Here is a 191944-nt window from a genome sequence, read left to right as displayed (position 1 = left end):
GCCATCGGCTGCGGGCCGTGCGGCTGGCCGCTGCGGGGGCGCGGCGGGAGCTGCGCATGGAGTTTCCGGCGGAGCCGGCCAAGGCCGCCACCTTCCTCTCCCACAAGTGGGGCCGACAGCGCGACCGGGCACCCTCGGCCCTCGTCCTGCGCGCCTCCGTGGGCCATGCCGACCGCGTCGCCGCGATCCACGACGCGATCGGCAGGCTGCCCGGTACGGAGGTGTCCGGCGCGCTCTACGAGGGAGTCGGCATCGCGGCCTGCATCTCCTCGGGCCGCACGGCTGCGGCGCGCCTGCTGGAAGGCTGATCCGCGCGGCCGTCCTGCTGCGCCGGGAGGGTGGCCCCCCGGGGTGCGGGGCCGGGGACCGAGTCCTGGTCAGGGTCCGGGGCCGGTCCGGGACCAGGTGCTGCGGCGGACCACCGGCCGTCCTCGCGCTGCGCTACCAGCCCGCACCGGGACAGTCCGTCCAGGTGCTTGGCGACGGTGCGCGCCGTGAAACCGACCGCCTCGCTGAGGGCCTCCGTCGTGGCGCCCTGAGCCCCGCTGCCCTGCAGACAGGCCAAGGTGCGCTGCGCGTGCCGGCTCAGCCCGTCGGGGGGCGTCCGGTCGGTACCGGCGGACGCCTGGGCGACAACGGCGGCGGGCGTCCGGGCGAGGCCGGTGGACGTCTGCGGGACGTCGGTGGACGCCCGTGCGGCGACAGGCTCGCGGGCGGGCCGGGGCGTGCGCCGGTCAACGGGGGTCACGGGCCGGGGAGTCCGGTTCACCCGACGGTGTTTACGGCCCTTCTGTTTGTCGTTCCTGCTCGTACGGCTCAACACGATCTCCTTCGGTGTACGAACTGTCACTCGATCCAACGAAGCAGTCCGTGAAGGGAGTCGACGGTTGACGCACTTTTCTGAAGACTCACCGGTCCGGTCCAACGGGAAGGGTGTGCCGGGCGACTCTGACGGCCTTTTCCCGCTGCGGGCCGTGACCCGCCGCACGTTCGTACGGGGCGTTCCGCCGCCCACGAAGGCGGAGATACGGGGCGTCCCGCCGCCCACGAAGGCGGAGAACGTACGGAAGCGGCGGCCGTCACTGACCCGGAACGGCGATACCGGCTGCGCGCAGGTTCGCCTCGACCAGCCTGTTCAACCGGGCGATGGACGGAGACAGGTCCTCCCGGTGGTGGTTGACCATTCCGTACCGGGAGGCGGCGTCGGGCCGGTCCTGAAACCCGGCCGGCATCGCCAGCAGCGCGCGGTGGGACAGCAGCTTGTCGGCCAGCGTGGAAGCCAGCTCCTCGATCCGCGGGTCGTCCGGATCCCAGGCCCTCGCATCCCAGCCGCGCTTGGTCAGCTCGACGGACTCGGGATCGTCCAGCGAATGTTCAAGCCGGATCAGGAAGCTGTCGAAGATCTCCGGAACCAGTGCCCGAGCCAGCACCAGAGCTTCCCGCTGACCAGCCACGTAGTCGGGAGCGAAGCCGAGTTCGGCGAGCCGGTCCAGGGCCGCGCAGGCCCGGTCGGGCAGCAGTGCCCGGTCGCCGTGGTCGAGACGGTGCAGCCTGTCGCGGCGTGCGGTCAGGTCTTCGATCCGTTCGGTGAGCCGGTGATGGACGTCGTCCAGGGTGGCGGCGAACGTCTTGGGATCGGCGTCGAGCAGGTCACCGATCTCGGCCAGCGGCACGCCGGCCGCAGCGAGGGTCCGGATCTGGACCAGCCGGAACAGCTCGCCCGACCGGTAGCGGCGGTAGCCGGAACCGTCGCGATGCGGCTCAGCGACCAGGCCGAGCCGGTGATAGTGCCGCACGGTCTTGATCGTGACACCGACGAACGCCGCCGCCTGACCGATCGTGAGCCCGTCTGCCATCGGTCGGCGCACCTCCGGATCGTAGGGCGGCCGCGGTCTCGCGAACCGCGTCGGCCGGGAAGTCCGGACGATCGCAGGAGCGAGGATAGCGCGCACCTGTTCCAGCCCATCGCCCTTGACTGCGAAAGGGGGTTGACCTTGACCTTGGGTCAAGGGTGCAGGCTCCTCACATGGCCGCACAAAGGGCCAGGCAGCCACCGGGGCCGCCGTGTGAACCCACACTGTGAACAGGAGATTCATCATGGAAACAAGCATCAACGGCTTCTCCGACGCAGGGCTGCGACGGCTGCGCGAAGTGCTGGCACGGCATGTCGAGTCCAAGAAGATTCCCGGCCTTGTCGCCCTGGTCAGCCGCGGCGGCCGGACACACGTCGAAGCGATCGGGACGATGCGTCATGACGGTGGCCCGCCGATGCGCCGGGACACGATCTTCCGGATGGCGTCCGCCTCCAAACCGGTCACGATGGCGGCGGCGATGACCCTGCTCGACGAGTGCCAGCTGCGGCTGGACGACCCGGTGGATCAGTGGCTGCCCGAACTCGCCGACCGGCAGGTGCTGAAGCGGCCCGACGGACCGCTGGACGACACCGTGCCGGCGCAGCGGCCGATCACCGTACGGGACCTGCTGACCTCCACGTTCGGGCTCGGGGTGGACTTCGAGTCGATGGCTTCCCCGATCAGGGCCGCGACCTTCGAGCGTCTCGACTACAGCGTGGCGTCCGGGCCGGCTCCGGAGCCGGACGAGTGGATGCGCCGCCTCGGCGAGCTGCCGCTGCAGTACCAGCCCGGAGTGCGGTGGCAGTACGACCTCAGCAACGAGGTGGTCGGTGTGCTCGTCTCCAGGGTCACGGGACAGCCGTTGGAGACGTACCTGCGGACACGCGTCCTCGATCCGCTGGGGATGAAGGACACCGCCTTCCACGTACCCGCCGACAAGATCGACCGACTGCCGCCCCTGTACGGGCCCGACCCGCAGACCGGCGAGTTCGTCGTGTGGGACGAGGCGGCAGGGGGAAGGTCCAGCGTGCCTCCCGCGTTCCAGGGCGCCGGCGGCGGTCTTGTCTCCACCGCCGACGACTACCACGCCTACTTCCAGATGCTGCTGAACCACGGAATGCACGGCAGTGAACGGATCCTGTCCCGGGCCGCCGTCGAGCTGATGACCACCAACCGCCTCTCGCCCGGGCAACTGGCCGCCCGAGAGGCCATGTTCAGCAACGTCGCCCACCTGTCGTCCGGCCAGGGGTCGAGCGGTGGCTGGGGCTTCGGGATGTCGGTGCGCACCTGTCGCGGAGACTACGCGCCCGTCGGCCAGTTCGGCTGGTTCGGCGGTTCCGGCACCACCGCCTACGCAGACAGGACCCACCAGCTCACCGGAGTCCTGCTCACTCAGGTCGGACTCTCCACCCCTGATTCGCCGCGTGCCATGAGCGACTTCTGGACCACGCTCTACCAGGCCATCGACTGACAACGGGCTCGACCGGCGGCGTTGCCGAACTGCCGCCGGGCGCTCCGAACCCTGAGCTTCGTGTCATACCTCGGGCTGACCGGGCCGGGCGCGGGTCATCCGAGCGACTCACCCCGACGTCGTCCCAAGGAGCGAACGCCGCAGTGCCCGGAGCCGGGAGCATGGGAGGCACGTGCTGGGACGAGAACCGGGAAACGGGGTCGTCGCACGGGACAGGTGCTCGCCCTCCGCGCAGCGCCTCTCGATCGGAGGGCATTCACTTCATGCACCGCAGCATTTCCCTGGCGGCACTCGCACTGGCCGGCGTCGGCATCACCGCATGCGGGTCACCGGCCGGCACTTCCATGCAGACCGCGAGCAGTTCGACCTCGGGGCAGGCCTCAGGGCCGGCCTCAGGGCCGGCCTTGGGGAACGGACAGCGGGAGAACGCGGAGCGCTTCGACCGGCAGAAGATCCGCTGGGGCGCGTGCGAAGAGGAGGACATCAACGACGGTGTGGTCTGCGGCCGGCTGACCGTGCCGGTCGACTGGTCCAAGAAGGACTCCAGGACGGTCGGCCTCCAGGTGTACCGCTGGGACACCGCGGACCCGGCCAAGACGAAGGACGGGACCAAGACGAAGGACAAGACCAAAGCGAAGGCCAAGGCCAGGGGGACGATCGTCAACATACCGCCGGGGCCCGGGGATTCCGGCTTCATGGGCTTCGGTGAGCTCCGCAAGAACCTCCCGGACTACGACCTGATCGCTCTCGACCCGCGCGGAATCGGCCGCAGCGGACCGCTCCTCTGCCCCGCCGAGAACGCCCTGAAGGTGCCGCTCGTACCGCCGACCACGAAATCCGGGTTCACCGCACTGAAGGCGAACCAGCGGACCCTGTGGTCGAAGTGCCGCACGCAGCCCGCGGAACTGAAGGATCACCTCGACGCCTTCAGCAACGCCAAGGACCTGGAGACGCTGCGGAGGTCGCTGAACATCCAGAAGATCAACCTGTACGGATTCTCGTACGGAACCCTCACCGCCGAGCGGTATCTCGGTCTCTTCGGCGAGCACGTCAACGGCTCGCTCCTGGAAGGGGTGATGAACCCCGCGCTGCCCCGGCGGGACTTCGTCACCACGGCCGCCGCCGGAAGCCAGGCCGTCTACCAGCGGTTCGCCCAGTGGTGCGGCACCGAATCCGGGTGCGCCCTGCACAGGCAGGACGTGGCCTCGGTCTTCCGGAAGGCACAGCAGCAGGCACGGAGCGGCGCCCTCCCCGGAACGTTCCACGGCAGGCCCTGGTCGGAAGCCACCGTCACGCAGTACCTGGAGACGAGCCTCGGCAACGCCCAATTCGCCGAAGCGGCAAAGGGGTTGAAGGAACTCGCCGAAGGCAGGAACCCTGTGCCGGACGGAGAAGGGCCCGGCGGCGAGGAAGAGGTCCCGGAAGAGGTGCCGTACGCGGACCCGATCGTCTGCTCCAGTTTCGACCTGGCCGTGAAGGGCCCCAAGGACGCCGAAGGGGATCTGGCAGCCGCCAGGAAGGCCGCACCGGTGGTCGGCTACTCGACGAACGCCGGCGCCTACACCTCCCTCTGCGTCGGCAGCCCCGCCCCGGCCCCCGGTTCCGCCGACCCCGTCACCTCCCGCAGCGCGCATCCCACGATGCTGCTCAGCAACTCGCACGATCCGGCGACGCCCAAGGCGTGGGCGGACGCCGTGGCACGCCGACTGGGAACCAAGGCGATCCACACGGTCACCGACCGGGTCGGCCACGGTGGCGCATTCGGCTCCCCGGCCGCCCGCCAGAAAGCGATCGACTACATGGCCCGCGCCAACACCGGCCTGACCGCCGAAGGCCGGCAGGGCTAGCCGGCAGGCCCAGCACGACGATGCCGCACCACGCACAGCGGGGCCGCCGCCGACGTGACCTCTCGTCGGTGGCGACCCCGCTCAGCCATGGACCGGCTCAGGCCCAGCCCCTCCAGCTCAGCCCCTGCGGAACCGCAGCGTCCGCAGTTCGAACGCGCGCAGCCCCACGGCCACCCCGCCGTCCACCGGCTCCGCCTCCGCGCCGTCCAGCGGTCGCTCCAGCAGGTCGGTCGCGACCACGTCCACCGCCGCGAAGCCCGGCGTGAGGACCGTGCGGGCCCGGCCACCGTGCGCCTCGTGGAAGCGGACCACCACGTCGCCGCTGCCGTCGTCGGCCAGCTTGAGGGCAGTCACCACGACCGCGTCGTCGTCGACGGTGACGAGCGGGGCGACCTCGCCCGCACCGGTCAGCGCGCGTTCCGGCAGGTTCACCCGGTAGCCCTCCCGGACCGCGTCGCCGATCGTGGCGCCCGGCACCAGCGAGTGCCGGAAGCGGTGCACGCCCTGGTCGGTCTCCGGGTCGGGGAAGCGCGGGGCGCGCAGCAGCGAGGCGCGCAGCGTCGTCGTCGTACCGCCGTCGCCGTCCGCACCGTCGCGGACGGTGCGTGTCACGTCGTGCCCGTACGTCGAATCGGTGACCAGCGCGACGCCCCAGCCGGGCTCCTCCATGTGCACGAAGCGGTGGTTGCAGGCCTCGAACTTGGCGGCCTCCCACGACGTGTTGGTGTGGGTGGCTCGGTGGAAGTGCCCGAACTGCGTCTCCGACGCGTACCGCTCGGCGTGCACGTCCAGCGGGAACGCCAGCTTCAGGAACTTCTCCGTCTCGTGCCAGTCCACCTCGGTGTCGATGTCCAGGCGGCGCGACCCGGGCCGCAGGCTGAGCACCTGCGTGGCCTTCGAGTCGCCGAAGGTGCGCACGATCCGCACCGCCGCCACGCCCTCCCCCGAAGTCTCGGGGCCGACCTCGTCAGCCTCCGTCAGGTCGGTGACCGTGTTGCGGTAGAAGGCGTCCACGTCCCAGGCGTCCCACATGTTGGGGAAGTCCGGGTGCATCTGGAGCAGGTTCGCGGGCGTGCCCGGCGCGACGGTCTCCCGGCCGGCCTCGATGTCGTACGCGGAGACGACCAGCCCGCGGGGATCGACGACGACCCGCAGCAGCCCGTTGTCGAGTACGAACGAACCGTCCTCGCCGTCGGTGAGGCGCGCACCCTGTGCCCGTACGGCCGTCGCCGCGCCGCCCGCCGGCACCCCGTCGCGGTCGTGCGGCGCCGCGTTGAAGACCAGCGGCGTGCTGCCCTCGCCCGCCAGCGCCCGCTGCGCACCGTCGATGATCGCGGTGAGCTCGGCCGCCACCTTCCGGTAGGTGGCCTCCGCCTCGCGGTGCACCCAGGCGATGGACGAGCCGGGCAGGATGTCGTGGAACTGGTGCAGCAGCACCGTCTTCCAGATCCGGTCCAACTCCTCGTACGGGTAAGGGAATCCGGCTCGTACGGCGGCGGTGGCCGCCCACAGCTCGGCCTCCCGCAGCAGGTGTTCGCTGCGCCGGTTGCCCTGCTTGGTGCCCGCCTGGCTGGTCAGCGTCGCCCGGTGCAGCTCCAGGTACAGCTCACCCACCCACACCGGCGGCTTCGGGTACTCGGCCTGCGCCTTCTCGAAGAACTCGGCGGGCGTGCCCCACTCGACGCGCGCGGAACCCTCCAAGTCCTTCAGCCGCGCCGCCTTGGCGATCATCTCGCGGGTGGTGCCGCCACCGCCGTCGCCCCAGCCGGTCGGCGCGAGCGACACCGAGGCGACGCCCTTGTCCTTGAAGTTCTTCGCCGCGTGGGCGATCTCGCTGCCCTTCATCGAGCAGTTGTAGGTGTCGACGGGCGGGAAGTGCGTGAAGATGCGGGTGCCGTCGATGCCCTCCCACTGGAAGGTGTGGTGCGGGAACTTGTTCACCTGCGACCACGAAATCTTCTGCGTGAGCAGCCACTTGGCGCCCGACGCCTTGATGATCTGCGGCAGCCCGGCCGCGAAGCCGAAGGTGTCCGGCAGCCACGCCTCATCGTTCTCCACCCCGAACTCGTCGAGGAAGAACCGCTTTCCGTGCACGAACTGACGGGCCATCGCCTCCGAGCCCGGCATGTTCGTGTCGGCCTCCACCCACATGCCGCCGGTCGGCACGAACCGGCCGTCCTCGACCGCTGCGACGACCTTCGCCCACACCTCGGGGCGGTGCTCCTTGATCCACGCCCACTGCTGGGCCTGCGACATCGCGAACACGAAGTCCGGCTCGTCCTCCAGGAGCGCCGTCATGTTCGACGTCGTACGCGCCACCTTGCGCACCGTCTCGCGCAGCGGCCACAGCCACGCCGAGTCGATGTGCGCGTGCCCGATCGCGGTGATGCGGTGCGCGGACGGCTCGGCCGGCGTCGACAGCACGCCCTCAAGGCACGAACGGGCGGCGGCAGCACTGCCGTTGACGTCCTGCAGGTTGACGGCGTCCAGGGCCCGGTCCACCGCGCGCAGGATGTCGTAACGGCGGGCGGAGTCCACCGGCAACTCCGCCATCAGCTCGCCCAGCACCTCCAGGTCGATCACCAGCTGCCACACCGTCTCGTCGAAGACGGCGAGGTCCATCCGCTCGATCTTGTACAGCGGGTTGGAGTGGGAGGTCTCGATGTCGCCGAGCTGGGTGGGGAGGAAGGGGTGGTAGTCGAGGAGTACGGGGTTGGAAGCGCCCTCGATGCGCAGCTCGATCTCTTCGCCGCCCTCGACCGGGGCGCCGATGCGCACCCACTGGTTGCGCGGGTTGAGGCCCTTCGCCGGGGTGCCGTCGGGCCGGTAGACCAGGCCTTCGCACTGGAAGCCCGGCATGTTCTCGTCGAACCCGAGGTCCAGGATCGCCTCGACGGACCGCCCCGCCCACTCCTCGGGCACCGTACCGGTCACCGTGAACCAGCTCGTGCCCCACGGCTTGCCCCACATGTCGCCCACCGAGACCGGTTTCGGCGCGGCCGCCAGGCCCTCCTCGACGGGCACCGGCTCGCCGGGTGCGTCCCACACGGCGACCTCCAGGGGCACCGAAACGGGGTAAACGGCAGGACGGATGCGCTCGTCGAGGACGCGCTTGAGCCGGGCCTCGACAAGTCCGCGGTCGTCATGCATGGGGAGGTCTCCTTCGGTGCGGTGGCGATGCTGCTGGTGCTGGTGCTGGTGCTGGTGTTACGAGAATGAGGGGTGGGGCGTGAGGGGAACGTCAGGCGACCTGCTCGACGGTGACCACGTCCGTGATCCCCCGGGCCGCCAGGTGCTCCGCGTCCTGGGCGCGCGAGGCGAGGACCGCGGTGGGGCGCACCCCGTCCGCGGCGAGCCGGAAGAACGCCTCGTAGAAGGCGCCGCCCGGCGCGCACACCGACCGGGCCGGCGTGGTCAGGCTGTCGCCCGCGTCCACCACCAGGGCGGTCGTACGGGGCGCGGGCGCGAAGATGCGGGTCCCGTCGGCGTACTCGCGGGCGTACCGCTCCAGGACCCGCGCCGTGTCCTTCGGCTTCCGGTCGTTGGTGAGCACCCCGAGCCCGTACTCCAGCTCGGGGAAGTCCGCCAGCGCACGCGACACGTCGTGCGAGCACCACCAGGTGACGCCCCACAGCTGCGGGCAGTCGAGCGCGGCCCGCAGCGTCGCGTCGGTGAACTCGGCGGCGTGCTCCGGCGGTACGAGCGGGGCCGGCGCGCCGACCTCCTGGAGCCACACCGGGCGGTGCGGGTCGCGCGCCCAGGCCTGCGACAGCTCGACGAGGTAGGCGGCGTGATGCTCGCTGGGCACCGAGGCCCGGCCGTGCAGCTGGGCGGTGCCGTTGAACACCCAGGAGTGCACCGCCGTCATCGCCCCGTGCCGGGCGGCGTGGTCGGGCGTGAAGGGCATGTCGTCCTGGTACCAGGTGGCGTCGTACTCCGCGTGCAGGTGCGGGCGGCCGGGGGCGCCCTCCTCGCAGGCGGCGAGCATCCGGGTCAGCCAGGCGTCGATCTGGTCGGGGGTGGCCCGGTCCGGGTCGGGGTGCGGGTCGGCGGAGAACTGGTTGACCTCGTTGCCGACGGTCATGCCGATGAAGTTGGGCCGGTCGGACAGGGCCTGGGCGAGCGTCTTCAGGTACTCGGCCTGACCCGAGATGACGTCCGGGTCGGTGAAGAGGTTGCGGCGGTGCCAGGTGCGGGTCCAGGCGGGGAGGAAGTCGAAGCTGGACAGGTGCCCCTGGAGGCCGTCGACATTGACGTCGAGGCCGAACTCGGCCGCCGCGTCGGCCATGTCGAGCAGCTGCTCCACGGCGCGCGGCCTGATCAGGGACCGGTTGGGCTGGAAGTACGGCCACAGCGGGAAGACCCGCACGTGGTCCAGACCGAGCGCGGCGATCGACTCCAGGTCGGCGCGGACGGCGCCGGGATCGTAGTCCAGCCAGTGGTGGAACCAGCCCTGGCTGGGGGTGTAGTTCACGCCGAAGCGGGGTGCGACCATCGAAAGGCTCCAGAAGAGGTACGGGGGCGGGGGCGGGGCATGTGTACGGGCGTTCAGCCGTTGCGGGGACCGGGCTCGGCCTTGAAGAAGGCCAGGCTCGTGCCTCACGGAGGGCCGGGGACCCAGCCCTTGCGGAGGGGCGGGTCCTGCCCTTACGAGGGCCAGGTCCGTCCCTCGCGGAGGGCGGGATCGAGCCCTTGTGGAGGGGGCGGGTTCAGTTTTTGCGGCGGCTGGGGTCAGCCTCCGCGGAGGGCCGGTATCAGCCCTTGTGGAAGGGCCGGGTCCAGCCCGGCAGGGGACTGGGTTCGGTTCTTGCGGAGGGGCGGGTAGAGCCCTGGTGGAGGACGGGATCCAACCCGGCGGAGGGGTCCGGCCCTTGCGGAAGCTGGGGTCGGCCTCCGCCGAGGCACACGGCCGGGTCGTCGCCCAAGCGGGGGTCAGCCTCTGCGGAGGGCCGGGTTCAGCCGGTGCTGAGGCTGCTGAGGCTGGGGCCAGCCTCGGCGAAGGGCGGTACAAACCCCTCACGGAGTGGCCGGGTCCAGCCCGGCAGAAGCCGGTTTCAGCCGCCGGGGGCCGGGCCCGGCCCCTGCGGAGACTGTGTTCGGTCCTTGCCGAGGGCCGGGCTCGGCCCTGGCGGAGACTGGGGTCAGCATCCGCGGAGGGCTGGGTTCAGCCCTTGACCGCGCCTTCGCCGACTCCGCGGAAGAAGAAGCGCTGCAGGCCCGCGAACATCACGATCAGGGGGGCGACGGCGATGATCGTGCCCGCCGCGACCACGCGCTGGTTGTTGGCGAAGGTGCCGTGCAGGAAGTTGAGTCCCACGGTGAGCGTGAAGTTGTCGGAGTCCGACAGGACGATCAGTGGCCACAGGAAGTCGTCCCAGGCGCCCATGAACGCGAAGATCGCGACGACGGCGAGGGTGCCCTTGACCGAGGGCAGCGCGATCCGGGTGAAGCGCTGCCACACGTGGGCGCCGTCGACGATGGCCGCCTCCTCGATCTCGTACGGGATGGCGCGGAAGGCGTTCCGCATGAGCAGCACGTTCATCGCGCCGATGCAGCCGGGCAGGACGACCGACAGGAGGGTGTCGTTGATGTCGAGGGTGCGCATGGTCGCGAACTGGGCGATCATGATCGCTTCCATCGGGACGAGCAGCGCCGCCACGAAGACGAGGGAGGCGATGCCGCGCCCCTTGAAGCGCAGCCGGGCGAGTGCGTAACCGGCCATGGCCGCGCCGACGATGTTGGTCAGGACGTTGGTGACCGCCACCTTCAGCGAGTTCAGGATGTAGTCCCAGACCGGGATGATGTCCGCGACGCCCTGGTAGTTGTCGAACGTCGGGTGCTGGGGCAGCAGTTGCGGCGGCGAGGTGAAGATGTCCTCGGTGGCGCCCTTGAGTGACGTGGACAGCTGCCACAGGAACGGGCCGATCATGACCAGCAGCACCAGGGTCAGTGCCAGGTAGCGGACCACGAGCCGCCAAGTGGGCGTCCTGCGGCCGGAGTTGCGGGCCCGGGGCTGGTATCCGGGGCGGGGGTCGGACTTCCGTGCGGGTGCGGGGGCCGCCGGGGATTCGGTCGTGGTGGTCATCAGTCCTTGTCCTTCCGGTCGGCCCGCAGCACGAACAGCATCAGGATCAGCGTCAGTACGAACAGCGTGATCGAGATCGCGGAGGCGTACCCGGTGCGTCCCTGGAGCCCGGTGCCGACCCGCTGGATCAGCATCACGAGGGTGGTGTCCTGGCCGCCGGGACCGCCGGTGGGGCCGGCGATCATGAAGACCTCGGAGAAGACCTTGAAGGCGGAGACCGAGGACAGTGCGCCCACCAGGACCATGGTCGGCCGGACCGCGGGAACCGTGATGGCGAAGAACCGCCGGATCGCACCCGCCCCGTCCACCTCGGCGGCCTCGTGCAGCTCACGGGGCACGTTGGTCAGCGCCGCCAAGTAAATGATCATGTAGTAGCCGAGGCCCTTCCAGACCGTCAGCAGCATCGAACTCAGCAGCAGCAGCCACTGGTTGGAGAGGAAGGGCACGGGGTCGACGCCCAGCATCTGCAGCACGCCGTTGATGAACCCGCGGTCGTCCAGCATCCACACCCACATCAGGGCGACGACCACGACGGACGCCACCACGGGGGTGTAGAAGGCGGAGCGGAAGAACCCGATGCCCGGCACGTGCTTCTGCACGAGCAGCGCCAGCAGCAGCGGCAGGAAGACCAGCAGGGGCACGACCACGACGACGTACAGCGCGCTGTTGCGCAGCGCCACCCAGAACTGTTCGTCGCTGAACAGGGCCTGGAAGTTGGCCAGTCCGACGAACTTGCCCTCGGTGAGGGTGCGGGCGTCGGTGAAGGACTTCCACACCGTCGCGAGGAACGGATAGAGGTTGAACGCCAGGGTGATCAGCAGGCCGGGCGCCAGGAACAGCCAGGGGCTGAGTGCGCGGTGGGTGCGGTGAGGGCGGTGGGCTCGGGCGGTGCCGGCGGTGCCGGCGGTGCCAGCGGTGCCGAGAGTGCCGGCGGTGCCAGCGGTGCCAGCGGTGCCAGCGGTGCCGAGGGTGCCGGGGGTGCCGGGGGTGCGGCGCCCGCCCTGCCCGTCGCCGCTCCCGGAGGCGCTGCGGCGGGCAGGGCGGGACCCGCCACAGGACACGGAACCGGCCACCGGGGCCGTTTCGGAGGAGGTGCTCACGTGGGCCGCCGTCCCGTCAGTTCTGTGCGAGGAGCTTGTTCATCTGCTCCACCGCGCTGTCCAGTGCGGCCTTCGGGGCGGCCTTGCCCAGGAAGCACTTGGCTATCTCGTTGCGCAGGATGGTCTTCATCTCGTCGCTGAAGAGCACCGGCGTGTAGTTCACCGCGCCGGGCAGCATCTTGGCCGAGGCGACCCGGATCTTGCCGTCCTCGGTGCCGTCCTCCTTCGTCCAGTAGTCCTTCTCCAGCGAACCCTTGGTGGAGGGGAAGACGGCGACCTTCTTGCCGAAGGCCTCCTGGTTCTTCCGGTCGGTGACGAAGTGGGCGAAGGCCACGGCGGTGGCCGCGTTCTTGCTCTGCGAGTTCACCGAGAGGCCCTGCAAGTACATGTTCTGCTTGCCGGTGTTGGTGGGCACCTCGGTGATGCCGAGGTTCTCGTACAGCGACGGGGCGTTCTTCTTGAAGGTTTCCAGGTCGTGGGCGCTGCCCGGGTTCATGGCGATTTCCTGCTGGAGGAACTTCGTGCCCGTCGAGTCGTCCTTCAGGGTCAGCGTCTGCTTGTGCAGCCCGCCCTCGTCGTACAACTTCTTGTACTTGGTGAGGAGTTCGACGCCCTTGGCGCTGTTGAGCGTGAACTTCCTTCCGTCCTTGTCCATCGGCTCGACGCCGTAGCGCCCGAAGTCTTCGATGGTGGGCGGCTGGCCGAGGGTCGCCTTGCCCTTCTTCGCCAACTGTCCGGCCGTGGCGAACAGTTCGTCGAAGGTCTTCGGCGGCTTCTGTGGATCCAGGCCGCCGTCCTTGAACACCTTCTTGTTGTAGAAGAGCGGCCCGCTGTTGAGGTACCAGGGGAAGGAGTACGTGCCGTCCATGCCGGGCATCCCGAAGCCCTGCCAAGCACCCTCCAGGTACTCGGGCTTGAACTTCGACGCGACCTTGTCCTTGTCCAGGTTGAGCAGCATCCCCGCCTTCGCGAGCGGGTAGGCCAGGTCGGGGGAGAGGTTGACGACGTCCGGCAGCGAGCCGGCCGAGGCGTCGGCGCTCAGCTTGTCGGCGTAGTTGTCGGCCGGCTGGTCCACCCAGTCGACCTTGGTGCCGGGGTACTGCTTCTCGAAGTCCTTGATGACGCCTTCGAAGTAACCCTTGAAGTTCGCCCTGAGGTTCCAGGTCTGGAACTTGATGCTGCCCTCTACCTTGCCGTCGGTGGACGAGGCCGTGCCGCTGCCCCCGCCACCGCACGCGGTGACCACGGAGAGACAGAGGACCGTACCGAGACCGACGGCTGCCCGGATCGCGACACTGCGACGAATGGACATGGGTGACTTACTCCTTGCCTGGGTTCTTGCCTGGTGCGAAGAGCTCGGCGTCAGCCTGTAATGCGATTTCCTTTACGTCAACGCTCGATAAACCCGCCGAATTTAAGAAACCGCAGGTCAAGGGAGCTAAAAAGAACTAAATTCTCTAAACCTGGGGCGGTTGTACCGCATAGGGTGAGCATGAAGAGAGGCGTGACGACGACGCCCGGGAGTAACTCGAAGGGATTTCTGCGGACATGGGTGCGCCCAGGGCAATGGAGCCCTCACGCAATGCAAGGGCCGGCCCCCGGGACCCCGGGGCGCCCCCGCCGCCCCGCATACCGACGCTCAAGGAGGTCGCCCGCGAGGCCGGTGTGTCCACCAGCGCGGTGTCCTTCGCCCTCAACAACCGCCCCGGCGTCTCGGCGGCCACCCGCCGCAGGGTCATCGAGGTCGCCGAGCGGCTGGGCCGGGGCACGGGACCCGGCGGCCGCAGCACCACGGCCGAACGCTCCCGGGCGATCGGGATGGTGCTGGCCCGCCCCGCCGGAAGCCTCGGCGTCGAGGCGTTCTTCCTCCAGGTGGTCTCCGGAATCCAGGCCGGACTGGCACCCCACGGCCACGCCCTGGTCTTCCAGATGGTCGACGACATCGACGCCGAGTGCGACCTGTACCGGCGCTGGTGGGCCGAGGGCCGCGTCGACGGGGTGATTGTGGTCGACCCCAGGGTGAGCGACCCGCGCCCCGACGTCCTGTCGGTGCTCGGACTGCCCGCCGTCGTCGTCGGCGCCATGGACACACCGGGCGCCGCACGTCCCGGCTCCGCCAGGTCCGCTCCGATGCCCGTCCTCGGCTCGGGCCGCCGGGCCAGGCTGTCCAACATCTGGGCGGACGACGCCGGCGCGATGGACCTGATCATCCATCACCTCTACGAGCTCGGGCACCGCCGCATCGCGCACATGGCAGGCCCCCCGGGGCTCGCCCACACGGCCCGCCGCATCGCCGCCCTGCGTTCCACCGCCCGGCGCCTCGGGCTCGACCACACGGTCTCCGTGACCACCGACTTCACCGACCGCCAGGGCGCCAAGGCGGCCCGCCGGCTCCTCTCGGGCGCCATGCAGCCCACCGCGCTCATCTGCCACAACGAGGTGATGGCGGTCGCGGCGGCGGGCGTCGCCACCGAACGCGGACTGCGCATCCCGCAGGACGTGTCCGTCGTGTCCTGGGAGGACTCGGCGATCTGCCGCACCTTCCACCCCCGGATCACCTCCCTCTCCCGCGAACCGGGAGCGTTCGGCCTGCGGGCGGCCACCGAGGTGCTGAGCCTCCTCGGGGGCTCGGAACCGCGCTTCCTCCAGGATCCGCTGCCCCGCCTCGAAGCCCGCGAGAGCACGGCGGAGCCACCGGCCCGGAGCCCGCAGCCTCCGGCGGTGCCGCCGCCGCGCACGGCGCCGTGACCCCGTGGTCCGTACGCAGGTGTGTCCAGCAGCCGGAACTGGTGGTCGGTGGAGTCCGCCACGACTGCGCTCTTCAACGCGCCGAACGCGTCCGGCCGACTGCCGTGAGCAGGGCATGCAGCAGGACGGCCGCGAGCGTGCCCGCGACGACTCCGGACCCCAGCACGGTACGGACCCAGGACGGGAAGCCGGTGTAGAGCTGAGGGGCGACGACCGGAAGCAGCCCCACGGCCAGGGCGAGCGCCGCGACCATCGACTGACCCTGCTGGGCGAGGTCGGACCTGGCGAGCATCTGGACGCCCATGACGGCGATGAGCGCGTAGACCACGAGCGCGGAGCCGCCCACCACGGCCGGCGGCACACCCGCGACCAGGCGGGAGACGGGGGACAGCAGGCCCACCGCGACGAGCAGGACACCGGCCGCCGCGGTCACGTACCGGCTGCGCACCCCGGTGAGACGGCTGATGCCGATGTTCTCGGAGCTGGTCACCATCAGGGACGTGCCCCACACTCCGGCGAGCAGCGACATCAGCGCGTCGGCACGGGCGACCCTCGGCACGTCGCGGCCGGGAGCGGCCTCGCGGCCCGAGGTCTCGCTGTTGAGGACGGTCTGGCCGGTGATCTCGGCGAGCGTGGTGAGGCTGAAGATCAGCAGTGGGAGGGCGGCGACGACGTCGAACTGCGGTGTTCCGTAAGGGAAGAGGCGGGGGAGGGCGAAGCCGCTGCCGGCGGCCGGGCCGAAGGTGCCGAGCCCGGTCGTCACCGCGAGGACGGTACCGGCCGTCATCCCGATGAGGACCGCACTCTGCCGCCACACACCGCGCAGCAGCAGGTACGCGGCGAGGGTGACGGCGACCGTCAGCCCGGCGAGCACGACGGACCGAGGCAGCGCTTCCCCGGTCGGACCGGTGATGAGCTGGGCGGCCACGCGCACCATGGCGATGCCGATCAGCAGCACCGTGACGCCCATGACCAGCGGCGGGAAGAGGCGCACGATCCGCGCGTAGAGCGGAAGCACGGCGAGCAGCAGCGCCGCGGCCAGCAGAACCGAACCGGTGGCCACGGCCGGGCCGTGGTCGGCCGCGATCTGCAGGAACAGCGCGGCGGCAGCACCGCCCGGCAGCATCACGAACGGCAGCCGCGCCCCGACCCGCCAGACCCCGAGCGACTGCAGCAGCGACCCGGCACCGGACAGCACGAGAACGGCGCTGAGCAGCGACGCGGTGCGGGAGGGCGAAAGGTGCAGGGCGGCGGAGGTCAGGAAGACGGTGGATATGGGGGCAGCGGCCATTGCCAGTACGTGCTGAAGCGCCAGGGGTATCAGCCGCCGGAGGGGAACCCATTCGTCGGCGGGGGAGGCGGGGCGGGGTGCGGTCGTGGCGGCCGTGGTCACCACGTGTCCTCCAAGCGGGGCAGTTGGCCGGTCGTCGCGGTCACGGTGCGCCCTCCAGTCGGGCCGGGCGGTCGGTGGATGTCACGACTCACCCTCCAGCCACGGAAGTTCGTCAGCCCCGTACCGGTAGGCGCGGAAGACCGCGTTCGGTTCGGCCGGGAACAGGCCGCGGACTTCGGACTCCTCGTAGCCGCCGAAGTACGGCACGACGTATTCCCACACCACCTGTCCCATGGACGTGACCTCGAAGAGCCGTCCTGCGGGGGAGTCGGTGACCAGGGTGTTCCCGTTGGGCAGGCGCTGCGCGGATCCCATGAAGGGGGCGAAGAACGACTCCCTGGCGGGGTCGTGGTACTCCCACACCACCTCCTTGGTGGCCCGGTCGATCTCGATCACCCGTGAGTACGGGACGTCGTGCCCCGGCCGGAAGACGCCGTTGTCGAAGACGAGGAAGTTGCCGTCCGCCAGCTCGGTGGGGTGGTGCTGCTGGGAGACGGTGCCAGGATCGGTGCGCCACAGGACCTCCCCGGTGGCGCGGCTGATGACGACGACGGCCGAGACGCTGCGCAGGCTCGCCAGGATGTTGCCGTCCGCGAGCGGGACGACGGAGTTGATCAGGGGCCAGTGCTCCCGCGCGTAGTCGGGATGCAGGGCGTACTCCTCGCGGTCGAGATGCTCGGAGGCCCGCCAGGACCAGATTTCGGTGCCGTCGGCGTCCACCTGTACGACGGTGTCGGCCCAGACGGTCCCGCCCTTCGCCTCGGAGCCCGCCACGCCTCCCCGTACGCCGTCCGCCTGCGTCCCGGTGAGGGGTTCGACGGCGGTGTAGAGGATCCCGCCGTCGTCCAGGTGGTGGGCGTCGTGGTGCTGCAGGGGATCGCGGTGCTCGCGCAGCGGCGTCCCGTCGGGGGCGTACACGCCGAGGACGCCGCCCCGGTACTTGTGCCACATCGGGAACAGCGCATCCTCACCGGGCAGTACGCCGTTGTGGGCGAGGTTCCCGCCGGGCAGGATCCGCGCGTGCCGGCCGGCCCGGTACGGCAGCTGCCAGGTGTGGACGCTCTCGCCGTGCAGGTCGATCAGGTGCACCGCTCCGCCGCCGGTGAGCGGGGCGAAGAGGGTGAGGCCGTCGAAGGCGAGGTCGGGGTCCAGGGCGATGAGGCCCGTGCCGCGGCGGCGGCGCTGATTCTGGTCGACGGATGAGACGGATGAGACGGAGGGTGCGGAGGGCACAGCAACTCCTTGTCAGAATTTCTTTGACACGGTGGAATGACTTTGAAGGTAGGGGAGTTGTGTGTCAGCGGTGTGACAGGAGTACGAAGCCTCCGGCGACGCTGCGTAAGGTGATCGCCAGAGGTGATGTGACGACCATGGAAGAAACGCACGGGCGCGGACTCGGCGGCGCCGTGCGCCGCCGCCGGCGGGCACTGGACCTGACGCTGGCGGTGCTGGCCGAACGCAGCGGCCTGTCGGTGCCGTTCCTCAGCCAGATAGAGAACGAACGCGCCAGACCCAGCATCCGCTCCCTGCAGCGCATCGCCGACGGGCTGCAGACCACCGCGGTCCAGCTCATGGCGGCCGCCCACGACACGGGGAGCTCTCTGCACGTCGTCCGCGCCCACGACGACGCGGGCCTTGCCGCCGACACCGGGGTACGCCCGCTGGTGCGGGGCAACCGTCAGATGCACGCCCTCGAATTCACCGGGACCCAGCACGCGGACCGCGAATTCCTGCACCAGAACGACGAGTTGATGTACGTGGCGGACGGCACGGCCGAGGTCCACGCCGAGGGCCGCACCCTCGTGCTCGACCGTGGCGACACCCTCTACCTCACGGGCGGCGTGCGCCACCGCTGGCGCGCGACGAGCCCGGACACCCGGGTCCTGCTGGTGGCCGTCTCGGACGGCGGCGACCTCTGACCTCCGCGGCCGGGGGCAGGCGGCCGGGGGTCAGGCGGACACCATGAGTGTGGTGACCGTACTGATCGTCAGCGTCCGCGGGGGCGGGCCCGGCGGGGCGGCCAGGCGGAGGGTCGGGAAGCGGGTGAAGAGGGCGGAGAGGGCCGTACGGAGCTGGAGCCGGGCCAGCGGTGCGCCCAGGCAGAAGTGCGGGCCCCGGCCGAAGGCCAGGTGCGGGCCTTCGGGTCCGGGGAGCCGGAAGGGGCCGTCGTCCCCGCCGCCGCCCCTGTCCCCGCCGCCGCCGCCGTCCCCGTCCCCGCCGCCGCTCTCGCGAGCCGGGTCGCGGTTCGCCGCCGCGTAGCACAGCAGCAGTGCGTCGCCCGCGCGGATCCGCCGCCCGCCCAGCGTCACGTCCGCACGGGGGAAGGCGAACGGCAGCGAGAACACGCTCGCGTCGTGGTTCAGCGCTGCTTCGACGACCTCGTCCCAGGACACCGTCCCGCCGAGGGCACGCTCCAGCTCGCGCGGATGCTCAAGCAGGGCGCGTACCGTGTTGACGAGGGCGGACACCGTCGTGTCGAAGCCGGCCCCGAGGAAGAGCCAGAGGGTGTCCCTGGCTTCCTGCGGGCTGAGCCTGTCCCCGGCCTCCGCCGCCTCCTTGAGCACGGTGACCAGCCCGCCGTCCGCGCCCGGCGCGATCGGCCGTTCCAGCAGATGGTCGAGGTACGCGCGGATCTCGGCGCTCAGCAGCCGTGACTCCTCCGGGGTCAGGGCCGCCCGGGACAGGGCGCGGAAGACCAGAGAGGTGGCCCGGGGCTGTTCGTCGTCGGGGACGCCGAGCAGCGAACACAGCACGTTCAGGGCGAGCGGCAGGGCGAACTCCGCGCGCAGATCCACCGGTCGGTCCTTCGGGTCGAGGCCGTCGAGCAGCCGCTCCACGGTCCCGGTCACCGTGGGGGCGAGTGCCTTCACCCGGCGCGGCGCGAAGGCTCCGGCCGCCGCCCTGCGCAGCCGGGAGTGGTCCGCGCCGTCGGACGTCAGCATCCACTGCCGGTTGAGGTGGTCGATCATGGGCCAGTCCGCAGGAACCTCCCCGTCGTGCAACGCCCGCCAGTGGGCGGGGGAGCGGGCGAACAGCGGCCGGGTGAGGACCTCTTCCAGTTCCGCGAAACCGACGACGGCCCAGCAGTCCACACCGCCGGGCCACTGCGCCGGTACGACGCTGCCGTGCGCACGCAGGAGGCGCGCCTGCTCCCTGAGGTCCAGGTGGGGATCGAGGGTGACGCGGTCCGGCCCGATGGGGTGCCTCCCGGGAGCGAGGGGGATGTCGCCCTCCATGCTGCCCCTGACCGTGTGTCCGTACGCACGGTCGCCGGCGGGGGTCCGCACCCGGGTGAGCCGTGTCTCACCCGGGTGTCGCGGCTTGTTTGTGCAACAAGTTGCATAGGAAGATCGCGGTGTCCCCCGCCCGTCCCGAAAGGTAGACCCTCATGGCCGAGTCCCTCCTGTTCAACCCGCACACCTACGACCCCCAGGGCTTCGACGCGGAGACCCGCAGGCTGCTGCGCGCCACCGTCGACTGGTTCGAGGCGCGTGGCAAGCGCAGGCTCATCGAGGACTACCGCTCCCGCGCCTGGCTGGCGGACTTCCTCGCGTTCTCCGCCAAGGAAGGGCTGTTCGCCACCTTCCTCACGCCGGCGGATGCGGCCGACGGCAACCCGGACAAGCGGTGGGACACCGCCCGTATCGCCGCGCTCAACGAGATCTTCGGCTTCTACGGACTCGACTACTGGTACGCCTGGCAGGTCACCGTCCTCGGCCTCGGCCCCGTCTGGCAGAGCGACAACGCCGCCGCCCGCACCCGCGCGGCCGAACTCCTCGACCAGGGCGAGGTGTTCGCCTTCGGCCTGTCCGAGAAGGCGCACGGCGCAGACATCTACTCCACCGACATGCTGCTGACGCCCGACGCCGACGGCGGCTTCCGCGCCTCGGGCTCCAAGTACTACATCGGCAACGGCAACGCCGCGGGAATCGTCTCCGTCTTCGGCCGCCGCACCGACGTCGAGGGCCCGGACGGATACGTCTTCTTCGCCGCCGACAGCCGCCACGACGCGTACCACCTCGTCAAGAACGTCGTCGACTCCTCGAAGTACGTCAGCGAGTTCCGCCTGGAGGACTACCCGGTCACCGCCGCCGACGTCCTGCACACCGGCAAGGCCGCCTTCGACGCCGCCCTCAACACCGTCAACGTCGGCAAGTTCAACCTCTGCACCGCCTCCATCGGCATCTGCGAGCACGCGATGTACGAGGCCGTCACCCACGCGCACAACCGCATCCTCTACGGCCGCCCCGTCACCGCGTTCCCGCACGTGCGCCGCGAACTGACCGACGCGTACGTACGCCTCGTCGGCATGAAGCACTTCAGCGACCGCGCCGTCGACTACTTCCGCACCGCAGGCCCCGACGACCGCCGCTACCTCCTCTTCAACCCCATGACGAAGATGAAGGTGACCACCGAGGGCGAGAAGGTCATCGACCTGATGTGGGACGTCATCGCCGCCAAGGGCTTCGAGAAGGACAACTACTTCGCCCAGGCGGCCATCGAGATCCGCGGCCTGCCCAAGCTGGAGGGCACAGTCCACGTCAACCTCGCCCTGATCCTGAAGTTCATGAAGAACCACCTCCTGGACCCGGCGCCGTACGAGCCCGTGCCGACCCGACTCGACGCGGCCGACGACGACTTCCTCTTCCGGCAGGGCCCGGCCCGCGGCCTCGGCGACGTCCGCTTCCACGACTGGCGCCCCGCCTTCGACGCGTACGCGAGCCTGCCGAACGTGGCCCGGCTGCGCGAACAGGCCGACGCCCTCTGCGAGTTCGTCACCACGGCCGCCCCGGACAAGGAGCAGAGCCGCGACCTGGACCTGCTGCTCGCCGTCGGCCAGCTGTTCGCGCTGGTGGTGCACGGGCAGCTGATCCTGGAGCAGGCGAAGCTGACCGGCCTCGACGAGGACGTCCTGGACGAGCTGTTCGCCGTTCTCGTACGGGACTTCTCCGCGCACGCGGTGGAACTGCACGGCAAGGACTCCGCGACCGAGCAGCAGCAGAACTGGGCGCTCTCCGCGATCCGCCGCCCGGCCGTGGACGACGCCCGCTCGGCCAGGGTCTGGGAGCAGGTCGCCGCGCTGTCCGGAACCTACGAGATGGCGCCGTAGCGGTCACCGGCCGAGTGGCGGTCACCGCGTCTGACGTCATTCACGCCGCCACGTCCGCCGCACCGTAGGGCAGGCACCCCCCCGTACGAGGTCGTACGGGGGGTGCTGTGCCGTCGCAGGTCAGTGGCGCCCTGCGAGGGACGCCGCCGCGTTCACGGCGTCGGCGATCGCGCGGGTGTGCGGCGGGCGGACGATGCCGTAGTGCGTGGTGTCGAGCTCCCGGCAGTCTTCCAGCAGGGGCAACTCGGCCTTCCAGGCGACCAGTTGGGCATCGGGGGAGAGGGGCTCAGGGAGGCCGTCCACCGGGAGGCTCGCCAGCCAGAGGCGGGCGGGCGTGCGCGTCAGGCCGGGCAGTACGTGCTGGGCCATGGCCGCGAGATTGGCCCGGCAGCAGCGCGCGAGCCGCTCGGCGTACGCTTGCGCCCCCGCGCTGGGCCCGGATCCCCGGGCGCTTCCCTGGTTGAGCTCGTGCGCGAAGACCGCCTCGATCCCCGCCTCGTCGTACGTACGGAAGCGCGTCCCGGCGTCCGGCGCCGGCGGGTCCAGCAGGTGGAGCCCCGCGGCGGGGCGCCCCGCCGCCTCGGCCTCTGCCGCCATGGCGTGGGCCACCCAGGCGCCGAAGGACCAGCCCGCCAGCTGCCACCGCCACTCGCCGTGCGGGAAACGCGCCTGGAGCGCGTCGTGGTAGCGCCGGGCGCGCTCCGCGAGCGACCAGGCCGCATCCGGGCCCGCCGCGCCGCCGGGTTGCTGCGAAGCCGGGTCGCGAAGGGCGGGATCCGCGATCAGGCACACGGTGAGGCGCGGGTCGAGTGCCGACACCAGGTCGCGGTACGCCTGGATGTCGCCGCCCACGGGATGGACCAGGCACACCAGGTCGGCGCCGGTGCCCTCCTGCCACACCTCCAGCGAGACCTGTTCCTCCTGGGGGGACTCCACCCGCAGATGTGTCAGGAGCTCGTCGAGGCTGACGCGGTGACTGAGGCTGGAGAGTTCGAGGCTCACGCCGTAGTGGTCCTCCACCTTGACGATCAGGTCGATCAGGGTGAGGGAGTCGGCGCCGTAGTCGTACAGGGAGACCGCGGGGTCGAGTTCCTCATCGGTGAGCCCCAGCCACTGGCAGAGCCAGCCGGTGAGGCGGGCGGCCGCGTCGTCGGTGGTGTCGGCGTCGGCGTCGGCATCGTCCCGTACGACAGGCGCATCCTGCACCGGGGTGGCCGGTCCCGCGTAGAAGGCGGGGGCCTGTTCGATGTCCGTGGTGGACACCAGCAGCTGCGGCAGCTGGAGGCGCAGCGCCCGTGCGAACAGCCGCTTCCCCTCCTCGGCGGTCAGGCCGACCGCGAGGTGTGCCTGATGGCGGGCGTCCGCGTGCAGGGCGCGTTCGGCCATGCCGCCCTCGCGCCAGATGTCCCAGTCGAGCGCGATGCGCAACGTGCTCTCGGCCGTACCGGAACTGTGGCGGGCGAAACCGTCGAGCGAGCCGTTCGCAGCGGCGTAGTCGAACTGGCCGATGCCGCCGAACAGCGCCGACATCGACGAGCAGTACACCGCGAAGCCGGGCCTGTGGCGCTCGATCAGCCTCTCGACCAGCAGCGCACCGCGCAGCTTGGCCTCCGTGGTCCACCGCAGCACGGCGGGATCGCGCCGGGTGAGCAGCCCACCGCCCGCCATGCCCAGGGCGTGCACCACGCCGTCGATCCGCCCGGTGCGCCGGCCGAGCAGCTCCAGGACCTCTCCGGGGGCGGCCACGGCCAGATCGGCCTCGACCAGCTCCACGCGGTCGGCCCACGGCGCCAGCTCTTCCGGGAGGAGGGGCTGCCGGGAGACCAGAACGACACGGCAGGCGGACTCCGCGAGCAGCCAGGCGGCGATGGCCCGGCCGATGCCGCCCGTACCACCGAGCAGGACGTACGTCGCAGGATCGCCCGGAACCGAGGACGGTACGACGGACGGCGTGGAGGGGTCGGGCACGGGGACCGGCGACAGCGCCTGATGCCACCAGTACCCCTGCCGGAGCGCGAGGCGGCGGTGCGGTCCCGCCGCTCCGGTCTTGCCGCCGTCCGCGTCCGCCGCGGCGAGCAGGCCCGCCAGCGCCGGGGACCAGTCGGCCGTCTCGTCACTGGGCAGGTCCAGCCACCGCCCGTCGACGGCGCATTCCTGCGGCGCCACCTCTGCCGCACCCGCCAGCAGGCCCAACTCCGGTCGCTGTACGGGACCTTCGACGGGCTGGGCACCGTACGACAACCACCAGGGGCGCAGCCCCACCGGGTGCGACAGCTCGGCCGCGGCGCGCAGCAGCGCGGCCGGAGTGTCCAGGCAGGCCCACCGGGCAAGGTCGAGCGAGTCCTCGCCGACCGGCCCCCGGACCGCGAGCGGCAGGGCGTGCAGCCAGTCGACGCTGCTCCCGGCACCTGCGGTCACCGCTTCGAGCAGCTGACGCAGCGAGCCGGGGTCGGCAGGGTCCACTTCGTACACGTCGTCGGCGAGCCGGGCGAAAGTGTCGGCGGCGACCGCCGCCACCACCCGGTCGTACACCGCCTCGAAGGGCCGCAGCGCCTCGGGCGGCAACGGCTCGGCCGTCATCATCACCAACAGGCCACGTCTGTCCGTCACTTGGCGGGCGGCGGCCCGCCTCAGACGCACCCAGTGCGGCTGGTGCAGCCAGCCGGCCTCGTCGATCCGCTCCGGCCACCCGCTGCCCGGCGTCGGGGCACCCGGAGCCGTGTCTCCCGGCGCGGTGGCGCGCTCGAAGTCGTAGCGGGTGAGCGCGAAGGCGGGCGGCGGGAAGTCCCAGGGGGCCTGCGCCGGTCCTGCGGCCCAGTGGACGGTACGGGCGGCCAGCCAGGCCTCGACCAGAACGGCGGGTGAGTGCTCCTCCGCACGCAGACCCGCGGCTGTGCCTTCCCCGGAATCCGAAGCCGGGCCGGGCACGGTCGTCTCCGTCGGCTGTGTTTCGCCGTCCGCGACCGTCCGCAGCCAGGCCAGTGCCTCCGTCACGTCGGCGCACACGGCCCCCGTACGCCAGCGGCGCAGCGGGCGTCCGGCCTGGAGGTGACGCAGCACCTCGTCGTACGTCTCGGGCCGTGCCCGGAGGTGGGCGGCGATGCGCGCGGCATCGGCGCGCAGCGCCTGGGTACTGCTGCTGGAGAGCAGCAGGCAGAGCGGCGCCCCCGAGGCTGACGTTCGGACGGTCTCCGTACCGTCGCCGTCCGCTTCGAGCACCACGTGGGCATTGGTGCCACCGATGCCGAAGCTGCTCACCGCCGCCACCCTCGGCCGTCCGGCGGGCCAGGGCGCTGCCTCGGTCGGGATGTAGAACGGAGCCGTGTCCGACCCGATCTGCGGGTTGAGCCTGCGGAAGTCGACCTGCGGCGGGATCACCCCGTGGTGGACCGCCAGCGCGGCCCGCACCAGCCCGACGACGCCCGCCGCCGCACCCAGATGCCCGATCTGGCTCTTCACCGAGGCGAGCGCGCACCGGTTGCTCTCCGACAGCCCGAAGGCCTGCCGCAGTGCGCCGACCTCGACGGGGTCGCCCAGCGGTGTGCCGGTGCCGTGCGCCTCGACGTACCCCAGATCTGCGCTCGTACGGCCGCTGCGGCGCAGCGCGGCGCGGATCACCTCGCGCTGTCCTGGCAGCGAAGGCGCGCTGTAACTGAGCTTGCCGGCACCGTCGTTGTTGAGGGCCGAGCCGGTGAGGACCGCGTACACGGTGTCACCGTCGCGCCGGGCAAGGCGCAGAGGCTTGAGCACCACCACGCCCACACCGCTCCCGCCGACCGTGCCGCTCGCGTCGTCGCTGAAGCCGCGGCAGTGCCCGTCCGCGGAGAAGATGTGCTGCGGGCGGTACGCGTAACCGCCGGTCAGCAGCGTGTCGACGAGCACCCCGCCCGCCAGCATCACGTCGGCGTCGCCCTGCCGCAGCAGCCCCGCCGCCACGTGGACCGCCACCAGCGAACTGGCGCAGGCCGCCTGCACGGTGAACGCAGGCCCCGACAGGTCGAGGTGGTAGGCGACCTTGGTGGTGAGGAAGTCCTTGTCGTGGTGGAGCGCCAGCTGGAAACCGTCCGGCAGCCGCTCGGGGTCCGCCTCGCGCAGCATGGACTGGAAGTACGTGTTCTCGCCGCAGCCCGCGACGAGCCCGACCCGGGGGGCTCCCGCGCGCTGTTCACCGGCCTGCGCGAGCCCGGCGTGGGCCATCGCCTGTACGCAGCTCATCAGGAGGTGGCGCTGCTGGGGGTCCATCAGCCGGGCTTCCTGCCGGCTGATGCCGAAGTGCTCCGGGTCGAAGGACAGCAGCTCCGACATCTGGCTGCGCGCTCCGACGAGGCCCTCGGCGGCCTCGAAGTGCTCGATGCCGCGGCTTCCGGTGCGTATCAACTCCCAGAAGGCGGCCAGGTCGTCGGCGCCGGGAACGCGTACGGCCATGCCGACGACGGCGATCGGCTCCGAAGATGAGAGTGGTGAGTCGTCAACTACCGTGGTGGGACTGGGTTGTTGACCGTCGAGAAAGGCCGCGAGGCGGCGGATCGTGACGTGTTCGAAGAGGTCCGGGATCGAGAAGTGCAGGTCCGGTTCGGCGGTGCAGCGCAGATGGAAGCGCATCAGGCCGAGGCTGGAGGCACCCGCGTCGAAGAAGCGCTCGTCCGGCCGGACGGGCAGGCCGAGCACCTCCTCGAACAGCTCCGTGAGCCGCATCTCGCGCGGCGACAGCGGCGGAATCGGCGAGAGTGGCGACATCGGCGACAGGTCGGGTCGATCGGGCACGGCCCCCGGACGCAGCTCCTCACCGGGTGCGGCGAGCGCCGCGCGCCGGTCCAGCTTGCCGCTCGGGGTGAGGGGCAGGCGTTCCAGGATCCGGAAGCGGTCGATGCGTACGTACGAGGGGAGCAGTGGCGTCAGATGCCGGACCAGCTCCTCGTGGCCGGGGGCCGTGGCGGTGTCGCGCACCTGCAGGCACGCGACCAGCCGTACGCCTCCTGTGTGGCCGTCGTCCCGTACGACCACCGCATTGACGACGTCCGGGTGCTGCAGGAGCGCCGCCTCGATCTGGCCCAGTTCGAGACGGTGGCCGCTCAGCTTGATCTGCTGGTCGTCCCGCCCCCGGTAGTGCAGCAGGCCTTCGTGGTCGAAGTGCGCGAGGTCGCCGCTGCGGTAGAAGGTGCCGAGTCCCGGCAGTTCGACGAAGCGTTCCTCGTTGAGGCGGTTGTCGCCCGTGTAGCAGGGGGCGGCCATGGGGCCGCCGATGAGCAGGCGGCCGCTGCGGCCGGGCGGCACCGGCTGGTCGGCGGCGTCGACCACCCGCAGCCAGGCGCCCGCCACCGGTGTGCCGATGGCCGGGCGCTGCGGCCAGCCGGCCGGGTCGCCCTCCAGGCACAGACCGCTGACCACATGGGTTTCGGTCGGCCCGTAGTGGTTGAACAGGCGGGCGCCGGGCAGCCCCGCGAACCACCGCCTGATCGCGTCCGTGCACAGCAACTGCTCGCCCGCGGTGACGACTTCGCGCAGCCGCGAGGGGTAGCGGCCGAGCCGGACACCGTGCTCCGCGAGGAGCTGGAGCGCCACGTACGGCAGATAAATGCGCTCGGCACCCGCCGCTTCGAGCTGGTCGAGCAGCGCCGGTGCGTCCTGCCGCCACTGCGGGCGCACCAGGTGCAGCCGGCCGCCGCCGCACAGGGTGCTGAAGATCTCCTGGAAGGAGACGTCGAAGGAGAGCATGGAGAACTGCTGGGTGACGGCGGGCCCGGCCGGGCCGCCCGCCTCCTGCTGCCACTGCAGCAGATTGCACAGGGTGCGGTCGGGCACCTGCACCCCCTTCGGGACGCCGGTGGAGCCCGAGGTGAACAGCGTGTACAGCGGCCGCTGCCCGTCGTGGGCCACGTACGGCACCCGGGAGGCGGCCGACGGCGGACGCGGTGCGAGCACGACCGGGTGGCGCGGCAGCGAGTCCGGCGCGATCCCGTCCAGTACGTCCGTACCCCCGCTGCCGTCCGGGTCCGGCGGCACCAGCACGCAGAGCGGTTCCAGCTGGGCGAGGATCTGCCGCAGCAGCGCCGGAGGATACGAGGGGTCGAGCGGGACGGCGGTCACATTGAGCCGGGCCAGCGCGAGCAGCGCCACCACGTGCGTGTCCGACGGTGAGAAGTAGAGCGCCACGCAGCGCGGGCTCGCATCCCCTTCCGGAAGTTCAGGAAGCGGGTACGCGCGACTCAGCTCGCCCGCCAACTCGCCTGCGTAGGCGTCGAGTTCGGAGTAGGTGAAGGTCCGCTCGGCAGTCACCAGCGCAGGTGCGTCGGGCGTACGGCGGACCTGCCGGTCGAAGCCCTCGGCGGCGGTGGTGAACACCGGCTGTACCGGCGCCGCGCGGCCGGGATCGGGCAGCTGCTGCCGGTACGGCGCGACCAGTTCGACAAGGGAGGGGGCGGGGTCGGCAGCGTCTGCCGTGAGACGGTCGAGTCCTTCCCGGTACAGCTCGGCCATCGCCGCCACCTCCGTGGCGTCGAAGTAGCGGGCGTCGTACTCCCACAGACAGTCGAGCGCGGCCTCGGACTCACTCTCCACAGGGGTGGCGCGCTCGACCACCGACAGTGTCAACGGGCACTTCGCGGCGGCCGGTTCGGGCCAGCGCGGACGCACCTGGCAGCCGGGGATCGCGAGTGCGCCGAAGTCGGTGTTCTCCAGTACGAAGAGGAAGTCGAAGGGGGCCTCCCCCGACCCGCCCCCGCCGTCGGCCGACGCATCGCTCAGCGCGTCGGCCAGTGTCACGTCCTGGCGGTCGAGGACCGCCCGTGACATGTCGCCGAGCCGCCGCAGCAGCGGACGAAGCCGCTCGTGCACCGCCAACTCGCAAGGCAGCAGCACCGTGTTGGCGAACATGCCGACCCCGGACTCGAACTCCTGCACCGGCCGGTTGGCCACCGGAGCCGCGACCCTGAGCCGGGTGCGTCCGGTGACCCCGTACAGACTCCAGGCGTACACGCCCAGAAGCACCTGGAACCGGGTCAGGCCGAGCTCGCCGCAGAGCCGGTCGAGTGCGGTGCGACGGCCCGCGTCGAGCGTGGTGTGCAGCAGTCGGCCGGTGTCGCCGTCCAGTGCCCGGACCGGCTCCAGCGGGTCGCCCTGGTCGTCCCGGCCCGCATCCTCAGACCTCGCATCCTCCAACCCCGCGTAAACAGCGCGCAGTTCGGTGCGCTGGGCGCGATAGGCGTCGCGGGTGAACCACTCGGTCTGCCAGAGGGCGTAGTCGAGCGGCGTCGGGGCGGCCGTGGTGGCCGGCCCCTGCGGCCGTTCGCCCCGTACGACGGCGTAAGCGTGCGACAGGTCGCCGAACAGGACGTTGAGCGACCAGCCGTCGACCGCGATGTGGTGCAGGGAGAGCAGCAGCTCACCGCCGCCGGGGCCGGGCAGCCAGCAGGCCCTGAGCAGTTCGCCCTGGTTCAAGTCGAAGGCGGCGTCGAAGAGTTGGGCGGTGAAGGCGGTCCGGCCCGCTTCGTCGCGGACGGCCGCCGGGTCGGGCTCGACCCACGGGTCGTACGGTTCGCCCACCACCTGGCTCAGCCCGCCGGGGCCTGCCTCGAAAGCGGTGCGCAGGGCCGGGTGCCGGACCACGAGGCCCCGCAGTGCTTCCCGCAGCGCGGACACGTCGACCTCGCCGTCCACCCGGAAGACGAGCGGCACGTGGTACGCCCGGGAGGCGGGATCCCGCTGCTGGAGGAGCCAGAGCCGCTGCTGTTCGGAGGTGGCGGGGGCGGACCGCGCCCCGGCCGGGGCGGCGGGATCGGGGTAGGGGGAAACGTTGTCTTCGCGGTCCTGGGTGCGGCCCGCGTCGATCGCGGCGGCCAGCTCGGCGAAGTCCACCCGCAGTACGAGGGCCTGGGGCAGTTCGACCCCCCAGCGCCGGCGCACTTCGAAGCGCAACCGCAGGGCCTTGAGCGAGTCGCCGCCGACGGCTATCCAGCGGTCGCTGCCACGGAGACCGCCAACTCCCGTGATGTCGCTGGCGAGTTGGAGCACCTCGCGCTGGAGACTCGTGGACTCCGCTCCGTCACCCGGCTCGGGGCGGTCCGCCCCGGCCCGCCGCCAGGGCGCGCCTGCGTCGCGCAGCAGCGCCTCCCTGTCGACCTTGCCGTTGGAGTTGAGCGGCAGCTCCTCCACCAGATACGTCCGGTGCGGACGCATGTACGCGGGCAGACCGGCGGCCAGGTGCTCCTCGAACGCGTCGTAGGACAGGTCGGCGCCCAGCACCAGATGGGCCAGCAGCTCGTTGACGCCGTGCGCGTCGCGTTGGGTGCACACATACGCCTGGCGCACCGCCGGATGGGCGGTCAGCGCCCGCTCCAGCTCGCCCGGCTCGATGCGGTAACCGCGCACCTTCACCTGCCGGTCGGCACGCTCGACGTACGTGTAGCGGCCCTCGGCGTCGCGGCGCACCAGGTCGCCGGTGCGGTAGTGCCGGTGCGCGCCGCCGTCGTACCAGGGCAGGGTGACGAAGCGGCGCTCGGTCTCCTCGGGGAGGTTGCGGTAGCCCGCCGCCAACGCGTCGCCGGACAGAAGGAGTTCGGCCACTTCACCGGGCTCGGCCACCCGGCTGCCGTCGACCACCGGCAGTGCTCCGGTGCCCGGCAGGGCGCGGCCGATCGGCACCACGTCGCCGTCGAAGTCCCGGGGGATCGGGTGGAGAAGGGCGAAGGTGGTGGCCTCGGTGGGGCCGTAGACGTTGTGCAGTCGGGTGCCGGAGGTGCTGTTGTGCCGGTACCAGCGGGTGATCAGGCGCGCGTTGAGCTGCTCGCCGCCCACGAGTACCTGGCCGATGCCGGAGAAGCAGTGCGGCACCTTGTCGACCACCGCGTTGAACAGCGCCACCGTCATGAACAGGACGTCGATGCGCAGCCGTTCGAGCTCTGCGGCCAGCAACTCGGGCGTCTGTACGGTCTCGTCGTCGAGAATCACGCAGCAGCCGCCGGTCAGCAGCGGGGCCCAGACCTCGAAACTGAGCGCGTCGAAGGCGGGGTTGGACATGCAGGAGAAGCGGGCGCCCTCGGCCAGGTCGAGATACCCGGGCCCGGCGAGGCGCAGGATCCCGGCGTCGAGCACCTCGACGCCCTTGGGGCGGCCGGTGGATCCCGAGGTGTAGAAGAGGAAGGAGGGAGTCGCGGCGTCCGGGGCCGGGTGGTCCTGGCGGTCGGGATCTACTGCGGAGTCGCACTCGGGATCCGCTGGGGAGTCGAACTCGGGTTCCGCTGCGGAGTCGAGCAGTGACTCCACGCTCAACCGGCTGACACCGGGCGGCAGTTCATCGGCGTCGCCCGCGCCTTGCGCCCCGTACACCACCAGCACACTGGCCGAGTCGGTCAGGATGTGGCGGCGGCGCTCCGGCGGGCTCTGGGCGTCCAGCGGTACGACCACCGCGCCCAGGCGCAGCGCCCCGAGCATGACGCAGACCAGTTGCCACGAACGCGGCAGACAGAGCGCGACCGCCTGGCCCGGACGTACGCCGTGTGCGCGCAGTGCGTCGGCGGCCGACGCGCTGGCGGCCTCCAGCTCCGCGTAGTCGAGGCGGCGCGTGCCGTCCACGAGCGCGGGCGCCGAGGGGTGGCTGCGGGCGCGGGCGAGCACGGTCGCGGCGAGGCCGGGGCCGGGGCGGAGGTCGTGGGGAGTGGTGTCGTTCATGCCTGGTCCGCCTGCTTCGCGTCTGTCTGCGCTGTGTCTGTCGGTGCTGTGTCTGCCTGTGCCGCGTCTGTCGGTGCCGCGTCTGTCTGTGCTGTGTCTGTCTGCTCGCCGCAGTGGGCCAGCTCGGTCTCGATCGTCGCCGCCACCCGCAGAATCTCCGCGGACTCCAGCATGTCCCAGTGGCCACAACTCACCGGCTCCACAAGGAAGTTGCCTTCGGCTCCTCCGGTACGGCGCCGCCAGAAGTCGCGGACCTCCCGCAGTTCTTCCTGGGTCGCGCCCTCGACCGCCTGCATCAGGACGGTCCTGGCCGTCGTATCCGACGCCTCGTGGTCGACCGTGGTGAGCCGGTTGTGGTTGTAGAGGTGGAAGTACTGCTCGATCTGCTGGTCGTCGATGCCCGGATACATGCCGTTGAACTTGATGAGCTTGTCCCGGAACTCCGCGAGCTCCACCGGCACGACCGCCGCCCGCGCCTGCGGGTCGTCGGTGCCCGGGGTGTCGAGCAGCACCACGCTCAGCGACCCGTGGCCCGCCGCGGCGAGGCGGCGGCCCATCTCGTGGGCCACCAGACCGCCGTACGAGAGCCCGGTGAGTACCAGCGGCCCGCCCGAGGCGAGCAGCGGCTCGATCAGCGCCAGATAGGACTCGGCCATGGCGTCGACCGTGGGCAGGAAGGATTCGCCGGGGTTGACGCCCGGCGACTGGATGCCGTGGATGCCGAGGGCGTCGGGCAGTGCCTTGGCCAGCGACAGATAGCAGAAGGCGGTGCCGCCTGCCGGGTGGACGCAGACCACATGGGCGCGGCCGTCGCCCGGCCGGAAGGTGAGGAGGTTGCTCGGCGGCGCACCGTCCGCGCCCCGGCGCAGTCGCCCGCCCAGCTCCTCGATGGTCGGATGCAGCAGGAGGTCGCGCAGCGGCAGCGACTGGCCGAACTCCTCGCGGATCGCGTGGGCCAGCTTGATGGCGGAGATCGAGGTACCGCCGATGTCGAAGAAGCTGTCACGGATGCCGATGTCCGGGTGCAGCAGCAGCCGTTGCCATATCTGATAGAGCGTCAGCTCGATGTGGTCGCGCGGACTGGCCTGGTTGACCTGGGCCGGGCGGGCGGCCCGGGAGAGCTCCAGGACGGCGGTGCGGTCGAGCTTGCCGTTGGGCGTCTGCGGCAGGCGGGGCAGCTCGACGTAGAAGGCCGGGATCATGTGGCTCGGCAGGCGCCGGGCGAGTGCGGCCTTCCACTCGGCGGCCGTGCGCGGCTCGGCGGCCGTGCGCGGCTCTGTGGTCGTGCGCGGCTCTGCGTCCGTACTCGGCTCGGCGTTCGTACGCGGCTCGGCGGCGGAGTCCGCCGTACCGGCGACGGCGTCCGCCGCCCCCGTACCGTCCGCCGCCCCCGTGCCGATCGCCGCCACCAGGTACGGCTCGCCGCTCGCGTCCAGGTCGGTGAGGACCGCCGCCTCGACCACTCCGGGCTCGTCGAGCAGCGTGGCCTCGATCTCGCCGGGCTCCACCCGGAACCCGCGCAGCTTGATCTGGTGGTCCCGGCGTCCCACGTACAGCAGCTGGCCCTCGGGCAGCCAGCGGACCAGGTCCCCGCTGCGGTACATGCGCGCACCGGGCACGAAGGGGTCGGGCACGAACCGCTCGGCGGTGAGTTCCGGGCTGTTCAGATAGCCGCGCGCCAGCCCTGCGCCGCCGATGTACAGCTCGCCGATCACGCCGATCGGCACCGGCTCGCGCCGCTCGTCCAGTACGTACGTACGCATGTGGGCCACCGGCCTGCCGATCGGGGCCTGGCGGGCGAGCGGGCGAGGGCCCAGATAGGCGGTGCAGTACAGCGCGGTTTCGGTGGGCCCGTAGCCGTTGAGGACGCGCAGACCGGGCAGTGCCTGCTCCATCCGGTGCAGGCTGTCCTCGGGCAGCGGCTGCAACCCGGTGCGTACACAGCGCAGTGCGAGCCCGTCGAGCCGCTGCTCCGGCGCCTCGCAGATCCACTTGACGAAGGCGGGCGGCAGCAGCACGTCCACGACGCGGTGCTCGGCCAGCCAGTCCACCAGCGCTTCGGGGTCCTCGCGGACGCCCTGCGGCACCAGGTGCAGGACGCCGCCGGTGGTCAGGGGCAGCAGGAACTCCTGCACCGAGGCGTCGAAGGAGAAGGAGGGCCACATCGCCGACGGCAGTCCTGGCGTCGCACCGAACTCGTCCAGCCAGTAGTCGAGGAGGTTGAGGATGCCGCGGTGCGTGGCGGCCACCCCCTTCGGGCGGCCGGTCGAACCCGAGGTGTAGATCACGTAGGCCAGGTCGTCCGGGCGGACGGTGACGCCGGGCGCGCCGGGCCCACCTTCGCGAGAAGAAGCCTCAACCTCAACCTCAACCTCAGCTTTAGCTTTAGCTTCGGCCTCGGCTTCAGCTTCAGTTTCGGCCTCGGTCAACGACAGCCACCCGTCCGCCGCGGTGGCCGCATTGCTCAGCACCAGCACCGCACCGGAGTCCGCCACCATGTCCGCCAGCCGCTCGACGGGCAGCGCCGGGTCCATCGGCAGGTACGCGCCGCCGGCCTTGAGCACCCCGAGGATGCCCACCACCATGTCCACGGAGAGTTCCGTGTGCAGCCCGACCACCTGATCGGTGCCCACCCCCCGGGCGATCAGCGCGTGCGCCAGCCGGCCCGCGCGCCGGTCCAGGGCGGCGTAGTCGAGCCGTTCGCCCTGGAAGACCACGGCGGTCTGCCCGGGGCGTTCCCGTACCTGGGTCTCGAAGCGCTCGACCAGACCTGCCCCGGTCGTCGCCGGGACGCGGGTGTTGTTGAAGTCCACCAGCAGCTGCCTGCGCTCCTGCTCGTCGAGGAGCGTCAGCTCGGCGACGGGCAGGTCGGGGCGGGCGGTCATCTGCTCCAGGACGCGGCGCAGATGTCCTGCGTACCGTTGCGCGGTCGCCTCGTCGAACAGTGCGACGGCGAAGTCGAGGGTGCCGCTGATGCATCCCTCCGCCTCACCCAGAGCCAGGGCCAGGTCGAACTTCGCCGATGCGTAAGGTGATTGACGTGGTGTCACTTCGACGCCGGGCAGCTCCCAGGCCCCCTCCTGGCCCCCGCCGTCCTGCCAGGCGAACGTCACCTGGAACAGCGGCGTACGGCCCAGGCTCCGCGGCGGCCTGACCAGATCGACGACCTGCTCGAACGGCAGCTCCGCGTGCTGCAGCGCGGCCAGTGTCACCCCGCGCACGCGCCCCACCAGTTCGTCCGCCGTCGGGTCCCCCGAGAGGTCCGTCCGCAGTGCCAGCGTGTTGAAGAAGGAGCCGATCAGGCCCTCCAGCTCGGCACTCGGGCGGTTGGCGGTCGGCATGCCGATCACCACGTCCTGCTGGCCCGAGAGGCGCGACAGCACCAGGACCCAGCCCGCGAGGACGGCCGTGAAGACGGTGCATTCGTTGCGCCGGGCGAACTCCTTGAGCGCGGCGGTCAGCTCCTCGCCGAAGCGCACGGTGACCTGCCCGCCGTGGAAGTCCTGCTCGGCCGGCCGGGGCCGGTCGGTGGGCAGCTCCAGAAGTACGGGCGCGTCGGCGAGGGTCTGCTGCCAGTAGGCACCCTGCCGGACCGCCGCGTCGCCGGCCAGCCACTCCTGCTGCCGGGCGGCGTACTCGGCGTACTGGACGGGCAGCGGGTCCGCCATACCGGCGGACAGTGGGTCTTCCACACCGGCGGGCAGCGGGTCGCCCACGCCGCCTCCGGAACCTCCGAAGGCGGCGTACAGAGCGCCGATCTCACGCCGCAGAACACCCGCCGACCAGTCGTCCGCCGCAATCTGATGCAGCGTCAGAAGCAGTACGTGCCGGCCCGCGTCCAACGCCACCAGACAGCCCCGCAGCGGGTGCTCCGCCGCCAGGTCGAACGGCGCGGCGGCCAACTCCCGCTGTATGTCCGCGAGCTGATCCTCGGCGCGGGGCTGCCCGCACAGGTCCCGTACGGCGAGCGGGAAGCCCGCACCCGGCGGGTCGATCCGCTGGACGGGCGAGCCGGCCACGGCGACCAGCCGGGTGCGCAGCACCTCGTGCCGGGCGACGAGCGCGTCCAGCGCCCGGCCCAGGGCCGGGCGGTCGAGCGCGCCCCGCAGCTCCACGGCCAGGGGTGTGTGGTACGCCTCGCCGGCCCCCTGCATCTGCGCCAGGAACCACAGTCTCTGCTGAACGGAGGACGGCGGTGCGGTCGACCCGGCTGTGGACCCAGCCGTGGACACACGAGAGGAACGACGGGGCTTCTGGTTCGCGGTCAAGGCCAACTCTTCCACTCTGGGGGAGCTGCCGGGCCGTAGGAACGAGAAGCAAGAGCCGCACCGTCGACCGGTCCGGCCTTCCACCGGATGATTGATCAGCATGTCGGATTCTGTCAACAAAGGTCAGGACAGGGGTCAGAGTGTGACCGGAGCGACCATTTCCGTCAGCACCGTACGGAGGTCTTCGCCGGCCATCGGACGCAGCGCGGAAGCCAGCCGCTCCGCCCGGTAGTGCCAGTGGTGGTCGAGGTCCGGGTGCACCTGGGTGTCCGACCGTACGGTGCTGTCGCTGCCCAGCAGGGTGCGCAGCTCCTCCGTGAGCTCCGGCCAGCCGACGTGACCGCTCACGGCGTTGGCCACACCGTGCACCGGGGTGTCGAGGCACGCGGTCACCGCGCGGGCCAGTGCTGCCGCGTGCACCCACGGAGCGCCGTACCACTCGTGGCCGCCCGTGCCGGGCGACGGCAGGGTGATCGGGGCGTTGTTGCGGGCGGCCTGGTAGAGCAGCCCGGTGGCCCCCCAGCGCAGCTGGTCGCGCAGCCGGTCGTGCGGGCCCCAGACGAGGGGGGAGCGGACGGAGCTCGCGCCGCCGCGCCCGCCGGTGCCCGCGGCCCGCAGCAGGAGGGACTCGCAGTCGACCTTGGCCTGGCCGTACGGGCTCAACGGCTGCCGGGACGGGGCCTCCTCCGCCACCAGGGCGTCCGCCGGGTGACCGTACGCGTCGACGCTGCTGACGAAGACGAAGGGGCCGCTGTTCCACGCCTCGGCCATCGCCCGCATCGCGGCCACGTCGACCTCGGGCCGGGTGAAGGTGCAGGCCGCGTGGATCACCGCGTCCGCACCGGCGACCGCAGCGCGCAGACCGTCGAGGTCGCTCAGGTCGCCCTCCACCACCTCGACGCCGTCCCCGGCCACCAGGTGCGCCGACTCGGGGCGGGCGAGTGCGAGAACCGGCCTGCCGAGGGCGGCCAGTTCGCGCAGGACGAAGGCGCCGACACCACCCGTTCCGCCGGTCACCAGGACCGTTCCGGGCTTGGTGGTGCGCCGCTTCCCAGGCCGCAGGGCCGGTGCTGCCGTCACTGCGGCCTGCCGTGCGGCGGCACGGGTGTCGAGGAGCGCAGCCAGAGCACGCGGGGTGCGCGACTCCATGATGTCCAGCCCGGTCAGCGGCAGTTCGAGCCCGGTACGCAACTTCTCGGCGAGCTGTACGGCGGCCAGTGAGTGCCCGCCCAGCGCGAAGAAGTCGTCGTCGGGCGCCGGGCGGCGCCCCTGCAGCACCTGCGCGAAGGCCGCCGTCACGGCCTCGGCGCGCGGCCCGTGCAGTGCGCCGGGCACCGGCGCGCCGGGCAGCCGGCCGGCGTCCGGCGCACCGTTCGCGGTACGCGGCAACGCGTCGAGCAGCATGACCGTGGCCGGCACCAGGTCCCGGTCCAGTACGTCCCGTATCGCGGCGCGCAACAGGGCGGGCGAGGGCCCGCTCCACTCCCGCAGCACGGCGTACGCGAGGAGCGGTCCGCCGGGCAGGTCGAGAACTGCGGCGTCGGCGACCCGGGGGTGGGCGCGAAGTGCGGTCTCGGCCGGGTGCGGCGCGGATGTGGGGACCGCGCCGGCCGGTCCTTGCGCCGATGGTCCCGGCAACTCGGAGATACGGCAGGAGGGGTCGGCGGCGACCGCGGTCAGCAGTGCCGCGAAGGAGCGGCCCAGCGCCGCCCCCGTCCCGTCGTCGAGCGCGGCCCGCCCGTACTGCACCAGGCTCGCCGGGCCTTCCGTGTGCACCAGCCCGAAGGTGAGGTCGAACTTGGCCTCCGCGACGGTGACTTCGACCGCTTCGGCCCGCAGTCCCGGCAGCCGCAGCGCCGTCGGCTCGCCCAGCACGTCGGACGTCACCCGGACCAGCGCTGTGCCGTCGCCGCCGCGCGCCGCCGCGCCGAGCCGCTCCATGATGAGGTCGTACGGTACCTGCCGGTGCTCCTGCGCCTCCAGCAGCGCGTCGCGCACCCGCTCCACCAGCACCCCGAACTCGGGGTCGTCGGCCAGGTCCACCCGTACCGGCAGGGTGTTGACGCACAGCCCCACCAGACCGTCCATGTCCCGGCCCTCGCGGTGACCTGCCGCGCAGCCGATCACGAGGTCGCTCTCGCCGGTCAGGCGGTGCAGCGCGGCGAAGGCGGCGGCGAGCTGCACGGTGTACAGCGTGGCCCGGCGCCGGCGGCCCAGCTCGCGCAGGGCGTCCGGCACCTTGGCGCCCAGGGGTTCGAGACGTACGGCCGCGGGCCGGTCCGCCAGGTCGGCGGGTGGCGTCGCGGGACGGGGCAGTGCGGGCGGCACGGCTCCGGCCAGTTCTCGCGCCCAGTGGTCGAGGCCGTGACCGAGCCGGTCGGCCGCCGTCTGCTCGCGCCGGGCGAAGTCCGCGTACTGCGGCGGCGACACGGGCAGCGGCGGTGTGTCGGTGCCCGTACCGGCGCCGGCGGCGCGCGCGTACAGGCGGCCGAGCTCGTCGGCGACGGTCTCCAACGAGTGTCCGTCCACCGCGATGTGATGGAACGTCAGAAGCACGGTGTGGTCCTCGGGCCCGTGCCGCAGCACCAGGGCGCGTGGCAGCGTGCCCGCCGCGAGGTCGAACGGGAGGCCGGCCTCGGCGGTCAGCAGAGGGGCCCAGTCCTCGTCGTCGGAGCTGCCGGCGGTGTCGACCACGCGCACCGGGACGGCGGCAGGGGCGGGCAGCGTTTCCTGGTACGGCACGTCGTCGCGCTGTCCGTACCGGGTGCGCAGGATCGTATGGCGCTCGACCAGCGCGGTGAGTGCTTCGCCGAGCGCGTCCAGGTCCAGGGGACCGGTCAACCGCGTCGCGAAGGGCACGCTGTAGACGCCGACGCGGTGACCGAGCCGGTCCATCAGCCACATGCGGCGCTGGGCGTGCGAGAGCGGCGCGGGGCCGGACTCGGATCCGGTGACGGGGGTCGGTGCGGAGGGCCGGGACGTGGTACGGGAGCGGGCCCGGCGCAGCAGCTCCTGCTGGAGGGAGGCGGGGGTGTCAAGGGACATCGGGGTGCTCCGGCGCGTCGGGGTGCGGAAGGGAAGGGGACTGGGGGAGGGAAGGGGACTGGGGGTGGGAAGAGGGCTGGAGGAGGGACGAGGGCTGCGGCAGGGGGTGCAGATCGGTGTGGGCCGCCAGCAGCGCCCGTTCGACGAGGGCGGCGTGCCCGGCCACGGTGGGCGAGGCGAAGAAGTCGGCGAGGGAGAGTTCCACGCCGAGGTCCTCGCGGAGGTCGTCGGTGACGACGAGGGCGAGCAGCGAGTGACCGCCGAGAGCGAGGAAGTCGTCGTCGGGGGAGGCCACTTCACATCCGAGCGAACGCGCCCACACTTCGGCGACGGCCTCCTGGAGCGGGGTCAGCGGCGGCACCGACTGCCCGGCCCCGGCATGCTGGGGCGCGGTCTCCTCGGCTCCCGTCTGCGGGACTGTGTCGTGCTCGGCTCCGGTCCGCGGGACTGTGGTGTGCTCGGCTCCGGTCTGCGGGAGCGGGGTTTCGTCGGCTCCGGTCTGCTGGAGTGGGGCCACCGGCCGCGCGGTCCATGCGTCCCCGGTCCGCTGGAGCGGGATCTTCGGCACCGCGTTCGCCCCCGCCGCGGCCGGATCGCGCTCCGCGAGCGCCCGCCGGTCCACCTTTCCCGACGTGGTGAGCGGCAGCCGCTCGACCACGGTCAGCTCGTCCGGGACCAGATGGCCGGGCAGCAGCTCCGCGAGGCGGGACCGCAGCTTCTTCAGGTCGGGCGTGGTGCCCGCGACCGGCACCACGAAGGCGGCGAGCCGTGCGTCGTCCGGGGCCGGGCGGCGTACCGTCACCGCCGCGTCGTCCACCTCGGGCTGCTTCCTCAGTACGTGCTCGATCTCGCCCGGTTCGATCCGGTGGCCGCGCACCTTCACCTGGTCGTCGGTGCGGCCGTGGTAGTCGAGGACCCCGTCGGGGCGGGCCGACGCGAGGTCGCCCGTGCGGTAGAGGAGGCCGTGCGAGGGGTGGGTGACGAACCGTTCGGCGGTCAGCTCGGGCTGTCCCACGTACCCCCGGGCCAGCCGGGCGCCGCCGATCCACAGCTCGCCCCGCTCGCCGGGTGCGACCGTACGGCCGTCCTCGCCGAGCACGTGTGCGGTGGCCCCGGCGATCGGGCGGCCGATGGGCATCGGGCCCGCGCCGTCCGCGCCGGTGACCCGGTGAGCGGTCGCGAAGGTCGTCGTCTCGGTCGGCCCGTACCCGTTGACCAGTTCCAGCCAGGGGAACTCCCGCAGCACCGACCGGGCGTGCAGGGCGGAGAGTGCCTCGCCGCCCACCACCACGGAGCGCAGCAGGGCGAAGACCCGGGAGCGGCGGGCGGCGAGCTGGTGGAAGAGCGCCGTGGTGAAGAAGGCGACGGTGGCCCCGTGCCGCTCCACCTCCTGGACCAGGTTCTCGAAGGAGGGCCGGTCGGCGGGGCAGACCACGACGGCCGCGCCGTTCGCCAGGGCGACCCACACCTCGAACGTCGAGGCGTCGAACGTCGCGGGGGAGTGCAGCAGCACCCGGTCGCGCGGGGTCACCGTGACGTACGCGGGATCCGTGACCAGCGCCGCGACGGCAGCATGCCGGACGGCGACGCCCTTGGGCCGGCCGGTGGACCCCGAGGTGAACATGATGAACGCAGTGGCGTCCGGACCCGGCCCCACGAGCGCCGTAGAACCGTCGGCAGGGAGCGCGTCGGCAGGCACCGCGTCGGCAGCCATGGCATCGGCAGTGATGGCATCGGCGCTCAGCGCCAGGCGGGGGCCGCTCACCTCGGCGGACTTCAGCAGCTCGCCGTCACCGACCGTCAGCACGGCCCCGGAATCGGCGATCATCGCCTCGGTACGTGCCCGTGGGTGCGCCGGATCGAGCGGTACGCACACCGCGCCCGCCCACCACAGGGCGAGCTGGGCGACGACGGTGCGCACCGAGCGCCGCGTCAGCAGGGCCACGGAGTCACCGGGACGCACGCCCTGCTCCTGGAGGTGCACGGCCAGACCACGGGCGGCGGAGACGAGCTGCTGGTACGTCAGCGTCGTCCCGCCGTCGATCAGGGCCAGCGCGTCGGGGTTGAGTTCGGCGCGGTGGGCGAGGAGAGAGGGCAGGTCGAGGTGTGTCTCGGAGCGCGTATCAAAGATCTCGGACATCTCAGACCCCCGCCTTCTGTGCCGCGGCGGCACACCGCTTGTCGAGCACGGCGACGACTGCCCGCAGGTCGCTCTGGCGCAGCAGCTCCGGCGCGCGCAGCCGCACCCCGGTCTCCTGCTCGACGGCGGCAAGCAGCCTCGCCGCGGCCAGGGAAGTGCCCCCGATGTCGGTGAAGTTGTCCTCCAGCACGGTGCCGGGGCGGCCGAGGAGTTCTCGTACGGTTCCCAGCACGAGCCGCTCGTTCGCGGTCGCGCCCTGCGGGAACGAGGCAGTGCTCGCAGTCCCGGCACTCTCCGTCTGCTCCGCGGGCGGAAGCAGCTCCTGCTTCAGCAGCGCGGCCCTGTCGACCTTCCCGTTGGCGTCCAGCGCGAAGGCGTCCACCAGCCGCACCGCCGAGGGCACCGCCTGCTCGGGCAGCCAGGCGCGCACCGAGGCGAGCAGGGCGTCCGGGTCCGGCGGGGCGAGCAGGGAACCGGCGACGGGCAGTACGTACGCCACGAGACGGGCACGGCCGTCGCTGTCACGGGGTGCGACGACCACCGCGCTGTGGACCGCCGGGTCCTGTTCCAGCGCGGACTCGACCTCGGCCGGCTCGATGCGCACGCCGCTGATCTTCACCTGGTCGTCGAGACGGCCGAGGAACTCCAGGACCCCGTCGGCGCGCATCCGCACCCGGTCGCCGGTGCGGTAGACCCGGTCCACCTCCGGCGGTACGCCCTCGGAGGGCGGGGCGGTGAAACGGTTCGCCGTCAGCTCGGGATCGAGGTAGCCGAGCGCCAACTGGGCGCCTCCGATGAGCAGTTCACCGTCCTCGCCGCGCGGAACGACCCGGCCGTCCTGGCCGGCCACCAGAACGCACACCCCGGGCAGGGGCACGCCGATCGGCGGCGCCGCATCGTCGTGCACATCGCCATCGGTGGCCCGCATGGCGTGCGTGGTGGTGGCGACGGTGGCCTCGGCGGGCCCGTACGCGTTGTGCACCACGGCGGTCACGTCGGCGCCCGGCCTGCGGCGCATCCGGTCGCCGCCGACGACGAGGTGCCGCAGCACCAGGTCCTGCGGCCAGGGGCGGTCCAGGAGCGGTTCGGTCATCGGGGTGGCCGTGACGGCGACCGTCACGGCGGCTTCGCGCCACCAGTCGGTGAGCGCGCTCGGGTCCCAGCGGACCGCGTCCGGCGCGGGTATCAGGGCCGCGCCCGAGGTCAGACCGCCCCACAGCTCCATGACGTGCGGGTCGAAGGCGACGCCGATGAGGAGGGACTGCCGGTCGCCGGGGCCGAGCCCGGTCTCCTCCCGGTACCAGGCGAGGAGCGAGGTGAGGGCGGGCCCGGCCACGGCGACCGCCTTGGGGCGGCCGGTGGAGCCCGAGGTCAGTACGGAGTACAGCGCGCCCGCGGGCGCCGGACGGGATCCGGGTGCGGGCGGGAGGAAGGCGGCGACCGCCCCTGCCACCGCGTTGGCCCCCTCACCGGGCAGCGGCAGCACGAGGTGCTCGGCCTCCCGGTGGCGCTGCGGCAGCACCTCGGGGGCGCCGATCAGACAGGTGACGCCGACGTCCTCGCCGACCGCGGCGATACGGCGCTCGCCGGGGCGCGGCCCCAGCGGCAGGTAGACCGCGCCGACCCGGGCCAGCGCTACCGCGGTCACCACCAGCGCGGCGGAACGGTCCAGGCAGACCCCGACCAGGTCGCCGGGGCACACCCGCCCGTTCCAGGCCCGTACGACGGCGTCGGCCGCCTCGTCGATCTGCCGGTACGTCCAGGAGTGCGCCCCGTCGACCACCGCGGGAGCCTCGGGCGTACGGCGCACCCACTCCTCGTACTGGGCGAGAACCCCCGGGATGCCCGAAGTCTCCGCATCAACGGCTTTGCCGGACAGTACACTTGGAGCCATTTCCTGACTCTCCCTCAACTTGTCGGTCATCAGGACTCCTTCGATGCGGTCGTGGCGGCCAGCGCGCGGGCCTGGTCGGCGAAGACCGGGTTGCGGAACAGCACACGCAGCGGCGGCCGGTCGCCGAGACGCGGCTCCAGCCAGGCCGCGAGCTGTGCGGCGAGCAGCGAGTGCCCGCCGATCTGGAAGAAGTGCGAACCCTCCCCGAAGCGCCCGTGTCCGAGCACCTCCCGCCACCCCTCCGCGAGCAGCGCCAGCGCGGGGTCGTCGGAACGGGACAGGTCGGGCAGCGCGTCCTGCTCCCCGGCCTGCTCCCCGGCCGGCTCCCTGCCCTGCTCCCCGGCCGGCTCCCTGCCCTGCTCCCCGGCCGGCTCCGCGGCGGTCGCCGCCGGCTCCAGCTCGGCGGCCAGCTTCGCCAGCACCGTCCGGTTCGGCTTGCCGCCCGGCAGCGTCGGCATGGTGTCGAGCCGCACCCAGCTGCCCGGCACCAGCGCCCCGGGCAGCTTGCCGCTCAGCGCACTGTGCAACTCCTGCTCGTCCCACGCCTCTTCGGCAGCGGAGTGCTTCAGGAAGCCGATGAGACGCGGGCCCCCGGCGGACTCCCGGTCGAGCACGACGGCACAGGACCGGCCGCCGAGCACCGCGGAGGCCGCGGCCTCCACCTCCTCCAGCTCGATCCGGTAGCCGCGCAGTTTGACCTGGTTGTCGCGCCGTCCCAGGAAGCGCAGCAGCCCGTCGGGGCCACGGAAACCGAGGTCGCCGGTGAGGTAGACCCGCTCGCCGCCGAGCGCGGGCAGGTGCACGAAACGGGCGGCGGTGGTCTCCGGGTTGCCGACGTACCCCTCGGCCAACCCGGCTCCCGCCACGGCCAGTTCACCGACCGCGCCGTCCGGCAGCGGGCGCAGACCCGCGTCCAGTACGTGGATCCGCTCGCCGGGCAGCTCGGTGCCGAGCGGAATCTCGGCCCCGTCGTGCAGGGCGTCCGGGTCGATCTCGTACACGGTGGAACTGATCGACGCCTCCGTCACGCCGTACGCGTTCAGCACCCGCACATCGGTGCCGCTGCCGGAGCCGGTGTCCCGCAGGAAGGTCCGCAGGACGTCCGCCGGGATGCGCTCGCCGCCGAGGACGAGCAGCCTCGGCGCCCAGCGGCCCTCCCGCAGCGCGGGCTGGAGCTCGTCGCGGGTGGCGAGGAAGTAGCTGGTGGGCAGGTTGGCCACGGACACCCGCGCGCCGACCAGGAGTTCGGTCAGCTCGGCGCCGGTGAGCACCTCGTACTCGGGCGCCACCAGACAGGCACCCGCGTACAGCGAAGGCAGCACCTCTTCGAGCGCCACGTCGAAGGACGGCTGCGCGAACAGCAGCACCCGGTCCCCGGCGGCCAGCGAGAACCGGTCGGCGACGCCGGTCAGATGGTTGCGCAGCGCGGCCCGCCCGACCGCGACCGGCTTGGGGATCCCGGTCGAGCCCGACGTGTGGATGACGTACGCGGCACCGGGCACGGCCTGGGCCGGTGCGGCGGGCGGCAGCACGGCGTCCTCGACCCCGGCGGCAGGCAGCCCCGCCGGCACGCTCACGCCGCTCCCGGCGGAAGTGAGGACCATGGCCGGGCCCAGCCGGTTGAGCAGCAGTTCCAGGCGGGCGGCCGGGTCGGACGGCGACAGCGGACAGTACACGGCGCCGCTGCGCAGACAGGCGAGCAGCGTCACCACCGAGTCCACACCGCGCGGCAGCACCGCGGCGACCGGCTGACCTGCCGTGACACCGGCTTCGCGCAGCCGCCGTACGAGGGATTCGACCCGCTCGTTCAGCTCGCCGTACGTGAGCCGCCTGGCGCCGACCAGCACGGCGGGCAGCGAAGGGTCGTGGGCGGCGAGGGGGTCGAGCGGATCGAGGTCCGCCGCCACCGGCAGCTCCGGTTCGGCGGCGGGCGCCGCGGCCGGGGGAGCGAGTGCGGCCAGCGTCGTCCCCGGCGCGTCCAGATAGGCCCGCAGCAGGTCGAGGAAGCGCCCGGCGATCAGCCGCGCCACGTCCTCGCCGAACAGGTCGGCGTCGTAGTCCCACACCATCGTCATGCCCGCCACACCGTGCCGGGGGCCGACCCCGCGCCGGTCGTCCGGCAGCAGCACCACGTCGAGGTCGAAGCGGGTGGTGCCGGTGTTGAACCCCTCGAACAGGGAGATGTCGAGACCAGGCACCTCCAGGTCGGGCAGCACCGCGTCGTGCGCGCTGAACATCACGGAGAACAGCGGGTTGTCCGCACCCGACGTGTGCAGACCGAGCGCCCGCGTCAGCTCCTGGACCGGCACCTCCTGGTACGGCAGTGCCCGTACGAGGGTGTCCGTCACCTCGTCCATGGTGTCCTCGGCGGGGGCGTCCGGGTCGAGGCGCAGCCGCAGCGGGATGGTGTTGACGAACATCCCCACGGCGTCCTCGAAGCCGAGCGGACGGTTGCCGACGGCGGTGCCGACCACCATCTCGGAGCGCCCGCTGTGCCGCCGCAGCAGCTCGGCGAAGAGGCCGAGGAGCGTGGCGAACGGAGTCAGCCCGCGCTCCTTGGCGTGCGCCCGCAGCCGCTCGGCCAGGTCCGCGCCGATCGACTGGCGCAACTGCCCGCCGTGGTGGCGACGTTGGGCGCCCGGCCGGGTCAGCCCCGGCAGCGGCATGTCGTACGAAGCGCCCTCCAGCTCGCGGGTCCAGTATGCGAGACCGGTGCGCACCTCATCGGCCCGCGCGGGGCCCGCCTGGGCGAGGACGTGGTCGGCGTAGGACGAGGGGGCCGGCAGGGAGACGCTCTCGCCGAGCACCTCCGCGCGGTAGACGCCGAAGACGTCGGCGAGCAGGATCGCGAACGAGTGCCCGTCGTGGATCAGATGGTGCTCGACGTGGATCAGCCGGTGCCGGTCCTCGCCCATCCTGACCAGCGTCCAGCGCAGCAGCGGAGCCTCGAAGGTGTCGAGCGGGCTCTCGGCCTCGGACCGCAGCAGCGCCTGGAACGCGCCCTCGGGATCGGCCTCCTGGCTCAGGTCCACGGAGTGCAGCCGCAGCGGGCACACGTCGGCGACCCGCTGTCCTGGCATCGCGCCGGGCACCGGCACGAGCTCCAGGCGCAGGCCCGGGTGGCGTTCCAGGGCGGCGGTCAGCCCGCGCCGCAGGGCGTCGCGGTCGAGGGTGCCCCACAGATCGAGCGAGGCGGTGAAGTTGTAGGCGCGGCTGCCCGGCTGCACTTCTTCGTGCAGCCAGACGATCTCCTGCGAGGAGGAGAGGGGGAGCATGGCGATCCCTTGGGTTGTCGGGTCGGAGGTCGAGAAGGGGCGGGGACGCGGTCGCGGCCGCCGCCGGAGGGTCTGCCGGCCGGTCCGCGGATCGCGCGGGCCGCACCGGAGGTGGTACGCAACGGGACTCAGCCGACGGGCAGGCCGGTCCGCAGTTCCCCGCACAGCGCGGCGAAGGCGTCCTGTGCGGTGTCGTCGTCGAGGACGGTGCGGTCCCACACCATCCGCAGGCTGAGCTCGGGGCCCTGGACGACCGAGACGGCGAAGGGGGCCCGGATCTGACGGCCGTCCACGTGCACCTCCCGGCCGGTGGTCCCGCCGAGCCGCAGCGCCGGACGGCGCCGGGCGTCGTCCACGGTCAGCAGGCCGTCCAGCGCGCCCGACCACCGCGACCCCGCGGCCCTGGCGGCGTGCACGACCTCGTCGAAGGGGGTGTCGGCCCGGTCCAGGTCGTCCCACCACTGGGTCGCGGTCAGGTCTGGCGCGGGGCGCACCGGGTCGGTGGCGGCGGGGAAGACCACCGTGTTGAGGAAGCAGCCGAGCACCGGCGCGGCCCCGGCGGGACGCCCGCCCCACGGGTAGCCGATCGGCGGCACCTGCCCGGTCCCGTACAGCACCTCGGCGGCGGCCCGGCAGGCGGCGAGCAGCGAGGCGAACGGCACCCCCGACCGGTCGGCGGGTATGCGGAGTTCGGCCGCGCCGGTGGGTGTACGGCCGGAGTTGTCGGGCTTGGGGGCGCGTTCCTGCACCGTACGCAGCCGGTCGCCCCAGTACGCGAGCGCGTCGGGGGAGCCGGCCCGGCGCTCGGCCTCCAGCTGGAGCAGGACCGCCTCCCGGTAGTCGGCGAGCCCCGTGGCGACGTCGGCGGTGGACACGTCGGCGGGCCCGAGCCGGTCCCGGTAGGCGTCGCCCAGTTCCTCGACGATGCGGGCGAGCGACTGCCCGTCGCAGGCGGCGTGGTCCAGTACGACCGCGAGCACTTCCTCGGCAGCGCCGGCCGCGTCCTGGTCCCCCTGTGCCAGGAACAGGCGCAGCGGCGGCCCGTCGTGCGACCAGGCACCCACGGCGCGGCGCAGCGCGTCGTGCGCGTTCTCGCCGGGGGCACGACTCACCTGCTCCACCGGCACGTGGGGCTCCGCCGGGCGGAGTACCGGGGTGCCCCTGTACACGAAGGTCCGGGAGCGCAGCGCGGGATGGCGGGCGGCGAGAGACTGTGCGGCGGCGCGCAGCCGCGCGGTGTCCACGGTGCCGCGCGGGAATGCGAAGAACATCGGGACGGTGTCCGGGCGGCCGGACGGGTCCATGGCGCGTACCAGGACGAAGCGGCGCTGGGCGCCGGTGACGGGCAGCAGGCCCGCCCCCTCGTCGCTCAAGGCGAGACGCTGGTAGCGGTTCAGGTACTGGCCGGTGATGCTGGGGTGCACGTGATCCTCTCTCGTAATGGGGGTGACGTGAGTGATGCGAGTGACATGAATGACGGGGTGCTGTCAGTCCGTGGCGGCCTTCGCCGCGTCCTGGGGCACCGTGACCTTGGGCTCAGATTCCTCGGGCTCCGTGTCCTGGGGCTCCGGGTCAGGCAGGTCGCGCATCGTGCGCAGCGGTGAGAGCAGCAGGGGCAGCGGTACGACGAGGAAGCCCACCGCGCACACCCACAGGGCGGCGCGTGCGCCGAAGCCGTCCGCGATCGCTCCGCCGACGAGGGCGCCCAGCGGCAGGGTGCCCCACATCATGAACCGCAGGGTGGCGTTCATCCGGCCCAACAGCCTGGGCGGGCACAGCATTTGACGGAAGCTCACCTGGGCGACGTTGTAGACGACCGCGCCGAAGAAGACCACGCCGGAGGCGACCGCGAACAGTGCCGCCGCCGCACCCTTGCCCGACAGCGGCCACAGCAGGGCGAACAGCCCGGTGGTGAGCGGGGCCAGCCAGATGACCCGCGCCTGGCCGAACCTGCGGGCGATCGGCCCCGCGCAGAGTGCGCCGGCCAGCCCGCCCACGGCCGACGCCGACAGCATCAGCCCCAGGACCCCGGGCTGCAGGCCGAGCACCCGCACCAGGTACACCGTCTGCGTGGCCATCAGTACGGCGGCGAAGAAGTTCGCCAGGCCGGTCGCGGCGGCGATGACCCGCAGCAGCGGATGGCCGAGCACGAAGCGCAGCCCCTCGCCGACGTCCTTGCGCAGCGAAGCGCCGGGCACCGGTTCGGGTTTGCTCTCCGGCTGCCGTATCGCCATCAGGAACAGTGCCGATACGGCGTACCCGATCGCGTCGGCCACGATCGCGAGATGGGCCCCGACGAGCTGCACCAGCCCGCCGCCGAGTCCGGGTCCCGCCACCTGGGCGGACGACCGTACCGTTTCCAGGGCGCCGTTGCCCGCCACCAGCTGCTCCCTGGGGAGCAGTTGCGGCAGATAGCTCTGGTGCGCCACGTCGAAGAAGACCGTGGCCACGCCGGTGACCAGGGCCACCAGATAGAGCTGGCCCATCGTCAGCACGCCGGCGACCGCAGCCAGCGGCACGCTCGCCATGGCGGCGGCGCGCACCAGGTCGGCCCGGATCATCAGCGAGCGCTTGCGCATCCGGTCCACCCACGCCCCGGCGGGCAGCCCGATGAGCAGGAACGCAGCGGTCTCGGCCGCGGTGAGCAGCCCCACCTGGAAGGCGGGGGCGCGGAGTTCGAGTACGGCCACCAGCGGCAGTGCGACCAGAGTGACTTGGGCGCCTACCTGACTGGCCGCCGCTCCCGCGAGCAGCAGGCGAAAGTCGCGCAGACGAAGGAGGCCGCCGGGAGCGGCTTGTGACGAGGTGGGCATGCACAAGACCTTCACCACGGGAAGATCTGGAGTCAAAACAAACAGGAGACTTCCGGTCGTTTTTCCTGCCGTTAGGCCCAACTCACGCAAATATTTTGGCAGATGTGGGCAACTTACAGATGAACTACGCGTATGAACGGCTATGTGTGACCACGGTGCGGGGCGCTGTCTGCCGGAGTGTCGGGGCTGTGACGAGCGTTTCCTGGCCTCGCTGCGTACGTATGTCCGAAACTAGTCACTCGGTGACGAGTGCGGACGTTCCGAGCAACCCCAACGGGACGAACCACGTCGGGAGTTGAGCGGCCTGCCAGGTTCCACTTGCCCCCTGCCTGCGGGAAGGCCCCCGGTGTACCTGGCCCCACACCATGTCCGGGTGTTCACCGCATGGTTGTCCGCCGGCCGCCCCACCAGGGTGGAAGCCATGAGACGACACAGTGCGCGGTCACCGGTGCCCGACCTGGACAGGGGCGCGCTGCCGCTGCACACCACCGACCCCCGGGGCGGCCTCGACGACCTGCGCCCCACGACCGCACTCGCGGCACACATGAGCCAGTACGTGAAACGCCCGCTCGCCGAACGCCGGGAGACCGCCCACCGCACGGGCCGGGCGCTCGCCCTGCTCCAGGCCCACAAGCCCGCCCCGGACGCGAGCCGGCCGGAGTCCCTGGCGTACACCTGGGCGCTCCAGCACACCACCACGCTGGGGCCGGCGAGGCGCGGAACCAACGAACGAGGCCGCACGCCTGCTGGGCACCGCACGGGTCGGCGCAAAGTAGTCGCCCGCTGCTCTTTGTCACTCACGTATCTGTTCCTCGGCGCCCCGCTGGTCCACGGTGGTCACTCCTGTCCGTGCGGAGAGGAACTCTGTGGGAAAGGGGACACCGGTGGGGCGAAGAACGTCTCGTGGTACGAAGCGGCTCCGGTACGGTGCCGCGCCCGTCGTGCTCGTGCTGCTGTGGATCACGGGCTGCGCTCAGGCCCCGGACCTGAGGGACCAGCCCGTGGCGGTGCCGCAGGGCCCGGCGGCAGCGGCTGCCGCGAGGCCGGGCGGACCACCGGAGGCGTCGGAGTCCGCCCTGCCGATGGACGCACCCCGGCAGCCCCGGGATTCGCCACCACCCACACAGCCCCCACCACCCACACAGCCCCCACCGCCACCGCCGTCGCGCGAGAAGGCCGCGGTGCTCTACCTCGGGGACTCGCTCGCCATGGAGAGCCAGGTGGTGCTCGGTGACCGCATCGAGTCGGGCGGCCGGGCGACCGTACACAGCGCCCCCTACTCGGGCACGACGCTCTGCGACTACCTGACCGGCCGCGCCGCGGGGTCCCTCGTGCCGCCGCAGGACAAGGCGGCGGCCCTGGTCGCCGCGCACCGGCCGCGTGCCGTCGTCCTCCAATTCTGGGGAAACTCATGGGGGTTCACGCCCTGCATGGACAACATCCCCCAGGGGAGCGAGCAGTACTACACGAGGTACGCCAAGGACGCCGAGGCGCTCACGGAGCAAATCGCCCTGGCCGCACGGACCGCAGGAATTCCCCGGCCGCGGATCGTCTGGGTGCTGCAGGGTCCCGACGCCTTCTCGACGGACAGGACCCGCCGGGTCAACGACCTCTACCGTGCACGGGCATCGGCCTCTGGCGACACGGTCGCCGACGCGGGGAACGAGGTGAGCGCGCCCGGCGAACGGTACGTCTGGCGGCAGCGGGTCCCCTGCAACGACGAGGAACGCGCCCACCCGGGACAGTGCGACAACGGCCTGACCACCCTGCACAGGGACGACGACCCCCTGCACTTCTGCCTGGCCCCGACCACCACCAAACCGCGTCCGTGCCCGGCGGTTTCCCCGGGAATCGTGCGCTACAGCAAGGCCATCGCCGCAGTGGTCGACCGGCAGGTGCGCCGAGCCGGGTGAGCCGACGACTGCGGGTGATCCCACCGTGCGTACGGGGAGGACCTTCGGTCAGCCGTGCAGTGTGACGGGGAGGGCGGTCAGCCGGCTTCCCTGCAGGCCGCCGATGCTCGCCTGCCGGAGCTCGGTGAGCGGGAGGATCAGGCGGGCGTCGGGAAAGTCGGTTCGCAGCACCGTGGCCACCGCCCGCAGTTCGAGCTGGGCGAGCCGGGCGCCGATGCAGTAGTGCGGACCGGCGCCGAAGGCGAGGTCGGGACCGGGGGAGCGCGCCGGGTCGGTGTTGATTCCCCGGATGTCGACGAGCACCGGCGCCCGCGCGGGAAGCCGGGTCCCCGCGAGTTCGATCTCTGTGGTGGTGAACCGCCAGAGGCTGAACGGGGCGGGTGGATGCCGCCTGAGCGTCTCGCGGACCAGTTCGTCGACGCTCGCCCCGCCCACCGGGTCCGGGTGCGGCCCGTCCGCGAGTGCGTACGCGATCAGGGTGCCGAGGGCGGCGTCGGTGGTGAGCTGTCCCGCGAAGATCAGCGCGAACAGGTGGTACTGCAACTGCTCCTGGGTGGTGTGTGCGGGGACACGGTCGCGCAGCTCGGCGGCGAGCCCCCGGCAGTCCTCGCCGAGCCCGGCGGCGGCGAGTCGGGAGAGTGCCGAGATCGCGCTGCCCTGTGCGTCGGGCCGGCCGCTGAGCATCAGCCTGCAGGCGTCGGCGGCCTCATCGAGGTGATCGAGGGGGATGCCGAGCAGGTCGAGCAGGACGGTGAGCGGAAAGCGGGTGGTGAAGCCGGCCATCAAGTCGACCTCGGTGCGGTCGGCCGCGAGCTCGGTGAGCAGCTTCCTGGCGATCGCGTGGATCCGGTCGGACTGCTCCCCGATCCGCCGGGCACTGAGGAGCGGAGCGTGGGCGTGCCGCAGATCGGCGTGCTCGGATCCTTCGAGAGTGGTGAGGGACGGCTGCTCGGCAGCGGTCTGTTCGAGCCCGGCGGTACGGGGGTCCCAGCAGAGCGGTGCGAACGCGGGGTCCTTGGAGATCAGGGGATCGGCGAACACCTCGCGCGCCAGGTCGTTGTCGGTCACGATCCAGGCCGGCCCGCCGGCCGGGGCGTCGACCTGGACGAGGGGCCCGGCGGCGCGCAGAGCGGCGTGGACGGGATCGGGTTCGGTGATGCTGCGGACGGTTGCGGCGAAGGGGTCTGTGCCGTCGAGGCGGGGAGCGTTCAACATCCGGACTCCGGTCTGAAGTAGCTTTATGGTGAAGTAACTTCACCAGGAAGTTATTCTTCTCGGTGGCAGGTTGTCAACGCATGCCGACGACGGAACAGCTCATGGGCTACGGCGCGAGCCTCACAGAGCTGGGCCGGCGCTTCGCCGCCCCACTGGACGTGCACCTCACCGATGCGTTCGCCCTGCTGGAGATCGCCTCGGCCGAAGCCGGGGGCGTCCCGCTGTCCCCGGCCCGGCTCAGGAGCCGCATCTCACTGACCTCGGGGCCATGACCGTACTGCTCGCGCGTTCTTCGGCCCGGTCAACGCCCGCCAGGACGCCGTCCTCTCCCCGTACCCGCCCGAACTGCTCCAGCAGCCTCTCAGGCGGTGCAGTGCTTCTGTGAGTCCAGTCGCACCTTGCGGCCGGTGAACTGCTCCAGGACGGCGATGTTCTCCGGGGCGTAGTTCGCCGCGGTGATCCTGTCGGCGTCCTTGCTGCCCAGCTTGCCGGTGTAGGGCGCGGACTTCTCCAGCCAGTAGGCCGTCCGCAGGAACTGCGTCAGGACCAGGTCGCGCAGCTTGGGCTCGGCCTTGATCCTGGCCCAGTAGTCGGGGTGCTTGTCCTTGGCGACGCGCAGATAGAGCAGCAGGTACCGCAGGTTGGTGGCGGCGATGTCCCGGGAGTTACTGGCACCGACCCCCTTGATGTACTCCTGGAGCACCGTGACCGCCGGCAGTCCGGTCAGCCCGGCGTTCTGCTCGGCCAGCACCCCCTGGAGGCGGTACGACCCCTGCGTCCTGTCCCGCAGATAGATGTCGTCCATGGAGGAGCTGAGACTGTCCTTGATCAGCGGCAGGATCTCCTTGCGCGGGAAGCCGCCGTGCACGGGCACCGACAGCGCCTGCTGACCGCCGTTGATCCACGCCGCGGTACGGACGTCCCACTCGGTGCGGGACGGGTCGAGGTCCCACATGTGGGTCTCCTCGTGGATCGCCACCATCATCGACTCGGCGAACCCGTCGAAGCTCTGCTTGTCCACGAACTGGTCCCAGTACTGGTCGTTGGCCTGGGCGATCGCCAGCGCCTGCCCGCTGGGCCAGCGCCGCTTGTACATGGCCTGGAGGGTCCGCATCCAGTTCGAGGAGTTGAAGGCGGCCTTGAGGTCGCTCAGGTCGGCGTTCGGCTGCGACGGTTCGTCGTAGCAGTAGGGCTCAGGGACACGGACCTGCCTGGTGTCCGCGGAAGGGCCGGCCGACGTGGGGCCGGCCGACGTGGGACCGGACGCGACCGCGGTGCCCGATCCCAGGGACAGGACAAGACAGGCGGTCAGCAGGCGGAGGGAGACTCTACGGTTCACGAGGACCTCATCTCGAAGCGATCGTGTGGAGGCACGGCTGGGTGGGGGCGCCGCGCCGCCCGTCGCTGACCGAGCAAACTATTGCGCTGCCCGCCCCGTGCCTACTGTCATTCACCTCATAACATCCCGGCATGGGCCCCGACTTCGCCCTGCGCGACCGACCCCCGTTGCCGCGAGGAAGCGGATCCGCGTAACTCATGATCTTGTCCGGCGTTGGTCCTCGCATGCACATCATCAGCAAGAAGATCGCCGCAGGAGTCGGAACAGCCGCCACCGCACTCGGCTGCGTCCTCGCCGCCGGACCGCCGGCCGCCGCCGAGGGCAAGTGGTGCAACAACTCCGTCTGCATCCAGACCTACGACCACGGCACCTACCTGGGCAGGGTGGAGGTGTCGGTCATCAACACCAACCAGCCGAACCGCATCAGCGCCCGCGTGTGGACCACCAACGGCTGGAGCGCCCATACCAAGGTCGAGGACGTCGCGAAGTTCAGGACCTACCGCGACCAGGCCTACCCCCAACGGCACTTCCCCGCAGGCACCCGGCTCTGCGCGGAAGGCTTCCGGGGCGGGGACAGCGTGGGCCTGGCCTGCGTCACGATCACTGAATGACCTGACGCTTCCCAGCACTGACCCACGGGACCGGGCCCGGTCCCGTGGGTCAGCGCGGCCGGTGGTGGACGCGGGCCTCGGCGGCGGACTTCAGGTCGCGGAGCCATGCTTCGAGGCCCTCGGCCGGTCCAGCGGATGCACGAGCCGTGCTCGATCTGCCGGACGGTCGAGGTGATGTCCAGGCCAGTTGCGGGAGTTGAGAGGTTGGGGGGTATCGGGGCCGACCACCGGAATGCCGAACCCTTGTGGAAGGGGCCGTGGTCGAGGCGTTCCACGGTCTCGGCGGGGGCCTGCCAGGACGGCCGGCGCTCCACGTCCGTCTGCAGCTTCCAGACGGTGCGCAGCGGGGCGTTGATCACGATCGCGGACCGGTGGCGGACGAGGGTATCGGGATCGACGCCCTTCCCGCGGCAGGTGAGGGCCTTCCCGTGGTGGGGGCTGGAGGCGTACGAACCGTTGGCGCCCGCGGGTGCGGCGGCAGCGGTGCCTACGAGGCCGCGGACGAGCAGGACGGTGAAGAGGGCGGCGCGGATGGCGGTGCTGCGGATGCCGGACACGGGGTTCTCGCGCGGGGTGCTCGCGTCCGTCGTCGCCATGGTCTGCGACCCATCTCCGTTCCGCGCGGAGATCACTGAACGCGCCTGGGGGCAGATCGCGACGGCGGGGGCCTCGGCGCTCTCCCTCAACGCGATCGCCAAGCAGCTGGGCATGAGCGGACCGGCGCTCTACCGCTACTTCGCCAGTCGTGACGAACTGATCACCGAACTCGTCCGGGAGGCCTACCGGAGCCTCGCCGATACCCTCCGTACGGCCGCCGCCGACGGCGGCGACCTGGCCGGGCTCGCGTACGCCCTGCCCGGGTGGGCCCAGGCGGACCCCCAGCGGTACTTCCTCGTCTACGGCACCCCCGTCCCCGGCTACCGGGCACCCGAGGACACCACTGCCCTCTCCGACGAGATCAAGACGACCCTGCTCGACGCGTGCGCGGCGCTCGCACCGGACGGCGTCGTGACGCTCTTCGGCAGCCATCTGGAGGACCACCGGGACTGGGCCGCCGGCCACAGCGCCCCGCCCGGGGCCCTCCACCGGTTCCTGACCTGCTGGCCCCCGGTCCTGAGGCCGGGGACTCCGCAGGTCCGCGCTACCTTCCCCAGAGCACGAGGGCCGTGGAGAGGACGACGGCCCCGGCGGCGAGGGCCACTGTGGCGCTCCACAGCACCGTGGCACGCGGGGCGTTCGGCTCGGACGGGCGCGGGGTGCGGCGCCCGCAGGCGCACGTGCTGAGCGGGTCCGGCAGCGCGTGTTCGAGCCAGTAGGCGCCGAGCAGATCGTGCGGATCGCGAAGATCGAGGGACGGACGGGAGTGGGGCGCCGGCTCAACTGTGGGCTCCATGAAGGGGCAACGCGGGACGTGGGTGCCGGGAAACCGGTGCGGGCCGGGTGCCACCCCATCGCACTCTTCGCCCGATGGACGTATCAACGACCCGGCAGCCCTGAAGAAACGTTTCTTCAGGGTCGAGGCGTCGCCTGCGATGCCTTCTTCCGGGAAGGCGCCCGGTTTCCCAAACGTCCTTGGCAGGCCTCAGTCCGGAGTGGTGGTGTCTGCCCGCCAGTTCGAAGTACGGACGTAGGTGCTCGTCCGCGGGCGGAGGGGTTCCGGGAGCCCAGCCCCGGGCCGGAACTCCCGCGGTCTGGGCCGGGGCAGCTGGCGTCCCTGCTCCTGCCAGGCACGGGCCAGGGCGTCATAGATCGGGGTGCCGGCGTCCGGGGCGGGGTTCGGTGCCGAGACGTGGGTCCAGACGGGGGCCGGAGGGGGCAGAAACGTTGTTTCCTGTTGCATGACAGGTCCAACGACGCTGCCGGGCATCGCGTGTCGGGCTGAGGCCGTTTCGTCACCTGAAGCCAGAAGATGGCGTGATTTCACCCCATGTCCGTGCCGGCGGCCTCGAAGTGTGTGCCGACGGCCTCGAACACGGAGGCCCGCGCCTCCGCCTCAAAGGCCCGCGCCCCCGCCTCAAAGGCCCGCGCCCCGCCTCGAAGACACGCTCACCCGCCTCAAAGACACGCTCCCGCCCGAAAGTCCGGGCGGGAGCGCGAAGGTGCGAAAGGCCTGCCGGGGTGTCAGTCCTTGGTGAGCCGCACCGGGAGGGCGCGAAGGCCGCCGACGATGAAGCCGCCCGCCGGTTCCAGGGCCTCCTCGGGGACCGCAAGCCGCAGGTCGGGGAAGCGGGCGAAGAGGGCCGGGAGGGCGATCATGGCCTCCATGCGGGCCAGCGGGGAGCCGATGCAGCGGTGGATGCCGTGGCCGAAGGTGAGGTGCTCCGGGCTGGGGCGCCGTACGTCGAAGAGGGCCGCCGTGTCACCGTGCTGCTGCGGGTCGCGGCCGGCGGCCGCGAAGGACGCCAGGATCGCCTCGCCCTTGCGGATGGTGGGCCCGTCCGGGATCTCGATGTCCTCGACGGCGTACCGCAACGGCAGGTTGGCCACGCTGGGTGCCCAGCGCAGGGTCTCCTCGACGACGTCGCTCCAGGCCACCTCGCCCGCGAGCACCAGGGCCAGTTGCTCGGGGTGGGTGAGCAGGGCGTGCACCGCGTTGCCTATGAGGTTGACGGTGGTCTCGTGCCCGGCGACGAGGACCAGCAGGAGCGTGTCGATCAGCTCCTGTTCGGTCATCGTCTGCCCGTCCTCGTCCCGCGCGCTGACCAGGACACTGGTCAGGTCCTCCGCGGGCTCCTGGCGCTTGAGCGCGGCCAGGCCCTGCAGCAGCTCCTGGATGGCCACGTACGTGGCACCGGCCTCCTCCGGGTCGACGGAGGTCATGATGATCTCCGACATCCGGGCCAGCTCGCTGCGGGTGCCGCCCTCGGGGATGCCGAACAGTTCGCAGATGACCTGCATCGGCAGCGGGTGGGAGAAGGACTCGCGCAGGTCGACCACGGCATCGGCCGGGGCCTCGGCCATCCGGTCCAGGAGGTCGGCGGTGATGCGCTCGACGGAGGGCAGCATCGCGTCGGTGCGGCGGGCCGTGAAGGCCGGTGCGATCAGCTTGCGCAGCCGCCGGTGGTCGCTCCCGTACGCCGTGAACATGTTGTTCACGCCGACCCAGGTCGCCAGCCAGGAGTCCTGGTACTCGCCCCGCTGCCAGGCGGGCCAGTGCTGCCGGGCGTCCTTGGAGACCCTGGGGTCGGTCAGCAGTTCCTTGAGGAGGGAGTGCCGGGTGATGGCCCAGGCCTCGGGGCCGTCCGGGAGCCGGACGAGCGTGGCGGCGCCTAGCTCGCGGAGGCGGGCTGCTTCTGCGTGGACGTCGGTTCCGGCCGGGTCGATGGCGACGGGCTGCTGTCCCATGGGGTGGCTCCTGCCTGGTGGGGGGTGATGGGAGTGAAACGGGCCGGCAGGGCTGCGAGAGCCCGCTGGAAACCTCCGGGCCGCCATTGCAACTGCTGCTCGGGAACGGCGAGTTCGATGTCGGAGAGCCAGGCGGTGAGCCGCTCGATCGCGGTGGTGGCGATCACCAGCGCGTGCCGCTGCACGGGGCATGCGTGGGGCCCTGACGACCAGGAGAGATGGGCGCCGCTGCCCGAGCGGTGCTCCTCGTGGGAGACCGTCCCGGACTGCGTGTTGGCCGCCGCGTAGGACACCAGGACGAGCTGTCCCGCCCTGACCCAGGTGCCGTGGAAGAACACGTCGCGGCGCGGGTAGTGCGCGGAGTAGTTGGCCATCGGCGGGTCGTTCCACAGCACTTCCTCGATGGCGTCCCGCGCGGTGAGCGCGCCGCCGGAGAGGGTGCTGTAGTAACGGTCGTCGGAGAGCATCCGCGACAGCGCGTTGCCGATGAGGTTGCCGAGGGGCTCGTTGCCCGCCGCCATCGTCAGCACGATCTGCTGGATGACCTCCTCGTCGGACAGCCCGTTGGGGTGGTCCAGGAACCACGACGTCACGTCGGGGCCGCGCTGCGCCTTCTTGGTGGCGACCATTTCCATGATGTACGCCTGGAACGCGGCGTTCGCGTTGTTGGCCTCCTCCGGCGAGGCCCCGTCCATCAACCCGCCGACGGCGGCGATCAGTTGATGGCCGTACGAGTCGGGCATGCCGAAGAGGTTGTTGAACATCAGCATCGGCAGCAGTTGCGCGTACTGCGAGACGAGGTCGACCTGTCCCGTCGCGCCGAAGCCCTGGATGAGGGTGTCCGCCGCGTGGCGCACCCGGGCGCGCAGTTCGTGCGGTTCGACGAGCCGGAAGCTGTCGGTGATCACCTGGCGGTAACGGCGGTGCACGTCACCGTCGTTGAAGAGGGCGTTGGCGCGCCACCCCAGCATCGGGATGACCGCCGAGTCGGGCGGCACCGTCTCCATCCAGGCGCGCGAGTCCTTGGACCAGGTGGTGTCGTCGTTCAGCAGCTCCAGCGCGGCCCGGTAGTCGGTGACCAGCATGGCCGTCACGTCGGGCGCGATCTCCACCGGAGCGAGGGCCCCGTACCGGCGCAGATGTGCGTAGTAGCGGTGCGGGTCCGCGGCGAACTCCGGGTCGTAGAGCCGGACGAGCGTGTCGCGGTCGCCGTTGTCGAGGGGATGGCTGCCGGTCCGGGAGGAGACGGGGTCGCCGTGCGCGTGCGCGGGGCAGCCCGGCGGCGGTGCGGCACCTGGTGGGTGCGGGGAGGTCAAGGATTCTCCTGGGGCGTGTGGGCCAGTACGTGACCGACGAGGGCGATGAGCGCGTCGACGGACTGGTTCTGGTCGCGGGCGTCGCACATGACGAGCGGTGTCTCGGGGTGCAGATCGAGGGCTTCGCGGAGCTTCTCGGCGTCGTAGTGCGGGGCGTCGGGGAAGGTGTTGACGGCGACGGCGTAGCGCAGCCCGGCCTCCTCGATGATGTCCATCACCTCGAAGGAGTCCGCGAGGCGGCGGGTGTCGGCGAGGACCAGGGCGCCGAGGGCGCCGCGTGCGATGTCCTGCCACAGCGGCCGGAACCGCTTCTGGCCGGGCGTACCGAACAGGTAGAGCACCAGGTCGCCGGGGAGCGTGAGCCGGCCGAAGTCGATGGCGACGGTGGTGGTGGTCTTGTTCCGGACGCCGGCGAGGTCGTCGACGATCGCGCCGGACTGCGTCATGACCTCTTCGGTGTGCAGCGGCGGCGTCTCGGAGAGCGTCCGGATGAGCGTGGTCTTGCCGACTCCGAACGGGCCCGCGACGAGGAGCTTGACCAGGGTCTGGTCGGCATTCGACAGGTACATGTGGTCGGTGTCGGGACGTGCGGCGCTTGAGGTGTCAGGACTTGAGAGAGCGGAGTCCATCGAGAACCCTCTCCAGGATCTGCCGGTCGAATTGCTCGGCTTCGGGAATGGGGACACGGGCGTGCAGCCGCCCGGTGTCGACGAGGTCGGCCACCAGGACCTTCGCCACACTCACGGGCAGCTTGAGGTGGGCTGCCACCTCGGCCAGAGACAACGCCCCGGGCTGGAGAAGTTCCAGGATCCGGTGCTCTTCCGGGCGTACATCACTGGTGATCGGCATTCCCGCACTGCGCAGCAGCGAGAGCCTGTCCAATGTGTTGCGGCTGGGCCGGGCGCGTCCGCCGGTCGCCAGATAGGCCGGTACGAGGCGCCTGTTGCTCTGGCGCGGGGTCATGCGGGGCTGCCGAGATCCCGAGCCGGGCTGTTCATTGCCTTGGTGCCGAGGGTGTTGACCTGGACCTGCATGTGGTGCGCGACGATTCCCATGTTGACCTCCGGTGCCGCGAACACGGCGAGGCAGGTGTTGCGCCCCGCGGGGATCGCGAAGACCCAGCCTTCTTCGGACTCGATGACGGTCTGGCGCAGGGTGGCGTCCTCCTGTTCGGCGAAGGCGGCGGTCACCGCCCGCCCGGCGCCCTGGAGCGCGGACATCATCGCGGCGACACCCTCCGCGGCCTCGCGCCTGAGGCCGGGCGAGGCTCCTTCGATGAAGCCGTCGCCGGAGATCACCGCGGCGTGAGTGACGTGCGGCAGCTCCAGGAGCGGAGCCAGCACCCAGGACTTGTCCTCGGTGACACGGCGGCGTGTGGGGGTGTTCATGAGAGTGCGTTCCCTTCGGGGCGGCGAGGGGGTTCGGGGGTACGAGGGGGCTCGGGGCGGTGGGGAGCTTCGGGGCTGTACGGGGGCTGGGCGGCGGCCCGTCCGGACTCGGTGCCCTGCTGGAGGGCGGCCCAGCGGGAGGCGTTCTCCTCCGGGCTGCGCGCGGGGGACGGTTCGGCGCGCGGGACGCTCTGCTCGACGTCGGCGGCGGCCCTGCGGCGGTGCCTGCGGGGAAGCTCGCCGTCGGCGCTCTCGCCGGGGGCGCTCCCGTACTCCTCGGCAAGGGCCTGTACGGAGGTCTCGGCAGCGGCGGCGACCGGAGCGGTACGGGACGGCAGCGGCGCGTGCGCGGTGACGGGCGCGGTGCGGGACGGCAGAGGGGTGTGCCGGCTGTCCGGTGCGCCGGACTGGTGCGGCAGGGGTGCCATCACGGACATGGGCTGCCGGCTCTCGTCGAGGACGGTCAGGAGGGGGTCGCCCGGGATGTACACGACGGCGCGCACCCCGCCGTAGGGGGACGGCTCGACGTGCACGCCGAAGCCGTACTGCCGCACGAGCTGGCCTGCGGCGGCGAAACCGGACCGGGGCGGGTCGCCGAGCTGGGTGAACAGCAGCTGGTCGTCGCCCGACAGCAGCTCCTTGGCGCGCTGGAGCTCGTCCGCGTGCATGCCCACGCCGTAGTCGTCGATGATGACCGACGCGCCGCGGTTGCCCTGCTGGAGGGTGACCGCGACGGGCAGCCCGTGGTGCGAGTGGTGCAGCGCGTTGGCCAGCAGCTCGGTGACGGTGATGGCGATCGGCTCGACGGCTCGGGCGACCACGGCGACCGGGTCGCGCAGCTGGTTGCTGACCTGCACCCGCTCGTAGCCGCGCAGCCGGGACGAGGCTCCGACGACGAGTTCCGCGAGGTAGGAGTCCTCCCGGGTGAGTCCGGGCCAGGCCCCGCAGATCACGCCGGTGGCCTGGATGCGGCGCAGCGCCTGCTCGTTGAGGAAGTCGGCGGCCAGCAGGTCCTGGGCGATGCCCGGGTCGTCGTAACGGTGCTGCATGTCCTGGAGCGACGTCTGGAGCTGGTAGAGCAGCGCCTGGATGGTGGTGGTCGCACCGCGCAGGGTGGACTGGGCGGCCGCGTCGACGCGCTCCCGCTCCTTGGTGACCGCCGCGCCGGTCTGTTCCAGTACGGCGCTCAGCGCGAGGTCGGTGCCGGTGCCCGCGAACCGGGCGTCGAGCAGGCCGCGTACGGGCACGTGGGGGTGCGCGAGGGCCAGCGACAGGTCGGGGAGGCGGGCGCCGGCGAGATGCTGGATCTCTGCCTCGACGGCCCGCAGACGGGCGTTGAGTTCGTTGCTCGTTTGCAGGGAAGCGGTGTTCTGCCCCTCGGACGTGGTGAGTCGCTGTCGAAGGTCGGCGCTTTGCATCCGGGCGCGGACCACGGTCGCCGTCAGAACCACGGCGGCGGCCGTACCTGCGCTGAGGCACCACAACAGCGCCTCGGGTATGGATGTCATCGAGATCCTCGGGTGGGGGACGATTCCGGTCGGCCCGTATCAGGAGCGGAGCCGATCTTCGAGTGATGCTACCCGCGAGTTGACGGACCGTGAGCTGCTCCCCCGGGTAGCGGCTGAGAAGTGCGGAAGATGCGGTTCCGCCCGCGATGCCCCGGTCGGTGGCGAACTCGAACTCCGTTGTACCTGAGGCAAGTTGGTTGAACTTTGCAGGGGTGGGCCCGGTGTCCGGAAACCGACAAGCCTGACAACCCCGGTTACTTTCAGAGGAGTTGACTCCTGCCCCGACTGCCACACGGTATTCGGGGGTAGAGCGTGCGAAGACCGGAGACCTTGCGGAGCCGAGGTGTCATGACCGGAAACAGGCGCACCACCGGGGTGCGCGAGGAGAAGGGCAACCACGCCATGAACAGATCCGCCCCCAAGCACCTGCCCCGCGCAAGCCTCGCGCTGGCCACAGCCTTGGCATCCATCGCGCTCTGCGGCACGGCCGGCGCGACGAGTACGGCAGGCGCGGTGAGTCCAGGGGGTACGGCGAGTGCGGTCGTGGCCGGGAGTGGGGCGGGCGGCAGCGGGTCGGCCGTGGGTGTGCGGACGGGCAGTGAACGGGCTTGTCCTGTCGTGTACTTCGACCTGGGCGAGACCCTCGTGCACACCGCCGAGGACGGCAGCATCGGCTATCGGGCCGGTGCGGCCGACTATCTGCGTGCCCTGCGCGAGCGCCGCATCAGGATCGGTCTGATCACCAACGTTCCGCCCGCCTGGGGCGCGACCGACGCCGAGCGTGCCGCCAGGCTGAAGAAGGAGGTCGACGCCACGTGGCGTGGCTCCGCGCCCTTCGCCTGGAAGGACTTCGGCGACCGGATCCTCACGCCCCGCACCGAGGCGGAACGCAAGCCGGCCCCCGCCCTCTGGCAGCGCGCGAAGGCGAACTCCGGCCGCTGTCTGCTCGTCTACCAGGCGGAGACGGCCGAGGAGGTCGAGGTCGCCGCCTCGCTGGGCCACCTGCCGTACCAGATCGGACTGCCGCACCGGCCCGCGTACCTCCCGGCCTGGCTGATCGGACTCCTCGGCAACCGGTCCCGCTGACGTACGCGACCTGCTGACAGGCCGACAAGGTGCGTACGTCAGCGGGGGAGCGGCCGGGGCGCCGTTACGTGCCCGTCCGGCGGCGCCCGCGGGCGGTCAGCCGGTCCGCGCCGGCCGCATCGTCCGCGTCGCCCGCGTCATCCCCGTCCGCCGCCGGGGCCCCGGCGGCGTCCCGGTGCAGCACCCCGCTGCGCAGCAGCAGCTGGAAGGCCCCGAGCAGCACCGCCGTGGCGAGCGCGCTGTGCCACAGCAGGGCGTCCAGGTGTCCGGCGGAGAGATAGGCCCCCGCGGCGACCGCGGCCAGTGCGCACACCGCGCGGTCCACGATGCTCTCGATCGACAGCAGCGTGGCGCGCGGGGCGTGCGCGGGCACCGCGTCGTTCACCAGCTTGCGCTGGATGGGATACGCGAAGCCGGTCCCGGCGGCGAACAGGCAGAGCAGCCCGACCACCACCCACGGCCCGCCGAGGGTCATCGCCGCCAGGGTCCCCGCGAGCGCGAGGCTGAGGATCGACACCCAGGCCACCGGGGTCAGGCGACGGCTCAGCCACTGGGGGCGAGCCGAGGCCACCGCCTCCGCCACCGTCATCGCGGCCAGCACCCCGCCGTGCGAGGCCTCCGCGATGCCGTGGTCGAGCAGGATCGGCTGGAAGAGGTTGACCTGGCAGATCCGGGACAGCGTGAAGACCGCCACGCCCTGCACCATCACCAGGGCCAGCCAGCGAGAGGACGCGACGCAGCGCAGCGCGGAGCCCGCGTCCCGCAGGAACGCGCCGCCCCTGCGCCCTCCGCCCGCCGGTTTCTCCGTACCTCCGCCTGTACCGCCGCCCGCCCCCGCGAGCCGGGGCAGCGCGACGGCGCAGGCCAGGGAGCCCGCCGCGCTGACGGCGCTGAGTACGTACGGGGCCGCGTGGGCGACCGCCATCAGGGGCCCGACCAGCGGCCAGCACACGACCTTCGCCGCAAGACCCAGCGCCCGTGCGGTGCCCTCCGCCTTCAGATAGTGCTCGTCGCACTTCTCGGCCCGCAGCCCGTCGTACAGATAGGCGCTTGCCGCTCCCGAGGTGAGCGAACGGCCCGCGGCGATCGCGAGGAAGTGGACGAGGAAGCCGGTGTACGAGGCGCTGAACACCGGTGCCAGGTTCGCCGCGGTCATGACGACCGCACCGGCCCGCAGACAGTTGCGGGTGCCGATCCGGTCGGCGATCAGCCCGGTCGGGATCTCGAACAGGCAGAAGGCCACGTAGTAGATGCTCTGGATGCCGAAGATCTGCCCGTCGGAGAGCCCGGCCGCCTTCTGGTAGGCGTAGAATACCGGCATCCACCACAGCAGGTTGAACAGCAGCTGGAAGCCGTAGTTGAGCCGGATGATCCGGCGGGCGGTCACCGTCAGGCCGCTGCCGCTGGCCCTGCCGCCGCCGGCTGCCCGTCGGCGCGCCCTCACAGCGCGTACGGGCGGATCTGGACCAGCCGGAAGTCGCCCTGCTCGGTCATCAGCCACTCGATGTCCAGCGGCTTGTCCACGTCGGACCCGCCGATGTCCGATCCGCTGAAGTGGGACTGCAGGAGCCGCCCGGTCAGCGACAGATCGGCGAGGCGGGCGCGGGTGGTGGCGGACAGCGCCTCGCCCCAGGAGCCCAGGGCGACGGTGCGGCCGCCGCCCTCCACCGTGTTGTACAGGTACTGCTGCGGCAGGACCGACCCGTCGACCACCTGCTCGGGGGAGCCGGGCGAGCAGTTGAGGTAGACGTTGCGGAAGTCCTCGCGGCGGGTCGGGTTGCAGGTCACCAGGACGCCGCCGAGCGAGGCGGGCACGTACTCCTGGATGATCACGCCCATGTACGTGTCGTCCAGTGAGATGCCGACCTGGTGGCGCAGCCGCACGCTGCGCGGCGACACCAGGGAGGCCCACACCTGGCGCACCGCGTCCAGGAGTTCGTCGGCGGAGTGGACGGTGGTGACGGAGTCGTAGACGCCCGCTGCGGAGAAGCCCGGCAGGTCCTCGGCGTTGGAGGAGGAGCGCACCACCAGCCGCCCGGTGGGGAAGGCCCCGCAGATCTGCCGGGTGACGGACTCGGGCAGCGGTGTGTGCCGGATCCGGTGCTGGAGCTGCAGGCAGAGCGAGTCCAGGACGTCGGTGGCGTCGAGTTCGAGTGCCATCTTGAGCTTGCCGATGCCCTGCTGGATGGCGGGGGAGGAGGCGAGGAAGTGCTGCTGGAGCGCGAACGGGAGCGCGACACCCTGCGGAGCACCGACCGTCGTGGCGACGAACTCGGCCGCCCCGCCGCGGAGTTCGGCGGCGGAGGGCGCGTTCAGTCCGAGCCGGGCCGCGAGGTGCCCGTAGAGGTCCTCGCGCGGCGGGCGGGGCCGCCCGTAGAAGGCGGTCAGGTCGGCCGTACGGCTGTCGAGCACGTGGTGCAGCTCGCCGAGGTTGGCCGCCTTGGTGCCGTACCGGTCCCGGTCCGCGCCGCGCAGCCGGTGCAGGGCCAGTACGGGGGCGTCTTCGAGCAGGGGCCGTTCGAGGCGGATGCGCTGCTGGTGCCAGGCCGGAGCCCGCAGCTCCGGTTCGTTCTCCAGCCGCTCCAGGGATATCTCGTCCTCGCACACCCGGTAGCGGACCCACGCGCCGTCCAGGCCGTCCTTCTCGACGAGCTGTTCCAGGTCGCGCACGATCGCGTTGGGTATGCCCCAGCCGGAGGCGAGGACGTTGGTGTGCGAAAGGGGGGTGATCGGCGCGGTGTTGAGGAATCCGGCCACCCGGGGCACGTCGTCCGGCAGGCACGGCATGGCCACGATGTCCGACCAGCCGAGCCCGTCCGCCTCGGCGGCGTACTCCTCGTTCGTACGGAAGAACCGCAGCCGGCCGGTGGCCTCGCCGGGGTTGAGCGGCGTCCGCGTCCTGGAGCCGAAGAGCTCGTGGCTCAGGATGCGGGGCACGCGCAGTTCGCTGATCGCCGCCAGCTCCTCCTCCTGCCCGTGGTTGGCGGGCTTGAGCAGCACCGGGAACCTGCTGTCGACCCGTTCCCGTACGAACTCGTAGAAGAACGCGAGCAGTTCGCCGCGCATGGTGTCGGCCTCGGTCGTCTCCAGGACGAGGAAGGTGCGCTCGCGGCCCTCCGTGTCCTCGTCGGTGTGCAGGGACAGCACACCGAGCAGGAACCGGCGCTCGGGGTCCATGTAGACGGAGGCGTTGAAGGCGTCCAGGCCGGCGTCGAGTGCGGCGAGTTCCATGCCCAGGACGCGGGTGGCGATGTAGTTGACGTGGAAGGGGTGCGCGGCGGTGTCGAGCAGGTGCCAGGTGTTCTCGGCACGGTCGACGACGACCTTGAGGTACGGATGACCGGCCAGGACGCCGGAGAGCGTACGGAAGAGAGGCAGGGAGAGGTTCTCGCCGACGACCGTGCGGTCGGTGGCCGGTTCGGCGTTGCCGGTGAAGAGCGGGACGGTCATCGGGAGGCCTCCTCGGACTGCACGGCGGACAGAGCCTCGGGCGACGCGGCGGGCTGGACCTCGGGCCGCGCGGCGGGCTGGACCTCGGGCGACGCGGCGGACTGGACCTCGGGCCGCGCGGCGGACAGAGCCTCGGGCGACGCGGCCGGCAGGACCTTGGGCAGGGCGTCCACCAGGGTTTCGAAATCGCGGAGCACCGTCCGCGGGTCGGTGGCGGAGAGCAGGCACAGGGCCGCCATGGTGTTGGCGCCCGCGGCCGGGTCGTAGACCGGTACGAGGCTGCCGTCGGCGAGCGAGCTCTCCGCGACCACCGACAGCGCGCTGCCCCGGCTGAGACGCACGTCCGCCGAGACCACGGGGAAGTCCCAGACCCTGCGGTCCTGCCAGGCCTCGCCCCGCCCGTCGACCGCGAGGACGACGAGGGAACCCGCCGCGCCGCGTGCCTGCGCCGGAGTGAGGGCCTGTGCGGGCCACTCGACCGGGCGGCCGAGGAGATGGTCGACGAGCATGCCGACGAGGTCGAGCCCGAAGACCTCCTCGATCTGCGGCACCGTCATCGCGCCGCCGAACCTGGCGGCCGTCTCGATCAGCCACATCCTGCCGTCCGCACCGAGCTTGATCTCGGTGTGGATCCCGCAGTCCCGCAGGCCGAGGGCGTCGACGGACTCCCGTGCGAGGGCCACTATTCGGTCCTGGGCATCCTGGGGCAGCGGGGTGGGGGTGATGGCCGCGCGCTCGGTGAACGGCTCGACGGTGGGCATCCGGCCGCTGAGACAGACCGGGTGGAAGATGCCGTCCGCGACGACGCCCTCGACGCTGACGTAGTCGCCCCAGCCGGCGTCATCGAACCAGTCCGCAGCGGTGCCGGTCACGATCTCCTCGACCACGAAGTCCGCGTCCGCCTCGGCCACATGAAGCTCCGAGAACCCCAACAGGGCCGACTCGGCCATCACTTCGCGCGAGCGGCGCCAGGCGGCGGACAATTCGTGCGGCGAGCGGATGATCTGGTGCGCGGTGGAGCCCGCGCTCCAGGCCGCCTTGAGGAGCAGCGGGAAGGGCAGCGCATCGGCCGCCTCGTACAGGTCCGCCTCCGTGGCCACGGGCCGGAACTCGGGCTGCGACAGGCCGTGTTCCTGCCAGGTGCGCCGCATCAGCCGCTTGTCACGGGCGAGTGCGGCCGCGCTGCCCGCACCCGCGAGACCGAGCGCCCCACACGCCTCGGCCACGGCGACCACCGCGTACTCCGAGAACGTCAGTACCGCTTCCGCGCCCACGGCCTTCGCCCGCGAGACGATCAGCGACACCAGGTCGGAGCGCTCCGCGTCGGAAGGCGTCACGACGGAGGCGCACAGCCCCCGGGCGGAGCCTGCCACGGTGGGAGGAAGAGCGCTGAGCGCCAGCAGGTGCACTTCCGCCCGTGCGGCCGTCCTGGACAGGACGTGACCGAGCGGCGGACCACCCTTGGCATGCACTAACAGCACCGTGCTCACTGAAGTTCGTCTCCATTCGTCCGGTTGGGTACGTACCGTCTGATACGTGTCGTCGTACGGGACCGGTTGATGCGCGTAGAGCCTGGGGGGATCACCGGTGTACGTTGCGGGGAGTGTTCACCCGCACACTCAAGGGGACCAGGCGACAGGTGCCCGCACCGCCATCGGGCACGCCTGCCGTTCAGGCAAACGCCTGAGTCGCACGCCGAGTTGGCCGGGTTCCCCTGCTCACCAGGTTCCACGCCCGCCGGGTTCCCATGCTCACCGGGCCCCCATGCCCGCCGGACCTTCACGTTTCGTCATGGACGGAGAAACCGCTGTGGACGATTCCAGTCCCCGCACACCGATCGAGCACCTTGCCGCCCCCGCCGGGGCCCCGAGCCGGTACGCCGCCTTCGCGGGCCTCGTCGACCTCTCCCCGGCCGCCGCCTTCATCAGGGACAGCGAGGGCCGCTATCTGTGGGCCAACCACGCCTACGCGCACCTCTACCACACCGTTCCGGAGGAACTCGCGGGCAAGCGCATAGAGGACTTCGACGCCCCCGCCGAGGCCGACTGCTTCCGCGCCCTCGACCAGCAGGTCCTGGCCCTGGGCAGACCGGTGCGCCACACTCTCGGCTACCGGCGCCCGGACGGCAGCGCGGGCCAGGCGGTGGGCCACCGCTTCCCCGTACGGGAGAACGCGCGGACCTGCGTCGCCGGAATCTACGTCGACATCACCGACCACCTGCGCGCCATGGTCCAGCGTCAGGAGGCCGAGGAGCACCTGCAGGCGCTGCGCGACCACAGCGGGCTGCCCTGCGCCCTGCTGTCGGCGAACGGACGCGTGATCGAGGCGAGCGCGGCGGCCGCCGAACTGTTCCAGCTGAGCCCGCCCGACCTGGTCGGCCGCCGTGTGCACACCCTGCTCGCCCCCGAGCCCGGCCTCGACCGGCTGCACGGAAAGTGGAACTGTCTGATAGCCCGCCGCACCAGAAGGGTGGAGACGTCGGCGCTGCTCGTCGACACGCAGGGGCTCCAGCGCCGCGCCCAGCTCCACCTGACCACGGTCGGCCACTCCGCCGCCCGCGCCCGGCACGTGTGGGCCGTCGTCACCCACCAGAGCCTCGCCCACGAGGCCCATCCGCCGCTCACCGCCGCGCAGGTCCGCATCCTCTCGCTCCTGGCGGAGGGCAGCAGCAACGGCGACATCGCCACCTCACTGAAGCTGTCGAGGCAGACGGTGGACTACCACCTGAGCCGGCTGCGGGAACTCCTGGGCGCCGCGACCCGCCCCGCCCTGGTGGCCCGCGCATACGTCCTCGGCATCCTCGCCCCGCGCGCCTGGCCCCCGCGCTCGGCGACGGCGGCCCATCCGCTCAGCACCGCGTAACGCACCCGGCCGGGCGCGGAGCTGGAGGGCCGGGCCTGGTGTCGGGGGCCGGGCCAGGCGTCGGGGGCCGGGCCGGGCCGGAACTCCCTCAGAATTTGCCGTAGTTCACCTGCCAGGTGGGCAGCCCCATCCGGCGCCACAGCTCGACCACCCGGTCCCGGTCGTCCAGCGAGACCCGTACCGCGAACCGCTCGCGGACGTGCGTGTCGAAGAGTTCGGCCTTGACGATGTCGTCGCGCCGCTGGTCGCGGACGGGCCGCATCCACAGCTCGTCGTACGGCACGTCGTGCCGCTTCAGCCACTCCTCGGTCTGCTCCCGGAACTCCTCGCCGCGGCCCGACAGCAGCACGAGCGTGTCGCCGTGGGTCTGCCGGAACGCGAGCAGCGCGTCCCGTACGGACGGGTTCAGCACGTCCAGGCCGCACCGGGTGAAGTCGTACGCGCCCCGGTCACCGGTCAGCGCGAGCGTGCCGTCGATGTCGCACATGACCGCCGAGGGCAGCGCCGGGTCGGGCACGTAAGGGGCCACCGGGGGCTGGTCGTTGAACCAGCCGTCGGTGAGCCGCCAGCCGCCCTTGGTGGCCTTGAGGTGCTTGTCGGCCAGTATCCGGACGATGTCCTCACCGACCGGGTTCGCACGCGCGGCGTCCCTGCGTACGCACTCCTCCAGCGGTACGCCGGTGAAGTCGTGCACCACGAACACGGCCTGCCCCGCCACCGCCGCCTTGAGCCGCTTCGGGATGTGCGGGGTGAGGTGCGTGTTGTCGACGACCACGTCGAAACCGCCGTCGACGGCCGCCCGGACGGCCGCGTCCTGGACGGCCAGTACGGTCTGCTCACGGGCGAACGAGCGCGCGCGGCCCTCGGGGGACTCGTCGCGGTCCCGGTTGCGGGCGGCGGGCAGGTCGAGCATCGCCCGCAGGTCGTCCAGGTTGACCCGCCGCATCCGGCCTCCGGACTCGGCCTGGAGCGCGCGGGCCGCGGTGGTCTTGCCTGACGCAGGCAGGCCGGTCATGACGTGTACCACCGGCCTGGCCGCCTCTGGTACGGAAGCTTCGGGTGTGGTTGCTTCGGGAACGGAAGCTTCGGGTGTGGTTGCTTCGGGCATGGTTCAGCTGTCCTCATCGGTTTTGAACGGGTCGGCGGCCACCGGCTTCAGGGAGCGCCACACCAGGAGTTCGGTCGGCTTTCCCGCGAGCCGCTGGAACATCGCCGCCCGTACCGCGCGGTCTGCAAGCGCTTGTGCGGCGCGGGCGAACGCGGCCCGGTCACCGCCGAGATGAGCGATCGTCGCATACGCGTCGTCGATGGCACGTTCCCGGTCCGTGAGGGCCTCCTCCAGCCGGGCGATCACCCCGCGCACCCAGGCGTCGAACTCGTCGGGCACCTGCTCCAGCAGGTCGTCCAGCGGGGTTGCACCGGTCGCCTCCGCGACCGACGAACCGACCGCCTGCGCGACCGCCTTCACCGGGTGGTCCCGGAAGCGCTGGATTCCGTACCCCCGCCAGATGTCCCGCTCGGTGATCCCGGTGAGCACCTTGTGCAGCCGTACGTACTCGGCGATCTTCACCTTGGTGCGCAGGCCGGAGGCGAACCGTACGACGAAGCCCTCGGCGTCGGTGCCGGTGGCCACGCCGCCGCCGGGCAGCGTGTTCGAGGTGCTCAGTGCGACCAGTTCGGCGAGCGGCATCGCAGGCCACACCCGTACGACCGAGCCGATCGGCTGCCAGCCCACGGCCGCCTCGGCGAGCGGCACTTCGGCGCCGTCGGGGCCGAACGCGGCGAGCAGCACGAGGTCGCGCCGCTCGCCGTAGTTCACGACGATGCGGTTCTCCGGGTAGAGGATCTCCGCGAGGTAGGTCGTGCCCGGGAGCAGCCCGCCGGTGTCCTTGGTCGCGAGCAACCGGCCGGCCCAGGTGGCCTGTTCACTGGTGAAGGAGCCCTTGGACGCGACGTGCCAGCGCCCGGAGTGGTGGAAGACGATGCCGAGACTTCCGTCGACCTTGTCGTACACCTCGAAGGGCTCGTCGGGCAGCGCCGGTGCGTAAGGGCGCTCCCGCGCGTGCTCGGCCGCGTTGAAGAACTTCGGCAGCGGCAGCGCCACCACGTCCCCGGTCTCGTCGTCGACGACCAGCCCGCGGCAGCGCGTGGTCACCTCGGTCCAGTGCTGTTCGTACTGGCAGGTCCGGGTGTACGAGTAGATCGACAGCGGCAGCCGGGGGTGCGTCCGGCGCGAGACGTGACCGGTTTTGACGGCCTTGGTGAGGTCGCCGGGCTGCATGAGGTGATCGAGACGGATTCGGGCCGAAGACATGAGGTTTCTCCTGGTTCAAGTCCCCTCATTCTGTCGTGACGGATGATCCGGAAGGAAACGATTAACCAGCCCCTCGGCCCGTCTCCGGCCGCTCCGTCCGCGCTCTCTCCGGCCCCTCCGTCCGCTCTCCGGGGGTCAGCGCACCGGCCGGGGCAGGCGGACGCGGACCAGGGTTGTCTCGATGCCGCTGTCGACCAGGCGGCCCCGCGCGTCGAAAGCCTTCGGGCCGTCGGTCATGCCGAAGTCGTTGTCGTTGAGCAGGACGAGCGTCGAGGAACCCTCGACAGCGATGCCCTCGATCTTGCCGGGAACGCCCTTCACCGTGTTCAGGTCGACCACCAGGCGCTTGGACAGCACCGGGACGCCGGCCGCCGCAGGATCGCCGAGCTGCTCCAGGGAGGGCGAAGTGGCGGACTCCCAGCGGGAGTTGAGGATGTCGTTGGCGGGCCGCAGTCGGACTTCGTACAGCCGCGCGGACTTGTCCGTACGCTCCTGGACCAGCAGCCGGTCGCCGCCGAGCGCGACCAGCGCGGAGAGCTTGAGCTCGGACGTCTTGGTCTGGCCCGGCTCGACGACACCGACCGCGTCGAAGCGGTAGGCGTACTCGGCGGTGACCTTGTTCTTGCGCGGCGAGAAGCGCAGCAGCCGCGTGGTCCGGGAGCCCTCCCCGGCAGCCTTCCCCGGGTTGAGCAACGGGCTCTGCAGGCCGAGGACCAGATCGCCGCCCGGCAGCAGCGCCAGCCCCTCGAAACCGCGGTTGACCTTGCGCTTGAGGAGGACCGAAGGCAGCGACTCGATCACCGGGTAGCCGGCCCCGGTCAGCTTCAGCCCCTTGGGCACGTGCCGGGCGAGCACCCGCCCGTGCGCCGAGACGTGGACCAGCGAGGGCCCGTACTCGTCGACCAGCCAGAAACTGCCGTCCCGGTCGCGGACGAGACCCTCGGTGTCCAGACCGTTCGGGTTGTACGGGAGGGGCTTCGTGGCGTTGTAGTTGTAGGGGGCCTCGTCGCGGCCCGCCTGGTTCGGCAGACCGGTCACGGGCTTGCCGCCGGCGGTGGTCAGCGGGATCGACCGCAGCACCTGGACGCGGCCGCCGACGGTGCGGATCTTCACGATCGCCGGGTTGAACCCGGGCACCGGGAAGGTGCGCCGCTTCTCCTTGCCGACCTCTATCTGCCCGTTGGGGCCGCGGTCGGTGACGGTCCAGTACTCGCCGCGCCGCTCGGCCGGGTACAGGTCGCTGCCGATGCCGCCCAGGTCGACTCCGCGGTCCTCGCCGACGGTGCCGGGCAGCAGCCGGTTGCTGAAGGCACCCAGCCCCGTGTCAGGCAGCGTCGAGGTGGAGACGACGCGGGCGCGGTCCGGGTGGTGGTGCCGCGTCGGGGCGGCCGCGTCGGCCGTGCCCACGACGGTCGTGAGCGCGAGCACGGTGGACAGCGGCAGCACCACGGTGGCGGGGCGGCGCAGGAGACGCGGATTCATCGGAGGAACTCCCTTGTACTTCGGCATGTGCTTCGAGGCGGCCGGCGACGGCCGAGGCGACTAGTAACGGTCGAGAATGAGCTGCGTCTTGAGGATGTCGCCGCGGTACAGCCAGCCCTTGGCCTCGGCGACGGCGATGGAGTCCTTGTGCAGCTTGGCCGCCGCGGCGGGATCGCCGGTCTTGAACGACAGCTCGACGACGTACTCCGTACCCGATCCGCTCGCACCGACCACCGGCAGCACCTCGATGCCGGCGTCGTCGGAGCCGCCCCACGCACCGCCGTACACCTTGGCCGTCACCGGGCCGTGCGCACGGGAGGCGCCCAGCGTGCTCGTGCCCCAGCCGGCCGTCTTCGCGTCCGCCAGCTTGCCGGGGATGTCGTTGACCAGCCAGCCGCGGCCGGTGTCGCCCGACGGCATGGAGGTGCCGGAGTAGCCCGTGGCGCTGCGCTTCTTCTCGGTGCTGAAGCTCAGGGTCTGCTTGCCGTAGCCCCAGTCGACCTCGGCCTTGTAATTGGTGTCGCTGCTGTCGAAGCCCGCCGCGTTGGCCGCGTTCAGGGCCGCGTCGAGGTTCCCGTCCGTGACGGGGAAGCGCTTCTTGTACGTCTCCTCGAAGGACGAGCCGTCCTTGTGGCGCAGCCGGACGCTCCACCCTTCGGCGTCGAGGGCGCGGGCGTCGGTGTCGTAGTAGCTGTACGAACGGGCCTTCGCGGAGCCCGTGATGCCGAACGCCGACCGGACGGCCGCCGTCGGAGCGTGGGACGCGTCGAGCGCCGCAGCCGTGAGGTTGATCTTCACTTCGTACGTGGGGACGGCGTTGCCGGCGGCGTGGGCCGGGGCGGCGGGGGAGAGGAGCGCGGCGGAAACGGCGAGAGCGAGCACCGAACCGGCGGTGGCCGGGCGGAAGGCCCGAGAAGTGGAGGTCATGTGACAGATGATCACGGCCAGGTGTGAGGAATGGGTGACCCTTGGAGGTGGGTGAGGTGAACCGTGGGTGTCCAGCAGGACCGGCTGATCCGTCCAGCAGGATCGGCTGATCCGTCCAGCAGGATCGGCTGATCCGTCCAGCAGGATCGGCTGATCCGTCCAGCAGGATCGGCTGATCCGTCCACCAGGACCGGCTGATCCGTCCGGCAGGACCGGCGCTGATCACCGGGCCCTGGTCCCGGAGGAGGAGGCCCACCGGGCCCCTGGTCCCGGGCTCGGGAACGGGCGGGCCCGAGGTCCTCGTGCCCGTGGGCGATGTGCCGCACCGGGCCGGTTTCCTAGCCTCGGGGCATCCCACGACTTACGGAGAACCATGCCCCCTCTGCACCCCGCCGTGCGCCGCGCCTCCGCCACCGGGCTGGCCCTCGCCGCCTGCCTCACCACGGCCTCCTGTCTGACCACGGCCGCCGGGGCTCCCGCAGGACTCGGCTCAGCGGCTCCCGCCGGACAGGCTGCCGGGACTCCCGCCGCGCAGGGCTCCCAAGCCCCCGCCGGACCCGGATCCGGTTCGCCGCTCGACCGCTACTACCAGCAACGCCCCCATTGGGGCAGCTGCGCCAAGGGCCCCCAGGACACGGCGGGCCGCACCATGGACGGCACCGGCCTGCAATGCGCCGACCTGACCGTGCCGTTGGACTACGCCGACCCCCGGGGACGGACGATCACCGTGGCGGTCTCCCGGCTCAAGGCCACCGACACCCGCCACCGCATCGGCACGATCCTCCTCAACATCGGCGGGCCCGGCGGACCCGCCCTCCAGGTCCCGCCGGTCATCCGCAAGGCGATGAAGGACGTCGGTCCGCGCTACGACATCGTCGGCTTCGACCCGCGCTTCGTCGGCCGCAGCACTCCCCTGGACTGCGGCTGGCCCGTCGGAACGGCCTGGTTCTCGGCCGGCGCCGACCGGGCGGGCTTCGACAGCCAGGTCGCCCTGCAGAAGAACCTGGCCGCCAAGTGCCGCGCCGCAGGCACCTCCGTACTCCCGCGCACCCCCGTACGCCCGCACACCTCGGTGCTCCCGCACATCAGCACCCGCAACACCGCCCGCGACATGGACATCGTCCGAGGCGCGCTCGGCGAGCGGAAGATCTCCTACCTGGGGTACTCGTACGGCACCTATCTGGGCACGGTCTACACGCAGATGTTCCCCGGCAGGTACGACCGGGTGGTGCTCGACGGTGCGTTCGCCCCGGGCGACTACGGCCCCCGGATGCTCAAGGGCTCCGAGCGCGAGAACGAGAAGGCGCTCGCCGACTGGGCGGCCTGGGCGGCGAACCGGCACGACACCTACGGCCTCGGCCGTACCCGTGCGGCGGTGCTCGCCACCGTCGACCGCATCGTCGCGGCGTCCGCGCGCAAGCCGCTGCAGGTCGGCACCGGCGCCGACACCTTCCGGCTCGACGACACCCAGGTGCCCGCCCTCCTCTTCACTGCCACCGCGGACGACACCGACCCGGCACGGGCCTCCTTCGGCGAGCAGATGTCCGTACTGGCCAGGGCCGCCGACGGAGCGGCGCCGACCGCCCTGTCACCGGAGTTCGCCGCGTCGCTGCGCTACCTGCTGCAGGGCGGGACCGAACCCTCGGGCGTACAGCAGGCGATCATCTGCGGGGACGTGGCGGCCCCGCGCGATCCCCGGTCCTACTGGCGGGACATCGAACGCAGCCGCGCCGCACACCCGCTCTTCGGACCGATGACACGCAACATCGGCCCGTGCGCCTTCTGGGACCGGCCGCGTGAAGAGCCCACCCGGGTACAGCGGGACGCCCCGGCACTGATCGTGGCCGCCACCGGCGACCCGCGCACCACGTACCGGAGCAGCGTCGCACTGCACGACCTGCTGCCGAGCTCCGCACTGCTCACCCTGAAGGGCGCCAACCGGCACGGCCTCTACGGGCGTTACGGCAGCACGTGCGTGGACGACGAGGTCAACCGCTACCTGGCCACCGGCAAACTGCCGACGAAGGACCGGACGTGCGTCAAGGAGCCCCGCACGGACCGGAAGGGCTGACCACCCCGTCCAAGGCACACGCTCCAGGGCCTGTCCGGCGGATCTTGCCGCGGTCGCGTGCCCTGGCACGCACATCTGCGGCGTTCTCGTCAATCGACGACGCTCCGCGTCGCCTCAATCCTCCGCCTTGCAGCTGCACGCACCATGCCCCGCTCAGCGGTAGTGAAAGGGCAAGGTCACTCCCATGCGGCCTGATCCGCCGGACAGGCCCTAAATGTCCGCACAGATCCGACGGGCCTCGGCCAGGTCCTTCTTCACCTCGGCGTTGAATTCGTACACCACTTGGTGGCGCTGCTGCGCCCGGTGGAGGGCGGCTGCGAGCGGCTTGTACGCCGGGTCGCCCGCAGCCGCTGCGGCGGACAGTGCGTTGGCCCCGCTCCAGCGGTGGAGGGACACATCGCCCTCGTCGGCCTTCGTCATGTACTTCGACTCGTCGAAGCCGGCGAGAGCGGCGCAGGCACCGCGCGCATCGGTCGCCGGCCCCGTCGGGGACGTGGCCCCGCTGTCGTCCCCCGTGACCGCCCAGGCCGCCCCCACGCCGGCGGCGCCCAACAGCAGCCCGGCCGCCAGGGCTGCCACGAGCAGACCGGTGCGGCGTGGCGCGTCGGCAGAGCCGCGGGCAGGGGCGGGTACGGGCGCGGGAGATGGCTGTTGATGTGACATGTCCCCGACCGTACACGCCACCAGTATCACCCGGTGGCGTTTCTCCCCGTACGCTCCAAGAACCCCAAGGCCAGCGCATCACTGCAGGTCAGGCCTGGTGGCGTAACACCGCCGCAACATCGCTCACCTAGCCTCGGTGGCCACAACAAGGCAGTACGAGCGAGGGGAGTGGACACCATGAACGAGCCGACGTCCGCGAACGCCCCCGGTGGGTCGCCGTGCCGGGCTGACCGGGCCCGCACGGTGGCGAACGTGCTGCGCGGGCAGGTCCTGCGCGGCGCCTTCCCCACCGGCGTACTGCCCGACGAACGGGCGCTGATCGCGGAGTTCGGCACCTCCCGCAACTCCGTACGGGAGGCCCTGACCCTGCTGTCCGACGAAGGACTCGTCGAGCGCCGCCGGGGCGTGGGCACCGTCGTCGTCGGCCGTGCGTACGAGCACCCGCTCGGCGGACTGGCCGGCCTCGCCGAGGTCCTGTGCGCACAGGGGGCCGTCGTCAACGAGGTGCGCGAGGCCCGGACCGTACAGCCGCCGTACTCGGTCGCCCGCCGGCTGGAACTTCCCGAAGGGAGCCACGCCGTCTACCTGGAGCGGCTCCGCCGGGTCAACGGCATGGCGCTGTCCCTGGACTGCACCTATCTCCTCCCCGAAGTGGGCGACCCGCTCCTCGCGCTGCTGCGGGACGCACCGAACTCCTTGCGGGACCGCGATGTCTTCGCCCTCATCGAGGCCGTGACCGGCCGGCCGCTGGGCACCGCCAAGATATCCGTCCAGGCCATGGTGGCGGACCCGGCCACGTGCGCCGTGCTCGAAATGCCCCCCGGCGGCGCGGTCCTGGCCGTGGAGCGACTGACCCGGCTCGCCGACGGCCGCCCCGCCGACCTGGAGTTCCTCCATCTGCGCGGGGACAGCCTGACGCTGCACGCCACACTCGACCGCGCCACGGGCACCGGCACATCCGACCCCGACTCCGTATGAGCACAGTCCGTACGACCGCGGCCCGTACGACCGAGGCCCGTACGACCACAGTGGCGATGTGCTGGTGCGTCACGCTGGTGGTCGGCATGGTCTCGGCGGTCAACCTGGCCATCCCCGACGTGTCCGCCGGTGAACTGCGCCCCACCGCACAGGAAGTGGTGTGGTTCGTGGACGGTTACGTCGTCCTCTTCGCCTGCCTGCTGGTGCCCGCGGGCGCGCTCGCCGACCGGCGGGGCCGCAAGGGCATCCTGATGTGCGGAATGGGCGTCTTCACGCTGGGCGCCGTCGTCTGCGCCGCGGCCCCGCACATCTCCGTACTGATCGCCGGACGCATGATCAGCGGGATCGGCGCGGCCGCCGTCCTGCCCACCACGCTCGCCCTGCTCGTCGACGGCCTCGCCGACCGCGCGCGGCGCCGGGCCATCGCGGTCTGGGCCTCCATGACAGGTCTCGCCGCCGTGCTTGGAAACGTCGGAGGCGGCGCCGCCATCCAATTCGGCACCTGGCGCACCCTGTTCGTCTGCCTGGTCCCGGCGGCGCTGGCCGCACTGGTTCTGGTGGCAGCCGTGGCGCCCACGACCCGCCGCCATCCGCGGCCGATCGCACCACTCGGCAGCGTGCTGCTGACCGCCGGGTTCCTGGCGCTGCTGTACGGGATCGTCTCGGGGCCGCAGTGGGGCTGGTCGCACCCGGCCGTGCTCGGGCCGCTCGCCGCGTCGGTGCTGCTGCTGGCCGGGTGGGCCAGGGCCGAACTGCGGTGCCGGCAACCGCTGTTGGACCCCCGGCTCTTCGCCGGGCCCGCCGTGGCGGCGGGGGCGCTGGGCATGGCGGCGCTGTTCACCGGCATGTTCGGCCTGTTCTACCTCAACGGCCAGTACCTCCAGTACGCCAAGGGCCACGGGTCGTTCGGCGCCGGAGTGCGTCTGCTGCCGATGGCCGCCGCCCTGCTGGCAGGACCGCGCTGCGGGCTGCTGCTTGAGCGGGTGTGCGGGCGCCGGGGGACGGTGGTCGTCGGGATGCTCGTCCTCTCCTGCGGGCTGGGCGCGGTCTCCGCCGCCGACTCCCACACCCCGTATGCCCTCTACGCGCTCGGCGCCGTGCTCACCGCCCTCGGCTGCGGCATCGCCACACCGCTGCTCTCGCACGCCATGATGGCTGCCCTGCCGCCGGACCGGGCGGGCGCCGGGTCCGGACTGCAGAGCCTGGCAAGGGAGTTGGGCAGCGCCGTCGGGATCGCGGTGACGGGAACTCTCACCACGGCGGTCTTCACCGCCGGGCTGCCTCTCCCGCTGGCGGGTCCTGGCCACCCGACGACGGTGGCGGAGGCCTACGCCCGTACCCCGGACCCACACCTGCGCGCCGCGGTGGTCGACGCGTTCACCGCGGGCATGCACACGGCGACCCTCGCCCTGGCGTGCGCGGTCGCCGCCCTCGCGGCCGTCATCGCGAAATGGATGCCGAAGGAGGCGGAGAAGGCGGCGGGGAATTGAGCCCGGCCCCGCCACCGGTTCCCGACCCGTCCACCGGCTCTCCGCCCCGCCACCGGTTTCCGGCCTGGCTACCGGTTCGCCGTCCTGGCACCGGTTTCCGGCCCGTCCACCGGCTCTCCGCCCCGCCACCGGTTTCCGGCCCGTCCACCGGCTCTCCGCCCCGCCACCGGTTCCCGGCCTGGCCACCGGCTCTCCGCCCCGGCACCGGTTCCCGGCCTCGCTTCCGGTTCGCCGTCCTGGCACCGGCTCTCCGCCCCGCCACTGGTTCCCGGCCCCGGCACCGGTCCCCGACCCGGCACCGGTTCCCCGCCCCGCCACCGCCTCACCGCCCCGGCTCCACCCGCTGCAACCCCGCCCGCCGCACCACCTCCGGGCCGACCCTGGCCGCCTTCGCCACCAGTGCCGGGCCGTCCCAGTCCAGTGGCCAGCCCTTCCACAGCCGGAGTCGGCCGGCCACCACCACCGCGGTGATCTGATCGCGGTTCGCCAGCCGTACGAGTTCCCATTCCAGGTCCCAGGAGGGCGTCATCTCCGGCACGTCCGTCCGTACGACGAGGAAGTCGGCGGCCATTCCCGCGGCGATCGTGCCGGTGACCTTGCCGAGCCCCAACGCGTCCGCGCCGAGCGACGTCGCGTACTCCAGCCACATCCGGCCCGCCCCGCACGACGAGTCGCCCGCCGCCATTCCGTACGCCAGCCGCTGGGCGGTCTCCGCGGCGTCGACCAGCCGGAAGCCGTCGCCGCGGGTTCCGTCGGTTCCCGTGCCGAACCGCACCCCCATCGCCGCGAGCATGGTGGCGTGGGCGACGGCGTTGCCCTTCCAGGCGCTGGCCACCGGGTTGTAGCTGATCGCCGCGCCCGAATCGGCCAGCATCTTCATCTCGCCCGGCGTGAGCAGCGTGGCATGGGCGCCCAGGAGGTGCGGGCCGAGCACTCCGATGTGGTGCAGGTACTCCACCGGACGGCGCCCCACGCTCTTCAACGACCTTTCCACGGAGGCGAGATGCTCGTTGACGTGGATCTGCAGCACGGCACCGGCCTCGCGGCACAGGTCCGCCGTTGTCTTGAGCACCTCCCGGGTGGCGTCCTCGGGAACGGCGACGGCCAGGGAGGGATGGATCAACGGGTGCGCGCCCCACCGCCCGAGGTGCTCCTCCCCGCCCTTCCCTCCGGAGACGATCCTGGACAGTACGCAGCGCAGTCCCGCCTCCTCGGTCCCCCGGGCCACCACCGCCACGTCCACCGGAGCACGCGTACCGGCATCCGCGACCGTGGTGAAGCCGCCGCGCAGCGCCTCCAGCGCGGCAAGCTTCGCCGAAAGGTAGGCGCTCTCACCGTCGAGGGCGTGTTCCAGCGGCTCCCAGATCGTCTTGAATATCTCGGACGGCTGCCCGAACGACTGGGCCTTCCCGAAGGTCTGCGTGAGGTGGTGGTGCGCGTCGACGAACCCCGGCATGATCAAGTGGCCGTCCAGCCGTACCGGTTCGAGATCGCGATGCGCGGCGACGAGCCCGGCGGCGGGGCCGACTTCCCTGAACTTCCCGCCGTCGACGAGCACGGCCTGCCCGCGTGCCACGCCCGTCGGCAGCATCAACAGCTCCGGTACGAGCAGCTTCCGGCCGGCCCCGTCGAACTGCTCGGCCCGCACGCCGCTCCCCTGCTTGTCGGCACCGGCACCGGCACCGGCACCGGCATCGACACCGGCCGCGGTCGCCCGGGAAGTCGTCCCCAGCCACGCAGCCGTACCCACCGCCCCCGCCCCGGCCAGAAATCCCCGCCGCCCGACTCCACCGGACTCCGTTGTACTGCTGAGCTGCTGTTCGTCCGCCACGTCCTGGACCTCTTCCTGTGCCGCTTCCCTACGCCCCGGCGTGAGCGTGGCCCGACCCTAGATCCGCCCACCAGGCGGAACAAGATGTCCGGCATACGGAATTGAAGCGGTGATTGTGCAGGTGGCGGAGCTGACTGGGCCCGGACCGAAACCCCAGGTCGGAGCCTGTGCCGCCGCGCCGGAGGGTGGCGTAACCTCAGCGAAACTTATCCGCTCGGTCCCGAGGGTCAGTCCCGGGGCCACGGGCGGCCGTCGAGCCGCTCGATGTCACGGTTGAAACGTCCGAGGGAGCGGGCGAACCCGGCCGCTTCCTCCGGGGTCCAGTTCTCCAGGACGCGGGCCAGGCCTGCCAGGTTGGCGCTGCGGTCGCTCTCCAGACGCCGCTTCCCCTCGTCGGTGATGGTGAACTTGCGCGCGATGCCGCCCTTTGGGTCGGGGATGCGCTCGACGACCCCGGCCCGGAGCATGGCGGCGGTCTGCCGATTGAGAGTGGAGGCGTCCAGGCCGAAGGCGTGACTCAGCTCGTTGATCGACAGCGGGCCCTCGGTCAGGATCCGGCTGAGGAGGATGTAGGCACTGCGGTCGAGCCGGCCGTCGCCCCGATGGGTGAGCAGATTCATGTACCGGCCGAGCAGCATCGTCTCGAATTCGATCTGGCCAAGGGGCATGTCCACGCGAGGTTTCCTTCGACTGCATGAGGACGGAGTGTGCATCATGCATACCACTGCCCCGGGAGGGTTTCGCCGGACCAGCCCCCTCCCGGCTCCCTCCCGGCCTCCGGACCTCTCCCGGCTCCCTCTCCCGGCCTCCGGACCTCTCCCGGCTCCCTCTCCCGGCTCCCTCAGACGGCGGACCAGCCGTCGTCCACCGGAAGGACCGCGCCGTTGATGAACGCGGCCGCGTCCGACGCGAGGAAGACGATGGCGTCCGCCTGCTCCTCCGCACTGCCAAGTGCGGGGCCTTCCGCGTGGGTGTCGGTGAGGGCGGCGAGGTACCGCTCGGCGTCCAGGGCGGCCTGGCAGCCGGATCCGGCTGCGGTGATGGCCTGCCGGTAGTTGTGGTCGACGACGTCCCCGGCGGCGAAGACGCCGGGGACGTTCGTCCGTGTCGATGGTGCGGTGACCTGGATGTACCTGCTGTCGTCCAGATCGACTTGGCCGGTGAACAGCTCGGTGCGCGGGTCGTGGCCGATCGCGATGAACAACCCCGTCACGTCCAGGTCCCGGGTGGTGCCGGTAAAGACGTCGCGCAAGACGACGCCGGAGAGCATGCCGTTGTCCTCCTTGAGTTCGGCGATTTCGCTGTCGAACGCGAAGGAGATCTTGTCGTCGGCGAACGCCCGGTTCTGCATGGCCTTCGAGGCGCGCAGGCTGGAGCTGCGGTGCACGACGGTCACCGAGCGGGCGAAGCGGGTGAGGAAGGTGGCTTCCTCCATGGCGGTGTCGCCGCCGCCGACCACGACGATGTCGCGGTCGCGGAAGAAGAAGCCGTCGCAGGTGGCGCACCAGGACACGCCGCGTCCGGAGAGCGTGTCCTCCTTGGGCAGGCCGAGCTTGCGGTACCCGGAGCCGGTCGCGACGATCACGGTCTTCGCGCGGTGGACGGTGCCGGCCGAGTCGGTCAGCAGCTTGATGTCGCCGCTCAGGTCGACGGAGAGAATGTGGTCGTCGATCATCTCGGCACCGAACTTCTCGGCCTAGGCGCGCATGTTGTCCATCAGGACGGGGCCGTCGATGCCCTCGGGGAAGCCGGGAAAGTTCTCGACCTCGGTGGTGGTGATCAGCGAGCCGCCCACAAAAATGCTGCTGCCGAACAGCAGGGCTGCAGTTGGGCGCGGGCGGTGTAGAGGGCGGCGGTGCATCCGGCGGGTCCGGAGCCGATGATGACGACGTCGCGTATCTCGCTCATGCCGTCTCCTCCGGGGCGATCTCGGCGATCAGGCCCTCAACGAGGCTCTTGATCTCGTCGCGGATCGGGCGCACGGCCTCGACGCCCTGGCCGGCGGGGTCTTCGAGCTTCCAGTCGAGGTAGCGCTTGCCGGGGAAGACGGGGCAGGTGTCGCCGCAGCCCATGGTGATGCAGACGTCGGACTCGCGGACCGCGTCGACGGTGAGGATCTTCGGGGTCTCGGCGGAGATGTCCATGCCGACCTCGGCCATGGCTTCGACGGCGGCCGGGTTGACGACGGTGCCCGGGTTGGAGCCGGCGGAGCGGACTTCGACGCGGTCTCCGGCCAGGTGGGTCAGCCAGGCTGCGGCCATCTGGGAGCGGCCGGCGTTGTGGACGCAGACGAACAGGACGGACGGCTTGTCGGCCATGGTGATCGTTCTCTCTCGTCGCATGGCGGAACCCAGCCGCCGATGACTTCAGGGCCCGCTGGTATCAGCGAGCAATGATGTGAGAGTATCAGTGCATGCTGACTTCAGTCGATCCTGATGTGATCCGGGTGCTGGGCGATCCGCTCCGCCTGAAGATCGTGACCCTGCTGGCGCGCGAGACGCTCTGCACGACGCACCTGGTGGAGGAGACCGGAGCGAAGCAGACCAATCTCTCCAACCACATGAAGGTGCTGCGTGAGGCCGGGATCGTGGAGACCGAGCCGTGCGGCCGCTTCACGTACTACAAGCTCAAGCCCGAGGTCCTGACCGGGCTCTCCGAGCAGTTCGCCGAACTCGCTGCCTCCGCCCGCACCGCTGCCGAGAACAAGAGGGCCTGCCCGTGACCTCCACCGAGCCCACCACCGCCACCGCGCAGGGCGCCGGCCCGGCCGGGGACGACTCGATCGTCAAGAAGCTCTCCACCCTCGACCGCTACCTCGCGGTGTGGATCCTGCTCGCCATGACCATCGGCCTGGGCCTGGGCCGCCTCGTCCCGGGCATGAACGACGCGCTGGCGAAGATCGAGATCGGCGGGATCTCCCTGCCGATCGCGCTTGGCCTGCTGGTCATGATGTACCCGGTCCTCGCCAAGGTCCGCTATGACCGCCTTGATCGCGTCACCAGCGACCGCAAACTGCTGGTCTCCTCGCTGGTCATCAACTGGATCGTCGGCCCGGCGGTGATGTTCGCGCTGGCGTGGATCTTCCTGCCGGACCTGCCCGAGTACCGCACCGGCCTGATCATTGTCGGCCTCGCCCGATGCATCGCGATGGTCATCATCTGGAACGACCTCGCCTGCGGCGACCGCGAGGCCGCAGCCGTGCTCGTCGCACTCAACTCCGTCTTCCAGGTCTTCGCGTTCGGCCTGCTGGGGTGGTTCTACCTCGACCTGCTGCCGCACCGGCTGAACCTCGGCGACGGCCAGGGTCTGGACGTGTCCGTGTGGCACATCGCGCTGAACGTCGTCATCTTCCTCGGCATCCCGCTGCTGGCCGGCTTCCTCACCCGCCGCATCGGCGAACAGAAGATGGGCCGCACCGACTACGAGGCGAAGTTCCTGCCGAAGATCGGCCCGTGGGCGCTGTACGGGCTGCTGTTCACGATCGTCATCCTCTTCGCCCTCCAGGGCAAGACGATCACCTCACAGCCGTTGGACGTCGTACGGATCGCGCTGCCCCTGCTGGTCTACTTCGCGATCATGTTCTTCGGCACCTTCCTCCTCGGCAAGGGCCTGGGCCTGGCCTACGACCGCACCACGACGCTGGCGTTCACGGCTGCGGGCAACAACTTCGAGCTGGCCATCGCGGTTGCCATCGCCACCTTCGGCGTCACCTCCGGCCAGGCCCTGTCCGGCGTCGTCGGCCCCCTCATCGAGGTCCCGGTCCTCATCGGCCTCGTCTACGTCGCACTCGCCTGGCGACGGAAGTTCGCCCCCGACGCGGTGACGACGGCCCCGTGACACAGCACGCGGATGTGGTGGTGATCGGCGGCGGCCAGGCTGGGCTCGCCGCCGGCTACCACCTGCGCCGACGCGCCCTCGACTTTGTGATCCTGGACGCCGACTCGGCGCCGGGCGGGTCCTGGCAGCACATGTGGGACTCCCTGCACCTGTTCTCCCCGGCGGAGCACTCCTCGCTGCCCGGGCGCCTGATGCCCGCCCAGACAGGTGAGACCTACCCGGACGCAGGGCACGTGGTGGGCTATCTCGCCGACTACGAGAAGCGCTATGACCTGCCCGTGCAGCACGGCACCCGTGTGGACGCAGTACGCCGCGACGGCGACCGCCTTCTGGTCGAGGCCGACACCGGCACCTGGCGGGCCCGGGCGGTCATCAGCGCGACCGGCACGTGGTCGCGGCCCTTCCTCCCCGCCGTGCCCGGCCGCAGCGTCTTCACCGGCCGGCAGCTCCACACGGTGAACTACCGCTCGCCGGCCCACTTCGCCGGGCAGCGCGTCCTTGTGGTCGGCGGTGGGAACTCAGGCGCCCAGATCGCCGCCGGCCTCGCCCTGGACGGTCACGTCGAGGTGACCTGGGTGACCCAGCGCCCGCCGAGATTCCTGGCCGACGACATCGACGGCCGCGCCCTGTTCGACGCCGCCACCGCACGCCGCCGCGCCCTCGAAGAAGGCCGCGACGACACCGGCGGCGTCGCCTCGCTGGGCGACATCGTGGCCGTGCCACCTGTCCGGGCCGCCCGCGACGCCGGACTCCTGACCGCGAAGCCGATGTTCTCCCGGCTCACCGCCGACGGCGCCCGATGGGCCGACGGCAGCCACACCGGCGCAGACGCGATCGTCTGGTGCACCGGCTTCCGGCCCGCCCTGGCACACCTTGCCCCCCTGAACCTGCGCGGTGCGCGCGGGCACATCCCCACCGACGGAACGCGCGCCCTCGGCGAGCCGCGACTGCATCTGCTCGGCTACGGCGACTGGACCGGGCCGGCATCGGCCACCCTCATCGGCGTCGGCCGCCCGGCCCGTGATGCCGTCCGCGAGATCGCACAGCTGACGGCTAGGTGATGGCGGGGCTGCGGCGCTCAACGAGGACGACGTCGCGCCAGACACCGTGGTGGCGCCCGATTCGCTCCCGGATGCCGATGACCCGGAACCCGGCGTGCTGGTGAACGGCGAGGCTGGCGGTGTTCTCGGGGAAGATCCCGGACTGGATGGTCCAGATCCCGGCCTGCTCGGTGGAATCGACCAGGGCCTTGAGCAGGGTGGAGGCGATCCCCCGGCCGCGCGCGGAGGGGTGGACATAGACGGAGTGCTCGACCACGCCCGCGTACGCGCACCGGTCCGAGACCCTGCTCGCGGCCACCCAGCCGAGCATCGCCCCACCCTCGTCGAGAGCGGCGAAGCGGTGCTCCGGCAGTTTCGCGGCGTCGAACGCCTCCCAGGCCGGTGGACTGGTCTCGAAGGTGGCGTTGCCCTCGTCGATGCCCGCCTGGTAGATGTCCAGCACCTGCTCGGCGTGATCCGCCGTCAACGGCACGACCACCGCACTCAGCGCCCTGCTCACCGCTTCCCCTCCGTGTCCGGTCGATCGTCAGGCTGCTGCCGGCATGGCCAGCAGCTGGCCCATGGCGGCGAGCACCGAGGGCTCGACCCGGTAGTACACCCAGGTGCCGCGCCGCTCGGAGGTCAACAGCCCGGCCTCCCTCAGCTTCTTCAGGTGGTGGGACACCGTGGGCTGAGAGACGCCGACGTCGGAGATGTCGCACACGCACGCCTCCCCGCCCTCGTGTGAAGCCACGGCAGAGAACAGCCGCAGGCGGACCGGATCGCCCAGCGCCTTGAACATCCGCGCGGCCGTCTCGGCCTCCGCGGCACTCATCGGGCGCTCGGTCAGCGGCGGGCAGCACGGCGCCACACCCTGACCGTCGGCTTCAAGTAGCGGCAGCAGCTTCGCATTCGACATGCATCTATGTTGACACACGTCGAATCAGTGCGGGAGGGGTGGCGCCGGATGCGAGGCAAGGTGGGTCGGGGGCGGTCAGAGGCCGATCGCGGCCGGGGCTTTGTGGAGGTGGGCGGCCAGGGGCGGAATGACGAAGTCGGCGTCCCTGCTGACCCCGCGCAGCGTGTTGGAGGAGAAGGATCTCTGGAACTCAAGGCCGAGATGGACCAGCCCAGGCCGGGTCAGGGAAATGCCGCCGCTGTGCAGTGGCATGCCGTTGGTGTCGAGTGCGCCGAGTTTGCCGAGGTGGTGGAGGTTGGGCCGGTAGCCCGTGGCAAGCAGCACCACGTCCACACGCTCCCGGGTTCCGTCTGCCCATACGACGGCGTCGCCGTCGAGTGCGGTGAACATGGTCCGCCGCTTCAGGCGCCCCTCGTCCAGGGCGCTCCGGTAGATGCCCGGGTCGAGGACGAGGGTGCGCCCACGTGGTGGATGAGCCACTCGGGCGGCAGGGTGTCGAACCCCGTGCTGGTGAGCCAGTGATGCAGGTCCTTGCCCTTCCGCAGCTGCGGAAAGAAGCGCAGCGGGGTCCGCGTCGCCAAGGTCACTTCGGCCACTTCGCCCAGCTCGTAGCCGACCTGGACGGCGGAGTTGCCGCCGCCGACCACGACGATCCGTTTGCCCGCGTACGACGCGGGACTGCGGTAGTCGGCGACGTGCAGCACCTCCCCAATGAAGTCCCGCTGCCCCGGCGGTTCCGGCAGTCACGGGTTGGCGAACGCCCCGGTGGCCGCGACGATCCCGCCGGCCCGCAATGCGGCGCCCTCGGTGGTGTGGACGAGAAAGATGCCGTCGTCCGCCTCCATGCTCTCGACCCGGGTATTGAGCCGGACCTCAGCGTCGAGACGCTCCGCGACGCCGGCGAGGTAGGCGACCACCTCATTCCGGTGCGGGTAGCGGTCGGCGTCCCCGCCGAACGGGGTGTGCGGCAGGGCGCTGTACCGCGCCGGAGAGAACAGGGTGAGGCTGTCGTAGTAATGCGGCCACGATCCCGCAGTCTGCGCGGACGCCTCCAAAACCACTGGCCGCACCCCCCGTTCACGCAGCGCGCGCCGCCGCCGGCCCGGACTGGCCGCCCCCGATCACCGCGACATCGACGTACTCCATGACCCCTCCTAGGTTCGACAAACGTCTATGTTGACGCCTATCGAATCAGGTGGCATGCTGACGGCGCAAGCCATCGACGCATGTCGAATCAAGGGGGAATCGCCGTGAACGCCACTGCCACCGACCGCCTGCCCGTAGCCGTCATTGGGGCGGGCCCCATCGGTCTGGCCGCCGCCGCCCACCTCGTCCAGCGGGGCCTTGAGCCGCTGGTCCTGGAGGCCGGAGAGGCCGCAGCCGGCGCTGTGCGCGAGTGGTCGCACGTGCGGCTGTTCTCCACCTGGGCCGAGGTCGTCGACCCGGCCGCCGAGAAGCTGCTGGCCCCCACCGGGTGGAGCCGGCCGGACGGTGCCACCTACCCCAGCGGCGGCGACTGGGCCGAGCGCTACCTCCAGCCGCTGGCCGACGCCCTTGGCGACAAGGTCCGGCTCGGCGCGACGGTCACCGGTGTCTCTCGTCTGGGCCGCGACCGCGTCGTGGATGCCGACCGCGAGCAGCAGCCGTTCACCGTCCACGTCCAGTACGCGGACGGCACGGAGGAACGGATCGTCGCCCGCGCCGTCATCGACGCTTCCGGTACCTGGTCCACGCCGAGCCCGATCGGTGGCGATGGCCTCCCGGCCCTGGGCGAGCGGGCGGCGGCCGAGCGGATCTCCTACCGCGTCCCCGACCTCAAGGACCCGGCCGCCCGGGCCCGGTACGCGGGCAAGCGCACCGCCGTCATCGGCTCCGGCGCCTCCGCCTTCACCGCCCTCGCCTACCTCGCCGACCTGGCCAAGGCCGAGGACGGCTCCGGTACGAAGGCTGTGTGGGTCCTGCGGCGCGGCATCTCCGGATCCACCTTCGGCGGCGGCACCGCCGACCAGCTGCCCGCCCGCGGCGCACTCGGTCTGGCCGCCAAGGCCGCCGTCGATGAGGGCCACGCCGACGCCGTCACCGGCTTTCGCACCACGAGCGTCGAGCGCGGCGACAACGGGCTGATGCTGGTGGCCGAGGACGGCCGCCGCCTCGACCCGGTGGACGAGGTCATCGTCCTCACCGGCTTCCGCCCCGACCTGTCCTTCGTCTCCGAGCTGCGCCTCGGTCTCGACGAGCGTCTCCAGGCCCCCGTCGAGCTCGCCCCGCTCATCGACCCGAACGTGCACTCCTGCGGCACCGTCTACCCGCACGGCGTGAAGGAGTTGTCCCACCCCGAGCAGGACGTGTACCTGGTCGGCATGAAGTCCTACGGCCGCGCCCCCACCTTCCTCGCCATGACCGGCTACGAGCAGGTGCGCTCCATCGCCGCCGCTCTGGCCGGCGACCAAGAGGCCGCCGAGAAGGTCGAACTCACTCTTCCCGAGACGGGAGTCTGCGGCGGCGCGGGCCTGTTCGAAGAGCCCGAGGCCGCGCAGGACGGCGAGGGCGGCGGCTGCTGCGCGGCCCCGGCCACCGTGCAGATCGGCGTCGGCGCCCCGGCCTCCAGCGGCGGCTGCTGACCCGCAGTGACCACTCCCGACACCCGCGGGGCCGCGACCGGAACAGGGGACCGGTCGCGGCCCCGCGCCGTCCTGCCTGCCCTGTGCGCCACCCAGATCACCAGCTGGGGCATCGTCTACTACGCCTTCCCCGTTCTGAATCCGCAGATCAACGCCGACACCGGCTGGTCGCCGACGGCGACCACCGCGGCCTTCTCCGCCGCTCTGCTCGTCTCTGCGCTCGTCGGCATCCCCGTCGGCCGCATCCTCGACCGGCACGGCCCGCGCGCCGTGATGACCACCGGTTCCGTACTCGGGACCGCCGCCGTCCTCACCGTCGCCGCCGCGCCCAACCTGGCACTGTTCACCGCCGGTTGGCTGCTCGCCGGTCTCGCCATGGCCGCCACCTTCTACCAGCCCGCCTTCGCCGCCCTGACCCGCTGGTGGGGCACGGACCGCGTGCGCGCGCTCACCGTCGTCACCCTCGCCGGCGGCCTGGCCTCCACCGTCTTCGCCCCGCTGACCGCCGCCCTCGCCGAGCACCTGAGCTGGCGTGCCACCTACGCCGTCCTCGCCGTCATCCTCGCCGCCGTCACCATCCCCACCCACGCACTCGCCCTGCGCGCACCATGGCCGCCCGCACCACCGCCACCCGCCCAACGCTCCTTCGACAGCAGGTCTGTTGTGCGCAGCCGCCCCTTCCTGCTGCTGGCCGCCGCGCTCACCCTCAACGGCTTCGCGATGTACGCCGTCGTCATCGCCCTCGTCCCCCTGCTAAGCGAACGCGGCGCCAGCCCCACCACCGCCGCCTGGGCCCTCGGCCTCGGCGGAGCCGGACAAACCCTCGGCCGCACCCTCTACTCCGCCCTCGCGCGCCGCACCGGCGTCACCACCCGCACCGTCGCCCTGATCACCGCCGGCGGCGCAACCACTACCGCCCTGGCCCTGGTCCCCGGCCCGCTCCCGCTGCTCGTGCTGCTCGCGATCGTGGCCGGCATGGTGCGCGGCAACCTCACCCTCCTCCAGGCCACCGCCGTCACCGACCGCTGGGGCGCCACCCATTACGGTCGCCTTGCCGGGCTCCTCGCCGCGCCGGCGACCACTGCCTCGGCCCTGGCGCCGTTCGCCGGCGCGGCACTGGCCGGGCCCCTCGGCGGCTACCCCGGCCTGTTCATCGCGCTCGCGCTCACCTCAGCCGCAGCTGCCGTCCTTGCGCTGGGAGGAACACCGAGCGATCGAGGCGACCTGCCGGGCGCCGCACGCCCAGCACCAAGGATCTGTGATTCGCCTCGGCCCAGGGCAGGGGGCGGCTACTGAGGCTCGTCGTGAAGCCATTCGTCTTCCAACATGCCGAGGACTCGTGGCCCGAGGGCCAGACCCTGCTGCACGTGTACGCCCTGGTCGACCTGGAACACGACCACGACTTGGCGGCACTCGTCACGTTGTAGGTTCGCATTTCGAGTGTCCTCTTCTCATTGACGGTGGCCCTTGTCCGGCCCAAGGGACATCCGAGTGAGACGAACCCTGTTCTGTCGCATTGAATCTGTCGGATTCTCGCTCCTGGAGTCCGACCTGGGAGGCCCGCTGCTGATCCGCGCGGGGCGAGGCCATCAGCTCGAACTCACTGTCCTCGGCAGACACGTTGTCGAAGCCATCGAGAGCCGGGCCCGTACGCTGGCCGAACAACCCGAGAGATACGTGGGACAGCGTTGCGGGCCACGCCCGTCCATGGCCAGGGCGGACGAGGCGCAAGCATCGGTTCACGCCGATGCTCCGGGCGTGGACCGCTTTCCCCGCGCTCCTGTAGCCGACGGTGCGAACGTTCGCCGGGCGCCACCAGTTCGTGGCGTGCCTCACAGCGGCCGAGTGGCGGTGGCGAATCCCCGGCCAGTCAGTGCAATCCACACGAAGGACCCCCGCCTGGAGGCCGCCGCATCGACGCCCCTGCCCAGTACCAGATCCCCAGCGGCGTCGACGCTCTTCAGCGCCCGAAGCTTGCGAGTTTCGCGCGCAGCTGGAGCACGGATTTCATATGGATCTGACTCACCCGGCTCTCGGCCACCCCCAGCACGCCCCCGATCTCGGCGAGGCTGAGGCCCTCGTAGTAGTAGAGGGTGATCACGGTCTTCTCCCGCTCCGGCGACGTGTTGATCGCCCGCGCGAGAAGGCGCCGCAGCTCACGGTCCTCGGCGATCTCGACCGGGTTGTCAGCCGCGGTGTCCTCGAGCGTGTCCATCAGGCTCAGCCGGTTGCCGCCCTCGCCGCCCACGTGCAGCAGCTCCTCCAGAGCCACCACGTTCGCCAGCGACAACTGGCTGAAAACCGCGTGCAGTTCCTCCACCGCGATCCCCATTTCATGGGCGACCTCACTCTCCGACGGCGTACGCCGCAGCTGCGCCTCGAGCGTGGCATAGGCCCGCTCGACGTTGCGCGCCTTCTGCCGCACGGACCGGGGAATCCAGTCGAGCGCCCGCAGTTCGTCGATCATCGCGACACGGATCCGCGAGATCGCGTACGTCTCGAACTTGATGGGCCGCCCGATGTCGAACTTCTCGATCGCGTCGATCAGCCTGAACACCCCGGACGAGACGAAGTCCGCCTGCTCGACATTGGGCGGCAGCCCCACACTCACCCGACCCGCGACGGACTTCACCAGCGGCGAGTAGTGCAGGATCAACTGCTCCCGCAGCCGGTCGTCGCCCGTCACTTTGTAGGACCGCCACAGCTCGTCGAGCGTCGAGGGAGTGGGCGGCCGCACGCTGCCACTTACAGCCGGTGACGCCGGCGACCGCACGTCGAGCGCAGTGGTGCCTAGCGCAATGGTCCGAGCCGTCTGCTGTACGCAGGTCTGAGCAGACGAGGTGACCGTTGCCTGAGCGACCGTGCCATCCGCAAGAGCCACAGCAGTTGCCAGGTCAGGCCGGAGTCGTGCCTTCAGCGAAGCCAGGGATGCTTCCGTTTCCTCTGGTGACACGGCCTGCACCAGCGCAGCCTCGGTCGCGTGCAGCATGTCCGGGACCGAGGTATCCTCCGCCGGCGGGGGAGAATCAGGTCGCTCCTGCTGGTGGTTCGTCACTGCTCCCCAAGATCTGGGCCAGACTCGATTTCTGACTCCACTTGGGGCTGAACGTTGGTGACTCCCGCTCCTGCTGGCCCGCCACGGCAGATGGAGTCACTGCGGCTGACCCGTCCCCGCCGACGGGGACGGTCAGCCGCAGGTGAGTGCACGGCAGGAGGCCGTGCGGATGCGGGGGATTGGAAACCCGCGACGCGACGTCAATGCGGGGGCCGCGGGATGGTCACGAATTCGGCGGCTGGAGGCACTGCATCGGAGTGCGCTACAGGGAAGTGGCAGCGGTCCGTGCCGCCCGATCTCAGAGCTCTGCGAAAAAGAACTTGATCTCGCGTTCTGCGGCTGCTGCTGAGTCGGACCCGTGAACGGCATTCGCCGCCAAGGTGGACCCGTAGTCCGCCCGAAGCGTGCCGGGCGAGGCTTCCTTCGGGTTGGCGGCGCCCATCAGGCTTTGCGTTGCCCGCACGGCGTCCTTGCCTTCGAGGACGCAGACCATGATGGGCCCTGAGGTCATGAATTTTACAAGGTCGCCGAAGAATGGCTGTGCGCGGTACTCCGCAAAGAATCCCTCGGCTCTTTCGCGGTCCATGCGCATCATTGAGGCCGCGATGATTGCAAGACCCTGGCTTTCTGCCTGGGAAAGGATGGCGCCGATTTTGTTCTGGGATGTCGCGTCCGGCTTGATGATGAAGAGAGTTCGTTCCATAGACATGGCGCGGATTTTATCGTGTGCCGTCGTTTGTGGAGAGGGTTTCCCTTGCTGCGTACCCGGGTTGACGAAGCGTCGAACCCATGAACGGCCCATCGTGGCCGCAGGCGGCATCCTCCGGCCCACGGCCAGGAGTGCGGGCTGCAGGGTCAGAAGTGGGGGTCATAGGTGATGAGGGCATTAGGGCAGGACGCCGCGTGCTGCAGGAGGGCTTCTCTCGGCCTGGTCAACGGATAGGCCCCACCGGTGCTCGGCACCGGCCGGGGGCGGAAGGCGCTGACGGGCAGGGAGCGCCGTGCCGGTGGCAGCTGGTGGGGACGTGCCTGCCCGCGACCGGCTGGTGGGCGAACAGACCCTCCCAGTGACCGATCGTCACTGCTCCCCAAGATCTGGGCCAGACCCGAATTGTGACCGCAGTAATAGAGAGGGGCGGGCGGCTGTCGGCGCGGGCCGCAGGGGCAGCTCCGACAGCCGTGGGGTAATCAGATCTCTAGTTGCTGCCCCTGTAGCCGCCCCCCGCCACCTGTCGGCCTGGATGCGGCGGCGGACACGGTGATGAGGTTGCCGTCGAGTTCCTGCCCGTTCAACCCATTGATGGCCGCCTCCGCTTCGGGTGACGAGGAGAAGGTGACGAACCCGAAACCCCTCGACGTATTGGTCTCGCGGTCTCGCATGACGATGGATTCCAGGACCTGGCCGAAATCCGGGAACCCGAAGCGCGGACGGACATTCTCGACGTAGTCCTCGACCGACCCGACAGCCCAGCCCATCACAGACAGCACGTTCCTCAGGCGCGGCGGCTGCCCCTTCTTCGCCTTGCCGTAACGGACGTTGAGCGTGCCGAACCTGCCGAACTGCGGCGCCTTTGCATTGCGCCCGAAGTCCATTAGGTCCAGCCGTGAGGTCTCCGTACGCGGCAGACCCCACCCATAGATCACCTTGAACAAGGTGGCGTCCCGGTACGCGGCCAGCGCACCCTTTGCGGCCGGCCCGAACCGCGCGCTCGACCTGCTCGTCGGCGTAGTCGAAGAAGAGCTGCAGCTCTTCACGCGTGAACGGGCGGGCCTCCGGATCACCCTCGTAGTCCTGCAGATGCGGAAGCGTGTTCCACTCATGGCAGATCGCCACGGGGTAGGTCGACGGTCACCCCGTACGGGCCGTCGAGCCCCCGGGCACGATCTCGCGGGTCCGGCCGTCGGGATGGAGCTCCGTGGTGCCGCCGGTCGCGAAGCTGGAGACGAACATCCGGTTCTCGGCATCGAAGGCCGCGTTGTCCAACCCCGTGAGCCCACTGGTGATCAGTGACCGCGATCCCGTTCCGTGCAGGTCGATACGGGTGACGAGGCCGGCCGCGCCCCGGGTGAGCACCAGCATCATGCCGCCCCGGTCGAAGCGGACCGCCACCGGCTCGTGCACGTCCTCGGCGACCGGCTCCGGCTCCCCGCCGTCGGGCGACAGCCGCCAGACCTGACTGGTCACCATGTGCGGGTAGTGCAGACAGCCGTCCGGGCCCTGCTGCATCGCGTTGCCCAGGGCCAGACCGTCGGTGAGCACCCGGGGAGGCGCGCCGCTGTCCGGGAAGAGTTCGAGCAGCCGCCCGTTCATCCGCATCTCGTTGACGAAGAGTCGACTCCCGACGCAGGTGATGCCGTTGGGGACCTTCAACCTTCACCGGGTCGGACAGGAGGCTGTACGTGCCCTGCGGGCTGCGCCGCCACACCCTCCCCGGCACCAGGTCGGCCACGTTCATCGAGCCGTCCGCACCGAAGGCGAGGTCGTCCGGCGACTGCACGGGGCCGTCCATCGGCACCACCGTCTCGACGTCCCCGGTGGCTGTCATCCCGTACGTGAACCGGGCGCCGGTGCGGACGTGCCGTACCGGCTGCCGCAGGACCCCGTCACAGCGGGTCCTCGTCGGCGTCGACGAGGACCTCGTCCAGCCCGCCGTTCGCCCGCCAGTCCCGCAGCAGTGCGTGGAAGGCGACGGGGCCTTCACCGTACGACTCGCTGCGCTTCCTGGGCCTGCCCTCGTTGTTGTAGTAGCCGGGGGTGCACTCCGCCTGGAACGCGTACAGGTCGGCCGCCTTCTCGCGGATCGTGGCGACCCACGCCGACTCGGCCCCGGCGCTCGGATCCACGTACCGCGCCCGCCGCTCGCGGGCCGCCGCGACGACCTCGGCGACGTGGGTCGCCTGCTCGTCGAGGATGTGCACGTAATTGACGGAACTGGCGTTCTGGAGCGGCCCGAGCTGGAAGAGGTTGGGGAAGCCGTGGCTGTAGAAGCCGTGCAGTGTACGGGGCCCCTCCCGCCACGTCTCGGTGAGGGCGGCGCCCCCTCGGCCGTACACCGGCAGGCGTCCGGAGGTGATCCCCGAGAGGCCCACCCGGAAGCCGGTGCCGAAAATGATGCAGTCGACCTCGTACGTGGCGCTGCCGACCACCACGCCCCGCTCGGTGATGCGCTCCACGCCGTGGTGGTCGGCGGTGTCGACCAGGGTGACGTGCGGCAGGTTGAAGGTCTGCAGATAACTGTCGCTGAACGTGGGCCGCTTGCACATGTAGCGGTACCACGGCTTGAGCTTCTCGGCCGTCTGCGGGTCGGTGACGACGGCGTCTACCCGCGCCCGGATCTCGTTCATCTTCTGGAAGTCGGCGAGCTCGTACGCGCGCTCGTTCTCCTCGGCGGAGAGATCCCGGTACGCGTCGCTGGGGATGAGCTTCTGATGCAGCCGGGCGCTGCTGGTCCAGCCGTCGTCGACCAGGTCCCCCTCCGTCCGGTCGCCGGTGACCAGCGCGAGGAAGTTGTCGCGGCGCCGCCGCTGCCAGCCGGGCGTGAGGGAGGCGGCCCAGTCGGGGTCGGTGGGCCGGTTGTCCCGCACGTCGACCGAGGAGGGCGTGCGCTGGAACACGTACAACTCCCGTGCGTCCGCCCCGAGATGGGGTACGCACTGGATGGCCGTGGCGCCCGTGCCGATCAGGGCGACGCGCTTGTCGGCGAGCTTGTGGAGGTTCCCGTCCGCGCTGCCGCCGGTGTAGTCGTAGTCCCAGCGGCTGGTGTGGAAGGTGTGCCCCGCGAAGGTCTCGATGCCGGGGATGCCGGGGAGCTTGGCCTCGCTCAGTGTGCCGCTGGCCGTGACGACGTACCGCGCCCGGATCCGGTCACCCCGGTCGGTCGACACGACCCACTCCAACTCCCCCTCGTCCCAGCGGAGTTCGGTCACCTGCGTCTGGAAAACCGCGTCGCGGTACAGCCCGAAGGCCCGGCCGACGGCCGCGGCGTGCTGCCGGATCTCCTCGCCGGGCGCGTACTTCCACTTCGGTACGTATCCGACCTCCTCAAGGAGCGGGAGGTAGATGTAGGACTCGATGTCGCAGTGGATGCCGGGGTACCGGTTCCAGTACCAGGTGCCGCCGAAGTCGCCGCCCTTCTCGATCACCCGGATCGACTCCACGCCCGCCCGCCGCAGCCGAGCGCCCGCGAGCAGACCGCCGAACCCGCCGCCCACGACCACCACTTCGACCCGGTCGTGCAGGGGCTCGCGGGAGGACGGGGCTGCCGTGTACGGGTCTTCGTCGTAGTACCCGAACCGCCCGGCGACGCGCTCGTACTGGCGGTTGCCCTCCGGCCGGATCCTGCGATCGCGCTCGGCCCGGTAGCGGGCCCGCAGCTCGGCGGGGTCGAACCCGAGATCCCGCGCGTCCGGCGACGACCGGCTGTTCGGCAGTGACTCATCCATACCTGGGACTCCTCGACGGCGTTCCGCGCTGGCAATGTGCACCATACATGCCACATGTAAGATGCACATCGGCACGCGCGGCTGTCGGGGGTCGCCGCGATCGACGACGCACCGCTGAGACGACGCACCGCTGATCAGCCGTGCCCTGAGCCGCGCCTTCGTCGCGGCGAACCGAAGTGAAATGAGTGGACGGGGTGAGGCTCCCGCTTGTAGCTTGCGGTGACCGTGACGCCGCCCGAGGAGGTGAGACCCATGAACGCTGTATCGATATGGGTGCTCCCCCTTCCCGTCACGGCCGGCGATTGATGTAGGTGTCGCCGGGAGCGCCCTCCCCATAAGGGCACTCCCGAAAGGCAACACCCATGAACTCTCCGCAGTTCAGCGCCGAGCCGTCGTCGAACGACACGGCCGGGCGCGACCTCACCGTGAGCGACGTCCCCGGACTCCGGCCGCAGGCCTCCGGCGACGACCGAGCGCCCCTCGTGTTCGACGTGATCATCGCCGGGTGCGGGCCGACCGGCGCGACGCTGGCCGCCGAATTGCGGCTGCACGGTGTGCGGGTACTCGTTCTGGACAAGGAGACCGAGCCCGCCTCGTACGTCCGCATTGTCGGTCTGCACATCCGCAGTATCGAGCTGATGGCCATGCGCGGACTGCTGGACCGCCTTCTCGAAAACGGCAGAAAGCGTCCGGCCGCCGGATTCTTCGCCGCCATCCCCAAACCCGCGCCCAAGGGCCTGGATTCCCCACACGCCTATCTGCTGGGCATCCGCCAGCCGGTCGTCGTCGACCTGCTCGAAAGGCATGCGGCCGCACTGGGCGCGCAGATCCGGCGCGGCAGTGCGGTGGCCGGTTTCGCGCAGGACGACGAGGGCGTGACCGTCGAGCTGGCCGACGGCGAACAGCTGCGTTCGCGCTATCTCGTCGGCTGTGACGGCGCGCGCAGTACGGTGCGCAAACTGCTCGGCGTCGGCTTCCCCGGCGAGCCCTCGCGGACCGAGACACTGATGGGCGAGATGGAAGTGGGCGTGCCGCACGAGGAGATCGCCGCCAAGGTCACCGAAATCCGCGAAACCCGGCAGCGCTTCTGGCTCCGGCCCTTCGGCGAAGGGATCTACAGCGTCGTGGTCCCCGCCGCGGGAGTCGGCGACCGCGCGGAACCGCCCACCCTCGAAGACTTCAAACAACAGCTGCGCGCCCTCGCCGGAACCGATTTCGGCGTGCACTCCCCGCGCTGGCTGTCCCGCTTCGGGGACGCCACCAGGCTGGCCGAACGCTATCGGGTCGGCCGGGTGCTGCTGGCAGGCGATGCGGCACACATCCATCCGCCCACCGGCGGACAGGGCCTCAACCTGGGCGTTCAGGACGCGTTCAACCTCGGCTGGAAACTGGCCGCACAGATCCGCGGCTGGGCGCCGGAAACACTCCTCGACACCTACCAGACCGAACGTCGTCCGGTCGCCGAGGACGTGCTGGACAACACCCGCGCCCAGATGGAACTGCATTCCACCGAGCCGGGCCCGCAGGCCGTACGCAGGCTGCTCACCGAACTGATGGACTTCGACGAGGTGAACCGCCACCTGATCGAGAAGATCACCGCGATCTCCATCCGCTACGACTTCGGCGAAGGCCCCGACCTGCTCGGCCGCCGCCTGCCCGACATCGACGTGCACCACGGCCGCCTCTACGAGCTGCTGCACCGCGGCCGCGGACTGCTCCTCGACCGCACCGGGCGCCTGACCGCTCGCGGCTGGTCGGACCGGGTCGACCACCTCACGGATCCCACCGCGGCACTGGACGCTCCGTGCGTCCTGCTGCGCCCCGACGGCCACGTCGCCTGGATCGGCGACGATCAGCAGGACCTGGACGCCCACCTCGCCCGCTGGTTCGGCGAGCCCACCGAGGGTGAATACACAGAGCGTCGGAACGGGTACCGTGAGTGACTTCGGTGGGCCGCATCCTGGGCGGCCCGCTTCATGAAGGGAACTCACCATGATGCGACGACGCATGGCCCTGGCCCTGGGGGCCCTGGCGGCCGCCGCCACCATGACGGTCGCGGTGCCGGGCTCGGCGTACGCGGCGGAAGGCGTCCTGATCGTCAACGGCAATGAGTACGAAGACCCGAGCGGCTGCTACGCCGTCGACCGGTTCCCGTCCTCGGTGACCAACCACACCGACGCCATCGCCGAGGTCCACTCGGGACCGGGCTGCACCGGCCAGGTCGAGTGGCTGGTCTACCCGGGCGAGACGTACCACACGGAGACGGCCCAGAGCGTCTTCGTCCTCTGAAACGCCAGAGCGTCTTCGTCTGTCATCCTGGTGGCCCCCGAAGATCACCCGCCCGGCCCGCGGGCCGACACCCACGCCCGGCCCGCGGGCCGACACCCGCCCGGCTTCAGTCGCCGGGGATACCCGTCGAGCCGAACCCCTCGGCGATCAGCTGGTCGTCGTGGGCCTCGGGCGTCTGCAGGGCACGGGTGGGTTTACGGCCGTAGATGTACAGCCTGGCGCCCACCTTGAGGTACTTGTACAGCCGTTCGGCGTCCTTGAGGTACATGTTGATGCAGCCGCCGGACCCCGACGAGAACAGGTCGTGGTACGTGCCGTGCAGGGCTTGGCCCCCGTTGAAGAACTGCGAGTACGGCATCGGCGCGTTGTCGTAGATCGTCGAGAAGAAGGTCTTCCTCTTCTGGTAGATCCGCTGCCAGCCGGTACGGGTCTCCAGCCCCTTGCGGCCGCTGCGGATGGGGACGGGCGAGAACATGACCTTCTTGCCCATCTGCACCCACAGAATCTGCCGGGACAGGTCGACGCACGTCAGCCGGTAATGGGGCTCCGGGCACCGCTTGTTCGCGTTGGGGTTCTTCCGCACCTCGTGGACCAGCAGCAGCCGGTAGGTCTTGATGTCGGCGGCCCCGTTGGCCGGCGTGATCTTCAGCCGGGTCTGGAGTTTCTTGATCGCGAGGCAGTCGGCCGAGGACATCCGGCCGTCCTGGGGGAGGTTGAGCTTCTTCTCCAACTGCCATTGGTACGCACCGGTTTCCGCCTTGCAGGCGGGGGCGGACGCGGCCCGAGCGGAGGCAGGGGGCGCGAGGGTGAGCAGGGAACAGGCCAGGACCAGGGCTGTGCCCGAGGTCCAACGCAGCGGCGGCCAACCAGGCATGGAATATTCTCCCGAGGCTGGGGGCGGCCGGCGGCCGCCTGTGCAGGTGTTACAGAGCTACCCGGTCCGGACGGGGCCTGCCATCCGGGAGGGGCCACCAGCGTGAGGGACACCGGGCCCGCGGTCAGAACAGGGTGTCGCCGAGATTTCCCGTCGCCCCGGGTCCCGGCAGGACGTAGGCCAGTGCGGAGGCCCGGTGCTCGATGAAGCGGGACAGCGCGTCCTTCACCGCGAGCCGCTCCTGCACCCGTACGAAGAGATGCGGATCATTCATGCAGGCGAGGAAGAGCAGGCCCCTGTCCTGCGGCCCGTTGTCGTACGTGTAACCGCGGCGCAGCATCCGCGCACCCTGGTCGAGCCGCGAGTGGGCCTGGCGCACATGGGCGTCGACCGGCAGGATGTAGCGGCCCTCCGGAGTCTTCTCGAAGAGGTCGACCTCCCGGTGCTCCTCCCGGTGGCCCAGAGGGGCTCCCTCCGCCCGGGTACGGCCGATGACGGCCTCCTGACGGCGCGCCGGAAGCACGTCGAACGCGGCGGTGTTCATGTGGATGCGGCGCACCACGAGGTAGGTGCCGTGCGCGTCGGGACCGCCGCCCACCCACACCCACCGTTCGGCCTCCGCCGAGGTGGGGTTGATCGTGCCGTCCTTGAACCCGAAGAGGTTGCGCGGCGTCTCTCCCGGCTCGTGCGGCGGAAGGTGCCCGCGCTGCGCCCACCGGCCGCGCAGCGTGCCGTCGGCGAGGCGGGTGAGCGCCTGCGCGGTCCGGGCCACCGCCGCGGGCCCGTCTCCGCAGATCTGCACCAGGAGGTCGCCGCCGCCCCGCTCCGGCTGCAGCCGGTCCCCGGGGAAGGACGGGAGCTCCCGCAGGAGGGCGGGCGGCCGCAGACCGAGGAGGCCGGGCAACCGGGGGCCGATGCCGACGGTCACCGTCACCCGGCCGGGCCCCGCCGCGGCCGCGCTCTTCCGGCTCCGTGACGTCCAGGCGGCGAGGACCTGCCGCAGCCGGCGAGCGCCTGCCGGGCCCCGCAGGCCGGGGGCCATGTCGAAGGCCAGCACCTTGACGTGCGGCTGCTGGGGTTCGCTGATTCCGGGCTGCCGCCGCCGGTGGCCGGCGGGGCCGGCGAGTCTGCCTCCCACCTGGGCGTGCTGCTGTTTCTCGGTGGAACATCCGGTCGCGAGGGCGGCCGCGGATCCCATGAGCAGGACACGCCTGGCCGGGCCGTGTTCGGACGAAATCGATGACATGGAATTCCGCTGCTCGGGAGGGAAGAAGCAGGACGGAAGGACGGTACACCTGCACCTATGCACATTTCCGCAACACCCCATCGGCGCCGCCGAATTCATACCGCCGTCCGGCAGATCTCCGTAGTCCTCGCCCTGCTGGCAGCGGCCGTGGCATGCGGGGAAGCGCCTTCCGCCCGGCCCGCTCCGGGCCCCGACGGCCACTCCGTCATTCGCGTTCCGCAGAACGCTCCGTCAATTCAGGAGGCGGTCGATTTCGCTCGCCCGGGTGACCTCGTACTGGTCTCTTCGGGTGTATATCGCGAGAGCGTGGTGATGAAGACCGACCGGGTCGTCCTGCGGGGCACCGACCGGAACAAGGTGGTCGTCGATGGAGAATTCCGCCGCGGCAACGGCATCACGGTGACCGGCGCGCAGTCCGTGGTGGAGAACCTCACGGTCCGCAACCACCTGGTCAACGGAGTCCTGTTCACCGGCGTCACGGACACCCAGCTCCAGGCCCGCGGGGCGGGCGGCGCGGGCTACAGCCCGCTCGACACCGCCAAGTTCCCGCCACTGAAGGGATTCCGGGCCTCCTATGTGACTGCCCACAACAACGCCCTGTACGGAATCTACGCATTCGACGCCCAAGAGGGCGTCATCGAGCACTCCTACGCATCGGGCCACGCGGATTCCGGAATCTACGTCGGCCAGTGCCGGCCCTGCTCCACCGTCGTGCGCCACAACAACACCGAGCACAACGCGGTGGGCGTGGAAGTCACCAACGCGTCGGAGAACCTCTATTTCCTCGGAAACACCGTGCACCGCAACCGGGTGGGAATGACGGTCAATTCGAACGACCTTGAGGCGCTGGGCCCGCAGCACGCCGCGGTCGTCGTGGGCAACCGGATCACCGACAACAACGACGCCGCAGGCCCCGAACAGGCCGAAGGCGGCTTCGGCATCGGGGTCGGCGTGGGTGGCGGCCTGCGCAACACCTTCGACCGCAACCTGGTGACAGGCAACCGGGCCGCGGGCCTCATGCTCCAGGACCTCCAGGGCTATCCGGTACGCGACAACACGGTGCGCGGCAACCGGGTGCGCGGCAACGGAGTCGATCTCGTCCTCAACGCGACTGGTACGGGCGGGAATTGCTTCGTGGGCAACGCGGAGCAGACGGTCAGCCCCAACGGGCTGGTGGGAGCAGCCAGTTGTGGCAGTGGCAGTGGCAGCGGCGGCGGCGGGCGTGCGCTCGCCGGGAGGGGGCAGCCGGCCAGGGTGGACGTTCCGCCGGGGGTCTCCTTCCGGCGCGCACCGCAGCCCCCGGCCCAGCCCCAGCTGCCGGGGACGGCGGAAGGGCCGCCCGTTCCGGCCGCCGGGCTGCCCGGCCGGGTGCGTCTCCAGGACTTCCCGCTGCCGAGCTGACGCTCAACGCCCCTGCTTGCCCGCGCCGTCCTTGTCGGAACCGCCCTTGTCCGCGCCGTCCTTGACGGAGCCGTCCTTGCCCGAGCCGTCCTTGACGGAGGCGGGTGCCGCTCCCCAGGGGTTGCCGGGCACCTTGGTCTTGGACGTCGGGCCGAATTCGATCCGGGACGGAGCGGCGGCGTCGGCCGCGCGGATCTCCACCCGGCCCAGCCCGCTCCGGTCGTTGACCCAGTAGGTGAACGGCGAGCGCGCCCCTGGCGACCCGGCGGGGGCGGTCCGCCCGGCCTCCTGGGGCGCGGCGTTCGGGCCCTTGCGGGTGGCTGCCGGGCGAGGACCCGAGTAGAGGCTGTAATCGGCGTCGTTCCACTGGTCCCGGCCCAGGTACTGGGCGCCCTGCTGGGCGAGGAGCTGCGGATTGTCGGGGCGGTCGGTGCCCAGGCCCATGGCGACGCGCAGCACGACGTCCAGCGGGTCGCCGCTGTACGGACGGGGCGACCAGGCACGCGATTCGAGGCGGCCCGCGGCGGCGGCCGCGCCCGCCGCGGACGTGGCGGTGGCCTTGGCGGCGGCCAGCCCGGTGGCGTCCCAGGCGAGCAGTCCGCGCGAGCCGCCCGCCGTGTAGGTGCCGACGGCGCGGTGCGCGCGGTAGTCGATCACGGCGCGCACCTCGACGGTGCCGCTGCCCATCGGAGCCCACGCGACCACCTCCAGCGGGCTCTTCTCGTACAGGCTGAACCGGGAGACTGCCAGCTGCTCGGCCTCTTCGGTGCGGAGCGGCCGGGGGTCGTCCGCCGGGCCGGAGGTGAGGAAGAGGACCGAGGCGAGGGCGCTCACGCCGAGCCCCAGGGCCGCGAGGAGCACGCTGCGGGGCAGGAGCCGGGCGGGCAGGAACGAGGTGGGGGCACGCATACGGTGATTCCTTCGCTTCTGGTGCGCTGGCGGGCGGCCGGCAAGAACACCTGCGATCGTGACCTTTGCCCCCGCGCACCCGGAACGGCGCGCGCGCGAGGTCACTCGAACGGACCGTTCCGCCGGGAACCGGGCGTGGAATCGCCTCGAAGCGACCGAGGCGCCCAGGCGCCCTGCCTGCCTACGAGCCGACGTGCCTGCCTACGAGCCGACGTGCCTGCCTACGAGCCGACGTGCCTGTCTACGAACGGACGGCGGCGGAAGGCTGGACCGCCGGGAACCGGGCGGCCGTCTGGTGCACGGCGAGTTCGCGCACAGTGGCCATGTCGCTGAACGGAATCAGTTCCTCGCGGACGGTCTGGTGCGGTTCGCTGCCCTTGCCCGCGATGAGCACGGTGTCCTTGGGGCCCGCCGCCGACAGGGCGAAGGCGATCGCCTCGCGCCGGTCGGCCAGCCGCTCGAAGGGGGTGCCCGTCGCGGCGAGGCCCGGAATGATCTCGTCCAGGATGGCCTCCGGGTCCTCGTTGCGAGGGTTGTCGGAGGTCAGGACGCACAGGTCGGAGTGGGTACCGGCGATGCTCCCCATGTCCGCCCGCTTCGTGGTGTCCCGGTCGCCGCCGCAGCCGAAGACGGTGATCACCCGGCCGAGTGCGTAGCCGCGGATGGTGGTCAGGACCTTGTCCAGGGAGTCGGGGGAGTGGGCGTAGTCCACGATTACGGAGGTGCCGTCGGGCGTCTCGAAGCGTTCGAAGCGGCCGGGGATGGGCGGCATCTGGCCGAGTGCGGCGATGAGGGCGGTGAGATCGTGCCCCAGGGCGTGGCAGGAGGCCAGCGCGGCGAGAGCGTTGGCCACCGAGTACCGGCCCGGGAACGGAATCGACGCCGGGTACGCGCGCCCCTCGTGGTGGAGGGTGAACCGGGTGCCCGAGGCGCTCACCGAGAGGTCGGTCGCCCGGTAGTCCGCCGGTACGTCGAGGGCGTACGTGGTCACCGCACCCGGCATCATCGCCCCGATCCCGGCACCCACCGGGTCGTCGGCGTTGACCACCGCGTGCCGGCACAGGCCCTGGAAGAGCCGGAGCTTGGCGTCGCGGTAGTTGGCCATCGTGCCGTGGTCGTCCAGATGGTCCTGGGTCAGATTGGTGAACACCCCGACGTCGACGAACGTACGGTCCACCCGGTGCGTCAGCAGGGCCATCGAGGTGGCCTCCAGGACCACGCTGCCGGTCGCGCGGTCACGCATGTGCCCCAGCAGGTACTGCAGGTCGGGCGACTCCGGGGTGGTGAGCACCGAGGGCGGCATCGGGATCAGCTCGTCGCCGATCCGGCTGCCGGCCGTCCCGATGACTCCCACCTTCGCCGCCGCGGAGATCCGCAGGACGGATTCGACCATGTACGAGACCGAGGTCTTGCCGTTGGTGCCCGTGATCGCCACCATGTCCATCCCCCGCCCCGGTTCGCCGTAGTACCGGGAGGCCACCACCGCGGCCGCCCGCCGGGCGTCCGCCACCCGCACGGTGCACCTGCTCGCGGGCCACAGCGTTTCCGGAAGCGCCGGATCCGTCTCTTCGACGAAGACGGCGGCGGCCCCGCGGGCCAGTGCCGCGGCCACGGAAGCGGGCCCGCCCTCCCGGTGTCCTGGCACGGCGACGAAGAGCGAACCGGGCGTGACCCGGTCGACGTCGAAGGTGACGCCCGCGGTGATCAAAGTCGCGCTCGGGTCGCCCTGGAGTACGTGGTGTTCCTGTCCGGCCAGCAACTCGCTCAACTTCACAATGATCCCTTCGAAGCGGCGCGGCCCAGTCGTTGCGGTCGCAGCCGGGCGGCAGCGCCGGCGGAGGCCGGAATCTGCTGTGGTGACGTGGAGCAGGCACGGGCAATCGCCGGAACGCGGGAACGCCCTGCGGGGCCGGGCAAGGTGGCTCGCGACCCGGGCGGAGAGGCCCGGCGCACGGCATGGAGGCGCGGCAGGCCGGTGCGAGGAGAACCGGCCGTGACGCTGGTGGGCTGGCGAGCGGGTGTGCGGGTCGCTGCGTTGACAACCGCTGTTGCTGCCGCTGGCTGAGGAGCGGTCGAGAGGAGGCGTTCGAAACGGTTGGATCGTTCACGCCGCAACTTGAAGCTACAGCCAGATCGTTGCCGGGGCCAATCGCTTCTCGGGGTTGTCGGTTCAGCTCCGGTTGTGGCGGCGCCACAGAACCGAACCGCCGAGCAGTACGGCGACCGACAGGCCCGCTGCCCCCGCTATGAGGCCGGTGTGGGAGGAGGATGCGGCGGAGGCGGAGGTGGTGCCGGATGCGCCCGCCTCGACGGCGCCCTTCGGGATCTTGCGTGCGTCGGTGTTCACGGGGGCCACGTGGTGGTGGACATTGAGGTGGGGGTGCGGGTGCTGGCGCTTTTGCTGGTGGGAGGTGACGGTGTCGGCGACGCCGAACTTGGCGGAGTCGATCTTCTGGGTTCCGACGTAGCCGTCCACCCGGTAGTAGCCCGGCTTGGTGTTCGCCGAGATGGTGGCCGTGCCGTGCCAGCTCGAAGTTCCCGGCTCGGGGGTGAGGTTGACGCTGCCGCCGAACGCGCCGGACTCGATATGGGCGCTGCCCTTGAGGTCGCCCTTGTCGATGGTGACCTGAACCCGGTCCCCGGGCTTCCCGCCGTCCGTCGACAGGGTCATGGAGGCCTGCTGCGGGTCGGGCGTAGGGGTGGGCGTGGGGTCGGGGGTGGGAGCGGTGACCGTGTTGACCAGGATGCCGACGGTGGTCTGGGCGCCGGTGTCGCCGTAGTCCGCCACGATCTTCACCGGCAGGGTGCCGATTCCGGCGTTCTTGGAGATGGTCGCCGTGCCGGCCCAGGTGGTGCCGGAGCCGTCGGTCGCGGCGAGGTGGGTCGTGCCGAACGCGGAGGACGACACGGTGACTCCGCCGGTCGCCTTCCCCGAGGTCGTGGCCGTGATCGTCACGCTCTCCCCGGCCCGGAATCCGGCCGGGTCGCCCGACGACGACAGCTGGGCCGAGACCTGAGCCTTGTCGGTCTGCTGCTGGTTGTCGGTCTGCTGCCGGCCGTCGGCCTGCTGCGTCGACGAGGTGTCGGCCGGGGAAGGCGAGGGGGCATCGGCGAACGCGGTCGCGGGAACCGCGAGTACCGCAGCAGTGACAACGGTGACCGCCGAGGCGGTGAATGCCTTGCGCAACATGGAAGGACCTCCTTGCACGGCGAGGAACCAATTCCTCGCTCGGTGTTTCACAGGTCAATGCTGCATCGAATGGTGCATACCGATTTTTGCTCTAGAGCGAAGCGGGAGCCGAAGGTCCCAAGGGGTTTTCGTTGATATTGCTCGCCCCTTTGATGAATTCCGGACGGCTCGTTACTCGTCCTTTGCGTTGAATTCAGGAAGAAGGTCCTCCGAGGCCTCTCTGTCGTGCTTCGGCGTCTCCCGCCCCTTCCCTTCTTGCGCGCCATGGGCTCGGATGCCGCAATGACAGAAGCGACCGAGGCACCGGATCCCGGGTATGGCCCTCTGCAGGGGCTGCCCGCCCCTCCCTCGCCGGGTGCGAGCGCACTGCCCCCGGCGACGTACGCCGGCCGCACCGTACTCGTCACCGGCGGAGGTACGGGGCTCGGCAAGGCGATCGCGGCGGAATTCGCCCGGCTCGGCGCGGACCTGCTGCTGGTCAGCCGCGAGGAGGCACATCTCGTAGGCGCACAGGCGGAGTTGGTGCCGCTGGGCGGTGAGGTACGGACGGCGACGTGTGACATCCGGGACCCGGAGCGGATCGCCGAGGTCTTCGCGGAGCGCGGCACCCCGGACGTACTGGTGAACAACGCCGCGGCGAACTTCCCCGTACCGGCCGAGGACATGTCGCCGAACGCCTGGCGGGCGGTCGTCGACATCACCCTGACCGGGACGTGGTTCATGACCCGGGAGTTCGGGCGCCGGCACCTGGCGGCCGGTACGCCGGGGTCGATCGTCTGCGTCGGTGCGTCGTACGCGTGGACCGGCGGCCCGGGGTTCGCACACAGCTCGGCGGCCAAGGCGGGGGTGAAGAACCTGGTGGAGACGCTGGCCGTGGAGTGGGGGCCGTACGGGATCCAGATCAACGGGCTCGTGCCGGGTCTGATGCCTCACGAGGACATGACGGCGGACATTCGCGGGGGCCTGGGAGCCGCCGCTGCGCAGGTGGCGGCCGGCGGCTCGGACGCGCATCAGTACCCGGAGCCGGCTGCGCGGCAGCCCGCCCTGCGGGTGGGGCTGCCGCGTGAGCTGGGCTGGGCGGCGACCTTCCTCGCCTCCCCCTACGCCCGGTACATCACCGGGCACACCCTCGTCGTCGACGGGGCCAACTGGCAGCGGCGCGGGGTGGTGAGCCCGCCGGTGGTCGTGGTGCGCGAGCAACTGGGACGCGGCCCGTTCCGGCCCGACGGTCTCCCGTAAGGCATGCGGGGCGACCGGGGTCAGATTCCTTCGAATCGTGGGGTACGCCGGTAAGCCCCCGCCGCGTACCCCTCCTGCGCATCCTCGGAAGTGAGGGTGAGCGCCGCGGCGAGGGCGGTGCGGTCCAGTGCGGAGGCCATCGCCGCGTCCGCGTAGGCGTCGATGGAGCGTTTCACGGACTGCACCGCCAGAGGCGCGTTGGCCGCGATCTCGGCGGCGGTGGCGCGGGCCGCCTCCGCCAACTCGGCCGGGGCGACGACCTCTTGGAGGAGCCCCAGTCGCTCGGCGGTGGCCGCGTCGATGCGGCGGCCGGTCAGCGCGAGCAGTTTGGCCCAGCCGGCCCCCGCGTCGCGGGCGATGCGCAGGTCCCCGCCCGCGTCCACGGCGACGCCCAGCCGGGCCTCCGGCAGCGCGAGAACGGCGTCGTCCGCGGCGATCCGGATGTCGGCCATCAGCGCCAGCTCGAAGCCGAAGCCCAGGCAGTAGCCCTGTACGGCGGCGACCACGGGCTGCGGGAGGCGTGCGAAGGCGGCGAACCGCTCGTGCGCCCACCGGATGCCTTCGTGGTAGTTGCGGGTGCGTTGCGCCGCCGAGCGGCCGGTGATCGCACCGCCCGGTGCGGTGACGTCGATTCCCGCGCAGAAGGCCCGCCCCTCGGCCCGGAGCAGAACCGCCCGGATGCGGTCGTCGAATCTGATCCGGTCGGCCAGCAGGCCCAGTTGGCGGGTGGACTCCCAGCTCCAGGCGTTGAGCTTGTCGGGCCTGCAGAGGGTGAGGATGCCGAGACCGTCCTCCCCGACCTCCAGGCGCAGCCGCTCCTGGCCCTCGGGGATCTCCGTAGCGATGGTGTCGATCATCCGTCACCCCTCCCGCATTGCTGATGGGCCGTCAGATTACCGGGGATCCGGGGTGGTGCGCCGATTCCTGTCCGCTCGGCCGGATTCGGGGTGGTGCGCCGATTCCTGCCCGCTCGGCCGGCGGGTGCTGCCCGTTCGTACCTGGCACCCGTGGGTCCCACCGGGTAGGAAGTGAAAACGTTGACGATCTCGCGCCGGGAGAGGCACCTTGCACGCTCATGAGAAGGCCGAGAAGGCCGGCGACACCGGACCCGGTGACCGTACCGCCGTACGCAGGTCGGCGACCGCCGCACCCGGACACCCGGGTGGGCTGCGAGCCCTGCAGGTCGGAGCGGGCAACGCCGCCGTCGTACAGATGCTCCGTCAGGCCGGTCATTCCTGGGCCCAGGAGGAGCACCAACACGGCGCAGGATGTGGCCACTTGGAGAACGATCAGCCGCCGCGGCCCGCTGTGCAGCGGTCCGCCGTTCATGAGGTGCTGGGCACGACGGGACGACCCCTGGACGAGGCCCTCCGCAGCGACATGGAAGCGCGCCTGGGCGCCGACTTCTCCGACGTCCGCATCCACAACGACGCGGCGGCCAAGGCGTCCGCCGCCGAGGTCGGCGCCCGCGCGTACACCAGTGGCAGCCACGTCGTCATCGGGGACGGCGGCGCGGACCGGCACACCCTTGCCCACGAGCTCACCCATGTCATCCAGCAGCGCACAGGACCTGTTGCCGGCACCGACAACGGCGACGGGCTGAAGGTCTCCGACCCGTCCGACCGCTTCGAGCGCGAGGCCGAGGCGAACGCGACCCGGGCCCTGGCCTCCGGCCCCCGGTCGGTGCAGCCCTTCGCGCAGCCCACGGTTATCTCCGCGGAGCCCTCCGTTTCCTCCGCGGAGCCCTCCGTACAGCGTGCCTACGACCGGGCCAACCCGCAGAATCCGCAGAACCTGCTGTCCGTCGAGCACTGGGAACGCAAGGCGGGGCTGCGGAATCCCGACGGCAGCTCCACCCGGGAGCAGGCCCAGGAGACGGCCGACCTCCTCACGGGCAAGGACCGGCAGGCCAAGCCCAAGGGGGCGAAGGGCGGCAAGGGAGCCAAGGCCAGGCCCAAGGGCAAGAAGCGTTCGATGGACGAAATCATCAAGGCCGTCGGTCCGGCACTTCTGGAGCAGCTGGCCCAGGAGGGGGCGAAGGCGTCCGGCCGGCTGGAGCTGTACAGGGCCATGCAGGAGGAAGAGGCGGACACCATCCTGGAGTACTGGGGCACGGAGACGAAGCGTGCCGCCGTCGAGGACTACGTGAGCGCCGGGGGCGGGTCGTCCGAGGATTTCAAGAACACCCAAGAGGTGATGAACATCGGCTCGCACCTGGGCGACCGCGAGCAGGCCGAGTCGTACCACAGCCAGCAAGGCCCGGCGTACAGCGTCATGTTGAAGTTCACGCTGAAGCCCGGCGCCCACGAGCTCCTGTTCCATCCGGACCACATGGCTCTGGGGACGAGCTACGCGGGCAAGGTGATCGACAAGGCGACCGACGAGGACTACGAGCAGGCGGCAGGCGGCGAAGGAATGCTGCCCGGCTACATCGGAGTGAAGTCGGAGAAGCGGGGCCCGTTCAGCCTGTCGATCGCGCAGGACCCGAAGGTGAAGGACGCCGGCCCGAGCCAGCTGCTGTTCCAGCTGTTCGTCGAGAACGTCAGCGAGGTCAGCAGGAAGCCTGTGTAGCCGCGGTCGGCCGGGTCTTCGTCCGCCCTCACTCCCGCGTCGGTGCGTCCACCGCGTCCAGCGCCTTTGCCAGCTCCGTCCTGCGTCGTATCCCCAACTTGCGGTACGTGTGCGTCAGATGGGTCTCGACGGTGCGCAGTGCCACCTGGACCCGCTCGGCTATCTCCCTGTTCGTGCGGCCGTCGGCGGCCAGCCGGGCGACTCGGGCCTCGCCGGCGGTGAGGGCGCCGGAGCGTGTGGCGGGGTGGAATCCCGTGGAAGCGAGGGCCTGTTCCGCGCTGTGCCGCAGGCGTACGGCACCCAGCCGGCCGGCCCGCGCGGCGGCCTCCCGCAGGAGTTCACGGCCCTGTGTGGGCTCGCCGTCGGCGAGCAGTGCGCGTCCCCTTGCGAGCAGTGCCTCCACCAGTTCTGCTGCGGCAGGGGAGCCGCGCAGTACGTCCACCGCCTCGCCGAGCAGCTCCCGTCCCCGCACCCCGCCGACCGCCAGGCCCAGGACCCGCAGCGCCCGCCCCATCGTGCGCGGGGTGCGCCACACACCGGCCAGCCGCAGCTCCTCCTCGGCCAGGGCGACGGCGTGCCGGCGCTCCCCCAGGCGGAGCCGGCACTCCGCCGCCGCCGTCCGCCACGGAGTGACCACGGGACTGATCACTGCGCGCGTCGCCTGCCGCCGCCCGCACTCCAGGAAGTCGTGCAGCGCACCGGCGGGGTCGCCCCGCGAGGCCCGGAACAGCCCGCGCGCGTACAGGAATCGGTTCAGCTCCCAGGAGTCGGCGGCCCCGCGCAGGTCGAAGCTTTCGGCGAAGCGCTCCGCCTCCTGTGCCCGGCCGGTCTCGACGAGGGCGACGAGGGCGTGGGCGTCGATGTTGGCGGGTCCCCGCCGGCGCAGCGCGGCCGGACGTGTCCGGGAGACGGCGAGCACCCGGGCGTACGAGCCGCGGGCTGCCACGATGTCGATGCGGGTGTTGTGTAGCGCGTGATGCGTCGGGTGCAGCAGTGCGGGACCCTGTCCCACCAGGCCGCGGTCCACGAGGCGGTCCGCCTCGTCCAGTTCGTCCGCCCACTGGGCGACCGCCGCGACCGTACCGAGCAGAACCGGTTCGGACAGCGGATCGGCAGGTTCGGCGAGCAGCGCCCGGATCCGGCCGGTGGCCTGGAGCGCCGAACAGGCGCCCGCCGTGACCGCGTGGCGCAGCAGCAGCGCGCGACCGGCGGGGCCCACCGATTCCGGGCTGTGCTCCGCCGCGTCGGCCAGCCACTCGTATGCCTCCCGGCGCATCGCCAGGTTCTGGTCGGAGAGGAGGATGTACGCCGCGCGGGCCGCACGGGCCGGTTCCGGATGGCCGGCCAACTGTCCCGTGACGCTGTGCAGCACCTCCGCCCCCGCCCCGCTCTCCCCGCGTCCGAAGAGAGCGGTGCCGAGCGCGATGGCCGTGTGTGCGCGTTCGTGCGGGGTGAGCGGCAGGTCGAGCGCCTCCGCGAGGTGCGGTACGCCGTCGGCCGCGACGGCGGAGGCGTACTCGAGGGAGCCCAGTTCGGTCAGCACGCGCCGCCTGCTCCCGTCGGGGAGCGGCTCCCGCAGGGCCCGGCGGAGGAAGCCGACAGCGTCGTCCACCCTGCACTCGCCCAGGGCCGCCGTCGCGGCGTCGCCGAGAACCGTGGGCACCCACGGGGCTCCGACGGCGTCCGCGTGCAGCAACTGCCGGGCCACCGGCTCGGCGCGCTCGCCCCGGTGCAGCATCGTCTCCGCCGCGGCCTGGTGTGCTTCCTGCCGCCGGGCCACGGGCCAGTCGGCGAGGACGGCGTCCCGCAGCAGGGGGTGGGGGTAACGGGCCGTGTTTCCGGGGCCGTTCACCAGCAGGCCGAGACCGGTCATCGCGGCGAGCCAGCCGGTCGCCCGGGGCGTCCCGGTCCTGGCGGCTCCGGCCAGCACGTCGGGACTCACGTCGGGGCCCGGGGCGGGACTCGTGCCGGGACTCACGTCGGGCCCCGGGGCGGGACTCGTGCCGGGACTCACGTCGGGCCCCGGGGCGGGACTCGTGCCGGGAATCACGCCCCGGCCCGGGGTGTCGCCCTCCCGGGCCGGGGCCTGCTCCTCCAGCGCGGCGAGCGTCCTGGCCAGGCGGGTGGTGTCGGGCCCTGCGCTCTCCAGCCACCAGGCGACGGCTGCCGGGTAGGTGCCCGGGTAGAGCGCGGCGCACGACTCGGGCACGGCGTACGGGGGCGCGCCCGCCAGGTCCTCCAGCAGGGCCCGCAGCAGCAGCGGGTTGCGCGCGCCCGCCCGTACGACGGAATCGATCCACTCCCCGGTGGCGTCCGGCCGGGCGTCGCGCACCAGGTCGGCGGCCGCGTCCGGGCCGAGCGGGGCGAGGGTGTGGGCGCGCACCAGGTCCGGCGGCAGGGCGTGGGCGAGCCCGGCCGGCCGCTGCTCGACGTCGTACTGGCTGCGCTCGGTGGCCACGAGGAGGACCGCCAAGTCGTCGATACGGCGGGCCGCTTCGGCGAACCAGAGGCGCGAGGCGTCGTCGGCGAAGTGCACGTCGTCCACGGCCAGCAGCACCGGACCGGCCGCCGCGTACTCGCACAGCTCCGCCCAGAGCAGCTCGGCTTCGGCGAGTACGGGTGTGGGCGCGCCAGGGACCGGGTGTCCGGGGCCTGTGGGCATGCCCGGGACCGTACGGGCGCGTCCAGGGGCGCCCGCCAGCAGCTGCCGGACCGTCGAGAGCTGCCCGCGGGGCACGCCCGGGGAGCAGCGGGCCCGCAGCACCCGCATGCCGTCGTCGGCCGCGAGGTGCGTCGCCGCCTCCAGCAGGGCCGTCCGTCCGGTGCCGGTGGCCCCGCGCAGCAGGACGAGCCGGCCGCGGCCGGTCCTGGCCCGCCCGGTCTCGGCGGCGATCATCGCCAACGCGTCGTCGCGCTCTCGCAGCGGTCCGGTCATGGCGTTCTCCTGTATTCGGGTGCGACGACCACGACCACAACCAAGATCACGACCACGACCACGACCACGACCTCGATTACGCCTACGGCCGGTGCCGCCGGGCAGCGTCCCGGGTCCGTCGGGGCAGCCAAGTCGGCCCGTCGGGACGCTGGTTGCCGCGGCCGCTCCGTGGTGAAGTGCGTGAGGGGATGGCCACCGGTCTCATTCGTTCTCGTGGTGCGCCTCGTGGTTCTCCACAATTGCGCCCGCCCCACCCGCCTCATGAGGATGGAGCCGACCGACACGCTCACCGGCCCGCGCCGGAGAGTGAACTGCTGACCTGGGGAAACCGGTTGATTGAGACGTCCGGGACGCCCGCACTCGATATGCGGGAGCGGATATCCGTAACGGTGACGGCACCCGACCCCCTCACCCGTGAGGGCGCCGTGAGCCAGCTGCGCCGACAGCCGGGGATCGAACTGCGGGAGGAGCCGGGACCCGGCACGGTGGCACTGCTGATCGAAGACGGCCTCGACGACGATGCCTTCGCGCGGCTGCGCCGGGTGGTACGGAGCGAGGGTGCGCGCGCCGTCCTCGTGGTGGGGACGATCCGCGAGAGCGACCTGCTGGACGTCATCGAGGGCGGTGTCAGCGCCGTCGTCTGGCGCCGCGAGGCCACCGGTCACCGGCTCGTCCAGGCGCTGCGCGTCGCCGCGCGGGGCGACGGCGACCTGCCCGCCGACCTGCTCGGCCGGCTTATCAGCCAGGTGGGCACACTGCACCGGGGGACCACCGGCACGACAGGCCCGGTGCTGGGACTCGCACCCCGCGAGGCCGATGTCCTGCGCCTGGTCGCCGACGGGTTCGACACAGGGGAAATAGCCGGCAAGTTGTCCTACTCCGAGCGCACCGTCAAGAACGTCATGCACGGGCTCACTACTCGGCTGCACCTGCGCAACCGTGCGCACGCGGTGGCGTACGCCTTGCGACAGGGCTACATCTGACCGAAAAGACGGCAATGTCCTTTCGTGAGAGCCAATGTCTGACTGATCGTTAACTTATCAGGCCCCGGTGGCGACTTGAGCGGCCCCGGTGGGGCCCATCGACGTCCCGGCAGTGGAGAGAAGAGAGCACGACGGTGATCCACGAAGTGGACGAGGTCCTCAAGAGGCTCCTCGGTGGCGGAGCGCTGACCGGATCGGGGATCGACGTCTCCTTCGAGGCCCCCAGCCGGGACTGGGCGGCACGCCGGACCGGCCCGGCGATCAACGTCTACCTGTACGACATCCGGGAGGAACTGAGCCGCCGTCAGCGCGGCCAGGTGCCCGTGCGCGACACCCGCGACGTGGTCGTGCGCCGGCGGCAGCCGCCGCGCTGGTTCCGGATGTCGTACCTGGTGAGCGCCTGGACGAAGGCGCCGCAGGACGAACACCGGCTGTTGGCCGCCGTGTTGGCGACACTGCTGCCGTACGAACTGTTGCCCGCCAAGGAACTGCCACCGTCGCTACGGGAGTTGGGGCTCGCGGTGCCGCTCACCGTGGCGAGCGCCCAGACCGAGGCCAGGTCCTTCGCCGAGATCTGGTCGGCCCTCGGCGGCGAGCTCAAACCCTCCCTCGACCTGGTGGCCACCGTGCCGTTCCCGGCGTTCCCGGAGTACGACGCGGGTCCTCCGGTCACGGAGGGAGCGGTGGTGCGGCTCAGCGGCATGAACGGCGATCCGCCGCCGTCCGGCGAGCGCGCCCACCGGCCGCACCAGCTCGCGGCGGCCCACGAGGCCCACCGGGCCGCCAACGGCCCGCACCCGGAGAAGTGATGACCCCGCCGCCTGCCGTGGCACCCACCCACCGCGCCGCCCCGTCGCCGCTGCTCACCCGCCTCGCCGGCCTCCGCGAACGTATCGCCGCCCTGGTCGAGGACCGCTCCGCCGGGGACCCCACGGCAGACGACCCGCTGCGCGGTCTGTACGTGTCCGAGGAGACGGTACGACGCCTCCTGCGGGCGGAGCACGGAGACCACGACGTCCGCGCGGACTGCGCAGGGCATGACGAGCGTGCCGGGCACGACGTCCGCGCGGACCACGTCCGCCCCCCTGCCCCCGTCGCCCTCGGCGGTGCCCTCAAGGGCATGGGGGCGACAGGGGCCGGCGACCGGCTCGGCGGCCTGGTGGACCGTACCGGTCTGACCGAAGTGGATACCGCGATCCTGCTCGTCACGCTTGCGCCCGACCTCGACCGCGGTTTCGAGACGCTCTACGGCTACCTCAACGACGACGTCGGCCGGCGGCGCGCGACCGTCGGTCTGGCGCTCGACCTGTGCGGTCTGTCCGCCGGTGATGCCGCGGCCCGGGACCGCTTCCACCCGGCCGCGCCGCTCTCCCGGCTGGGCCTGCTGCATGTCGAGGACCAGGAGGCGCCGTTCCTCGGCCGCGTACTGCGCGTCCCCGACCGGCTGATCGCCCACCTGCTGGGGAGCGACACCCCGGACCCCGCGCTGAACGAGCACCTCCAACCCCTGCCCCCGCCGCCCGCCGCGTACGCGACGGACGGCGACCCCCTGACGTCCGGGCTCGCCGTGCTCCTGGCCAGGGCCCGGCCGCCCATGGTCTATCTGCGGGAGAGCCGCGAAGGCGACTCCCTGGCCTGTGCGGGCGCCGCACTGGCCGCGGCCGGCCGGCCCGCACTGCACTTCGGCACCGGCGCGGCCGCGCACCGCCCGCCGGTGCGGGAGCTGTTGCTGGAGGCCCGGCTGCGCGGCTGCGCGATCGTGGTGTCCCCGCTGCCCGACGACCCCGCCGGGCTCGTCCGGGAACTGGCGGCCGCCGACGTGCCGGTCGTCCTTGCCGGGGCCGGGGCGTACGACCCGAGGTGGTGCGGCGACGCCGACCCGGTGATCCTGGACGCGCCGAGCCCGCGCGGCGACGTCGTGGACCAGTGGGCGGGTGCGCTCGGACTCGCCCCGGGCGCCGGGCGGGATCCCGGCCCGGACGCCGGCCCCGGTTTCGACCTGGCCGCGACCGTCGTCCCGTACCGCATGCGCGGCGACCGGGTCCGCAGGGCCGCCCGTTCCGCCCTGGAACTGGCCGCCTTCGACGGGACCGACCTCACCGCCGCCCACGTACGGCAGGCCGCCCGGCACCACTCCGCTTCAGGCCTGGAGCAGCACGCCCGGCGGATCGTGCCGGACGTCGGCTGGAACGACCTGGTGCTGCCCGCCGCCTCGCTGGAGCACCTGCGCGAACTGGCCGTCAGGGCCCGGCACCGCGAGCGGGTGCTCGGCGACTGGCGGCTCAGCGCCGGAGGCGGGCGCGGGCGCGGCGTACTCGCCCTCTTCGCCGGGGAGTCGGGCACCGGCAAGACCCTCGCCGCCGAGGTGCTCGCCGCGGACCTGGGCCTCGATCTGTACGTCATACAGCTCTCCTCGGTGGTCGACAAGTACGTCGGGGAGACGGAGAAGAACCTGGAGCGGATCTTCTCGGAGGCCGACCGCACCGACGCCGTGCTGCTCTTCGACGAGGCCGACGCCGTGTTCGGGAAGCGCTCGGAGGTCAAGAGCTCCCACGACAAGCACGCCAACATGGAGAGCGCCTACCTGTTGCAGCGCCTGGAGGCCTTCAACGGCATCGCGGTGCTCACCACCAACCTGCGGGCCAACATCGACGACGCGTTCACCCGCCGCCTGGACCTGGTGGTCGACTTCCCCTTCCCCGAGGCGGACCAGCGGCTCGCGCTGTGGCGGCACAGCCTGACGCACGTACCGTGCGCGGACGACCTCGACCCGGCCGGCTGCGCCCGCGACTACGAACTGGCAGGCGGCTCCATCCGCAGCGCGGTGGTCACCGCCGCCTACGCGGCCGCTGCGCGCGGCGGCCCGGTCACCACGCCCGACCTGCTGAACGGCGCCCGGCGGGAGTACCGCAAGGCGGGCCGGATCGTCATGGAGGACGTCGGCTGGTGAGAGCCAGCAGGTGACACACGACGGTGGGGCCGGAGAGAAGGAATCTCTCCGGCCCCACCGCTGTACGGATCCGTCAGACGGTCAGCTTGATGGCGTCGATCCAGGCCCCGTTGTCGAGGGTGCCGATGAAGAGGTAGTTCGGGCGCTGCTCGGAGCAGATGTGATCGCCCCACTTGTTGTTGCGGAAGTGCACCTCGTGGCACACCTTCCCCTTGCCCACGTTGATGCCGAGCCCGACGAGGAACGGGGAGTCCGGCTTCTTGCCGCCGATGTAGATGTCCTTCGACTCCAGGAGGGGCGTCCAGTCGGGGGCCCACTTGGGCTTGCCGTCGTTGGACTCGGGGTCGTGGAGGAGCCCGTTGGCCGAAGCGGCCTCCACCCCGCTCACCGCGATGTTCATCTCGATGATCTTCTTGCCCTGGCCTGTGGTGCCCGCCAGCGTTCCGTCGCACACCGGCTTCTGCCAGCCGCCGTCGGTGATGCGCACGCGGTAGCAGATGTGCCGACCGCCGGGGTCGTCCGATGCGATCCGGCGCACGGCGGTCTGCGCGGTTTCCTTGGGCGGCGGCTTGGGAGCGTCCGGCTTCTCCTTCTCCGGCTTCCCTCCGTCGCCCCCGGGCTTCGGATCCTGGGCGGGCGGGGGAGGATCGGCCGGTACGGACGGCTTCGGGAGCGGAGGAGCCGAGGGGCTGGGCGCGATGGCTCCGGCCGGTACCGGCTTCTCCGCCGCGGCGGACACGAGGGACGGCTTGTAGGCGATCCACAGCATCACGAAGGTGATCGCGAGGGCCACGGCGACCCCGAGGAAGGTGGCGAGCCAGCGCGGCAGGAAACCGCGCTGCACGTACGTACCCTCCACGGACTCCGGCGAGACACCGGAGCGCTGCACCGAGAGCGTGTACGGCCGCTGCTCCTTCGAGCCGAACCAGATGATCTGCTTCGGCCGCAGCGTCATGTCGACGAACTGCGCGCGTCCGGGCTCGATCTGCGCGCTGCCCGGCCGGATTTCGTACGAGAGGTGGTCGCCGTTGTCGCTGCCGCTGATGGAAGCGGTGAGCTTGGTGTTGCCGAGGTTGTCCACCGCCAGGCGGGGGCGCCCGCGCAGACGCCCCCGGACGGTGGGCGGCACCAGCTCGGTCCGCATCTCGCTGAACGGCAGGATCGTCAGGTTGCCCTCGGGGACCGTCACCGCGTCCGGATGCTCGGTCGGGATGATCCGTACCGCGTACGGATTCGGGCCGGCCGTCGCGTCAGGGGTGCGCGGTGGGGAGAACGTCAGCTCGACGGTTCCCGTCGTGCCCGGATAGAGCCGCAGCGAGGGCGGCTCCACGAGGGTCCAGGGCGCGAGGGCCCCGACAGGTTCGAAGCGGTACTCGTCGACGACGTCGCCCGTGTTGCGCACCCGCAGGCGCACACGGGTGCTGCTGCCGGGGTCGACGGTCGCGGATGTGGGTTCGAGGGAGGTCCAGAGGCTCACCCGGGAAGGCTAGGAGGCGGCCGAGCGGGCGTCAGGAGGCTGCGGGGCAGACTCGATTGCACGAACGGGCGTCTGTACGGGACTGACGCCCGCGCCTTCCGGGACCGACGTCCGCGCCTTCCGGGACCGAGGCCCATGCCTTCCGGGACCGACGCCCGCGCCCTCCGGCGGTGCGTCCGTGTCGCCGCGGTGGGGGAGGGGCGCCCGGTCCGGGGCGGGCGGGCCCGTACCCGCCCTTCGGGGCAACGTCGATGCCCCTGGCCAGGCACTTGCGGACGTTTCGGCCGGTGTGCCGCGCGCGTGAAGATCACAGACGAGCCATTGGTTACCCCGAGGAGAGCAGAGCATGCCGTCGTACCTGTCGCCCGGTGTATACGTCGAGGAGGTGGCCAGCGGATCCCGCCCGATCGAGGGCGTCGGCACCTCGGTGGCGGCCTTCGTCGGCCTCGCACCGACCGGACCGCTGAACGAGCCGACCCTGGTCACGAACTGGACGCAGTACACAGCGGCCTTCGGAGAGTTCACCGACGGGTACTACCTGGCGCACTCCGTCTACGGCTTCTTCAACAACGGCGGTTCGGCCGCCTACGTCGTGCGCGTCGGCGGATCCCCCGAGGGCATCGCCGGCGAGACCGCGGCCCCGGCCGAGGTGGCCGCACCGGCGGCCCCCGCGGCGCTGCCCGCCGCCGAACCCCGGCAGCTGGGCACCTTCGCGGTCGCGGCGACCGGCACCGGGCAGAACGGCAACCTGAGCGTCGAGGTCTCCGATCCCGAGGGCGAGGGACCGGCCGAGCGCTTCAAGCTGACCGTCAAGGACGGCGACAAGCCGGTCGAGTCCTTCGACGTGAGCGCGAAGAAGGGCAACCGCTCCTACGTCGTCACGCAGGTCAAGGAGCAGTCCAGGCTGATCACCGTGACCGAGGCCGCACCGGCCGGTCAACTGGCCCGCCCCGAGAACCAGTCGGTGGCACTGCCCGCACCTCCGCCCGCGCCCGCCGCCGCTCCCGCCCCCGCGCGGAAGGCCCCCGGTACACCGGCGGCCGGTCCCGCGCAGTACCTCGGCGACAGCGCCGACCGCACCGGGTTCGGCGGCCTGGAGGCCGTCGACGAGGTGTCCATGGTCGCGGTCCCCGACCTCATGGCCGCCTACCAGCGGGGCACGATCGACCTGGAGTCCGTCAAGGCGGTGCAGCTGGGCCTCATCGCGCACTGCGAGCTGATGGGCGACCGCGTCGCGATCATCGACCCGCCGCCCTCGCTGAATGCCCGTCAGATCCGCGTGTGGCGGCAGGAGACGGCCGGCTACGACTCCAAGTACGCCGCGCTGTACTACCCGTGGATCAAGTCTTTCGACCCCGCCACCGGCCAGGCGCGGCTCGTCCCGCCGAGCGGCCACGTCGCCGGCGTCTGGGCCCGCAACGACTCCGAGCGCGGGGTGCACAAGGCGCCCGCCAACGAGGTCGTACGGGGCGCCGTCGACCTCGAACTCCAGATCACCCGGGGCGAGCAGGACCTGCTCAACCCGGTCGGGATCAACTGCATCCGCGCCTTCCCCGGCCGCGGCATCCGCATCTGGGGCGCGCGCACCCTCTCCTCCGACCCGGCGTGGCGCTACCTCAACGTCCGCAGGTACTTCAACTACCTGGAGGAGTCGATCCTGATCGGCACCCAATGGGTGGTGTTCGAGCCGAACGACCACCAGCTGTGGGCCCGGATCCGGCGCAATATCTCCGCCTTCCTCGTCAACGAGTGGCGCGGCGGGGCCCTGTTCGGCGCCAAGCCGGAGGACGCGTACTACGTCAAGTGCGACGAGGAGACCAACCCGCCGGAGTCGGTCGACGTGGGCCGGGTCGTGTGCGAGATCGGCATCGCGCCGGTGAAGCCGGCCGAGTTCGTCGTCTTCCGGCTGGCGCAGTTCTCCAGCGGCAACGGGGACCTGGAGGAGTAGCCCCCGGACCGCTCACGCCGCCACAACCCTCCCCCTCCCCCTCCCCCTCCTCCTCAGCACCTCAGCGCGAAGGACCAGTACATGAGTCTCCAGCCGGGCGACGCCCTCACATCACACAATTTCGGCCTGCAGATCGACGGCGTCATGGTCGAGTACCTGGCAGAGGTCAGCGGTCTCAGCCTGGAACAGGACGTCATCGAGTACCAGCAGGTCTCCGCCCAGGGCGTGCCCGTCGTCAAGAAGATGCCGGGCGTCCAGAAGGCGGGCAACTGCACGGTGGTCCGCGGTATGACGCAGTCCAAGGCGTTCAACGAGTGGATCAACCAGTCCGTCAGGGGCGAGATGGGCAGCGCGCGCAAGAACGCCACCATCATGGTGATGGACTACCAGAACAACCCGGTCAAGCGGTACAACATGCGCAACGCGTGGTGCAGCAAGATCGACACCAGCTCGGTGAAGGCGGGCGAGGCGGCGGCGCTCACCGAGACCGTGACCATCACGTTCGAAGAACTGGTCATCGAATAATGCGGCGCACGGCTGTCCGGGCGGCGGGGAGCGCGGAGGCCGGACTCGCACCCGGACCCGGACCTGGACCCGTACCTGGACCAGGTCCCGTACCTGAGCAGGCGGTTGCCCCCGCGTCCCCCGCACCGTCGAGGAGCCTGCGGACGGAGTTCCCCTTCGAGCTGCCGCGCGGGTACGTGGACGACGCGGGCACCGTGCACCGCGACGGCGTGATGCGCCTGGCCACGGCCCGCGACGAACTGGTCCCCCTGCGGGACGTCCGGGTCCAGGAGAACCCCGCGTACCTGTCCGTCGTGCTGCTCGGCCGGGTCATCACCCGGCTGGGCACCCTCGCGATGGTGCACGACGGGATCGTGGAGAACATGTTCGCCTCCGACCTGGCGTTCCTCCAGGACTTCTACCGCCAGGTCAACGCCGAGGGCCACACACGTGCCTCGGTGGAGTGCCCGCACTGCACGGAGCCCTTCGAGATCGACCTCGGCGGGAGCCGCCTGGGGGAATCGTGACGTACGCGACCGACCGGCTGCACGAGGAGGTCGCGTACGTCGCCTTCCACTTCCACTGGGGCCTGGAGCAGATCCTGGACCTGGAACACCAGGACAGGCGCCGCTACGTGGATCACATCGCGTCCCTGGTGGCGCGCGGGTCAGGAGGCTGAACGATGCGGTTCCTGGACCGTCTGAGGCGTCTCCCGCAGGTGGCGTCCCCGGCGTCCGGCGAGGGGGTACGGGCCGTGCCGGCCGAGGGCGCGCGTCCCGACGCCGGGCAGCCGGCCGTCGGGGCACGCCCTGCGGCCTGGACCGCCCTGCCGCCCCTCCGGCGGGCGGCGCCCCCGGGCGCCGCCGGTGTCGCCGACGCGGGCTTCCCCCAGCGGCTGGCCACTTGGCAGAACCCTTCCTCGATCGGCGTCGCCTCGCCGGCCGTCCTCGACGGCACGTCGGGTGGGATGCTCGTCAACCCCCCGTCGGGGCAGGCCACTTCACCTTCTGCGCGAGTGAACTCGCCTTCGGTGCAGCCGTCGCCTGTGCAGGGGCAGGAGCGGGGAGATTCCCCGGTCCCGACCCCGGTGCTGGGGACGTGGGTGGCTCCGGTGCTGCCGGAGCCTGCGCGAGCGGAACGGGAGGAGGCGCCGGTGCGACCGATTGCGGAGCGGCCAGCTCCGGCGCGACAGGCCGGGAGGACGCCGGGCTCGTTCACCACGGCGGCGCCCGCTCCGGTGCAGCGGCGTTCGCTGCCCGCGCGGCTGCCGTCGCGGGCCGACTCCCCGGCGCGGAGTGCTGTACCCGCGCGTCCCGAGGCGGCCGCATCCGGCCGGGTTCCCGACGCGCCCCGTGAGGGCGGGGCGGGCGAACGGGGCGGGAGCGTCGGCCCGTCGTCCGGCCCCCGGCCCGCTGGGCCTCGGGACACGAGTGGGGTTCCCGCTTCCGGTCCGGCACCGGCGACGGCTTCCGGCGGGGAGCCGTCGCCGGTGCAGCGGGCGTCGGCACCCGGGGCCCGGCCCACCCCCTCGGCGACGGCACCGCTTGCCGACGCTTCGTCTGCGTTCCGTACGGGCCCTACGGGCCCGGGAGCCGGGATTCCACGTACAACTGAGGCTGTCCGTACGGTGGAAGCGTCCCCCACGACCGGACCCCCGGTCTCGATCGGGGACCTCCCCACGACGCGAACCTCGGGGCCGGTCGGTACGCCCCCTGCCGCGTCCGGCACGACGTCCCGGGGGACTGCAAGGACCGTCGGGGCGGAGCCGACCACCCCGTCGACCTCCAGCGGTCCGTCGGCGCGCCCGGCCGCCGTGCAGCGGGAGCCCATGAACCCGGCGACCGCGCCGCATCGGCCCGCAGCGGCTCGGTCGGCCGCGGCTCCGGCTCCGGCAGGCGGCCCGGACTCCTCCCTCAACTCTGCCTCAGTACCGGTCGGCCGTACGCCGGTGTCCCGCCCCGTGGTTGCTACGCCGACCCAGCAGAACCCGGCGCAGCAGTCGCCACCTGCCGCGCGCACCCACTCCCGGACCGCGGCAACCACCGGAGGTGCCGCACCGGTTGGAGGCTCAGGTATGTCCGGTCCTGCCACGTCGGCCGGACCTCCCGGGCCGGCCATGGGGCCCGCCGCAGGCCCCGGGGTCCCCGTCGGTGGCTCACACAGCACCGCTGGTTCGTCAGCCGCCCCGGTGGAGCCCCGCCAGGGCCGGGCTCCCGCGCAGGGAAGCGCTGCCGCCGCGCCTTCCGCGCCCGGGGACGCCACGTACCCGGGCCCGAGTCTGCAGCGCCGGACTGCCGCACCGTCGGGAAGTCCCTCGTCCCGGCAGGACGCAAGCTCGCGCGGAGTGCGTACGCCTTCCCCCGGTGCGAGCACGCCGAAGCCGTCCCGTCCTGCCGGACGTGCCGGGCTCGGTGCTCCGCTCCCGCACGGCCACGCGTCTGCGCAGGCTCCCGCGACGGGCCGTCCCGCCGTACACCCGGGCCCCGCCGTACCCGCGACCGCCCCACCGGCAGTCACGGGAACACTCGCGCGCGGAGCCGGTCCCACGGCCGCGCCTGCCGTGGTGCGGCGATCCGCGCAGCCCACCGCTTCGGACGTGCCCGTCCCGGCTGCCGTGCGTCCCGCCGGACGTTCGGGCCTCGCCGTGCCCGTGCCCGCCCCGCCGGCAGTCACGGGAACACCCGCGCGCGGAGCCGGTCCCACGGCCGCGCCTGCCGTGGTGCGGCGACCCGCGCAGCTCACCGCTCCGGCCGCGCCTGCCGTGGTGCAGCGATCCGCGCAGCCCACCGCGCCGGACGTGCCCGTCCCGGCTGCCGTGCGTCCCGCCGGACGTTCGGGCCCCGCCGTGCCCGTGACCGCCCCGCCGGCAGTCACGGGAACACCCGCGCGCGGAGCCGGTCCCACGGCCGCGCCTGCCGTGGTGCGGAGATCCGCGCAGCCCACCGCTCCGGCCATGCCTGCCGTGGTGCAGCGATCCGCGCAGCCCACCGCGCCGGACGTGCCCGTCCCGGCTGCCGTGCGTCCCGCCGGACGTTCGGGCCCCGCCGTGCCCGTGACCGCCCCGCCGGCAGTCACGGGAACACCCGCGCGCGGAGCCGGTCCCACGGCCGCGCCTGCCGTGGTGCAGCGATCCGCGCAGCTCACCGCTCCGGCCGCGCCTGCCGTGGTGCAGCGATCCGCGCAGCCCACCGCGCCGGACGCGCCCGTCCCGGCTGCCGTACGTCCCGTCACGGGCGGGCCGCCGCATGCCGAACAGGCCCCCGTCATCCCCGTTCCCGCCGCCAGAGCGGTGTCTGACAGCTCCGCGACGGTTCCAGCGGTCGCCGCGCGCCCCCTGCTCGGCGCACCGTTGTCCACCCGGCCCGCGCACGCCACACCGGTCGGCTCCTCGGCGGGCCCGTCGGCGGCGCGAGGTGGCACCGTGCCCGCGCACCCCGCCCCGCTTCCTGTCGCCCGCGCGGCCGAAGCGCGAGGTTCCGAGGCCGGTCGTCCCAGCACTCCGCTGCCGACTGCCGCCCCGGCCCCGCCCACCGTCCAGCGCCGTATCGCATCCGCCGCCCCCGCATCGCTCACCCCCATGCCGCCAACTCCCCCTCGCCGGAGGGTCGATGACCCCCCGGCGACCGGTCACCTTCCCGCGTCGGCCTTCTCCGCCCCGGCTGCCCCCACCCCGCCGGTCGCCCCGGCGGCCGCCGTCCCGACGGGTCCCGCGCCCCTCCCCGTAACGGCCTCCGTGCCCCCGGCCCCGCCCACCGTCCAGCGCCGCACTGTGCCCGCCGTGCCCGCCGTGCCCGTAACTTCCGTTCGCCGGACGGCCGATGAGCCATCGGAGGCGGGGCGACTGCCCGCAACGGCCACCGAGCCCCCAGCCCTGCCTACCGTCCAGCGCCGTACCGCGCTCGCCGCGCCCGTAACTCCTCTTCACCGGGCGGCCGGTGAGCCCTCGGTGGCCGGTCACCTTCCCGCCCCGGCCTTCGCGGCTCCGGCCTCCCCTATTCCGACCGCGTCCGCCCCCTCTTCCCAGGGCAGCTCAACTCCCGTGCTCGCACAGCCCGTTCGGCCCGCTGCGGCGCCCGTCCACCAGCCCTCCGTGCAACGGAGCACCGCCCCCGCCGCTGTGCCGCTGCGGCGTACCGCGCACGGAGCGACCGTCCTGCCCTCCGAGCGCCCGCTCCCGGCGCCCGACGGTGTCAACCTGCCACCCTCGCCCACGCCCCCCACCCCGCCGGCGCCCGCCGTCCAGCGCACCCCCGAGTCCCAGCCCCTCTCCCAGGGCACACCCCCGCCTCCCCCCTACACCCCGGGCCCGCCCCCGCCCGCGTACGACTCAGGAGGCTCAGGAGATCGTCCGCCGGCCCACAGCGACGTGGAGGAGGGGGGTTTTGACCCGCGGGCGCTGACCGACTTCCAGTTGGACGAGCTGACGCACCGGCTGACCGGCCGGATCACCCGGCTGCTGCGTACCGAACTCCGGCTCGACCGCGAACGGATCGGCAGACTGCGCGACCCCCGGTGAGCACGCCCCCGTAGTCCCGGCGGCCCGCCGAACGCGCCCCGTACCACCCGTCTTCAGAAAGGCCCCGCGATGTCCCGCGATCTCGACCCGGGCTCCACCATCTTCTTCACCCTCACCATCGACGGCGAGAGCCTCGGGTTCTTCAACGGGTGCGAGGGCCTGTCGTCCACCGTGGAGGTCGAGCAGCGTCAGGAGGGCGGCAACAACGGGTTCGTCTGGCAGCTCCCGTCCCGCGTCACCTTCTCCACCATCCGGCTCACCCGCCCCCTCACCCCGGAGACCACGAAGGTCGCGAAGTGGATCTCGTCCGTGACCACCGGGGTCAACCGCCCCACCGCCCAGATCGCGGCCCTGCGCGCGGACGGGTCCGAGGTGGCGCGCTGGGGGCTCATCGACGTGCTGCCGGTCCGCTGGCAGGGACCGTCCCTCGACCCGGCGAGTCCGGGCGTGGCGACGGAGGTCCTGGATATCACCCACCACGGCTTCACGGACTGAATGGCCGCAGCTCGCACCACGGGTACGGAACGACCGGGAACACCCGGGAACACAGGGGAAGAAGAGACACAACATGGCCAAGGGAAGCGGCCGCGGCGCCGGCAAGAGCCTGGTGCGGGCCACCCTCGCGATTCACGAGCCGCCCGTCGGCACCAGCACCACGCCCGGCGGTCTCATCAGGACCTTCGACTTCGACTTCAATCCCGCACAGCTGTCGATCGGACGCAAGGCCCACTGGAAGGTGACGCCGACCGCCGCGGTGCGCGACGGTCCGACACCGGAGTTCATGGGGCCCCAGCCGCGTGAGATGGGCGTGGAGATCTTCCTCGACTCCTCCGACCGGCCGAGCGCCAACACCGTGCTGCGGAAGGTGGAATCACTGCTCGACTGCTGCCAGGTGACGGCGAAGAGCATCGCCGCGAAGCAGCCGTCGCCGCCGTGGGTCGTCTTCCAGTGGGGCTCGTTCTCCACGGCCCGGTTCACCGCGTACGTCAGCAGCGTGGACGCGGCCTACTCGCTCTTCGGGACGACGGGCGTGCCCATCCGTGCCACCTGCCAGCTGCGGCTGCACGAGATCCCGAGCCGTACCGAAGGACAGAACCCCACCTCGGGCGCGCTGAGCGCCCGGCGGGTGCACCGGGTGGTGGCGGGCGACTCCCTCCAGTCGCTGGCCTGGCGCGAGTACGGCGACACCGCCGCCTGGCGGGCGATCGCCGAGGCCAACGACATCGACGACCCCGCGACCCTGCCCAACGGCACCGAACTGGTGCTGCCCGCCGCCGAGGAGGTGCGCCCCTGATGACGCAGTCCGCGTACTCCAGCGTCATCCAGGTCACCCTGGGCGGCAGCCCCCTGCCGCGGGACCTCGCCCCGCTCCTCGTGGACGGCTGGGTCGACCAGGGCATCGGAGTGCCGGCCGCCTTCCGGCTCACCTTCCGAGACCCCTACCGGATCCTGCTCGGCAGGCTCGGAGTCGACTTCGGCACCCCGGTGGTGATCTCCCCGGTCGCCGACGGCAAGGGCGCCTTCGACCCGCTCCTGACGGGCGAGGTCTGCGGATTCGAGGCCGACTACGACGGCACCGGTTCGTTCACCGTCGTACGCGGCTACGACGCCGGCCACCGGCTGCTGCGGCAGCGCCGGGTGGCCGCGTACCGCAACCAGTCCGCCTCCGACATCGCCCGCAAACTCGCCGCGCTCGACGGCGTGCCCGTCGGGCGGATCCAGTCGACCAGGACGGTGTACGAGTTCATCAGCCAGGCGAACGTCACCGACTGGGACTTTCTCGCCCGCCTCGCCGACGAGAACGAGATGGTGATGTCGGTCGACGCCAGGGGCAAGTTCCAGTTCGTACGTCCCGACCCGGCGTCCGGCGCACCGGCCGTCAGCACACCGGGCGCCAAGAGCCCGTTCGTGCTGGAGGCCGGTACCGACATCCTGCGGCTGCGCGCCGGGGTGACCGCCGCCGAGCAGGTCGCCACGGTCGAGGCGCGCGGCTGGGACGTCACCGGCAAGAAGGAACTGACCGCGACCTCACCGGCCAAGACCAACCCGGGCATCAGCATCGGCACCACACCCGGCAAGGCCGCGGGCCGCTTCAAGGCCGCCAAACTGGTCGAGGTGCAGACGCCCCTCGACCGCCAGTCGGAGGTGAAGTACGCGGCCGAGGCGCTCGCCAACGACGTCACCTCCTCCTTCGCCGAACTGGAGGTCGTCGCACGCGGCACGCCCAAGCTCCGGCCCGGCCTGCCCGTCACGCTCGCCGACGTCGGCAAGCCCTTCGAGGGCAAGTACACGGCCACCTCGGTACGGCACGTCTTCGGCGACGGCAAGCACTACGAGGCGTGGGTGACCGTCAGCGGCCGGCAGTGGCGCTCGCTGTACGGACTGACCTCCGGAGGCGGCTCCGGCCAGCAGGGGCTGCGGCTGCCCGGCCTGGTGAACGCCCTCGTCACCGACGTGCAGGACCCGCTGCGCCAGGGGCGCGTCAAGCTCCGCTTCCCGTGGCTCGACGACGCGTACGTCAGTGACTGGACGCGGGTGGCCCAGTTCGGCGGCAAGCGCGGGGGTTCCGTCTTCCCGCTGGACGTCGGCGACGAGGTGCTGGCCGGCTTCGACCGGGGCGCCCTGGACCACCCGTACGTCATCGGCGGCCTCTACAACGGCAAGGACAAACCCACCCCGGTGAAGGACGTGCCGCTGCACGACGGGGCCCGGCAGCGTGCGTCCCGGCACACCCTCTCCGACCGGACAGGCAACCGCATGGACCTGCTCAGCCAGCGGACCGGCGGCAAACAGGGCGTACGGCTGACCACCGGCGACAGCAAGCTCGTCATCAACCTGGACCGCACGCAGACCGAGATCACCGTCGACAGCAAGGGCTCGGTCAGCATCAAGGGCAGCCGCTCGGTGTCCGTGGAGGCGGGCACGGACCTCACCCTGAGCGCCGCCCGCCGGCTGACCATCAAGAGCGGCGGCCCGCTGGACATCCAGGGCCGCGGCCTGGTGAACGTCAGGTCGCTCGGCGGCGCGGTGAACGTGGACGCCGTGGGCGCCCTCAGCCTCAAGGCCGCGGGCGCCGCGACCCTCAGCGCCGCGGGCACCGTCCAGGTCAACGCCGCGGCGAACGTGGGCATCCGGGCCGCCACGCTCCTGCTGCAAGGAATGGTCATGGTCAACAACAAGCCCTATCCGATCCCGTGACGGGCCGTTCCACGCCCGTCGACCGGTCGGCGGAAGACGGAAGCAGGTGCACCTTCGATGGCTGAGCAGTTCGTCGGCTCGGGCTGGGCGTTCCCCCTGCGCATCGGCCCCACCGGGGGCATCGCGCTGGTCAGCGGCGAGCGGGAGGTCGAGGAGGCCATCCGGCTCGTCCTGGCCACCGCGCCCGGCGAGCGGCCGATGCGCCCCGAATTCGGCTGCGCCATCCACGACATGGTCTTCGCCCCGGTCAACGAGGCGACGGCGGGCCGCATCCAGTACGAGGTGTACGCCAGCCTCGACCGGTGGGAGCCGCGCATCGAGGTGCACGAGGTCGAGGTCAGCGCGGGCACCGAGCAGAGCGTGCTGTTCATCGACGTCCGCTACTCGATCCGCGGCACCAACAACCCGCGCAGCCTCGTCTTCCCCTTCTACGTCATCCCCTCCCACGAGGAGCCCGGCGCGCCCGGCCCCGGCCCCTCCCACGAAAGCGACCGCTGATGGCCCTGCCCTCACCCCAGCTCGACGACCGCCGGTTCCAGCAGTTCGTGGACGACGCCAAGCGCTACATCCAGCAGCGCGCACCCGAGTGGACCGACCACAACGTCTCCGACCCCGGTGTCACCCTCGTCGAGACCGTGGCCCACATGGCCGACCAGATCGTCTACCGGCTCAACAGGGTGCCCGACAAGAACCACCTGGCCTTCCTGGACCTCGTGGGCATCACCCTCTTCCCGCCGACGGCCGCCCGCACCGACGTCACGTTCTGGCTGTCCGCACCGCAGGACGAGACGGTGCTGCTGCCCGTGGGCACCGAGGTGGCCACCCTGCGCACCGAGAACGAGCAGGCCGTCGTCTTCGCCACCGAGCGCGAACTCCCGCTGCTGCCCTGCTCGTTGCGGCACCTGGTGGTGCAACCTGTCGGCGAGCCGGTCGCCGACCGGACCACCGACCTCGCCGAGAACAAGGACGTGAACTGCTTCGCCGAAGCCCCCCGGCCCGGCGACTGCCTGCTGTTCGGGCTGACCGCGGCAGTGCCGCACTGCGCGGTGGCACTCGAACTCGACAGCCGCGTGGACGGCGTCGGCGTGGACCCCCGCCAGCCGCCCCTGGTGTGGGAGGCGTGGACGGAGGACGGCTGGCGGGAGTGCGAGGTCGACCGGGACGGCACCGGCGGCCTCAACCGGCCTGGCGACGTCGTGCTGCACGTCCCCGGCGGCCACGTACTGTCCCGCTCCGGCGGACAGGAGGCGGGCTGGCTGCGCTGCCGGGTCACCGAGCCGCTGACCCACCAGCCCTTCTACGCGACCTCCCCGACCGTACGGTCCGCCGACGCCTGCACCGTCGGCGGAACAGCCCCCGCCGTGCACGCCGAGACCGTCACCGACGAGGCGCTCGGCGAGGCGACGGGACTGCCGGGCCAGCGGCTGCGGCTCGTGCACGCGCCCGTGGTGGGCGACGACCCGCCGCTGCTGCTGCAGTCCGCCGAGCGCGACGGCTGGCAGGACTGGCAGGTCGTCCCGCACTTCGCCGCCTCCGGCCCGCACGACCGGCACATCACCCTGGACGCCACCACCGGCGAGATCGCCTTCGGCCCCTCCGTCCGCGAACCCGACGGCACCCTGCGCCACTACGGCGCCGTCCCCGCGAAGGGAGCCGTGCTCCGCGCCCGCCGCTACCGCATTGGCGGCGGCCGCGCGGGCAACGTGGCCCGCGGCGCCGTACAGGTGCTGCGCACCTCCGTGCCGTACGTGTCCGAGGTCGTCAACCGCGAAGCTGCCCGGGGCGGCGTCGAGGGCGAGAGCGTGCAGGAGGCCAAGGTCAGGGCGCCCATCACGCTGCGCGCCCAGGAACGCGCAGTGACCCTGCGCGACTACGAGGAACTCGCCCGCCGCGCCGCCCCGGAGACCGCGCGCATCGCCTGCCTGGAGGGCCCGGAGAACGAACACGGCTCGTACGCGGTACGGGTCCTGGTCGTGCCGCAGGCCGTACCGGACCCGGGCGGGCGGCTGCGCTTCGAGCAACTCGTCCCCGGCGACGCCCTGTTGGACCGGATCACCCGCCATCTCGACGAACGCAGGCTGATCGGCACCCGGCTCGCGGTCGGGCCCCCGTACTACCAGGGCGTCACCGTCGTGGCCACCGTGCACGCCTTCCGGGGCGTGGACACCGACCGGGTGCGCCGGCAGGCGCACGACGCCCTCTACCGGCACCTCGACCCGCTGACCGGCGGGGTCGAGGGGACCGGCTGGCCGTTCGGCAGGCCCGTGCAGTCCGGGGAGGTGTTCGCCGTCCTGCAGCGCGTACCGGGTGTGGAACTGGTCGACGAGGTCACCCTGCACCCGGCCGACCCCCTGACCGGCAAACGGGGCGAGGCGACCGACCGGATCGACCTGAAGGCGCCGTCCCTGGTCTTCTCCTTCGACCACCGCGTACGGGTGCTCGGAGGGACCTCGTGAGAGGGTCCGTCGACGGGCTCGGCTCGTCGGCCCCACTCGGTGCGATGCTGCCCGCGGTCTTCGCCGACGACGACCTCGCCCAGCGGTTCGTGGCCGGACTCGACGAGGTCATGGCCCCGATCCTCAACGTGCTCGACTGCCTGCCCGCCTACTTCGATCCCGCCCTCGCCCCGGTGGACTTCACCCGCTGGCTGGCCGACTGGGTCGGCGCCGAGACCGACGGCACCGAACCGGAACCGCGCCTGCGCGCCGCCGTGGCCGCCGCCGCGTACCTCCACCGCGTCAGGGGCACCCGGCACGGCCTCGCCGAGGCGGTCCGCCTGGCCTTCGGGGTCGAGCCGGAGATCACCGAGAGCGGCGGCGCGACGTGGAGCGCCCGCCCGCTCGGGCCCTTCCCCGGCGAGCGGCGGCCGTACCTGCACGTCACCCTCCGTCTCCCCGCCCCGGGCCCGGCGGACGAGCACCGCTTGAACGCCCTCGTGGCGGCGGCCCGCCCCGCCCACATGCCGTACACGGTCACAGTGACCGCAGCCGAAAGGATCCAGGAAAGATGACCACCCAGAACTGCGCCGAATGCGGTACGCGAGCGGAACCGGGCCAGTCGTTCTGCGACGCCTGCGGCGCCGTACTGAGCTGGAAGGCCCCGGTGCCGGCAGCACGCGCGACGAGTACGCGGGACGAGAGCCGGGAGGAGGAGCGCACCGCACGGACGGGCACCGCACGGACGGGCACCGCACCGCCGGCGCGTACGGGCACGCATGCGTACGGAGACGCGACCCCTCGCAACGACCGCGGTGCCGAGCCCGGCAGGGCGGCGGGAGTCGCCGAGCCCGGCAGGGCCACGGGCGTCGACGTGCGGGGCAGTCGGCAGACGGCGTACGACGAGAGCGCACCGGCCGAGCCGGTCCCCACACCCGCGCCCACCACCCCGCCGCCCGCAGCTCCCGCAGCTCCCGCGTCCACGTCTCAGCCTCCGCCCTACGACACGATGGCCGACCGCGCCCGCTCCCTGCTCGTACCGGTGTCCGAACCGGAGGGACGTCCGGCCGATGTCCCGTCGGTCGCCCCGGTCCTCCCCGGCCGGCCGGTCGCGGACCGCCCCCAGGTGCGGGCCCCCGGCCACGAAGCGGGCGAAGGGAACGGCCTGCCGTGCCCGTGGTGCGCCACGCCCAACCGGCCGGACCGGCACTTCTGCGCCCGCTGTGCGATGCCCATGACCCGGCAGGAGGAGCGGTCGCGCGTCCGCCTCCCGTGGTGGCGCCGCCTCCTGAACTCCCGCGGCGGCGAGACCCCGTGGGCCGGCGACCGCCCCCGCATGCGGCGCACCTTCGACAGCGTGCTGCGCTGGGTGTTCGCCGCCGTCGTACTCGCCCTGCTGATCGTCGCGGGAACGAACGCGCCGACGGCCGTGCAGGCCACCCGTGACCACTTCGCCAAGCGGGCCCCCGTCGCCCCGGACGGGTTCGGTGCGTCGCGTTCGTTCCAGGGCCACCCACCCACGCTCGCCTTCGACAAGTTCAGCAACACCTGGTGGGGCCCCGGCATAGCGCAGTCCGGCGAGGGCGAATGGATCGAGGCCCGCTTCGACGAACCGACCCGGCTGCTCGACCTGATCGTCACCCCGGGCGTCTCCAGCAAGGCGAACCGGATCGGGGAGTCGGCCCTGCCGCACCGGCTCAAGGCCACGATCACCACGAAGGACGGCAGGCACACGACACGGACCCTCACCCTGGACCAGGGCCCCGGAGGCCAGCGCCGCGCCTTCCGCGTCGGGGACGTCACCAAGGTCCGCTTCACCGTCGAGTCCGCGTACGGCGCCTCCGCGGGCAAGCAAGTGGCCCTCGCCGAGATCGAGTTCTTCGGCCCTTCGCGCGGCGACAGCGCCTGAGCCGAAGGACGGAGAACTCAGAATCCCGGAAGGTACCTGGTGTACGCGGCCGAGTCGACGGCGAGGAGGCCGCTGAACGGTGCGTCGAGCTGGTGGATGAGCAGGACCATGAAGGCGATGAGCGCGGCGAGTCCCATGACCATGACGACGTGCATGAAGCTCCGCTGCACTCCGAACATGAACATGAACGCGAGGGTGAGTACGCCCCCGATGACCAGGCCGAACCACAGGATGGGGGACAGGCCCTGTTCCGCATCGCTCTCGCGGCCCCGCCTGGCCTGGTCCAGCGCGCTGATCTGGGCGAGCATCTCCTGTGCGGTGACCTGCTGTGCGGTGGTGGCTCCGTCGCGTACCTGCTCGGCGGCCCGTACCTCTCCCAGGAGGGACCAGCCCTGCTCGCCGAGCGGCTGCCGCTCAGCCATCCTGGGCCACTCCGCGGTCACCACGTGCCGGACGTACGTGGTGACGCCGGTGCGCATCCGGTCGGCCTGCTCGGCCGGCATTCCCTCGGCGAGCAGGTACAGCTGGTGTGCCGCGCCTGCCTCGGTCTGCACGTGTTCTTCCGCGCTGGAGCGGGTGTCCCACACCGAGACCAGTGCCAGGCCGAGGACGAGGGCGTAGAGGACACCGACCATCATGGAGATGTACTCGGCCACGTCCTCGCGCGGTTCGTCCTCGTCGGACGGCGGCCAGAAGCGGTGTTTGACCACCACGCAGGCCCCGGCCAGCACGGCGACGCCGAGGACGACGGCGAGAGTTTCGATCATTGAGGGCGCTGCTCCTTTCATGTCCGTACAGGGGGGCTGGGGCTGGGGGCTAGCGGCGGCGTGATCCCACGACGGCCGCCACCAGTGCTGCCGGGAGGAGAAGAAGAAACAGCATCGCGAGCAGGCCCAGGCCGGTGGGGCGGCCGCCGGGCCGGTACAGACGGCCGGGCAGGGGATCCTGCCCCTCCTGGGCGGACTCGCGCGGCACGTTCTGGGCGGTGCCGGGCCCGGCGGGTTCGTCGGGCGCGGCAGGCACAGCGGGTTCGGCGGGCACGGCAGGCGCTGCGGGTTCGGCGGGCGCAGCAGGAGGGGGCGGTACGGCGATGTCGAAGGGGGGCGCCACGGCTCCTGGCGGCAGCAACCCGGTGAGCGGGGGCGGCACACCGGGCAACGGCACACCGGGCGGCGCGACACCGGGTGCCCCGGCACCGGCCGGCGGAGCGGGCCGGCGTGCGGGCGCATCCAGCTCGTTGCGCGCCTCCGGCTCACGAGGCGCGGGCTCACGAGGCGCGGGCTCCCTTCGCGGTACGGGCGGCCGTCGCGCGGCGACCCTGGGGATGGCGAACCGGGCGGAGGCCCTCGCGGTGAGCTTCGGCGGCGGTACGGAGTTCCCCCAGCGCCCGAGCGTGCGGAGCCGGTCGCTGCCCTCGGCCCGTCCCGTACTCGAGTACGTACCGACGCCGCGCCGGACCACCGCCGTGCACCGCGCGGGCCTTCCCGGGTCCAGCCGCGCAACCGTCGCCCGCCCGCCCGGACAGCTGATGCGCGTCGGCCCGAGGGCAGGATCGCTCAGCGTGACGCCGTACACCGGGCGATTGCCCCGGTTGGTCAGCGTGTAGCGGACGGTCGCCCGGGACCGGCCGGTGAACCGGGCGCTCTCCGTCAGCGCCAGGCCCCCGCCGACACCCGCGTACCCCGAGCGTGCCGTGGCCCGCACCACGGCACGCAGGTACGGAATGCGGCCGGTGGCCACCACCTCACCGACCCGGGTCCCGAACCTCGCGGATCCCGTCGCGGTGCAACTGGCCGAGCTGAGACCGCGCAGCATCGCGATCCGGGCGCGCCCGCCCGGACAGACGATCCGTACGCCCGGCAGGGTCGGATCCGCGAGCCGGACGTCGTACAGGTCCGCCCCGCCCCGGTTCACCAGCCGGTACTTCTTCACGACTGGTCCTTCCACCCGGATTCCCGGCCGCACCGCGCCCAGCGCGGAGCGGGTGTTCACCGTGACGCGGAGCGTCAGTACGTTCGTCCCGGTTCCGTCGGCGGTGGCCGGAGCGGCCGTACCGCCCACTGCCACTGCCGGGATTAACAGGAGCAGCAAGGGCCAGCAGCGGCGTCCCCGACCCACCCTCACCCGGGCACTTCCTCCGATGGTCATACCCGGATGATCGGCAGCGCCTCCTGTTCAAGCCCACGGACGCGCCGCTGCCCCCATGGCGTACCCCCGGAGTTCACCCGTCCGGCGAGTGAGGGGGTGCGCCTATGGGCAGGGCCGTCGGCGGCTCGTCCCCGGCGGTCGATCACCGGGCGGTGCAGCCACCGTTGGCGAAGAGGGTCTGACCGGTGCCCGATCCGGACGACCCGCCGGCGGTGCCCTTTCGGGTGACACCGGCCAGGGCAAGCCGGCTCGGTGGGCCAGACCTCGGGAACACTTTGTCTTCACATTGGCCACATAATTCGCACATGTCCGGAGGATCCTGAATGAAGCGCCTCCTCGGCTTCCCCCGAAGACGGTCCGCCGCCCGTGGTTCCCGCGTCAGGACGTGCCTGCTCGCGCTGTCCCTGCCGGCCGTACTGCTCGCCTCCGTGGCACAGACGGTCACCGCGCTACCCGCAGCCGCAGCCACCCCGCCCAAGGGCGACCGTTGTACGGGCCGCGACTCCCACTACGAGGGGGAGGCGCGGCCCGCCTTCCGCGACTGTGCGGGGCCGGGGCCGGACTGGCTCTTCGAGCAGGTGAAGGGCTACCAGATCGGCAACCCGATGAGTGCCGTCGACACCCTCCACACGTACCTCTACAGCGGCGAACTCGGCTTCGGGACCGACAACTGGACCGTGCCGCGCCTCGCCGTGATGCCGCTCGGCGACTCGATCACCGAGGGCGTCGGCAGCACCACCCGCTCCGGCTACCGGGCCCAGCTGTGGAACCTGCTCCAGGACCACGCGCCCGTGGTGGACTTCGTCGGGTCGCAGCAGCACGGGCAGCTGCCCGACCCCGACCACGAGGGCCACTCAGGGTGGCTGATCGAGGGACTCGCCGCCCACATCGACACCTGGCTCGCCGCAGCGAGACCCCATGTGGTCCTGCTGCACATCGGCACCAACGACCTGGACCGCGACCATCAGGTCGCGACCGCTCCCGCCCGGCTCGCCGCACTGATCGACCAGATCATCGCCGCGTCCCCGGACACCGCGATCTCCGTCGCCTCCCTCGTCCCGTCCGCCTCCCCGGCGGTCCAGTCGAGGATCAACGCGTACAACGCCACCATCCCCGGCATCGTGGCGGCCCGGCAGGTCCAGGGCCACAAGGTGTCGTACGTCCCCATGTCGACAGCGCTGACCACGGGCGACCTCACCGACCGCCTGCACCCGAACAACACGGGCTACCTGAAGATGGCCCGCGTGTTCGCCGACGGCATCTCCCGGATCGCGCAGGCGGGCCAGCTCGTCCCCGAGGCCGTCGTCGGACCCGCCGCGCCGCGCACTTCCCTGGGCGCCATCAGCCAGGTCCACAACTGACCCCGGCATCCGGACGGCCGACGAGCGCCGGCCTCACTTCTTGCTGATGCGCACCACGTCCCCCGCCCCGCCGCCCGCGAGGACCTCGATGCGGACGCCCGTGGCGGGGTCCGTGAAGCTCTGGCCCGGGGTGTGGGCGGCCATGTCCAGCGGGGTGCAGCCGGCGGGCGGGGTGGCGGTGGGGCTCGCGTTCACGACCCTGACCGGGCCCTCGCCGGTCGGGGCCGCGGAATCGACCCGGTAGACGAGGACGCCGGTGGAGCAGGCGGAGGAGTCGCTGCCCTCGGCCCTGCGGGACTCCGCCACGTACGCCGTCGTTGCGCCGGTGCGCACGACGGCGATCTTGGTGCCGCCGGGGCGTTCCACCGGAGTCAGGCGGACCGTGCGCCGTCCGGGCGCGGCCAGGCAGATGACCTGGTCGTCGCGGATCCAGCCGAGCTTCCAGGAGTGCCAGCCGAGGTACTGCGGGGCGGCGCCCGCGATGTTGCCCATGACGTCCCAGCCGCCCGCGTACTGGTGGGTGGCGCCGGTGAAGGAGTACAGGTCCGGCAGACCGAAGGTGTGCGCGGTCTCGTGGGCGGCGACCTTGTGGCCCCAGCGCCACATGTCCTGCCCGAAGGTGACGGCCCACTTCAGCCGGGTGCCGTCGGCGGTGATGCCGGGGGTGGTCGGGTCGTAGAGGTACGTCGGCGAGAACGGGATCGCGGTCGCCGCCCTGGCGGGGACGACCCGGACCATGTCGTAGCGGGAGAAGTCCGTGTACGGGTCGGCGGCGCGGACCGCGTCGCGCAGGTACTTCTCGTGGGTCTCGAAGGTGAGGCCGCGCTCGAAGTGGTACGAGGTGGAGTCGGCGGGCATCCGTATCCAGCGGTCCGGCGAATCGGTGTCGAGCTGGAGACGGCCGTAGCTGGCCCTGGCCAACCAACCGGTGGCAGGGGCGAGTTGGGCCGCGTACGCGTCCGTGGAACCGGTGGCCGGTGCGTCCGGGAAGTCGACGAAGAGCGTCAGGACGCGGCGGGTTCCGGTGGACGGCTGAAACTGGGCCTGGTCCGTGTCGTGCCCCTCGTCGGTCCAGCCGGTCACCCCCTTGAGCGCACAGGCGGAGGCGCCGGAGGACGGGGCGGCGGAGGACGGGGCGGCGGAAGCGGGAGCGCCGAGCGTGAGATACGGGACGAGAACGAGCGCCGGAACAAGGTGGCACAACCGGATCGGCAGAGCAGGCATGTCTCTCCTGGGGGCGAAAGAATCAGAACGCCCCAAAGGGGCGCGGGGCTGTATGGCGCGCGCTGCGATTCGGCTCGCGCAACCCGCCCCCTAGGGGCGCGGGGAACTGCGCGACCAGCCACGACGGCGCCGCAGATGAACGACGACCCCTCGGACGCGCCGCAGGCGCACTACGGCACCTCACCGCAAACCCGGCGGAGCGCTCAGCTCCGGCCCGCCGCCATCTCCATCAGACGGCCGAGCACCCTGCCGCCCGAGGCGGAGACGCCGTCGTGTTCCCACTCGTTGGTGACCCACGTGCGGGTGGCGCCGACCGCACGGGCGGTGTGCAGGGAGAGTCCGGCGTCCACGTACATGTCGTCGTGGTAGACGATCGCGGCCAGCGGCACCCGGTTGGCGGCGAGGCGGTCCGGGTCGTACAGGGCCGGCCAGTCGGTGCGGGCGGCCAGCAGGTCGGCGGCGTCCGCGAAGGGGCGCAGGCCCGCGATCTCCCGGACCATCCAGGGGTACATCATCTCCCCGGTGAGCAGCAGGGGATCCGCGTCCTCGGCGAACTCCGGGAAGCCGGCCAGCGCACGGTCGGCCGCCCAGCCGGTCGCACTCGCGGCACCCTGTGCGAACAACGACTCCTGCAGGACGACGAACAGCGGGTTGTCGGTGAAGCCGGTGAGGCCCCGCACCTGGTGGAGGAAGGTGTCGGTCAACTCGCCCTCCGCGTCCAGCGCTTCGTCGAGCAGCCAGTGGATCCGCTCGAAGCCGTCGCCCATGCCGAGGGCGAGGCCGAGGGTGCGCAGCCGGCGGACGGTGAGCCGGTCCCCGTCGGGCAGCCGGACGTCGGTCGTGGCGAGCAGGTCCGCGATCCTGCGCAGGAGCGGAGCGTCGTCCGGGTAGCGGGCGTAGAAGTCGAGGACGCGGTCGCGGACGCGCGGGTAGGTGCGGGCGTACACGTCGTCGGCGGTGGCCGCGAGGCCGGGCAGGCCGCCGGTCACGTAGCAGGCCCGCAGCCCTTCGGGGGCTTGGGACAGGTAGGTGAGGGTGAGGAACCCGCCGTAGCTCTGGCCGAGCGTCTCCCAGGGCTCGTCGCCGCAGAGCTGTCGGCGGATCAGTTCGGCGTCCGCGACGATCGCGTCGGCGCGGAAGTGCCCGAGGTACGCGGCGAGCCGCTCGGGGGAGGCGAAGCGGGCCGCCGCCCGAGCGGTGACGGGGGTGGAGCGGCCGGTGCCGCGCTGGTCCAGCAGGAGCACCCGGTGGGTCTTGAGCGCGTGGGCGAGCCAGCCCGGTGAACCGGCTGACGGGCGGGGCGACTTGCCGCCGGGTCCGCCCTGCAGATAGAGGAGCCAGGGAAGCTGCTCGTGCGCCCGTGCGGGGTCGACCACCTCACGGGCGAAGACCTGGAGGGTCGGGCCGTGCGGGACGGCGTGGTCCAGGGGGACGGGGAAGACGTGGTCGACGGTCGCGTGGGCGGGGTTCATGGATCATCTCTTTCGTGGTCTCTGTCCGGCGGAGCCCTTCGTGGGCCCGCCCCTGGCCCAGAGCGAACGGACATGGCCCAGGTGCTCGGCCATGCACTCCTCGGCGGCCCGCGCGTCACCCGCCAGCATCAGATCGAGGAGCTCCAGGTGCTCCTCGGCCGAGGGGATCAGCTCGCCGCGCTCGTCGAGTGCGGTCAGCCCGTACAGGCGTGACCGCTTGCGCAGGTCGCCGACCGTCTCCACCAGCCGCTCGTTGCCGGAGAGCGCGAGCAGGGAGAGGTGGAAGAGGCGGTCGGCCTCCAGGTAGCCGATGAGGTCGTGGTCGCGGGCCGCGCGCACGATCTCATCGGCGACCGGCCGCAGCGCCTCCAGCTCCGTGCGGGCGGCGGACCTGGTGATCCGTCCGACGAGGGGAATCTCGATCAGGGCGCGGATCTCGGTGTACTGGTCGAGGTCGCGCTCGTTGACCTCGGTGACCCGGAAGCCCTTGTTGCGGACGGGCTCGACCAGGCCCTCCCGGGCCAGGTCGAGCATCGCCTCGCGCACCGGCGTCGCCGAGATCCCGAAGTCCTCGGCGAGGGCCGGTGCCGAGTACACCTCGCCCGGCTGCAGCTCGCCGGAGACCAGGGCCGCCCGCAGTGCGTGGGCGACCTGGTCGCGCAGCCGTTCCCGGGTGGCGTTGAGGTCGCGCTGTCTCAGATGCCCCATGTCGTTGGTGATCCCTTCGTACCGGAGTGGATCACCAGCGTACAATTTCACATTGCTTTCGCAGGTGAGAGGGTGTAAGTGCGGCTGGAGGTGTAGAACTCCAGGGCCGCGTGGCCCTGTTCGCGGGGCCCGTAGCTGGAGGACTTGGTGCCGCCGAAGGGCAGGTGGAAGTCGACGCCGCTGGACGGAGCGTTGATCCGGATCATTCCGGTGTCGATGCGGTCCAGTCCGCCGAGGGCCGTGTCCAGGTCGCTGGTGTGCACCGAGGTGACCAGGCCGTACGGCACCGAGTTGGTGATCCGGACCGCATGGGCGAGATCGTCGGCCGGCAGCAGGGCCGCCACCGGGCCGAAGACCTCCTCGCGCAGCAGCCGGTGCCCCGGGGACACCCCGTCGACCAGGGTCGGCGCCGCGTACCAGCCGGGGCCGTGGGGCACGGAGCCGCCGGCGAGTGCGCGCAGTCCGTGCCAGGCGCCGCTGACCTGTTCGCGGGCGTACTCGCTGATGAGTGGCCCGCACACGGTGGCGGGGTCGGCCGGATCGCCCACCGGGACGGCCCGCAGCGCCTCGGCGAGGGCCTCCCGCAGCGGGGCGAGCGCGGCGCCGACCGCGATGACACGGCTGGTGGCGGTGCACTTCTGGCCGGCGTACCCGGCGATCGCGGCGGCGATGTGGGAGGCGGCCTGCTCGATGTCGGAGTCCGGCAGGACGAGGGCCGCGTTCAGGCCGCCCATCTCGCACTGGACCGGGACGCCCCTGGCGGTGGCGGCGCGGACGACGGCCTGACCGACGGCCGTCGAGCCGGTGAACGAGACGGCGTCGGCGGCGGAGACCAGGGCGTTGCCTTCGGTCGCGCCACCGGGCAGGAGGGTGAACACCTCGGCGGGCAGGGCCTGTTGAATGATTTCGGTCAGGCGCTGGGCGCAGGCCGTGGCCTCGGGGGCGGGCTTGAGGACGACCGCGTTGCCCGCGGCGAGCGCCGGGGCGGCCTTCCACGTCGGGATGGCGAAGGGGAAGTTCCAGGGCGTGATGAGCCCGGCGACCCCGTGCGGGCGGCGGCGGGTCAGCAGCAGCCCGAGGCCCGCCGCCGGTTCGTGGACGGCGCCGGTGGGCTCGTAGGGGGCCTGGGCGTAGTACCGCCAGATCGCGGCGGTACGCGCCACCTCGCCCCGGGCCTCGGTGAGCGGCTTGCCCACCTCGCGTACGGCGAGAGCGGCCAGCTCCTCCGCGGCGGCCTCGACGGCGGCGGCGACCGCGCCGAGCGCCGCCGACCGGGCCGCGGCCCCGCCGGCCAGCCAGCCGGGCTGGGCCGCGCGGGCCCGCTCCACGGTGTCCACCGCGGCGAACGCCCCAGGAGCGGGGAGCTGGACGAGTACGTCGTCGGGGTCTGCCGGGTTGCGGGAAGTGAGGGTGGTGACGGCGGTGGTCACAGGAGGAAGCCTCCGGGGAAGGGGTCGTCCGGGTCGAGGAAGTACTGGGCGGTGCCGGTGATCCAGGCACGCCCCGTGATGGTCGGTACGACGGCGGGCAGTCCGCCGACCTCCGTCTCGGCGACGAGCCGGCCGGTGAACTCCGTACCGATGAAGGACTCGTTGACGAAGTCGCGGTCCAGCGGCAGTTCGCCGCGGGCGTGCAGCTGGGCCATCCGGGCCGAGGTGCCCGTACCGCAGGGCGAACGGTCGAACCAGCCCGGGTGGATGGCCATCGCGTGCCGCGAGCGGTGGGCGTCGGAACCGGGAGCGGCGAGGTAGACGTGCTTCACCCCGGCGATCTCCGGCTGCTCCGGGTGGACCGGACGGTTAGGCGAGGCGTTGATCGCGTCCATGATGGCCAGGCCGGCGTCCCGCAGGTCGTCCTTGCGGGCCCGGTCGAAGGGCAGGCCGAGCGCGTCGAGTTCGACGAAGGCGTAGAAGTTGCCGCCGAAGGCGAGGTCGTAGGTGACCGTTCCGTACCCGGGGACCTCCACCTTGCGGTCCAGGCCGACGCAGAAAGCGGGCACATTGGTGAACGTGACCGACTTCGCGGCACCGTCCTCCACCTGTACGTCGACGCTGACGAGCCCGGCCGGGGTGTCGAGCCGCACGGTGGTGACGGGTTCGGTCACGGCCACCATGCCCGTCTCGACGAGGACGGTGGCCACGCCGATGGTGCCGTGCCCGCACATAGGCAGCAGCCCGGACACCTCGATGTAGAGGACTCCGAAGTCGGCGTCGGGGCGGGTGGGAGGCTGGAGGATGGCCCCGCTCATGGCGGAGTGCCCGCGGGGCTCGTACATCAACAACGTACGGAGATGGTCGAGTTGGTCGATGAAGTGCAGCCGCCGCTCGGCCATGGTGGCGCCGGGGATCGTCCCGACGCCACCGGTGATCACGCGGGTGGGCATGCCTTCGGTGTGCGAGTCGACCGCATGGAAGACATGACGAGTACGCACGGAGATTCGTTCCTCTCAGGTTTGCGTCAACACGGGCAGTGGGTTCGACGGGTCAGCGGTGGCCTGCTGCCGCGGCCTTCTCGGTGGCCTCGCGCACCCCGGCCTCGATCTCCCCGGTGAGCGGGTGGCGCGGCGGGCGGGTGGGGCCGCCGCGGCGGCCGACGAGGTCCATCGACAGCTTGATGGACTGCACGAACTCCGTCTTGGAGTCCCAGCGCAACAGGGAGTGGAGCGACTTGTACAGCGGCAGGGCAGTGGAGATGTCACCGGCGACGGCGGCGCGGTACAGCTCGGAGCAGGCTGCGGGGAAGGCGTTGGGGTATCCGGCGATCCAGCCGACGGCCCCGGCCAGGGCGAGCTCCAGGAGTACGTCGTCGGCGCCGATCAACAGGTCGAGTTCCGGGGCGAGTTCACTGATCTCGTACGCCCGGCGCACATCGCCGCTGAACTCCTTGACCGCGACGATGCTGCCCTCGGCGTGCAGGTCGGCGAGCAGGGCCGGGGTCAGGTCGACCTTGGTGTCGATGGGGTTGTTGTACGCGACCACCGGCACTGAGGCCTTCGCCACCTCGGCGTAGTGGGCGCGGACGGTCTGCTCGTCGGCGCGGAAGGCGTTCGGCGGCAGCAGCAGGACCGAACCGCAGCCGGCCTCGCCCGCCTGCTCGGTCCAGCGACGGGCCTCGGCGCTGCCGTACGCGGCGACGCCGGGCATCACACGCGCCCCGTCGCCCGCCGCCTCGACGGCGGTGCGGACCACTTGGGCGCGCTCCTCGTCGGTGAGGGTCTGGTACTCGCCGAGGGAGCCGTTCGGCACGACGCCGTCACAGCCGTTGTCCAGGAGCCAGCGGACGTGCTCGGCGTACGCGTCGTGGTCGACGGAGAGGTCGTCGCGGAACGGCAGCGTGGTGGCGACCATGATGCCGCGCCAGGGGCGGGTGGGGTTCCAGGTGGCAGTCATGTGAGGGACCCTTCTGTGGTGTGTGACATGTTACTCAGTGGAATGCGGCACCCCCGAAGGGGTGCGCGTGGATCAGCTGGTGGTCTTGGTGGTCTTGGTGGTCTTGGTGGTCTCGGGGGATTGGGCCGGGGAGTCGCCCGGTTCCGGGAGTGCGCCGAGTGCGGAGAGCGTGACCGGCACGGCGATCGGGCGGCGTTCGGCGAGTGCTTCCACAGCGCCGCCATTCACCGCGCCGGCGTCCGTCGTGCTTCCGGCCGCTGAGCCGCCGTCCGTCGTACTTCCGCCCACTGCGCCTCCGCCTACCGCCCCTCCGCCCGCCGCGAGGCAGGCCACGGCCGTCCCGCACGTCCGCCCCTGGCACCAGCCCATGCCGGCCCGGGTGAGGAGCTTGACGCTGCGTGCGTCGCGTGCCCCCAGTTCGGTGACGGCCTCGTGGATGCATCCCGCGGTCACCTCCTCGCAGCGGCACACCTCGGTGTCGTCGGCCAGCCAGCGCGGCCAGCCGGATCCCGGCGCGTGGGCGGCGGTCATGACATCGGCGAACCTGCGCATACGGCCCCGGCTGCGCAGGAGTTTGCCGGCCCGGCCGCTGTGCGTGGGCCGCAGCCCCAGCCGTGCGGCGATCGCGAGACCGGCCAACTCTCCCTCCGTACAGGCGAGTTGGACTCCACCGATGCCGCCGGTCTCGCCTGCCGCCCACAGGTTCCGTACCGAGGTTTCCTGGCGGTCGTCCAGGACCAGGGCGGAAGTCCGGTCGGACAGCGGGCGGGTGGCGCAGCCGAGCGTGGTAGCCAGCTCGATCTGCGGGACGAGCCCGTGCCCCACGGCCAGCGCGTCGCACGCGATCCGGCGGCCCGACCCCCGTACGGGCCGCCAGTCGGAGTCGAGCCTGCTGACGGTGACGGCCTCCACCCGGGCGGTGCCGTGCACTTCGGTGACCGCGCTGCGCAGCCGCAGCGGGACCCGGTTCCGCAGCAGCGCGCTGCCGTGCACGGCAGCTTCGACGAGCTTGTGCGGATTGGCCGCGAGTGCGACGGGGTGACGGGCGTAGCGCAGATAGCCGGCCGCCTCGACCACGGCGGGCACCCGCGCTCCTGCGGCGGCGAGCGAGGAGGCGACCGCGAGCAGCAGCGGGCCGCTCCCGGCCACGACGACGCGCTTGCCGGGCAGTACGAGCCCCGACTTGAGCATGGCCTGGGCGCCGCCCGCACCCACCACTCCGGGCAAGGTCCAACCGGGGAAGGGGAGTTGACGTTCGTACGCCCCCGTAGCGAGCAGGACCGTCCTGGCGCGCACCTGGACCGGCTGCTCTCCGTTGCCGTCGTCGCCGGTGACGGCGTGGACCGTCCACAGGCCGTCGGCCTCCTTGGCCACGGTCCAGACGTGGTGTCCCGCGAGGTGGGTGACGTCGCTCGCCGCCAGCCGCCGGTACAGCCCGGCGAAGGTGGACCAGTCGTGGTGCAGCGCCTCGGGGCGTACCGCCCCCATGGCCGGTGCGGGGTGCCGGTAGAACTGCCCGCCGGTCTGCGGCGAGGCGTCCAACAGGGCGACGCTCACGCCGAGTTCGGCTGCGGTGACGGCTCCCGCGAGACCGGCGGGGCCCGCTCCGATCACCGCGAGGCCGTACGGTTCAGCTGCCGATGCGGTCATGGCCGTGTCCCTCCTGGGTGGTGATCGCGTCGCCGGGGCGTGCCGGTACCAGGCAGGCCCTGCGGTTGGGTTCGCCGTTGACGGTGGCCAGGCAGTCGTAGCACTGCCCGATGCCGCAGAACGCGCCGCGCGGGCGGGCGCCGTTGCGGGTGGTGCGCCAGGCGAGGATGCCCGCGCCCCAGAGCGCGGCGGCGATGCTCTGCCCCGGCAGGCCGGTGACGGGGCGCCCGTCGAAGGTGATCTCGAACTCGGCTCCGGGCTCGGCGCCCACAAGGTCGGCCGGGGTGCGCTCACGCGCCATCGTGCGGGTCCTTCCGGGGAGAGGAGTGGGGGAGGGGCGAGGAGGAGTGTGCGGGGGCGGGGTCGGCGAACCGGTCCGGCCTGAACGGCCCCAGTGACAGCGGAGGTTCCTCGCCCGTCAGCGCCCGCGCGACGAGCAGCCCCGTCACCGGGGCCAGCCCGACCCCCGCACCCTCGTGACCGCAGGCGTGCAGCAGCCCGGGGGTCCTGGGGTCGGTGCCGATTGCCGGGAGGTGGTCGGGCAGGTACGGGCGGAAGCCCGCGTACGTCCGCAGCACCCGGACCCCGGCCAGGACCGGGAAGAGCGCGGTGGCCTGGGACGCCAGCCGGCGCAGCACCTCGGTCGAGAGCCTGCGGTCGAAGCCGACGCGCTCCCGGCTGGCGCCGATCAGGACGGGGCCCGCCGGGGTGCCCTCGACCACCCCCGAGGTCTGCAGCGCCGCCGAACCGCTGGCGACGTCGGCGACATAGTCCGCCGCGTACACCTTGTGCCGCACGAGGCGTGGCAGCGGTTCGGTGACCAGGACGAAGCCCCGGCGCGGCAGGACCGGGAGGTCCACGCCCGCGAACCTGGCGAGCTCGCCGCCCCAGGTGCCCGCGGCGTTCACCACGGCACCTGCGTGGATCTCACCGGTCGTGGTGCGTACGCCCCGTACCTTCCCGCCCTCGTCCGTGAGCAGCCCGGTGACCTCCTCGCCGAGCCTGAGACGCACCCGGTCGCCCGCCGCCCGCAGCAGATGTGCGGCGGCCAGGGCGGGCATGACCTGGGCGTCCTGCCGGTAGTGGAAGCCGCCCGCCAGGCCGGGGGCCAGGTGCGGCTCCAGTTCCTTCAGCCGGTCGAACGGGACCTCTTCGGCCCGTACACCGGCTTTCTCCTGGCCGGCCGCGAAGGCGCGCAGGGCGTCCATCCCGGCCTCGTCCGAGGCGACGACGAGACCGCCCTTGGCCTCGTACTCGACCCGGGGGAGCTGCTCGGCGAGCTCCTCCCACAACCCGGCGGAGAGCAGGGCGAGTTCGAGCTCGGGCCCCGGCTCCTTGTCGGAGACCAGGAGGTTTCCCTCACCCGCACCCGTGGTGCCGCCCGCGACGGGGCCGCGGTCGACCACGGTGACAGAGAGGCCTGCGAGGGCGGCGTAGTAGGCACAGGCGGCGCCGACCACTCCCGCCCCGACGACGATGACATCCGAAGGTTTTCTCGTGGGCACCTCAGTAATATTTCACATGGCACAGTCGATGCCAAGGGTTTGGGGTGGGGGGTTTGGTGCGGGTGTCCGGCCGTTCGGACACGGGTGGATAACGGACCCGCCAATGGGTTGTCAGTGCAATTTCACATTACTATGTTACAGGTCACATTCCAGCCAACTCCTGTGCTGGCCAACTGTTCTCGGAGTGACCACTGATGAACAAGCGCACCCTCGCCGTCCTCTCCACCGCTCTGGTGGCGTCCTTCACCCTCGGCGCGACCGGCTGCTCCAGCCCGGACAAGTCCGGCGCGCGAGACGGCGGCGCCAAGAACCCCGCGACCGCCAACGCGGGCACCATGGTCGGCGGCACCCCGCAGAAGGGCGGCACCCTGACGGTCCTGTCCAACCAGGACTTCGAGCACCTCGACCCGGCCCGCAACTGGGTGGTGAACGCCATGGAGTTCGGGACCCGGACGCTCTACCGCACCCTGGTCACCTACAAGGCCGCCCCCGGCACCGCAGGCGGCGAGCTCGTACCGGACCTGGCGACCGACCTCGGCACCGCGTCCAACGGGGCCAAGACCTGGACGTTCCGCCTGAAGAAGGGGGTCAAGTACGAGGACGGGACCCCCGTCACCGCGCAGGACGTCAAGTACAACGTCGAGCGGTCCTTCTCGCCCGACCTGCCGGGCGGCGCCGACTACGCGGCCCGCTACCTCAAGGGCGCCGAGGGCTACCAGGGCCCCGCCCAGGGCAAGCACCTCGACTCCATCAAGACGCCGGACGACCACACGATCGTCTTCGAACTCCGCAAGCCCTTCGCCGAGTTCCCCAGCGCCACCGTGATGCCGACGTTCTCCCCGGTGCCGCAGGCCAAGGACAAGGGGCCGCAGTACGACAACCGGCCGTTCTCCTCGGGCCCGTACAAGATCGAGTCCTACCAGCGCGGCAAGAAGCTGGTCCTGGTGCGCAACACCCACTGGGACGTCTCGACCGACCAGGTGCGCAAGGCCTACCCGGACAAGCTGGTCATGGTGATGGGGCTCAAGCCCAACCAGATCGACGACCGGCTGATCGCCAGCCAGGGCGCCGACGCCTCCGCCGTCTCCTGGGGCGCGCTGCGGCCGGAGAGCGCGGCCAAGGTACTGCCCAACGCGGAGGTGCGGGGGCGGCTGATCGCCGAGTCCACCAACTGCACCGACATGGTCCAGATGCACACCGGACGCGCCCCGTTCAACCAGGTGAAGGTCCGTCAGGCCGTGCAGTACGCGCTCGACAAGGAGCTGGTGCTCACCGCATCCGGCGGGCCCGCGTTCAACGACCTGTCCACCGCGTACATGCCCGCCACCCTCTTCAACGGCAAGCAGCCGGACACCCTGAAGATCCCGGCGGCCGGCAATGTGGAGAAGGCGAAGCAGCTGCTGAAGGACGCGGACAAGCCGGACGGCTTCACCACCAAGATGACCGTCTCCAACGGCGACAAGGGGCGCGCCGAGGCCATCCAACAGGCACTCGGCAAGGTCGGGATCAAGGTCACCATCGAGACCGTCGACCCGTCCGCGTTCTACGGGACGATCGGCGACACCAAGAACCGTACCGACATGATCTACACGGGCTGGTGCCCCGACTACCCGTCCGGGTCCACCTTCCTCCCCTTCGTCTTCGACGGCCGGTACATCAAGGAGAAGGGCAACTCCGGCAACCACTCGCTCTTCCGCGACGCCCCGACCATGAAGCGGATGGACGAGATCGCCGCCATGACGGACGCCAAGCAGGCGGCCGCCGCCTGGCAGCAGCTGGACGGCGAGATCCTCACCAAGGCCCCGACCGTCCCGGTCCTGGTGCGCCGCTGGCCGCTGGTGCTCGGCACCAACATCGCGGGCGCCTACGGCCAGACCTCCTTCGGCGGTCAGCTCGACTACGCCACGGTCGGCCTCAAGGACCCCTCCAAGAGCCAGGGCTGAGGGTACGTCAGATCATGACTCTCACCCCCGTCCCCAAAGCCCCTGTCCCCGAAGCCCCCGTCCCCGAAGCCAAGGACGCCGCGGCGGTTCTGGCCGGCCGCGGCCCCTGGCAGCTGGCCCGCGCACAGCTGCGCCACCGCACCTCCGTCAAGATCTCCCTCGTCGTGGTCGCGCTCTTCCTCGTCATGGCCGCCGCGGCCCCGCTGCTGAGCGCGCTCGGCGGCTGGTCCCCCGAGGAGTTCGACAAGACCGCCGTCGACCCTTACCTGGGCGGTCAGCCGCTCGGGGCGCTCGGCGGGATCTCCGCCGACCACTGGCTCGGCGTCGAACCCGTCACCGGGCGCGACCTGTTCGCCCGGGTCGTGCACGGCGCCCAGGTCTCCCTCCTGATCGCCCTCACCGCGACCGCGATCGTGGTGATCGCCGGCACGGCCGCCGGGATCGCGGCCGGCTACTTCGGCGGCCGCATCGACGCGGTCCTCAGCAGGCTCATGGACCTGACCATGTCCTTCCCCTCCCTCATCTTCATGATCGCGATGATGTCGGTGGCCAAGGACGTCAACCGGATCCTCCTGATGACCGCCGTCATCGGCCTGTTCGGCTGGCCCGGCATCGCCCGCGTCGTACGCGGCCAGACCCTCTCGCTCAAACACCGCGAGTACGTCGACGCCGCCCGCGTCGGCGGCTCGGGACCCTGGCGCATCCTCACCCGCGACGTCCTGCCGGGCGTCGCGGGACCCGTCATCGCGTACACCACGCTGATCGTCCCCGGCATGATCGCCACCGAGGCGGCCCTCAGCTACCTCGGGGTCGGCGTGCGCCCGCCCACCCCGTCCTGGGGCCAGATGATCGCCGAGAGCGTCGCCTTCTACGACACGGACCCCATGTACTTCGTCATCCCGAGCGTCTGCCTCTTCCTCACGGTGCTCGCGTTCACCCTGCTCGGCGACGCCCTGCGCGACGTCCTCGACCCGAGAGGCAGCCGTACGTGACCCTCTACCTCGGCCGCAGGCTGCTCGGCGTCATCGGCGTGCTCATCGCGATCGCCGCCGTCACCTTCACCATCTTCTACGTCCTCCCGTCCGACCCGGCCGCCACGGCCTGCGGCAAGTCCTGCAGCGCCGAGCGACTGGTGGCGATCCGCGCCCACATGGGCCTCGACCAGCCGATCTGGCAGCAGTTCTGGGACTTCCTCTCCGGCATCTTCACCGGACGCACCGTCGGCAGCGGCACGTACGCCCTGCACTGCGACTTCCCGTGCCTGGGCTACTCGTACGAGAACAGCGAATCCGTCTGGGACCTCCTCATGGACCGGCTGCCGGTCTCCGCCTCGCTCGCCTTCGGCGCGGCGGTGCTGTGGCTGACGCTGGGCCTGTCCGCGGGCGTCCTCGCCGCCCTGCGCAAGAACACCCTCACCGACCGGATCCTGATGGTCGGCGCGGTCGGCGCGGCCTCCATGCCGGTGTACTTCACCTCGATGATGCTGATCTACGGACTCATCCGGGTCGCCGGACTGCTCCCGTATCCGAGTTACGTTCCCTTCGGCGCCGACCCCGTCCACTGGGCGAGCAACCTGCTGCTGCCCTGGGTGGCGCTCGCCATCCTGTACGCGGCCATGTACGCGCGCCAGAGCCGCAGTTCGATGATCGAGACGATGGCGGAGCCTTTCATCCGCACGGCCCGCGCCAAGGGGCTGCCGCGCCGCACGGTTGTCGTCAAGCACGGGCTGCGGGCGGGCATGACGCCCATCCTGACCCTCTTCGGCATGGACCTCGGCGGCCTCCTCGCGGGCGCCGTCATCACCGAGTCCATCTTCGGCCTGCCGGGCATCGGACGGCTCTTCTACGGAGCCCTGTCCACCGGCGACCAGCCGGTCATCCTCGGGGTGACCCTGCTCGCCGCCACCTTCATCGTCGTCGCCAATCTCGCCGTCGACCTGCTCTACGCGGTCGTCGACCCGAGAGTGAGGCTGTCATGACCGTACAGAAGCAACCCCTGCTGTCCGCAGCTCAGCAACCCGTCCCGGCCGCGGGCCAGCAACCCCTGCTGTCCGCACGGGACTTGACCGTCACCTTCCCCACCCGGCACGGCCCCGTCCGCGCGGTGGACCAGCTCAGCTTCGACGTCCACCGCGGCCGCACCCTCGGCATCGTCGGCGAGTCGGGATCCGGGAAGTCCGTCACCTCGATGGCCGTCCTCGGCCTGCACACCAGTGCCGAGGTCACCGGCTCCCTCACCCTCGAAGGGCAGGAGCTGGTCGGCCGCACCGAGCGCGAACTGAACCGGCTGCGCGGCCGCCGGATGGCGATGATCTTCCAGGACCCGCTCTCCAGCCTGCACCCCTACTACACGGTCGGCGAGCAGATAGCCGAGCACCACCGCGTCCACTTCAACTCCCGGCGCGGGGCGGCCCGCCGGATGGCCGTGGAGATGCTCGGCGAGGTCGGCATTCCGGAGCCGGGGCGCAGGGCGGGCGAGTACCCGCACCAGTTCTCCGGCGGCATGCGCCAGCGCGTGATGATCGCGATGGCCCTGGCCTGCGAACCGGAACTGCTCATCGCGGACGAGCCGACCACCGCCCTCGACGTCACCGTCCAGGCCCAGATCCTGGAGCTGATCGCCCGGCTCCAGGAGCAGCGCGGACTTGCCGTCGTCATGATCACCCACGATCTCGGGGTGGTCGCCCGGGTCGCCCACGAGGTGCTGGTGATGTACGGCGGGCGGGCCGTCGAACGGGCCCCGGTGGACACCCTGTTCGCCGCCCCCGCCCACCCCTACACCCGGGGGCTGCTCGACTCGCTGCCCCGGCTCGACGACCCCGACGACGTACCGCTGCGGGCGATCCCCGGCAGCCCGCCGTCGCTGCTCACTCCGGCGCCCGGCTGCGCGTTCGCGCCCCGCTGTGCCCGCGCCGCGAGCGCGACGGGCAGTGAGCGGCTGCGCTGCGGGACCGAACGGCCGCTGCTCACCGGACCGGCCGGCCATCCGGCCGCCTGCCACTTCCCCGCGTACGAAGGCATCGCCTCATGACCACACACGCCCCACCACTCCTGCACGTAAGGGACTTGACGGTCGCCTTCCCCGGCAAGCGGCGCAGCGCACCACCCGTGCGGGCCGTCGACGGCATCACCTTCGAGGTGGCCGAGGGGGAGACCCTGGGCCTGGTCGGGGAGTCCGGCTGCGGCAAGTCCACCACCGGACGCGCGATCGTACGGCTTCTCGAACCCACCACCGGGTCGGTCACCTACGACGGCCGCGACATCAGCCACCTCTCGCAGCGCGAGCTCAAGCCGCTGCGGCGCGAACTCCAGATGGTCTTCCAGGACCCGCACTCCTCCCTCAACCCCCGCCAGACGGTGGCCCGGATCATCTCCGATCCCCTTCTGGTGCAGGGGAGTTCGGCGGCCGACGCCCACAAGCGCGCGGTCGAGCTGATGGAACTCGTCGGGCTCATCCCCGAGCACATCGACCGCTACCCGCACGAGTTCTCCGGCGGGCAGGCCCAGCGCATCGGCATCGCCCGCGCGCTCGCCACCGGACCCCGCCTCATCGTCGCCGACGAACCGGTCTCGGCCCTCGACGTCTCCGTACAGGCCCAGATCGTCAACCTCATGGAACGCCTGCAGCAGGAGCTGGGCCTCGCCTACCTCTTCATCGCCCACGACCTGTCGGTGGTCAAACGGGTCTGTGAGCGGGTCGCCGTGATGTACCTCGGCCGGATCGTCGAAATCGGCGCCAAGGAACGGGTGTACGCGGCCCCCGCCCACCCCTACACCCGCGCCCTGCTCTCCGCCGTCCCGCTGCCCGACCCGGCGGCCGAACGGGCCCGCGAGCGCATCATGCTCCTCGGCGACCCGCCCAGCCCCGCGGCGCCCCCGCCGGGCTGCACCTTCCACCCCCGCTGCCCGAAGGCGCAGGACGTGTGCCGCAGCGAGGCACCGCTGCTGCGGATCGCCACACCGGGCGAGGCGCGGCAGGTCGCCTGCCACTTCCCCGAGGCGGCCTGAACGAGAGGTGAGTGTGCCCCGGAACCGCGTGCGGTTCCGGGGCACACTCATCTTTGCCGGACCTGATACCTACTTGGCGGCGGCCGGCAGCCGGCCGCATTCGCCGCCGGCGCACTTGCTCAGCCAGTCGGCGAAGTCGGCGTCGTACCTGGTGCCGATGGTGTCGCGGAGCAGGCTGTAGGCCGCCTCGTACTCGCCCGCACGGTAGTGGCCGAGCAGGGTGGCCACGTCCTGGGGGTGCGACTGGAGCATGTAGCGGACGCCCAGGTAGCCCCACTGGTAGATGCGGGTGGTGTCGGCGTTCTCGTAGGTGGTCCCGAAGAGCTGGCTGAGCGTGTACGTGTTCTTGCCCGCCTCCTCGATCGCCCTGTCGTAGGTGACGCCGCGGTACGTGTACGAGAGGTACTCGGCGAAGCCCTCGATCCACGTCACCGCGGGGACGGTCTGCCCGGCGGCGAAGTCGCCGTGCATGTCGTAGCGGCCGTCGAGGTAGTGGGTGTACTCGTGGTTGAGGTTCCAGATCTGGAAGGCGCCGTCCTGGGCCGCCTGCTCGTAGGCGATGAAGCGCGGCTGGTTGCCCGCGGCGGCCGGGTCGCCCTCCAGGTACATGCCGCCGTTGTTGGTGTCGATGCCGAAGACGACACCGGCGTAGGTCTTGTAGTCGGTACTGGAGTGGAAGGCGACGATCTCGATGTTGGTGTTGTTGTCGTCCTTGACGGGACCGCTGTCCTTGACGATGTTGTGGAAGACCGGATCCTGCTTGAGGATGCTCTCGCAGGTGGCCGCCAGTTCGGCCGCGGTGAGCTGCTGGGCGAGGACCTTCGCGCTCGGACCGCAGCTGTGCTTGACCGTCAGGACGGCGTCGCGCACCCGGTCCTGCAGGTCGCAGGTGCCGTAGTCGGCGCAGTTCTCCTTGTCGAACTCGGTCGTCATCTCGGCGAGGCCGACCCACAGGGGAGCGGTCCGCCCGGTGATCTGGCTGCGCCCGAGCAACTCCTTGACCAGCGGCTTGACGGTGTCCTTGAGCTCGGCGTGACGCAGGAACCGGGCGAGTTCGCGCCCGGCGTTGGAGGTCAGGTAGGACTTGTCGGTGCCGAGCAGGCCGTCGTGGGCGACGGCGAAGTCACGCAGGCCGGTGAGGACGCTCGGGTCCGCCTTCACCGCTTCCACGAACTCCGGCACCTGGTGGCCGCGGAAGAGCACGGTGTAGGTGTTGTTGACCGCCGAGAGCATCCAGTAGAACGCGTCGTACGAGGAGTCGTAGTCCTTCAGCAGACGCGTGACGACGTTGAGGTAGCGGGCGTTCTCCTCGGAGCTGTCGATCAGGGTGACCGCCTCGGCCAGGGTCTCGCCGTTGGCCTCGGTGACGTCGAAGGCGCGGGGCGAGCCGAAGAAGGCGTCCAGGGCGCCCTGAACGGAGCTCTTCAGGGTCGGGCCGTACTCGCCGACGTTGTCCGGCTGGTTGTACTGGATGTAGTAGCCGGCCCGCAGGTAGAGCACCAACTGGGCCGCGGACGTGCTGTTGTTCCCCGGGTAGTCGGCGGCGACCTCCTTGAAGGCGTTCGCCACCGTGACCATCTGTTCCTCACGGAAGAGGGCCTTGGAGTCCGCACCGGCCACGCTGAACAGCGTGTTGATACAGGTGGTTTCCGACTGCTTGATCTGCTCGATCAGTGCGGCGCCGGTCTTCGAGGTGAAGTCACTGACGTTGCACTCCGCCGCGGCCTTCGCCGCGGAGCGGGCCTTCTTGCGCTGCGCGGCGTTCTGGGTCGCGGGGAGCGGTGCGCGGTGCACGGAGTTCGCGGCCCTGGCCGCCGATCGCGTGGGGGTGGCGGCATGTCCGGGTGCGAGGTCGGCATCGAGCACGGTGGAGCTGGCGGGCTGCGGCGCGAGCCTGGGCGCCTTGGCCTTGGTGTTGGTGTGGGTGTTGGCCCTGGTGTTGGCCTGAGCCTGAGCCTTGGGCGCCTCGGCACCGGCCGGCGCCGCCGGGGCCGCCGCGCCGTTGGGGGCGAGCAGGGTGAGCCCGAGGCCGGCGGCGGTCACGGTGGGTATCAGCAGCCGGGCGAGCTTCTTGGCTGTGGGGGGTCTGCGCATGGGGATGGCCTCCAGGCCGGTCGACAGCCGTGCGTGGGGCACGGCAGTGGGGGGTGCGAACGGTGATGGCAACGGGAGTTGAGCACTCCCGGAGCTGTCATGCTCGCGGAAAGTGTGACCGTACAATTTCACAGTTCACATGCCAGTGAAAGAGGCTTGCGCGCACCGAAAGAAATTGACGTGCCGTCAGAGGCGGGCGCGGCCGGGGAACTTGGCGTTCCCCGGCCGCGCCGGGAACACAGGGCTCGGGTGCTGGCGTCCTGGGCGGCCGGGGGCTGGGCTCACGCGGCGCGTGACCGTAGCCGCTCGCTCGGGGGTCTTGATCCGGGCGACGGGGGGCAAGTGGCCGTCGCCGACCTGGGATCCGACGTACGCAAGGGCGCCCTCGCGGTGCGCGAGGTGTTGTGCGTTGTGCGTTGCGCCCGGCCCTCTCTCGGGCCGCCCTACAAGTCCCGGGCTGAGCCTCGACCGTGGCCGGCGTGGCGCCCTCGCAGACGGCGACGCCGGTGGTGTGGTGGGCGGCGAGCTGCGTCATCATCGCAGTGTCGGCGGATCCGCGCCGGGCTTTCCCTGGCCGACGAGTGCCCCGATCAGGTCGCTGCGGTCAGTACCGTCCGTACGGCCGCGGCCGCGGCCCACGCGGTGTGCCGCCACCACGGGGTCGACCGTCGCGCGTATGCGATGGCCCGCTCCGCAGCGCGCGGTTCGGTGCGCGGCACCTGGTAGAGCCGCCCGAGGTGATCGGTGAGCGCCTTCTCGCACGCACCGCCGAGCGCAAACCCGCGTCCGTGTCGTCGCACGCACCGCCGAGCGCGAACCCGCAGAGCATGCGGAGTGAGAGGCCGTCAACTCCTGCTGCAGTTGTGCGAGAGTCCCTCAACTCGCCCTTGCCACCACCGGTTTGCCCCGGCGCATGCCTGCCGAGCGCTCAACTGCCGTCATCTGCGGGCCGGCCCGCCAGCGCGTCGGAGGTGAGGCCATCGGCTTTGGCCGCGTCGGCGAGGGCCTGTGCCGCGGCTTCTGCGGCTTGGGCCGTGTCGTCGGCGGCCTTGGCGGCCATGCCGTCCGACGAGGATGTCTCGCGGGTGGCAGGCGACTGGGGAAGAACTTCGCTGAAGGCGCGGGAAACGCCTTGCAGGGCGGAGGTGACCTCGCTGGGGATCACCCAGAACGTGCTGCCAGGTCCCTGCGCGAGCTGGGGCAGCATCTGCAGGTACTGGTAGGCGAGCAGCTTGGGGTCGGGGTCGTTGCGGTGCACCGCCTGGAAGACCTCGTCGATGGCCCGTGACTGCCCCTCGGCCTTGAGGATCGCGGCGGTCCGGTTGCCCTCCGCGCGAAGGACGGCGGACTGCTTGTCGCCCTCGGCGGTCAGTATCTGCGACTGGCGCTGCCCTTCCGCCCCGAGGATCGCGGCCCGCTTGTCCCGCTCGGCCCGCATCTGCTTCTCCATCGCGTCCTTGATGGACTGAGGCGGGTCGATGGCCTTGATCTCCACCCGGTTGACCCTCAGCCCCCATTTGCCGGTGGCCTCGTCCAGCACCCCGCGAAGCTGGCTGTTGATCGTGTCGCGGGAGGTGAGGGTCCGCTCCAGGTCCATGGAGCCCACGACGTTGCGGAGCGTGGTGACGGTGAGCTGTTCGACCGCCTGGAGGAAGTTGGCGATCTCGTAGGCGGCCGCTCGCGGGTCGGTGACCTGGAAGTACAGCACGGTGTCGATTTCAACGACCAGATTGTCTTCGGTGATCACCGGCTGCGGTTGGAAGGACACGACCTGTTCGCGCAGATCGATCACCGGGTGGACGCGGTCGATGTACGGGATGACGAGGCTGAGGCCGGGCTTCAGCGTGCGGTGGTAGCGGCCGAGCCGCTCGACATTGCGCGCGCGGGCCTGGGGCACGATACGGACCGCGCGCAGCACGGTGAAGACGGCGAAGACCGCGACAAGCAGCCCGGCGATGAGGAACGCGGAAACCTCCATGGCTCACTCCCGGGGGTAGACGAGTGCGGTGGAGCCCTTGATCTCCATGACGTCGACGGTCGTTCCGGGAGGAATCACCTGTGTCTCGTCGTAGGAGCGGGCCGTCCATTCCTCGCCGCCGATACGGACCCTGCCGCTGACGCCCGTCACTTCCGAGACGGCGTAGGCGGCCATGCCGATCAGGGCGTCCACCCCGAACCGTTCCCCCTGCGGCTGGACCAGGTGACGCAGCGCGACAGGCCGGACGAACAGCAGGCCGACCGTGGCCACGAAAGTGAAGACCAGGAACTGCAGGGGCAGCGGCAGCCCGGCCGCCGCGAAGGGAACCGTGAGCAGGGCCGCGCCCCCGAGCAGCCCGAGCGCCACGGTGAGGGTAAAGACCTCAGCCAGAGCCAGGACCGCTGCGGTGGTCAACCAGATCAGCCATGAGTCCATTGCGTCCCCCTCCCGACGTGTGGGGGTGCCCGGGGGCCGTGCACGCTTTGCGTCTATTCTACCGAATTGCCCGCTGGGATCGCGCCTGTGGGGGACTCGCGAGAAATGCGGAAAGGGGGAGGCCCTTGGTGAGGGGCCTCCCCCTTTCAGCGATACCGCCCGGTCACTTCTTGGGCGGCTCTCCTCTGGTGTTCGTACGGACGACCTCCATGCCCTGGGCGGCCTGTGCGGCCGTCAGCCGGTACGGTCCGGTGACCGCGGGCCTGGGTGCCAGGTATCCCTCCGGCACCGCGGTCTCCCGCAGGTAGTACGAGGCCAGGGGCAGCCCGGTGAACAGGCAGCGGCCCCGCCCGTCGGTCGCGCAGGCGGCCCCCACCCTGGTGTCCCGGGGGCTCCCCGACGTCTGGAGTCCGGAACGGCCGTTGGTCTCCCGCCACAGTTCGAACACGGCCCCCAGGAGCGGCTTGCCCGAGGTGGCGTCCCGCTTGAGGACCGTGATCTTCCCGAGGACGGGTTCGTTCCGGGCGGTGGCCGTGACGCCCTGCTCCGCGTTGGCCACCGTCAGCGTCAGCGGACCGACGATGCCGGGACGCGGCGTGACGTACCCGGCCGGAGCGCTGGTCTCCTGCCAGTAGTACGTTCCGAGCGGGAGCTCCCCGCTGCGGCAGACACCGCCCGCTCCGGTGGTGCAGGGAGCACCGGACCTGCTGTCGGGGTCCGTCCCCGAGCTCTGCAGCCCGGGGCGCCCGTTGGTCTCGCGCCAGAGCTGGAACACCGCACCGGCCAACGGCCTTCCGGTACGGGCGTCCTTCTTGACGACGGCGACCCTGCCGGTGGGCGGGAGGTAGTAACCGGCGTCGTGCGTATGGTCGTTGTGACCCGCGTCGCCGGTCGTCAGAGTGTCGATCTGGGTGGCGGGATCCGGGTTCGAGTCGATCGACCGGTTCGTACCGCGCTCCTTCGCCGTCGGTACGAGATCGGCCGGTGCGGGCCGCTCGGGGATACCGCTGGTGTTGCCGGTCCGCACATCGAACTTGATCCGGTACGCGGTCCTCGGCTCGACCTGGAAGTAGTACTCGCCGCGGCTGTTGGTCGTGGTCGTCCCCAGGACCTTGCCGTCCTTGTCCATCAGCGTGACGGTGGCGCCGGGGATGGGCTCCTCGGCCGGCCCCTGGATTCCGTCGCGGTCCCGGTCGAACCAGACCCGGTTGCCGATCTGCACCGGTGCCTCGTCACAGAGCAGTTCCAGGTCGCCCAGGCCGTTGGCCTTGCCGAACGACCCGACACCGCCGTCGACTTCGTAGTCCGCCGAGCCCGCTCCCGAAGCGTTGTCGAACTTGCGGACACCACCGGTGAAGACGTCGAGCGGATCGACGATGGTCGCCACGGTCTTGTCGAACCGCGGCGCGAAGGCCAGCCCGCCCTGGAGCGACTCGGCGAGCTGCCCCAGCGTGGAATCCCCGTGGTAGTACTCCTTCACCCCGGCCTGCTGCGGCGGCGCGTTCGTACCGTCGAAGTGGTTGGGGCACTCGGGGCCTTCGCTGTCCCACACCCAGCGGTCACCGGCCTTGCACACCCGGGTGATGTCCCCCATGGCGGGGAACAGCGAGCGCTGCGCGGTGTCGGTGCTGCCCTCGGGCGCGAGGGCCTCGTACCCGGCCTGGTCGCCGAGGCGGTCGCGGAACCCGAGGATCAGGGAGCCGTCGCGGTCGAAGACGATGTCGGACAGCATCGGCCCGGGAAAGTTCGCCTGGATGAACCACTTGTACGGGTCCCAGGTCTGCAGCCACGGCCGCCAGGCAGTGTCGCCCTTGACGGACGCGTATCCCATGCCGCGCTCGTAGTCGAGAGCGTGCTGGACGACGGTGCTGAACGTGGTGCCCGACAGCTTGAGCACATAGGCCCGCAGGTCCGCGCTCCGCTGGGACGACTCGGCGCTGCAGACCCCGCCGACGTACACCGCACCGTCATGGACGCCCAGGCCGTACGGCCGCCAGTCGTCCGCACCGGTAGGGCAGCCGGGGTCGGGGATCGGGATGACCTGCTTGGCAGTGGCCGGCGGCTGTCCCGGCGCGGCATGGGCCACGTCGTAGGCGTACAGACTCTTCGCCTTCAGGCCCACCGCGTAGAGCGTGCGGCCGTCCTCGGACAGGTCGAGGTCGCCCAGGCCCTCCTTGCCGACCGCGTTGTTGATCTCCATGCTGTCGCGGGTCAGATCGGCCGAGTGAGCGGCGTCGCCGGCGTCCGGCACGGTGGCGAAGGCCGAGGTCTGCTTGGTGGCGCGGTCGACCAGATAGATGCCGCCGGGGCCCGCGGGCCCGTACGGGATCAGCCGCTTGGTCAGCGCGCCCACGAAGAGCTGGTCGGTGTCGCGCTTGTGGGCCAGTCCGTACGTGGCGCCGATCTGGTCGAAAGTGGCTTCGTTGACCGGAGCCGGGCTCGTACCCGTGCGGTCGTACGGCCAGGAGACCAGGGCCTTGGCGCCCACCGTCCCGGCCGCGTCCTGGCGGTTGCACGGGGTGGCCAGGTCCGGGTTCTTCTGGCAGTAGTCGGCCGGGTTGTGCACCGCGGTGAGCACATCGGCGTCCGTGCCGTTCGATACGTCGACGAACTCGACGAGCGACGACAGGGTCGGGGCGGGTCCGCCGGCCTGCGCGGGCTGCAGATAGTTCTTGGCGGGCGGAATGACGGCCTCGACCCGGTACTTCCCACCGGTCAGCCCGAGATTGGCGGGTACGAAGTGGGCCTTGCCGTCGGCGCCGGTGACGACCGTACGCCGGGTACCGGCCCGGTCGGTCACCGTCACCGGGATGCCCTGCTCGCCGACCTCCAGCGCGGGCGTCCAGCTCCCGTCGGAATCCACGTCCCGTACGACGGTCACGGTGACCGCACCGTCGGCCCTGACGGCGGACGCGCCGGGCGTCGACGCCCCCAGGAGTGACGGGGCGGTCAGCAGCAGCACCGCGCCCGTCATCCATTTCGGATTCCGGACGGCCGGAATCCCTGGTGGAAATTTCATGTGCCTCAATCCCACAGTCGTCGTGGCAGGACAGAGGCAATGATCGTCACCGTGGAGCCGGGCACCCCGGCCAGCGCAACCGACACGACGCGCGCTCACCCCACTGCTTCACCGCAGCCACCCGATCGCTGCAGCGGAGGTGGCCCGGTCCGGGAGTATCCGCATCGGCGCACCCTGACAGAGCTCACACCTCCAGCGCGAGCATCGCCCCGGCGACCTCGTCGGCCGCCGCGTCGGGGATCGCGGTGGCGGCCTCTTCGAGGACGAGCAGGCGTGCCCCGGGGATCTCGCGCGCGAGCGCCTCGCCGTTGCCCATGGGGAAGAACCGGTCGCGGCGGCCGTGGACGACGAGCGTGGGGACCCCGATCTCGGGCAGGCGCTCGTTGCCGAGGACCTCCGCGCCCACCGGCGCCGGCCGTGCTGCTTTTCCCGCCCCGTGGCGAGCGGTTTAGGTGAAGGGGTGGGGAGGGGCCGCACGTCGCGGGCTGAGCGGGGGGCGGGGGCGAGCGCAAGCCGGAGCGAGGGGGCGCGGTCCGCGTGGGGGCCGCCCCCTTGCCCACCCGTCCCGCCCCCCGGGGGGCGGCCCCGCTGCCCAAGGAGGCTAGGGGGGCAAGGGGAGAGGGGGAGGGGTGGAGGGGTGGAGGGGCGGCTCCGCTGAGCAAGGAGACGGTGGCTATCGGGGCGCCGTACCGGGGAAATCATGTACGTGGGCGTCCTCGTCCGACACCTGCCAGCAGCGACCGCAGTCCGTCCGGTGCCTCGATGAAGCTGTAGTGGCCTCCCTCCAGTAGCTCGAAGCTCGTGTCGCCGCAGGCCGACCAGCCCTTCATGAGGGACGGCGGAATGCCCGTGTCCTCGGTCCAGCCGATCGCGGTGATGCGCGTCGGCAGCCGGACCGGGTCGGGCACGCGGTAGCGCGAGTTCATGTCGACGTCCTTGCGCAGCACGCCCAGGTACAGGGCGTGCAGGCTCGGTGCCAGGGTGCCGCCCAGTTCTGCGACCAACTCGTGCAGTTCGGCGGAGAGTTGCTCGTCGGTCATGTCCAGGAAGCGGCCGTACGGGCCGTCCTGCGGGGCCACCTCGGACGAGACGAAGAGCTGGGCCGGGGCGGGGTGGCCGCGCTGGGTGAGACGTACCGCTGTTTCGTACGCCGCCAGGGCGGAGCCGCAGTGGCCGAACAGTGCGTAGGGGCGGTCCAGGTAGGGGAGCAGTGCCTCGGCCAGGTCGTCCGCCATCGACTCGTACGTGGCGTAGGCCGGTTCGCGCATGCGGTTCTCGCGGCCGGGCAGCTGCACCGGGCAGACTTCGACGCCGTCGATCGTCGTCGGCCAGTGGCGGTACATGCTCGCGCCGCAGCCCGAGTAGGGCAGGCAGAAGAGGCGGGCCGCCGCCGTGGGGGACGGTTCGCGCAGGAACCACTTGGTGCGGAGTGTGGGGGTGCTCATGGGCGGGGACCTTTCGTGCGGGGCCGCTTTTCGGACGCGTACGGAGCTGCTGCCGGACGCGTCCGGAGCTGCTACCGGACTCGTGCGGTGATCGGCAGGTGGGAGAAACCGGCGATGATGTTCGAGCGCAGACGGACCGGGTCGCCTGCGGGGGCGAAGTCGGTGAACCTGGCCAGCAGTTCCGCGAAGAGGACCCGCAGGGTCACCCGGGCGACGGTGTGCCCGATGCAGTAGTGCGCGCCCACGCCGAACGCGATGTGCTTGTTGGGGGTGCGCCGGATGTCGAAGGTGTCCGGGTCGGCGAACACCTTCTCGTCGCGGTTGGCCGAGCCCAGCCACACCACGACCGGGTCGCCCGCCGGGATGCGTACACCCCGGATCTCCACGTCGCGCGTGGTGTGGCGCATGAAGTGCTGGGTGGGCGACGCCCAGCGCAGCGACTCCTCCACACCGCTGGTGAGCAGCTCCGGGTGGGCGGCCCAGTCGTCGAGGACCGGTGTCCCGGCCAGCGCGGCCATCGCCGCGTTCGGGGGCTGGGCCGTGGTGACCGTCGCACCGAGGAGCAGGCTGTAGCAGTTGGAGACGATCTCGCCCGGTGACAGCCTGCGCCCGTCCAGCTCCATGGTCAGCAGCACGCTGATCAGGTCGTCGCCGGGCGAGCGCCGCCGCCGGGTGACGATGTCCTGGAAGTAGGCGAAGAGCTCGCGGTGGGCGGCCCTCAGGGTGGCCTGCGGGGCCTGTGGTCCCGTGGCGAGCTGGAACTGAGGGTCGTCCGCCGCGATGCACGCGTGCGTGAGCCGGATCAGGCGTGGCCAGTCCTCTTCCGGCAGCTCCATCAGCGCACCGATCACCCCCATGGGCAGCGAGGCCATGGCGGTGGCGAAGTCGAACGGGCCGCCGTCCGCCAGGGGTTCGAGGAGGGCGACGACGGTGCGGCGGACCCTTTCCCGGTCGTTCTCCACGTTCTTGATGGACAGTGCCTGTTGCAGCGGGCCGCGCAGCCGGGTGTGGGCAGGCGGGTCGGTCACCGCCATCTGCCGTCCGCCGGCCGGGTCGCCCTTGCCCAGGAGGTTGAGCAGCGTGCCCTGTTCGGAGGTGAAGGTGTCGTGATCGCGCAGGATGCGGTTCGCCTCCGCGTGAGCGACGATCGACCAGTACCCGATGTCGCGGACGGGCTGCCAGCTCACCGGGGCGTCGCGGCGCAGTCGCCGCCAGGCCGCGTGCGCCCCGTCTCCCCGGTAGAGGTCGGGGTCGATCAGATCGATCTGCTGCGGTGCGGAGACCGGGCAGCGACTGCTTGAAGGCGCTGTCGTCATCGGGACCGCTCCTCCAGCTGCTCGACGAGCGCGGTGGCGAACTCGGCCACGGTGGGGGAGAGGAACAGGGTCTGCGCGGGGACGTCCACCCCGAACTCCCGCTCTACGGTGACCAGTAGCTCGGTGGCCAGCAGCGAGTGGCCGCCCAGCTCGAAGAAGTCGTCCTCGATGCCGATCGGCTCGACTCCCAGGAGTTCGCCCCACAGTTCGGCCAGCCGCAACTGCACCTCCGTGAGCGGTGCGACGAACTCAGCGGCCACGTTGCGGGGCACCCGGGTGGCCGTCGGCAGGGCCCGGCGGTCGACCTTGCCGTTGCGGTTCAGGGGCAGCTCGGGGCGGATCAGGATCGCCCACGGAACGAGGTAGGCAGGAAGCTTCTCCCGTAGTTCCAGGCGCAGTTGACGGCCGAGACCGAGCGCGTTTTTGAGGTCCGGGTCGGTGGGCACCACATAGCCGAGGAATCTGGTGCCCCCGGCCGGGTCGGCCTGCGGCAGCACTACCGCGTGCCGCACCCCTGCCAGGTGCTCCAACTCGGCTTCCACTGCCTGTGGTTCGGCGCGGTAGCCCTGCACTTTGACCTGTTCGTCCGCGCGCCCCACGAACTCCAGCGTGCCGTCCGGTGTCCAGCGCACCAGGTCGCCGGTCCGGTACATCCTGGCCCCCGGCTCGGTGGCGAACGGGTCCGGTACGAACCGTTCGGCAGTTGCGCCGGGGCGGTGCAGATAGCCGCGCGTCAGCCCGGCACCCGCCGCGTACAACTCACCGCACTGGCCCACGGGTACGGGGCGCAGGTCGCCGTCCAGCACGGCGACCCTGGTGCCGCTGATCGGGCGGCCGATCGGCACGCTCTGCCCGGCCGCCAGGGTGCGGCTGGTCCAGCAGGTGGTGTACGTGGTGTTCTCGGTCGGCCCGTAGCCGTTGGTGAAGAGCAGGTGCGGGTACGTGGACAGCAGCCGGCCCACATGGCTCGGCGAGGCGACATCGCCACCGGTGAGGACGTGACGTACCCCGGCGAACGCGTCCGGCCGGGAGCCCGCCATCCGATGGAAGAGACCGGTGGTCAGGAGGAGTACGGTCACGCCCTCGGTGCGGACGGTCTCCGCCACCTGCTCCAACGTGATCGCGACCGGGGGGAAGACGACCAGCCGGCAGCCGTTGACCAGGGCGGCCCAGATCTCCAGCGTGGACGCGTCGAACGCGACCGGCGCGATGTGGAAGAAGACGTCGTCGGGGCAGACCTCCATCCAGTCCGCGCCACGGACGAGGCGGTCGACCGCCCGGTGCGGGACGGCGACGCCCTTGGGCTCTCCGGTGGAACCCGAGGTGTAGCTGACGTAGGCGAGCCGGTCGGGGTGGGTGGGGAACGGAGGAGCCGTAGCCGCAGGCGCTCCGGTGCCTTCCGAGAGCGCGGTCATGCCGTCGGGGACACGGTCCCGGAGGGCGTCGTCGACGATCACCAGGTTCGCGCCGGCATCCGTGAGCAGCGCCTCCCTTCGGCCCGGCGGGTCCTGTGGGTCGAGTCCGAGGTACGCGCCGCCCGCGATGAGCACGGCGAGCAGCGCCACGATCAGCTCGGGGGACCGCCGCATCAAGACCCCTACGACGTCCTCCTGTGCGAGGCCCGCGGCCCGGAGCCGCTGCGCGAGGTCCTCGGCGCGGGTGAGGAGCTGCTGATACGTGAGGGTCTGGCCGTCGCAGGTCACCGCGGGTGCGTGGGGTGCGCGCCGCGCCTGTTCCGCGACGAGCTCGTGGATCGGCCGTGCGGTGAACGAAGGCTCTCCACTGCCGGTGAACCCGGGGACTTCGGTGGTGTCCGTCGTGGGGACCGTGCTGGTCAACTGTTTTCCGCCTTTGTGTCCTGAAGTGATTCCGTGGGGGCCAGCCGGACCCATGTCGCCGTCGAGCGGGCCAGTTCGGTGCCGTCACGGCGGAAGAGTGCGGTGGTGCAGGTGTGGACCCGGCCCTCGCCCGGCATGCCGCGTCCCACCGCGATCACGGTTTCGCCCACGAGGGGGAGCGCCGTGATCCGGGCCGACATCCGGCCGAGCACCAGCGGGCTGCGCAGCGGGTCGAGAGTCCAGCCGCCGGGGCAGTCCAGCGCCGCCCACACGAGCTCCTCGGTCACTGCCTCCGGTGTCCAGACGCACGCGACGTGGTCGCCCAGGCCCGGCACCGGGCCCGGTGCCAGCCGCAGGCCTTCCGGGTGGTCGGGGCCGCACACGAAGCAGGTGGGAAAGGGGTTGGCGGCGCCCTGCCCCTCGTACCCGAGCATCGCCTGCTCGGCGACGTCCGGGGCGATCGCTTCCGGGGTGTCCGCGCCGGGTGTCTCGGGCGACGCGGTCGCGACGAGGATGCCGCCGTGCCAGACGTGGACCCGTCGGCCGGCCCGGGTCAGCCGCAGGTCGGTGTCCAGCGGCGGCGGGGAGTGCAGCTGGACCACGAGGTCGCCCTCGGACTCCAGCATCCGTCGAGCGCGCGGCGCGACGAGACCGGAAATGTAGCCGCCGTTGGCGCTGTTCGGCGGGCCGTTGTAGCGGCGGTCGACCCGGATCGTGTCTTCGGGGGTGGTCACCGGCTCGAAGGGTGCGTCTTCGGGGGCAGTCACCGGCTCGAAGGGTGCGTCCATCGGCTCACACCGCCGGTACGAAGAAGAAGGTGTCCCGGGACGCGATGCGGCCCTCGGGCGTCATGCGGAAGAAGTCCGCGAACCGCAGCTCGGCCCGACCGCCGTCGTGCAGTACGCCACGGAACAGTCCGTGGACCGCGATCTCGTCGTCCGCCGCGATCAGCGTGGCCAGGGTGTGCTCGCCCTCGCGGATCACCCGCTGCTCCCGGTAGAAGTGCTCCAACTCGGCGTGCCCTACCAGTGGTTGATAGCCGGGGCGGCGGTAGTGGGCGTCCGGGGCGAACAGGCCGACCAGTGCCGATATGTCTCCGGCGTCGACGAGCTGGTAGTAGCGGCGTATGCGGGATGCCGCGAGTGCGGTGGTCGTCCGGTCCATTACGAGACGCTCCTTGTGATCTCTGTCCGAGCTGTGGACCGCCGCCGTACCGGACCCGGCCCCGCCGGGGCGTCGGGGGCGCGGTCGACGGCCTCGGTCAGGCGGGCCGGGGTACGTGCCTCGAACAGTGCGCTCAGCGTGAGTTCGCGGCCGGACCTCAGCCGCACCCGGTTGATCAGCCGCGTCGCCAGCAGCGAGTCCCCGCCGAGCGCGAAGAAGCTGTCGTGGATGTTCACCCTGGGCACTGCGAGCACCTCGGCGAACAGTGCGCACATGTCGTGCTCCGCCGGGCTGCCGTCCCCCGGGCCCGACGGCGTCGGCGTCAACTCCGGTACGGGCAGCGCGGACCGGTCGATCTTTCCGCGAGGCGTCAGGGGGAAGGCGTCCAGGGTGACGAACGCCGTGGGCACCATGTAGTCGGGCAGCATCGCCGCAGCGTGATCCCGCAGCGAAGCCACGTCGGGCCCCGGGGCTCCAGCCGTCACTCCGCTCTGGGCCCCCGCCGGCACCACATAGCCGATCAGCCGCTTCTCGCCCGTGGCATCCCGGCCCGAGAGCACCGTCGCCTGGGCGACGCCGGGGTGCCCGGCGAGCACTGCCTCGATCTCTCCCAACTCGATGCGGAATCCCCGGAGTTTGACCTGCTCGTCGACCCGGCCGAGGAACTCCAGCTCGCCGTCGGCGTTCCAGCGCACCACGTCGCCCGTGCCGTACATCCGCTCGCCCGGCTCACCGAACGGGCAAGGCAGGAAGTGGCGGGCGGTCCATCGGGGCCGGTTCAGATAGCCGCGTGCCACCCCCGCCCCGGCGACGTACAGCTCGCCCGCCACACCCGGTGGCACCGGCGACAGCGACTCGTCCAGTACGTACACCCGCCTGTTCTCCATGGGGCGGCCGATCGGTACGACATCGGGCACGGGCCGACCCGGGCGCAGCACGGTGCGCGTGGTGAAGGTGGTGGCTTCGGTCGGCCCGTACCCGGCGACGACCACCGAGTCGGGACAGCGGTCGAGTACGCGCCGGACCGCATCGGCCGGGACGACGTCGCCGCCGGTCCACACCTGGGCGACGCCCGCCAGCGCATCGGGGGACTCCTCCGCGAGCACCCGGAACAGCCCGGCCGTCAGCCACAGCGCGCTGACCCGGCCCCCGGCGACGAGGCGCTGGTACGCGGCGAGGTCCAGGTCACCGGGCGGGGCCATGACCACCTGGCCGCCGTTGAGGAGCGGCACCCACCACTCGTACGTCGATGCGTCGAAGGCGTGCGGGGAGTGCGCGAGCACCCGTGGAGGACTCTCGCCGTGCCAGCAGTGGTCCGATGTCATGCCCAGGACGTTGCGGTGGCTGAGGGCCACGCCCTTCGGCGTGCCCGTGGAACCCGAGGTGTACAGCACGCACGCCAGGTGGTCCGGATGCAGCGGTACGCAGGGGTCGCCGACCGGCTCGCGCGGGAGGCCGGGCGCGGCGGCATCTACTACCAAGTCCGTTGCGCAGTCGGCGAGTTCATGACCCCGGGTGGCCCGGTGGGTGAGCAGTACGGTGGCACCGGTCTCGGCCAGCACGTGACGCAGCCGGGCCGCCGGGGACCGGGAGTCCAGGGGGACGTACGCGCCTCCTGCCTTGCTGATCGCCAGGACCGACACGACCACGTCGGCCGAGCGTTCCATGAGTACGGCGACCTTGTGCTCGCTGCGGACCCCCAACTCAATGAGCTGGTGCGCCAGTTGGTTGGCGCGTGCGTTCAGCTCCGCGTACGAGAGGGTGAGGTCGCCGAAGACCACGGCTGTCGCGTCGGGTGTGCGGGCGACGTGGGCGGCGAAGGTTTCGGGCACTGTCATCGACGGGAAGGGGTGCGCGGTGTCGTTCCACTCCACGACCGTTCGGTGTCGTTCCTCGGGGGTGAGGACGTCGTGGCTGGCGAGCGGACGGTCGGGTCCTGCGGCGAGGACGGACTCCAGGAAGTGCAGGAACCGCCGCTGGTGGGAGGTGAGTTCGGCTTCGGTGTAGAGCGCCGGGTTCGCGTCGATGTCGATGCGTGGCGCGGTGCCGTCGGACCGGTCGTAGACGGAGATCGAGAGGTCCTCGACCGGCCCGTTGGAGAGGTTGTGCGCCGTGGCGCGGACGCCGGCGAACTCCAGGCGGTAGTAGAAGGACATGATGTTGGCCACGGGGCCGAACGTGACCTGCTGCGGCTCGTCCGGATTCAGATCCCTGCGAAGGTCCTCGCCCCGGTAGCGCTGGTGCTGCCGCAACGCGCTTATCTCGTCGGCCACTTGACCAACGAGCGCGGACAGTCCCCGTTCGGGACGCACCTGGATCCGCAGCGGCACCACGTTCGCCACCATGCCGGGGACGGCCAGCTCGGCGGAGTCCAGGCGTCCCGTCACGGGCATGCTGAGCACGATGTCCCGCTTGCCGGTGAGGCGATGGAGGTACGCGGCGACCGTGGCGAGCACCGCGACCGGCCAGGTCGCTCCGGCGTGCTGCGCGGCACTGCGCAGCGCGGTCATGGTGGGGGCGGGGAGGCTGCTCGTACGGCGCAGGAAGCTGCCCGATGCCGGGGCTGTACGGCCCGCCGGGCTGACCGGAGCCTGGTGGCCGGCCAGCCGGGACGTCCAGAACTCCCGGTCCTGCTCGCGCTGTTCGGAGGCGCGGTAGACCATGTCCTGGGAGAGGAGGGCGTCCAGGGAGCCGAAGGCGGCTCCGCAGCGGGCGCCCTCGACCAGAGCGGTGTACGTCTTGGCCACACGTCGCGCGAGGAGCGACATGCTGAAGCCGTCGGCCACGATGTGATGGACACGCTGGTACCACAGGAAGCGGTCCGGGCCGATCCTGAACAGGGCCTGGCAGAACAGCGGACCGCGCGTGAGGTCGACCGGGGTGGCCAGATCCGCCCTCATCCACTCCTCGGCCGCCGCGTGCGGGTCGGGTGCCGAGCCGAGGTCGGCCTGGTGCATCGACCAGTCGAGGGACGGCTCGACGACCTGCCGGGGGCCGTCCGCGTCCACGGTCAACCGGACGCGCAGCGAGTCGGTCTCGTCCACCACGCTCCGTACCGCACGCTCGAACAGCTCCGGGTCGATCGGACCCGGTATGTCGATGTACTCGCCCGTGTTGTACGCCGGGCTGCCCGATTGCAGTTGGTGGGCGAACCAGATTCCGGACTGTGCTGACGTCAGCGGCAAGTCGGCATTCATGTGGCGACCGTCCTTGAGGGATCGAGGATCGACGACAAGGTCTTGGCGAAGGACGCGACGTGCGGCGCCGACAGCATGTCGTGGTGGTTGCCGGGCACGTCGAACACGCTCAGCCCGCCCTCGGTGTGCTCCTGCCACAGCGCGGGAACGACCTCCGGGTTGTGGAGCGTGGGGTGGTCGTCGGTGCTCACGAAGAGATGAATTGCCGTACGCAGAAGGGCTGTTGAGTGGTAGCGCGGTACTGCATCGCCGTTGGCGGCGAAGGTGCGTTCCATGCGGCGCAGCTGTTCTGTCCGTGCCTGTGAGGGGAGTTGACCGGAGCCCGAGGCAAGCGGGAACGGAGCGGGTTCGCTCCCTTCCCGGCTGCCGGAGCCCCGTCGGGTCCCTGGCGCCCCGACGTCGATGATCCCGAGGAACTCGGGCGGGTGGCCCTCGCTCTCCAGTAAACGCGCCATCTCGAAGGCGACGAGCCCGCCGAAGGACCAACCGGCAAGCAGGTAGGGCCCGTTGGGTGAGACTTCACGCATCTCGCGCAGGTAGCGCTCCGCCTGCTCCTCCACCGTGGCGAGCGGCTGTTCGTCGGTGTGGTAGCCGACGGCCTCGATGCCGTAGACCGGCCGGTCCGCGGCGAGGTCCGAGTTCAGGTGTCCCGTCAGCTGGAGGTAGCCGGACACGTCACCGCTCTGCGGATGTACCAGGAACAGCGGTGCCTTCCGCCGATCGCCCTCCACCAGCGGAACCACGAGCCGCCGCAGAGCCGCCGGTGCGGCGGGGAGTTCCGCGCACAGACCCTCGACGGTGGGGTGGCGGAACACCGTGTGGAGCGGCGCGCTCACCCCCAGCTCACGGCGGATCTCCTCCATGAGCTCGACCGCCCTGAGCGAATGGCCGCCCAGCTCGAAGAAGTTGTCCCGTACGCCGACCTGGGCCGAGCCCAGTACGCGCTGCCAGATCCTGGTCATCCGGAGTTCCAGCACATCCCGCGGGGGCAGCACCGGCACGCCGTGGTCCCGGCGGGCGGGGGCGGGCAGGGCCGCGCGGTCGACCTTTCCGTTCGTGGTCAGCGGCACCCGGTCCAGCGCGGTCAAGGTCGCGGGGACCATGAACTCGGGGAGGGTCTCGCGCAGGGCGTGCCGCAGCACGGCAAGATCCCCGCCTCCTTCCCCGTCCTCATCCCCGTCCTGCCACACCACGTATCCCGCCAGCTCGGCGTCCGTTCCTTCCCCCCGCACGGTGACCACCGCCCTGGCAACACCGGGACGCGCGCACAACGCGGCCTCGATCTCACCCAGTTCGATGCGGTATCCCCGCACCTTCACCTGTTCGTCGGTGCGGCCGAGGAAGACGAGGCTGCCGTCCGGCAGGTACCGGGCGAGGTCGCCGGTCCGGTACAGCCGTCCGCCACTGCCGTACGGATCGGGTACGAAGCGCTCGGCGGTCAGCCCCGGCCGGTTGGCGTATCCCCGGGTGACCCCGACGCCACCGATGTGGATCTCACCGGGGACACCGATCGGCACCGGGGAACCGGCCCGGTCCAGCAGATGGACCCGGAGGTTGCCGAGCGGGCGGCCGATCGGAACGGACGCGCCCGGCCGGTCGAGGTCCCGTTCGGCGTCCACCCGGTGGGTGACGCACCCGACGGAGGCCTCGGTGGGGCCGTAGCCGTTCCACAGGGTCGACACCACGCCGAGCAGCCGGCGGGCCAGCTGGGGCTGGAGTGCCTCGCCCACGCAGATCGCCTGGAACCGGCCGCCCTGCCATCCGCCGTCCAGCAGCAGGAGCCAGGTGGCCGGTGTGGCCATGAGGGTGGTGACCTCGAACCGGCGCAGCATCTCCGCGAGCCGTGGCCCGTCGACAGCGACCTCCGAGGGGGCGATCACCACGCTCGCACCCCGGGCCAGGGGCATGAAGACCTGGGGGACGAGGACGTCGAAGGAGATCGAGGCCACCGAGGCGACCACGTCGGACCGGTCCAGACCGAGCTGACGGCCGCGTACCACCAGGTAGTTGACGACGCCCTCGTGCGGGACCAGTACGGCCTTGGGGCGGCCCGTCGAGCCGGAAGTGTAGATCGAGTACGCGAGGTTGGCCGGAGCCGCGGTGGCGGGCAGCGGCTCGTCGGAGTGGGCCGCGATCAGGTCCGCCTCGGTGTCCGTCCACACGACGGCGGCGCCGGTCTCCGGGAGCCGGTCGGCCAGCGACCGCTGCGTGACCAGCAGCGGCACCTGTGCGTCGGTGAGCATGAACGAGAGGCGCTGCTCCGGGAGTTCGGGGTCCAGCGGCAGATAGGCGGCACCTGATTTGAGCACTGCGAGGAGGGCCACGACCAGGTCCACCGACCGGGGCAGGCACACGCCGACGAGGCGCTCGGGGCCGGCGCCCCGGTCGCGCAGGTGACGGGCCAACCGGTTGGCGCGGCGGTCGAGTTCCCCGTACGTGAGCCGCTGGTCACCGCAGTGGACCGCCGGCGCTTCGGGGTCGAGCCCGGCCCGGTGCTCGATCAGCTCGTGCACACACAGGCCGGAGGGGACGGACTCGGCCGTGTCGTGGGCCGCCCCCAGCAGTTCCTGGCGCTCGGCATCGGTGAGCAACTCCAGTCGTGACACCGGGAGTTCGGGGTTGTCCGCCGCGCTTTCGAGGAGGCGCAGGTATTGGCCGGCCAGGCGCTGCACGGTCGAGCGGTCGAAGAGGTCGCGGTCGAACGCGACCGTGCAGGTCGTGCCCGTCGGCCGTTCGGCGACCACCATGCTGAGGTCGACCTTGGCAGTGCCGTTGTCGATGTCGATCTGCTCGGCCTCCACCCCGGGCAGCCGTGGCCCGGGAGCGCTGCCGGACAGGCCCGCGAACAGCACTTGGAACAGCGGGTTGCGGTCGAGACCGCGTTCCGGCCGCAGCTCCTGCACCAGCCGTTCGAACGGGACGTCCTGGTGCTCGTAGGCATCGACCGCGGTGCGACGGACCCGGCCGAGCAGCTCGGCGAATCCGGGGTCGCCCGACAGATCGGTCCTGATGACCAGGGTGTTGATGAACGAGCCGACCAGAGCGTCGAGTTCGGGCCTGGTCCGGCCCGCGACCGGCGTACCCACCGCCACATCGTTCTGCCCGCTGTAGCGGGCCAGGAGCACCTGGAACGCGGCGAGCAGCGTCATGAACAGGGTGGTGCCGTGGAGCCGCCCCACCAGCCGCAGCCGGTCGACCAGTTCGTCCGGGACGGTGAAGGTGATCCGCTCGCCCCGTCCCGAGCGGACCGGGCCGCGCGGCCGGTCGGTCGGCAGGTCCAGCGTGGCCACGTCCGCGAGCTGTTTGCGCCAGTAGTCGAGTGGGCCGTGCAGCCGTTCGCCGGTGAGCCGGTCCCGCTGCCAGTGGGCGAAGTCCGCGTACTGGATCGCCGGCGCGGGCAGCTTGTGCCGGCGGCCCTCCAGCCGGCTCCGGTACATCGTGGAGAGGTCGTCCCACAGCAGCGGCATCGACCATCCGTCGACCGCGATGTGATGGATGACGACGACCAGGAAGTGGTCCCCCTCGCCGACCTGGAACAGCGTCGCGCGCAGCAGCGGGGCGCGGGTCAGGTCGAACGGGCGCCGGATCTCGGCGAGGGCCAGTGCGAGGGCTCGTCGAGCCGGGTCCTGGCCGGTGGGCGCCCCGCTGTTCTCATCGGTTGTGCTTCGCACGTCAACGCAGGTGAGTGAGAAGGGGGTTGCCGGTGCGACCGAGGGCTCGGGGCGCCCGTCCCGCTCGGTGAAGACGGTACGCAGCACTTCATGACGACGTATCAGATCTGCGAGTGCGTGCCCGAGTGCGACCATGTCGAGCGGGCCGCGCAGCCGGAAGACCTCATGGACGTGGTAGAGGGCGGGGCCTTCGGTCAGCTGCTCGTTCAGCCACATGCGTTCCTGGGTGTACGAAGCCGTCCGTACGCCCTCGGGGCGGGGCGGCACCGCAGACGCCGTATCACCGGCGGCGGTGTTCCGGCGCGCGGCGCGTACGCGTTGTTCGAGCAGGGCGCGCGCGGTGACCGGGGCGGGTACGGGTGGTGCGTCCGACTCGGGGTGACCGGGGTGCTTCTTCATGGTCATCGGTCCTCTCCGGCGGCAGGCACGGCTGGGCGGGAGCCGGCGCTGTCGAGGTCTGCCAGCAGCGCCGCTTCGATGCTCCGGGCCAGTTCCGCGACGGTGGGGTGGTAGAAGATCAGGGTGAGCGGCAGTTCGAGTTCGAGCGCCCGGCCGAGCCGGGACATGACCTTCGACGCGAGCAGCGAGTGTCCGCCCAGCGCGAAGAAGTCGTCGTGCACGCCGCTCGGGGCGACGCCGAACACCTCGGCCCAGATCTCCAGGACGAACAGCTCCGTCTCGGTGGGAGGCACATCGCCCGGCACCCCCTGCCCGGCCTCCAGCAGCCCCTGTCCGGCATCCGGCAGCCCCTGTCCGGCATCCGGCTGTCCTGCGGGGCCGGCCGGGACCGCTCGCGGGGCGAGTTGTGGCTCCCACGCGGAGATCGGCTGTTCGGGGCTGCCGACGAGCCGGTCGAGCAGTTCCCGGTAGTCCCTGGCGAGGCGCTCCATGGTGCTGCGCTCGAAGAGATCCGCGGCGTAGCGGACCACGCCGGTGAAGCGATCGCCGCAGTCCGTGAGGGAGGCCTCGATGTCGAACTTCACGATGTCGTACGGCACCTGATGGGTACTCACGTCGAGCCCCGGCAGTCCGGACGGGAGCGCGGGCTCCCCCTCCACCTGGAACATGACCGTGAACAGGGGGTGCTGGCCGAGATCACGTTCGGGGCGCAGCTCTTCCACCAGGCGGTCGAAGGGCACGTCCTGGTGGGCGTAGGCGTCCGTCGCGCACCGGCGGACCCGGCCGAGTACCTCGGCGAAGGTGGGGTCGCCGGCCAAGTCGGTGCGCAGGACCAGGGTGTTGACGAAGAAGCCGATCAGCGGCTCCACCTCGATGCGGGTCCGCCCGGAGACCGGGGTTCCCACGGCCACGTCCGGCTCGCCCGAGTGGTGCGCGAGCAGCACCTGGAAGGCGGCCAGCAACGTCATGAACGGCGTCACTTCATGGGCCGCGCCCAGTGCCCGTGTCCGAGCGGTGAGTTCCGCCGGGATCTCCAGCTCGATCTGATCGCCGCGCCCCGACCACAGCGCGGGGCGCGGTCGGTCCGTGGGGAACGACGTCGGGTTCCTCCCGTCCCATCCCTCCCGCCAGTGGGCGAGCTGGTCCCGTAGCGCAGTTCCGGTGAGGTGGCCGCGCTGCCAGTCGGCGAAGTCCTCGTACTGGATGGGGAGTTCGGGAAGGTCGGCCGGCCTGCCGGAGACGGCGGCGCGGTACGCGGTGGAGAACTCCTGCCACAGCACGGCGAGCGACCAGCCGTCGGCGGCCATGTGGTGGATCACGAGCAGCAGCAGGTGATCGTCGGCGGCGATACGGATCAGCCGGGCGCGCAGCATCGGCGCGATGCCGAGATCGAACGGTGCCGCCGCGTCTTGCACCACCAGCTCATGGGCCCGCTCCTCGGCCTGCGCCAGAGGGAGGGCGGCCAGGTCCGTCAGGACCGGTACGAACGTGTCGACCGGCTCGGTGACCTGGTACGGGCTGTCGTCGACCACGACGACCCTGCTGCGTAATACCTCATGCCTTCGCACCACTTCGGTAAGTGCCGACACCAGCGCCCCTTGGTCCAGCGGGCCCCGTAGCCGTACCGCGACCGGCACGTTGTGGTCGGGCCGGCCGGGACGGAGCCGGTCGAGGAACCACAGCCGTTGCTGCGCGAAGGACAACGTGGCCGGATTCTCCACGCACCGTTCATCAGGGGAAGGCATGAAGGATTCACCTTTCGCGATGTTCGGGAACTCTGCAAAGACATGGAAAGCCCCGCTGATTCGCTTCATCGCGAACAGTACGAAGGACGTTAGTCGACGTTCACCCGGCTCGGCAAGATCGCACGGGAGGTCTGCCGTCAAGAAATCTTTTCGTTGCATCCGGATGGGTTCGATGGATAGCATCACGTCGTCGAACGCCAACGTGTTGTTCCAGCATGAGTAGGCGTACCTGCTGGTCAGAGATCAGATCAACGATTACCGGGCAGTATTGTGCAGTAATTGGCTGCCGTTTACAGGGTGATTGCAGGCTGGTGATTGTCGGTGCTCATTCATGCTGGGTCGTCATTCGAGCCGAATGATTTAAGCAGCCCTTATTTCAGGCGTGCAGGAACGCGGAGAGTAATGATGCGACAGCAGGGCTTAGTGGGTTCCTTTATTTCTCACGCCACCCACCACCCCGACGATCCGGCGCTGGTCTGGCACGGAGAAGAGACGACCTATCGCGAACTCCGTGAGCTGGCGGACCGGGAGCGCGCGCGGCTCATCCGGCTCGCACCGGGTGCGGACGAACCGATCGGCATCCTGGCCGCCAAGTCGCCTGCGGTGATCGCACTGGTGCTCGCCTGTCTGATGGAAGGGCGCCGGTTCTTACTGCCGTCACCCCTGTTGACGACAAGATCACTGGATCGGTTGTTCGGACAGGCCGGTTGTTTGCGTGTGCTGTCGCCGGAGAGCTCGGAGACGTCTCCGGCCGGTCCTGCTGCCCCGGTGGAGCCTCGCTCGACCCAACCGGCCGACGTGTCCTTCATGTTCACCACCTCCGGTTCCACCGGGGAGCCGAAGATCGTCCCGCTGAGTACGGGCGCGGTGGACCGCTTCACCGACTGGGCGGGCGAGCACTTCGGCATCGGCCGGGGAACGACCGTGCTCAACTACGCCCCGCTCAACTTCGACCTGTGCCTGCTGGACATCTGGACCACGCTCAAGAACGGCGGCCGGGTGGTCCTGGTCGACCCCGCACAGGCCACCGACGCCCGGCATCTGCTCGACCTCATCGCCGACCACGAGGTGCGGCTCGTCCAAGCGGTTCCGATGTTCTACCAACTGCTGACGGACGCGGCCGCGCGAGGTGATCAGCGGCTCGACACGGTCGAGCACGCCGTCTTCACCGGCGACAGCATGCCCGCCCGCTGCCTCGCCGCACTCCCGGAACTGTTCGGCAGGGCACGGCTCTACAACATCTACGGCTGCACCGAGACCAACGACAGCTTCCTCCACGAGGTCGACCGCAGCGAACCGACGGACACCCCGGTCCCCCTCGGCAGTCCGCTGCCCGGGGTGAGCGCAGTGATCGTCGACGCCGACGGCACGATCCTGACCGGGCCGGGAACCGGCGAACTCCATGTCGCGACACCGTTCCAGACCGACGGCTACCTCGACAGGGCGCAGGACGCCGCCAAGTTCGCCACCCACCTCGACGGGCAGCAGGAACGGCGCTACTTCCGCAGCGGTGACCTGGTGCGCCGCGACCGGGACGGCCGGATCACCCTGGAAGGCCGCAACGACCACCAGGTCAAGGTCCGTGGCGTGCGGGTCAACACCCACGAGGTCGAGCAGGTGCTGCTGAAGCACCCGGACGTCGTCGAGGCGGCGGTGACGACGCGGCCCGACCCGGTGGCCGGCCGCCTGCTGCGCAGCGTCGTGCGACGCAGACCCGCCAGTCGGCTCAACAGCCTGGAACTGCGCAGACACTGCGCCGGCCTGCTGCCCGCCACCGCCATCCCCTCGACCGTGCTGATCGTGGACGACCCCCTGCCGAGGACATCCACCGGCAAGATCGCCCATGCGCTCGTCGAGGAAGCCCACCCCCCGCACGGCCGAACGAAGGAACACTGACATGCAGCACATCGCGGTGGTCAAGCAGTTCATCATCGAGGAGTTCCTGCCGGACGTCAGCAGCAGCGAACTGGAATCCGACTACGACCTGCGGGCCGGCGGGGTCATCGACAGCCTCGGCATGCTCAAGACGATGGCCTGGCTGGAGGACCGATTCGATCTGCACGCCGAGCGGATCGACCTCAACCCCGACAACTTCCGTTCCGTCGAGGGGATCAGCACGTTCATCGAGCAGGTCCAGCGGCAGCAGGCGGAGGCCAAGTAGCCATGCACGAGGTGCCCTTGGCGCTGCTCACCCGGGACCGCCCCATTGAGCAGCAGATGTGGCGGTCCTTCTGGGACCGGCTGGACGAAGGCGGTCTCCAGCGGGGCGAGACGGTGGCGCTGCTGGCCTCGCTCTCCACCCGCATGCCGGACCAGGACACCCTGTGCGGGTTCCTGCGCTCACTGGACGAGCGCCGCCCGCGGCCCGTCGGCCGGCTGGACGGCACGGTCAACATCGTCGGCACCGGCGGCGGTCCCCGTACCTTCAACATCTCCACCGCTGCGGCGTTCGTCGCCGCCGCGATGGGGGTCCGCGTGGCCAAGACGGGCTCTCGCGCCCATACGAGCACCTGCGGTTCGTACGACCTGCTGGACCTGCTCGGCATCCCCCTGACCACCTCGTACGAGCAGACCGACGCCGTACTGGACCGGCACGGCATCGCCTTCCCCGGACCCTTCGTCTACCCCCGCGAGCTGATGCTGCTGGCCAAGAGCATCCTGCCGCTGGAGCTGCGGACGCTCGGGCAGTTCATCAACTCGGTCGGGCCGTTCCTGGCGGCGATGCCGGTCTCGCACCAGCTCATCGGCGTCGCCGACCATTCGCTGCTGCCGAGTCTGCGGTACGTCGCGGACAGCACGCCCGACAGGGGGATCTGGCTCTGCAGCAACGCCCTGGGAATCGACGAGCTGGTCAGCTCCGTCGACAACGTCATCCACAGGAACGACGGCACCGGTGGGACGTGGCTGCCCGCCGATGCGCCCGGCTCGACCTCGATCACCGATCTGCGACCAACCAGCCACCAAGACCAGGTGGTTGAGCAATTCCTTGAGGTGCTGTCCGGTGAGGGCGGGGAGCTCGCGACACGTACCGTCTGCCTGAACGCCGCCGCGCTGGCCGTCGCGAGCGGACTCACCGGCGAGTGGGCCGATGCGAGAGCGGCAGCCGAGGACGCTCTGATCAGCGGCGCCGCACTCGACCTCGTCACCAGGCTGCGGGCACAGCCGATGCCCACGGCGGCGGGCGCGGCTCCGGGCACGGCTGCGGGCACGGCTGCGTACGGAGTGGGCGCGCGGTGAGCGGGTTCTTCGCGCGGCGAGCACCCGGCCGGCCGGGCCTGGCCCTGTTCCTCAACGCCGGGGATCCACCGCTTCCCGTGCTGGCCGACCTCATGCGGATACTGGACGACTGCCGGGTGGACTGCCTGGAACTGGCCGTGCCCTTCCCCGACTCGGTCACCGACGGGGAGGTCAACAGGCGTTCCGCACAACGGGCGTTGGCGGACGGCGTCGGCCTCGACGAGGTGCTCGACTTCCTCGCCCGGGTCCGGCCCGGCCTCCGGCACTTACGGGTCGCGCTGCTGGCGGACTGGAGTCACACGGTCAAGCCCCTGCCACTGCCGGACTTCGCCGCCCGCGTCGCCGCCTCGGGTGCCGACGGGCTACTGGTCCACGGGCTGCCCCCACGGCTGCGCACCGGCCTCCGCGAAGCGGTACGGAACGTGGGGCTGCCCCTGGTGACCACCTGCTACGCGAGTTCGCCCGCAGAGGTGAAGGCTGAGGCAGCCGAGTACGCCACCGCGTATCTGTATCTGGTCGCCCACTACGGCCGCAGCGGCAGTACACCCACCGGCAGCACACCCACCGGTGATCCACGCCAACTGGCTGACAGCGTCCGGCTGTTGCGTCAGACGTCGAAAGCGCCCATCGCCGTCGGCTTCGGCATCCGGTCCAGGGCCGACATCGCCAGAGTCCACGACCTCGGCGCCGACGCCGCGATCGTGGGCAGCGCCGGAGTCGCCCGCATCGAGCACGCCCTCGCCCAACGGGCCGACGTGGTCGACGAGTTCCACGCCTTCGTGCACACCCTTCTTCCCGCACCCCCGATCAACGTCCCCCAGCCAGACAGGAGTTCCACCCCATGATTGTCCGACGACTTGACGAGGTGACGGCCGTGGACTGGGGCAACGGCCTCAGCCGCAGATTTCTGGTCGAAGCCGACGGCATGGGCTACTCGATGACCGACACCACGGTACGAGCGGGCAGCAAGTCCCGGCTGGAGTACCGGCGTCACCTCGAAGCGTGCTACTGCATCAGCGGCACGGGAGAAGTGGTGGATCCCGGCGGTACGTCACACCCGATCACACCCGGCACGTTCTACGCACTCGACCAGCACGACGCCCACTTCCTCATAGCGGGCCCTGACGAAGACCTCCGGCTGGTGTGCGTCTTCACGCCCGCGCTGCACGGCGGCGAACGGCACAGCCTGGACTCGTCCGAGTTCTCCCAGTACTGACGGGACCGACACATGATCAGATGGAACGCCGACCAGATCGCCCTGCGCGAGGGCCTCGGCCACTGGCACCAGGCGCTCAGCGCCGGCCATGTCGAGCGGGACGCCGCAGGTGTCTTCCCGTACGACCAGTGGAAGCTGATCCAGGAGTCCGGAATCCTCGGCCTGCCCTTCGACGAACAGTGGGGCGGACTCGGCCAGTCCCTGCTCACCACCATGTACGTACTGGAGGAGCTCGGCGCGGGATGCCGCGACGGCGGACTGAACTTCTCGGTCTCCACCCACATGGTCAGCGTCGGCGTCCCCCTGCAGCGCTTCGGATCGGAAGCGCTCAAGCAGCGCCATCTGCCCGGGATCTGCTCGGGGGAGACGATCGGGGCGCATGCGATCACCGAGACCGAGAGCGGCTCCGACGCGCTGGCCATGCGGACGACGGCGACCCGCGACGGCGACCACTTCGTACTGCGAGGCAGCAAGTGCTTCGTCAGCAACGGGCCAGTGGCCGATGTGTTCGTCGTTTACGCCCGCACACACCCGGAGGGAGGCCCGCTGGGCATCACCGCCTTCCTCGTGGAGCGGGACACCCCGGGGCTCTCCGTCGGGGCACCCGTCAGCAAGATGGGACTCAGGACCTCACCCCTGGGCGAACTGCACCTCGACGACTGCCGAGTTCCCGCTTCCGCCGTCATCGGCAGCGTCGGCACCGGCTTCCTGGTCATGGACCACGTGATGAAGTGGGAGATCCTCTGCTCCTTCATCATCAACACCGGACAGATGCGCTACCGGCTCGACCGTTGTGTCGAATACGCGCGAACGCGCACCCAGTTCGGGAGGCCGATCGGTGCGAACCAGGCGGTCGCCCACCGGATCGTGGACATGCGGACCGGTCTTGAGACCGCCCGGAAGTGGCTCTACGACACGGCGGTCCGGCTGACGGACGGCGAGAACGTCACGACGGACATCGCCACCAGCAAGCTGCTCGCGAGCGAGAACAACGTCGCCTCCGCACAGGCGGCCGTGCAGATCTTCGGAGGCCAGGGGTATCTCACCGAGTGCGGCCTGGAGAAGGACCTGCGGGACGCGACGGCGAGCACCATCTACTCGGGCACCTCGGAGATCCAGCGCAATCGCATCGCGTCGATGCTGGGGTTGTGACGCCGGTGCTGATCAAGATCTGCGGCGCCACCTCGGCCGGGGAGATGGAACTCCTCGCCTCGGCGGGAGCCGATCTCGTCGGTCTGTGGCACGGCGTTCCGGGTGGCCGTGCGGACCTGCCCCTGGCGGAACTGGCCGCATTGGCAGCGGCCGCACACCGCACCGAGCGGCTCCGCCCCGTCCTGGTCACCTTCCTGAACGACGTCGGCGAACTGAGCGTCGCGTTGACCTCCGCCCGGGTCGACTGGGTCCAGCTGCACGGCTACCAGCCGCCCGGCACGGTCCGGGCGCTGAAGAGCGCGGGAGACTTCACCGTGGTCAAGGTCGTACACCTCGGTGCGAAGACCGCGAAGGGTGCGGGCACGTGCCCGGAGCTGCCCCTGATCCCGTCGTACGAGCGGGCGGGCACGGATCTCTTCCTGCTGGACGCGGCGGCCGAGGACGGCCGTATCGGCAGCACGGCGCAACAGGTGGACGGCCACGCCGTCCTGGAGGTCGTCGAGCGGATGACGCGGCCGTTCCTGCTCGCCGGTGGCATCTCGGGGGACAACCGGGCGGACTACCGGGCCGTGCTGGAGCACCCCCTGTTCCGGGGGATCGACGTGGACACGGCGGCCAAGGACCCCGGCAGCGGGTGGATACGGGCCGAGCGGGTCACGGCCGTGGTCCGGGGCTGGCGAGCGGGGGACGACGGCACGAGGGCGGGGACGGGGGTATGACGGGTATGACGGGCGGGTTCATCGAGGCGCTGCTGGGCGCCCGCCGACCGGTGATCATGGAGCTCAAGCGCCAGGACGCCACGGGCCGCGACCTCTTCGGCGGACGGTCCGTCGAACGTATCGTCGCCGAGTACGAGGACGCCGGCGCCCCCTGTCTCTCCGTGGTGACCGGCCACTGGTTCGGCGGCACCCGAGGCCTCCTGCACGAGGTCGTGCGGGCCACCCAACTCCCCGTACTGCAAAAGGACTTCATCACCCGCCGAAGCCAGTTGGAGCAGGCCGGGGAGGACGGTGTGTCCGCCGTCCTGCTGACCGCCGCACTCCTGCCGAGATCCACCCTGGGCAACCTCGTCGAACACAGCGTGCGGCTCGGTCTGACCCCGTTCGTCGAGGTGACGACCGAGGCGGAGACGCTCCGTGTGCCGCGCGGCGAGGACTGTGTGATCGCGGTCAACAACAAGGACATCGCGACCCGCGAACGCGGCACGGCGAATCTCGGACGGAGCTCGGAACTCCTGCCGGCGTTGCAGCGCACCGGCACCTCCTGCCCGGTCAGCGCCGGCGGCATCGAGCATCCGGACGTCGCTGCCCAGCTGGTACGGGAGGGCTTCGCCGGAGTGCTCATCGGTACGGGACTCCTGCGCACGAACAGCCTGTCGGACTGGCTCGACGACTTCGACCGTGCCCACCCGGCACGGTCCTGAACACCCCACACCCGGAGGAAATCGCATGAGCAGCACCAGCACGGTCGAACAGTGGAAGGTCGTCGTCAACGACGAGGAGCAGTACTCGCTCTGGAGCGCCGACCGCGAGTCCCCGGCAGGCTGGCACGAGGCCGGCGTGCAGGGCGCGAAGGACGAGTGCCTCGCGCACATCGAGCGCGTCTGGACCGACATGCGCCCCCGGAGCCTCCGGCTGCGCAGCGCTGCGGAAGCGGGTGCCGAGTGAACCAGGCACTCGCACCGGCGGGTCAGGCCGGTCAGGCGGGCCAGGCGGGCCAGGCTGGTCCGACCCGCCCCATGCTCTCCACCACCCTGCGCATGGAGCCGTACGAAGCCCAGGCATGGGTCGTCGTCGACCGGATGGTCGGCGGGCTGGCCATGGGCGGCACCAGGATGACCGCGACCGTGACCGAGCAGGAGCTGGCCCACCTCGCCAGGGCCATGACCCACAAACTGGCGCTCGTCGGCCTGCCCATCGGGGGCGCCAAGGCCGGCATAGCGCCCGCCCCCGGCTCGCCCGTCCAACGCCCGGAGCTGATGCGGGAGTTCGGCCGAGCCGCAGCCCCCTTGCTGCACGGAGGCGTCTACCTCGGCTGCGACCAGGGCACCACCTACGCAGACCGGCAGGTGGCCTTCGAGGCCGCCGGATACGACGTCGCCCACAGGCAGGGCGCGACCCGGCTCACCGTCGGCTGGGACGAACTGTGGACCCACATGGCCGACATCACCGGGTACGGCGTGGCCGTCGCGGTGCTCGGCGCCCTGCACGCGGCCGGTACGCGGACCCCGCAGCGCATCGTGATCCAGGGGTTCGGCACGGTCGGGCGCGCGGTGGCCCGCCATCTGGCCGACCACGGGCACCGAGTGGTGGCCGTGGCCGACATACGGGGCACGATCGAGGATCAGCACGGGCTGCCGGTCGACGCCCTCACCGAGATCACCAGCAGCGACGGCACCGTTGACCGGACACGGCTGCCCGCGACGGTCCGGGTGCACTCGTCCGGGCAGGCGTGGCTGCACGTCGACGCCGACGTCCTCGTACTCGCGGCATCCGCGTCGGCGGTCAGGGAGGACACGGTGCCCGAGGTCCGGGCCCCGATGGTGGTCGAGGGCGGCAACATGAGCTGCACGGAACCGGCCCGCCGACTCCTGCGCGAGTCGGGGCACATCGTCCTGCCGGACGTGGTCGTGAACGTGGGCGGTGCGGCGGCAACCGGCTGTGTCCTCGCCGGAATCGCCCCGTCCGGCCTGCCGCTGCCACGCCTGTCCGCATGGCTGCGGGCATGGATCGCGGCCAGGATCACCAGGAACTGCGAGCTCGTCCAGGAGCTGCACACCTCGGGCAGCACCGACCCGGTCGCACACCTGCTGACCGCGAAGGGGGCATGGTACTCCGCGGGCCGATGACCGAAAGAGCCCCCCTGTGAGGCCATAGCCCCCGAACGGCATGTTTGCATATGTTCATGATCGTTAACGAACAGAAGACAGACGGGCCGCGGACGTACGTGGACCACATCCTGGAGCACTGGCACGAGGACGAGGACGCCGAGGCGCTCGTCCAGGGTGCGCAGCGGCTGACCCGGGGGCAGGCGCGGCGGCGGCTGTACCGGCTGGGGCACGCGCTGCGCGGCCAGGGGCTCGTGCCCGGCGACGGAGTGGGGCTTTTTCTGGCCAACCGGGTGGACTCCGTCCTGGTGCAGCTCGCGGTCCATCTCATCGGCTGCCGCGTCGTGTTCCTGCCGCCCGAGCCGGGCCCCGGCGAGCTCGCCGCGCTGGTCGAGCAGTCCCGGGCGCGCGCCGTGGTCACCGACCCGCTCTTCGCGCAGCGGGCCGCCGACGCCGCCGGCCGCAGCGTCCACGCCCCCGTACTGCTCAGCCTCGGTCCCTGTGAGCAGCCGTGCACGGACCTGCTGGCGCTGGCGGACGAGTGCCCGGAGGTGCGCCCCGACGGCGTGCCCGCGCCGGGGGCGGACGAGGCCGTCACCGTCCTCTACACCGGCGGCACCCTGGGCCGCCCCAAGCTCGCCGCACACAGCCGCCGGCTCTACGACGCGCTGGTGGACCTGGTGGAGGGCGCCCCGGACGACTCCCGGCCGGCCGTCTTCCGGAGCAGTGAACCGGGCACGGAAGCGGGCACGGAGCGCGTGCTCGCCGCCACACTGCTCACGCACGGCAGCGGCCACCTCACCACGATTCAGGCCCTGGTGACGGGGTCCGTCCTCGTCGTGCTGCCCGAGTTCGAAGCGGGCGCGGCGCTGGAGGTGCTGCGCGAGGAGCGGATCACCGCCACCATGTTCGTACCGCCGATGCTGTACGCACTCCTCGACCACCCGGAGTGCGCGCCGGGGGCCCTTCCCGCACTGCGGCGGATCGTCGTCGGGGGCGCGGCCACGTCGCCCAGCCGGCTGCAGCAGACGGTCGAGGTCTTCGGGCCCGTACTCAGCCAGGGCTACGGGCAGTCGGAGGCGCTCGGCATCGCCGCGTTCGGCGCGGAGGAACTCGCCTCGCAGGGAGCCGGGCGGCCCGAGCTCTGGCGCAGCTGCGGTCGCGCGATATCCGACACCGAGATCGAGATCCGTGCCGAAGGCAGTACGGCGGCGCTGCCCGCCCGGCAGGTCGGCGAGGTGGTCGTCCGGGGCGAGACGGTGATGCTCGGCTACTACGAGGACCCGGAACGCACCGCCGAGGCGCTGCAGGACGACTGGCTGCGCACCGGGGACATGGGCTACCTCGACGCCGAGGGGTACCTCTATCTCGTCGACCGGGCCAAGGACATCATCGTCACCGGCAGCACCAGCGACAACGTCTACTCCCGGGTCCTGGAGGACTTCCTGCTCACACTGCCCGGTGTGCGCAACGCGGCGGCGCTCGGCGTACCCGACGAGGAGTACGGGGAGGCCGTACAGATCTTCCTGGCCACGGCCGAGGGCGCCGACGTCGACCCGGATGCCGTCAGCGCCTCGGTGATCGCCGAGTTGGGAGAGCTGTACACGCCCCGCAGGACGGTCCTGCTGGACCGGCTGCCGACGACCAAGGTCGGCAAGGTGGACAAGAAGGCGCTGCGCGCCGCATGGGTGACCGCGACCTGATCGCCCGCTGAGAAAGCCCGGGACACGGTGCGGCGGTGTGCCTCGCGGCAGCGGTGACCCCACTGGGACGGTGGCATGCGCCGCTGCGCGCCCTCGCGGCCGTCCTGCTGCTCGTGCCCGGGGCGGCCGCGGCGCCCGGGGCGCGCTGGCGGCCTGCCGTTCGGCCTCCTCGGCGGCGGCGGTACGCTCCCGCAACGCCCGTACCAGCCGCTCCTGCTGGCCGACGGCAGCACGGCCGGGCAGGAGCACGGTGGTGGCGGCGAGCACCGCGCCGAGGGCGAGGCCGTAGGGGTAGCGGTCGATCCCGGAGTACGGGGCGAACACCGCGCAGCCGACGGAGGCGAGGGCACCGCCCACGAGCAGCAGCACGGTGCTGCGCCGGGCGACAGCGGCCTGCCGGGGCGCTGCTTACCGGGCGACGGCGGTGAGCAGCCCCACGGCCGGGACCACGCCCACGACGGCTGCGAGCCCGAGCGCGGAGGTGACGGGATGCCGCCGCCGCACGACGAGCAGGCCGATCGCGAGCAGGGCGAGCAGTACCCGTAGAGCGGCGGGAGGGAGGGCATACGGCCGATTGTCGGGCACCGTGGGGCGGGGGCCGTGCGCCTGGAGGCTGAGCGGGGCCTCTGCCTTTCGGTAGAGAGGCACCTTGGGGAGACGTACCCCGGCGGGCCGTCCCGTGCAGTGCGCGCTCAGAACCCGCGCGCCCAGGTCGGCTCCGGCTCCGACTGCGGGCGGTTCAGACGACGTACCGGTAGCCCACGCCCCGTACCGTCTCGATCGCTTTACGGTACGGAGAACCCAGCTTGCGGCGCAGACGCGCGATGTGGACGTCGATGGTCCGGTGGTCCGCCGGGTAGCGGCGCCCCCACAGTTCGGCGTGCAGCCGCTCGCGGGTGTGGACGCGCCAGGGATGTGCGACGAGGTGGGCGAGGAGGTCGAACTCCAGCCGGGTGAAGTGCAGTCGGCGCCCCGCGACCGCCACGGTCCGGGTCTCGGCGTCCACCTGGATCTGCTGCGCGGCGGGCGGGCCGGCGACCGGGCCGGCGGGCGGGGGGCCGGCGGGCGTTTCCACGTCGGTGGGCACGAGTACGAGGTACCCGGCCAGGGGTGGCCTGCCCGGTGGGGCCGGCAGCGCGGATTCCGGTATCTCGAACCAGGTGGCACCGGCCAACTCGCCCCACGGGGCCGGCGGGCCGTCGGCCCGGTGCAGTTCCGGAAGGTCCGGCTCGGGGGAGAAGCCGGGATTGGGCGAACGGGTTGTGCTCACAGAGAGACCGCATCCTCTCTCGGGACCCGCGGTGCATCGGGTACACGTCGCTCCGAGTCCGCAGGTATGGGGGCATCTTGGAGGTCCTACGCCCGGCTGACACTACAGGTGACGAGGAGAATTCGGAAAGTAACTTCCGGAAGGCGAGATTCTATGGCCGGATTTGAATGCGGTCTTCCGGATGACACCGCCACCGGTTCCGCAGGCGCCCCAAGGGCGTTGCGCAGTACGGCCGATGGGGGGCCGTGCCCCTGGTGATCGACAGGTTGCGGGCATGGTGGCGCACGACGGTGTGGCCGTCGCAGGGGTGGATGTCGACGGCAGGGGCTGGTCCGGCACGCGGGTCTGGGTGGAGGAGCGTGCGGGCGGGGGACGCCGCGTCGACGCTGTCGAGCGATGTGCCGGTGGCGGCACTCCACGAGGTTGATGCGACGGCGGTGCACTGCGACCACCCGTCGTTGCTGATGTCGCTGCTGCCCGGCAGTGTGCGGCTGGACGAGCAGGGGGCGGGGCTGCGGACCGAACTCCTGGCCCGCCAACTCGTCGGGACCCACCGGGGGCGGGTCCCGGCCGAGGCCCGGCCGCGGGCGTACCAGGCCTGGACGTCGCTCGACCGGGTCCAGCTACCCCCATCCACCGAGCCGCCGGACCTGTGGCAGCGCGTCGTGGACGTCATGCCGGACAGCAGAGGTGATGTGGGTGAGTTCCATGGCTTGACGCCAACGGGCGGCCAGGGCGCGGCCGGTCGCTCTGTGCTGCGGGCGGATTGTGCGCAGCGTGAACGGCAGGCCGTGGAACGTACCGGGCTGTTCGGGGTGTCCGAGCCGGCGGCGGACCGCACCCCCGACCGCCTCGGGCCGACAGCTACGATGACGGGATTTGCGACCGTGGCCCGTACGAGAATGTCCTGTACAGGAAGGTCTTGTACAGGAATGGGGTGGGGCAAATGCTCAGCAGAGCCGAGGCGGTGGACGCTGCCGCCGTGCTTCTCAGGAGGGTTTATCCGGAGAAGGTGGATTCGCTGGTCCTGATTCCGGAGAAGTGCGTCGACCACCCCTACGGCTGGGCGGTGCGCTTCGACTTCAGGGAGCACATGGAGTCCGGGGACTGGCTGCAGTCGCCGATCACCAGCGTCGCCGTCGTTCCGCACGACGGCAGCAGGGCTCACTTCCCGCCCAGTGTGTTTCCGGTGGAGGAGTACATGAGCCGGCGCGCCTCGGGCGACTGGCCGCCCAAGGCGTAGCCCAAGGAGTAGCCAAGGCGTAGCGCAAGGAGTAGCCAAGGCGTAGCGCAAGGAGTGGCCGAGGCGTAGCGCAAGGAATTGCGCAAGGTGCAACTGAGACGCGACTCGGTCGAGCGCGCCTTCCGGCCATGCAACAGGCAAAGTCCGCAGGTGACTTCACAGCGCGGTTCCGGCGGAGGAGGCTCTCCAGCAAGCGGTCCGGCGTCACCGGGACTCGTGCGCCTGGTGGCCGGGCTCGGCCCACCGAGTGTGCGGTGCCGGCCGGCTGCTCGATCGAGGGAGATGCCATGGCCCGGTCGGCCGAAGGCGGAACGACTCGAAGGCACCGTAGCGCCGCCGCCTACCGGCGCGATCCGCTGGAGTTCCTGGCCGAGGAGTTCGGGGGCACCCGGGACGTCTGGCGCTCGGCGTCGGGCCGGCTCTGCGTGGCCGGCCCGCAGGCGGCCCGCGAAGTGCTGGGCAACCGGCAGGGCGCCTTCGTGGAGACCTCCGACTTCTTCCACACCCGTACCGGGGTCTTCGGTCCCAGAGCGGCACAGATCGACATCGGACGCGCGGCCCGCGGTCTGCTGCGCCGCCAACTCGACGCCCGCCGCGCGGACTTGCCCCGCCTGGTCGGCGCGCGGCTCGCACCCGTAAGCAGCTGGCCGGATGCGGGCAACCTGCTGATCCGCGAGCACTTGCGGGACGTACTCCTGTGCCCGGATGCTCCCGCGGAGCTGCACGGAGCGGTCGACGGCATCGTCGCCCGCGCGGTTCTGGCAGGCGCACGGGAGCGCCATTCGGCCCTGTCCCGGCTCCGGTTCCGCCGCAGGGCGATGGGCCTCCTGGTCCGGGAGACCGAGGCGCGCCGCAGCACCGGCCCCTGCGCCGGGGCCGACGAACCGCGCGACCTGCTGGACGTTGCCGTCGCCGGTGCCGGACCGTCCGCGGATCCCGGCCAAGTGGCCGAGGTCTACCTGTCGTTCCTGTTCGCCACGGTCGGCTCGATCGGCTTCGCCCTCGGCTGGTCGGTCTACCTCGCCGGTACGCACCCGGCCACCGCCGACGACGAACCGGCGTGGATCGTCCGTGAAGCGCTGCGACTGTGGCCGGTGGCCTGGCTGTTCGCCCGTACGCCCAGCCGCGTGCACGAGCTGGCCGACGTCACGGCCGGCCCGCGCGACGAGGTCAACGTGTGCCTGTACCTCGTGCACCGCCACCCTCGGCACTGGGAGCGCCCGGACGAGTTCGTACCGCACCGCTGGGCGGCACCTCCGCACGAGCCGGCCTTCATGCCCTTCGGGTTCGGCACGCACTCCTGCGCCGGGGCGACCGTGACGATGTCGCTGCTGGAGGACCTCATCCGCATCATCACCCGCGACTGGCACCTGTCCGTCACACCGAGCGGCGGCGGGCCCCACCTGGGGCCCGCGCTGGCTCCGCCGCGTTTCACCGCGGAGCTGCACCACCGAGCCGCCGCTCCGGAAAGGAGGTGAATGACATGAGGAAACTCGTTCGCACGGCCAAGTCGGTCCTCAACATCCGGGCCGGATACGGATGGCACCAGTTCTGGTACCTCTAGCACCACATCTGATCGGAACCGGTGGGGGCGGTCGCCGGCCAGGCGGCTGCCCCCACCGGCCGGGAGAGGCCGTGCCATGACCACACCGCACCACGGCGAGGACTTCCTGCACGACCTGCGGCTGCGCAGCGCGGCCGAGGGCGGGGTCTTCTGGCTGGAGGACGGCCCGCTCGCCGTCTTCGAACCGGCCGCCGCACGCCTGGTGAGCCGTACGAACTGGGACGGCCTGGTCATGTCCGACCGCCTCGTCGACATGATCCGGCGCCGGCACAGCACACCGGTTCCGTGGAGCCGGATACGCGCCGCCTGGCTCACCCAACTGCACACGCTCACCACCGGCGAGCACACCGCCGAAATGATCACCCGGATGGAACGGGTCATCGACACCCGGCTCGGCGACGCCCAGCCCATCGACACGCGGCCCGGCCACGCCAGGCCCATCGACGACTCGCCCGGCGACGACCCGCCCGGTGAGGACATCGACCTCGTCCTGCTCGCCCAGGACATCGCCGTGCAGTCCGTCCTGCCGGTCGCGCTGTCCGGCCTCACCGCCCGCGAATCGGCCCTGATCACACAGGACTTGCAGCAGAAACTGCTGCGTCTGATAGACCGTCACCCCGGCCGCGGGCTGCACCATCACGTACGGTTCGCCGCCGTGCAGATCCGGGCAGGGCTGGTGGTACGACGGGTGTTGCGCGACCGCGCCTCGGGCCGCCGGGTACGCGAACCGGACCTCGCCGACCCGATCGTCGACCTGCTCCCCGAACTCGGCATGGACCGTGCGCTCGACGTCGTCACCGCCGTACTCACCGCGATCGGCGGACCGCCCGGCTCCGCCGCCGCGAGCGTGCTGTACGAATTCGTCCGCAACCCGCAGTGGGCCCAGCGGCTCGGCCGCGAACTGCACGGCCTGGACCGGGCCGAGTTCTGCGGCGCACCGGCCAAGGCGGCACCGGTCACGTACCGGTTCGTCAAGGAAGTGCTGCGCATGTGGAGCCCCCCGCTCCTGCTGGTGCGCCACGCCCGGGTCTCGTCCGACGTTGGCCCCGCCCGGCTGGAGAAGGGGCAGAGCTACCTGGTCAGCCCGCACATGATCCACCGCGATCCCCGGGTCTGGCAGCAGGCCGACACCTTCGACCCCGACCGCTTCCTGCCCGGCGCACCGCACGGGCCGGTCGACCGGACCTGCTACGTACCGTTCGGCTGGGCGCCGAAGAAGTGCATCGGCGCGGACATCGGCACCGTCCAGCTGATGGCCCTGTGCTACCTGATGTGCACCCGCTACCGTCTCACGGTCCCGGACGCCGGCGCCGTCACCATGGCCTGCCGCTTCGCCCCCGTACCGCAGCACTTCCGGGGACACATCGCCCTGGCATGACGGGGAGCACCGGCGCCACCAACGGTACGGCGCGCGCGAGCCCGGCCCCGACCCGCGCGAGCCCGGCCCTGACCCGCGCGACCCGGCCCGACCCGCGCGAACCCCGCCTGGCCGCCCCGCAGTTGACCTCCCTGCCCGGCACTACTTGGCCAATCGGCCACGTGGATTTCGAGTCCTGCCGCACGATCCCCTGCGCACCTCCACCCGCAGTCCGCAGGCCGCCCGGCATGCGCGGTCCGCCGGCGGGAATACCGTGCCGACAGCCGACATGTCCGAAAGGCGTCAGTGGAACGTTTTCTTCGCTTCTGCGGCGATGACAGGTCGGCGAGGCGGTGCCAGAGTGTGCACGCACGCACGTGTGCGGGAGCCCGGCCGGACCCGTTGCCCCACCCTGGTGTCCGCAGTCCTCGGCGCCAGGACCGAGAGCACATCTCACTTCAGCACGCCCCGCCCGCTGATACCGGGCGCGGGCCGGAGAGGGAATGCGATGGGAACGTGGAAGTGGAACGACCAGGAGAGGCCCACCACCACGGTCGGTGTCCGGGCCACCGCAGGTGCCGTCACCATGAAGGACGATCCACAGGCCGCCCAGCGGCCGTACGTCTTCGTGCGCGGCTACGACTCGGCGCTGCACGTCAACTGGTGGGACGGCAAGGCGTGGCACTGGAGCAACCAGGGCACGCCGGCCGGGCGCACCGTCATCGAGAAGGTCGGGGCCCTCACGGTCCAGGACACCCCGAGCGCGCAGCAGCGCCCGTACGCCTTCGTCATCACCGACGACTCCAAGCTGTACGTGAACTGGTGGGACGGCTCCAAGTGGCAATGGAGCGACCAGGGCGCACCGAGCGGGCGACGCGTCCGTGAAGGCGTCGGCGTCGTCTCCGTCCAGGACAGCCCGAGCGCGGCGCAGCGCCCGTACGTGTTCGTCCTCACCGACGACTTCCGGCTCTGGGTGAACTGGTGGGACGGCTCCAAGTGGCACTGGAGCGACCAGGGAGCGCCGCCGAACCACACCATCTCCCGCCCCCTCGGCGTCACCACCATGAAGAACGACCCGAACGCCTTCACCCGCCCCTACGCGTTCGTCATCACCGAGGACTCCCGGGTCTGGGTGAACTGGTGGGACGGCTCCAAGTGGCACTGGAGCGACCAGGGCGCACCTTCGGGACAGCCGGTCAAGAAGGCCGTCGGCGTCATCAGCGTCCAGAACGACCCGAACGCGCAGCAGCGGCCCTACGCCTTCGTCGAGGGCTACGACTCGCAGCTGTACGTGAACTGGTGGGACGGCTCCAAGTGGCACTGGAGCGCGCAGGGTGCGCCCAACGGCCGGCTCGTCCTGGACTCCGTCGGCGTGGTCACGATGAAGGACGACACGAACGCCTTCACCCGCCCGTACGTCTTCGTCATCGCCGACGACTCGAAGCTGTACGTCAACTGGTGGGACGGCAAGACCTGGCACTGGACCGCCCAGAACACCCCGCCCGGACGTGTCGTCGAACGCCCCGGCGAGGCGCTCACCGTGCAGGACAACGTGAACGCCACGCAGCGCCCGTACGCCTTCGTCATCACCGATGACTCCGACCTGTGGGTCAACTGGTGGTCGCTGCCCTGATCCAGCCGCACGACACAGGGCGGGCCGCCGGGAATTCCCGGCGGCCCG

At 71.5% G+C, this 191944-nt stretch carries 141 protein-coding genes and 5 pseudogenes; 63 read left to right on the top strand and 83 right to left on the bottom strand.

Features of this window, described 5'->3' with window-relative positions; translation table 11 throughout:
• Positions 1 to 308, top strand: a pseudogene (locus AB0D18_RS24025) (hypothetical protein); the annotation flags it as partial.
• On the opposite strand, the gene AB0D18_RS24020 reads toward AB0D18_RS24025, so the two are convergent.
• A complete protein-coding gene (locus AB0D18_RS24020) occupies positions 236 to 748 on the bottom strand; it encodes a helix-turn-helix domain-containing protein (RefSeq protein WP_362422038.1) in 513 nt (170 codons plus the stop codon). The pseudogene AB0D18_RS24025 and the gene AB0D18_RS24020 sit on opposite strands and share 73 nt — an antisense overlap.
• Positions 749 to 1079: 331 nt before the next feature.
• Positions 1080 to 1856 (bottom strand): MerR family transcriptional regulator, encoded by a 777-nt coding sequence (locus AB0D18_RS24015; protein WP_362422035.1) that lies wholly within the window; start codon positions 1854 to 1856, stop codon positions 1080 to 1082.
• 241 nt (positions 1857 to 2097) lie between these two features.
• Between AB0D18_RS24015 and AB0D18_RS24010 the strand changes: the two genes are divergently transcribed.
• Both AB0D18_RS24010 and AB0D18_RS24005 read left to right on the top strand, forming a co-directional pair.
• Positions 2098 to 3324, top strand: coding sequence for a serine hydrolase domain-containing protein (locus AB0D18_RS24010; RefSeq protein ID WP_362422032.1), 1227 nt, complete (start codon positions 2098 to 2100; stop codon positions 3322 to 3324).
• Between the two features lie 263 nt (positions 3325 to 3587).
• Positions 3588 to 5171, top strand: coding sequence for an alpha/beta fold hydrolase (locus tag AB0D18_RS24005; RefSeq protein ID WP_362422030.1), 1584 nt, complete (start codon positions 3588 to 3590; stop codon positions 5169 to 5171).
• A 117-nt stretch (positions 5172 to 5288) separates the two neighbouring features.
• On the opposite strand, the gene AB0D18_RS24000 is transcribed toward AB0D18_RS24005, so the two are convergent.
• The 5 genes from AB0D18_RS24000 to AB0D18_RS23980 all read right to left on the bottom strand — a co-directional run bounded on the left by AB0D18_RS24000 (position 5289) and on the right by AB0D18_RS23980 (position 13668).
• On the bottom strand, positions 5289 to 8321 hold the full coding sequence (locus AB0D18_RS24000) for a glycoside hydrolase family 38 C-terminal domain-containing protein (protein WP_362422027.1): 3033 nt from the start codon (positions 8319 to 8321) through the stop codon (positions 5289 to 5291).
• 91 nt (positions 8322 to 8412) lie between these two features.
• Positions 8413 to 9666: a glycosyl hydrolase gene (locus AB0D18_RS23995; protein ID WP_362422025.1), complete on the bottom strand. Its 1254-nt coding sequence runs from the start codon at positions 9664 to 9666 to the stop codon at positions 8413 to 8415.
• Between the two features lie 669 nt (positions 9667 to 10335).
• Positions 10336 to 11256, bottom strand: coding sequence for a carbohydrate ABC transporter permease (locus tag AB0D18_RS23990; RefSeq protein WP_362422022.1), 921 nt, complete (start codon positions 11254 to 11256; stop codon positions 10336 to 10338).
• Complete coding sequence (locus AB0D18_RS23985; RefSeq protein ID WP_362422020.1) at positions 11256 to 12356, bottom strand: sugar ABC transporter permease; 1101 nt, start codon at positions 12354 to 12356, stop codon at positions 11256 to 11258. The genes AB0D18_RS23990 and AB0D18_RS23985 overlap by 1 nt, the downstream gene beginning before the upstream one ends.
• Before the next feature lie 16 nt (positions 12357 to 12372).
• Positions 12373 to 13668 (bottom strand): sugar ABC transporter substrate-binding protein, encoded by a 1296-nt coding sequence (locus AB0D18_RS23980; protein ID WP_362422017.1) that lies wholly within the window; start codon positions 13666 to 13668, stop codon positions 12373 to 12375.
• Between the two features lie 254 nt (positions 13669 to 13922).
• Here AB0D18_RS23980 and AB0D18_RS23975 point away from each other — a divergent pair, with 254 nt between their 5' ends.
• A complete protein-coding gene (locus AB0D18_RS23975; RefSeq protein WP_362422015.1) occupies positions 13923 to 15104 on the top strand; it encodes a LacI family DNA-binding transcriptional regulator in 1182 nt (393 codons plus the stop codon).
• A gap of 73 nt (positions 15105 to 15177) precedes the next feature.
• Here the strand turns inward: AB0D18_RS23975 and AB0D18_RS23970 are convergent, their stop codons facing one another.
• Positions 15178 to 16497, bottom strand: coding sequence for a solute carrier family 23 protein (locus AB0D18_RS23970; protein WP_362422012.1), 1320 nt, complete (start codon positions 16495 to 16497; stop codon positions 15178 to 15180).
• An 81-nt stretch (positions 16498 to 16578) separates the two neighbouring features.
• Positions 16579 to 17730: an aryl-sulfate sulfotransferase gene (locus AB0D18_RS23965; RefSeq protein ID WP_362422009.1), complete on the bottom strand. Its 1152-nt coding sequence runs from the start codon at positions 17728 to 17730 to the stop codon at positions 16579 to 16581.
• A gap of 137 nt (positions 17731 to 17867) precedes the next feature.
• Between AB0D18_RS23965 and AB0D18_RS23960 the strand changes: the two genes are divergently transcribed.
• A complete protein-coding gene (locus tag AB0D18_RS23960) occupies positions 17868 to 18416 on the top strand; it encodes an XRE family transcriptional regulator (protein WP_362422007.1) in 549 nt (182 codons plus the stop codon).
• Positions 18417 to 18446: 30 nt separating this feature from the next.
• Here AB0D18_RS23960 and AB0D18_RS23955 read toward each other — a convergent pair whose 3' ends face one another.
• On the bottom strand, positions 18447 to 19784 hold the full coding sequence (locus AB0D18_RS23955; protein ID WP_362422005.1) for a cytochrome P450: 1338 nt from the start codon (positions 19782 to 19784) through the stop codon (positions 18447 to 18449).
• A gap of 101 nt (positions 19785 to 19885) precedes the next feature.
• On the opposite strand from AB0D18_RS23955, the gene AB0D18_RS23950 reads away from it, so the two are divergent.
• Complete coding sequence (locus tag AB0D18_RS23950; RefSeq protein WP_362422003.1) at positions 19886 to 21607, top strand: acyl-CoA dehydrogenase family protein; 1722 nt, start codon at positions 19886 to 19888, stop codon at positions 21605 to 21607.
• Positions 21608 to 21727: 120 nt separating this feature from the next.
• Here the strand turns inward: AB0D18_RS23950 and AB0D18_RS23945 are convergent, their stop codons facing one another.
• From AB0D18_RS23945 to AB0D18_RS23910, 8 genes are all read right to left on the bottom strand, one after another.
• Positions 21728 to 31273 (bottom strand): amino acid adenylation domain-containing protein, encoded by a 9546-nt coding sequence (locus tag AB0D18_RS23945; RefSeq protein WP_362422000.1) that lies wholly within the window; start codon positions 31271 to 31273, stop codon positions 21728 to 21730.
• Positions 31270 to 35505 carry an amino acid adenylation domain-containing protein gene (locus tag AB0D18_RS23940; protein WP_362422057.1) on the bottom strand — a complete coding sequence of 1412 codons (4236 nt, stop codon included), beginning with the start codon at positions 35503 to 35505 and terminating at the stop codon, positions 31270 to 31272. Before AB0D18_RS23940 ends, AB0D18_RS23945 begins: the two co-directional genes overlap by 4 nt.
• Positions 35506 to 35676: 171 nt before the next feature.
• Positions 35677 to 38586 carry a condensation domain-containing protein gene (locus tag AB0D18_RS23935; protein WP_362421998.1) on the bottom strand — a complete coding sequence of 970 codons (2910 nt, stop codon included), beginning with the start codon at positions 38584 to 38586 and terminating at the stop codon, positions 35677 to 35679.
• On the bottom strand, positions 38576 to 40726 hold the full coding sequence (locus tag AB0D18_RS23930; RefSeq protein ID WP_362421995.1) for a non-ribosomal peptide synthetase: 2151 nt from the start codon (positions 40724 to 40726) through the stop codon (positions 38576 to 38578). Before AB0D18_RS23930 ends, AB0D18_RS23935 begins: the two co-directional genes overlap by 11 nt.
• 1 nt (position 40727) lies before the next feature.
• Complete coding sequence (locus AB0D18_RS23925) at positions 40728 to 42620, bottom strand: amino acid adenylation domain-containing protein (RefSeq protein WP_362421992.1); 1893 nt, start codon at positions 42618 to 42620, stop codon at positions 40728 to 40730.
• Between the two features lie 29 nt (positions 42621 to 42649).
• A complete protein-coding gene (locus AB0D18_RS23920) occupies positions 42650 to 45895 on the bottom strand; it encodes an amino acid adenylation domain-containing protein (protein ID WP_362421990.1) in 3246 nt (1081 codons plus the stop codon).
• Positions 45896 to 46023: 128 nt separating this feature from the next.
• Entirely contained in the window at positions 46024 to 47319 is a 1296-nt protein-coding gene (locus AB0D18_RS23915; protein WP_362421987.1) for a non-ribosomal peptide synthetase, read from the bottom strand.
• Between the two features lie 63 nt (positions 47320 to 47382).
• Positions 47383 to 48708: an MFS transporter gene (locus tag AB0D18_RS23910; RefSeq protein ID WP_362421984.1), complete on the bottom strand. Its 1326-nt coding sequence runs from the start codon at positions 48706 to 48708 to the stop codon at positions 47383 to 47385.
• A 941-nt stretch (positions 48709 to 49649) separates the two neighbouring features.
• Here AB0D18_RS23910 and AB0D18_RS23905 point away from each other — a divergent pair.
• Positions 49650 to 50621 carry an SGNH/GDSL hydrolase family protein gene (locus AB0D18_RS23905; protein WP_362421981.1) on the top strand — a complete coding sequence of 324 codons (972 nt, stop codon included), beginning with the start codon at positions 49650 to 49652 and terminating at the stop codon, positions 50619 to 50621.
• 48 nt (positions 50622 to 50669) lie between these two features.
• Here AB0D18_RS23905 and AB0D18_RS23900 read toward each other — a convergent pair whose 3' ends face one another.
• Positions 50670 to 51836 carry a cytochrome P450 gene (locus AB0D18_RS23900; protein ID WP_362421978.1) on the bottom strand — a complete coding sequence of 389 codons (1167 nt, stop codon included), beginning with the start codon at positions 51834 to 51836 and terminating at the stop codon, positions 50670 to 50672.
• Between the two features lie 80 nt (positions 51837 to 51916).
• On the opposite strand from AB0D18_RS23900, the gene AB0D18_RS23895 reads away from it, so the two are divergent.
• Positions 51917 to 52108: a hypothetical protein gene (locus AB0D18_RS23895; protein ID WP_362421976.1), complete on the top strand. Its 192-nt coding sequence runs from the start codon at positions 51917 to 51919 to the stop codon at positions 52106 to 52108.
• An 89-nt stretch (positions 52109 to 52197) separates the two neighbouring features.
• Here AB0D18_RS23895 and AB0D18_RS23890 read toward each other — a convergent pair whose 3' ends face one another.
• Complete coding sequence (locus tag AB0D18_RS23890; RefSeq protein WP_362421973.1) at positions 52198 to 53175, bottom strand: hypothetical protein; 978 nt, start codon at positions 53173 to 53175, stop codon at positions 52198 to 52200.
• Between the two features lie 224 nt (positions 53176 to 53399).
• Here AB0D18_RS23890 and AB0D18_RS23885 point away from each other — a divergent pair, with 224 nt between their 5' ends.
• Entirely contained in the window at positions 53400 to 53786 is a 387-nt protein-coding gene (locus AB0D18_RS23885; protein ID WP_362421970.1) for a hypothetical protein, read from the top strand.
• 49 nt (positions 53787 to 53835) lie between these two features.
• Here AB0D18_RS23885 and AB0D18_RS23880 read toward each other — a convergent pair.
• A pseudogene (locus AB0D18_RS23880) lies at positions 53836 to 54343 on the bottom strand (polyketide cyclase /reductase).
• Between the two features lie 37 nt (positions 54344 to 54380).
• Here AB0D18_RS23880 and AB0D18_RS23875 point away from each other — a divergent pair.
• The gene (locus AB0D18_RS23875; protein ID WP_362422054.1) at positions 54381 to 55070 is read left to right on the top strand and encodes a TetR/AcrR family transcriptional regulator; all 690 of its coding nucleotides are present in this window, start codon (positions 54381 to 54383) and stop codon (positions 55068 to 55070) included.
• Positions 55071 to 55907: 837 nt separating this feature from the next.
• On the opposite strand, the gene AB0D18_RS23870 is transcribed toward AB0D18_RS23875, so the two are convergent.
• The 6 genes from AB0D18_RS23870 to AB0D18_RS23845 are packed head-to-tail and all read right to left on the bottom strand — an operon-like array spanning position 55908 to position 61343.
• On the bottom strand, positions 55908 to 57131 hold the full coding sequence (locus AB0D18_RS23870; RefSeq protein WP_362421968.1) for a cytochrome P450: 1224 nt from the start codon (positions 57129 to 57131) through the stop codon (positions 55908 to 55910).
• Entirely contained in the window at positions 57056 to 58447 is a 1392-nt protein-coding gene (locus AB0D18_RS23865; RefSeq protein WP_362421965.1) for a cytochrome P450, read from the bottom strand. Before AB0D18_RS23865 ends, AB0D18_RS23870 begins: the two co-directional genes overlap by 76 nt.
• A complete protein-coding gene (locus AB0D18_RS23860; protein ID WP_362421962.1) occupies positions 58444 to 59016 on the bottom strand; it encodes an ATP/GTP-binding protein in 573 nt (190 codons plus the stop codon). The genes AB0D18_RS23865 and AB0D18_RS23860 overlap by 4 nt, the downstream gene beginning before the upstream one ends.
• A gap of 34 nt (positions 59017 to 59050) precedes the next feature.
• Entirely contained in the window at positions 59051 to 59410 is a 360-nt protein-coding gene (locus AB0D18_RS23855) for a DUF742 domain-containing protein (protein ID WP_362421959.1), read from the bottom strand.
• A complete protein-coding gene (locus AB0D18_RS23850) occupies positions 59407 to 59835 on the bottom strand; it encodes a roadblock/LC7 domain-containing protein (protein WP_362421956.1) in 429 nt (142 codons plus the stop codon). Before AB0D18_RS23850 ends, AB0D18_RS23855 begins: the two co-directional genes overlap by 4 nt.
• Positions 59832 to 61343, bottom strand: coding sequence for an ATP-binding protein (locus AB0D18_RS23845; RefSeq protein ID WP_362421953.1), 1512 nt, complete (start codon positions 61341 to 61343; stop codon positions 59832 to 59834). Before AB0D18_RS23845 ends, AB0D18_RS23850 begins: the two co-directional genes overlap by 4 nt.
• Positions 61344 to 61691: 348 nt before the next feature.
• Here AB0D18_RS23845 and AB0D18_RS23840 point away from each other — a divergent pair, with 348 nt between their 5' ends.
• Positions 61692 to 62429: a hypothetical protein gene (locus AB0D18_RS23840; RefSeq protein ID WP_362421950.1), complete on the top strand. Its 738-nt coding sequence runs from the start codon at positions 61692 to 61694 to the stop codon at positions 62427 to 62429.
• 64 nt (positions 62430 to 62493) lie between these two features.
• Here AB0D18_RS23840 and AB0D18_RS23835 read toward each other — a convergent pair whose 3' ends face one another.
• The 3 genes from AB0D18_RS23835 to AB0D18_RS23825 are packed head-to-tail and all read right to left on the bottom strand — an operon-like array spanning position 62494 to position 67369.
• Positions 62494 to 63873 carry an MFS transporter gene (locus tag AB0D18_RS23835; RefSeq protein WP_362421947.1) on the bottom strand — a complete coding sequence of 460 codons (1380 nt, stop codon included), beginning with the start codon at positions 63871 to 63873 and terminating at the stop codon, positions 62494 to 62496.
• A complete protein-coding gene (locus tag AB0D18_RS23830; protein WP_362421944.1) occupies positions 63870 to 65879 on the bottom strand; it encodes a PEP/pyruvate-binding domain-containing protein in 2010 nt (669 codons plus the stop codon). Before AB0D18_RS23830 ends, AB0D18_RS23835 begins: the two co-directional genes overlap by 4 nt.
• Positions 65876 to 67369 (bottom strand): ATP-grasp domain-containing protein, encoded by a 1494-nt coding sequence (locus AB0D18_RS23825; protein WP_362421942.1) that lies wholly within the window; start codon positions 67367 to 67369, stop codon positions 65876 to 65878. The genes AB0D18_RS23830 and AB0D18_RS23825 overlap by 4 nt, the downstream gene beginning before the upstream one ends.
• A gap of 319 nt (positions 67370 to 67688) precedes the next feature.
• On the opposite strand from AB0D18_RS23825, the gene AB0D18_RS23820 reads away from it, so the two are divergent.
• Entirely contained in the window at positions 67689 to 68741 is a 1053-nt protein-coding gene (locus AB0D18_RS23820) for a PAS domain-containing protein (protein ID WP_362421939.1), read from the top strand.
• An 88-nt stretch (positions 68742 to 68829) separates the two neighbouring features.
• On the opposite strand, the gene AB0D18_RS23815 is transcribed toward AB0D18_RS23820, so the two are convergent.
• From AB0D18_RS23815 to AB0D18_RS23800, 4 genes are all read right to left on the bottom strand, one after another.
• Entirely contained in the window at positions 68830 to 69849 is a 1020-nt protein-coding gene (locus AB0D18_RS23815) for an AAA family ATPase (RefSeq protein ID WP_362421936.1), read from the bottom strand.
• Positions 69850 to 69852: 3 nt separating this feature from the next.
• Positions 69853 to 71055 carry an RNA ligase gene (locus tag AB0D18_RS23810; protein ID WP_362421933.1) on the bottom strand — a complete coding sequence of 401 codons (1203 nt, stop codon included), beginning with the start codon at positions 71053 to 71055 and terminating at the stop codon, positions 69853 to 69855.
• Between the two features lie 135 nt (positions 71056 to 71190).
• Complete coding sequence (locus AB0D18_RS23805) at positions 71191 to 72537, bottom strand: esterase-like activity of phytase family protein (RefSeq protein WP_362421930.1); 1347 nt, start codon at positions 72535 to 72537, stop codon at positions 71191 to 71193.
• 60 nt (positions 72538 to 72597) lie between these two features.
• Positions 72598 to 73464, bottom strand: a complete 867-nt coding sequence (locus tag AB0D18_RS23800) for a hypothetical protein (RefSeq protein ID WP_362421927.1) — start codon at positions 73462 to 73464, stop codon at positions 72598 to 72600.
• A 373-nt stretch (positions 73465 to 73837) separates the two neighbouring features.
• Between AB0D18_RS23800 and AB0D18_RS23795 the strand changes: the two genes are divergently transcribed.
• On the top strand, positions 73838 to 75535 hold the full coding sequence (locus AB0D18_RS23795) for an alpha/beta fold hydrolase (RefSeq protein ID WP_362421924.1): 1698 nt from the start codon (positions 73838 to 73840) through the stop codon (positions 75533 to 75535).
• A 210-nt stretch (positions 75536 to 75745) separates the two neighbouring features.
• Here the strand turns inward: AB0D18_RS23795 and AB0D18_RS23790 are convergent, their stop codons facing one another.
• Complete coding sequence (locus AB0D18_RS23790) at positions 75746 to 76198, bottom strand: hypothetical protein (RefSeq protein ID WP_362421922.1); 453 nt, start codon at positions 76196 to 76198, stop codon at positions 75746 to 75748.
• Between the two features lie 177 nt (positions 76199 to 76375).
• Between AB0D18_RS23790 and AB0D18_RS23785 the strand changes: the two genes are divergently transcribed.
• Positions 76376 to 77176 (top strand): GntR family transcriptional regulator, encoded by an 801-nt coding sequence (locus AB0D18_RS23785; RefSeq protein WP_362421919.1) that lies wholly within the window; start codon positions 76376 to 76378, stop codon positions 77174 to 77176.
• Entirely contained in the window at positions 77173 to 78666 is a 1494-nt protein-coding gene (locus AB0D18_RS23780) for an MFS transporter (RefSeq protein ID WP_362421916.1), read from the top strand. Before AB0D18_RS23785 ends, AB0D18_RS23780 begins: the two co-directional genes overlap by 4 nt.
• A gap of 322 nt (positions 78667 to 78988) precedes the next feature.
• Here AB0D18_RS23780 and AB0D18_RS23775 read toward each other — a convergent pair whose 3' ends face one another.
• From AB0D18_RS23775 to AB0D18_RS23760, 4 genes and pseudogenes are all read right to left on the bottom strand, one after another.
• A complete protein-coding gene (locus AB0D18_RS23775; protein WP_362422051.1) occupies positions 78989 to 80314 on the bottom strand; it encodes an amidohydrolase family protein in 1326 nt (441 codons plus the stop codon).
• Between the two features lie 410 nt (positions 80315 to 80724).
• Positions 80725 to 81171 carry a MarR family transcriptional regulator gene (locus AB0D18_RS23770; protein ID WP_362421912.1) on the bottom strand — a complete coding sequence of 149 codons (447 nt, stop codon included), beginning with the start codon at positions 81169 to 81171 and terminating at the stop codon, positions 80725 to 80727.
• Between the two features lie 167 nt (positions 81172 to 81338).
• Positions 81339 to 82405, bottom strand: a pseudogene (gene trxB / locus AB0D18_RS23765) (thioredoxin-disulfide reductase).
• Complete coding sequence (locus AB0D18_RS23760) at positions 82402 to 82815, bottom strand: arsenate reductase ArsC (protein ID WP_362422048.1); 414 nt, start codon at positions 82813 to 82815, stop codon at positions 82402 to 82404. Before AB0D18_RS23760 ends, trxB begins: the two are co-directional and overlap by 4 nt.
• Positions 82816 to 82910: 95 nt before the next feature.
• On the opposite strand from AB0D18_RS23760, the gene AB0D18_RS23755 reads away from it, so the two are divergent.
• Genes AB0D18_RS23755 through AB0D18_RS23745 form a run of 3 tightly spaced genes read left to right on the top strand, consistent with a single transcriptional unit; the run spans position 82911 to position 85395 of the window.
• Positions 82911 to 83219, top strand: a complete 309-nt coding sequence (locus AB0D18_RS23755) for a metalloregulator ArsR/SmtB family transcription factor (RefSeq protein WP_362421909.1) — start codon at positions 82911 to 82913, stop codon at positions 83217 to 83219.
• A complete protein-coding gene (gene arsB / locus AB0D18_RS23750; RefSeq protein WP_362421907.1) occupies positions 83216 to 84334 on the top strand; it encodes an ACR3 family arsenite efflux transporter in 1119 nt (372 codons plus the stop codon). Before AB0D18_RS23755 ends, arsB begins: the two co-directional genes overlap by 4 nt.
• Positions 84331 to 85395, top strand: a complete 1065-nt coding sequence (locus AB0D18_RS23745; RefSeq protein WP_362421904.1) for an ArsO family NAD(P)H-dependent flavin-containing monooxygenase — start codon at positions 84331 to 84333, stop codon at positions 85393 to 85395. The genes arsB and AB0D18_RS23745 overlap by 4 nt, the downstream gene beginning before the upstream one ends.
• Here the strand turns inward: AB0D18_RS23745 and AB0D18_RS23740 are convergent.
• From AB0D18_RS23740 to AB0D18_RS23720, 5 genes are all read right to left on the bottom strand, one after another.
• Positions 85388 to 85894 (bottom strand): N-acetyltransferase family protein, encoded by a 507-nt coding sequence (locus AB0D18_RS23740; RefSeq protein WP_362421901.1) that lies wholly within the window; start codon positions 85892 to 85894, stop codon positions 85388 to 85390. The genes AB0D18_RS23745 and AB0D18_RS23740 overlap by 8 nt on opposite strands.
• 27 nt (positions 85895 to 85921) lie before the next feature.
• Positions 85922 to 86293, bottom strand: a complete 372-nt coding sequence (locus tag AB0D18_RS23735; RefSeq protein WP_362421898.1) for a metalloregulator ArsR/SmtB family transcription factor — start codon at positions 86291 to 86293, stop codon at positions 85922 to 85924.
• Positions 86294 to 86368: 75 nt separating this feature from the next.
• Positions 86369 to 86683 (bottom strand): hypothetical protein, encoded by a 315-nt coding sequence (locus AB0D18_RS23730; RefSeq protein ID WP_362421895.1) that lies wholly within the window; start codon positions 86681 to 86683, stop codon positions 86369 to 86371.
• 11 nt (positions 86684 to 86694) lie between these two features.
• Entirely contained in the window at positions 86695 to 86997 is a 303-nt protein-coding gene (locus tag AB0D18_RS23725; RefSeq protein WP_362421892.1) for a hypothetical protein, read from the bottom strand.
• Positions 86998 to 87036: 39 nt separating this feature from the next.
• Complete coding sequence (locus AB0D18_RS23720) at positions 87037 to 87354, bottom strand: NAD(P)-binding domain-containing protein (RefSeq protein WP_362421890.1); 318 nt, start codon at positions 87352 to 87354, stop codon at positions 87037 to 87039.
• 189 nt (positions 87355 to 87543) lie between these two features.
• Here AB0D18_RS23720 and AB0D18_RS23715 point away from each other — a divergent pair, with 189 nt between their 5' ends.
• From AB0D18_RS23715 to AB0D18_RS23705, 3 genes are read left to right on the top strand one after another with little or no spacing between them, the layout of a single operon-like run.
• Positions 87544 to 88914, top strand: a complete 1371-nt coding sequence (locus AB0D18_RS23715) for an NAD(P)-binding domain-containing protein (protein ID WP_362421887.1) — start codon at positions 87544 to 87546, stop codon at positions 88912 to 88914.
• Positions 88915 to 88920: 6 nt separating this feature from the next.
• Positions 88921 to 90210, top strand: coding sequence for an MFS transporter (locus AB0D18_RS23710; RefSeq protein WP_362421884.1), 1290 nt, complete (start codon positions 88921 to 88923; stop codon positions 90208 to 90210).
• Positions 90211 to 90218: 8 nt separating this feature from the next.
• A complete protein-coding gene (locus AB0D18_RS23705; protein ID WP_362421881.1) occupies positions 90219 to 90341 on the top strand; it encodes a hypothetical protein in 123 nt (40 codons plus the stop codon).
• 533 nt (positions 90342 to 90874) lie between these two features.
• On the opposite strand, the gene whiG is transcribed toward AB0D18_RS23705, so the two are convergent.
• From whiG to AB0D18_RS23680, 5 genes and pseudogenes are all read right to left on the bottom strand, one after another.
• Entirely contained in the window at positions 90875 to 91903 is a 1029-nt protein-coding gene (gene whiG / locus AB0D18_RS23700) for an RNA polymerase sigma factor WhiG (RefSeq protein ID WP_362421878.1), read from the bottom strand.
• A 364-nt stretch (positions 91904 to 92267) separates the two neighbouring features.
• Positions 92268 to 92678, bottom strand: coding sequence for a nucleoside-diphosphate kinase (gene ndk / locus AB0D18_RS23695; RefSeq protein ID WP_362421876.1), 411 nt, complete (start codon positions 92676 to 92678; stop codon positions 92268 to 92270).
• Positions 92679 to 93157: 479 nt separating this feature from the next.
• Positions 93158 to 93613 carry a hypothetical protein gene (locus tag AB0D18_RS23690; RefSeq protein ID WP_362422046.1) on the bottom strand — a complete coding sequence of 152 codons (456 nt, stop codon included), beginning with the start codon at positions 93611 to 93613 and terminating at the stop codon, positions 93158 to 93160.
• 194 nt (positions 93614 to 93807) lie between these two features.
• Positions 93808 to 94509 (bottom strand): annotated as a pseudogene (locus tag AB0D18_RS23685) (hypothetical protein); the annotation flags it as partial.
• Between the two features lie 64 nt (positions 94510 to 94573).
• On the bottom strand, positions 94574 to 96412 hold the full coding sequence (locus tag AB0D18_RS23680) for an NAD(P)/FAD-dependent oxidoreductase (protein ID WP_362421873.1): 1839 nt from the start codon (positions 96410 to 96412) through the stop codon (positions 94574 to 94576).
• Between the two features lie 362 nt (positions 96413 to 96774).
• Between AB0D18_RS23680 and rox the strand changes: the two genes are divergently transcribed.
• Complete coding sequence (rox, locus tag AB0D18_RS23675; protein ID WP_362421870.1) at positions 96775 to 98355, top strand: rifampin monooxygenase; 1581 nt, start codon at positions 96775 to 96777, stop codon at positions 98353 to 98355.
• 49 nt (positions 98356 to 98404) lie between these two features.
• On the top strand, positions 98405 to 98701 hold the full coding sequence (locus AB0D18_RS23670) for a hypothetical protein (protein WP_362421867.1): 297 nt from the start codon (positions 98405 to 98407) through the stop codon (positions 98699 to 98701).
• Between the two features lie 106 nt (positions 98702 to 98807).
• Here the strand turns inward: AB0D18_RS23670 and AB0D18_RS23665 are convergent, their stop codons facing one another.
• Both AB0D18_RS23665 and AB0D18_RS23660 read right to left on the bottom strand, forming a co-directional pair.
• Entirely contained in the window at positions 98808 to 99575 is a 768-nt protein-coding gene (locus tag AB0D18_RS23665) for a L,D-transpeptidase (RefSeq protein ID WP_362421865.1), read from the bottom strand.
• Positions 99576 to 99699: 124 nt separating this feature from the next.
• A complete protein-coding gene (locus AB0D18_RS23660; protein WP_362421862.1) occupies positions 99700 to 100821 on the bottom strand; it encodes a Dyp-type peroxidase in 1122 nt (373 codons plus the stop codon).
• 312 nt (positions 100822 to 101133) lie between these two features.
• Between AB0D18_RS23660 and AB0D18_RS23655 the strand changes: the two genes are divergently transcribed.
• Positions 101134 to 102222: a right-handed parallel beta-helix repeat-containing protein gene (locus AB0D18_RS23655; RefSeq protein ID WP_362422044.1), complete on the top strand. Its 1089-nt coding sequence runs from the start codon at positions 101134 to 101136 to the stop codon at positions 102220 to 102222.
• Between the two features lie 3 nt (positions 102223 to 102225).
• Here AB0D18_RS23655 and AB0D18_RS23650 read toward each other — a convergent pair whose 3' ends face one another.
• The 3 genes from AB0D18_RS23650 to AB0D18_RS23640 form a co-directional block, all read right to left on the bottom strand.
• A complete protein-coding gene (locus AB0D18_RS23650; RefSeq protein ID WP_362421859.1) occupies positions 102226 to 103131 on the bottom strand; it encodes a hypothetical protein in 906 nt (301 codons plus the stop codon).
• A gap of 241 nt (positions 103132 to 103372) precedes the next feature.
• Complete coding sequence (locus tag AB0D18_RS23645; RefSeq protein ID WP_362421856.1) at positions 103373 to 104905, bottom strand: UDP-N-acetylmuramoyl-L-alanyl-D-glutamate--2,6-diaminopimelate ligase; 1533 nt, start codon at positions 104903 to 104905, stop codon at positions 103373 to 103375.
• A 396-nt stretch (positions 104906 to 105301) separates the two neighbouring features.
• On the bottom strand, positions 105302 to 106321 hold the full coding sequence (locus AB0D18_RS23640; protein ID WP_362421853.1) for a hypothetical protein: 1020 nt from the start codon (positions 106319 to 106321) through the stop codon (positions 105302 to 105304).
• 282 nt (positions 106322 to 106603) lie between these two features.
• Here AB0D18_RS23640 and AB0D18_RS23635 point away from each other — a divergent pair, with 282 nt between their 5' ends.
• On the top strand, positions 106604 to 107560 hold the full coding sequence (locus tag AB0D18_RS23635; RefSeq protein ID WP_362421850.1) for an SDR family oxidoreductase: 957 nt from the start codon (positions 106604 to 106606) through the stop codon (positions 107558 to 107560).
• A gap of 20 nt (positions 107561 to 107580) precedes the next feature.
• Here AB0D18_RS23635 and AB0D18_RS23630 read toward each other — a convergent pair whose 3' ends face one another.
• A complete protein-coding gene (locus AB0D18_RS23630; protein ID WP_362421847.1) occupies positions 107581 to 108417 on the bottom strand; it encodes an enoyl-CoA hydratase/isomerase family protein in 837 nt (278 codons plus the stop codon).
• 355 nt (positions 108418 to 108772) lie between these two features.
• On the opposite strand from AB0D18_RS23630, the gene AB0D18_RS23625 reads away from it, so the two are divergent.
• On the top strand, positions 108773 to 110131 hold the full coding sequence (locus tag AB0D18_RS23625; protein WP_362422042.1) for a DUF4157 domain-containing protein: 1359 nt from the start codon (positions 108773 to 108775) through the stop codon (positions 110129 to 110131).
• Positions 110132 to 110159: 28 nt separating this feature from the next.
• Here AB0D18_RS23625 and AB0D18_RS23620 read toward each other — a convergent pair whose 3' ends face one another.
• Positions 110160 to 113066, bottom strand: coding sequence for an AAA family ATPase (locus AB0D18_RS23620; RefSeq protein WP_362421844.1), 2907 nt, complete (start codon positions 113064 to 113066; stop codon positions 110160 to 110162).
• A 365-nt stretch (positions 113067 to 113431) separates the two neighbouring features.
• Here AB0D18_RS23620 and AB0D18_RS23615 point away from each other — a divergent pair, with 365 nt between their 5' ends.
• From AB0D18_RS23615 to AB0D18_RS23605, 3 genes are all read left to right on the top strand, one after another.
• Entirely contained in the window at positions 113432 to 114049 is a 618-nt protein-coding gene (locus tag AB0D18_RS23615) for a response regulator transcription factor (RefSeq protein WP_362422040.1), read from the top strand.
• A 134-nt stretch (positions 114050 to 114183) separates the two neighbouring features.
• Entirely contained in the window at positions 114184 to 114858 is a 675-nt protein-coding gene (locus AB0D18_RS23610; RefSeq protein WP_362421842.1) for a DUF4255 domain-containing protein, read from the top strand.
• Positions 114858 to 116999 carry an ATP-binding protein gene (locus tag AB0D18_RS23605; RefSeq protein ID WP_362421839.1) on the top strand — a complete coding sequence of 714 codons (2142 nt, stop codon included), beginning with the start codon at positions 114858 to 114860 and terminating at the stop codon, positions 116997 to 116999. The genes AB0D18_RS23610 and AB0D18_RS23605 overlap by 1 nt, the downstream gene beginning before the upstream one ends.
• Before the next feature lie 73 nt (positions 117000 to 117072).
• Here the strand turns inward: AB0D18_RS23605 and AB0D18_RS23600 are convergent, their stop codons facing one another.
• Complete coding sequence (locus tag AB0D18_RS23600; protein ID WP_362421836.1) at positions 117073 to 118476, bottom strand: hydrolase; 1404 nt, start codon at positions 118474 to 118476, stop codon at positions 117073 to 117075.
• A 346-nt stretch (positions 118477 to 118822) separates the two neighbouring features.
• Here AB0D18_RS23600 and AB0D18_RS23595 point away from each other — a divergent pair, with 346 nt between their 5' ends.
• The 12 genes from AB0D18_RS23595 to AB0D18_RS23540 all read left to right on the top strand — a co-directional run bounded on the left by AB0D18_RS23595 (position 118823) and on the right by AB0D18_RS23540 (position 132986).
• Positions 118823 to 120424, top strand: a complete 1602-nt coding sequence (locus tag AB0D18_RS23595) for a phage tail sheath subtilisin-like domain-containing protein (RefSeq protein ID WP_362421833.1) — start codon at positions 118823 to 118825, stop codon at positions 120422 to 120424.
• Between the two features lie 81 nt (positions 120425 to 120505).
• Complete coding sequence (locus AB0D18_RS23590) at positions 120506 to 120949, top strand: phage tail protein (RefSeq protein ID WP_362421830.1); 444 nt, start codon at positions 120506 to 120508, stop codon at positions 120947 to 120949.
• Positions 120949 to 121455 (top strand): hypothetical protein, encoded by a 507-nt coding sequence (locus AB0D18_RS23585; protein WP_362421827.1) that lies wholly within the window; start codon positions 120949 to 120951, stop codon positions 121453 to 121455. Before AB0D18_RS23590 ends, AB0D18_RS23585 begins: the two co-directional genes overlap by 1 nt.
• Entirely contained in the window at positions 121452 to 121607 is a 156-nt protein-coding gene (locus AB0D18_RS23580) for a DUF6760 family protein (RefSeq protein WP_362421824.1), read from the top strand. Before AB0D18_RS23585 ends, AB0D18_RS23580 begins: the two co-directional genes overlap by 4 nt.
• A gap of 3411 nt (positions 121608 to 125018) precedes the next feature.
• Entirely contained in the window at positions 125019 to 125444 is a 426-nt protein-coding gene (locus AB0D18_RS23575) for an extensin (protein WP_362421822.1), read from the top strand.
• A 69-nt stretch (positions 125445 to 125513) separates the two neighbouring features.
• On the top strand, positions 125514 to 125939 hold the full coding sequence (locus AB0D18_RS23570) for a phage tail protein (protein ID WP_362421819.1): 426 nt from the start codon (positions 125514 to 125516) through the stop codon (positions 125937 to 125939).
• Between the two features lie 73 nt (positions 125940 to 126012).
• Positions 126013 to 126738, top strand: coding sequence for a tail protein X (locus AB0D18_RS23565; RefSeq protein ID WP_362421816.1), 726 nt, complete (start codon positions 126013 to 126015; stop codon positions 126736 to 126738).
• Positions 126738 to 128642 (top strand): VgrG-related protein, encoded by a 1905-nt coding sequence (locus AB0D18_RS23560; RefSeq protein ID WP_362421813.1) that lies wholly within the window; start codon positions 126738 to 126740, stop codon positions 128640 to 128642. Before AB0D18_RS23565 ends, AB0D18_RS23560 begins: the two co-directional genes overlap by 1 nt.
• A 57-nt stretch (positions 128643 to 128699) precedes the next feature.
• Positions 128700 to 129140, top strand: coding sequence for a GPW/gp25 family protein (locus tag AB0D18_RS23555; protein WP_362421811.1), 441 nt, complete (start codon positions 128700 to 128702; stop codon positions 129138 to 129140).
• Positions 129140 to 131098: a putative baseplate assembly protein gene (locus AB0D18_RS23550; RefSeq protein WP_362421808.1), complete on the top strand. Its 1959-nt coding sequence runs from the start codon at positions 129140 to 129142 to the stop codon at positions 131096 to 131098. Before AB0D18_RS23555 ends, AB0D18_RS23550 begins: the two co-directional genes overlap by 1 nt.
• Positions 131095 to 131652 carry a phage tail protein gene (locus AB0D18_RS23545; protein ID WP_362421805.1) on the top strand — a complete coding sequence of 186 codons (558 nt, stop codon included), beginning with the start codon at positions 131095 to 131097 and terminating at the stop codon, positions 131650 to 131652. The genes AB0D18_RS23550 and AB0D18_RS23545 overlap by 4 nt, the downstream gene beginning before the upstream one ends.
• Positions 131649 to 132986, top strand: coding sequence for a zinc ribbon domain-containing protein (locus AB0D18_RS23540; protein WP_362421802.1), 1338 nt, complete (start codon positions 131649 to 131651; stop codon positions 132984 to 132986). Before AB0D18_RS23545 ends, AB0D18_RS23540 begins: the two co-directional genes overlap by 4 nt.
• Before the next feature lie 17 nt (positions 132987 to 133003).
• On the opposite strand, the gene AB0D18_RS23535 is transcribed toward AB0D18_RS23540, so the two are convergent.
• On the bottom strand, positions 133004 to 133753 hold the full coding sequence (locus AB0D18_RS23535; RefSeq protein WP_362421799.1) for a hypothetical protein: 750 nt from the start codon (positions 133751 to 133753) through the stop codon (positions 133004 to 133006).
• A gap of 49 nt (positions 133754 to 133802) precedes the next feature.
• A complete protein-coding gene (locus AB0D18_RS23530) occupies positions 133803 to 135053 on the bottom strand; it encodes a hypothetical protein (protein ID WP_362421796.1) in 1251 nt (416 codons plus the stop codon).
• A 404-nt stretch (positions 135054 to 135457) separates the two neighbouring features.
• On the opposite strand from AB0D18_RS23530, the gene AB0D18_RS23525 reads away from it, so the two are divergent.
• Positions 135458 to 136495: an SGNH/GDSL hydrolase family protein gene (locus AB0D18_RS23525; RefSeq protein WP_362421793.1), complete on the top strand. Its 1038-nt coding sequence runs from the start codon at positions 135458 to 135460 to the stop codon at positions 136493 to 136495.
• Between the two features lie 33 nt (positions 136496 to 136528).
• Here the strand turns inward: AB0D18_RS23525 and AB0D18_RS23520 are convergent, their stop codons facing one another.
• The 9 genes from AB0D18_RS23520 to AB0D18_RS23480 form a co-directional block, all read right to left on the bottom strand.
• Positions 136529 to 137719, bottom strand: a complete 1191-nt coding sequence (locus tag AB0D18_RS23520) for a M6 family metalloprotease domain-containing protein (RefSeq protein ID WP_362421790.1) — start codon at positions 137717 to 137719, stop codon at positions 136529 to 136531.
• A 203-nt stretch (positions 137720 to 137922) separates the two neighbouring features.
• Positions 137923 to 139191 (bottom strand): alpha/beta fold hydrolase, encoded by a 1269-nt coding sequence (locus tag AB0D18_RS23515; RefSeq protein ID WP_362421788.1) that lies wholly within the window; start codon positions 139189 to 139191, stop codon positions 137923 to 137925.
• A 3-nt stretch (positions 139192 to 139194) separates the two neighbouring features.
• A complete protein-coding gene (locus AB0D18_RS23510; RefSeq protein ID WP_362421785.1) occupies positions 139195 to 139899 on the bottom strand; it encodes a GntR family transcriptional regulator in 705 nt (234 codons plus the stop codon).
• Positions 139900 to 139946: 47 nt separating this feature from the next.
• Positions 139947 to 141329 (bottom strand): aldehyde dehydrogenase family protein, encoded by a 1383-nt coding sequence (locus AB0D18_RS23505; protein ID WP_362421782.1) that lies wholly within the window; start codon positions 141327 to 141329, stop codon positions 139947 to 139949.
• On the bottom strand, positions 141326 to 142330 hold the full coding sequence (locus AB0D18_RS23500; RefSeq protein ID WP_362421778.1) for a proline racemase family protein: 1005 nt from the start codon (positions 142328 to 142330) through the stop codon (positions 141326 to 141328). Before AB0D18_RS23500 ends, AB0D18_RS23505 begins: the two co-directional genes overlap by 4 nt.
• Before the next feature lie 52 nt (positions 142331 to 142382).
• Entirely contained in the window at positions 142383 to 143288 is a 906-nt protein-coding gene (locus AB0D18_RS23495) for a dihydrodipicolinate synthase family protein (protein WP_362421775.1), read from the bottom strand.
• Positions 143289 to 143360: 72 nt separating this feature from the next.
• Complete coding sequence (locus AB0D18_RS23490) at positions 143361 to 144938, bottom strand: NAD(P)/FAD-dependent oxidoreductase (protein ID WP_362421773.1); 1578 nt, start codon at positions 144936 to 144938, stop codon at positions 143361 to 143363.
• Complete coding sequence (locus tag AB0D18_RS23485; RefSeq protein WP_362421771.1) at positions 144919 to 145239, bottom strand: (2Fe-2S)-binding protein; 321 nt, start codon at positions 145237 to 145239, stop codon at positions 144919 to 144921. The genes AB0D18_RS23490 and AB0D18_RS23485 overlap by 20 nt, the downstream gene beginning before the upstream one ends.
• The gene (locus AB0D18_RS23480) at positions 145229 to 146443 is read right to left on the bottom strand and encodes an FAD-binding oxidoreductase (protein WP_362421768.1); all 1215 of its coding nucleotides are present in this window, start codon (positions 146441 to 146443) and stop codon (positions 145229 to 145231) included. The genes AB0D18_RS23485 and AB0D18_RS23480 overlap by 11 nt, the downstream gene beginning before the upstream one ends.
• Positions 146444 to 146637: 194 nt before the next feature.
• Here AB0D18_RS23480 and AB0D18_RS23475 point away from each other — a divergent pair, with 194 nt between their 5' ends.
• The 5 genes from AB0D18_RS23475 to AB0D18_RS23455 are packed head-to-tail and all read left to right on the top strand — an operon-like array spanning position 146638 to position 152393.
• The gene (locus AB0D18_RS23475; RefSeq protein ID WP_362421765.1) at positions 146638 to 148386 is read left to right on the top strand and encodes an ABC transporter substrate-binding protein; all 1749 of its coding nucleotides are present in this window, start codon (positions 146638 to 146640) and stop codon (positions 148384 to 148386) included.
• A 14-nt stretch (positions 148387 to 148400) separates the two neighbouring features.
• Positions 148401 to 149378, top strand: coding sequence for an ABC transporter permease (locus AB0D18_RS23470; RefSeq protein ID WP_362421762.1), 978 nt, complete (start codon positions 148401 to 148403; stop codon positions 149376 to 149378).
• Positions 149375 to 150364, top strand: coding sequence for an ABC transporter permease (locus AB0D18_RS23465; protein WP_362421759.1), 990 nt, complete (start codon positions 149375 to 149377; stop codon positions 150362 to 150364). The genes AB0D18_RS23470 and AB0D18_RS23465 overlap by 4 nt, the downstream gene beginning before the upstream one ends.
• On the top strand, positions 150361 to 151416 hold the full coding sequence (locus AB0D18_RS23460; protein WP_362421757.1) for an ABC transporter ATP-binding protein: 1056 nt from the start codon (positions 150361 to 150363) through the stop codon (positions 151414 to 151416). The genes AB0D18_RS23465 and AB0D18_RS23460 overlap by 4 nt, the downstream gene beginning before the upstream one ends.
• Positions 151413 to 152393 carry an oligopeptide/dipeptide ABC transporter ATP-binding protein gene (locus tag AB0D18_RS23455; RefSeq protein WP_362421754.1) on the top strand — a complete coding sequence of 327 codons (981 nt, stop codon included), beginning with the start codon at positions 151413 to 151415 and terminating at the stop codon, positions 152391 to 152393. The genes AB0D18_RS23460 and AB0D18_RS23455 overlap by 4 nt, the downstream gene beginning before the upstream one ends.
• Before the next feature lie 69 nt (positions 152394 to 152462).
• Here AB0D18_RS23455 and AB0D18_RS23450 read toward each other — a convergent pair whose 3' ends face one another.
• The 14 genes and pseudogenes from AB0D18_RS23450 to AB0D18_RS23385 all read right to left on the bottom strand — a co-directional run bounded on the left by AB0D18_RS23450 (position 152463) and on the right by AB0D18_RS23385 (position 174694).
• Positions 152463 to 154487, bottom strand: a complete 2025-nt coding sequence (locus AB0D18_RS23450; RefSeq protein WP_362421751.1) for a collagenase — start codon at positions 154485 to 154487, stop codon at positions 152463 to 152465.
• Between the two features lie 590 nt (positions 154488 to 155077).
• The gene (locus tag AB0D18_RS23445; protein WP_362421748.1) at positions 155078 to 155287 is read right to left on the bottom strand and encodes a hypothetical protein; all 210 of its coding nucleotides are present in this window, start codon (positions 155285 to 155287) and stop codon (positions 155078 to 155080) included.
• A 128-nt stretch (positions 155288 to 155415) separates the two neighbouring features.
• On the bottom strand, positions 155416 to 156465 hold the full coding sequence (locus AB0D18_RS23440) for an SPFH domain-containing protein (protein WP_362421746.1): 1050 nt from the start codon (positions 156463 to 156465) through the stop codon (positions 155416 to 155418).
• A 3-nt stretch (positions 156466 to 156468) separates the two neighbouring features.
• Positions 156469 to 156900, bottom strand: coding sequence for an NfeD family protein (locus AB0D18_RS23435; protein WP_362421743.1), 432 nt, complete (start codon positions 156898 to 156900; stop codon positions 156469 to 156471).
• Positions 156901 to 157063: 163 nt separating this feature from the next.
• The gene (locus AB0D18_RS23430) at positions 157064 to 159874 is read right to left on the bottom strand and encodes a SpaA isopeptide-forming pilin-related protein (protein WP_362421741.1); all 2811 of its coding nucleotides are present in this window, start codon (positions 159872 to 159874) and stop codon (positions 157064 to 157066) included.
• A gap of 229 nt (positions 159875 to 160103) precedes the next feature.
• Positions 160104 to 160301: pseudogene (locus AB0D18_RS23425) on the bottom strand (alpha/beta hydrolase); the annotation flags it as partial.
• 316 nt (positions 160302 to 160617) lie between these two features.
• On the bottom strand, positions 160618 to 161364 hold the full coding sequence (locus tag AB0D18_RS23420; RefSeq protein ID WP_362421738.1) for a thioesterase domain-containing protein: 747 nt from the start codon (positions 161362 to 161364) through the stop codon (positions 160618 to 160620).
• Positions 161365 to 161435: 71 nt separating this feature from the next.
• Positions 161436 to 162680 (bottom strand): cytochrome P450, encoded by a 1245-nt coding sequence (locus tag AB0D18_RS23415; protein ID WP_362421735.1) that lies wholly within the window; start codon positions 162678 to 162680, stop codon positions 161436 to 161438.
• Positions 162677 to 164518 (bottom strand): non-ribosomal peptide synthetase, encoded by a 1842-nt coding sequence (locus AB0D18_RS23410; RefSeq protein ID WP_362421732.1) that lies wholly within the window; start codon positions 164516 to 164518, stop codon positions 162677 to 162679. The genes AB0D18_RS23415 and AB0D18_RS23410 overlap by 4 nt, the downstream gene beginning before the upstream one ends.
• Positions 164515 to 165285 carry a hypothetical protein gene (locus tag AB0D18_RS23405; protein WP_362421729.1) on the bottom strand — a complete coding sequence of 257 codons (771 nt, stop codon included), beginning with the start codon at positions 165283 to 165285 and terminating at the stop codon, positions 164515 to 164517. The genes AB0D18_RS23410 and AB0D18_RS23405 overlap by 4 nt, the downstream gene beginning before the upstream one ends.
• A 25-nt stretch (positions 165286 to 165310) precedes the next feature.
• On the bottom strand, positions 165311 to 165682 hold the full coding sequence (locus AB0D18_RS23400) for a nuclear transport factor 2 family protein (RefSeq protein ID WP_362421726.1): 372 nt from the start codon (positions 165680 to 165682) through the stop codon (positions 165311 to 165313).
• The gene (locus AB0D18_RS23395) at positions 165682 to 168879 is read right to left on the bottom strand and encodes an amino acid adenylation domain-containing protein (RefSeq protein ID WP_362421724.1); all 3198 of its coding nucleotides are present in this window, start codon (positions 168877 to 168879) and stop codon (positions 165682 to 165684) included. The genes AB0D18_RS23400 and AB0D18_RS23395 overlap by 1 nt, the downstream gene beginning before the upstream one ends.
• Positions 168876 to 172955: an amino acid adenylation domain-containing protein gene (locus AB0D18_RS23390; RefSeq protein ID WP_362421721.1), complete on the bottom strand. Its 4080-nt coding sequence runs from the start codon at positions 172953 to 172955 to the stop codon at positions 168876 to 168878. Before AB0D18_RS23390 ends, AB0D18_RS23395 begins: the two co-directional genes overlap by 4 nt.
• Positions 172952 to 174694 (bottom strand): condensation domain-containing protein, encoded by a 1743-nt coding sequence (locus AB0D18_RS23385; RefSeq protein ID WP_362421719.1) that lies wholly within the window; start codon positions 174692 to 174694, stop codon positions 172952 to 172954. Before AB0D18_RS23385 ends, AB0D18_RS23390 begins: the two co-directional genes overlap by 4 nt.
• A gap of 402 nt (positions 174695 to 175096) precedes the next feature.
• Between AB0D18_RS23385 and AB0D18_RS23380 the strand changes: the two genes are divergently transcribed.
• From AB0D18_RS23380 to AB0D18_RS23325, 12 genes are all read left to right on the top strand, one after another.
• On the top strand, positions 175097 to 176590 hold the full coding sequence (locus AB0D18_RS23380; RefSeq protein ID WP_362421716.1) for an AMP-binding protein: 1494 nt from the start codon (positions 175097 to 175099) through the stop codon (positions 176588 to 176590).
• A 1-nt stretch (position 176591) separates the two neighbouring features.
• The gene (locus tag AB0D18_RS23375) at positions 176592 to 176855 is read left to right on the top strand and encodes an acyl carrier protein (protein ID WP_362421713.1); all 264 of its coding nucleotides are present in this window, start codon (positions 176592 to 176594) and stop codon (positions 176853 to 176855) included.
• 2 nt (positions 176856 to 176857) lie between these two features.
• Complete coding sequence (locus tag AB0D18_RS23370; RefSeq protein ID WP_362421710.1) at positions 176858 to 177931, top strand: anthranilate phosphoribosyltransferase; 1074 nt, start codon at positions 176858 to 176860, stop codon at positions 177929 to 177931.
• Positions 177928 to 178776, top strand: coding sequence for a tryptophan synthase subunit alpha (gene trpA / locus AB0D18_RS23365; RefSeq protein ID WP_362421707.1), 849 nt, complete (start codon positions 177928 to 177930; stop codon positions 178774 to 178776). The genes AB0D18_RS23370 and trpA overlap by 4 nt, the downstream gene beginning before the upstream one ends.
• Positions 178773 to 179147 (top strand): ectoine synthase, encoded by a 375-nt coding sequence (locus AB0D18_RS23360; protein WP_362421704.1) that lies wholly within the window; start codon positions 178773 to 178775, stop codon positions 179145 to 179147. Before trpA ends, AB0D18_RS23360 begins: the two co-directional genes overlap by 4 nt.
• 12 nt (positions 179148 to 179159) lie before the next feature.
• On the top strand, positions 179160 to 180299 hold the full coding sequence (locus tag AB0D18_RS23355) for an acyl-CoA dehydrogenase family protein (RefSeq protein ID WP_362421701.1): 1140 nt from the start codon (positions 179160 to 179162) through the stop codon (positions 180297 to 180299).
• Positions 180296 to 181018, top strand: coding sequence for an N-(5'-phosphoribosyl)anthranilate isomerase (locus AB0D18_RS23350; protein ID WP_362421698.1), 723 nt, complete (start codon positions 180296 to 180298; stop codon positions 181016 to 181018). The genes AB0D18_RS23355 and AB0D18_RS23350 overlap by 4 nt, the downstream gene beginning before the upstream one ends.
• Positions 181015 to 181722 carry an indole-3-glycerol-phosphate synthase gene (locus AB0D18_RS23345; protein ID WP_362421695.1) on the top strand — a complete coding sequence of 236 codons (708 nt, stop codon included), beginning with the start codon at positions 181015 to 181017 and terminating at the stop codon, positions 181720 to 181722. Before AB0D18_RS23350 ends, AB0D18_RS23345 begins: the two co-directional genes overlap by 4 nt.
• A 25-nt stretch (positions 181723 to 181747) precedes the next feature.
• On the top strand, positions 181748 to 181966 hold the full coding sequence (locus AB0D18_RS23340) for an MbtH family NRPS accessory protein (RefSeq protein WP_362421692.1): 219 nt from the start codon (positions 181748 to 181750) through the stop codon (positions 181964 to 181966).
• Complete coding sequence (locus AB0D18_RS23335; RefSeq protein WP_362421689.1) at positions 181963 to 183147, top strand: Glu/Leu/Phe/Val dehydrogenase dimerization domain-containing protein; 1185 nt, start codon at positions 181963 to 181965, stop codon at positions 183145 to 183147. The genes AB0D18_RS23340 and AB0D18_RS23335 overlap by 4 nt, the downstream gene beginning before the upstream one ends.
• Before the next feature lie 56 nt (positions 183148 to 183203).
• Positions 183204 to 184829, top strand: coding sequence for an AMP-binding protein (locus tag AB0D18_RS23330; RefSeq protein WP_362421686.1), 1626 nt, complete (start codon positions 183204 to 183206; stop codon positions 184827 to 184829).
• Between the two features lie 75 nt (positions 184830 to 184904).
• The gene (locus AB0D18_RS23325) at positions 184905 to 185375 is read left to right on the top strand and encodes a hypothetical protein (RefSeq protein WP_362421683.1); all 471 of its coding nucleotides are present in this window, start codon (positions 184905 to 184907) and stop codon (positions 185373 to 185375) included.
• Positions 185376 to 185568: 193 nt separating this feature from the next.
• Here AB0D18_RS23325 and AB0D18_RS23320 read toward each other — a convergent pair whose 3' ends face one another.
• On the bottom strand, positions 185569 to 186099 hold the full coding sequence (locus AB0D18_RS23320) for a winged helix-turn-helix domain-containing protein (RefSeq protein ID WP_362421681.1): 531 nt from the start codon (positions 186097 to 186099) through the stop codon (positions 185569 to 185571).
• 946 nt (positions 186100 to 187045) lie between these two features.
• Between AB0D18_RS23320 and AB0D18_RS23315 the strand changes: the two genes are divergently transcribed.
• The 4 genes from AB0D18_RS23315 to AB0D18_RS23300 all read left to right on the top strand — a co-directional run bounded on the left by AB0D18_RS23315 (position 187046) and on the right by AB0D18_RS23300 (position 191896).
• Complete coding sequence (locus tag AB0D18_RS23315) at positions 187046 to 187342, top strand: YrhB domain-containing protein (protein ID WP_362421679.1); 297 nt, start codon at positions 187046 to 187048, stop codon at positions 187340 to 187342.
• 287 nt (positions 187343 to 187629) lie between these two features.
• On the top strand, positions 187630 to 188820 hold the full coding sequence (locus AB0D18_RS23310) for a cytochrome P450 (RefSeq protein WP_362421677.1): 1191 nt from the start codon (positions 187630 to 187632) through the stop codon (positions 188818 to 188820).
• A gap of 162 nt (positions 188821 to 188982) precedes the next feature.
• Positions 188983 to 190284: a cytochrome P450 gene (locus tag AB0D18_RS23305; protein ID WP_362421675.1), complete on the top strand. Its 1302-nt coding sequence runs from the start codon at positions 188983 to 188985 to the stop codon at positions 190282 to 190284.
• Between the two features lie 487 nt (positions 190285 to 190771).
• Positions 190772 to 191896 carry a hypothetical protein gene (locus AB0D18_RS23300; protein ID WP_362421673.1) on the top strand — a complete coding sequence of 375 codons (1125 nt, stop codon included), beginning with the start codon at positions 190772 to 190774 and terminating at the stop codon, positions 191894 to 191896.
• The last annotated feature ends 48 nt before the right edge of the window (positions 191897 to 191944 follow it).

Source organism: Streptomyces sp. NPDC048442 (genome assembly GCF_040651475.1).
Lineage (GTDB): Bacteria > Actinomycetota > Actinomycetes > Streptomycetales > Streptomycetaceae > Streptomyces.
This window is presented reverse-complemented; position numbering and strand designations above follow the sequence as displayed.

Bases quoted from the DNA above. Each gene is read 5' to 3' on its own strand.
- AB0D18_RS23460 (WP_362421757.1), top strand. From the start codon at position 150,361: ATGACCGTACAGAAGCAACCCCTGCTGTCCGCAGCTCAGCAACCCGTC.
- AB0D18_RS23995 (WP_362422025.1), bottom strand. From the start codon at position 9,666: ATGGTCGCACCCCGCTTCGGCGTGAACTACACCCCCAGCCAGGGCTGG.
- AB0D18_RS23810 (WP_362421933.1), bottom strand. From the start codon at position 71,055: ATGTCTTCGGCCCGAATCCGTCTCGATCACCTCATGCAGCCCGGCGAC.
- AB0D18_RS23475 (WP_362421765.1), top strand. From the start codon at position 146,638: ATGAACAAGCGCACCCTCGCCGTCCTCTCCACCGCTCTGGTGGCGTCC.
- AB0D18_RS23895 (WP_362421976.1), top strand. From the start codon at position 51,917: ATGCCGACGACGGAACAGCTCATGGGCTACGGCGCGAGCCTCACAGAG.
- AB0D18_RS23920 (WP_362421990.1), bottom strand. From the start codon at position 45,895: ATGCTCCCCCTCTCCTCCTCGCAGGAGATCGTCTGGCTGCACGAAGAA.
- AB0D18_RS23630 (WP_362421847.1), bottom strand. From the start codon at position 108,417: ATGATCGACACCATCGCTACGGAGATCCCCGAGGGCCAGGAGCGGCTG.
- AB0D18_RS23385 (WP_362421719.1), bottom strand. From the start codon at position 174,694: ATGCCTTCCCCTGATGAACGGTGCGTGGAGAATCCGGCCACGTTGTCC.
- AB0D18_RS23975 (WP_362422015.1), top strand. From the start codon at position 13,923: ATGGAGCCCTCACGCAATGCAAGGGCCGGCCCCCGGGACCCCGGGGCG.
- AB0D18_RS23345 (WP_362421695.1), top strand. From the start codon at position 181,015: ATGACGGGTATGACGGGCGGGTTCATCGAGGCGCTGCTGGGCGCCCGC.
- rox (WP_362421870.1), top strand. From the start codon at position 96,775: ATGAACTCTCCGCAGTTCAGCGCCGAGCCGTCGTCGAACGACACGGCC.
- AB0D18_RS23840 (WP_362421950.1), top strand. From the start codon at position 61,692: ATGACCGGAAACAGGCGCACCACCGGGGTGCGCGAGGAGAAGGGCAAC.
- AB0D18_RS23595 (WP_362421833.1), top strand. From the start codon at position 118,823: ATGCCGTCGTACCTGTCGCCCGGTGTATACGTCGAGGAGGTGGCCAGC.
- AB0D18_RS24005 (WP_362422030.1), top strand. From the start codon at position 3,588: ATGCACCGCAGCATTTCCCTGGCGGCACTCGCACTGGCCGGCGTCGGC.
- AB0D18_RS23420 (WP_362421738.1), bottom strand. From the start codon at position 161,364: ATGAGCACCCCCACACTCCGCACCAAGTGGTTCCTGCGCGAACCGTCC.
- AB0D18_RS23870 (WP_362421968.1), bottom strand. From the start codon at position 57,131: ATGGGACAGCAGCCCGTCGCCATCGACCCGGCCGGAACCGACGTCCAC.
- AB0D18_RS23860 (WP_362421962.1), bottom strand. From the start codon at position 59,016: ATGTACCTGTCGAATGCCGACCAGACCCTGGTCAAGCTCCTCGTCGCG.
- AB0D18_RS23830 (WP_362421944.1), bottom strand. From the start codon at position 65,879: ATGACCGTCCCGCTCTTCACCGGCAACGCCGAACCGGCCACCGACCGC.
- AB0D18_RS23415 (WP_362421735.1), bottom strand. From the start codon at position 162,680: ATGACGACAGCGCCTTCAAGCAGTCGCTGCCCGGTCTCCGCACCGCAG.
- AB0D18_RS23670 (WP_362421867.1), top strand. From the start codon at position 98,405: ATGATGCGACGACGCATGGCCCTGGCCCTGGGGGCCCTGGCGGCCGCC.
- AB0D18_RS23925 (WP_362421992.1), bottom strand. From the start codon at position 42,620: ATGGCTCCAAGTGTACTGTCCGGCAAAGCCGTTGATGCGGAGACTTCG.
- AB0D18_RS23565 (WP_362421816.1), top strand. From the start codon at position 126,013: ATGGCCAAGGGAAGCGGCCGCGGCGCCGGCAAGAGCCTGGTGCGGGCC.
- AB0D18_RS23455 (WP_362421754.1), top strand. From the start codon at position 151,413: ATGACCACACACGCCCCACCACTCCTGCACGTAAGGGACTTGACGGTC.
- AB0D18_RS23950 (WP_362422003.1), top strand. From the start codon at position 19,886: ATGGCCGAGTCCCTCCTGTTCAACCCGCACACCTACGACCCCCAGGGC.
- AB0D18_RS23550 (WP_362421808.1), top strand. From the start codon at position 129,140: ATGGCCCTGCCCTCACCCCAGCTCGACGACCGCCGGTTCCAGCAGTTC.
- AB0D18_RS23355 (WP_362421701.1), top strand. From the start codon at position 179,160: ATGATCAGATGGAACGCCGACCAGATCGCCCTGCGCGAGGGCCTCGGC.
- AB0D18_RS23520 (WP_362421790.1), bottom strand. From the start codon at position 137,719: ATGCCTGCTCTGCCGATCCGGTTGTGCCACCTTGTTCCGGCGCTCGTT.
- AB0D18_RS23855 (WP_362421959.1), bottom strand. From the start codon at position 59,410: ATGACCCCGCGCCAGAGCAACAGGCGCCTCGTACCGGCCTATCTGGCG.
- AB0D18_RS23375 (WP_362421713.1), top strand. From the start codon at position 176,592: ATGCAGCACATCGCGGTGGTCAAGCAGTTCATCATCGAGGAGTTCCTG.
- AB0D18_RS23615 (WP_362422040.1), top strand. From the start codon at position 113,432: ATGCGGGAGCGGATATCCGTAACGGTGACGGCACCCGACCCCCTCACC.
- AB0D18_RS23450 (WP_362421751.1), bottom strand. From the start codon at position 154,487: ATGCGCAGACCCCCCACAGCCAAGAAGCTCGCCCGGCTGCTGATACCC.
- AB0D18_RS23980 (WP_362422017.1), bottom strand. From the start codon at position 13,668: ATGTCCATTCGTCGCAGTGTCGCGATCCGGGCAGCCGTCGGTCTCGGT.
- AB0D18_RS23665 (WP_362421865.1), bottom strand. From the start codon at position 99,575: ATGCCTGGTTGGCCGCCGCTGCGTTGGACCTCGGGCACAGCCCTGGTC.
- AB0D18_RS23315 (WP_362421679.1), top strand. From the start codon at position 187,046: ATGCTCAGCAGAGCCGAGGCGGTGGACGCTGCCGCCGTGCTTCTCAGG.
- AB0D18_RS23655 (WP_362422044.1), top strand. From the start codon at position 101,134: ATGAAGACCGACCGGGTCGTCCTGCGGGGCACCGACCGGAACAAGGTG.
- AB0D18_RS23730 (WP_362421895.1), bottom strand. From the start codon at position 86,683: ATGTTCACCGCACTCGACGGCGACGCCGTCGTATGGGCAGACGGAACC.
- AB0D18_RS23435 (WP_362421743.1), bottom strand. From the start codon at position 156,900: ATGGACTCATGGCTGATCTGGTTGACCACCGCAGCGGTCCTGGCTCTG.
- AB0D18_RS23805 (WP_362421930.1), bottom strand. From the start codon at position 72,537: ATGAATCCGCGTCTCCTGCGCCGCCCCGCCACCGTGGTGCTGCCGCTG.
- AB0D18_RS23935 (WP_362421998.1), bottom strand. From the start codon at position 38,586: ATGTCCCTTGACACCCCCGCCTCCCTCCAGCAGGAGCTGCTGCGCCGG.
- AB0D18_RS23485 (WP_362421771.1), bottom strand. From the start codon at position 145,239: ATGGCGCGTGAGCGCACCCCGGCCGACCTTGTGGGCGCCGAGCCCGGA.
- AB0D18_RS23515 (WP_362421788.1), bottom strand. From the start codon at position 139,191: ATGAACCCCGCCCACGCGACCGTCGACCACGTCTTCCCCGTCCCCCTG.
- AB0D18_RS23795 (WP_362421924.1), top strand. From the start codon at position 73,838: ATGCCCCCTCTGCACCCCGCCGTGCGCCGCGCCTCCGCCACCGGGCTG.
- AB0D18_RS23510 (WP_362421785.1), bottom strand. From the start codon at position 139,899: ATGGGGCATCTGAGACAGCGCGACCTCAACGCCACCCGGGAACGGCTG.
- AB0D18_RS23945 (WP_362422000.1), bottom strand. From the start codon at position 31,273: ATGAACGACACCACTCCCCACGACCTCCGCCCCGGCCCCGGCCTCGCC.
- AB0D18_RS23305 (WP_362421675.1), top strand. From the start codon at position 188,983: ATGACCACACCGCACCACGGCGAGGACTTCCTGCACGACCTGCGGCTG.
- AB0D18_RS23680 (WP_362421873.1), bottom strand. From the start codon at position 96,412: ATGGATGAGTCACTGCCGAACAGCCGGTCGTCGCCGGACGCGCGGGAT.
- AB0D18_RS23815 (WP_362421936.1), bottom strand. From the start codon at position 69,849: ATGCCCGAAGCAACCACACCCGAAGCTTCCGTTCCCGAAGCAACCACA.
- AB0D18_RS23540 (WP_362421802.1), top strand. From the start codon at position 131,649: ATGACCACCCAGAACTGCGCCGAATGCGGTACGCGAGCGGAACCGGGC.
- AB0D18_RS23370 (WP_362421710.1), top strand. From the start codon at position 176,858: ATGCACGAGGTGCCCTTGGCGCTGCTCACCCGGGACCGCCCCATTGAG.
- AB0D18_RS23785 (WP_362421919.1), top strand. From the start codon at position 76,376: ATGAACGAGCCGACGTCCGCGAACGCCCCCGGTGGGTCGCCGTGCCGG.
- AB0D18_RS23430 (WP_362421741.1), bottom strand. From the start codon at position 159,874: ATGACGGGCGCGGTGCTGCTGCTGACCGCCCCGTCACTCCTGGGGGCG.
- AB0D18_RS23535 (WP_362421799.1), bottom strand. From the start codon at position 133,753: ATGATCGAAACTCTCGCCGTCGTCCTCGGCGTCGCCGTGCTGGCCGGG.
- AB0D18_RS23585 (WP_362421827.1), top strand. From the start codon at position 120,949: ATGCGGCGCACGGCTGTCCGGGCGGCGGGGAGCGCGGAGGCCGGACTC.
- AB0D18_RS23900 (WP_362421978.1), bottom strand. From the start codon at position 51,836: ATGTTGAACGCTCCCCGCCTCGACGGCACAGACCCCTTCGCCGCAACC.
- AB0D18_RS23760 (WP_362422048.1), bottom strand. From the start codon at position 82,815: ATGGCCGACAAGCCGTCCGTCCTGTTCGTCTGCGTCCACAACGCCGGC.
- AB0D18_RS24015 (WP_362422035.1), bottom strand. From the start codon at position 1,856: ATGGCAGACGGGCTCACGATCGGTCAGGCGGCGGCGTTCGTCGGTGTC.
- AB0D18_RS23380 (WP_362421716.1), top strand. From the start codon at position 175,097: ATGATGCGACAGCAGGGCTTAGTGGGTTCCTTTATTTCTCACGCCACC.
- AB0D18_RS23620 (WP_362421844.1), bottom strand. From the start codon at position 113,066: ATGACCGGACCGCTGCGAGAGCGCGACGACGCGTTGGCGATGATCGCC.
- AB0D18_RS23395 (WP_362421724.1), bottom strand. From the start codon at position 168,879: ATGAATGCCGACTTGCCGCTGACGTCAGCACAGTCCGGAATCTGGTTC.
- ndk (WP_362421876.1), bottom strand. From the start codon at position 92,678: ATGTCTATGGAACGAACTCTCTTCATCATCAAGCCGGACGCGACATCC.
- AB0D18_RS23850 (WP_362421956.1), bottom strand. From the start codon at position 59,835: ATGAACACCCCCACACGCCGCCGTGTCACCGAGGACAAGTCCTGGGTG.
- AB0D18_RS23875 (WP_362422054.1), top strand. From the start codon at position 54,381: ATGGTCTGCGACCCATCTCCGTTCCGCGCGGAGATCACTGAACGCGCC.
- AB0D18_RS23560 (WP_362421813.1), top strand. From the start codon at position 126,738: ATGACGCAGTCCGCGTACTCCAGCGTCATCCAGGTCACCCTGGGCGGC.
- AB0D18_RS23525 (WP_362421793.1), top strand. From the start codon at position 135,458: ATGAAGCGCCTCCTCGGCTTCCCCCGAAGACGGTCCGCCGCCCGTGGT.
- AB0D18_RS23360 (WP_362421704.1), top strand. From the start codon at position 178,773: ATGATTGTCCGACGACTTGACGAGGTGACGGCCGTGGACTGGGGCAAC.
- AB0D18_RS23735 (WP_362421898.1), bottom strand. From the start codon at position 86,293: ATGTCGAATGCGAAGCTGCTGCCGCTACTTGAAGCCGACGGTCAGGGT.
- AB0D18_RS23300 (WP_362421673.1), top strand. From the start codon at position 190,772: ATGGGAACGTGGAAGTGGAACGACCAGGAGAGGCCCACCACCACGGTC.
- AB0D18_RS23780 (WP_362421916.1), top strand. From the start codon at position 77,173: ATGAGCACAGTCCGTACGACCGCGGCCCGTACGACCGAGGCCCGTACG.
- AB0D18_RS23845 (WP_362421953.1), bottom strand. From the start codon at position 61,343: ATGACATCCATACCCGAGGCGCTGTTGTGGTGCCTCAGCGCAGGTACG.
- AB0D18_RS23330 (WP_362421686.1), top strand. From the start codon at position 183,204: ATGATCGTTAACGAACAGAAGACAGACGGGCCGCGGACGTACGTGGAC.
- AB0D18_RS23340 (WP_362421692.1), top strand. From the start codon at position 181,748: ATGAGCAGCACCAGCACGGTCGAACAGTGGAAGGTCGTCGTCAACGAC.
- AB0D18_RS23605 (WP_362421839.1), top strand. From the start codon at position 114,858: ATGACCCCGCCGCCTGCCGTGGCACCCACCCACCGCGCCGCCCCGTCG.
- AB0D18_RS23310 (WP_362421677.1), top strand. From the start codon at position 187,630: ATGGCCCGGTCGGCCGAAGGCGGAACGACTCGAAGGCACCGTAGCGCC.
- AB0D18_RS23390 (WP_362421721.1), bottom strand. From the start codon at position 172,955: ATGACCATGAAGAAGCACCCCGGTCACCCCGAGTCGGACGCACCACCC.
- AB0D18_RS23635 (WP_362421850.1), top strand. From the start codon at position 106,604: ATGACAGAAGCGACCGAGGCACCGGATCCCGGGTATGGCCCTCTGCAG.
- AB0D18_RS23640 (WP_362421853.1), bottom strand. From the start codon at position 106,321: ATGTTGCGCAAGGCATTCACCGCCTCGGCGGTCACCGTTGTCACTGCT.
- AB0D18_RS23590 (WP_362421830.1), top strand. From the start codon at position 120,506: ATGAGTCTCCAGCCGGGCGACGCCCTCACATCACACAATTTCGGCCTG.
- AB0D18_RS23555 (WP_362421811.1), top strand. From the start codon at position 128,700: ATGGCTGAGCAGTTCGTCGGCTCGGGCTGGGCGTTCCCCCTGCGCATC.
- AB0D18_RS24010 (WP_362422032.1), top strand. From the start codon at position 2,098: ATGGAAACAAGCATCAACGGCTTCTCCGACGCAGGGCTGCGACGGCTG.
- AB0D18_RS23910 (WP_362421984.1), bottom strand. From the start codon at position 48,708: ATGCCCACCTCGTCACAAGCCGCTCCCGGCGGCCTCCTTCGTCTGCGC.
- AB0D18_RS23800 (WP_362421927.1), bottom strand. From the start codon at position 73,464: ATGACCTCCACTTCTCGGGCCTTCCGCCCGGCCACCGCCGGTTCGGTG.
- AB0D18_RS23990 (WP_362422022.1), bottom strand. From the start codon at position 11,256: ATGACCACCACGACCGAATCCCCGGCGGCCCCCGCACCCGCACGGAAG.
- AB0D18_RS23495 (WP_362421775.1), bottom strand. From the start codon at position 143,288: ATGACTGCCACCTGGAACCCCACCCGCCCCTGGCGCGGCATCATGGTC.
- AB0D18_RS23490 (WP_362421773.1), bottom strand. From the start codon at position 144,938: ATGACCGCATCGGCAGCTGAACCGTACGGCCTCGCGGTGATCGGAGCG.
- AB0D18_RS23325 (WP_362421683.1), top strand. From the start codon at position 184,905: ATGCGCCGCTGCGCGCCCTCGCGGCCGTCCTGCTGCTCGTGCCCGGGG.
- whiG (WP_362421878.1), bottom strand. From the start codon at position 91,903: ATGCTGCACGCGACCGAGGCTGCGCTGGTGCAGGCCGTGTCACCAGAG.
- AB0D18_RS23885 (WP_362421970.1), top strand. From the start codon at position 53,400: ATGCACATCATCAGCAAGAAGATCGCCGCAGGAGTCGGAACAGCCGCC.
- AB0D18_RS23660 (WP_362421862.1), bottom strand. From the start codon at position 100,821: ATGTCATCGATTTCGTCCGAACACGGCCCGGCCAGGCGTGTCCTGCTC.
- AB0D18_RS23440 (WP_362421746.1), bottom strand. From the start codon at position 156,465: ATGGAGGTTTCCGCGTTCCTCATCGCCGGGCTGCTTGTCGCGGTCTTC.
- AB0D18_RS23960 (WP_362422007.1), top strand. From the start codon at position 17,868: ATGGAAGAAACGCACGGGCGCGGACTCGGCGGCGCCGTGCGCCGCCGC.
- AB0D18_RS23625 (WP_362422042.1), top strand. From the start codon at position 108,773: ATGCTCCGTCAGGCCGGTCATTCCTGGGCCCAGGAGGAGCACCAACAC.
- AB0D18_RS23400 (WP_362421726.1), bottom strand. From the start codon at position 165,682: ATGGACCGGACGACCACCGCACTCGCGGCATCCCGCATACGCCGCTAC.
- AB0D18_RS23650 (WP_362421859.1), bottom strand. From the start codon at position 103,131: ATGCGTGCCCCCACCTCGTTCCTGCCCGCCCGGCTCCTGCCCCGCAGC.
- AB0D18_RS23570 (WP_362421819.1), top strand. From the start codon at position 125,514: ATGTCCCGCGATCTCGACCCGGGCTCCACCATCTTCTTCACCCTCACC.
- AB0D18_RS23470 (WP_362421762.1), top strand. From the start codon at position 148,401: ATGACTCTCACCCCCGTCCCCAAAGCCCCTGTCCCCGAAGCCCCCGTC.
- AB0D18_RS23930 (WP_362421995.1), bottom strand. From the start codon at position 40,726: ATGTCCGAGATCTTTGATACGCGCTCCGAGACACACCTCGACCTGCCC.
- AB0D18_RS23755 (WP_362421909.1), top strand. From the start codon at position 82,911: ATGCTGACTTCAGTCGATCCTGATGTGATCCGGGTGCTGGGCGATCCG.
- AB0D18_RS24000 (WP_362422027.1), bottom strand. From the start codon at position 8,321: ATGCATGACGACCGCGGACTTGTCGAGGCCCGGCTCAAGCGCGTCCTC.
- AB0D18_RS23790 (WP_362421922.1), bottom strand. From the start codon at position 76,198: ATGTCACATCAACAGCCATCTCCCGCGCCCGTACCCGCCCCTGCCCGC.